Here is a 230,686-nt window from a genome sequence, read left to right on the forward strand (position 1 = left end):
GGTTGTAGCTCAGTTGGTTAGAGTACCGGCCTGTCACGCCGGGGGTCGCGGGTTCGAGCCCCGTCAACCGCGCCACTTTCCCTTTATCCGCTAAATGGTTCCCGTTGGAACGAGGGGCCAGCCCCTCGCGCTCCCCGCGGTTTATTCGGCGAAATGAAGTTGGATCAGTAGGTATAGCCAAGCTGGGCTTCGAGGTCGGTGTCGATGCTGGCGCGGAGGTGGTCTTTGTCTGCCCCGGTCCAATCGTCGGGCAAGGCAGGGCGGTCCGGCACAGATGGTTTGAATTTTGAGCCGAGGCGTTTGATCACCGGGCGGTAGTCGGAGCGCGGTGGCGCTGTTCCAAGCATGGTTGTGAGGGATGATAGCGTCGCCTCTGGCTCGGCTTGCGCGTTCTCCATTCGGACAAAGATACACGTGCAGTCCCGGTCAAGAAGCGACAGCATGGCCCGTAACTTGGCCGTTCTGAGCGCGAACAGGTTGGCGAAACGATGCCCTGTCACCGGATGGCGGTCCTGCTGCAGCGGCGCGCCAATGCTGCCCTCGGGCACAAGCCCGTCGAAATAGCGGGGGCGGTCGATGATCGTGTCCCACGGTGCCCGGATGAAGCCCGAAAACGGCAAGGCTTGCATGGCCGGCGTCGTATGCCACGGTTTTGCGTACATGGACCGTGCCCATGTGTCAGCGCGGCGGACGGCGACGATGACGGCCATGTCACCGGGCACCGCCATCATATGTGGAAATCCATGCTTCCACCCCAGGTCTTCTGTCGGTGTCAGATCAGTATTCCGACCCAAAAGCCGTTTGACGAAATTTGTGCCCGATGACCGTTCGCCCAGCACCTGATAGCGCGTGATCGGGGTGTCGCCGGTGCGGACCACATGCAGGCCGGTCTGTGCGAAATCGGAGGGCAGGGGCATGTCAGGCCTTTGCGGCAAATTAACGATTCTCTTGGCAGTGACCTTGCGATACTGTGCGCAAAAATAAACTTCCGAGCAGGACCCTACCAGATGCAGACAGTGGCCGCCGTTACCATGGTGCGTGATGACGCGTTTTTTCTGAAGGCGTGGCTGCGCCACTACGGTGAGATGTTCGGGCGCGAGAATTGCTATGTGGTGAACCACGGGCGCGGGGCGGAGGTGGCCGACTTGGCTGCCGGGTGCAACATCATCGGCATCCCCGGCGATCCGCACAAGAATTTCGACATCAAACGCTGGGGGTTGCTGAACAACCTCGTGGGTGGTTTGCGCCGGTATTATCGCCACGTGATTGTTGGCGATGTTGATGAGTTGGTGGTGCGCGACCCGGATGCGGGCGGATCATTGCTGGAGTTTCTGGAGGTCGCGCCCGAAGGCCGCGTTGTGACGCCGTTGGGGCTGGAAGTGATCCACCGCATCGATGTCGAGACCGACGAGATCACGGATCACATCATCGGCCCGCGCCGTCATGTGCGTCCGGCACCACATTATTCAAAACCCTGCATCATCTCCGCCCCGGTCAAGATCGCGCGGGGTGGGCATTTTACCCAGGCGGACAAGCTGTTCACGCCGGATGATCTGTACCTTTTGCACCTTAAGTTCTGCGATTTCGGCGCCTATGTCGGCGTGATGGATCACCGAAACGCCGTCACGGATCAAGTAAATGCGTCTGTCAAGGATGCCTCCATCGGACGCCACTGGTTTGCCGAAGCGCGCGGAGAGGATCGCGCGGTGTTCGACGCGTTCGCCCATTTGGACATGGTCGATGACTTCGATATGCGTCCCTTGCGCCGCAAGATGCAGCGGACATTCAAGCCGCGCGGTGACACGGGCTATTTCCATTTCGACCGGCCGGAGTATAGCACTCAATACGTTCTGCCCGAGCGATTTGTCGGTGTGATCTGACGGGCGGGGCGCACGGATACGTGCGCCTTACGATTGCGACTGCAGAAACCGTGTGAGGGCCGTCGCCGTCTGAGTTGGGTGGGTGTCTGGAAAGAAGTGCCCTCCGGGCAAGCCTCCGGACTGCATGTCTGACAGCCGATCAGACCACGTCGCCGCCACGTCGTAGGCTTTGCCCATGGCTCCGTCCGCGCCGAAAAGCACGAGCGAAGGGCAATCGACCGTCCGTCCCAAGTCAGCTGCATCCAGCGCAAAGTCGACATCGATGGCGGCACGGTAGTCGTTGCACATGGTACGGATACAGTCGGGCTCACGCCAGGATGCCCTGTAGGCATCAAGCGCGGCCGTATCGAAATTGTCCACGTCGCCGCCCCAACCTGCCAGACAGCTTTCAAAGAAGGCGTCCGCATCGTGGCCGATCATGGTCTCCGGGACCGGGTTGGGTTGGGCCAGGAAAAACCAATGGTAGTAGGCTCTTGCAACCTGTTGTGAAAGTTCGTTGAGCAGCAGGTGCGTCGGTACGATGTCCATGAGCGTGAGGGACAGGACCGCCTGCGGGTGGTCAAGCGTCAAACGGTGGGCCGTGCGTCCGCCGCGGTCGTGACCCACAAGGTGAAACTGATCAAACCCCAGATGCTGCATCAACGCGTATTGGTCGGAAGCCATCGGACGAAAGCTCATATCTTCCATCCTCTGCGGCTTGGTACTTGCGCCGTACCCGCGCAAATCAGCCGTCACCACAGTGAAGTGCTGCGCCAACGTGGGTGCAATTGCGTGCCACATCGCACGGGTTTGTGGAAAGCCATGCAGCAGCAGGACGGGTGGGCCGTCGCCCGCCAAATCATAAGCGATGGTGATGCCATCGGGTGTTACGAACGTGCTCATGTCAGCGCGTCGAGGATACGCGCCCAACTGCGGATGCCTTTGTGAAAGCTCTCCATGTCGTACTTCTCGTTGGGTGAATGGATCTGGTCGTCGTCCTTGCCAAAACCAACAAGCATCGGGGTCGTGCCTAGGATGTCTTGAAAATGACCCGCGATGGGGATCGACCCGCCGCAGCCCACATAGGCCGCCGGGATACCCCATTCGGCGCTGAGTGCAGCGCGCGCTGCTTCGAACGCAGGGTCCGAGGTTTCGGTGACTGACGCTTGGCCTGCGCCATGACCCGAAAATTCGACCTTGCAGTCGGCGGGCAGGGCGGCCTGCACCATCTGCCGAAAGCTGTCGCGGATCTTGTGTGGGTCCTGATCGCCGACAAGGCGGAAGCTGACCTTGGCGCTGGCCTTGGACGGCAGCACCGTCTTGAACCCGTCGCCCGTGTAGCCGCCCCAGATGCCGTTTACGTCGCAGGTGGGGCGGGACCAGATCATCTCGATCGGGGTGCGGTCCTGCTCGCCCGCAGGCTCGGACAGGCCGACATCGCCCAGGAATTTCGCATGATCAAAGGCGAGGCCCTGCCACTGGCTGCGGATGTCGTCGGGCAGTTCGGGCACGCCGTCGTAGAAGCCGGGCACAGTCACAGCGCCCTCCTCATCGTGCAGGGACGCAAGCACACGGGTGAGAACGCGGATCGGGTTCATGGCGACGCCGCCATACATGCCCGAATGCAGGTCTTTGTCGGGCGCGGTGATGGTGATCTCCTCGCCCAGAAGACCGCGCAGCATGGTGACAATGGCAGGCACGCGGGATTCAAACAGGCCGGTGTCGCAGATCAGGGCGAGGTCGGATTTCAGCTCTTCCCCGTTCTCTTGCATGAACGGCACCAGCGACGGCGAGCCGCTTTCCTCTTCGCCTTCGAAGAAGAATGTGATGCGGCAGGGCAGGCTGCCATGTTCGGCTTTCCAAGCGCGGCAGGCTTCGACAAAGGTCATCAACTGGCCCTTGTCATCAGACGACCCGCGCCCTCGAATAACTTTGCCCGCAGGCGTATCCTCGACCTGAGGATCGAACGGGTCGCGGTCCCAAAGCTCCAGCGGATCAACGGGTTGCACGTCATAGTGCCCATAGAACAGCAGATGCGGGCCGTCGCCCTCGACGTGACCCACCACCATCGGGTGGCCCGGTGTCTCGCGCTTTTCCGCAGTTACCCCAAGGCTTTGCAGGTCCGCGACCAACCAATCAGCTGCCGTCTGACAATGCGCTGCAAAAGCAGGGTCCGTCGAAATGGATGGGATGCGCAACAACTCCAGCAACCGGTCCGTGGCCTGGGGCAAATCGGCATCAATGCGGGACAAAACGGCGTCGAGGGTCATGTGCGTTCCTTCATGAGAATGTTGCCGCAACACTACGGCGCGCCTGCGCCGTGTCCAGTGGTTGATCTGGGTCAAGGCGGGTTGGCACTGGGTGGGGAATACCGGACCTGCGACATGACGCGCGTTTGATTAGGATTGAAGCGCAAACCCGCAATCTATATTCGTTCTAAATATAGCAGATGCCCGTGCATCTTCGCCAAGACCAAAATGGAGCCTCGCGTGGACTACACCGCCAAATTGGACGCCGCCCTGCAACGCCTGCATGATGAGGGTCGCTATCGGACCTTCATCGATATCGAGCGTCAGAAGGGCCAGTTTCCTCACGCGGAATGGACCCGGCCTGACGGCTCCAAGTCGCCCATCACCGTGTGGTGCGGCAATGACTATCTGGGCATGGGGCAAAACCCGCTGGTTTTGCAGGCGATGCACGAAGCCATTGATGCCACGGGTGCTGGATCGGGCGGCACGCGCAATATTTCGGGCACAACAGTTTACCACAAACGGCTTGAAGCGGAACTGTCCGACCTTCACGGCAAGGAAGCGGCGCTGCTGTTCACAAGCGCCTATATAGCCAACGATGCCACTTTAAGTACGCTGCCCAAGCTCTTCCCCGGACTAATTATTTACTCCGATGCGCTGAACCACGCCTCGATGATCGAAGGTGTGCGTCGCAACGGCGGGGCCAAGCGTATCTTCCGCCACAACGATGTTGAGCATCTGCGTGAATTGTTGGCAGCGGACGATCCGGATGCGCCCAAGCTGATTGCCTTCGAATCGATCTATTCCATGGACGGCGATTTCGGCCCCATTGAAGCGATTTGCGATCTGGCGGATGAGTTTGGCGCGTTGACCTATATCGACGAGGTGCATGCCGTGGGCATGTATGGCCCGCGCGGGGCAGGTGTGGCCGAACGGGACGGCCTGATGCACCGCATCGACATCATCAACGGCACATTGGCCAAGGCGTATGGTGTGATGGGCGGCTATATCGCGGCTTCGGCCAAAATGTGCGATGCAATCCGATCCTACGCGCCTGGGTTTATCTTCACTACATCGTTGCCTCCTGCGGTGGCTGCCGGGGCCGCGGCTTCGGTTGCGTTTTTAAAAACGGCCGAAAACTTGCGTGCAGATCATCAGGCGCAGGCCAAGACGCTTAAGCTGCGCCTCAAGGGCATGGGCCTGCCGATCATCGACCATGGCAGCCATATCGTGCCGGTGATGGTGGGCAATCCGGTGCATACAAAAATGCTCAGCGACATGCTGTTGGAAGACCACGGCATTTATGTCCAGCCGATCAATTTCCCGACGGTACCGCGTGGCACCGAACGGCTGCGGTTCACGCCATCGCCGGTGCACGGCCCGAAAGAGATCGATGCACTGGTTCAGGCAATGGACACATTATGGTCCCATTGTGCGCTAAATCGCGCCGAGAACACCGGATAAGTCACTATTGTTCGCAAATGACGTTGCCATGTGGTAGCGTCTGTTAAACAACAGCGGTGGGACGAATCGAGTGGGATCGGTTCGTTAACACTTGGGACAACGGGGCAGCGGTATGATCGGGCGTAAATCCGGTACAACCAAAATTCAAGAAGACGTCGAACCAAAAGGCTTTGACGACTTCGAGTTGCGTCTCGGCGATATCATGCGTGGCGAACGGGCCACGATGGGCAAGTCCCTGCTGGACGTGCAGCGCGAGTTGCGCATCAAAGCAAGCTACATCGCAGCCATCGAAGCCTGCAACCCGGACGCGTTCGACACGCCGGGTTTTATCGCGGGCTACGTGCGGTCCTATGCACGCTACCTGAACATGGATCCTGACCGGGCGTTCAACACGTTCTGTCTGGAAAGCGGGTTCGCGGTTGCCCACGGCATGTCTGCCGAGGCATCAGTGGTCAAGAAGGCTGCGCGCGAGGATCGTCTGCAAAAGGCCCATGGCGCCGATATCTTTGCCGCCCCTGCGACGCCGTTTGTGCCCGCAGGCGAGGCCGTCTGGTCGCGCATCGAACCGCGAGCGGTTGGGTCGTCGCTGGTGCTGCTGGCCTTGATCGGCGGTATCGGGTTCGGCGGCTACTCCGTTCTGCAGGAAGTGCAGCGCGTGCAGGTGGCCCCCGTCGACCAAACTCCGGTTGTCTTGTCTGATCTTGATCCCCTGAGCGGTGCAAGCGTCGTCGAAACAGAGCAGGGCCCGTCGATTGAGACACCGCGTGCTGATGCACTCGACCGTCTATACCGCCCACAAGCGCTTGACGTGCCCGTGTTGGTGGCCCGTGATGCGCCCATTGCGACCCTCGATCCACGCGATGTTGGAACCTTTGCAGCGCCCGAACCGTCGGAAACGCTGCCCTCGATCGCCGGCGTCGCAGGCGGCATTGATCGCGCCCTTGCCGAAGCGATCAACCCAACCGTTCCTCAGGTCGTGGAAGAGGCGGCACCAGCCCTGACCATGGTCGCCGTACGCCCGTCGTGGGTACGTGTCCGCGCAGCAGACGGCACCGTCATCTATGAGGCCACAATGCAGGCCGGTGACACGTGGGAAGCGCCCCTGACAGAAGAGCCGCCAACCCTGCGTACGGGCGAAAGCGGTGCGATCTACTTCGCAATGAACGAAAAGTTCTATGGCCCCGTGGGCGACACAGGCGCCATCACCTCGAACCTGCCGCTGGAAATTGCCGGTTTGAAAGAGACATATCTGCCCGTCGATATCGCGACCGACGAAGGTCTGGTTCGCTATGCAGAGGCGCAGGCGACCCCATTGACGCAAGACACCGAATAGTCACCCGCGCCCCATTGCCGGGATCACCGCGACTGTCTATCTTTCCTGACAACTTCATATGCTGAACAGGGCTGCCCATGTCGCTGAACCATATCCGTCCGTGGCGTAACATCTATCGCCGGGAAAGCCGTCAGATCATGGTGGGCAACGTACCGGTTGGTGGGGACGCCCCGATCACTGTGCAGACCATGACGAACACTCTGACAACGGATGTGGCCGCGACCATTGCACAGGTCGAAGCCGCAACCGAGGCAGGCGCCGACATTGTCCGTATCTCCGTGCCGGACGAAGGATCATCCAAGGCGCTGAAAGAGATCGTCGCAGAAAGCCCCGTGCCAATCGTGGCGGACATCCACTTTCATTACAAACGCGGGATCGAAGCGGCAGAGGCGGGGGCCGCGTGCCTGCGCATCAATCCCGGCAATATCGGGTCGGAGGACCGGGTCAAGGAAGTCATCAAAGCCGCGCGTGACCACAATTGCTCGATCCGCATCGGTGTAAACGCGGGTTCGCTCGAAAAGCACCTGCTTGAGAAATATGGTGAGCCAACGCCGGATGCCATGGTGGAGTCCGGCCTCGACCACATCAAGATCCTGCAAGACAACGACTTTCACGAGTTCAAGATCAGCTGCAAAGCATCCGACGTGTTCATGGCCGCCGCCGCCTACCAAAAGCTGGCAGAAGCCACCGATGCTCCCATTCACCTCGGGATCACCGAAGCGGGCGGTCTGACGTCTGGCACTATCAAGTCGGCCATTGGTCTGGGAAATCTGCTGTGGATGGGCATTGGCGACACGATCCGCGTGTCCCTGTCTGCCGACCCGGTGGAAGAGGTGAAGGTCGGCTACGAAATCTTGAAATCACTGGGCCTGCGCCACCGGGGCGTCAACATTATCTCGTGCCCGTCATGCGCGCGTCAGGGCTTTGACGTGATCAAGACGGTCGAGGTGCTCGAAGACCGGCTCGCCCATATTAAGACCCCCATGAGCCTGTCGATTATCGGTTGCGTGGTGAATGGCCCGGGCGAGGCGCTGATGACCGATGTGGGCTTTACCGGCGGCGGGGCCGGGCACGGCATGGTGTATCTGGCAGGCAAGCAAAGCCACCGGATGGACAATGACCGCATGGTCGATCACATCGTCGAAGAGGTCGAAAAGAAGGCTGCGGAACTCGATGCCGCCAGCGCGGCCGAGGCGCAAGCAGCAGAGTAGGGCGCTCTATTTCAGCAGTGCCTCGATGTCAGCAAAGCTGGCCGTGTTGTCGGGGTAGGTGATCTGGCCCGTGGCCTGCACCCCGCGCATCATCGCCATCGCAGCACCATAGGCAGCGCGAGCCATGCCCGACCCCACGCTGACCCGCGCAACCCCCGCATTCGCAAGATTGGCAATGGTGAGGTCCGGGGACCTGGCCCCGATCAACACGCTGACAGGCGTATCGCCTGCGGCTTGCACCACGGCGGTCACATCCTCCAAACTGGTCAAGCCGGGGACAAAGACGACGTCGGCCCCGGCCTTGGCAAAAGCGCTTATACGCGCGCAGACCGCGTCGCGGGGCAGCGTTCCGGTCAACAACCCTTCGCTGCGGGCCGTCAGGACCAATCGACTGTCGCGTGTTGCGGCAACGGCGGCCTCGACCCGCTCTATCGCGAGGGCCGTGGGATAGGTAACGCCGTCTTTGCCCAGATCTTCCAAAGACGCCCCGGCCAGACCGGCCTCCGCCGCTCTGCACATCGCGGCTGCAGCCCCGTCGGGCGTATCCGCATCGCCATTTTCCAGATCGGCGCTGACGGGCACGCGGGTTGCGGCGTCAATTTCCGTGGCGGCCCCAAGCATTTCGTCGAGGGACAGCGCACCATCGGGCTTGCCACGGGCAAAAGCCGCCCCAGCACTGGTCGATGCCAACGCTTTGGCACCCATGTTCTGCAAAAGCACCGCGCTTCCCACATCCCACGGGTTCGGCATGATCAGAGGATCGCCGGGGACATGCAGGGCGCGGAATGGCATCAGCCCCGTTTTTCTTCGATCAACGCCTGCATCTCGTCATATGGCAGAAAGCCACGCAGCAACTCGTCCTGAAGCACGAAGGTCGGTGTTCCGGTGATCTGCAAGCGCTGCGCCAAGGCGCGGGTGCGGCGGATTTCGTCCGTCACTGACTCTGTGTCCATGTGCGCTTCGATCGCTTCGGCATCCAGACCAAAGGTCGTGGCCATGCGGCGCAGTGTCAGCATCGACACGTCGCCCGTCATCTCCATCAACGCATCATTTACGCCCTTGTAGGCATCGGGCCCGGCGATCTGCTTGGTGGCGACGGCAAAGCGCGAGGCCAGCACCGACTGTTCCCCGAGGATCGGGAATTCCTTGACGATCAGGCGGATATTTCCGTCCGATTCCAATAGTTTGGCCACTTCACCATGGGCGCGTTTGCAAAATCCGCAGCGATAATCGAGGAACTCGACCAACGTGATGTCGCCATCGGGATTGCCACCGACAAAGCTGAACCCGTCGTCAAAAATCTCGTCCGCGTTGTCGGACACCAGCGACAGGTCAGCTTGGGCTTGGGCCTGGGCCTGGCGCTGTTCCAGCACTTGCACGGCGTCCATGATGACCTGCGGGTTGTCCATCAGATACGACCGCACCTCCTCGCGGAAAATCTGGCGCTCTTCATCCGTCATCTGGCTTAGATCAAGGGCTTGTGCGGGCAGGGCGATGGTCAAGGCCAACGCGGCGGCTGTCAGGGGTCGGAAAAACATTCGCTATCTCCGTTTCTTGCGTTTTTCAGCGCGTTCAGAGGCAAGGAGCACATCCTGCGCGCGTTGCCAAGGGCCGGACCCTTGGGGCAACAGGCCGGTTGCACGTTTGGCATGAATACCTGCGTCTTCAAGACGGCCCCGCAGCGCATACCGCTCGGCGGTGATCAACGACGCCATGCCGCGCTGACCCGTTTTGGCATAGGCGACGCTCAGGTCGCGCAGCATGGAGCCGTCCCGGAAATCAATGCGCCGCGCGCGCTCAAGTGCGGGCAGGGCCGCATTCACATTGCCGCTGGCAAGCAGCGCGCGGCCATATCCGGACTGCAACAACCCGTCATTGGGGCGCAGTTGTACCGCACGGCCATGTGCATTGGCCGCCGCGCCGAATTGCCGGGTTTCCATCAGGATCTGCCCTTTGAGATCATACAGGAACGGGTCCTGCGGACGCAGCGCGATGGCTTGATCAATCGCCCGGATCGCGCGTTTGGTTTGCGAGTTTTTGTGGCGTGCCGCAGCTTCGCGCATGAATGCGATGTCCCTGTGCCCGCTTTCACCAAGCCTGTTCAGGGTCCAGCTGGGCTTGCGGGTAAACGCGGTCAGCTTGCCCTTGGCCCGGGCAAACCAATAATCCCATGCGGCTGCGTTAGCGGTATTGGTGGAACCATAAGCGGCGGCAAAGCCTTCGATGGAACGCAAGCGGTCACGGCTCAGCGGGTGGGACCGCACATAAGGGTCCTGACGGCTTTCGCTCAGCGCCTCCTGTCCGCGAAACAGTCGAAACACGTCCAGCATGCCTGTGATGTCGATACCTGAGCTGCGCAAGTAACGTGCCCCGGATTGGTCCGCGGCGCTTTCCTCGGCCCGTGTGTGTCGCAGGAACGCCCGTTCGGCGGCACTTTGTGATCCTACCCCGATGGCAAATGCACCTTCACCTCCGCCCGCGGCAGCCGCGATGATCGCAAGGGCCTGTCCCAGTGTTGCGGCGGTGCGGGCATTGCCTAGATTGGTGATCCGGCGCGTGATGTGGCCATTGGCGATATGTGCGGCTTCATGTGCGATGACGGCCTGCAGCATCGCGGCACGGTCCATGCGGCTGATCAGCCCCGAATGGATAAAGATGGCGTCATTCCCGATCACGAACGCATTCAAAGAGCTGTCGTTCACCACAAGAATCTTTGTGCGGGACGCACTCAACCCTGCCGCCTTGAGCACCGGGGCCGCCACCTGTGCCAGCGCATATTCCATGTCCGCATCGCGCAACAAGGACACCGCGCGGGCCGGCAGGGCAAGCGCAAGCGCTACGATCAGGATTGACGCCACCCGCGCCACGGTATGAAAGGTCATGGGCCGGATCATAGGAGACCCCATGCGAACCTCAAGACGCAGCGATGTCGATCCCTTCATTGTGATGGATGTGATGGAGGCCGCGCGCGCCGCCGAAGCCGCGGGGCGCCATATTATCCACATGGAGGTGGGCCAGCCCGGCACGGGCGCGCCACAGGCGGCGATCCGCGCATTGCGCGAGGCGATGGAGGAGGGACCGCTGGGATACACGGTCGCTCTGGGCCTGCCAGCCTTGCGGGCCCGCATCGCGCAGCTTTATGGCGCATGGTACGACATCGACCTGAACCCCGACCGTGTGATCGTCACCTCGGGCGCGTCGGGTGGATTCATCCTCGCCTTCAACGCGCTTTTTGACAGCGGCGACCGCGTGGGCATCGGCGCGCCGGGCTACCCCAGCTATCGCCAGATTCTGACCGGCCTGGGCCTCACGCCAGTGGATCTGCCCACGGCGGCGCGCCACCTCTACCAGCCCGTGCCCAGTGATGTCGCAAACATGGACCTGCAGGGCCTTTTGGTTGCCTCACCGGCCAACCCGACTGGCACTATGCTGGACCACGCTGCCATGTCCGAGCTGATCGGGGCCACTCACAGCACGGGTGCCAGTTTTATCAGTGACGAGATTTACCACGGGATCGAATACGAGGCCAAAGCCGTCAGCGCCCTGAATGTCAGCGACGACGTCTATGTGATCAACTCGTTCTCCAAGTACTTCTCGATGACCGGCTGGCGCATCGGCTGGATGGTCGTGCCCGAAGACCACGTGCGCGTCGTCGAACGGCTGGCCCAGAACATGTTCATCTGCCCGCCCCATGCCAGTCAGGTGGCGGCCCTGGCGGCCATGGATGCCACGGACGAGCTTGAGGCCAATCTCGATGTCTACCGCGCCAACCGCGCGCTGATGCTGGATGGGTTGCCCAAGGCCGGATTTGACAAGATCGCGCCGCCCGACGGTGCCTTCTACGTCTACGCTGATGTGTCCGAGATGACGGATGACAGCCGGGCGTTTGCGGCCGAGATTCTGGATAAGGCAGGCGTCGCGGTGACCCCGGGCCTCGATTTCGATCCGGTGCGGGGGCATCAGACCCTGCGCTTTTCCTATGCCCGCACGAGCCAAGACATCGCGGAAGGGCTGCGGAGGCTCAAGGATTTCATGGATCGGCGTTGAAGGGGATTCACGGCAGCGTTTGAACCCGGTATGCTGCGGGCAAAATACCAAAGGGCAGGTGATGATGCGGGCGGTTTTGGTCGCGATGATGATGTGGGCGTGCGCGGTGGCAACAGCCGCGCAGGACCTGTCGGGCCTGGCCCGCGTCGATGTCGCGCGCAGCGAAGTGACGGAAAGCTGGTTTGGGGGCACCACACTCACCCTTGCTCTCAGTCAGGGTGTCCCATACCGCGTATTCACGCTTGCCGATCCACCCCGCCTCGTCGTTGATTTCCGCGAGGTGGATTTCGCAGGCGTGTCACCCTCCGACTTGCTGCCTGAACTGGGCGGGATTGCGGCCCTGCGCTTCGGGGCGTTCAAACCGGGCTGGTCGCGCTTGGTGATGGACCTGTCGACGCCGATGCTGCCACAACAGATCGAGATGCCGGTCGACACCGCATCCGGTCAGGCGGTGCTGTCGATCACGCTGGACGCGGTAGAGGCTGACGCATTTGCTGCACAGGCGGGGCCTCCCGCTGATGCCGATTGGGGCGTGCAGGCGGCAGCCCCGCCCGCCGCGCCTCAGGACGATGGCTTTGTCGTGGTGATCGATCCGGGGCATGGCGGCATTGATCCCGGTGCCGTGCGCGACACCACGACCGAGAAAGAGCTGATGCTGGGCATCGGCCTTGCCCTGCGCGACGCGCTGCGACGTGCAGGCGGGGTCGAGGTTGTGCTGACGCGCGACACGGACAGCTTCGTGTCGCTGACGGGTCGGGTGGCACTGGCGCATCAGGTTGGGGCCGACGCGTTTGTGTCCCTGCATGCGGACGCGCTCAGCCAAGGGCAGGCGCGGGGTGCAACCGTCTACACGTTGTCGGAAGAGGCCAGCGATGCGGCGTCTGCGCAATTGGCGGCGCAGCACGACCGGGCCGACATTCTTGCAGGCGTGGACCTCAGCGGCACGGATGATCAGGTCGCATCGGTCCTGATGGACCTTGCCCGCACCGAAACCATGCCACGCACGGACACGTTGGCAACGGCGCTGATCGACAACATGGCGGTCGCTGGCGGCCCGATGAACAAACGACCCCGACGCGAAGCTGCGTTTTCCGTTCTCAAAAGCGCCGATATCCCGTCGGTTCTGGTCGAAGTGGGCTTTTTGTCGGACAAACGGGACCTTGCGAACCTGCGCGATCCGATCTGGCGCGCCGTCATGGTCGAGGCGCTGGCCGCAGGTATCCTGCAATGGCGCGATGATGATCTGGCGATGCGTCCGCTCATCCGGCAATAGGCTGTTCACATCGGCGGGATCGTGCTGTCGTTGCATTTTGACCCTGCCTGCGCGCTCGCGTATACCCGGACAAAAGCTACCGTTGATAACAGGTGCGAGCGGTCATGTTTCGGTTCATTCTTTCCTTCTTTGGCGGGATCTTCACCACTGTCACAATGGGTGCGGCCATGGTCGCGCTGTCCATCGGGGCGGTTTTCTGGATGTACGGGCGCGACTTGCCCAGCCACGAATCCCTCGCGCAGTATCAGCCCGCAACGATCAGCCGCATCTATTCCGGCGAAGGGCAGATCATTGACGAATTCGCACAGGAACGGCGTCTCTTTGCCCCTGCGGACACCATCCCCGACCTCGTGAAACAGGCTTTCATTTCTGCCGAGGACAAGAATTTCTACACCCACGAAGGCTATGACCTGCGCGGGATCGGGGCTGCGGCCTACGACGCTGTGCGCACCCGTGGCCGTGACGTGCGCGGGGCCTCGACCATCACGCAGCAGGTTATGAAGAACTTCCTTCTGTCCGGTGACCGCCAGGCTGAACGCAAGATCAAGGAAATCATCCTCGCCGCGCGGGTCGAAGAAGCACTGAGCAAGGAAAAAATCCTTGAACTGTACCTGAACGAGATTTTCCTCGGGCAAAACTCCTATGGCGTGGCGGCGGCAAGTCAGACCTATTTCAACAAGACGCTGAGCGATCTTGATCCGCACGAGGCGGCGTTTCTCGCCTCCTTGCCCAAGGCCCCGTCAGATTACCATCCGGTGCGCCGTGCGGATCGTTTGATGGCGCGCCGCAACTTCGTTCTTAAGGAGATGATGGAGAACGGGTATATTGACGACGCCACCTACGAGACGGAAGTGGCCATGCCGCTGCGGTCGGTCCAGAACGGCGACTTCGAAAGCTTCAAGGCCGAATTGCCGCCACGCGATTACTTCACCGACGAAATTCGCCGCCAGCTCAGCGAGGATTTCGGTGAGGGCGAATTCTTTACCGGCGGCTACACCGTCCGCGCCACGATCGACGCCGAAATGCAGCCCATCGCGGCCTACGCCATGCGCCGCCAGCTGGAAAGTTACGACCGGGGACAGGGTGTGTGGCGCGGCAGCGGCAAAAGCATCGAGGCTGAACAGCTGGAGACGTGGGAACAGGCGCTGAAAGGCGTGAAAGTCGCCCGCGATATCGATCTGAACGGCGTCTGGCGACCAGCCGTCGTTCTTGACGTCGAAGACCAGCAACTGCGCCTTGGCATCGAAGGGTGGACGGACGCAGAGCCTGCCGCCGTTGTGCCGCGTGACGACATCAAATGGATTCAGGGCAACTTCTTCGACAATTTCGAAGTTGGCGACGTGGTGCATGTCCGTGAAATGACCTCCGATGAGGACGGGTCGTTCATCCGCTGGACCCTGCGACAGGTGCCGCGCGTGCAGGGCGGCTTTGTCGCGATGGACGTCAACACAGGCCGCGTGATCGCCATGCAGGGCGGATTCAGCTACCAGCATTCGGTTTTCAACCGCGCCACGCAGGCCAAGCGCCAGCCCGGCTCGTCCTTCAAACCGTTTGTATATGCCGCAGCGCTCGACAGTGGGTACTCCCCCGCAACCATCGTTGTGGACGCCCCGATCGAGATCAACACACCGCAGGGTCTCTGGCGGCCCCGCAACTCGTCCAACAAGTTCTACGGGCCCACGCCTTTGCGGACAGGTATCGAACGGTCGCGGAACCTGATGACCATTCGTCTCGCCGAAGAGATCGGGATGAATGTCGTTGCCGACTATGCCGAACGGTTCGGTGTCTACGAAAGCATGGGGCCGTTTCTGGCCAACTCGCTCGGCTCCGAAGAGACGACGCTCTACCAGATGGTGTCGGCCTATGCGATGTTCGCCAATGGCGGTGAGCGCGTGCGACCGACGCTGATTGACCGTGTGCAGGACCGCTTTGGCCGCACGGTCTACAAGCATGACGAACGCAACTGCCGCGATTGCACGCAACTGGCAAGTCTCGATCCCGGCTTTGCACCGCGCGTGGTGTCCAACCGTGAACGGGTGATGGACCCGGTGACGGCGTACCAACTGACGTCGATGATGAAAGGCGTCGTGGATCGCGGCACCGCATCGCGCACCGTGAACCTGCCCGTGCCAATCGCGGGCAAGACCGGCACCACCAACGACGCCAAGGACGTGTGGTTCGTGGGTTTCTCCAGCGACATCGTGGCGGGCTGCTACATCGGCTATGACCAACCCCGCAGCCTGGGCAAAGGCGCATCGGGCGGCGGCATGTGTGGCCCCGTCTTCACCGAGTTCATGCGCGAAGCCATCGAGAAGTTCGGCGGCGGTGCCTTCAAGGTTCCCGAAGAGTGCATGTTCATCAAGATCGACCGTTTCTCCGGCGCACGGCTGAGCGACTCCGCCGCTGGCGACAACGTGGTCAGCGAATGCTTCCGCGACGGGTTCGAGCCCACATTCGGCATCACCTTCGACGGTGGTTTTGCCATGGGCGCTGACCTGCCTCTCTTCGAAGAAGTGGGCGGCGGGGGCCGTGAAGTGACCACCTCCACAGGTAAGAAAGCCGTGGTTGGTCCCAAGGCAAACTTCGGCACACTCAGCTCGGGCGGTCTGTACTGAGCGCAGCGCCTGAACTGATCTTGTCGCGCCGCAGCGCATGAGCTATCCCAAGGCTCTGCCAGGAGAGGTTGGACATGCGCGCCGAAATTCAGAACGTCGTCGAAGAGATTGAAAAGTCGGTGGCTTTGCTGGCCCAGCGGCTGGATGTCGACACGGCCCAGCACCGGCTGGAAGAGTTTAACGCGCGCGTCGAAGACCCCAACCTGTGGGACGATCCTGAGGCCGCACAAAAGCTGATGCGCGAGCGGCAGATGCTGGTTGACGCCATGGAAACCCATGACCGGATCAAGCAGGACCTCGCCGACAATATCGAGCTGATCGAACTGGGCGAGATGGAAGAGGACGCAGAGGTTGTCGCGGACGCCGAAGGGGCCATCAAGTCGCTCGCCGAAATGGCCGCCCAGAAAGAGCTGGAAGCGCTGCTCGACGGCGAAGCGGACGGCAACGACACGTTTCTTGAGATCAACTCAGGCGCAGGCGGAACGGAATCCTGCGACTGGGCCGCGATGCTTGCCCGCATGTATGTCCGCTGGGCGGAAAAGAAGGGCTACAAGGTCGAGTTACAATCCGAAAGCGCGGGCGAAGAGGCGGGGATCAAATCGGCCACCTACAAGATCAGCGGCCCCAATGCTTATGGCTGGCTCAAATCCGAAAGCGGCGTGCACCGGCTCGTGCGCATCAGCCCCTTCGACAGCGCCGCCAAGCGCCACACCAGCTTCACCTCCGTGGGCGTCTACCCGGTTGTGGACGACAATATCGAAATCGAAGTGAACCCTGCCGATATCCGCATCGACACCTACCGGTCCTCGGGTGCAGGCGGTCAGCACGTGAACACGACCGATTCCGCTGTGCGGATCACGCACGCGCCCACGGGCATCGTCGTGACAAGCTCGGAAAAGTCGCAACACCAGAACCGCGACATCGCGATGAAGGCCCTGAAAAGCCGTCTCTATCAGATGGAACTGGACCGCCGGAACGCAGCCGTGAACGAGATGCACGAGAACAAGGGCGACGCGGGCTGGGGCAACCAGATCCGGTCCTACGTCCTGCAACCCTACCAGATGGTCAAAGACCTGCGTACCAATTTCGAGACGTCCGATACCAAGGGCGTTTTGGACGGGGACCTTGATGGCCTCATGGCCGCTACGCTAGCCTTGGACGTGTCGGGCAAAAGCCGGGCAGAGGCGCAGGGCGACTAACCACGTCCCCGCAGGCCATCAATCGGGGGGAACACGTGGTATGATCGAACAAGGCGCACTCGCGCTGCGCGGCCAGATGGACGCAGGCGAGATATCGGCCCAAGCCCTGATGACCGAAACGCTCGCGCGGATCGCGGCGCACAATCCCGCCGTGAACGCCATCGTCTCCCTGCGCGACGCCGACGCCCTGATGGCCGACGCCAAGGCCGCCGACACCGGGCCAAAGGCGGGCTGGCTGCACGGTATCCCCATCGCCATCAAGGACCTCGCCAATGCCAAGGGGCTGCCCACATCCATGGGCTCCCCGATCTTTGCGGGGCAGGTGGCACCGTCTGACGACATCATGGTGGCACGGTTGCGCGCCGCCGGGGCCATCATCATCGGCAAGACGAACACGCCGGAATTCGGGCTCGGCTCGCACAGCATCAACCCGGTCTTCGGGGCCACGCGAAACCCCTATGACACGGGCCGCAGTGCGGGCGGGTCCTCTGGTGGGGCCGGTGTGGCGCTTGCGACGGGTATGCTCAGCATCGCGGATGGGTCCGACATGATGGGGTCGCTGCGCAATCCAGCGGGCTGGAACAATGTCTACGGCATGCGGCCAAGCTGGGGGTTGGTACCGTCCGAACCGCTTGGCGACAACTTTCTGCATCAGCTGGCCACCAACGGCCCCATGGCCCGCACGCCGTCTGATCTGGCGGCACTTCTGGACACGATGGCCGGGCCCGATCCACGCCAGCCACATGGGTACGAGGCCCCGCCGACCTTGCCGCAAATCAGTGGCGGCGCGGACGGCCTGCGTCTGGGCTGGCTGGGCGATTGGGGCGGCGCATACAAGATGGAGCAGGGGGTGCTGACGCTTTGCCAAGAGGCGTTGACGCAAATGGAAACGATGGGCGTGAAGATCGACGCCTTGGGCGCACCGTTCAGCCGCGACGCTATCTGGGACGCGTGGATCACCTTGCGCAGTTGGGCGGTCGCCGGGGGCCTCGGCGCGCTTCATGCTGATCCGGCCACGCGCGACCAGCTCAAGTACACCGCCATCTGGGAAATTGAACGGGGCCTTGGCCTGTCCGCGATGCACGTGCACCGCGCCAGCGTGATCCGATCGGACTGGTTCAAGGCCGCCGCGACGCTCTTTGAACGTTACGACGTGCTGGCGCTGCCCTCGGCGCAAATGTGGCCGTTTGATGTGACTATCGACTGGCCGCGCGATCTGGCAGGCACGGCCATGGACACCTATCACCGCTGGATGGAAGTGGTTGTCCCGGCAAGCCTGCTGGGGCTGCCCGCTGTCTGCGTGCCCGCAGGGTTCGGCGGCCCGCACGACATGCCCATGGGGGTTCAGCTGATCGGACGGCGCGGCAGTGATGCGTTGTTGCTGCGCATGGCCCAAGCGTGGCACAGTATGACCGACTGGCCAACGCGCCGCCCACCGGAGCCCGTGTCGTGACCAACACCGATCCGTATCCCGGCCTGCCTGCAGGCGTGCCACCGTTTCACGCGCCGCCCGACGGTTTCATCCGCCGCGCGCTTGGCGCAGGGTGGGCTGATTTTCGGGCCGCGCCCGGGTTTGGTATCCTGACGGGGCTGGCCGCAATCATCGCCGGGTGGGGGCTGCTGGGCCTCACGCTTTGGGCCGGGCACACGTTCTGGCTGATCCTTGCGGTCTTCGGCTTTCCCCTTGTGGCCCCGCTTTGTGCGCTTGGCACCTACGAAGTGTCGCGGCGACTTGGCATGGGGCAAAGTGCGGGCGTGGGGGATGTGATGACCCGATTGCGGGAAGAGCGTGGCCGACAACTGCCATGGCTGTCGATGCTGATGGTTGTGGCGCTGCTGTTCTGGTTCTTTCTGGGCCACATGATCTTTGCCCTGTTTCTGGGCCTCAAACCGATGGTCAACGTGACCACGTCACTGGACGTGTTTCTCAGCTCGGACGGTATGATGATGATGGCGCTTGGCACCGTGGTTGGCGGCATCTTTGCGTTCATCTTCTTTGCGATGTGCGTGCTGGGGCTGCCGTTGCTGCTCGCGCGCGAGGTCGACTATATGACGGCCATTCTGACCAGCTTTGGTCACGTGCAGGCGCATATCGTCCCGATGCTGACATGGGCTGCGGTCATCGTTGTGCTGATGTTTCTGGCGATGCTGCCGGGGCTTCTGGGGCTGTTGATCGTGCTGCCGTGGCTCGGGCATGCATCATGGCATATCTACGCTCAAATGGCGGCGGGCGCGCGTTAAAGCGGTGTTTCCCGCCCCATCCTGACCAACGCATCGCGCAAGGCCTGGGCCTCCGGGTGCGCGGTCTCCATGGCGAACACATGTGCCTGGGTCAAGTAGAACGCGCGCTCATCTTCGGTTGCGACACCATCCGCAGCCTCACGGTAAAGGGCGACCAAAGCGGCCCGGTCGCCGTGGGCATAGGCATCCCGCACACGCCGCTCCAGATCGTTCACTCGGCAGCCTCTGCCTGCGCGCGGTGGGTCGTCATCCGCTCGGCCACCCAATCGTGGAACAGGTGCGTCGGCCCATCCATGGCCGGCGAGAAGCGGCCCCCATCGAACATCGGTGTCTGCCGCCCGCGCTGCATGCCTTCCACCACAAAGATATCCTCGCTGAACACCTGCTTCCACTGCTCGGTGTTGCGCGCGCGCAGGGCAGGGTCCGTGTCGGGCTGCGCATAAAAGAGGTGGATCTTCTCAACGGTCTGACCGGGGGCTTGCGGCACCAGAATGATGGCAAAGGCATGGTCGCGGTGCACACCCAGCAGAACGTTGGGATAGGCGGTGATATACTCCGCCGCCGTGTCCCACATATCGCTCAACCCGTCGAAATCCGGAAACGTATGGCCGTCCTCGCCTTTCAACTGGCGATAGACCAGCGTGCCTTGGCCTGAATAACTGCCGGGCGCTTCGATGTGATAGTGATCCTCCAGCCGCGAATAGGTGTTCAGGTCCGGATGCACCCACGGCAGGTGATAGCTCTCGCAGTAATTCTCAACCGCCAGCTTCCAGTTGCAGTTCACGGTCAGCTCGAACTGACTGTCAGCACCGCCGTGATACAGCGGCGTGTCAAACTCCGCCCAACGGGCCAGCAAATCGGCATTGGCATCTTCAAATGCGGGGGCGTTCCCCGACAGGTTGACCCAGACCACACCCATCCAGATGTGACTGCGCACCTCGATCAGGCCAAGCAGGTCCTTGTCGATGCCATCCACCGTGTTCTTGCCGGGGCCACCCACATGCGGCGTGGACACCAACCGCCCCTCGGTGGAATAGCACCAGCTGTGATAGGGACAGCGAATGGCCCCTTCGATCTTGCGCGGCGCATCGACGAGGATCATGCCGCGATGGCGACAGATGTTGTGAAAGACGCGGACCGCGCCCGCCTTGTCGCGGATCAGAAGCAGCGGCATGCCAAGAAACGTCAGCGGAACGGCATCACCAGGCGCGGGCACATCGGCAGCTGCGGCAAGCCCGGACCACCCGGACATGAGCAACGCGGCACGCTCCTCTTCGAACACAGATGGATCGACATAATGCGCGTTTGGCAGACCATGGGCCGAGGCCACAGGCCGACGGACCGCGTCCAGGTTGGTGTCATGCATGTCTGTCCCCTCACCGGCAGTTTCAGACCAAGATTAGCCTGCGCACCGGTGCGGGGGGCGTGGATTTTCGACAGGTTTTTGCCGTCTCCGACACGAAGGAGGGTAGTGTCAGCCGCGACGCCGCTGATCTGCCACGGGCACCGGAATGGGGCGGGCGCTGGGGTTCAGACGGAAGGGAATGATCTCGGCTGAGTCGCTGACATCGACACGGGCACGCTGCGGCTTGCGCGTCTGCTCCAGATGACCGGTCAGGGACCGGCCAAAGCTTTGCGCCAAGCGCGACACACGATTGACCTTGCGCACGTTGCGTTCGGCAAAGACGTCGAATTCGACCATATCGCCGACGTCAAAAAACGCGTCGGGTAAAACCTTGCACTCGGCACGTGACAAAAACGCAAGATCTCCGTGATCTTCGCACCAGATCACCGCTTTTTCAGCGGCTGGATCGCTCCAAAGGATGACACCAATCATTTCTCTACCCAGAGTTGGACGCCCTTTATCAAACTCAATTCTGGACATTTGTGACATGGTTAAGTCGGCAACGTGCGCTTGCAATTTGTGTCCGTAACAGTATCGTGAGGTTGCAATTCTGCGTCAGTCCTGATGCGGAATGGCGTCAAATTCGCCCGCTTGTGTTGTTGAGTGGCGTCGCATTAACGATTTGCCTCAAAGCCCAAGCACGAACAAAGAGACGAGAATGCCCGAAATGCGCAGATCACCCGCGGAATTGCGCAGCATGTTTGGTGCCAACTTGCGCATACTCGCCCAAGCGTATCCGTCGATCTCGGAACTCTCGCGTCAACTTGGCATCAACCGAACGCAATTCAACCGATACCTGTCCGGGGAAAGCTTCCCGCGGCCTGACGTTCTGTCGCGTATCTGCGACTTCTTTGACGTGGATGCGCGGGTGCTTCTTGAACCGGTGCAGAACATAACGGCAGGCTCCGACCCGCTGACCAGCCCGTTCCTCAAGGATTTTCTTGGCGCCGGCGTCAGAACGGTCGATGAACGCATGTTCCCCACCGGGTTTTACAAGTTCGCGCGGCGTAGCTTTCTGGATACGGATCGGTTCGTGACCGGCCTCGTGCGCGTCTTCCGCCTTGATGGATCAACCGTTGTGCGCGGGTACGAGACCCGAGAGGCACTGAGCGTTCAGGGCATGTCCGTCACACGCAAAGCCCGCGAATTCCGTGGGCTTATTCTGCGGCAGGAGGATGGGGTCAGCGCGCTGATCTCACGGCAAGGTTCGCACACCGCGTCCTTCAACTATCTCAGCCGCGTGACATCCTTCGAAAACAACATCTGGGTCGGCTACGTCGCCCGAACCATTCAGGAATCCATCGGAAACGACCGCGTCGTGCGGATGATCTATGAACATCTGGGCACGGGGTTCGGCCCTGCAAAGGCGGCGGCCAAAGCGGCCGGGTATTGCTCCGCCGACGAATTGACGCCGTTTCACCGCCGTTTGTTGAAGGTTGACGAACCCTTCGCCTAGTCGCCGCGGGGCAGGGCGGCCACGCCCGTGCGCGCCACCTCCGCCAATCCCAAAGGGCGCATGAGGTCCGCAAAAGCGTCGATCTTGTCCGGCGCGCCGGTGATCTCGAACACAAAGCTCTCCAATGTGCTGTCGACCACGTTGGCACGGAAGATATCGGCCAGACGCAGCGCCTCGACCCGCTTGTCGCCTTGGCCCGTCACCTTGAACATCGCCAACTCGCGCTCGACCGACGGCCCTTCAACCGTCAGGTCATGCACTTCATGCACGGACACGATCCGACCCAGTTGGGCCTTGATCTGTTCAATGACCTGCGGTGTGCCAAGCGTCACGATCGTGATGCGGGACAGGTGGCCGGTATGATCCACTTCGGCCACAGTCAGGCTTTCGATGTTATAACCGCGACCCGAAAACAGGCCGATGACGCGGGCCAGCACGCCGGGTTCGTTTTCGACCAGAACGGCCAGCGTATGGCGCTCTTCCACATCCGAGAAGGTGGGGCGCAAGTTATAAGCGGAATGGCTGGTGGCGCCTTTTTTGATTTTGAGTGCTGACATGTTCCATTTCTCCTCAGACGATCCCTATTTGACTGCCACTGCACGACAGTCAAAAATCCCAGCTTCCAAGCTTCTTTCGAAGAGTTCAGGGTTAAGTTGCCTCCTAAATCGCTTGATCGCACGTCCACACAGGTCCAATGCGTCAGTCGTGGCATCCGCTTTGGTCTCTTGTGGTCTTGATATCGCAAAAACGGACCAAGCATTTATAGCCAGTGCTACATGGCTTTCGTCTGTTACATTTTCCTGTGCTCGCTGCCAGTCACGCCAGTTGCGCTCGGGCAGCCCAACTGACCGAACTGCATTCTTGGGCAACCAGCGTGCGTAAAGTACACAATTCGACCCACTCTTCGCTTCGCAAAGCACGCGACCTAAGGTATCGGCGTCACTTTTAGTGAAGGATCTTGCGGACCAGGCTGTATATTTGCCATCGGTAGAAACGAAAAACGATCCAAAACCGCCTTCAAATTCTTTGAAGCGATTGAAATCGTTTTTTGATCTGCCTTTGAGAGCAACATCTACGTATTGCTCGACTCTACCACCAACCGCCGCCTCCACTGCACGCGTCTCTTCGCCAGCAAAGCTCATGCTAGACACCAAAAGAACCAGAGTCACAAACTGCCTCACACCAACACACTCCCCTTGGCATCAATCACGCCTTGCGTATCGGCCTCGCCCAACAGCATCTCGTTATGTGCCTTGCCCGACGGGATCATGGGGAAGCAGTTTTCGTGCTTTTCCACAAGACAATCGAACAACACCGGACCATCATGATTGATCATCTCCATGATCGCGTCGTCCAGATCATCCGGGTCAGAGCAGATGATACCCTTGGCCCCAAATGCTTCGGCCAGCTTCACAAAATCGGGCAGGCTTTCGGACCACGAATGCGAATACCGCTCGCCGTGCAACAATTCCTGCCACTGGCGCACCATACCCAACCGTTCGTTGTTCAGGATAAACTGTTTGACCGGCAGGTTGAACTGCATCGCCGTGCCCAGCTCCTGCATGTTCATCAGCCACGAGGCTTCACCAGCCACGTTGATCACCAACGCTTCCGGGTGGCCCATCTGCACGCCGATGGACGCAGGAAAACCGTAACCCATCGTGCCCAGCCCCCCGGACGTCATCCAGCGGTTCGGGTCTTCGAAGTTCAGATATTGCGCGGCCCACATCTGGTGCTGGCCCACTTCGGTACAAATGTAGCGGTCGTGATCCTTGGTCAGCGCCTCAAGCCGGGCGAGGGCGTGTTGCGGTTTGATCGTCTTGCCGGTCTGGGTGAACTTCAGGCAATCGACCGACTTCCACTCTTCGATCTTGGACCACCACTGCGCCAGCGCGGATTGGTTGGTCTTCCGTCCGCGTGACTTCCACACTTTCAGGATGTCTTCCAGCACATGGCCCACGTCGCCCACAATCGGGATATCCGCCTTGATCACCTTGTTGATCGAGGACGGGTCGATGTCGATATGCGCTTTCTTGGACTTGGGGCTGAATGCATCAATACGGCCAGTGATCCGGTCGTCAAAACGCGCGCCGATATTGATCATCAGATCGCAGTCATGCATCGCCATGTTGGCTTCATAAAGCCCATGCATGCCCAGCATGCCCATCCAATGCTTGCCGCTGGCCGGATAACTGCCCAGACCCATCAGCGTCGAGGTGATGGGAAAGCCGGTCGCATCCACCAATTCGCGCAGCAACTGGCTGGCCCCGGGGCCCGAGTTGATCACACCGCCGCCGGTATAGAAGATCGGGCGCTTGGCGGTCTCAATGGCTGCCACCAGCTCCGTAATCGCCTCCATGTCGCCCTTGACCTGCGGCTGGTAGTGCGAGGTCGAGGGTTTGAGCGTCTCATACGTGCCCGTCGCGAATTGCACATCCTTTGGGATGTCGATCAACACCGGGCCGGGACGCCCCGCGGTTGCCACATGGAATGCCTCGTGAATGACACCGGACAGCTTGTCCGTCTCCTTCACCAGCCAGTTGTGCTTGGTGCAGGGGCGGGTGATGCCAACGGTGTCGGCCTCCTGAAACGCGTCCGAGCCGATCATGAACGTGGGCACCTGGCCTGTCAGCACAACGATCGGAATGCTGTCCATCAGCGCATCCGTCAGGCCAGTCACGGCGTTCGTGGCCCCGGGGCCCGAGGTCACAAGGCACACACCCGGCTTGCCGGTGGCGCGCGCATAGCCTTCGGCGGCATGCACCGCACCCTGTTCGTGACGCACCAGAATGTGCTTGATCGAGTTCTGCTGAAAGATCTCGTCATAAATCGGTAGTACGGCGCCGCCGGGATATCCGAATACCGTGTCCACACCCTGATCGATCAGGGCTTGGACGACCATTTTCGCTCCGGTCATTTGACGTGACATGTCCGCGTTCTCCGATTTGCGGTTGCTGTTGCGCATAAAAAAACCCCCGGGTTTCGGGGGCGCATGGGTCTCGTTCTGGAGTTCCGTTACCGGCCCATGCGCGTGTCCACTCCAATGACGACTAGTTCAGTCATAAACCCTGCGGTCCTTTTTGCGTGAGCGGACCCTATGCGTCGCCCCAACAGGCGTCAACAGCAGATTTTCAGAAAAATCTGTCTCTGAGCAAGAAAAATTCGAAATTATGTTGCGTCAACGCGCGGTCAACGGAAACTTACCGCAATTTTGGGTCCGATTTTGCCAATTTCCCGGGCTCAGCGGTGCCGGTCATGGCGGCAATGTCCGTACGCGCCGTGGTGGCCAGCATCTGAATCTCTTCCGCCAGCGTTTTGAATTCCACCGCAATCACACCCAAACCACGCCCCGCATCGCCGACCCGAGCGGCTTCGACAGAGGCGTTGAGCGACACAAGGCGCACATGTTTGCCGATCTGCTCCAGACGCGTCAGGGTTTTGGCGATGGCCTTTCCCGCGGCACCGGCCTGTTCGATTTCGGCATGGCGCGTGGTGTCCAGACCGGCCCACAAGCCATCACAAAACTCGGTGACGCTCTCGAAAAAACCGCTGCGCCCGACGCGCAGGTGTTCATCCAGCGCATCTTTCAGGCGTGTGACATCTTCGGCTTCGGCGGCCAGAAGAACGGCATGGGTCAGGTCCCGCATATGAACGAAAGCCTTCACGGATTTCGGGTGTTCGGCCCCGTGCTGCCCGATCCACGAACACACCCAGTCCGGCACGATCCGTATAGGGTCGGTACCTTGCACCAAGGCGGCGGCCCGGGCGATGGCTTCATACTGTTCGCGCAAGACCTCAAGCCAGTGGGCGCGCGTGTCGGCCGGTTCAGGGCCCATCGGATTGACGCGAAACAGGTAGCTTCCGAACAGGGCAGATCGGATGGCCCGCGCACGCGTCGTCGCAATCAGATCAATCGCGGACCTGCGTTGGGCAAAGCGTTCGGCATCCGTTTCGGCGCACTTGGTCATCTGAGGCACTGTCTGCAACATGCCGCAGCTTTGTCAGGCAGGAATTGAGAAATCGTTAGTGCTGTCGCTCAAAGCGCATTTCCGGTGCCCTGCAACACGCCATGTTCCAGCGCATAGCGTGTCAGGCCCGCCGTCGACGATATGCCCAGCTTGCGCTTGATGTTCTTGCGGTGTGTCTCGACCGTGCGGACAGAGATATCAAGCGCAATGGCGACCTCCTTGTTGGACAGACCCTGCGCCAATTGCAGCAGAATGGTCTGTTCACGCCCGGTCAGCGCACCGGCGGCATCTCCGCGCTTTGGCGCAATGGCCCCTTCGGCACCCGTGCACAGATACCGCTCACCCTTCATCACGGTGTAGATAGCTGCGGCAATCTCATCGGTGGGCACGTCCTTCAACACATATCCCATGGCACCATGGCTCAGCGCGGAGGAGATATATTCAGGACTGTCATGCATCGACAGGATCAGCACACGGGTGCCGGGGCGCTTTTCCAGCACAAGCTCCGTGGCTGTCAGCCCACCCATCTCGGGCATGTTCAGATCCATCAGGATCACATCGGGATCAAGGGTGCCCAGCTGGTCGATCACCTCGCGCCCGTTGGTCAGCGTGCCGACAACGGAAATGCCGTCATGGTCCTCCAGCACCGATTGAATGCCCTGGGCAACCATGGGGTGATCATCAACGATAAGAACGCGGATCGTGTCGGTCATGCGCGCGCGCGCTCCTTGTTGGTCCTGGTCGTCTCGGGAGGCAGCAGATGTGTCAGCGGAACGGTGGCCTCGATCACGGTGCCGCCCTGATGGCCCGCGCCGGACAGAATGCGCAAGGTGCCGTCAAGCTGTTCGACCCGCTCCTGCATGTTGCGCAACCCAATGCCCGCCGACCGTCGGCTCTGCGTTTGGTCCAGCCCCACACCATCATCCGAGATGCGCAATGTGGCACCCCGCTTGTGGCCGCGCAGATCGACAGTCACGCGACCTGCAGCTGCATGGCGCTCAATATTGGTCAATGCCTCTTGGGCGATCCGGTACAGCGCGATCTTGGCGTCCTGATCCAGCCGGTTGCGGAACACCACCGTCTGGAAATCCGTCGCCACACCGGTGCGGTCGGCGAAATCCTCGACCAGCGCCTTGAGGGCAGGGCCCAGCCCCAGATCGTCCAGCGCGCCGGGGCGCAGATCGCGGCTGATGCGGCGCACCTCTGATATGGCGGTGCCCAGATGTTCGATGCCTTGGGTCAGCGGCGCCTTGGGATCGCCGTTGCCCTTGTCCAGACGCCGCCGCGCACTGTCGAGCGCATAGCGGACCCCCACTAGGATCTGGCTGATCCCGTCATGCAATTCCCGCGCCACGCGCCCGCGTTCTTCTTCTTGGGCGTCGAACACGCGTTGCGTCAGCTTTTTCAGCTTGGCATCGGCCAACCTGCGCTCGCGGATGTTCAGGGCCATGCCCGACCCAAAGACCAAAAGCAGAGCCGTCAGCGTGATGGCAGAGATATAATAGAAGGTGCGTTGCACCCGTGTTTCGACATCGGCGCGGGCGGCGGCCACGGATGTCAGAACGTCATCGATGAACACACCCGTGCCCACCGCCCAGCGCCATGACGGGAATGACGTGACATAGGTGATCATCTCCGCTTCCTGTCCACTTGATGGCTTGGGCCACAGATGGGTCAGATAGCCGTCGCCCTGCCGCGCAATCTCGATCAGGTCGGCCACAACGGGGGTGCCACGGCTGTCGGTCAGGTCCAGATGGTTGCGATTGATCATGCCGGTCTGACGTGGGCTGACCAGATTGGTGCCGTCGTAATCATAGACAAAGAAGAACCCTTCATCGCCGTAGATCATGGCGGACAGAATCTGTGCCACCTGATCCTTGGCCACCTGATCATCGGGCGCGGCAGAGCCGTATATAAAGTAGAATCCGTTGCGCGCTTGGGTGACATAGTTGCGAAGCTCGCGCTTCTTGGCCTCGATCAGCTGGGTCTCAAGCGCCTGTATCTCGCGTTCGGCCAGTGCACGGGACTGTACGGCGACAAGCACGGCAATCGCAGCCACCGCAAGGATCAGCGGGACAGCCGCAACCAGCGACAGCTTTTGCGCATAGGACAGGCGCGGGAATGGGAAACGTGTACGCACGGGCCGATTCGATACGCTGAAAGTGTTGCGAATCAAAGGGGCAGCGCCGTCTTGATCGCGCTAACAGGCTGACCAAGCCATGACAGCGTCGCGAAATTGGTGAAAATACCTGACCAAAATGCGGCAATTGCCAGCTTTCTACGCAGTACTAGGTATTTTAATCGTGGCCTTCATCGCTAGTGTGGCCGCACTCGAAACGATCCGCCTGCCCTGGGAGGGGACGGGCATCTATAATTGGGAGGAGTATCTCTATGGATCGTCGTTCTTTTCTGAAGACATCTGCACTGGGCGGTTCCGCGGTTGCGGCAACCACATTGGCCGTACCGGCCTACGCACAGGGCAAGCGCACCCTGACAATGGTCACCTCGTGGCCCCGCGGCTTCGCCGTTCTGGATGATGCGGCCAGCTATCTTGAGCAATTCGTGGGTGAAATGTCGGACGGTCAGCTGACCATCGACAAGAAAGCCCCCGGTGAGCTTGTGGGCGCGTTCGAAGTGTTTGACGCCGTGTCGTCGGGCCAGGCGGACATGTATCACTCGGCTGACTACTACTTCATCGGTCAGCACCCGGCCTATGCCTACTACACAGCCGTGCCCTTCGGCGGCACAGCGCAGGAAGTCACCAACTGGTACGAGCACGGCGGCGGCCAGGAGCTGCACGACGAGCTGGGCGAAATCTTCAACCTCAAAGGTCTGCTGGCGGGTAACTCCGGTTCGCAGTCTGGTGGTTGGTTCCGCAACGAGATTAACTCGGCCGCTGACTTCAACGGCCTGAAGTTCCGTATGCCCGGTCTGGGCGGCAAGGTGCTGGGCAAACTGGGCGCTTCCGTTCAGAACATCCCCGGTGGTGAACTCTATCAGGCGCTTTCCTCCGGTGCCCTCGACGGTCTGGAGTGGGTTGGCCCGATGGCTGACGAACGCGCGGGCTTCCAGGAAGTGGCGAAAGTCTACTACACCGCCGGTTTCCACGAGCCGGGCTCGGCTCTGGCCGCCAACGTCAACCTCGACGTATGGAACGACCTGACACCGCAGCACCAGTCGATCCTGCAAAACGCGAGCCGTGCCGTGACGCACTACCAGCTGGCCGAAACACTGGCCAACAACGGTGCCGCACTGGCCCGCCTGCAACAGCAGGGCGTCAAGACACTGCAATTCTCGGACGACGTCTGGGATGCCTTCGGTGCCGCCTCTGCCGAGGTCATGGACGAAAACATGGGCGACGAGCTGTTTGCAAAAACACGCGCCTCGTTCGAAGAAAGCCTCGCCACATCGGCCAGCTGGATCAACAAATCCGACGGCTACTACGTGCAACAGCGCGTGCGCGTGCTGGGCGGCTAAGCCGACACCTGAAACGACACCCAAGGGCCCCGATCACCGGGGCCCTTGGACCACGTGAGGAACTGAGGCGATCACGGACCAGCAAACGGTCAGGTCGCAGGGGGCACATCCATGGAAAACGAAAACGGCGTCGAAGCCGGTGGCACCTTTGCAGCGCTGATAGATGGCGTTCTGTGGTTCTTTCAGAGCCTTGCGCTGGCCTTTTACAACATCGCCTACGCGATCACGCACCCCGCGTCCTGGCTGGACTGGGTGACATGGGCCGGAACGCCCGAGGACAAACTGTCGCTCATGAAATTTGTATATTACGGCGGGTCGACGCAGTTTTTCTTTGCTGTCCTCGCCGTGATCCTTGTCGTCACCGCCGTGGGCTTGTGGAAACGCGAGTTCATGTGGGGCTGCGTGCGGGTGATGGAAGGCATCGCCAACACGGTTGGCCGCTTCGCAGCATGGGCAGGTCTCCTGATGGTGCTGCAACAGATTGTCATCGTGTTCATGCAACGGATCTTTACCCGGCCCGACATCTCCATCGGCTTCGGCATCCCGCTGCAATTCGACATCTCGTGGTTCGCGGAAGAGCTCAAGCTCTACAACGCCCTCGTGGTCTGCCTGTGCGTGACCTACACGTTTGTGCAGGGCGGGCATGTGCGGGTCGACCTGATCTATTCGGCGGTCAAATTCCGCACCAAGCGGGTGATCGACATGTTCGGCTCGCTTCTGTTCATGGTGCCCTCGGCCACGCTGATCTGGATGTACGGCTGGTACTTCCTGTGGCGGCACCTCGTGACACCAAAACCGGCAGCCAGCTGGGACATCGAGCGGGCCGAACGGTCGGCGCGCGCGGTGCGCTGGAATGTCGAAACCATCGGGTTCAGCCCCAATGGCTTCAACGGCTACTTCCTGTTCAAAATCCTGCTGGTGGCCTTTGCCGGGCTCGTGTTCCTGCACGCCATCGCGTTCTTCTACCGCTCGTATCTCGAATGGAAAGAGGGCGAGGAAAGCGAAGGCAAATACCTTGACCGCGACACGCTGGGCGAGGGCGAAGAAGCCTACGAGGGGACGCACTGATGACCACGCGCACCCACACCATGAATACGCGTGCCCGCCACGCAGCAGAACTGAAGTAAGGGCAGAACAATGTTGTTTGGACTTGATGGCGTCGAAGTTGGCCTGATCATCGTCTTTGTCTGCCTCTTCGGCGGCATCCTCTCCGGCTTTCCGGTGGCGTTCGCCATCGCGGGGGCAGGGGTCATCTCCTTCGGGATCATCGCGTCGCTCGACAGTGCGGGGCTGCTGATCCACCAGGCCATCGACGAAAGCGCGCAGGCGTATCGCGATCTGGTCAATTCGGGGGTCAAACCCGACACGATCAGCGTCTTCCGGTACCCCGACTTGCCGCGCATTGGCGAGCCGGTCTTCCCACAGGGGTGGGAAGTGGCGCTGGACAGGAACGTGTCCTTTGTCGTGAACCGCATGAACGAACGGGTTCTGGCCGGTCAATCGATTGAGACACTGCTGGCGGTTCTGATGTTCGTCCTGATGGGCATCACGCTGGAACGGTCCAAGATCGCCAACGACCTTCTGACCACCATGGCGCGCGTTTTTGGCCCGCTGCCCGGCGGTCTGGCGGTGTCGATTGTGGTTGTGGGCGCGTTCCTCGCGGCCTCCACGGGCATCGTGGGCGCAACAGTCGTGACAATGGGCCTGCTGGCCCTACCCACCATGCTGCGCAACAATTACTCGCCCGAGATCGCCACAGGCGTGATTGCGGCCTCCGGCACGCTGGGGCAGATCATTCCGCCCTCCATCGTGATCGTTCTGCTGGGCACGCTCGCGGGCGACCTCTATTCCGCCGCACAGGAAGCGCGGGCGCAGACCGCCGGTTGCACAGACGCGCTGACATATCTGGGCGAGCCTGCGGTTCTGTCCGTGGGCACGCTCTTTCAGGCCGCCTTGCTGCCGGGGATCATGCTGGCGCTGCTCTATGCGCTCTACGCCTTCGGCTACGCGCTCCTGAACCCGGAAAAAGCGCCTGCCGTGGAAATGGGGGCAACCAATGCCGAACCCATTACGCGCGGCGAAGCGTTCACATGGTTCCTCGGCGCGCCCGTCCTGATCGTTGTGGGGACCATCCTTCTGGGCAACCTCAATATCGTGGGCAGCCAATCGACGACCGTATCGTCCTTCTCGGATGTCGGTGCATCGGCCAGCCTGCGCACGAATGTGGGCCCCGATTGTCAGGCCTCCATGATCGAACTGCACGGGCAAGAGGCATGGGATACCGCCGTTGCCCAACAGGTCGAGATCGAAGCCGCCGGTGTGTCCACACAAAGCGAAGCGCTGAGCGAAGAACAGATCGCCACCAATATCCAGGCCAAGGTGGATGGTGCAGCACCGATCGGGACTGGCACAGCCATCCTGCTGATCCTGCTGGGGCTGATCCTGACAACAGCAAGGGGCATCGCGCCCAGCCGCGAAAGCCAGCCGCTCATCATTGGGGGCATCGGTGTCGTGCTGGCGCTCTTGGCCGACATCGTGCTGATCGGGCCGCTCAACAGCGCAGGCTACTACGTGTTCGTGATGCTCATCCCCTTCGCGCTGATCCTCTACGGCGTGATCGAGGGCGTGAAGCGCTGTGCGAAGAACGAACTGGTTCGGGTGGTGTTCCCGCCGCTGATTCTGATCGTGGCGGTGCTTGGATCGATCCTTGGCGGCATCACCAACCCCACACCCGCCGCAGCACTCGGGGCAGGGGGCGCGATCATGCTGGCCGCCTACCGCAAGCTGACGGACCTTGACCGCAGCCCAAAGGTGATCATCTGGTCCACGCTGGCGATCATCGTCTGCATCCTTGTGGGTGTGAACTTTGATCTGCGCATCAACCAAAGCGGCGTGTCCGCGCAAAGCTGGTTTGCTTTCTTCGTGGCCTACGGCGCCTACCTCTACGCCCTGTTCGGTCTGCTGTTCTCGTGCTGGATCCTCTACACCTCCGGCGTACTCAGCCCCGTTGTGCGGGAAACGGCCAAGGTCACATCGATGGTCTTCACCATCCTGATCGGCTCGCAGCTTTTGAACCTCGTGGTCATCTCCTTCGGGGGCGAGCACTATATCCAGCAGTTCCTCAAGTCCTTCGACAACGAATTCACGGTCTTCCTGATCGTGATGCTAGTGCTGTTCGTGCTAGGCTTCGTGCTCGATTTCCTCGAAATTATCTACATCGTGATCCCGATCGTGGGGCCCGTGATCTACGGCGGCACGTTCGATCCCAAATGGGTGACGATCATGATCGCGGTGAACCTGCAGACCTCGTTCCTGACACCGCCCTTTGGCTTCGCGCTCTTCTATTTACGGGGGGTCGCACCGAAGGAGGTCACAACCGGGCACATCTATCGCGGCATCATCCCGTTTGTGCTGATCCAGGTGGCGGGGCTCGCACTCTTGTGGACCTTCCCGGGCATCGTGACGATCATCCCGGATCTGATCCCGAACTGATCCGGTCCGGGTGCAAAGACAAAGGCGGCACTCCGGTGCCGCCTTTTTGGGTTCTGGGTCCCGCTGACGGCTCCTTTGGCCAAGAGCGCTGTGATTGGTCGGAGTTCCAAAGTGAAGGATGCTGCGCGCCTTGCAAATGTCTGTTCGGCGGCAATCGTGTAGTTGAGCTGACCTATGCACGAGGCAGGAAAGTTCGCGAATGTCGGTTTTGCGTACGACCTAAGTTACGATGACTTGGATTGGGTCCAATGGTATCATTCGGCTGAGGAGACACTCGATATGCGACGACTGACACGAATACTTGCTGCGGTATTTCTGGCAGGTGCAGCCCACGCGGAACCGCCTGCCACTGTCGAAGACGAGCTTGGTATTCTCAACCCCCAAGACACTGGCCGCGAAATGTTGGCACGCAAGATTGAGATGGGAGTCATAGATTCCGTTACCTGCTCTTTGGGGATTAACGCCACTAAGTATGACGATCCCGAACTTTCGAAAAAGCTGGCCAGACGATGTGCTGATGCCGGTTATACCAAGGCAATGACTTGGATGAGCCAGCTCGAAAACAATGGCTTGGGCGGTGAGTACAACCCCGACGCGTCTGCCGAATGGGACCGGCGCGCTGCCGAAGCGGGCGACCCGGCGGGGCGTTTCAACCACGGCATGAACTTGATGCGCGGCCATGGTATCGCCAAGAATGAAGCCCTGGGACGCCGTTTTGTCGATCAGGCAGCAGAAGAAGGTCTGGAAATTGCAAAACGCCTTCAAGGGGCTGATTACGATCTGGAAGAAGTTACGCCTGACGCCGACAACTGGAAGTACGCACCGCTCTTTTAGATCGTCAGAGATGCGCGTGAACCGCCAACGGCAATGCGCGGTCGGCTGGCCCCGTGCGTCCAAGATGGCGATGCTGGCAGGTACACTTCCAAGGGGGCGATCTCGGCCCAATACTTGGCAACAGTGCACATTCCTGCGTCTCAATCTCTGAAGCGGCCCTTGGCGCGGCTCATGCGATGGCGGCTTTTTCCCACAGAGCAGCCGATGGTTGATGGTGCAGCTAAGGTCCAGAGAGCCCTTACGTACCGAATAGCCACTACTCGATTTGGTCAGCGCACGCTTCCGCCAACCATACGTTGGTCGAAACTCCAACTTCGCCGTCAATACTGCTGAGCTGAACTAATATCTCGGTCCCATCATCCACTTCAAAACGCGCATCGACATTCGAAATGCGCCTGACACCAGACCGAAAAGTTATGACGTTTGTATCAGGGAGGCCTTTATCGCGTTGGACTTGCTGAACCAGTTTCGTAAATTCATCTATGCCGCCATCAAATTGCCGCCTGACCGCTAAGACCCGATTTTTACAAATGTAAAGATCGGCATCGACCCCGTCGATCACCCAAATCCTTTGCAATTCTTCCGGCAGTGGGCGAAGAGTCCACCCGTTCGAATACGCATGGATGCGCGCCTGTTCCAGAGTACCACCAATTTCAAAGCCCAAATGCAAATCTTCTGCGCTCAACATCGCGGGGGACACGAACGATAAACTGAGTGCCGAGAGAGCTGCTGGTCCAATCCGCATGGAGTGAATTTCTTCTGAAGCCGAAAGTCAGCAACTTCTTAAGCCGAGAACCAAACGGCGGCAATGTCCGCAAAGCGGGGGAGTGCCTGCGGCCATCAGGCCTATCCGCCTGACAACGGGGCACGCGCATCTCACCCATGCTCAACCGCCCTGACGCCGCGCCAAGCGTTGACCGCATCTCCCCTGTCTGTCATGCAAAGAGGCTGAATGCGCCGCCCTTTGGCGCGTCATCACGGGGACATGGATGAAGGTCATCATCTGCGGGGCAGGCCAGGTGGGGTGGCAAATTGCGCGCCATCTTTCGGGCGAGCGCAACGATGTCACGGTGGTCGACAGTGACCCCGATCTGGTGCGCCGCGCCACCGATACGCTGGATGTGCAGGGGGTTGCGGGCTTTGCCAGCTATCCGGATGTGCTGGACCGTGCGGGTGCGCGCGATGCCGATATGGTCATTGCTGCGACCCATTCGGACGAGGTGAACATGGTCACTTGTCAGGTTGCGCATTCGGTCTTTGGCATCAACCGCAAGATCGCGCGGTTGCGCAGCCAGTCCTATCTGACGGCCATCTATTCGGATTTGTACCGCCGGGATCACATGCCCATCGATGTTGTAATTTCGCCGGAGCGGGAGGTGGCGGCGGCGGCGTTGCAACGCCTCAGCGCGCCTGCGGCCTTTGACACCGAGCTATTCATTGACGGGCAGGCGCAGCTTTTGGGCATTGCGTTGGATGCCGATTGTCCGGTGTTGAATACGCCTTTGCGCCAGTTGACCGATCTCTTTTCGACCTTGCGTGTGGTGGTTGTGGGGGTGCGGCGTGAGGGGACGCTCTTTGCGCCTGAGGCGTCGGATCAGCTGTTCGAGGGGGACGAGGCCTATGTCTTTTCCCATGTCGATGATGTGCCGCGCACCATGGAGGTGTTTGGCAAGACCATGCGCAAGCAGGAGCGTGTGGTCCTGGTGGGGGGCGGCAATGTCGGTCTGACAGTGGCCCGCGCGTTGGAGAAACGGGCGAGCCGTGTGCGCGCCAAGGTGATCGAGCGCAACCGTCGCTGTGCTGAACTGGCGGCCGAGACGCTGGAGCGGACTATCGTGCTGAACGGGGACGGGCTGGATGTGAACCTGCTGGCCGAGGCGGGGGTGAGCCGGGCCGATGCCATGCTGGCCGTCACTGACGACGACAAGACCAATATGCTGGCCGCTGTGCGCGCCAAGGCCGAGGGCTGTCCCTATGCCATTGCTTTGATCAACGACCCCACGCTGGTGCCGATGATGGGACCTTTGGGCATTGACGCCTATATCAATCCGCGGGCGACCACGGTGTCGTCCATTCTGCGCCATATCCGGCATGGCCGTGTGCGTGCGGTTTACTCCATCGGGGATGCGGATGCGGAGGTGATCGAGGCAGAGGTTCTGTCCACCTCGCCCATGGCGGGCAAGCGCATCAACGAGATTGATTTTCCCGAAGGGGTGCTGATTGGTGCCATCCGCAAGGGCGACAAGGTCAGCCGCCCCGTGGGCAAGACCCGCATCGACGAGGGCGACGTGATTGCCATCTTTGCCCTGGCCACCGACGTGCCGGAAGTGGAGCGCCTGATGCAGGTGTCCATCGACTTTTTCTGATGCAGGGGCGTGCCCAAAAGCGGCAACCGTTCTGGGCGTCTGTTCTGCGTCTGCCGCTGTTTTTGCTGCTGATCGGTGTGTTTTCGGCGGCCATGCTGGTGCCTGCCATCTATGGCGGTGTGGTCCGTGATCTGGTCGCTGCGCGGGCGTTTCTTTATTCGGGCGTGCTGGGGCTGGTGGTCTTTGCCCTTGTAGGGCTGGCCCATGCCGGGCGTGATCCGCGCCATGGCACGTTGGGCCCGCTTTTGTCGCTGTTGAGCGCGTTCATGCTGCTGCCGGTGATCCTGGCCGTGCCGTTTTACGAGGGGCTGCGGACCACCACGTTCCTCAACGCCTATGTCGAGATGGTGAGTGCGATCACCACAACAGGGGCCACGATGTTTGACGATCCCGGGCGTTTGAACGGGACGCTGCATCTGTGGCGGTCCATTGTGGGCTGGTTGGGAGGGCTGCTGATGTGGGTGGCCGCGTCGGCCATTCTGGCGCCCTTGAACCTTGGCGGGTTCGAGGTCACGGCGCGGGCCGAGCCGGGGCGCAGTTCCAGCCGCGATATCGGGATGTCGGGTGCCGAGGTGCGTGTACGCCTTGCCAAGATGTCATCGGTTCTAATCCCGATCTATGCCGGGCTGACCCTTCTGTTGTGGGTATTGCTTGCCGTGGGCGGGGACGAGGGGCTGGTGGCGATCTGTCATGCGATGGCGATCATGGCCACCTCTGGCATCTCGCCCGTGGGCGGTATGACGGGGGGCGGGTCCGGTATGGCGGGCGAGGTTGTCATGCTGCTGTTCATGCTGTTTGCCCTGTCGCGCCTGACCTTTTCGACCGACACCACAACCGCTGATGCGGGCGGGCTGAGCCAGGACCCCGAGTTCCGCATCGGCGTTGCAGTTGTCGTCGCGGTGCCCGTCTTTCTGTTCCTGCGCCACTTTCTGGGGGCCTTCGATGTCTCGGCCGAAAGCGATCTGGTGGATGCGGGCCGGGCGATGTGGGGCAGTGTGTTCACGGTCCTGTCGTTCCTGACGACCACCGGGTTTGCATCGGCCCATTGGGTGGATGCGCAAGCGTGGTCCGGGCTTGAGACGCCGGGGCTGTTGCTGATGGGCCTTGCGCTGATCGGCGGCGGGGTGGCGACGACCGCCGGAGGGGTCAAGCTGCTGCGGGTTTTTGCACTTTATCGCAACGGTGTGCGCGAGATGGAGCGGCTGGTGCATCCGTCATCCGTCAGCAGTGCCGGGCACCGGGCGCGGCGGCTGCAAAAGGACGGGGCATTCATCGCGTGGATCTTCTTTATGCTGTTCGCGCTGACGCTGGCGCTGATCACCATTTTGCTGACCCTGACGGGTGAGCCGTTCGATACGGCATTGGTGCTTGCGGTTTCGGGGCTGTCGACCACTGGGCCGCTTGTGAACGTGGCAACCGATGCGCCGATCGAGCTGATTGAACTGAACCATAGCGCGAAGGCAATCTTTACCGCGGCGATGGTGCTGGGCCGCCTGGAAACGCTGGCCATCATCGCGCTTTTCACCCCCGATTTGTGGCGCGGGTAGGCGGGGCTTCGCGGTAGGTCCGTAACGGACTGTTTTTTGGGCTGGAATCTTCGCACACCCCACGACATACTCCCGCCGGAGGGACGGTCTGATCCGCAGGCCAAAGCAAGAAAAAAAGGGCTTACCGACATGGCTTCGGACCGACAGAACTTGCAGGATGCATTCCTGAATCACGTGCGCAAGACAAAGGTGCCCGTGACAATTTTCCTGATCAATGGTGTGAAATTGCAGGGCGTTATCACGTGGTTCGACAATTTCTGCGTGTTGCTGCGCCGGGATGGTCAAAGCCAGCTTGTGTACAAGCACGCCATCTCGACCATCATGCCAAGCCAGCCGATCAGCCTGTATGAGGGCGAAGACGCTTCTTGATGGGTGAGTTGCCGGAGTTCACCCGTGCGTGGGTGCTCCACCCCGATATCAAATCAGATCCGAACCGGCGCGGGGCCAAATTCGCGCTGGCCGAAGCCGTGTCACTTGCCCATGCGCTGCCCGAGCTTGAAGTTGTGGGCAGTGAGATTGTGCCGTTGCCGCGCGTGCGCGCAGGCCTGTTGTTCGGGTCGGGCAAGATCGAGGAATTGGCGCAGCGGTTGCACGACGCAGAAGTTGAGCTTGTTCTGATCGACGGGCCCGTCACGCCCGTGCAGCAGCGCAATCTAGAGAAGGCGTGGAAGGTCAAATTGCTCGACCGGACCGGTCTGATCCTTGAGATTTTCAGCGACCGTGCCGCCACCCGCGAAGGTGTGTTGCAGGTCGAGATGGCGGCCCTGAGTTATCAGCGCACGCGGCTGGTCCGCGCCTGGACCCACCTTGAGCGTCAGCGCGGTGGATTGGGGTTTGTCGGTGGTCCCGGTGAGACGCAGATCGAGGCCGACCGCCGTGCCATCGACACGCAACTGGTGCGCCTGAAGCGGCAGCTTGAGAAGGTGGTCAAGACGCGCACGCTGCACCGTGCAGCACGCGCCAAGGTGCCGTATCCGATTGTCGCGTTGGTGGGCTATACCAATGCCGGGAAATCCACACTCTTCAACCGGTTGACGGGGGCGGATGTGATGGCGAAGGACATGCTGTTTGCCACGCTGGACCCGACCATGCGCCGGGTCGAGCTGGAAGATGGGCCTGAGGTGATCCTGTCGGACACGGTTGGCTTTATCTCTGACCTGCCAACCGAATTGGTGGCGTCGTTCCGGGCCACTTTGGAAGAGGTATTGGCGGCCGATATCATCCTGCATGTGCGCGATATCTCGCATCCCGAGACGGAGGCGCAGGCCGCCGATGTGCGCACGATCCTGACCGATCTGGGTGTTGGCGAGGGCCGTGAGATGTTCGAGGTCTGGAACAAGATTGATCTGTTGCCTGACGAGGAGGCCGACGCCGCCCGTGCGCGCGCTGAGCGCGACGAGGGTGTCTTTGCCATGTCCGCGATTACGGGCGAGGGGATCGACACGCTTTTGACCCAGGTGGCGGAGACGTTGCAGGGCGCTGTGGTCGAGGAGACGCTTGTGTTGCCTTACGCCGAGGGCCGCAAGCGCGCGTGGCTGTTCGAGCAGGATGTTGTTCTGGAAGAGCGGCAGGGCGAGGACGGGTTCGAGCTTGATCTGCGCTGGACGGCAATCCAGAAGGCGCGGTTCGACGGGCTTTGACGGGCGGGGCGCAGGACACCTGCGCCTAACTGGGTTATACGCTGCGCCATTGACCGGGGCTTAGGCCGTCCAGTCGCCAATCGCCGATTTGCACGCGGATGAGTCTAAGTGTCGGGAAGCCCACATGGGCTGTCATCCGCCTGACCTGTCGGTTGCGTCCTTCGGTGAGCGTGAGTTCGAGCCAGCTGTCGGGGATGGATTTGCGCACCCGGATGGGTGGGTCGCGGTCCCAGATGTCGGGCGCGGAGATGGCGCGGGCCTTGGCGGGTTTGGTTGGGCCGTCTTTGAGCGTGACGCCTGTGCGCAGTTGGGTGAGGGCTGCGTCGGTGATCGTGCCTTCGACCTGTGCGAGGTACGTTTTGGGCGCTTTGTATTTGGGGTGTGCGATCTTGGCCTGCAATTTGCCATCGCTGGTCAGCACCATGAGCCCTTCGCTGTCACGGTCGAGCCTGCCCGCCGGGTAGACGCCGGGCATGTCGATGTAGTTGGAGAGTGTGGGGCGCGGTGACCCTTCGGTGCCCTTGTCGGTGAATTGCGACAGCACGCCGAAGGGTTTGTTGAAGAGGATTGTCGTCACTGGAGCGGTTCGAGCCGTGTGATGCCAACGGCTGCAGCCCGTGCGAGCCCTTCGTCGAGCGACATGGGGATGTATTCGCCGCGCCGCCACAGTTGCGCCAGATCGTCGTAGTGGCGCGACAGGAAGTGGCCCGACTGGCCGGTGGAGATCACGAAGACGGAACTGTTGGGATCCGCGAAGTCGTAGACGCCCCGGTAGCCTGCACCGTGCACGTTGCGGAACGGGTCGGGGCCGGTGCCTTTTGTCAGCCCGCGCAGCAGGGTGTTGTCACCCCCGGACGTACTCTGGCGGATGTTGACGAAGAAGCGCAGGATCGGGACCTCACCCAGCACTTGGTGGTCGTGCGTGGCTTGGTGCGCATCCCCCCAGCGCAAGGATTCCAGTTGGCTGCCATAGGTTTCGTTGATGTCGAGCAGGGCGTCGTCGAGGGCGAGGCGGGCCATGTCGGGGCAGGTTTCCACGGGCGCGGACCTTTGGACGTCGCACCAGACGCCCGCACCATCCACGTTGCGGAAGGCGCGTTCGATGAAGAGCGGCTCCACATGGCTGAACGTGTCGGCCATGGGGCCAAGTTCGTCGCGGATCAGCCGGTCCTGCAGCTTGCGCAGCCATGCGGCGTAGATCAACGGTTCGGGCCAGTGTTCGTTCATCTCGCCATTCCATTCGGCGAGCAGGGACAGGGCGCGTTGGCGCTGGCGTTCGGGGGTGCCTGCGGGGGCGGCTTCGCCGGTGAACCACAGCTCTGCCCCGATGAGCGGCAGGAGCGAGCGGGCGGTGAAGCTGACTGTATCAAGCTGCGCTTCGATGAAACTGTCGCGGGTGTGGACCTCGCGGGCCTGCATCAGCCTGCGCCAGCGTTGCACCCGTTGCGTGTCCCCCCAGACAAAGCTGATGTGGTTGGGGAAGGGGCGGTCGACCGTCTTGTTGTTGGTGTTGCCGAGAATGCCGCCCACGGGAGAGACGAAACCGGGGTTGGAGGTGTAGGCCATGCGGCCCTGCCAGCGGTTCTCGGTCCGCCAGCCAAGGGACGGCAGACGGCCCTGGCTTTGGTGCGCCTCATTCCGGTTGGGCACCGCGCCGATGGTCTTCATGGCGATGGAGCCGCGATCCACAAGCGTGATGTTCTGGGCGGGGGCGATGTAAGCCTCGCCCGCGGTGATGGCTTCGGCCACCGTTTGCGCCTTCATGATGCCGAGGGCCGCGGTGAGCGATGTGTCATTGGGACTGAGGACGGTCCAGCTGAGGGCGGCAACGTGGCCGGGCGGTGTGACGGTGCGGAGGTTGCGGACGCTGCCGGGCAGGACGGGGCCGTTTTCGGTCCAGCGCAGGGTAAGCGTGACCGGGTCTGCATCTGCGATTTGCAGGATGGAGTCGCGGCTTTCGAATGCCTTCCAGCCGGTCGGGGTGCGATACTCTTGCGGGTTTTCGGGATTCAACTCTTCGATGAACACGTCCTGATCATCGACATAGGCCGTCGTGAGGCCCCAGCCGAGGCGGTCCGAGCGGCCTGTGAGCACGGTGGGCATGCCGGGAATGGTGCCGCCAATCACACCACCGGTCTGCAATTCCAAGCGTGCAAGATACCAGATCGCCGGGGCGGAAAAGCCCAGATGCGGGTCGTTGGCGAGCAATGTGCCCCCGGAGGCGGAGCGCGCGGCGGCAGCGGCCCATGCGTTGGAGGCCCCTGCAAAGCCGCGCGGTTTGAAGGGGGAGAGCGGGTGCGCATTTTCGTCTGCGGCGGCGTATGTGGGCGTGGCTCCGGGCACGAGGGCTGCGTATTCGGGCAGGCTGGCGATCCCTTCGCCGGGCACATCGGGCAGGATGTCGGCCAGCCTTGCGGGGTCGTCGAGGGCGAGGGACATGCGGGCGCGCAGGACCTCTTCGCTCAGGTGGCCGGACAGTTGCAGGCCCATCAGTTTGGCGATGGCGATGCTGTCGGCGGGCCGCCATGGGGCCAGCGGCGTGTTGAAGAGGAACATCTCCGGCGCGCCACGCCCCAGAGCTTCGGCGTTGATCTGGTCGAGCCTTGCATTCACGCCGGAGGCATAGGCCTCAAGGGCGGCGCGGGTGGCCTGATCCTGGGCATCGACCGACTGGACCGAGAGGCGGTAGATGTCGAGGCGGCGGATGAAGCTGTCGATGTCGACGGTGGCGGTGCCGAACAGCTCGCTCAGCCGTCCTTGAGCCGTGCGCCGCAGCATCATCATTTGCCACAGCCGGTCCTGGGCATGGGCAAAGCCGAGGCCGTGGAATACGTCTGTGTCCGTCTCACCGAAAACATGGGGGACATTGGCGTTGTCGCGCACAATCTCGACCGGGGCGGAGATGGCGGGCACCCGCACGCGGGCGTCGTAATTGGGCAGCGACCGGGCGGCGAGGTAATAGACCATGCCCACCCCCAGAACGGCCAGTACGATCACCCCTGCGGTCAGGCGGACCAGCCATTGAAACACCACTGCCATGCTGTCTGCCCCTGTCCTGACGCGTTGACCCTTGGGCCATGACTGTTAGGTAGGCAGAGACAGAAGCGCAAGCCAAGGGCGGCGCAAAAAGACGAGGGATCATCATGGCGAAAATGGCATTTTTGGGGATGGGCGTGATGGGTGCGCCGATGGCGGGGCATTTGTTGAAAGCGGGTCATGATGTGACGGTGTACAACCGCACCGCTGCGAAGGCGCAGGACTGGGTCGATGATCATGGCGGGGCCATGGCGACGACACCGCGTGCGGCAGCAGCGGGGGCGGATTTCGTGATGGCCTGTGTGGGCAACGATGATGATCTGCGCTCGGTCTGTCTGGGCGACGATGGGGCCTTTGCCGGGATGGGGTCGGGGGCGGTGTTCGTCGATCACACCACGGTGTCGGCCAAGGTCACGGCCGAGATGTATGCCGCTGCCGACGACAAGCAGATCAGCTTTGTCGATGCGCCCATTTCAGGCGGACAGGCGGGGGCCGAAAACGGGCAGTTGTCGATCATGTGCGGTGGTGATCAGGGGGCGTATGCACGGGCCGAGCCGATCATGGCCGCCTATGCCAAGCTGTGCCGTCGCATCGGGGACAGCGGTGCGGGCCAGATGACCAAGATGTGCAATCAGATTGCCATTGCGGGGCTGGTGCAGGGCCTGTCCGAGGCGCTGCATTTTGCCGAGAAGGCCGGTCTGGACGGGCGTGCCGTGGTTGAGGTGATTTCACAAGGTGCGGCTGGGTCCTGGCAGATGTCGAACCGGTACGAGACCATGCTGGACGATCATTTCGAGCATGGCTTTGCCACGGACTGGATGCGCAAGGATCTGGGCATTTGTCTGGATACAGCAGATGAGAACGGGGCCAGCCTGCCGGTGACGGCGCTGGTGGACCAGTTCTACAAGGATGTGCAGAAGATGGGCGGCGGGCGTTGGGATACGTCAAGCCTGTTCAAGCGGCTGCGCAATATCGGATGATGCTTTGGGTTGGCGGGTGCACTCTTGGCTGCGCCAATTCGCCCACCCACCAGCCCAATAAAAAAAGTGCCCGGATGATCGGGGGTGTGGCTGGCGGTTTTTCCTTGAAAAGCTACCCTTGCCACTGGTCGTGTCTGCCTGCGCAGCCACGACCGGCTATGGAATGATCCGCGTGTATTTGGTGCCTTCGAGTGTCGCGCCGATGCGCAGGCCTGCGCGGGCGAACACGGCGGCCAGCACCGGCGACAGGGCTGTTGTCGTGTCTGCCGCGACGCTGTCGCCCTGGTCGGAAATCACGTATTCGAGGTCAGCTCCTGCCGCCCAACCTGGCCCACGCCGAAACTCTGTCAGCGCCTCTTGGGTCATGAAGAACAGCACATGCGCAAATTGCTGCGCGCCGATTTGCAGGCCGCCTGAACCCTTGACCACCGAGTAGTAGTCGACCGTCGCATTGTCCACGCGCAGTGCGCCGCGACCGTAGGCCCCGCCAAAGCCAAGCCCGGCCTCGGTCACCAGCGGCATGACAAGCATGCCGTTTGCCTTTTGCGACAGTTGCACCGTGTTGGGGTAGGTGCGGTACATTTCTTCCAGCGTGACATCGACGCGGCTGTCGATCAGTGACCCGCCCCGGCTGCCAATGCCATTCCCACATGCTGCCAGCACGCCTGTGCCCGCCAACGCCCCTGCGGCGAATGCCCGCCGCGAGATCCCGTTCGTTTTCATCTTGAACCGCCTGTATAGCTCTTGGTTTTGCGCGGTTTGCCCGCGCTTATGTGCAGATATACGCCGATTGGGTGGGTCTGTCACTATGCGGTGGTGTTTTGGCGGGATTTTGCCGGGGAAAAAAGGGGCTTTGACGCGCGGCTTTGCCTCACTCCCGCTATTTTCGTGAACGGTACATGAGGACCGTTCTGCAATCGTTGTCTGTCCGGTGCCCGCTACGCGCCGTTCAGCAGCCGTGCCGCTGCAGGCGCGAAGTAGGTCAGGATGCCGTCGCAGCCTGCGCGTTTGAACGCCATGAGGCTTTCCATCATCACCCGGTCGTGGTCCACCCAGCCGTTTTGTGCAGCGGCCTTGATCATCGCGTATTCACCGGACACCTGGTAGGCGAAGGTGGGTGCGCCGAAGGTGTCGCGGGCGCGGCGGCAGATGTCGAGATAGGGCAGGCCGGGTTTGACCATGACCATGTCCGCGCCCTCGGCCAGATCGCGTTCGATCAGCCGCATCGCTTCGTCCGAATTGGCGGGGTCCATCTGGTAGGTTTTCTTGTCCCCTGTCAGTGCGCCCGATGCGCCGACCGCGTCGCGGAAGGGGCCATAGAAGGCTGACGCGTATTTGGCGGCATAGCTGAGGATCATCACGTTCTGGTGGCTCGCCCCTTCGAGAGCCGCGCGGATGGCACCGATGCGTCCGTCCATCATGTCCGAAGGGCCGATGATATCGGCACCGGCCTCGGCCTGGGACAGGGCCATTTTCACTAGTGCGTCGACTGTGCGGTCGTTCACGATCTCGCCGTCTTCGACAAAGCCGTCATGGCCGTTGATGTTGTATGTGTCGAGCGCCACGTCCGTCATGATTGCGATCTCGGGCACAGCCTGTTTGATCGCGCGGATGGCGCGGTTGGCGTGGTTGTCGGGGTCCCAGGCGCCCGCGCAATCCTCGGTCCGTTCCTCAAGCCCGGTGTAGGGGAAGATGCAGATCGCCGGGATGCCCAGATCTGCGGCCTCGCGCGCGGCGAGGGCGACCTTGTCGACGGAGCGGCGGACGACGCCGGGCATGGACGGGATCGGCTCCTCGATCCCTTCACCGGAGCGCACGAAGACGGGCCAGATGAAGTCATCGACCGTGAGCGTGTTCTGCCGAACCATACCGCGGATTGCGGGGCTTTGGCGGGTGCGGCGCAGGCGTGTGATGGGATAAGGGGCTTGGGTGGGGCGCATGGAAGGTGTCCAGTTTGAGTGACAGTGCATGGGTGCCATGGTTTTTTGCGCTTGCCAAGTCTAGGCACCGACGTTCGCCCGCGCTAAGAGGGACCCCAGAGAAGCAAGAAGACCCCGGCGCGGGGCAACAGGACGACGCGTGGACTGGTACGACACTGTCTTTGAATTGATCGATATGCGCTCGTTCTCGAACCTGTGGTTCTGGATCGCGCTGGCGGTTGTGTGGTCGACGGCCAGCCACTGGGTGCTGGGTGTGCCTTACGACATGGTATCTCGCGCGCGCAAGCATGGCGGGCAGACGGCGGAGGACCTTGAGGACCTCGTACGTATCAACACCAATCGGTTGCTGTTCATCGGGTCTGTCTCAGGACTTTGGCTGTTGGGCATTGCCTGTTTCGTGCTGACGGGGTTGGCGCTGATGGGGTTCCTCTATGACGTTGAGTTTGCGCAAGCCCTGTTCCTGTTGGGCTTTCCCATGAGCCTTGTGGGCGCATTGAACCTGTCCACCGCCCGCCTGATCCAGGATGAGCAGGCCACGGGCGAGGTGCTTTGGCGGCGGCTGACGCGGCATCGGACCATTGTGCAGGCCATCGGCATGGTGTCCATCTTTGTCACCGCGCTGTGGGGGATGTACCAAAACATGGCTGTCGGGCCGTTGGGCGGTTGACAGCGCGGGCGAAAGCCCCAATTGAAACCCTCTTGATCCCACCCGCTGCCTGACGAGTTTCATGTCCGAACAGTCCCATATCACCGTGTCCGGCGCGCCCGAGGGGTTTGACGCCAAGCTGATCCTTGATGAGGTCGCGAAGGGTGGACCTGTCTGCCACGTGGCACGCGATGACAAGCGGTTGGCGGCGATGCAGGCGGCGTTGCGCTTTTTTGCGCCTGACATGCCGGTGCTGGTGTTTCCGGGCTGGGATTGCCTGCCCTATGACCGGGTGTCGCCCAATGCCGATATCTCCGCCCAGCGGATGGCAACCTTGGCCGCGCTTGTGCACGGGATGCCGGAGCGGTTTGTTCTATTGACGACCCTCAATGCGGCGACGCAGCGGGTGCCTGCGCGGGACCTGCTGCGGGAGGCTGCGTTTTCCGCCAGCGTGGGCAACCGGGTGGATGAAGCGGCACTGCGTAACTTCCTGGTGCGTATGGGATTTGTGCAAAGCCCCACGGTGATGGAGCCGGGCGATTATGCCATTCGCGGCGGCATCATTGATATCTATCCGCCGGGGGATCTGGGCCCTGTGCGGCTTGATCTGTTTGGCGATGTGCTGGATGGCGCGCGCCGCTTTGATCCGGCAACGCAGCGCACAACTGAAAAGCTGGATGTGATCGAGTTGGCGCCCGTGTCCGAGGTCATTCTGGACGACGCCGCAATCACGCGGTTTCGGCAGAACTACCGGTTGGAATTTGGCGCGGCTGGCACGGACGATCCGCTGTACGAGGCGGTCAGTGCCGGGCGCAAGCATCAGGGGGCGGAGCATTGGTTGCCGCTGTTCCATGATGGGTTGGATACGCTCTTTGATTATCTGCCGGGGGCCACGATCACGCTGGATGATCAGGTGACGCCCAGCCGTTTGGCGCGGTGGGAGAGCATCGAGGACCAGTACGAGACGCGGCGGCTCGCGATGCAGAACCGGTCGAAGATGGATTCGGTCTACAAGCCTGCGTCACCGGGTGGTCTGTATCTGGACGATGCGGCGTGGGAGGCGGCGGTCGCGGGCTTTCGTGTGTTGTCCTTTGCGCAGCTGCCACAGGCGACGGGCCCCGGCGTGACGGATGCGGGTGGGCGGATCGGGCGGAATTTCTCGCCGGAGCGCCAACAGGAATCGGTAAGCCTTTTCGGGGCTTTGGCGTCCCATGTTAAAGCGAAGATGGCGGATGGGCCTGTTGTCATCGCGAGCTACTCCGAAGGTGCGCGCGAACGTCTGACCGGGCTGATCGAGGACGAGGGGTTGGCAGAAGTTGTGCCGATCCCGAATGCCACCCGTGTGGGAAAGCGTGGCCTGCATCTGACCGTTTGGGCGTTGGAGCATGGGTTTGAGGCCCCCGGCCTGACCGTGATTTCCGAGCAGGACGTGCTGGGGGATCGCCTGATCCGCCAGCCGAAGAAAAAGCGCAGGGCCGAGAATTTCCTGACCGAGACGCAATCGCTGTCTCCTGGCGATCTGGTGGTCCATGTGGATCACGGGATTGGCCGCTATCAGGGGATGGAGGTGGTGACCGCCGCCGGGGCCGCGCATGAATGCCTGCTGCTTGAATATGCGGAGCGGTCGAAGCTGTACTTGCCCGTCGAGAATATCGAGCTTTTGTCCCGGTACGGGCATGAAGAGGGCTTGCTGGACCGTTTGGGCGGTGGTGCGTGGCAGGCCAAGAAGGCCAAGCTGAAAGAGCGTATCCGCGAGATGGCGGATCGGCTTATTCGGATTGCGGCCGAACGTGCGCTGCGCAAGGCGCCGATCCTTGAGCCGCCGCCGGGTATGTGGGACGCGTTTGCGGCGCGCTTCCCCTATCAGGAGACGGATGATCAGTTGAATGCCATTGCCGCCGTGATGGACGATCTGACGGCGGGCCAGCCGATGGACCGATTGATTTGCGGCGACGTGGGCTTTGGCAAGACCGAAGTGGCGATGCGCGCGGCCTTTGTGGCGGCCATGTCGGGCGTGCAGGTGGCGATTATTGCGCCCACGACGCTGTTGGCGCGGCAGCATTACAAGAGCTTTGCGGAACGCTTCCGGGGTTTTCCCATCGAAGTGCGGCAGCTCAGCCGCTTTGTCAGTGCCAAGGATGCCGCGATGACCCGTGAGGGCATGTCGAAGGGCACGGCGGATATTGTTGTGGGCACCCATGCGCTGCTGGCGAAGGGCGTGCGGTTCCGCAATCTTGGCTTGCTTGTCATTGATGAGGAACAGAAATTTGGGGTGGGCCACAAGGAGCGGCTGAAGCAGATGCGGTCGGACGTGCATGTGCTGACCCTGACGGCGACGCCCATTCCGCGGACCTTGCAACTGTCGCTGACGGGCGTACGCGATCTGTCGATCATCGGGACGCCACCGGTCGACCGTTTGGCGATCCGCACCTATGTGTCCGAGTTTGATGCTGTGACCATTCGCGAGGCGTTGCTGCGGGAGCATTATCGGGGCGGGCAGTCTTTTTATGTTGTGCCGCGCATCAGCGATCTGCCGGAGATCGAGGAGTTCCTGAAGGAGCAACTGCCGGAACTGACCTACGTCGTGGCCCACGGGCAGATGGCTGCGGGCGAGTTGGATGACCGCATGAACGCGTTTTACGACGGCAAGTTCGATGTGCTGTTGGCGACGACGATTGTGGAATCGGGTCTGGATATTCCGACGGCCAATACGATGGTGATCCACCGGGCGGATATGTTTGGTCTGGCGCAGCTTTACCAGATCCGCGGCCGGGTGGGGCGGTCGAAGACGCGGGCCTATGCGTACCTCACGACCAAGCCGCGGGCGAAGCTGACCACCACGGCGGAGAAGCGGCTGCGGGTGTTGGGCTCGCTTGATACGTTGGGGGCCGGGTTTACGCTGGCCTCCCAGGACCTCGATATTCGCGGGGCGGGCAACCTGCTGGGTGAGGAACAGTCGGGCCAGATGCGCGATGTGGGTTTTGAGCTGTACCAATCGATGCTGGAAGAGGCGATTGGCAAGATCAAGGCGGGCGAGATGGAGGGCCTGCTGGAAGAGGACGGGCAATGGGCGCCGCAGATCAATCTGGGTGTGCCTGTGCTGATCCCCGAAGCCTATGTGCCCGATCTGGACGTGCGTTTGGGTCTGTACCGTCGTCTGTCCGACCTGACCACGAAGGTGGAGTTGGAGGGCTTTGCGGCTGAGCTGATCGATCGCTTTGGCAAGCTGCCGAAGGAAGTGAATACGCTGATGCTGGTCGTGCGCATCAAGGCGATGTGCAAGCGGGCAGGGATTGCGAAGCTGGATGGCGGGCCGAAAGGGGCAACGATCCAGTTCCACAATGACAAGTTCGCCTCGCCCGAGGGGCTGGTGGAATTCATTCAGGACCAGCGCGGCATGGCCAAGGTGCGCGACAACAAGATCGTTGTACGGCGGGACTGGAAGAACGACGCGGACAAGATCAAGGGTGCGTTCGCGATTGCCCGCGATCTGGCCGAGAAGGTCGTGGCGCAAAAGAAGAAGGCGAAGGCCTAGACCAGCGCCTCTTCCGCGCGGCGCATCTGTTGCATGAACACCGAGGCGCAGATGCAGGCCACCAGAACGGTGGCGACAAGCGGCATGGGGGTGCCGTCGAACATCAGGCCAACGGGCGATGCAAGCGCTGCGCCCAACACGGTGGAAACGGCACCGATGACGGATGCGGCGGTGCCAGCGATATGGCCCATCGGCTCCATCGCGATGGCGTTCAGATTGGCGACGGTCAGACCACCCTGAAACATGACACCCCATTGCCAGAAGATGTAGAAGGCAAAGAGTCCGGGCATGTCGGCGATCATCCAGAACACGAACACGGTTGATATCACGACTTGGGCGGCCAGCGCCCACGTCACCAGTTTGCGCATGCCAAACCGGCCCACGATGGCGGCATTGAGCAGGCTTGAGACACCGGAGGCGAGTGCAATGCCGCCGAACCACAGCGGAAAACTGTCGGCGCGGTCAAAGGAAACCTCGAAGATGGGTTGCACCATGGTCAGGATCGAAAAGAGGATCATGAGCATCAATGTCTGGACGAGAATGGACAGCCGCACCGTGCGGTGGGCAAACATCTGGCGCACCGAATCCTTCATCAGCGGCCAGCGCAGCGGGCGGCGATCCTGCGGAGGAAGGGTTTCCGACATGCGGTTGCCGAACCAGAACAGCAGCAGGACCGCAAAGATCAGGAAGGCCGGGAAGATGGCCCGCCACCCGGCGGCATCGGTGATGATCTGGCCCAGCAGCGGCGCGATGGCCGGGACAAGCAGGAACACCATCATCGTCAGCGAAAGGATGCTTGCCATGGCCCGCCCGCTGTAGAGATCGCGGATGATGGCCGTGGACACCACGCGCGGGCCTGCCGCGCCAAGGCCCTGAAGGATCCGGGCGGCCAACATCAACTCAAGGGTCGGGGCAATCCAGCTCAGCACCGCGCCAAGCGCGTAGATGGCGAGGCCCACATAGACCACGGGCTTGCGCCCGATGGCGTCGGACAGGGGACCGGTAAAGAAGGTGCCCGCACCCATGCCGATGACAAAAAAGGTCATCACCAGAGCCGCCTGTGCCACGCCGCCGGGCGCGATCTCTTCTGCGATGGCGGGCAGCGCGGGCAGCATCGCGTCGATGGAAAAGGCAATCGTCGCAAACATCATCGCCATCAGGGCGATGAATTCCAGTTTGCCAAGTCGTTGTCCCTCGGGGTCGGTCAAAGTGTGTCTTGCTCTGTTCGGCGCATGGTGACGCTATTGCGCGGCACCTTGGCGGCGCCGGCAGGGAATGGCAACGACTTAAGGTTGAAAATCGACCAAATGGTTAAATTGTGAACGATCAGGCGTCGCTGCCTGCTGTCTGACTTAATTCGGTGATGACCTTTGCCCAAAGTTCGGGCGGTTGTGCGCCCGGGACCGCGTGTTTGTTGGCCACGATGAAGGTTGGAACGGATCCGATGCCCATTTGGCGGCTGTGAGCATCGCGTGCGGAGATGTCGTCGCGGTCCGCATCTGACGACAGCAGGCGCAGCACGACGCTGGCATCCATGCCGATCCCGTCCGCGATGTCGGCCAGCACTTCGTGGTCCCCGATGTCGCGGGTTTCGACGAAATAGGCTTTGAACAGGGCCGACACGGCAGCCGTCTGTTTGCCTTCGATCCCGGCCCAATGGATCAGGCGGTGTGCGTCCAGGGTGTTGGGGGTGCGTTTCATCCCTTCAAAGTCGATCTTGAGCCCGGCCTTTTCGGCATTCTCCACCACAGGCGCATATGCGCGCACGGCTCCGTCCTTGCCGCCGAATTTCGTCTCAAGGTATTCGCGCCGGTCCATGCCGTCTTCGGGCATGTCGGGGTTCAGTTGGAACGGGTGCCATTCGATTACGAAGGGGTGGTCCGGGTTGGCCTGCAATGCGCGGTCCAGATGGGCCTTGCCGATATAGCACCAGGGGCAGATCGGGTCGGACATGATGTCGAGTTTGATGGGCTCAGGCATTGGGTGCTTTCATATCTTTGGGCCAGAACAGCGGCAGGCGCCGCCGGACCAACTTGCCATTGGCACCCGTGGGCAGCATCGGCACGTGAACATATGCGCGGGGGTGTTTGTACCGCGCCAGCTTCTGTCCGACATAGGCACGCAAGCTGTCCTCGTCCAGAGGGGTGGGGCTTGTGTAAAAGGCCGCGATGATGAAGACGCCGGGTTTGACCTCGATCTGGGTCGCTCCGACCCCCGTCAGTCCGGGCGCGTCGGCAAGCGCCGCCTCGACCTCGATGGGGGAAACGCGGTAGCCGCCTGCGTTCATCATGTCGTCGTTGCGGCCCAGATAGGTGATGTGTCCGTCTGCGTCCATGGACCCGACATCGCCGGTCAGGAACCAGTCGTCCTGAAAGCGCGCGGCAGTGTCTTCGGGCGCGTGCAGATATTCCAGCATCAGGCCGGGATCCGACCGGTGCACGGCGATGGTGCCGGGTGTTCCGCGTAGTGTCGGGCCGTCATCGCCAAGGATCGCGACATGGCGCCCCGGTTGCGGCTGCCCCAGTGCGCCCGGTGCGGCGGGGCTGTCGGGACAGGACGAGATGAAGGTGGAGCATTCTGACATGCCGTAGGCTTCGAAGATGTCGGTGCCTGTCGCCTTGTGCCATGCGTCGCGTATGCTTTGGGGCAATTTCTCTCCGGCGCTGAGGCCGTGACGCAAGGCGGGCAGCGGGGGGAGGCTCGACCGCTCCAGCATCTGGCGGAAGACGCCGGGAGCTGCGGCAAAGATCGTGGCCCCGTGCCGTGCCATCAACCCACCGAGATTTGCGGGATCGGTGTCCGCCATCGGGATCATCGCGGTTGCGCCCACCGTCCACGGGTCCATCAGCCCGGTTCCAAGCGTGTAGGTCCAGTTGAACGCGCCTGCGTGCATCAGCACATCTTCGCTTGTCAGCCCGTACCAGCCGTCGTGCATCATCTGTCTGGCCCAGATGGCGCGATGTGCGTGGGCGACGGCGCGCGGTTGGCCGGATGTGCCCGACGTGTACACGACATAGCCAAGCCGCTCGGGATCATCCATGTGCCAGTCGGCGGGCGGGTGATCGCGCAGGGCTTGCAGGGTGGCCAGCCCGATCTCGGGCGCACCGGGGGCCGAGGCCACGTCGGGATCACGCAGGATCAGGCGCGGCGACAGCTCGCGCAGGATCTGCGCCACTTCGGTTTCCGTCAGTGCCGCCGATGTGGGTATGGGCACCAGACCCACGGCCAAGGCGCCTAGATAGGCAATGGGGAAGTCGATCGTATTGCCGAGGCGCAGCAGGACCGTGTCGCCCGGAGTGCATCCCGCCGCCAGAAAGCCGCCGCCTGTGCCCAGAACCGCCTGTTGCAGCGCGCCGTAGGTCATGGTTATCGCGCGGCCGTCATCGACGACGGTCACAGCGATTTTTCCCGGCTGTGTGTCGGCATGTTGCAGCACATGTGTGGCCATGTTGAACGGGCTCGGGCAGGGCGGCATGTGGCCGCTGTTCACAACGCTCAACATGGGTGCCGTTGCATGGTGAGGTGCGGCGTCCTATAGAGATCGCCATGCAAGGAAAAGACCCCAAATCCCTGATCCAGATCGCCCGTGCCACGGGGCTGGATGAAACCGCCGAGCCGTTGGACCTTGGCGCGCGCGTGCGCGAGTTGCGCAAGGCGCGTGATTGGACGCTGGAGCAGGCGGCGAACCAGGCGGGGTTGGCCCGCTCGACCCTGTCGAAGATTGAAAACGGTCAGATGTCGCCCACCTATGAGGCGCTGAAAAAGCTTGCCGTGGGCCTTGAGATTTCCGTGCCGCAACTGTTCACGCCGCCCGAAAAGGGCCAGATCAACGGGCGTATGGTGGTGACGCAGTCGGGGCAGGGGAATGCGCAGGCCACTGTCACCTATGAGCATGAGCTGCTGGCCGAGGCGCTGACCAAGAAGCAGATGCTGCCCTACCGTGCCCGCGTTCGTGCGCGGTCCATGGACGAATTTGACGGCTGGGTGCGGCACGATGGCGAAGAGTTCCTGTATGTGCTGACCGGTGTTGCCCGTTTGTATACCGAGTTTTACGAGCCGGTCGACATGCGACGCGGTGACAGTGCCTATTATGATGCCACCATGGGCCACAATGTCGTCTCCGTCAGTGACGAGGACGCGCTGATCCTGTGGGTGACGTCGCTGGCCTGAGATCAGGCCGTTTGAGCCACCGTCGCGTGCCGCAGCAGGAAGGCGTCAAAGGCGTCCTGCGCCTCTTTCAGTGACATATCATGCGTTGCGGCAAGATAGCTTTCAAAGCGGTCTTGGTCAGCTTTGAGAAACGGCATCGCGCTGGGTTCGAGTTTTGGAAACTCTTGGCAAAGCGCGCGATAGCTGTCCGCCCAATTGCGGGTCAGGTCATTCCAGTTCATGCGTACCCCCGAAGCTATGGGTTGTCCCATGTGCTGAACACATGTCCTCTACCGCCTCCCACAGCGGGCCAGACATCCACCACGCGGCAAATAGTATTCCAATTCCGGGCCAGTTCAACCTTTGTCGGCAAACAACCTGCGCAAGATCGCATGGGCGAGCACAACGGTCAGAAGTTGTGCACCGATAAAGGCGGGCACGTGGCCGGGGTAAATGCCTGCAAACGTGTCGGAAAACCCGCGAGCGATGGTGACGGCAGGATTTGCGAAGCTGGTGGACGAGGTAAACCAATAGGCGCCCGTAATATAAAGCGCTACGAGGGTCGGCACTGCGTCGGGTCGCGACCGCAGCCCGCCGAAGATGACAAAGAGCAGACCAAAGGTGGCAACCCCTTCTGACCACCATTGCGCGGGGCCGGTGCGGTGCAGCGTCTCGGAGGTTTGCAGGATCGGCAGGTCGAACATGGCGTGGGTGGCCCAGACGCCAAGGATGCCGCCTGCGATCTGCACCGCCACGTAGGCCAATGCCGGCTTTGTGGTGATCTCGCCCCGAAACCAGAAGGCCAGCGTGACGGCGGGGTTGAAATGCGCCCCCGAGATCGGACCCAGTACCGTGATGATCACGTAGAGCATGCAGCCCGTGGCAATCGCGTTGGCCAGAAGGGCGATGGCGATATTACCACCTGCCAGTGTCTGCCCCATGATGCCGGAGCCGACCACACCGATGAGGAGCAGGGCAGTGCCCAGCCCCTCGGCCCAGAGTTTGTGCGTCATGTGCGTGGCTCTTTAATTCGCGTCCCACCACCAGAACTGGGGCATCCAGTCCGGGCCGTCGCCGTATAACGGGATGGTGTCGGGGTGTTTCATCTCGGACACGTGCGCGATGCGCCCGGTGGTGAATTGCCAGAACGGCACCACGTATCGGCCCGCAATCAGCAACCGGTCCAGTGCGCGGGTGGCGGCGATGCTTTCCTCGCGCGTGGTGGCCGTCAGCATCGACGTGATCATGGCGTCGATGGCTGGGTCTTGCGCGCCCATGAGGTTGGCCGATCCTTCCTCGTCCGCGGCATCAGACCCCCAATAGAACCACTGTTCGTTGCCGGGGCTGAGCGACAGGGCGCGGCGGTGATAGGTTATGTCGAAGTCGAACGCATCCTCGCGTGCGGTGAATTGCGCGCCGTCGACAAGGTCGATGTCCACGTCGATGCCCAACTGTTCCAGCGCTTGCGTATAGAGGTCGGCAATGGCCCGATCTTCGGTGCGTTGCTGGTCCAGCAGGATGGTGAACGCCATGGCCTGACCGTCCGCATTGCGCAGCTTGCCGTTCTGAGTTGTCCACCCGGCCTCTTCCAGCAGGCCAAGCGCGCGGCGCAGTCCTTTGCGGTTGCGCAGGGTGCCGTCGCTTTCGGGCAGGGCATACCCCTCCATCACGCCGGGCAACAGTTGGCCGTTGAACGGCGCCAGAAGGGAGGCGACACGCCCCTTGGCAGCACCAGGTTCCAGCGCCAGCGGCGAGTTGGAGAAGTAGGACGTGATACGCGGCTGTGCGCCGCCCGTCAGGGTGTCGTTGATATATTCAAAGTTGAAGGCAGTGATCAGCGCTTCGCGCACGCGCCAGTCGTCAAAGGGCGCGCGGCGGGTGTTCATAACAAAGCCGGTGACGCCGGAGGGTTTCTGGTGCGCGATCTCGGTCTTGACCACATCGCCTGACTGCGCGCGCGGGAAGTCGTACCCGCTGGTCCAGTTTTCGGCGTTGAATTCGCGCACGGCGGACACGTCGCCCGCTTTGAAAGCCTCGTTCACCACATCGCCGTCGCCGTAGAAGTCGATGGTGATTTCGTCGAAATTGAATGTGCCACGTCGGAAATTGAGGTCTTTGCCCCAATAATCCGGGTTGCGGGTGAGGGTGACGGAACGTGCCGCTTCAAAATCGCTGATCACGTAGGGCCCTGATCCGATGGGCACGTCGTTGATGGAAGCGGCGGCGAAATCCTTCCCTTCCCACTGCGCCTTTTGCAGGATGGGCCGCATGCCCGCCAGCAGGGCCAGTTCGCGGTTCTCGGTATTGAAGGTGAATTTGATGCTGCGCGGACCGGTCTGTTCCAGCGTTTCGACCTGGGTCCAGAGACTGCGGTAACGTCCGTGGCCTTCCGTCCCGAGGGTCTCGTAGGACCACAGCACGTCCTCGACCGTGACGGGGCTGCCGTCCGAGAATGTGGCGCCCTCGCGCAGGGTAAATTCGACCCAAGTGCGGTCTTCATCGGTTTCAATCGATTCGGCCAGAAGGCCGTACAGCGCGAAGGGTTCGTTCCGGCTGCGGCCCATCAGGCTTTCATGGGTGAGGAAGCGCAACTGCCAGGGCACGTTGCCTTTCTGAATGTAGGGATTGAGCGAATCAAAACTGCCGGTGTTCGCCAGAGTGATTGTTCCACCACTGGGTGCATCGGGATTCGCATGCGGAAGGGACACAAAATCCGGTGGCAGTTGGGGGTCTCCATACATAGCTATGCCATGCCGTGGCTCTGCTTGTGCTGCACCCGCAGCCACCACAAGGCCCGTCAGAATCGCGGTGACCCCCCTTTTTCCGAGGGGTCCAAATTGGAAAAAATGCCTGCTCATTTGGTAAACAATCCCTGATCGCCCTTGTTTTGTTAACAATAGCTGCCCCGGGACATTTACGCATTATCAAACTTTTAGCTTGGACTCTTCGGGCGGGTTTGCGTATAACAAGGGCACTGCTCGATAGGTTTCTTGCCTGTATGAAACCTGCCTCAATAACTTAACGCCAGCTTCGTGCTGGCGTTTTTTTTTGGCCGTTGTGGATCAAAGCGACCCACGGGACCATTCCTTTCGCAGGTGCAGCATGACAAAGTGCGTGCAACTTATACGAAAGGACTTGGCCCATGGCATTCGAGATTTCACTGGCAGGAAAAACGGCCATCATCACCGGCTCGAACTCGGGCATCGGGTTGGGCATGGCGTGGGAATTGGCGCGGGCCGGGGCCGATGTCGTCCTGAATTCGTTCACCGACCGCGATGAAGATCATGCGCTGGCCAAAGAGATCGCAGACGGGACCGGGACCAAGGCACGCTACATCAAGGCGGACATGTCCAAGGGCGATGAATGCCGGTCCCTGATCGAACAGGCGGGGGCCTGTGACATCCTGATCAACAATGCGGGCATCCAGCATGTCGCCGCCATCCCCGACTTTCCCGTGGACAAATGGGACGCGATCATCGCGATCAACCTCAGCTCCGCCTTTCACACGACAGCGGCGGCTTTGCCCCTGATGCGTTCTGCCGGGTGGGGACGGGTGATCAACGTCTCGTCCGCCCACGGGCTGACCGCGTCACCCTACAAGTCGGCCTATATCGCGGCCAAACACGGCATTGTTGGCCTGACCAAGACAACGGCGCTGGAAACCGCCGAGGAACCTATCACCGCCAACGCCATTTGCCCCGGCTACGTGCTGACCCCGCTGGTTGAAAGCCAGATCCCCGACACGATGAAGGAATACGACATGGGTCGCGACGAGGTGATCAAGAATGTCATGCTCAAGCGCCAGCCCTCCAAGGAATTCGCCACGACCGAGCAGATGGGCGGCACGGCCGTTTTCCTTTGCTCATCGGCCGCAGATCAGATCACCGGCACAACCATCAGCGTGGACGGCGGATGGACGGCGCTGTGATCCAGCTTCGTTTCGCACGATAAACCGCCGCCGCTCGCCTGACAGGTGGCTTTGCCGCCGCAACATGAGGCTCCCTCAGTCACCACCAACCCAAAGGGTCGATCCATGACACGCAAGAAGATCAATGTGGCACTTCAGGGCGGCGGCGCGCATGGCGCGTTCACATGGGGGGCGTTGGACGTGTTGCTGGCCGATGACCGGGTCGAGATCGCCGGTGTGTCGGGTACCTCCGCAGGGGCGTTGAATGGCGCAGCCCTCAAGGCGGGGCTGGCGATGTCGGGTGAAGATGCCGCGCGCGAGAACCTCGACTGGTTGTGGGCGCAGGTGGCGGGCGTGCAGGACATGCGGATATCAACTTGGCTGGCGCCGTTTGGTCCGGCGCAGATCAGTCAGGCACTTGAATACTCACTGCCATATGCCGTGGGCGACGCGGTGGGCCGTATGACATCGCCCTATGCCTTTGGGCCGTTCTATCGCAATCCGCTCACCGATATCGTGTCCAAGTTCAACATGGAGAAGGTGTGCTGTGATGACGGTCCGCAGCTGTTCATCAACGCGACCCGGGTGCGCAATGGCAAGCTGCGCGTGTTCCAGCAGGCCGAAGTAACGCCGGAGGCCATCATGGCGTCGGCCTGCCTGCCGACGCTGTTTCAGGCGGTCATGGTCTACGACAGCGAGACGGGGCAGAACGAGGAGTTCTGGGATGGCGGATACACTGGCAATCCGGCCTTGTTTCCGCTGTTCGATGCGTCGTTGCCCGACGACATTGTGGTGATCAACATCAACCCTCTGGAGCGCGTGGACCTGCCGCGCACACCGCAGCAAATTCAGAACCGGATCAACGAGATCAGTTTCAATTCGTCCCTGTTGCGCGAGATGCGTGCGATTTCCTTTGTGAAGCGGTTGATCGACCAAGGCACGATGGAACGTGGGCAAATGCGACGCATCAACATGCACATGATCGCGGATGATGCCCTGATGAATGATCTGAGCGTGGCCACGAAGGTGGTCCCCAATGGCTTTGTCATGGGAAAGCTGCGCGACGCGGGTGCGCGCGCAGCAGAGCAGTTCCTGGACGCGCATTTCGATCAGATCGGGCAGGGTGACAGCGTCAACATGCAGGAACTGTTTTCCTGACCCTTCAAGCCAAGGACAGCGCGACCAACCTGCCGCGTTATTTCGGCGGCGTGGTTGGGTCCTTGCCGTTGGGATAGACAAGACCAGCCGAGATCACCAGCTTGGCTGCATCCTCCACCGACATGTCCAGTTCAATCACGTCTTCGGCCGGAAAGAACAGCAGGAAGCCGGATGTCGGGTTTGGCGTTGTCGGTACAAAGATGCTGAACAAGGCGCCGGTATTGCCCGCCCGTTCGGTGACTTCGCCCTTGGCCGTGGTCGAGATGAAGCCAATGGCCCAGATGCCCTTGCGCGGGTATTCGATCAGGCAGGCCTTTTCGAATGACCGCTCCGACTGGGCAAAGATCGTCTCAGAGATCTGTTTGATTCCGGAATAGATCGACCGCACCACCGGGGTCCGCTCCACCAGGCTTTCGGCGTAGCGGATCAGCGACCGCCCGATATAGCCCTTCGCGATCCAGCCCGTGAAAATGGTGAACAGCAGGAAGACGATGACCCCGACGCCGCGCACGTTCACGGTGATCCAGTCAGGGTTTGCGATCAGCGTTTCATTTTGCTCGATGAAGCGCGGATTGTTCAGCCAGTAATTGACGATGGAATCCGGTTGCCATGCGGAGGGGACAAGCGGCCAGACAAAACCGTCGATCCAGCCGATCACCGTCCAGATCAGCCAAATTGTCAGGCCAACGGGCGCGATCACCACCAGACCGGTCAGGAATGATGCGCGTAATCTTGAGAACAGGCCGGGTTTCCGGGGCGTTTCTGGATCAAAAGGGGTGTTCATCAGGGTCCCGGCACAAGTTCACAGACTAGGTAAGTCAACGCTTCCGGCACTACAATGGTTTCCGCCCCTTATTCAGGCATCCTTGCCAATTGCGCCCAATTCCGTGGCGATTTCCGCGGCAAGCAGGGCATTGTTGCGCACAAGGGCGATGTTGGCGGTCAGTGACCGGCCCTCGGTCAGCTCAAAAATACGTTGCAGCAGGTAGGGTGTGACACCCTTGCCGGTGATCCCGTGCGTCTGCGCATCCTGTGTGGCCTGCGCGATGATGGGGGCGAGGGTGTCGCGGTCTATCTCGTCCGTCTCGGGGATCGGGTTGGCGACCAGTTGCCCGCCCGGTATGCCCAAGGTGGCGCGTTGCGCATGTGCGGCGGCAATGGCGCGGCCAGTGTCCATGCGCAGGGGCGCTTTCAGGCCCGCGCTGCGCGACCAGAAGGCGGGCATGTCGTCTTGACCATATGCGATCACCGGCACGCCTTGGGTTTCCAGCACTTCGAGCGTCTTGGGGATGTCGAGGATTGCCTTGGCCCCGGCCGCGACCACCGTCACGGGCGTTTGGGCGAGTTCCATCAGATCGGCAGAGATATCAAAGCTGCCTTCTGCCCCTTTGTGCACGCCGCCAATGCCGCCTGTCGCAAAGACCGCAATCCCGGCGATGCGTGCGGCGATCATGGTGGCCGCAACCGTTGTGGCCCCGGTGCCGCCCGAGGCGACGCAGGCCGCCATATCCGCGCGGCTCAGCTTTGCCACCTCGCGGGCTTGCGCCAGTCCTTCAAGCTGCACGTCCGTCAGGCCCACATGCAGGGTGCCGTCGATCACGGCCATGGTGGCAGGCACGGCCCCAGCTGCGCGCACATCCGCTTCGACCTGCCGCGCGACCTCAAGGTTCTGGGGATAGGGCATCCCGTGCGTGATGATCGTGCTTTCAAGCGCCACGATGGGCGACCCCGCAGCCAAGGCATCCGCGACTTCGGGCGAGGGGGTGTAAAGGCTCATATCGGTGTCTTTCCTGAAACGTAGATGGCTGCGGCCTCAAGGGCGGCGTGCAACGCGTCGGTGCGGTTGGCCTTGCGGGTCTCTGCCGCGATGTGTGCGGCCATGAACGTGTCGCCCGCTCCGGTGATGCGTGTGACCAGCACTTGCGGAGGTGTTTCGCTGACCAGGCCATCCGCCGACCCTTCGGTGGCCGTGTTGCCGCCGTCGGTGACAAGCACGCGCGCCGCCCCGCGTTCCAGCAAGCCATCGGCGGCCTCGACCGAATTGTCAAAGCCCCGTTGGCAGAGCAGCCCGGCCTCTTCGAGATTAACATAGAGCGTGCCGCGGCTGTGGGTCAAAAACGGACCCAGCCGTTCTGCTTTGCCCGGGGAGGCAGGGGCCACGCGCAGGTCGGCATGTGCCAGAACCGGGCTGGTGGCGATTTCGTTCAGCAGGTCGAGGGTCAGATTGCCATCCAGCGCCGCAAGGCCAGTATAGGGTGCGGTGTCCGTCGCAAGAGTGCCGTCTGTCAGGGGGCGCAGGATCTTGGCACCAGCGCTTTCGAGCGAGTGGGCGTCCGCGATGGCGGCGATCAGGCCGTTTGCGCCCTCGACTGCCATGTACTGGTCCGTGGGCAGGTCTTCGGAGCGGTAGACGGTGTCGGTGATCATGCCGCGCGCGGTGCAAGCGGCGATCAACTCATCCCCTTCGATGTCGCGGCCAATGGCCGTCAGCAAGGCAGGTGTCAGACCAAAGCGCGCCAGCGTCATGGCGATATTCATGGCAACGCCGCCGGGCAGGCGGGTGATCCGGCCCGGAACGTCCGATCCCTGTCGCATGGCCAGAGGCGCACGCCCAATCACGTCCCACAGGACTGATCCGATGCAAAGAATGTCAGCAGTGCGCGTCATGCCCGTCTTGTGCCGCCCGCGCAGGCAAGAGGCAAGGGGGGCGGCTTACTCAGGTACGGCAAATGTGAGTGCGGCCCAATAGGTATCCCAAACGGCATCATCGCTGTCGGTGATGGGCGCGATGGAGACCGCATCGAACAGGTAGTCATGGCCCGGTTTCACCGGAATGGTGGCGATCCCGATCTCATCCGTGCGGTGCAGCGTGATGGTGACGTTATCGTCGGGCGCGCGTTCGAACACCTCGACTTGCGCGTTTGCCCGTATGTCGCCGTCAAGCGTCACCTGCACTTGCATCATACCGTCAAAGTCAGGGGCATAGGGATTGGTCAAAGCGATGAATTCGGTCTTCAGACCCAGCGCCCGATCCATGCCGATGCCTTCGCCCACGGCGATCAGGGCCTTGGCGTGGCGACTGTAGCGTTCCTTGAACGGTGGCTCTGGAAATCCATTGGCTGCGTGACGCGCCTCGATATCCTCAAAATCCTTGTGATCGGCGAATTTCTGAAACTTTTGCCATTCCTTGTACGTCAACAAGGACGATGTCGTTTCATGCACAACCACAACAAGCCCCCCCACCGGTGCGGGCACATCGAGGGCCGGATTATCACCCATGCGCGCTTCGACCGGGCGGATCGTGTCGCCAACCACCACGTCGAACCGTTCGATCCGACGTTCGAAATAGGCGAGGTTCACGCCTTCGAAATCCTCACCGTTTTTCAGCCGTGCCACAATTTTCCCCGACGCGGGCACTTGATAGGCTTCCGGTTCGATCCAGAACTCATGGGCGGTTGCGCTTGTCGCTAAGATGACGCACCAAAGCACTGTTAAATAACGGATGAGATACATGAACGTTGCCTTTGTTCGGATGCCTCTGAAGCTGCGCTTTTGGGCCGTGTTGTCAACTCTTTGCTGGGCTGCATGGGCCAGCGTGGCGTCCGCGCATGAAGTTGTGCCGACGATTGCCGATCTGACAGTGGCAGACGGTGCGGTAGAATTTGCGGTTCGCGTGAATGTCGAAGCGCAACTGTCGGGCATTGATCTCGACGAGATTGCGGATACGGACAACGCGGATAACGCAGCCGATTATGACGTGCTGCGTGCACTGTCCGGCGCAGAGGTTGCGGACCGTGTTCCGACATTAACCGCCAATTGGAACGCCTTGCCGCTTGTGCTTGCGGATGGTGTTCCGGTGGTTGTGACTCTGGACGATGTGAACGTGCCGGATGTTCCGAATGACGAATTGGCCCGGATCTCGGACCTGGTTCTAAGCGGATCTGTCCCCGCAGGCACACGTGCGGTTCAGGTCGCCTGGCCGGACGGAGCGGGCGATCTGGTCCTACGGCAGCAGGGGGTCGAGGAGCCCTTTACCGGTTTGATCAGCGGTGGCAGCAACAGCGGCCCCATTGCAGTGTCGGGCGGGGATGAGGCGTCTGGGTGGCAGACCTTTGGCGCGTATGTGCCCGTGGGCTTTGATCATATCCTGCCCAAGGGTCTGGATCACATCCTGTTTGTGCTGGGGCTGTTTTTTCTGTCGACAAAGATCGGCCCGCTTTTGTGGCAGGTCACAGCCTTTACGCTGGCCCATACCGTGACCTTGGCGGTTGGCGCGTTGGGGCTGGTTGTCATCCCGGGCAGCATTGTAGAGCCGTTGATTGCGGCGTCCATCGTCTATGTCGCGGTCGAGAATATCTTTGCCCGTGGGTTGAACCGTTGGCGGCCTGCCATCGTGTTTGGGTTCGGATTGCTGCACGGGCTTGGCTTTGCGTCTGTGCTGGGTGATTTTGGTCTGCCCGAGGGGCAGTTCATTCCTGCGCTCATCGGCTTTAATGTCGGCGTGGAGCTGGGTCAGCTGACGGTTATTGCGCTTGCTGCGATTGCCCTGTGGCTGGGCGTGCGTGCGGCCCGTATGGCGGACCTTGAGGGGCAGGAGGAAACGATCACCGATTACAACGTGATGTTCCGCGCCTGGTCGATGACCGGGTCGCTTATCATTGCGGTGATCGCGATCTATTGGGTGATTGAGCGGACGTTGCTTTAGTCCAGCGGTATCATGAGGCGGGCAAGGGCGGCGGCAGGGTCTTCGTCGCCCCAGATTTCTTCGCCGATCCCGAAGAAATCGGTGATGGGGGCGAGGCGTTTGACTGCGTCCTGGGTCAGCCCGCCTTCGGCCACCACGGGCACTTCGATCATCTCGGACCACCATGCAAAGAGGTCGTCTTCGGCTGTGGTTTCGTCGCCCAGCCCGGTGATTGGACCGAAGGCCACGTAGTCCGCGCCCGCTTCGCCCGCGCTCATGCCGTCATGGCGCGAGATGCCGCAGAAGCTGCCCACGATGGCGTCCGGCCCCAGTGCCTTGCGCGCGTCGCGTACGGATTTCGCTGCATCAGACAGGTGTACGCCGTCCAGACCCAACCGCTCGGCCAACCCGGCATGATCGTTCACTACGATGGCAACGTCCCGCGCGTGCGCCACTTCGCGGCAAGCATCGGCGGCGCGTGAAATGCGGTCTTCGTCCCGTGTCGCGAGTGCCAGTCGGATGCACGCCACATCATGGGCGTCGAGCACGGAGGCCAGCTGATCGGGGAACACCGACAGCTCGAACACGGGCGGGGTCAGAAGGTAAAGCTGCGGCTGCTCGGGGGCACTCATTGGCGTCGTCCTTTTGGTCTTGGGGACGCTCTAGCCGGAAAAGGCTGTGCTTGGAAAGATTTATGCCTCCGGCGGAAGTTTATTTTGCAAAGTGAAGGGGATTGTCGGGCGGGACGCGGCGGGGTAGACGGCCCGCCATGACACCGACATTTGTGCTGACGCGCCCACAGATGGGCGAGAATATCGGGGCGGCGGCCCGGGCGATGCTGAACTTTGGCGTGGACCGGATGCGCATTGTGGACCCGCGCGATGGATGGCCGAATCCGGCGGCTGTGGCCATGGCCAGCGGGGCGGGTCGTGTGCTGGATGCTGCCACCGTGCACGGCGATGTGGCAGGGGCCGTTGCAGATTGCACCTTTGTCTATGCCACCACGGCGCGGATGCGGGACATGACCAAGGAGGTGTTAAGCCCTGAGGCGGCCATGCGGGACGCGGCCGCGCGTATTGCCGAGGGGCAGCATGTGGCCGTGATGTTTGGACCCGAGCGGGCCGGGCTTGAGAATGAGGATCTGGCGCAGGCCAATGCGTTGATCACCGTGCCGGTGAACCCGGAATTTCCATCGTTGAACCTTGCACAATGTGTGCTGCTCGTCGGCTATGAGTGGGTCCGAGCCAGTGCCGAGATTGAGCACCGGGTTGTTGAGATGGCCGGTACCGACTGGGCCGATGTGAATGAGATTGATCATCTGGCGCGGCATTTCGAGGAGCGGCTGGACGACGCCGGGTTCTTTTTCCCCGAGCACAAGGGCCCCAGCATGAAGATGAACCTGCGCAATCTGTGGAGCCGGATGCCTCTGACCCGCGCGGATGTGCAGACCTTGCACGGCATGCTGCGTCAGATGGTCCGTTGGGCGAACCGTGGCTGACGCTGGACCTTCGCAGGGGCCGGGCCTAGGTTGCGCGGTGACGCAAGAACGGAGCCGAAATGGCCAAGAACCGTAGTATTTTCGAAGAGGTCGGCACCACCGAAAAACAGGTGGTGGAAACCGGTGTGATCGACAAGGGCCGGGGTGGCGCGCGCGGTGCAATCCGCGTGTGGCTTATGATGCTGTTTGCTCTTGTCGTCGTGATGATTGCCGTGGGCGGGTTGACCCGGTTGACAGATAGCGGCTTGTCCATCACCGAGTGGCGCCCCTTTACCGGAGCGATCCCGCCGTTGACCCAAGCCGATTGGGAGGCGGAGTTTGCCCTCTACCAACAGATTGACGAGTTCCGCATTCAGAACCAGTGGATGACCCTGGCCGACTTCAAGGTGATTTATTGGTGGGAATGGGGGCACCGGCAGTTGGGCCGGGTGATTGGCCTCATCTGGGTCATCGGGTTCTTCTGGTTCCTGTTGCGTCGGCAAATCCCGACGGGGTGGACGCCACGCCTGTTGGGTCTTGGAGCGCTGGGTGGCCTGCAAGGTGCCATCGGCTGGTGGATGGTGTCGAGCGGTGTGACGCAGGGCCAAGGGGTGCTGGATGTGGCCAGCTACCGGCTTGCCACGCATCTGGGGCTGGCCTTTGTCATTCTGGGCTTTATCGCGTGGTATATGTACTTGCTCGGGCGGTCTGAGCGGGACTTGATGCAGGCGCGGCGCGGCAAGGAAGCGAAGCTGTTTTCCATGTCCACGGGGCTGATGCATTTTGCATTTCTCCAAATCCTGATTGGTGCGTTGGTGGCTGGGATTGATGCTGGGCGCAGCTACACCGATTGGCCCTTGATGGGCGGGCAAGTGTTTCCTGCGTCCGCTTTCACATTCGAGCCGTGGTGGCGGAACTTTTTTGAAAGCCCCGGACTGGTGCAGTTCATCCACCGCGTGTCTGGGTATCTGCTGTTTGCCTTTGCCGTTGTGGTCTGGCTGCGGGGGCGCAAGTCGGCGCATGACAAGACGCGCTTTGCCTTCAGTGCGATGTTTGCGGCCATGAGCCTGCAAATCGTGCTGGGCATTGTTACGGTGCTGTATGGCGCGCCATGGCAGGTCGCCATTCTGCACCAATTCCTGGCCGTGGTGCTGTGGGCGCTGATCCTGCGCGCGCGTTTCCTTGCTGCTTATCCCATTGCCACATCCATCCGAGGGACTTCTTGATGACTGCATTCGACGACCTGTTAGCCTATGATCACACCACGCAGGCCCTGGGCCAGGTGGCGGGGCGTTTGGGATGGGATCAGGAAACCATGATGCCACGCGGCGCTGCGGCCCAGCGGGGCGAAGAGATGGCGGCCATGGAAAGCGTGCTGCATGCGCGGCGGACCGCACCTCAGGTGGGCGAGTGGTTGGCCTCCATTGACGCTGATGCGTTGGATGCGGTGGGCGCGGCCAAGCTGCGTGAGATCAGGCGCAGCTATGAGCGGGCGTCCAAGGTGCCTGCCGATCTGGCGGCGACCATTGCACGTGTCACATCAACGGCGCAGGGCAAATGGGCGGAGGCGCGGCAAGCCGATGATTATGCCGCCTTTGCCCCGGTTCTGGCTGAGGTCATCGGGTTGAAACGTGAAGAGGGTGCGGCGCTTGCGAGTGGCGGCGATATCTATGATGCCATGTTGGAGGATTACGAACCGGGCACAACCGGCGCGGACCTAGAGGCGATGTTTGGCGCGTTGCGGCCCGGACTGACAGAGTTGCGGGCGGCCATCCTTGAGAAACCCGCACCCAAGGGCGTAACGGGGCAGTTTGACGAAGCGGCGCAGTTGGAGCTGAGCACGGTGTTGGCGAAAGCCTTTGGCTATGATCTGGGCCATGGTCGGATCGACAAGGCGGTGCATCCGTTTTCCTCCGGTTCAGGCAATGATGTGCGGATCACGACCCGAACCAATCCGGACGATCCGTTCAACTGCTTCTACTCGACCATCCACGAGGTCGGGCACGCCTGCTATGAGCAGAACATCGACGATGCCTTTCTGCTCAGCCCGCTGGGCCGTGGAGTGTCGATGGGTGTGCACGAAAGCCAGAGCCGGATCTATGAGAACCAGTTGGGGCGCAGCCGTGCCTTTACCGGCTGGCTCTATGGGCAGATGCGCGATGCGTTTGGGGACTTTGGAATTGGGGATGAGGACGCGTTCTATGCCGCCGTCAACCGCGTCTCGAACGGGTATATCCGGACGGAGGCGGACGAAGTCCAGTACAACCTGCATGTCCTTCTGCGCTTTGATCTGGAGCGTGCGTTGATGGCAGGTGACCTGCATGTAAGCGATCTGGAAGCGGCGTGGAATGATCGGTTCGAAGTTGATTTCGGATACGCGGTCGACAAGCCGTCCAATGGCGTTCTGCAAGATGTGCATTGGTCCGTGGGCCTGTTTGGCTATTTCCCGACCTATTCGCTGGGCAACGTCTATGCCGGGTGCCTGAATGAGGCGCTGCGGGCGGCGGTGCCTGATCTGGATGCGCAATTGGCGCAGGGCGAGACCGGCCAAGCCACAGGCTGGTTGCGGGACAATTTGCAGCAACACGGCAGCCTCTATGCCCCGCGCGAGGTGATCGAGCTGGCGAGTGGCCAAACGCCCGGACCGTCACCCTTGCTGGCCTATCTTCAGGACAAGTTTACCCACATCTACGATCTGTAGAACAACGCGGCGCCACAAGATCGCCCAAGTGAGGACCAAGCGCAGGCGCAATCCATAACGAAACTACCTTCGATAGTATTGAAAGGTGGGTGCGATGCGCGCAATTCTGGTATTGGTTTTGATGGTCTTCGGCTCCGTAGCATATGCAGAGCCAAATCTGGACCGGCAGCTTTTCAACAAGGTTCAGGACGGTGATTTCATCGCCGTTCAAGCATTTGTCGAAGATGCACAACAGCGCTTTGAAGCAGGTGAACTAAGCGCGGATGACATGCGCGACTTGTTTATCGTGCTGTCGGGCAGCCATCCAAAGACCACCGCGTTCGTCAAGGCTTGGTTGAACCAGGACACGGGCAATCATTACGCCCGGATCGCCCGGGCCTGGAGCCTTTGGAATAGCGCGATCGCCATGTCGTCAAGCCGGAACGGATGGGCCTATGAGGCTGCACACGCGATGCGGGGCGAAGCAACACGACATGCCCGTTTTGCTTATGCCGCCGCGCCGGACCTGATCCCGGCCTCTGATGCCGCGACTATCATGTATTACTTCAACAAGGATGTCGGTGATCCGGTTTCTGCGTTGAACTATGTCATGGACAGCCATCCGAACTGGGGCACTCTCCAGCGGGCATTCGATTTCGTCGGGCGTTACGGGATGGAGGCGATTGAAGCCTTTTGCCACGAATACGCAGCCCGCATCTCTGATGAAGGGGAGACGGTGTGTCTGATGTATGGGCAGGCAATCCATGGCGAGGTCCGGAACATCGATCTTGGTGATTGGGAGGGTTACAACCCGGACAATCCGGAGATGGTGACTTACCGGTTGCTGAACCTGATCAACAACTTCGGATACGACACTGTCACCGAACCCCAGCTTACCTGGATGGAAAATGCATTCCTGACAACGGACCCGGATTTGCATGACTTGGCAAATCTGGACCAATGGGCAGGCACGTTCGAGAACCGCTTTGGCATGTTCCTCAAGCGGAGAAACACGGTGAACAAGCTGCGGCATGCCCATCTTGACCGTGCGCTGACGTTCCTTGAAATGGATCCGCTGAACCTGCGCCTTATGGATATGGTCGAAGCTGTGCAGTTCGAACTGCCGTGGATCACAGTTTTCAATGATGATGGCAGCGCGATCACGCGGCGTGTGGCGACCGGTGAGACACCGGCGGAAGAGGCCGCGCGGCTTGAAGCTCAAGCCGAGCAGGCCCGCGCGTTCTCCATCCGCAGGCTTTATGCTGCACCGTTTTCCGACAGCTTTTGGCACAAATATGCCAATGTGCATATTGGCGCGGATGTCCCGCGGTATTTCGAGTTCGAAGACGCCCAGATCAATTCAATTGTCTTTGCGGACGATCCGGTTCTGAGGCTTGATCTGTACCTGCTGTTCAAGACACGCCAATTGCAGGTTTATCACGACGCGCAAAAGGAAGGCGCGCGGCCAGAGGTGATCCGGGCAGCGGCAAGCGTCGATCCGGCTATGGATATTCTTTGCCCGTTTGTCCGAGCCGAAAGATTACGCACGCACATCTGCACGCAGGAGGCCGAGCGCTTTCCGCGTTGTGCCGAATACGTGCCCTTGATGGAGGAGAGCTATGCCATCGTCGTCGACATGGCGAAGGCGGCACCGCAGTGCGATGCTGTGCGTGATGTCGAGATCGACGCGCTTTGGTATACGCCGATCCCGCTGGAGGAGGTGTTGCCGCCGCTGGACTGAGCGTCAGCCCTCGGTGTCGCCGTCGTCCTCGTCACCCTGATCTGCGATCCATGCGACGCTGACAACTTCTTCGTTCTTGCCGGTGTTGAAGACTTTGACGCCCCCCGCACTGCGCGAGCGGAAGCTGATCCCGTCCACAGGCACACGGATCGACTGGCCCTTGGATGTTGCGAGCATGATCTGATCGTCCAGTTCGACCGGGAAGGAAGCGACGATCTGGCCGCCGCGCATGGCCTTGTCCATTGCCGTGACACCAAGCCCGCCACGTCCACGGATTGGGTAGTCGTGGCTGCTGCTGAGCTTGCCCGCACCCTGCGCTGTGATGGTCAGGATCAGGTTCTCGGCGGCTGACATTTCTACGTAACGGTCGTTGGAGAAGTTGGGATCGGCGGGCGCTTCATCCTCGTCCGTTTCTGCATCATCGGCGATACCGGCCATGGCGCGGCGCATTTTAAGGTATGCGGTGCGCTCTTCACTGGTCGCATCGAAGTGGCGGATTATGGACATGGACACAACCCTGTCCGAACCGCTGAGCTTGATGCCACGGACACCGACAGATGCGCGGCTGTTGAACACGCGCACATCCGTGGCCGGGAAGCGGATCGCGCGGCCCGAATTGGTGACCAGCATCACGTCGTCATCGTTGGACGCGATACGGGCATTGATCATGGTTGTGTTGGCGTGCTCATCCTCGAACTTCATCGCGATCTTGCCGTTGCGCATGACGTTGGTGAAGTCCGACAGCTTGTTGCGGCGCACAGTGCCAGCAGAAGTGGCGAAGACCACTTGGAGGTCGTCCCATTCCTTTTCATCCCGATCCACAGGCATGATGGCAGCGATGCTTACCCCTTGTGGGATCGGCAGGATATTAATGATGGCCTTGCCCTTGGACGTACGGCCACCCTGCGGCAAACGCCATGTCTTGAGCTTGTAGACCATGCCGTCCGTGGTGAAGAACAGCAGTTGCGTGTGCGTGTTGGCGACGAAGAGTGTGGTGATCACGTCCTCTTCTTTCGTCTGCATGCCCGACACACCTTTGCCGCCACGTTTCTGGCTGCGGAAGTCGGCGAGCGGGGTGCGCTTGATGTAGCCGCCCGAAGTGACGGTCACGACCATGTCCTCGCGCTCGATCAGGTCTTCGTCTTCCATATCGCCGGACCAGTCGACGATCTCGGTGCGGCGCGGCACGGCAAAGAGGTCTTTGACCTCGGTCAATTCGTCCGAGATGATGCCCATGATCCGTTCGCGGGAACCGAGGATTTCCAAGTATTCCTTGATCCTTGCGGCAAGTTCTTCAAGTTCGTCCGTGACTTCCTTGACCCCGATCTGGGTGAGGCGTTGCAAGCGTAGATCAAGGATCGCGCGGGCCTGTATCTCGGTCAGGTTGTAGGTGCCGTCGTCGTGCATTTTCGACAGCGGATCGTCGATCAGACGCAGGTAGCTTTCGATCGAGGCAGCGGGCCAGCGCCTTTCCATCAGCTTCTGGCGTGCTTCTGCACCGTCGGCGGAGGAGCGGATGGTCGCGACGACTTCGTCCACATTTGAAACAGCGACGGCAAGGCCACACAAGATGTGTGATCGATCGCGGGCTTTGCGCAGATCGAAGGCAGTGCGGCGGATGACCACTTCTTCGCGGAAATCGAGGAAGGAGGTGAGGAATCGGCGCAGGGTAAGCTGTTCGGGGCGACCACCGTTCAGGGCCAACATGTTGCAGCCAAAGGAGGTCTGCATCGGCGTGAATCTAAACAACTGATTCAAAACGACTTCTGCCGTTGCGTCCCGTTTCAGTTCGACCACGACACGCACACCGTTGCGATCAGATTCGTCTTGGACGTGGCTGATCCCTTCGATCCGTTTTTCACGCGCCGCCTCGGCGATGCGTTCGATCATGGTGGCCTTGTTCACCTGATAGGGAATCTCATCAATAACAATGGCGTAGCGATCTTTCCTGATTTCCTCGACGCGGGTTTTCGATCGCACGATGACGCTGCCGCGCCCTTCAAGATAGGCTTTGCGCGCACCGGAGCGACCAAGCATGATACCGCCCGTGGGGAAATCGGGGCCGGGCACATATTCGATCAGCGCTTCGGACGACAGGTCTGGGTCTTCGATCAACGCGAGGCAAGCGTCGACTACCTCGCCCAGGTTGTGGGGCGGGATGTTGGTGGCCATGCCGACGGCGATGCCGCCTGCGCCGTTGACCAGCATATTGGGGAAACGCGCTGGCAGGACGGTCGGTTCGCGGTCTTTGCCGTCGTAATTGTCTTGAAAATCAACGGTATCCTTGTCGATATCGGCAAGGATATAGGCCGCTGGTTTGTCCATCCGCACTTCGGTGTACCGCATGGCGGCGGGGTTGTCGCCGTCCATGGAGCCGAAGTTCCCTTGGCCGTCCAGCAGCGGCAAGGACATGGAAAAATCCTGTGCCATACGCACGAGGGCGTCGTAGATCGCGCTGTCGCCGTGGGGATGGTATTTACCCATCACATCGCCTACGGGACGGGCAGATTTGCGGTAGGATTTGTCGTGTGTGTTGTTGGTTTCGTGCATCGCGTAAAGGATGCGGCGGTGCACCGGTTTCAGGCCGTCACGCAGATCGGGGATGGCGCGGGAGACGATGACCGACATGGCGTAGTCCAGATAGGACGTGCGCATCTCTTGTTCGATGGATACCGACGGGCCGTCATAAGCGGGCCGTTCCGGTGTCATTTCATCATCATTTTCAGGGGGTTGTGGCGTGTCGTTCACGTGGGTCTGCCCGTTCTGTCGCGTGCTCTATATGTTGGGGATCACTCTATCAGAAAGCGCAGATAAGGTGCAATGCCCGCGACCTGTCCGTTGTTAGCAGTCGTAGGCGCAGGCTGCTAGAACACTGTTTTCATTGATTATTAATTCATGTCGGTCTTGAATAGAGTGCAGAGCAGAGAAAAGAGGTCAAAATGGCGGAGACTGAGACCGAATTGATGTTGAAGGGATATGGGCTGACAACGGCGGAGATGTACTACCGCATGCCCGACTACACACATGTGCTGAACACCTTCGTCTGGCAGGACTACGATATCGCGCCGGGCCACCCGCGGCTGTTCAAATTCATCGACTTCTGGAAGGCCGAGATCGAAGGGATGCTACACTCGGTTCAGTTCACCCATCGCAAGATGATTGCGCCCGGCGAATGGCGGAATGTGACCGGGGAATTCACGCTGCACTGACCCTTAGGCCGAGCAGGACGCCCCCCCCAGCACACAGAACTTTGCGCAGTGGGGATGGTTCAGCGACACGTCGGCCTCTGCCTGTTCGAGTGTCGTGCCCATCTCGAATTGCGGGTCATAGGGCAGGAGGGTGCAGGCAAGCACCGCAGGTGTCTGGGCACCTTTTCGTTTGACCACCATCCGAGAAGAGGAACACATCACCGCCTCAGGATGCTTGTTCAGGATGCCCCAACAGGATGTGGTGATCTCGGGCACTTCGACATTCTCGTCCATCTCGGGGAACAGGACCGTCATGCCCGGGTTGGCGGCGTCAATGTCCCATCCGTGTTTTGCATAAAGTGCAGCGTAGCCATCACGCGCCTCGGCCTCGCTTTCAGCCATTTCGATCCGGCCCGCGACAGCAAGTCGGGCGCCAATGGAGGACAGCCAGTCAATACCGCGCAAGGTCTTGGCGAAGGTGCCCACACCGCGTTCAGTGTCGTGCACAGCTGCCGCGTGGTGATCCAGCGAGATGCGGAAGGTGAGCTTGTCGCCATAGGTTTTGACCAGCAGGATGATCGCCGCCTTGATCTGGGGGCGTATCATGGGGGCCATGGCGTTCGTCAGAATCAACACGTCATAGCCGCGCACAAGTGACCGTTCGACCATGTCGAGGAAGGCGGGGTTCATGAACGGCTCCCCCCCTGTGAACGCAATTTCACGCACGTTCCATTCGCGTGTTTCGAGCTGGTCGAGATAGTCGGACACTTCGTCCGCGCTCATATATTCCAGCGCGTCGTTGGTGGGCGAGCTTTCGATATAGCAGTTGGCGCAGGCAATATTGCAGAGCGTGCCGGTGTTGAACCACAGGGTTTCGGGGTTGCTCAGCGACACTTTTGCGCGCGCCTCGCCCGTGGCGGTGACATCGGGGTCCTGAAACTTGCCCAGATTTGCCAGGTCTTTCATTGCGTGTGGTCCGTTCTGCTCTTGATGTCCGACCGTAGAGGTAAGCTGCGACGCCGCCAGGGAAAAGCAGACTGTGCCCCTTTGACAGCTTTGTGATAGAAATATGCGTGCGTGTGATGCAGGTGCAGCATCGGGCGTTGAGTATCGGTTTGAATCTGCTAGTGGTAGCGCAAACATTTCTATCTGCATGCAAGAGGGAGCCCTTGCCATGGTTTCGCGCGTTATCCCGGTCGACCCGTTTGATCTGGTTATCTTTGGAGGCACAGGTGATCTGGCCCGTCGCAAGATCTTGCCGGGGCTGTTCCGTCGCTTTTGTGCCGGGCAGATGCCAAAGGACGCGCGTGTCATTGGGGCCGCACGTGGTGACATGGACAGTGCCGCGTATCGTGAGTTCGTCGCAGAGGCCGTAGCCGAGTTTGGCGGTGGCCGCGCCTGCGAAGACGGCACACTGGCCGGTTTTCTGGAACGGATGGAATTTGTCACCATTGACGCGCGTGGCGAGAAGGGCTGGCGGGAGCTGGCGGAGCTGATGCGTCCTGATGTGGTGCGTGCGTATTACTTCTCGGTGGCGCCGGGCCTTTTTGGCGATCTGGCGGAGCGGTTGAACCAGCATGGGCTGACGGACGAACAGAGCCGGATTGTCGTTGAGAAACCGTTTGGCCGCGATCTGGCTTCGGCCAAGGAGCTGAACCGGGATCTGGCGGCCTTCTTTGATGAGGGTCAGATTTACCGGATCGATCATTATCTGGGCAAGGAAACGGTGCAGAACCTGATGGCCGTCCGTTTTGGCAACATGCTGTTCGAGCCGCTTTGGAATTCGCAATATGTCGACCACATCCAGATCACGGTGGCCGAGACCGTGGGCGTCGGAGGTCGGGGCGAGTATTACGACAAGTCCGGGGCCATGCGTGACATGGTGCAGAACCACTTGATGCAGTTGCTGTGTCTGATTGCGATGGAGCCGCCGTCGAAATTCGACCCCGATGCGGTCCGCGACGAAAAGCTGAAAGTGATCCGGGCACTGGATGAGGTGGAGCCGCATCACATTGTGCGTGGTCAGTATGATGCGGATGATGATGATCCAAGCTACCGCGATGCGGTCGGGGATTCCCGGTCGCGCACCGAAAGCTACATCGCCATGAAGGTTGGTATTTCCAATTGGCGATGGGCGGGCACGCCGTTTTATCTGCGCACCGGCAAGAAGCTGAAAGCGCGGTCGAGCGAGATCACCGTCGTGTTCAAGGAACTCAACCACTCGATCTTTGGCGAGACGAGCGATCATCGCAATGAGCTGTCGATCCGTCTGCAACCCAACGAGGGCATCACCTTGGGCGTGACCATCAAGGAGCCCGGGCCCGGCGGTATGCGGCTGATGAATGTACCGTTGGATATGTCCTTTGCCGATGCGTTGGGAGAGGACGGATCGGACCAGACGGATGCGTATGAGCGTCTGATCATGGACGTCATTCGCGGCAACCAGACCTTGTTCATGCGCGGTGATGAGGTCGAGGCCGCATGGGCCTGGACCGATCCGATCATCCATGGCTGGGATGCGCGCGGTGACGTGCCCAAGGTTTACGATGCGGGCAGCGAGGGGCCGGTGGATGCCGTGCAGCTTTTGGCCCGTGACACCCGTGTGTGGAGGAAGGTGGCGCCATGAATATCGTCGAATATCCTGACCGCGATCTGCTGGCGATGGGGCTGGCCGATGCGTTGGCGAGCGAGTTGAAGAACTGCTTGTTGGTCCATCCTTTTGCATCCTTTGTGGTGCCGGGCGGGACAACGCCGGGGCCGATTTTTGACAGTTTGTGTGCGGCTGATCTGGAGTGGGACCGGGTCAACGTGATGCTCAGTGATGAGCGCTGGGTGCCGGAAGATCACGAACGGTCCAATGCAAAGTTGCTGAAGGAGCGTTTGTTTCAGAGCCGGGCGGCGGCGGCGAAGTTCGTGCCGTTCTATGTTGAAGGGCAGACACCTGCCGAAGCGGCGCCGGGGTTGTCCGAGCGGTTGGCGGATCAGATGCCGATATCGTTGCTTTTGCTGGGGATGGGGGCGGATATGCACACGGCGTCGCTGTTTCCGGGTGCAGTTGGATTGGCGGATATGCTGGCCGATGATGCGCCTTTGGTTGTGCCGGTTTCGGTTGAGGGGCAGGAGCCGCGGATTTCGTTTTCTGGTCCAGCGTTGGCTGGGGCGATGGCGAAGCATCTTGTGATTTATGGGGCTGAGAAGCGCGCCGCTTTGGAGCGGGCCGATCGGCTTGATCCGGTGCAGGCACCGATCAGGGCAGTTATGGGCGGTTTGACCGTGCATTGGGCGGAGTGAAAGACATGTGGGATGCGTTGAAGGCCAAGGCGGGCGAAGTATCGGACCGCTCCATTCTGGATTTGTTTGAGGACCCACGTGCGGATGCGTTTGCGGTGCAGACGCAGTACATGCGGTTTGATTATTCGAAGACCAATATTGACGCCGCCACCCGCGATCTGTTGCTGGCGCTGGCCGATGACGCCGGTGTTGCGGCGCGGCGGGATGCGATGTTTTCCGGTGAGAAGATCAATGAGACCGAGGGGCGGGCCGTGCTGCACACCGCCTTGCGCAATCTGGATGGTGGGCCGGTTGAGGTCGATGGCGAAGACGTCATGCCCGGTGTGCTGGACACGCTGGACCGGATGTCTGCCTATGCCGAAGAGGTGCGCGGCAGTGCCATCACCGATGTTGTGAATATCGGGATCGGAGGGTCGGACCTGGGGCCTGCGATGGCGGTGCAGGCGTTGTCGCCCTATCATGACGGGCCGCGGTGCCACTTTGTGTCCAATGTCGATGGGGCGCATATTGCGGATACGTTGCGGGGGCTGGATGCCAAGACGACGCTGGTCATTGTCGCCTCAAAGACCTTTACCACCATTGAAACCATGACCAACGCGCGCACGGCGCGGGCATGGATGGTGGACCATGGCGGTGATCCGACCGCCCAGTTCGCAGCCCTGTCCACGAGCCTTGAAAAGACGTCTGACTTTGGCATTCCGGCCGAGCGCGTGTTTGGGTTCGAGGATTGGGTTGGCGGGCGCTATTCCATGTGGGGGCCGATCGGGCTGTCGTTGATGATGGCCGTTGGTCCCGACGGCTTCCGCGCGTTTTTGCGCGGTGGGCAGGATATGGATACGCATTTCCGGGTCGCTGAGGGTGTGGAGAACATGCCGCTGATGCTTGCGTTGGTGGGCATCTGGCACCGGCAGGTGTTGGGCCATGCAACGCGCGCCGTGCTGCCTTATGATCAGCGCTTGGGGCAGTTGCCCGCCTATTTCCAGCAGTTGGAGATGGAATCGAACGGGAAGTCCGTGACGATGGATGGCGGTGCGGTGCCTGTGGAAAGTGGGCCCATTGTGTGGGGCGCGCCGGGCACCAACGGGCAGCATGCGTTTTACCAATTGATCCATCAGGGCACGTCTGTGATCCCGTGTGAGTTCATGGTGGCCTGCGAAGGGCATGAGCCGGAGTTGCGACATCACCATGATTTGCTTGTCGCCAATTGCTTGGCGCAATCGGAGGCATTGATGCGGGGCCGGTCGCTGGAAGAGGCGCGCGGCAAGATTGCCGACAAGTTTGAGGGCGACGAGTTGGAACGTCAGGCGGCGCATCGTGTCTTTGCCGGGAACCGTCCGTCGACGACCTTGATCTATCCAAAGCTCGATCCATTCACGCTGGGCCAGATCGTAGCGCTCTATGAGCATCGGGTGTTTGTGGAAGGTGTGATCCTGGGCATCAATTCCTATGACCAGTGGGGTGTGGAATTGGGCAAGGAACTGGCCACAGCGCTGCAGCCGATTGTCGAGGGCACGGCACCCAGCGATGGCAAGGATGGATCGACACAGGCGTTGGTGTCGTATTTGCACGCGCACCGCTAGGGCTGCTGCCAATCGGAGCGCCTGACGGCGCATTTGATACATTTTGTGATGAGGGGCTGTCTGCCCCTCAAGCTCCCCGATGGTATTTCCGGTCAGAAGAAACCGGTGAGCGTTCTGCTGTTTTCCAACGTGGGGCAACCTGTACGTGAGCGGTTGTTCGCCTATTCGATGTCCTTGGGTCAGGAATGCCTGACCTGATAATTTTCCCGTTGCGCAATAAAGTTACCGGGAGCGCGTCGTATTCTTGCGCTCTGTTTTATTAGAACAGCATTGGAGGCCAGATTATGGCTGGAACACAACACGGGCTGACGCGGCTCGATCAACTTTTCAAGACATGTATCCAAGGCAACGGCCCGGCGCGGCCCTTTGCACAGACCCTTGGGCGATTTCTGCCTGCCAACCCCGTTCACATCAAGAACATCACCCATGCGGATGTGATTGACGCGCTGGATGAGCTGTCGCAATCAATGGGCGCGACCGAAAACGAGGATGGGCATGCCGATGCCGGGATGACCTTTCTGGGGCAATTCGTCGATCACGATATCACGCTCGATGCGACCTCGGCTCTGGGGACCCGGATTGATCCGTCGACCATCCCAAACGTGCGCACGCCCAGCCTTGATCTGGATTGTGTGTATGGCGCGGGACCCGAAGCCACGCCGCACCTTTATGGCGAGGGAGACGCGGAGCAGTTTCTGGTCTTTGGTCGCAAGGACAATCCGCGCGATCTGGCCCGAACCTGCGCTGGCAAGGCCCTGATCGGTGATCCGCGCAATGACGAGAACATCATTGTGGCGCAGGTGCAGGCGATTTTCATCCAGTTGCACAACATTCTGATGAGCAAGCGTGTCGCCGACGGTGACGAAGCCAAGGACATCCAGTCCTGTGCGCATGAGGGACTGCCCAAACATGTGTGGCACGATCATGTCAGCCCCAAGCTGACCAATTTCGAGGAAGTGCGCCGCTTTATCCGGCTGCACTATCAATGGATTGTCTGGTGCGAATTGCTGCCCGCCTTTGTGCAGCAGGAATGTCTGGACTGGGCGCTGGAAAACCATGCCTTTGGCTGGGACGCACCGGTTATGCCGGTCGAATTCACCGGGGCCGGGTACCGCTTTGGTCACGCCACGACGCAGTTCGAATATGCGCTGACCGAAGGCGCAGATCCCAAGGGTCTGTTTGCCACGCTGGGCTTTGGCCGTCGTCCGGTCGAGGGGAACCTCGATTATGCAATGTTCTTTGGCATGAACGGCGATGTGTCGTCACAAAAAGCGCGTCCCGTTGGGCCGAAAATGGGCATGCCGCTATTGAACCTGCCCTTTGTGCATGCGCCAATCGCGTTGGGTGATATCGAGGAAACGCTGACGCTGGATCAGTCGCGCAACCTTGCCCTGCGCAACATGGTGCGTGATCGCTATACCTATCAACTGGCAAGTGGACAGCAGCTGGCGGCGCATCTGGGCACGCATCCCATTGACCCGCCTGCCATCCTAAAGGCCAAAGGGTTCGCCAAGACACCGCTGTGGTTTTACTGCCTGCAAGAGGCTGAAGAGAAGGGCGACGGCAAGCTGACCGGGGCCGGGGGCCGTCTGGTGGCCACCGTCTTCGCCAACCTGCTCAAGCGTGATCCGACGACCTTCCTGCACATTCCGCACTTCAAGCCGTGGCATGGGTTCAAAGGCCAGCCCAGCGTTCTGGCCGGTCTGATTGCATATGTGGAAGCGAACCGTGACCACATCGAACATGCAGAGGCGCTTCAGTGCGGCTAAGCTATACTGCATGATCGGGGAGGGGGCTGACCGCAGGGTCGGCCCCTTTTCTTTGCGTCATGTGTGTGACGCCGTGCTTGCAAGGGCGCGCGCTGCTTGGCAGGGTTGGCATCAAGGGAGGAACGCGCGCTGGCTGGCACAGGCGGCGCGGGCAAGGCGTTGCTCTGAAAGTGAAATACGGGAGGCGCCGATGCTTGGCCAAATGATGAACTACCCCCTGACCATTTCGTCACTGGTCGATCACGCAGCACGCTATCATGGCGAGACCGTGATTACCTCTGTCAACACTGGCGACGGGGTTGAAGAGACAAGCTGGGGGCAGGTGGGGGCGAATGCCCACCGTCTGGGGGAAGCACTGTTGAAGCTGAGGCTGGAGCCACAGGCGCGCTGTGCCACCATCGCGTGGAACAACCGGCGGCATCTGGAGATTTACTTTGGTGTGTCGGGGGCTGGCCTGGTCTGCCACACCATCAATCCGCGCCTGTTTCCCGAACAACTTGTCTACATCATCAACCATGCCGACGATCGGGTCCTGTTCATTGACCGCACATTTGTGCCGTTGGTGAAGGCGATCCGCGACAAGATCCCCGGGGTGGAACATATCGTGCTGATGGAGGGCCGGGATGAGGACGCCGCTGCCGAGATTGAAGGGCTGCAATTCTTCGACGAATTGATCGCAACCGGGTCGCCGGAATTTGAGTGGCCCGAGTTCGACGAGAATACGGCGTCGTCGTTATGCTATACCTCCGGCACGACCGGCAACCCCAAAGGGGTACTGTATTCGCACCGCACGACCGTGCTGCATGCACTGGCATCGAACACGCCTGATTGCATCGGCTTTTCGGCGCGGGATGTCGTTTTGCCTGTGGTGCCTATGTTCCATGTCAACGCATGGGGAACGCCCTATGCCTGTGCGCAGGTCGGCGCACGGATGGTGTTGCCGGGTCCGGGGCTGGACGGCCCGTCGCTGGTCAAGCTGATCGACGATTGCAAGGTGTCCATCGCACTCGGGGTGCCCACAATCTGGCTGGGTCTGCTGGGCGAGGCCGAGAAATCCGGAACGCAACTCGCATCGCTCAAGCGGACGGTTGTGGGTGGGTCGGCCTGCCCGCCGTCGATGATTGCCGCCTTCCGCGAGAAATACGGCGTCGAATTTATCCATGCGTGGGGCATGACCGAGATGTCGCCGTTGGGCTCCACCAACCAGCCGCTGGCGAAACATGCGGATCTGCCAACGGACGCCCAACACAAGCTGCGGGAAAACCAGGGGCGGCCGCCCTGGGGTGTGGAATTGGAGATCATGGATGAGGACGGCACCCCGCTGCCCCATGATGGAGTGGCGCAGGGGGCGTTGATGGTGCGGGGGCACTGGATACTGGACAGCTATTTCCAGAAGTCCGTGGACGAAACGCTGACCAATGGCTGGTTTGACACGGGCGATGTGGCGACCATGGACCCCGATGGGTACCTGTCGATCAAGGATCGGTCCAAGGACATCATCAAGTCCGGCGGTGAGTGGATTTCGTCCGTCGATCTGGAAAACATTGCGATTGCCCATCCGATGCTGGCGGATGCCGCTGTGATCGGCGCCCGGCACGAGAAATGGGACGAGCGGCCGGTTCTGGTGGCGGTTGCCGCTGAAGGGCATGACCCAAGCGAGGAAGAAGTGCTTTCGGTGTTCGAGGGCAAGATCGCCAAGTGGCAGGTGCCGGACAAGGTGGTGTTCACGGATGTGTTGCCGCGCAACGCAACGGGCAAAGTGCTCAAACGCAACCTGCGGGATCAGTTCGGAGACGTGCTAACCGGCTGAGGCCGCGCTTGCGTCACGGGGACATCTGCGTTTTTCTCGGACAAGGGAAGGTACATCCGGATGGTTGTACCTTTCCCAATCCGGCTGTTGATGTCGATCTCTCCGCCTGACTGAACCGCAAATCCGCACACCATCGGCAAGCCCAGCCCGCTGCCTTGACCCACGGGCTTGGTCGTGAAAAACGGGTCGCGGATGTTGGGCATGATATCTTCGGGGATGCCTTCGCCCGTGTCAGCGACTTCGAACGCAATATAATTGGCGGCTTCTGTCAGTTTCAGCCCTTCAGGCGCGCGGACCGGGTCCATAACCCTCACCGTGAGTTTGCCACCTTTGGGCATCGCGTCGCGGGCGTTGATCACCAGATTGAGCAGGGCAGATTGCAGAAGCGACTCGTCGGTGAAAATGCGGCTTTGGCTGTCTTTGATTTGGATGTTCAGCAGGATATTGGCCGGCAACACCCGGCGCGCCATGTCGTTCAGTGACCGTAAGACATCGGCAGGGCTGACATGGCGTGGCCAAAGCTCGGCCTTGCGCCCGTATGAGGTCAACTGACGGGTCAATTGCGCGCCACGATGCGATGCAGTCAGGGCGGCGCTGAGAAAGTCCTTGCGATCCGGCGCGTCTGGATAGGCTTCAAGAAGTTCAAGATTGCCCTGTATCACGCTGAGAATATTGTTAAAATCATGCGCCACGCCACTAGTCAACGTGCCAAGCGCCTCGACCTTTTGGGATTGCAGGAACTGCTCTCGGGTTTCTTTCAGTTCACGGTTGGACCGGTGGGCTTCGAACAGGCAAACGCCGAAATAAATGGTCAGGCACAGGCTGAGGATCGAGGCCGCCCAGAACGCTGCCCCACCGTAAGGTGCGGTGAAGAAGTCGAACGCGATCCATTGAATGGCAGCTGTGACCGGGATTAAATAGGCGGCGCCCAGAACCCAATTGCGTGCCCTCAGCAGGAAGATGTTCAGAACTGCGCCGGTAAACAGGATGATGGTCCCGAACTTCCAAACCGGATCGCCCATCGACCAGATGTAAGCGGGCAGGACGGCGTAGACGGTTGCCTGCGCAAAACTGACAAGCCAAAGCAACACAAAGGCCTGAACCTCGCGCCCTTCAATGGGCATGTGCAACACGGATTTTTCTGACAGAACAACGACGTAGTAACCAACGAACCAGTATGGCAAGACATCGAGGCCGAGGTACCACCAGCCACAAAAGCATGCAACCATAACGAGAATCAGGCGGATCAGGAATTCGTTGCTCAGGACACGTTCTGTGCGCTTCACCTCTTCAAAGATGGTCTTGATCCGTGCGGCGTGATCCAAGTTCGATCTATTCAATAGTGATTGGAGAAAACCGGGACGACTCACACATCAACTGCGAAACGCGTTTCGCACAGGTCATGGTAGAGTGAACTTGGGTATCTGTCACGGATTCGTGTCAGCAAAATGCGGACGGCCGGATTGGCCATCCGCATTCTCGTGCTTTGTCAGTGGTTTACTTATTCAGAACAGCGAAAATCTCGTCTTTGAGCTGCATCCGCCGGCGTCGCATGGACGTCATGTGTTCGTCCGACACCGGTTCAACATCCGTTTCGGCACGGTGCACATCCCGGTTGATGTCGTGATAGGCGGTGACCATCCGGTCGAAATGGGCATCCTTCTGTTTGAGTTCTGCAATTCTGGCTGCGTGTTCTGGAAAATCATCAGCCAGTTCGTGCGGGGTATTCGACATATGGTTCGTCCTTAGCTTTTGCGGGTTTTGGGATGCAGTGACCGGGCAAGGATATGCTCGGACTGGTGCAGGACCGTATCTGCGTGAAACACAAGATTGGGGTCTGGCTCACCAACGACGCTCATGTTCTTGTCCGGGTAATCGAGCGATGCAAGATAGTGGCGCATGCAATTCAGGCGTGCGCGCTTCTTGTCATTGGAGCGTACCACCGTCCACGGGGCGTCTGCCGTGTTCGTGTAGAAAAACATGGCTTCCTTGGCTTCGGTGTACTCGTCCCACTTGTTCAGACTGGCGCGGTCGATAGGCGAAAGCTTCCATTGCTTGAGCGGATCGGTCTTGCGTGCCTCAAAGCGGGCTTTCTGTTCTTCGCGCGTAACGGAGAACCAGTATTTGAACAGTCGGATGCCAGATCGGGTGAGCATCCGTTCGAATTCGGGCGTTTGCCGCATGAATTCGAGGTATTCGCCCGGGGCACAGAAATCCATGACCCGTTCGACGCCCGCGCGGTTGTACCATGATCGGTCATAGAGCACGATTTCGCCTGCAGTGGGCAGGTGCTTGATATAACGCTGAAAAAACCACTGTCCGCGTTCTTCCTCGTTCGGTTTGTTGAGCGCCACGACGCGAGCTGCGCGTGGGTTGAGGTGTTCGGTAAACCGCTTGATCGTCCCGCCCTTGCCTGCGGCATCGCGCCCTTCGAACAACAGCACGTGCTTCTGGCCGGTGTCCTGCACCCAATGCTGGACTTTCAGCAATTCCACCTGGAGTGCGGCCTTCTGCTCTTCGTATTCTTTGCGGTGCAGCTTGTCGGCATAAGGGAAGCTGATCGTCTCGAACTCTGTGACATTGGACGCGGCGGCAGGTTTGGGTTCAGGCGCGCTGGCGGGTTTGGCGTCAGGTTTGAGTGTTGGCTGCTTATTCATCTGCGGTCTCCTGTTGCTTGGCGTGGAGTCTTGCAGATGTAGTCTGAGCCTGCCTTGACTTGGGTCAAAACAGGTGGGGGCAGGCACGGGTGAGCCGCGCCTGCCACGGTTGTTTGGCTTAGCCGACCAGCGCGCCGTCGGAGCGTTTGACCGTCACGATGGACGACCGTGGCAGCGAGCCATCGCCATCGGGGAACGGTGCGCCGGGGTGCTGGATACCTACGAACATCGTGCGCCGGTCTGATGACCAGGTCAGCCCCGTCACCTCGCACCCGTTGGGGCCTGTCAGGAAGCGGCGAATTTCGCCTGTCACCGGATCGCCCGCAAGCATCTGGTTGTTGCCCATGCCTGCAAACTCGCCTTCGTTGTCGTCATCTCCGTCCGTTTGGATCCAGAGGATGCCCGTGCTGTCGAACATCATGCCGTCGGGCGCGTTGAACATGTTGCCCTCGTTGACGTTGGCCGACCCGCCATAGGGCGTGTCGCCGTGCACAACCGGGTTGCCCGCCATGACGTACAGATCCCAGTCAAATGTGTTGGACGCGTGATTGTCCCCGTGGGGACGCCAGCGCACGATCTGACCAAAGTTGTTTTCGTCGCGTGGGTTTGGTCCGTTGGCCGACGTGTCATCACCCCCGGCATTGGGTTTCACGCCCCGGTTCTTGTTGTTGGTCAGGCAGCAATAGCCTTCGACCGCGCGCGGGTTCACGGCGACCCATTCGGGCCTGTCCATGGTGGTCGCCCCGACCTTGGATGCGGCCATGCGGCTGAACATGGCGATCTCGGCTTCGGTCATATCCGTCGCAGCGGGTGTCAGGGCCACCCATTCGCCAGACATGTCGATGTTGAACTTCGCCACATAAAGCTGACCCACGCTGAGCAAGGTCGAGGTGTCACCGCCGGGCACGTATTTGTCGCGGCTGAGCCATTTGTACATGAACTCGCCCCGTTCATCGTCGCCCATGTAGATGGCGACGCGGCCATCGGGGGCCAGCGCATAGGCGGCGTTTTCGTGCTTGAACCGACCCAGTGCGGTGTGCTTGACCGGAGTGCTGTCGGGGTCCGCCGGGTCGATTTCCACGATGTAGCCGACGCGGTGTGGCTCGTTCGGGTTTTGGCTCACGTCAAACCGGGCGTCCCACTTGTGATAGTCGTAACCCCAGCCGTCTTCGCCGATGCCATAGCGGGTGTAGCCCGCGGCCAGCACCTCGTCGTCAGGCAGCCCATTGGTGGCGCCGAAGTAGCCGTTGAAGTTCTCCTCGCACGTCAGGTAAGTGCCCCACGGCGTGCGGCCCGCGCCGCAGTTGTTCATGGTGCCCAGCGACGCCGTGCCCGTCGGGTCCGCGTCCGTCTTCATCAAGTCATGCCCGGCGGCGGGGCCGTCGATGGCCATGGCCGTGTTGTGGTGGATGCGGCGGTTGTAGGGGCTGTCGACGACGACCTCCCAGCCGTCCGCGCCTTCGGTCACTTCCATCACCGTGACGCCCTGCAATTGCTGCAGCAGCACCACGTCCTCGGCAGAGGCTGGCGTGCCTTCCTCGTTGTTGGGCAGGTTGACCTTGCGGTTGGCGTATTCGCTGTTCACCGCGATCAGCTCAGTCCCGCCGCCGATATTGAACAGCTCCATCCCGTCGGTGTTTTCGCCAAACACGCGGTCAGAGCCGGCGGAGGGAACGCCGTTGGCTGGATCAAAGGCGGGTGCATCGGAAAAGAGCGGATCGCCCCAGCGCACCATGACTTTCCATTCGTAGCCGTCGGGCACATGCACGGTGCCGTCTGTCTGGATCGGGAGTTGTTCAAAGGCGAAGCGGTCGGATTGCCCGGCCATTGCCGTGGTGCCTTTGAGCATCGAAGTGCCCATGACAGCAGCGCCGGATCCGAAGGCCACAACGCCCCCCATGAATCCGCGGCGTGAAATGGCGGCTTCGACTACGCGGTCAAAGTCGTGTTCCTCGGGACGTGGAAAATTCAATTCGTCCCAATCGTCCGGGGACATGTCGGCTCGGTCAATATCTTTCATTCCTGGCTCCCTGATGTTTGTTGTGTACGCAAGGATTTGCGTCGAGGATGAGGTAATCTCTCATCGCAAAACATTTGTGACACGCCGCACCTGTATCGGCGATTTTATTCTCGCATGGCGGGAGGTTTCGGCGGCGTTTTGCCGTCGCTAGGGGTGTTGGGACGCGGTCAGTCGGGCAGATAGTTCTGTCGCGCGGGGCCGCGGTATTTGACCGTTAGGCGCGCGTCGACCTCCGTTCCGTCCTTGAGATGGATCAGAATGCCCTTGCCATTTGATGCGCCGCGCATGGCCTTGATCTGATCCTCTGACCTTGTGGTGCGTTGCGACATGCGCAGGCCCCAGGCGTGCAGATGCTCCAGCAGGCGGTCTTCGATGTCGCGATGCGCGTCCGTCTTGGCCAGATCGTCGAGTTCGTCCGGATCCGTGTGGAGATCGAACAGCATGTTGCGCATGTTCGAGGCGGCGCAATGCATCAGTTTGTAGCGCCCGTCAAAGACCATGAAGAGGCGGCAGTCGCGCGGTTCAAGCCCCAGCTTCACCGCGACGGGCTGGGCCGAGAAATCGTATTCGGAGATCACATAGTCCCGCCATTCAGGTGTCTCGCCCCGCAGCCACGGCAGCAGGCTGCGCCCCTCGACAATATGGTCTGGGATCGTGCCACCTGCCGCTTCGATGAAAGTGGCGGCAAGGTCGATGGATTCCACCAGTGCGTCACAGGTGATGCCACGCGTGTTGTTTGCGGGTTCGCGCGGGTCATAGACAATCATCGGGACTTTGACAGACGGGTCGTGAAACAGGTTCTTTTCGCCCAGCCAGTGGTCGCCCAGATAGTCGCCATGGTCTGAGGTCAGCACGATCATGGTACTGTCCATCTGACCGGCAGCTTCAAGATGATCCAGCAAGCGCCCCAACTGGTCGTCGCACTGTTTGATCAGGCCCATATAGGCGGGGATGACCTTGGCACGCACCTCTTCGTCTTGGAATGCTTTGCCCACGGGGCCGTTCATGAAAGTGGCGAAGACGGGGTGCGCGTCTTGTTGTTCTTCGTCGGCGCGGGTGGCCGTTGGGACGTGTTCCGGACCATACATCGACGCGTATGGGGCGGGCACGATGTAGGGCCAGTGCGGTTTGATATAGCTCAGATGCGCGCACCAAGGCGCTGTCGCCTGGTCGATGAAGCGGATCGCCTCGGACGTGAGCCATGGCGTTTCGCTGTCTTCCTCGCGGATGTTGGCGGGCAGGTTGGTGTTGTCAAAGAACCAGCCTGAGGCCATCTGGCCGTCCTTGATCCCTGCATTGGCGTAGTCCGCCCACGGGTTCGTGCCATCGTAGCCTTGAGACTTGAGGTATTCATTGTAAGGGCTTCGTCTTTCGTCATAAAACCCGTCCGGACCTTCGGCCCAAAGGCCGTCATCGCGCACCCACGGGTCGAACCCGCATTCCGAGGTGCGCACGCCGATCACGCTGTCGGCTTCAAGGCCCAGCCGTTCCATCCCCTCGGCATCGACCGTCATATGCGTCTTGCCGATCAGGTGACAGGACATGCCGATCTTGCGCAGGTGATCGCCCAGTGTCTGTTCGCCCACCTTCAATGGAAAGCCGTTCCAATGCGCCCCGTGCGAGGACGCGTACCGCCCGGTGTAATAGCACATGCGCGACCCGCCGCAGATCGGCGATTGCACGTAAGCGTTGGTGAAACGCACACCCATGGCCGCGACCCGGTCGAAATTGGGCGTGTGCAGATGCGGGTGTCCGGCACAGCTGAGGTAGTCGAACCGCAGCTGGTCATACATCACAAACAGAATGTTCAAAGTTGGTCAGTCCCCGAGGCTTTGCAGCCGTTCGCGCACGGCCATGACCGAAGAGTAGGTGGAGACGGAGTAGGGCACAAGGAAGGTGAGCGCGCATTTGGCCCAGGCCACGGCGTCCATCTGTCCGCTTGTGATCCGGTCACCGTGGTTGATCATGGCGATGATGATCCCGACGATGAATGCGATTTTCGCCGCCCGTTTGACTACGGTGCGGTCTGTCGCGATCTGCCAGCTGGTTTGATAGGCCATGGCGGCTCCTCCTGCGCACAGAATTGGACCATTCAGTACCAAATGCAATGGGCGGGCGCATTAACCACGAAACTGTGATTGGTGGAAGTTGGAGCGGGTAACGAGAATCGAACTCGTAACTAAAGCTTGGGAAGCTGCCGTGATACCTTTTCACCATACCCGCGCTCAAGGTTTGAGATAGGCAAGCGGGGCGGCGGGGTCAAGCGGGTTTGCGGGCGGAATAGATGTGGATGCAGGCCGGGATGCGCAGGCCTGCGCCTGTGTCGAACGGAGCGATGGCGTCTGCAACGGCAGTTTGAACTTGAGATGCGGCTTGCGCGTCCGCCTCGTGGTGTTTGACGGCGGCTTCGGCGGGTCCAATCTCCATCATCAGCGCTGCAGTGTGAGCGATGTCGCCCGGCGGAGTGAGGTCAATCTGGACCGTTTCGACCTGTGCCGTGTCGATGCCAGCGTCTGCCATCATAGACAGAGTGCGCGCGTCATCTTCGAAGGCAAAGGGGCCGGGCAGGGTGCGGTCCGTTTTGGGCATCGGACCAAGTACGCTCGCAGCCGCCTTGGCCGGTGCCATGAAATAGGGGTTCTGCGGCGCAGGCCCCCATGCGGCGAAGGTCATCGTGCCGCCCGATTTGAGGGCCGCGTTCAGGTTTGCCATCGCACCCACGGTGTCTTCGAAGAACATGACCCCGAAGCGCGAAATCATGGCGTCGAATGGCGCATCGAAACTGTGCGTTTGTGCGTCCGCGGTCAGCAGCGACACGTTCGCAGCCCCCGCCACCCGTTCAGCGGCAAGGTCGAGCATGGTATGCGAGATGTCGAGGCCGGTCACATGGCCTGTGTCCCCAACCATATTGAGTGCGGCCCCCACGCTGACGCCTGTACCACAGCCAATGTCCAGCACGCGGTCGCCGGTTTTGAGCGGGGCATGGTCCATGACCAAATCCAGCACGGGACCAAGCAGCGCGTCCATTGCCTCTTGCTGCCGCACCCATTTGGGACCCGCGGCGTCGGTCCAGAACTGTTCCTGATCTGTGTTGGTCATGCGCGCCTCCGGCGTCTGCGGCCGCCTTCGCTGTCGCCGCCTGTGTTGAAACTGACGTCTGGCAGGGTCACCAGATCGTTCAGAATAGGGAACGGATCAACCGAGTTGGGGATGGCCGAAGCGTTTACGAAATGCTCCTGAAATCGCGGCTCGATGGCGGTTTCGACCTTGTGGATGCGGCGCACGGTCTCTTCGATCTCGCCCCGCGCATCGCGGTTCAGCAGGGCGATGCGCGCGCCGGTGCCCGCGGCATTGCCTGCCGAGGTCACCTTGTCCAGCGGCGCGTCGGGGATCATGCCCAGCACCATGGCGTGTTTGGAGGAGATGTGCGCGCCGAACGCGCCTGCCAGCACCACGCGGTCCACGGTATCGACGCCAAACTTGTCCATCAGCAGGCGCGCGCCGGAATAAAGGGCCGCCTTGGCCATCTGGATCGCCCGGATGTCCGGGTTGGTGATGGTGATGCGCGGCCCGCCCGTGGCGCTGCCATCGTGCAGAAGGTAGGCTTGGGTGCGCCCGTCGGGCACGCATCGGTCGGTGCCTGTCTGTGCCGCACTGCCAATAAGGCCAGAGGCGTCCAGCACGCCCGCAAGGCGCATCTCGGCAATCGCCTCGATGATGCCAGACCCGCAAATGCCCGTGATCCCGGTGCCTGCGGCAGCCTCGGCAAACCCATCCTCGTCGGACCACATGTCTACGCCGATGATGCGGAAGCGGGGTTCCTTGGTTGTCGGGTCAATCTCGATCCGTTCGATGGCGCCGGGGGCGGCGCGTTGACCCGCCGTGATCTGTGCGCCTTCAAAGGCGGGTCCGGTGGGCGAGGAACAGGCCAATACCTTGTCCTTGTTGCCCAGCAGGATTTCAGCGTTGGTGCCCACATCGACCACCAGAACAAGGTCTTCGGACTTGTCGGGCGCTTCGGACAACGCCACAGCGGCCGCGTCCGCGCCCACATGGCCGGCGATGCAGGGCAACAGGTAGATGCGGGCGGAGGGGTGAATGTTCAGGTCAAGATCATCGGCGCGCATCCGCAGCGCGTTTGAAGTGGCCAGCGCAAAGGGTGCCTGGCCCAATTCGAACGGGTCGATGCCCAGCAGGAGGTGGTGCATGACCGGGTTGCAGACAAACACCGCATCCACGATCAGCCCCTTGTCGATGGCCGCCTCGGTTGCGATCTGGGTGAACAGGGCGTTCATCCCCTCGCGCACGGCTTGCGTCATCTCGCCCGCGCCGCCCGCGTTCATCATGCCGTAGCTGACGCGGCTCATCAGATCTTCGCCAAAGCGGATCTGGGGGTTCATGATGCCGGACGAGGCGACGACCTCTCCGCTGGTCAAATCGCACAGATGCGCGGCAATGGTGGTCGAGCCCAGATCAACGGCAAGGCCGTAGACCGCGCCTTCGTAATAGCCGGGCCAGATATGCATGATGCGCGGCGCGTTTTCATCGTCGCCAAGATGGATGGCCACAGTCACCTTCCACGCGCCCTTGCGCAGAACGGGTTGCAGGGCTTGCAGGATGTGCAGGTCGGCGTGGATGTTGGTGATGCCCCAATCGGTCTCGATCGCGGCAACAAGCCGCTCCAGATCACCTGAGGGGTCGTGCATGTCCGGCTCTTCCACTTCAACATAATAGAGCTTGGTCGAGGGGTTCATGACGATGTCGCGCGCCTCGGCCCGCTTGCGCACAACCTGCTTGTGAACCTGGCTTTCGGGCGGCACGTCGATGACCACATCGCCCTGCACGGTGGCCTGACAACCAAGACGGCGGCCGGGGGTCAGACCACGCTTGGATTTGTAGCGCTCTTCGACCTTGTTCCAGTCCGACAAGGCGTCATCCTCGACCGTGACACCATGCTTGGGAAACTCGCCATAGCTGGGCGTGATCTGGCATTTCGAACAAATGCCGCGCCCCCCACAAACGCTGTCCAGATCCACGCCCAACTGGCGCGCCGCCGTCAGAATGGGCGTGCCAACGGCGAAATGGCCGCGCTTGCCGGAGGGAGTGAAAACGACGAGTGGATCGGTGCTCATGTACGCCTCGAAAGTCATGGTTGCCCACACAATAGTCAGCACGGGGACGGGGGAAAGGTGTCAAACGACATGGGGTGTCACACACACGTCAGTTTTGCCCTCTTCATCTTGCCAGATAAACTTCGGGGGGCCCGCAGGGCGGGGGCTGGCCCCCTCTGACTTATCCGCTGGCGCGGGCGTGAAAGATAAAACCCAACAGGTTCATCAAAACTTGCGCGGCCAGAATGGCGGTCGATCCGGTGGGGTCATAATCCGGGGCCACCTCGACCAGATCAATGCCTACGATCTCGTGGCGCTGTGCGGCGGCCTGCAACATCTCAAGCACGTCATAATACAGAAATCCGCCATGGCTGGGCGTGCCTGTGCCGGGCGCGATGGAGGGGCAAAACGCATCAATGTCGATGGTGATATAGAGCCGCGCGCCTGCCGGAATGCGGTCAATTACGCCACGTGGTCCCAGATCGCGCGCCTGCCGGACAGACAGGATATCGGACCCCATGGCCCGGGCGTCTTCATAGCCTTCCTTGGCGGTGGAACTGACATTGCGAATGCCCACCTGGGTGAGGCCCGTGACATAGTCGCATTCCGCCGCGCGCCGCATCGGATTGCCATGCCCGTGCCGCACGCCATGCCGTTCGTCGACAAAATCAAGATGCGCGTCGATTTGCAGGATGTGGATGTCGCCCTGACCGTTAAAGGCCCGGATGCAGGGAATGTTGACCGAATGATCGCCGCCGATGGTGACGGGCAGGGCGCCTGCGTCCAAGGCTGCCCGCACGCCGGTCTCGATGTTGGCGTGTGACCTTTCTGTGTCGGTATGAATGATGTCTGCGTCGCCCATGTCCACGATCCGCACGGTTTCGGGCAGGTAAGTGGCGTCGTCTTCGTGATCGTAGGCCCCGGCATGGCCGAAGCTGAACAGGGTCGACGCCTCACGAACGGCCCGTGGCCCAAACCGCGCGCCTGATCGCCACTGCGTGCCTGCATCAAAGGGTGCACCAAGGATGGCGACATCGGCGTCCAGAGCCGCCCAATCCTCGATATATGGCCGTTTGCCGAACGTCGAAATGCCGACAAACGGCAGGTTCAGGCGACCTGTGTCGTAGCTGTTGGTCATCGATGCTCTCCTCTGCACGGCAACCCGTCGTTTCTGGCCGACACGAGAACGGAAGAAAAGCATTTACATACGCCTCAGTCAGCGTAACCTGTAGTTGTATTTTGTATTGATCCTTGTTTTACCACCACTCACTTTGAACGGAGACTTCGATGAAAAAATCACTTTTCACCGCGTTGTTGCCCTTGGCCGCCGCATTTTCCCAGCCCACGATGGCACAGGAATTTGGCGTTGAGATGCCAGTCAATCCAACGCCCGACACAGTTTTTCCCACGTCCGAGACCGAGATCAACAGCTGGATTTTTGGCACTTATGACAATGCCAAGATTTACGAACATGGCTGGTCCGTCTGGGCGGGATTGACGACCCCCACTGACGTCACGGCGCTGGGGATCGAAAACGCGTTGATTTACCAGACATGGCTTGCACCATTGGCAATTTACGACCTGACCATCGGCAATGAGGCGGCTCCGATCCTGGGTCTGCGCCAGCCTTTGCAGCATGCCAAAGGCGGCAAGGGCGCTGATCTGAGCAGTGACGCCACTGCCAATGATGCAGGTATCAAGGTGGATTACAGCGTGGCCGAAGTGGTCGCCTATTCCCCGACCTCCGCCCAGCACGCGCTCAGCAACAAGCTGTTGCTGACGCAGACATTGCAAACCTATTTGGAGCAAGGGTACAGCGATATCCCGGCTTTCCCGCCCAGCACCGTTAACATCAAGCCCGTTTACAAGTTGATCTCGGCAAGCGATCTGACGGAAGTGGGCGGGCGCAACCTGTATGCTATGCCTGCATGGCCGGGCACGCCCGACACGTCCAACTGGACGTCGGACCAATTGGCCAAGGGGTATCCCAATACGCTTTGGGGCCAGTGTACCTATATCGATATGGCCCTCGATGCTTCGACGACCGCAACGGGTGTCGATCCCGGGTGTGACAGCCCGGATGATAGCAATATCTTCAGCGTCTCGGATTTCATCAGCATTCCGGTGACCGACGCAGACATCGCCTATTTCAAGGCTGATTTTGAACAGGCCGGAGACACGGCGGCGGTCGACAAGATTGCCGTCGGCGACACGCTGATCCTTGTGGGCATGCATGTCGGAACCCGCGAAACACAGCGGTGGACGTGGCAGACATTCTGGTGGGCGGCAGACCCTGATGCGCCCAACAGCCCCTCAAGTGTAGATCACGCCGCCGCGCGCCCGGACAGCCTGACCGCACAGGCCGCGCACTACGCCATGGCCACGGCCTATTCCATGCTGATCCCGGCCCAACCTATCGACAACGGCAACAATGTGGGTCAGCTCTTGCCTGCCTATAATCCGCATCTCGAAGCGACCTTTGGCACTGGCACCTTTACAGGCGGCACGGGCCCGGTGGTCACCCCGGACGGGACCGTGACCACGAACTTGGGCGTGCAAAGCAATTGCATGACATGCCACGGTCTGGCGGGCGTCGGGAACCCGAATTCGGCCTATGCCTCGAACATGTATGTGGCCCGCAACGCGCCCGGATTTGATGGTGGTCTCAAGGTTGATTTCAGCTGGTCCATCGCAGATGAAGCAAAGCCTGCACCTGTTGCTTTTGCGGACTGAATTGACCCCTTTCACAAAACCTGTCGCGCCCCTTTTCATTTCCCAAGGGGCGTGACATACGAAATCGTCAAACGAACCCTCCCAAGGAGACCCCCATGGAGATTCGCGAGGCGCTCACCTTCGATGATGTTCTGCTGGTTCCGGCCGCGTCCAACGTGTTGCCTGCAACGGCTGATACCCGCACCCGTGTGACAAAAAGCATTGCCCTGAACATACCGCTGCTCAGCTCGGCGATGGACACTGTGACCGAAGGGCGGATGGCGATTGCGATGGCACAAGCCGGGGGCATGGGGGTCGTGCACCGCAATCTCGACATCGAGGCGCAATCGCGCGAGGTGCGCCGGGTCAAACGGTTCGAAAGCGGCATCGTTTACAACCCGATCACGCTGAACGCGAACCAGACACTGGCGGATGCCCGTGCGCTGACTGAACGGTATGGGTTCTCCGGCTTCCCGGTCATCGATGAGAACCGCCGTGTGCTGGGCATCGTGACCAACCGCGACATGCGATTTGCGCAGAACGACGCAACGCCTGTGTCCGTGATGATGACAACCGATGACCTGGCCATTTTGCACGAACCTGCGGACCGCGACGAAGCGATAAGCCTGATGAAGGCGCGCCGCATTGAAAAGCTCCTTGTGACGGATGCCGAGGGCGCGTTGACGGGTCTGCTGACCCTCAAGGACACCGAACAGGCCGTGCTGAACCCTACTGCCTGCAAGGATGATCTGGGTAGGTTGAGGGTGGCCGCAGCCTCCACCGTTGGGGATGCGGGTTTTGAACGATCCGAGGCGCTTGTGGATGCGGGTGTGGACATGATCGTGATCGACACCGCCCATGGCCATTCCGAAGGTGTGGCCGAGGCCGTGCGCAGGGCCAAGAACCTGTCCAATGAGGTCCAGATCGTGGCGGGCAACGTCGCCACGGGCGAGGCGACGCGTGCGTTGATTGATGCGGGTGCTGATGCGATCAAGGTGGGTATTGGCCCAGGCTCCATTTGCACAACGCGCATGGTCGCGGGGGTGGGTGTGCCGCAGCTGACCGCCATTATGGATTGCGCGGCGGCTGCCGGTGATATTCCGGTCATTGCAGATGGTGGCATCAAGTTCTCTGGTGATTTCGCCAAGGCCATCGCGGCTGGCGCATCCTGCGCCATGGTCGGCTCCATGATTGCGGGCACGGATGAAAGCCCGGGCGAAGTGATCCTGTACCAAGGTCGCAGCTTCAAATCCTACCGCGGCATGGGCTCGCTTGGTGCCATGGCCCGTGGATCGGCAGACCGCTATTTCCAGAAAGACGCGGCCAGCGACAAACTGGTCCCCGAAGGCATCGAAGGTCAGGTGCCCTATAAGGGATCCGCCGGGGCGGTTATTCACCAGCTTGTGGGCGGACTGCGTGCAGCTATGGGATACACAGGCTGCGCAACGGTCGAAGAGATGCGCAAGAATTGCAACTTTGTGAAGATCACCGGGGCGGGTCTCAAGGAAAGCCATGTGCATGATGTGCAGATCACACGCGAGTCGCCCAATTACCGGATCATGTGAGACATCAATGCGTTACACGGTTAAGGTGATGTTGTGACGCCCGGTGCACGTGTCGCGGCAGCCATAGACGTTCTGGACGCGATCGTAGCCGGACAGCCTGCCGCACAGGCGCTGACGAGATGGGCGCGCAACAGCCGTTTTGCCGGGTCCAAGGACAGGGCCGCGGTCCGTGATCATGTATATGATGTTTTGCGCCATTGGCGCAGCGATGCGGCGCGTGGAGGTGGTTTCTCTGGACGGGCGCGCATGATCGGCCGGATGCGCGGGCTCGGCGTTGATCCGGCGGGTCTTTTTCACGGGGAAGGGCATGCGCCTGCGCCGTTGTCCAAGGACGAACAACAGGCCGGCGAAGCGCCCATTGAAAGGGGCGTTGCGTGGGACTTGCCCGACTGGTTGCTGCCTCTTTTCGAAGAAAGCCTTGGCACCGAAGCAGAAAGCACCGCGCAGGCGTTGACAGAACGCGCCCCTGTCACCCTGCGCGTGAACCTTGCGAAGACGAACGTTGCGGACGCGCAAGCCCGATTGGTTGAGGATGGCATCATGACCGTCGCAAACCCGCGCGCGTCTACGGCTTTGACCCTGACGGAAGGGGCGCGGCGTCTTCGGAATTCTGCATCCTATACGGAAGGCTTTGTTGAAATTCAGGATGCGTCTAGTCAGAGCGCGGTCTTGAAGTTCGGGTCCTCGGGACGTGCATTGGATCTATGCGCTGGCGGGGGCGGCAAGGCGTTGGCAATGGCCGCATTGGGGTGGTCTGTCACGGCAAGCGACATTGATGCCGCGCGTATGAAAGACCTGCCACACCGTGCCGCGCGAGGAGGCCATGACATCTCCATCCACGCGCAGGAAGATTTGGCGAACTTGCCGAAGTTTGACCTCGTGTTTGTCGATGCGCCGTGTTCGGGTGCTGGAACGTGGCGCCGAACGCCGGATGCAAAATGGGCGCTGACACCTGATCGTCTGGACGCTCTTGTCGCAACACAGCGAGAGGTTTTGACCAACGCGGCCACGCTCGTGGCGCCGGGGGGCACGCTGGTTTACGCGACCTGTTCCGTTTTGAAACTGGAAAATGATGCACAGACGCAATGGCTTATCAGTCAAACTTCATCTTTTGTACTTCAGGAGCAGAGGCACTGGTCGGTCAACGCATGGGGCGATGGTTTCTACGCAGCACACTTGACGCGGGAAGTTTGATCCGGCTTTACTCAACCAGAGGTTTATTTTGCTGCGATGCTTTGCCCACACGGGCCGCATCTGAACTGCGCACAAACGGGCACTGATTAAGGTGCAATTAACCGTTTTGCTCGCAGAAAAGGCACAACGAATCGACATGGATGAGGTGCCTGGTGTCCGAAAGCGCGCGATCGCTGCTCAGTTTGACCCGCCCCGAAAGGGATGGATCGCATCGTGCGGTCAGCCTGTTGGGGGCAGCGGTGCTGCTTGGTGTGATGGGCGCATTGGCGCCAGAACGGTTGATCCAGCTTGGTTTGCTGGCTGCGGCACTCGCCTTGACAGGGCTTGGGTTCGCGGTGGCGTTTTTCGCGCGCAAGTCGCGGTCGCAGCGCGACAGCACCATGTCGACGATCTCGGCCTTTATTGAAAAAGATGCTTCTCCCAGTTTCGTCTGCACGGCGGACGGTGAAGTGCTGCGAGCCAACGCCGCAGCGCGCCAAGCCTACGCCACACGGCGCGGCGAGACATTGGCTGGCACATTGCGCAATACATTCGCGAACCCGGGCGGCATCCTGTTTCGCTTGAAGAACCAGGCCGAAATTGATGGCGCAGCACGCGAAGACATCGTCACGCGCAAAGGGCATATGCGTTTGGCCGTTCACGAAATGGAAGACGACACGCTGCTTTGGCGGCTTGAATCTGCGCCGGACACGGGGCAGGGGCGCGGTGCGGATGGCCCGGGCCTGCCCATGCTGATGGTCGGCCGGACCGGCGCGATCCTCTATATGAATGAAAGCGCGCGCAAACTTGTGGGTTCGCGTGCCAAAACGCTTGAATCGGTCTTTGATCAAGTTCCGTTGAAAATTGGAGCTGTCACTCCGTTGACCACCAGTCAGGGGCCGGTTGAAGTGCTTGTGACCAAGGTCGATGCGGGCGCGGGGCGCCGCGCGTTCTATCTGCTGCCTCCTCCTGAGGAGATGGAAAAAGGTGGTGCGTGGGCCTCTTTGGAAGATTTGCCTGTGCCCCTCGTGCGCTTTTCGCCCGATGGCGAAGTGCGCAGCTTTAATCGCAGTGCATCTGATCTGATCGGCGCAGCACTGAAAAAAGGCGAAAACATCTCGGATCTGATGGCGGGTTTGGGCCGTCCCATTGCCGACTGGTTGGAAGAAACCGTGTCGGGGCGGGCCGTGCAGCAATCGGAATTCCTCAGGCTGTCACGCTCTGACAAGGAGATGTTCGTACAGGTTGTCTTGAACCGTATGCATGACGACGGCGAAGTGTCCATCGTTGGGGTTTTGGCCGACGCAACCGAATTGAAAACGCTGGAGGCGCAGTTTGTTCAAAGCCAGAAAATGCAGGCTATCGGGCAATTGGCGGGTGGCGTTGCGCATGACTTCAACAACCTTCTGACGGCCATTTCCGGACACTGCGATCTTCTGTTGCTGCGTCATGACCAGGGCGATCCAGACTATAGCGACTTGGTACAGATCAATCAGAATGCCAACCGTGCTGCGGCGCTTGTCGGCCAATTGCTGGCGTTCTCCCGGAAACAGACATTGCGCCCGGAAGAGTTGGATCTCCGGGACACGATGTCGGATCTGACCCATCTGCTGAATCGCCTCGTCGGCGAAAAAGTCACGCTGACATTGTCTCATGACCCGGTGCTGAAGCCTATTCGCGCAGACAAACGGCAGCTCGAACAAGTGTTGATGAACCTTGTGGTGAATGCCCGTGATGCAATGCCCGACGGCGGAGAGATCCAAATCGAAACGGAGTGCATGACCCTCGCCGAACCGCTGGAGCGCGACCGGGTCAGTGTGCCTGCCGGAGATTACGTGTGTTTGCGGGTTGTGGACCGCGGTGTCGGCATTTCCCCGGACAAGCTGCAAAAGGTGTTTGAGCCGTTCTATACGACAAAGAAAACCGGCGAAGGCACAGGCTTGGGGCTCTCTACCGCCTACGGCATTGTGAAACAGACGGGCGGGTTCATTTTTGTCGACAGTACTCTCGGGCAGGGTACATGCTTTTCAATAATGTTCCCGGTACTTGAGGTAACAACACCCAAAGCGGTCGCACCAAAGGTCGCCAAGCCGATGGCGGAGCCAAAACATGGTGATGGCGTCATCCTGCTGGTCGAAGATGAAGCGCCGGTGCGTGCCTTTGCAAGCCGGGCATTGCGCCTGCGCGGCTACACTGTGTTGGAGGCCGATTCCGCCGAAGCCGCGCTGAAGACACTGGAAGATGCGACCTTGAACGTTGATCTGTTTGTGACGGACGTCGTGATGCCAGGGAAAGACGGACCGTCATGGGTGCGCGAAGCGCTGCAAGAGCGTCCCGATGTGCGCGTCGTCTTCGTGTCGGGCTATGCCGAGGATCGCCTGAGCGATCAGCAACGGGAAATTCCCAACTCGGTGTTTCTGCCGAAACCGTTTTCACTCAACGATCTTGCCGAAACGGTACATCAGCAACTGCATTGATCAAGCAGTTGGAATGCTGTCATAGAGCGCGAATTCTTCGGCACATTTTCGACGAAAGCGCATTTCGGTGTCGTCCGACAATTCAAGCTTGCGCGCGGGTGACACATTCTCGCGGCCAAGCTCAAACGTCACTTCAAGCCGGTTTGTCAGAAACTGTTGTAGCCTAGGCTGGTCTTCATAACGAAAAAGATGTGTGACACCTGTCCCGTTTTGCTGCCGCTCCAGAAATTTGTACTGACTGCCGACATCTGCGTAGGAGGGTTTTTTTCCTTTCATGTACGCAAGGACAAATTCATCGAAGCTGATGTCGTGGGTCGCGTTCGGACGGCCTTTCATGAAGGGACGCTGGCGATACCGCCACCAACTGCCCAGCCAGCTTATTGGCTCACGCATGACGGCCATCACGTCCAGTTCGACGTCGCAAACATTGAAGTACATCGGGCGGATGAAGCGATTGTAGCGATAGACCGGCGCATGCTTCAGAGCAGGGGGTTCTGACAAAACCAGATCAGCATGCGGTGCCAATGCAGTCTCATATGCAGACGTCCCCGTTTTAGGCACCGACAAGAATGCCAGTTTCGCCCTGTAAAACACCAACATGAGCTGCCCCGATCTACTTTTCTGCGCCTGTGCCCTGATGCGTAAACTACTCCTTAACCCCTCGCGACAAAAGGTGGGTGTGTAGAAATTTATTGAAATGTTCCCGATTTGATCTCATAAGGAACGCAAGGGGAACATCGACGCAGTGGCGGCAGCGATTGCCGCCCCCCGGCGGGTATGACACAAAGGACCAAACCAATGGCAACGGCAGACCTTTTGACCATGACAGACAAGAAATCGGCAGACAAACAAAAGGCGCTGGACAGCGCCCTGGCTCAGATCGAACGGCAGTTCGGCAAAGGGTCCATCATGAAGCTTGGCGACGAGGGCGCCATCCAGGATATCAAGGCCAGCTCTACGGGCAGCCTTGGTCTGGACATTGCTTTGGGCATAGGCGGCTTGCCCATGGGGCGGATCGTGGAAATCTATGGCCCTGAATCGTCAGGCAAAACAACGCTGACCCTGCATTGCGTGGCTGAACAGCAAAAGGCGGGCGGCGTCTGTGCGTTTGTGGATGCAGAGCATGCGCTTGACCCACAATACGCCAAGAAGCTGGGCGTGAACCTTGACGAGCTGCTGATTTCGCAGCCCGATACGGGTGAACAAGCGCTGGAAATCACCGATACGCTGGTTCGCTCCGGTGCGGTAAACATGGTCATTGTCGATTCGGTTGCGGCCCTGACGCCCAAGTCCGAACTTGAAGGCGACATGGGCGATTCAAGCGTCGGCGTTCAGGCCCGGCTGATGAGCCAGGCTATGCGCAAACTGACCGGGTCCATCAGTCGTTCGAACTGCATGGTGATCTTCATCAACCAGATCAGGATGAAAATCGGCGTCATGTTCGGTTCGCCCGAGACAACAACAGGCGGCAATGCGTTGAAGTTTTACTCCTCCGTTCGTCTGGATATCCGCCGCATCGGCGCATTGAAGGACCGCGACGAAGTGGTTGGCAACGCAACCCGCGTCAAGGTCGTGAAAAACAAGGTGGCGCCGCCCTTCAAGCAGGTGGAATTCGACATCATGTACGGCGAAGGCATCTCGAAAATGGGTGAACTTCTGGACCTTGGGGTCAAGGCGGGTGTGGTCGAAAAGTCCGGTTCTTGGTTCAGCTACGGCGACGAACGGATCGGGCAGGGGCGTGAAAATGCCAAGACCTTCCTGAAGGAAAACAACCGCATCGCTTACGATATCGAGGATAAGATCCGTGCCGCGCACGGGTTGGACTTCGACATGCCCGAAGGCGAAAAGGTCGAGGACGACGATATCCTCGAGGCGTGAACCGTCGGGCACCGGGGATTGGGCCCAAAACATCCCTGACGGACCAGACATGGTGCGGACATATCCGGGACAGGGTGTCACGAGGGTGGCGCCCTGTTTCGTTTGTGGACACCGCCGCGGTGCAGCGCTATGTCAGTGCGACCAATCAGACGCCCGGAAAACGCACATGCCCTCGCTCAATGATATCCGCTCGACCTTCTTGAATTACTTTGAAAAACAAGGGCATGCGGTGGTGCCATCCAGCCCGCTTGTGCCGCGCAACGACCCCACGCTGATGTTCGTGAACTCCGGCATGGTGCAGTTCAAGAACCTGTTCACCGGTTTGGAAAAACGCGATTACACCCGCGCGACCTCGTCTCAGAAATGCGTCCGGGCGGGCGGCAAGCATAATGACCTAGATAACGTGGGATATACGGCGCGCCACCATACGTTTTTCGAGATGTTGGGCAACTTCAGCTTTGGCGATTACTTCAAGCACGAAGCGATCCCTTTCGCTTGGAACCTGATCACGGGCGAGTTCGGCATTCCGAAGGACCGGCTTTACGTTACCGTGTACCACACCGACGACGAGGCGTTTGAGATCTGGAAAAAGGTCGGCGTGCCCGAAGACCGGATTATTCGCATCGCGACCTCTGACAATTTCTGGCAGATGGGCCCAACGGGTCCCTGTGGTCCGTGCACCGAGATTTTCTATGATCACGGCGATCACATCTGGGGTGGACCTCCCGGATCGCCTGAGGAAGATGGTGACCGCTTTATCGAAATCTGGAACATCGTTTTCATGCAGAACGAGCAGTTCGAAGACGGCTCGATGGTCGATCTGGACATGCAGTCCATCGACACCGGCATGGGTCTTGAACGCATCGGCGCGCTCTTGCAAGGCAGCCACGACAACTACGACACCGACCTGTTCAAATCGCTGATCGAAGCGTCAGCGGATACGACAGGCGTTGACCCCTATGGCGATCAAAACGTCCATCACCGGGTGATCGCGGATCACCTGCGCTCGACCTCATTCATGATCGCCGACGGTGTGATGCCATCGAATGACGGGCGCGGTTACGTGCTGCGCCGCATCATGCGGCGTGCAATGCGCCATGCACACCTTCTTGGTGCAAAGGATCCGGTGATGTACCGCCTCGTACCGTCGCTGGTACAGCAGATGGGCGCCGCTTATCCTGAGTTGGGGCAAGCGCAAGCGCTGATCACTGAGACGCTAGAGGCCGAGGAAACGCGATTCAAACAGACGCTCGATCGTGGTTTGAAACTGCTGGATGAAGAAGTGTCCGGGCTGGCTGATGGTGCCGATCTACCGGGCGATGCAGCCTTCAAACTCTACGATACCTACGGCTTTCCACTGGACCTGACGCAGGACGCCTTGCGTGAACAAGGCCACGGTGTGGACACCGATGGGTTCGACGCAGCCATGGCCGAACAAAAGGCCAAGGCACGGGCCGCATGGTCCGGGTCGGGCGAGGCGGCGGACGAGACCGTTTGGTTCGACTTGGCAGACCGTCATCCGGCCACTGACTTCCTTGGCTACGACACCGAAAAAGCCGAAGGCGTTGTGCTGGCCATCGTCGGCGAAGGTGCCGAAACTCAATCTTTGGAAGTCGAAGGAGCCGGAGCTTGGGTCGTCTTTAACCAAACCCCGTTTTATGCAGAGGCAGGCGGGCAGATCGCAGACCATGGATATGTGCGTATCGTTGAAGGCAGTGGCGAAGATCACGAGACACGTTTTTCAGGCTTTGTGAGCGACGTGCAAAAGCGCGCTGGCGGCCTGTATGCGCATTATCTCAGGGTTGATACGGGTAAGCTGTCCGTAGGAGATCCCGTTCGGATGGAAGTGGATCATACCCGTCGGAGCGAGATCCGCGCCAACCATTCGGCCACGCACCTGCTGCACGAAGCACTTCGCAATGCGCTCGGGGACCATGTGTCTCAGCGCGGGTCCGTCAACGACAACAAACGGCTGCGGTTCGACTTCAGCCATGGCAAGGCTATGAGTCCAGAGCAGTTGCGCGCGGTCGAGGCAGAAGTAAACGCCTATGTCCGCCAGAATTCTCCCGTCGAGACACGGATCATGACGCCGGACGATGCCCGCGCCTTGGGCGCGCAAGCGCTGTTCGGTGAAAAATACGGTGACGAGGTGCGTGTTGTCTCCATGGGCCGTCAGTATGGCTCCGGCAAGGGCACAAGCGGAGACACCTATTCGTTGGAACTGTGCGGCGGAACACATGTGCGCCAGACCGGTGACATCGGGGCGTTTGTAACGCTGGGCGACAGCGCCTCAAGCGCTGGTGTGCGCCGGATCGAAGCGCTGACCGGGCAGGCGGCGATGGAGTACTTGCGCGGTCAGGACCACCTGTTGGCCGAGACCGCGACCGAGTTGAAAGCGCAGGCGCAGGACGTACCCACACGCGTCAAGGCGCTGATGGAAGAACGCAAGGCACTGGCGGCTGAAGTGGCCCAGCTGCGCCGCGATCTGGCCATGGCGGGCGGCGGTCAGGCCGCGCCTGAAGCGGAAGACGTAAATGGAACGCCCTTCCTCGCGCAAGTGCTCAGCGGTGTACCGGGCAAGGATCTGCCCGCCCTTATCGACGAGCACAAATCCCGCATGGAAACCGGTGCAATTCTTCTGATTGCCGATTCCGACGGTAAAGTCGCCGTGGCAGCGGGCGTCACGCAAGACAGGACTAATAGCGTCAGCGCTGTCGACTTGGTCAAAGCGGCCGTGGTCCAATTGGGCGGCAAGGGCGGCGGCGGTCGCCCGGATATGGCCCAAGGCGGGGCCAAGGATGCAAGCAACGCGGATGCTGCCATCGCGGCGGCCAAAGCGGTCATGGGAGGATAAGATGCCAGCACTCTGGATTGCGCACGTCACAGTCACGGACGAAGAAGCGTACAAGAAATATGCAGCGGGCGCTACGGTCGCCATTGCAGATCACGGCGGCGAATTCATCGCGCGCGGCGGCCGCTATGTACAGCTTGAAGGCAAGGACCGCCCCCGGAATGTCGTTGCAAAGTTCCCCGACGTGGAAACAGCCGAACGTTGCTATCATTCAGACGCATATCAGGCCGCACTCGAACACGCCCGTGGCGCGTCAGAGCGTGAACTCCTGATCGTCGAAACCACCGAATAAGCCTTCTTTCGGCCAAAAATATCCCGGGGGTCTGGGGGCTGGCCCCCAGTCCAACCCTTTAAGACGCGCGCGCCATCCGCTTGCGTTCATGCGGGTCCAAATACCGCTTGCGCAAACGCACGGCGTTTGGCGTCACCTCAACCAATTCATCGTCGTCGATATAGGCAATGGCCTCTTCCAGCGACATGGTGATGGGCGTGGTCAACCGCACCGCCTCGTCCGTGCCAGAGGCCCGTACGTTGGTCAGTTTCTTGCCCTTCAGGGGGTTCACTTCCAGATCATTCTCACGGCTGTGCTCGCCAATGATCATGCCAGTATAAACATCAGCTTGCGCGCCAATGAACATGCGGCCCCGCTCTTCGAGATTCCACAGGGCAAAGGCCACGGATTGTCCGTTCTCCATCGAAATCAGAACACCCGCGCGACGGCCCGGGATTGAACCCTTATGCGGCGCCCATTCATGAAACACGCGGTTCAGCACGCCTGTGCCACGCGTGTCGGTCAGAAACTCACCGTGATAACCGATCAATCCGCGCGACGGCACATGGGCCACGATGCGTGTCTTGCCCGCACCGGCGGGTTTCATTTCCACCAGGTTGCCTTTGCGCACGCCGGTCAGCTTTTCGATGACCGCGCCCGAGTATTCGTCATCCACGTCGATGGTGGCTTCCTCGATAGGCTCGTGCCGGACGCCGTCAATTTCCTGGAACAGCACCTGCGGACGCGAAATGCTCAACTCGAACCCCTCGCGGCGCATGTTCTCGATCAGAACGCCCATCTGCAATTCACCACGGCCCGCCACTTCGAACGCGTCACCGCCGGGGGTGTCTGTGATCTTGATGGCGACGTTGGATTCGGCTTCTTTCATCAGCCGGTCACGGATCACGCGGCTCTGCACTTTCTTGCCGTCACGTCCGGCAAGCGGCGAGTCGTTGATGCCGAACGTCACTGTGATGGTGGGCGGGTCGATGGGTTGGGCGGGCAGCGCCTCGGTGACCGATGGGGCCACGATGCTGTCGGCCACGGTGGCCTTGGACATGCCCGCAAGGGTCACGATGTCACCCGCTTCGGCCAGGTCGATGGGCTGTTGGCCCAGACCGCGGAAGGCGAGGATCTTGGTGCAGCGGAAGTTTTCGATCAAAGACCCGTCGCGGCTGAGCGCCTTGACGGTTTCACCTGCTTTGAGGGTGCCTGATTCAACACGGCCCGTCAGGATACGCCCGATGAACGGGTCTGACCCCAGCGTGGTCGCCAACATGCGGAACGGTTCGTCCCGGGCCGCCACCTGCGCAGGGGCAGGCACATGCTCCACGATCAGATCAAACAGTGCCGACAGATCCTTGCGCGGGCCATCAAGCTCCATGTCCGCCCAGCCGGAGCGACCGGAGGCATACATCGCAGGGAAATCAAGCTGATCATCATCCGCGCCCAAGTTGGCAAATAGATCAAAGCACTCGTCCAGTGCCCGATCCGGCTCTGCATCGGGCTTGTCGACCTTGTTCAGCACAACGATAGGACGCAGTCCCAGCGCCAACGCCTTCGAGGTCACGAATTTCGTCTGCGGCATCGGCCCTTCGGCGGCATCGACCAGCAGCACAACACCGTCGACCATGGACAGGATGCGCTCCACCTCACCACCGAAATCGGCGTGGCCGGGTGTGTCCACGATGTTCACGCGCACGCCGTTCCATTCAACGCTTGTCGCCTTGGCAAGAATGGTGATCCCGCGCTCGCGCTCCAGATCGTTGCTGTCCATGGCGCGCTCAGTCGTCGCCTGATTTTCGCGGTAGGTGCCCGATTGCTTCAGCAATTCATCCACCAGCGTGGTTTTGCCGTGGTCGACGTGGGCGATAATGGCGATGTTGCGCAGATCCATGAAACGGGCCTCAATGATTGTTGCCCGGCCCATATAGCGCCGCAGTGCAGAAAGGAACCCCTAGTGTGTGGCCGTCTTCGAGAAGAGCTGGATCACCAAAATACCCGCAATGATCATGCCCAGCCCCAAAACCGCAGGCAGGTCCAGCCGCTGGCCAAAGACGGCAAAGCCAATCAGGGCAATCAATATGATCCCAAGCCCCGACCACATGGCATAAGCGATGCCAACGGGGATGTATTTCAGCGCAATGCCCAGAAAGAAGAACGCAAACCCATAGGCGATCACGACAACCACAGTGGGCCAGAACCGTGAAAACTGATCACTGGCCTGCAGGGCCGTCGTGCCAACGGTTTCCGCCGCGACCGCGACGATCAGATAGATATAGTGCAAAGGCATGAGCGCTCACTTTCAAAGGGGCAGGGCGGTACTGTCCTTGATCTCTTCCATGACAAAACTGGCAGATACATCGGCAATCGGCACCTGCGCAATCAACTGCTGATATAGCGCGTCATAGCCTGCCATATCAGCCACGCGCGCGCGGATAAGGTAATCCAGATCGCCGGTCATACGGTAGACACTCAGAATGCCGGGGATCGTGCGCGTCGCACGGCTGAACTTGGCCTGCCAATCCGGATCATGGCTGTGCGTGCGGATTTGCATGAACACCATCAGGCCCAGCCCGACCGCGCCCGGATCAATCAACGCCACGCGCCCTTTAATGACGCCCGCCTCTTCCAGCGCCCGCACCCGCCGCCAACAGGCATTGCGCGACAGCGCTACACGCTCTCCCAACTGATCCAGAGAGATGGACGCATCCTGTTGCAGTTCGCGCAGTATCTTGGCGTCGAGGGTGTCAATTGTCTCCATATCGCTCGGATACGTGGGATTTCATCTTCTCACAAGCCGGTTGGCGGGCTGAAACAAAGATATGTTCCCACGCCGCACCTCCTACATTCCTTTCAACTCAAACGGAGGATAACCCATGTTGACCCGGCTTTTCCTGACCCATCCCCGCAGCGTGGATGAAAGCTATGGCGAACACGCTCTGTTCGCTGGCCGCTTTGCCTTTCGCCTCTTCGCCGCCGCAGGCGCTGCCTCTGTCCACGCCATCATCCCGGCCCTGTTTGAAAAGACAGCCGGCAACATGATCACCGCGATGCATGACGACATGCGCAACCGGGGGCGCTGAGCCATGTGTCGTTGGAGCGCATATCTCGGTGATCCCATATTCATGGCAGATGTCATCACCAGCCCGTGCCACTCACTGATCGAACAAGCCAGTGCCGCATCGCAAAGCATCACGTCGATCAATGCCGACGGGTTTGGTGTCGCGTGGTATGATCAACGCCCCGAACCGGGCCTTTTCCGCGACGTGTTCCCGGCGTGGTCTGACGCGAACCTTGCGTCCCTCACCGATCAGGTGCGCGCGCCCTTGTTCATGGCCCATGTCCGCGCTTCGACTGAAACTGCGACCAGCCGCAACAACTGCCACCCGTTCGCCAGCGGCAATTGGAGCTTTATGCACAACGGTCAGATCGGTGATTTCGGTCAGTTCCGCAAATCCGCCGACATGTGTATTGCCGACGCACTTTACCCCGAACGCAAAGGGGCCACAGACAGCGAAGCGCTTTTCCTTGTCGCCCTCAGCATGGGCCTTGCCGACAACCCGCGGCGCGGTCTTGAACGGGCAACCGCCATGATTGTCGAAGCAGGCGAGGCACAGGGCTTTGACCCGCTTGTGCGCATGACCGTCGCCATGACCGACGGCAAGCGCCTAATCGCGGTGCGTTATGCCTCGGACAATCAGGCCCCATCGCTCTATTACCGCTGGGATGACAGGACAAACGGCTGGTCCGTGGTCAGCGAACCCTACGATCAGGACGCCGAATGGCACGAGGTGCCCCAAGGCAGCTTTGTCACCTTCGAGGGGCGCAATCGAACCATTCTGCCGTTCGCGCCGCGCGTGGCCGTGCTGGCCGCTTAACCGGCGAGGGCCTTGTTCAGGTTCTCGTCGATCTTCTCAAGGAAGCCCATGGTGGTCAGCCACCCTTGATCGGGGCCAACCAGTAGGGCCAAATCCTTGGTCATGTGGCCCGACTCCACGGTGTCCACGATCACTTTCTCCAGCGTCTCTGCAAAGCGCATCAGGGCCGCATTGTCGTCCAGCTTGGCCCGGTGCTTCAGACCGCCAGTCCACGCATAGATCGACGCGATGGAGTTGGTCGAGGTCTGTTCCCCCGCCTGATGCTGCCGGTAGTGGCGCGTGACAGTGCCGTGCGCCGCTTCGGCCTCAACGATCTTGCCATCGGGCGTCATCAACTGCGACGTCATCATACCCAGTGACCCGAAGCCTTGCGCCACCACGTCCGACTGCACATCGCCATCGTAGTTCTTGCAAGCCCAGACAAAGCCGCCGTTCCACTTGATGGCACAGGCGACCATGTCGTCGATCAGGCGATGCTCATACCAGATGCCCGCCGCCTCGAACTGCTCCTTGAACTCGGCGTCATAGACCTCCTGAAAGACCTCCAGAAAACGTCCGTCATATTGCTTTAGGATCGTGTTCTTGGTGGATAGATAGACCGGCCAGCCAAGGCTCAGGCCATAGTTGAAAGACGCCCGCGCGAAGTCATAGATCGACGGATCAATATTATACATCGACATGAAGACACCGGCGCTATCGGCCTTGTAGACCTCGTGCTCAATCTCGGTCCCGTCCTCACCAACGAATTTCATGGTCAGCGTGCCAGCGCCGGGAAACTTCATATCCGTGGCCTTGTACTGATCGCCAAAGGCATGGCGGCCCACCACGATGGGCTTGGTCCAACCGGGCACAAGGCGCGGCACGTTGCGGCAGATGATCGGCTGGCGGAAGATCACCCCGCCCAGGATATTTCGGATGGTGCCATTGGGGCTGCGCCACATCTTCTTCAGGCCGAACTCCTCCACCCGCGCCTCATCCGGCGTGATGGTCGCGCATTTGACAGCCACGCCGACCTCTTTGGTCTTTTCGGCAGCGTCGATGGTGATCTGGTCTTCGGTCCGGTCGCGTTCCTCGATCCCCAGATCGTAGTAGAGCAGATCGATGTCGAGATAAGGTTCGATCAGCTTCTTCTTGATGAAGTCCCACATGATGCGGGTCATCTCATCCCCGTCCATTTCGACGATGGGGTTGTCTACCTTGATCTTGGTCATGGGGAGGGTCCTTTGCACGCGCGAAAACTCTGCCCGTCGCTTAGCGTGTCACGCCGCGCTTGGGAAGTGTGTATGCAATTGTATACCGAGAAATCGCCGTCAGGAGATGGAAGCGAAGAACGCGCTAATGCGTTTGCTGGCATACGTCCATAATCCGGGCGCTCCGCGTTCGATTTTCGTGCCAACACGGGCGGCGACCATATCTTCGGTCACATTGTAATCAGTCCAACTGCCCCCGCCGGAGGCGAGGTTCAGCATGGGCGGCTGAAACCGATCAAGCGCTTTGGCGAACTGAGCTGTGGGCGTCTCTGCCGCTTCGAACTCTTCCCAGATCGGGCGCAGGGACGCGGCGATATCATCAGGCAAAAGACCGAAAATACGGTCCGCCGCCGCCTTTTCTTGCGCTGCCACGGAGGCTGCATCCACATCTTCAAAGATCGGATTGTCGCCGGCGTCAATCTCAACCAGATCGTGCAGGATCAGCATCTTGATGACGCGATTGATGTCTACGTCCGGACCCGCCTGATCCGCCAAAACCAGCGCATAAAGTGTCAGGTGCCACGAATGCTCTGCGCTGTTTTCGGCCCGCGATCCATCCGCCAGCGTGGTCGCGCGGATGATGGATTTCAGCTTGTCCGCCTCGTTCAGAAAGGCGATCTGCTGATCCAGTCGCGTCACTCAGACGCCTGCTCTGCGCGATGCGACTTGATCTTTTGCGCCAAGAACCGGCGGCCCGCATCATTCGCCATCCGTGTGCGGATCGCCGTCAAAAATGCCTCTTCCAGCGTTTGCGACGACGCGCCCAGCACGTCACCCACTTCCATGAACAACCGGTCGTTGCCGACCTCGTTCTGCACGGCAAGGCATTCTTCGGCCAGCTTGTTGGCCATTTCAATGACGACGGGATCGGCCATCAGCGCGACGTCTCGGTCAGGCGACGCTTCACATAGTCGGTTGTGTGACCAATCAGCGTGTCCAGATGCGGCTCTTCAAAGAAATGGCCCGCACCTTCGACCTGCGTATGGGTGATGGTGATGCCCTTCTGGTCATGCAGCTTCGACACCAGCGATTCCGTATCCGCGGGCGGGGCCACGCGATCAGCGGTGCCGTTGATGATCAGACCCGATGACGGGCAGGGCGCCAGGAACGAAAAATCGTACATGTTGGCGGGCGGCGAGACGGAAATAAACCCGGTGATCTCGGGCCGCCGCATCAGCAATTGCATTCCGATCCACGCGCCAAAGCTGAAACCCGCGACCCAGCAATGCTTGGAATTGTTGTTCATCGACTGCAGGTAATCGAGGGCGGAGGCCGCATCGGACAGCTCGCCAATCCCCTGATCGTATTCACCCTGACTGCGCCCAACCCCACGAAAGTTGAACCGCAACACGGTGAAACCCATGTTGAAGAACGCATAGTGCAGCGCATGCACCACCTTGTGGTTCATGGTGCCGCCAAACTGCGGATGCGGATGCAGCACGATCGCAATCGGCGCGTCACGTTCTTTCTGGGGGTGGTAGCGGCCCTCAAGGCGGCCTTCGGGTCCGGGAAAAATGACCTCGGGCATATGCGTGTCTGTCCTCGCGCGTCTTTTTGCGGTTCCGATTTCTTGACGAAATTGATCGGATACCTTAGAACGGTTCTAACTTTTCCGACAGGTCATACATCCTGCAGTGGCACCGGATGTATGACCTTGTGTCGGTGACGTCAATTGGGGGCTTTGACATGAAACTGTCCACGAAGGGACGCTATGCGATGGTGGCGCTGGCTGACATCGCGATGCAGCCCGGCGAACAGCTGGTCAGTCTTGGCGATATCGCGGGTCGCCAGGACATATCCTTGCCATATCTGGAGCAGTTGTTTGTCAAGCTGCGGCGGGCCGATCTGGTGACATCTGTGCGCGGTCCGGGGGGCGGGTACCGGCTGGCACGGTCGGCGTCGGATATCCGCGTCTCGGACATTCTTGCGGCGGTCGATGAAACCGTGGATGCGATGCACAAGGGGGCAGGGGCCTCCGGTGCGGCCTCGGGGTCCAAAGCGCAATCGCTGACAAACCGGCTATGGGAGGGACTGAGCGCCCATGTCTATGTGTTCCTGCACCAGACCCGCCTGTCGGATGTGATCGGGAATGAACTGGCACCCTGTCCGGCGGTGCCCAACCTTTTTGCGGTTGTCGATGATGGCTGATGTCGGATGGGGGGCCAGCCCCCCAAGCCCCCCGTGGTATTTCTGGTCAGAAGAAACATGAGCCGCGTCTATCTGGATCACAACGCCACGACACCTTTGCGACCGGAAGCACGCGAGGCGATGCTGCGTGCCATGGATGTGGTCGGCAACCCGTCATCCGTGCATGCCGAAGGGCGGGCGGCCAAGGCAATTGTCGAGAAGGCGCGCGCGCAGGTGGCGGCGCTTGTGGGAATCGACCGGAACGAAGTTGTGTTCACATCCGGCGCAACCGAAGCGGCGGAGTTGGCCGTGGCCGGGCACAATCTGACATGTGCGCATGTCGAACATGATGCGGTTCGTGTTCATCAGAAATATGCGTTGCCCGTGGACCGCGACGGGGAGTTGCTGCCTTTCGATACGGTTGAGGGCAGCATGTTGGCGGTACAGGCTGCGAATTCGGAAACCGGCGTGTTGCAGAACAACTTCCGTTGGGCGCAGGTTGCGTGGGCCAATGGCGCGCACGTGTTGGTGGATGCTGTTCAATTGGTTGGCAAATTCCGAACGTCCGTGGGCGATTTGGGGGCCGACTACCTGATGATCTCGGGACACAAGTTTGGCGGGCCAAAAGGGGTTGGCGCACTCTGCCTTAAACTTGGCGTGGATGTGCCGGCACAAATTCGGGGCGGCGGCCAGGAAATGGGTCGCCGATCCGGTACGGAAAATGTCATTGGCATCGCCGGATTTGGCGCTGCAGCTGAGGCTGCACAACGCGATGTCGAGGCCGGAAAATGGGACCGGATCGAGAAACTTAGAAATATTCTAGAAAACGCCCTTGCTGCCGCCAGCAAGACGACTATTTTTGTCGGGAAAGGGTCGTCAAGGCTCCCGAACACCTCCTGTTTCATCACGCCCGGCTGGAAGGGCGAGACGCAGGTGATGCAGATGGACCTGTCCGGTTTTGCCATTTCGGCGGGCTCTGCCTGCTCAAGTGGCAAGGTCAAGACCAGCCGGGTGCTGATGGCGATGGGGTATTCAGAGGCCGACGCGGCAAGTGCGGTGCGCGTGTCGCTGGGCCTCGACACAACAGAAGACGACGTTTTGCGCTTTGCCGAGGTTTGGGCGCAGAAGTTGAAGAAACACGAGGCGCGGGCGGCGTAATCCGTTCAGTTGCGAGAGGGATGTCAGACATGGAAGACGTGATCGTCAAGGAAGGCGTGGATCAGGAAACGGTGGATGCCGTTGCCGAGGTCGGGGGTGCCTACAAATACGGTTGGTCAACCGACATCGAGATGGAATACGCCCCCAAGGGCCTGACCCCCGACATCGTCAAGCTGATCTCGGAAAAGAACGAAGAACCCGAATGGATGACCGAATGGCGTCTGCAAGCCTATGAGCGTTGGCTGCAGATGAAAGAGCCCGATTGGGCGATGGTCGATTACCCCGAGATCGACTTTCAGGACCAGTACTATTACGCCCGCCCGAAAAGCATGGAAGTGAAGCCCAAGTCGCTGGACGAGGTCGACCCGAAGCTGCTCGCCACATACGAAAAGCTGGGCATTCCTCTGAAGGAACAGATGATCCTCGCCGGTGTCGAAGGGGCCGAAGATATGCCCGCCGAAGGCCGCAAGGTCGCTGTGGACGCGGTGTTCGATTCCGTGTCCGTCGGCACCACATTCCAGGCCGAGCTGAAGAAGGCGGGCGTGATCTTCTGCTCAATCTCCGAGGCGATCAAGGAACATCCCGAGCTGGTCAAAAAGTACCTCGGATCGGTCGTACCGGTGCAGGACAATTTCTATGCCACGCTGAACTCTGCCGTCTTCTCGGATGGGTCGTTCGTCTATGTCCCGCCGGGCGTCCGCTGCCCGATGGAACTGTCCACGTATTTCCGTATCAACGCCGAAAACACCGGCCAGTTCGAACGCACGCTGATCATTGCGGACAAAGGCAGCTATGTGTCCTATCTCGAAGGGTGCACCGCCCCCCAGCGCGACATCAGCCAACTGCACGCGGCGGTCGTAGAAATCGTCATCATGGAAGATGCTGAGGTGAAGTATTCCACCGTTCAGAACTGGTATCCCGGTGACGAGAACGGCAAGGGCGGTATCTACAACTTCGTCACCAAGCGCGCCGATTGCCGGGGCGACCGGGCCAAAGTGATGTGGACGCAGGTCGAAACCGGCTCAGCCGTCACATGGAAATACCCATCCTGCATCCTGCGCGGCGATGACAGCCAGGGCGAGTTCTATTCCATCGCCATCGCCAACAACATGCAGCAGGCGGATACGGGCACCAAAATGGTGCACCTGGGCAAGAACACCAAGTCGCGCATCGTCTCCAAAGGGATCAGCGCTGGCAAGGCCCAGAACACCTATCGCGGTCTGGTGTCCATGCATCCAAAGGCCAAGGATTCACGCAATTACACGCAATGCGACTCGCTCTTGATCGGTGACAAATGCGGTGCACACACGGTCCCGTATATCGAGGTCAAAAACAACTCCTCCCGCGTGGAACACGAGGCGACAACGTCCAAGGTGGACGACGACCAACTGTTCTACTGCCGCAGCCGTGGCATGGACGAGGAAGAGGCGGTCGCCCTCGTGGTCAACGGCTTCTGCAAGGACGTGCTGCAAGCGCTGCCCATGGAGTTCGCCATGGAAGCGCAGCAGCTTGTGGCCATTTCGCTCGAAGGATCGGTGGGCTAAGCGATGTCCTCGGAAGGCAAACAGAAGTCGGCATTTGCCACGATGGCGCTGTCCGTTCTGGGTGGTGCTGCACTTGGCAGTGTGATCGGTGCGTTTGTGCTGCCGGGTTTCGCGGCGGCCTTGGCCATCGGCGGCGCAATGACAGGCGGAGCCATCGGTGCGGCCTTCTTCCTCTTTGCCGGAGCGGATGAATGACGGACACCGATCGCAAACCGATCAAGCGCCACTCGGTGTCCGACCTCGACGGCACCCAACAGGGCGGGCTGGCCTGCATCATCGCCGTCTTTGCGGGCATGATCGCAGCCGCCACACTGGCCCCCGGCGCGCTGACATCCTTCTGGGTTTGGTGCATCCTTTTGGCACTCTCCATATCCATCGGGCTGGGCGTCCAACGCCTCTTTGCCCGCGAAGAACAGGAGGGCACCGAATGATTATGACAACCACCTCCACCGTCGAAGGCTACAAAGTCACCGACTACCGCGGCATCGTCGTGGGCGAGGCGATCATGGGGGCCAACGTCGTACGCGACTTCTTTGCGGGCATCACGGACATCATCGGGGGCCGCTCGGGCGCGTACGAATCCAAACTGCAAGACGCCCGCGACACGGCCATGGCGGAACTGGAACAACGGGCGGCAGCACAGGGCGCAAATGCTGTCATCGGGATCGACCTCGATTACGAAGTGGTCGGCGATTCAATGTTGATGGTCAGTGTCTCGGGCACGGCTGTCATTTTGCAATAACGCGCGGCGCGCGACATCAAGGACAAGAAAAAATGCTGAACATCAAAGACTTGCACGTCCAACTTGAAGAAGAAGACAAGCAGATCCTGAAAGGCGTCGACCTCACGGTCGAGGCGGGCAAGGTGCACGCGATCATGGGGCCAAACGGATCGGGCAAGTCCACACTCAGCTATGTCCTGTCGGGCCGCGACGGCTACGAAGTGACCAGCGGCGAAGCCACCCTTGATGGCGAGGATCTGCTGGACATGGAACCCGAAGAGCGCGCTGCAGCGGGCCTTTTCCTGGCCTTCCAATACCCTGTCGAAATCCCTGGCGTCGGCAACATGACCTTCCTGCGCACCGCCGTGAACGCCCAACGCAAGGCGCGTGGCCAAGACGAGATGAGCGCTGCGGACTTCCTGAAAGTGATCCGGGCCAAGGCCAAGGATCTGAAAATCGACGCCGACATGCTCAAGCGTCCGGTCAATGTTGGCTTCTCCGGTGGTGAGAAAAAGCGCAATGAAATCCTGCAGATGGCGATGCTGGAACCAAAAATGTGCATTCTGGACGAGACCGACTCAGGCCTCGACGTGGATGCCATGAAACTGGTCGCGGACGGTGTGAACGCGCTGCGCGACGCAGGGCGCGGCTTCCTTGTGATCACGCACTACCAACGCCTGCTGGACCACATCAAACCCGATGTCGTGCACATCATGGCAGACGGCAAGATCGTCAAAACCGGTGGCCCCGAGCTGGCGCTCGAAGTTGAAAACAACGGCTATGCCGACATTCTGGCAGAGGTGGCGTAATGGCCGAGCCTGCAACGCAATCCAACCCGACCGAAGACCGGCTCGCGACCCTGACCATGCCGCAAAATGGCTGGGCTGACGCCGCGCGCAAGGCGGCCTTGGCCCGCGTCCGCGAAATGGGCCTGCCCGGTCGGCGCGATGAATATTGGAAGTTCACGCGCCCCGACAGCCTCACTCAGCCCGATGCACCTAAGGCCTCACTGTTCCACAATGACGAAGGGCCGCTGTTCGACGATATGGACCGGCTCAAGATCGTCTTTGTCGATGGTATTTTTGACGCCGAAAAATCCGATGACCTGACGATGTCCGGTGTGCGCATCGACCGTCTGGCGACAAGCGCAGACATTCATTGGGCCGCCGATCTTTATGGTTCGCTCGAAGCCGATGGGCACTATGTGCAACGCCCTTTGGCCGCGCTTAACACGGCCTTTGCCACCGATGGCGTGCTGATCCATGTCACGGACAAGGCCGAAAAGCCGATCAATTTCATCTACTTGCACGAAAACGAAACCTCGGACGCAATTCTGCACCACGTGGTCAAAGTCGATGCAGGCGCAGAGCTGACCCTGCTCGAAACCGGCCCTGCTGCGGCGCGGTTCAACAAGTCCATGGAAGTGGACGTGGCCGATGGGGCCACCTTCCACCATGTGCGTGCGCAGGGCCGCGATCACGAACGCCGCGCCATCACGCATATCTTCACGCGCCTCGGCACGGAATCGACGTTCAAATCCTTCACCCTCACCGTAAATGGCCGTCTGACGCGCAATGAATGCGTGATCGACATCCAGGGCGACGATGCGGTGGCGCATGTTGCGGGGGCCTGTGTGGGCGACGGTGATTTCCACCACGATGACACCGTGTTTGTGACCCATGATGCGCTGCGCTGCGAAAGCCGTCAGGTTTTCAAGAAGGTGCTGCGCAATGGCGCTGTCGGCGTGTTCCAGGGCAAGATTCTGGTCAAGCAGGGTGCCCAGAAAACAGACGGTTACCAGATCAGCCAATCGCTGCTGCTGGACGATGACAGCCAGTTCCTCGCCAAGCCCGAGCTTGAAATCTACGCCGACGATGTTGCCTGTTCCCACGGCTCGACCTCTGGCGCCATCGACGAAGAGGCGTTGTTCTATCTGCGCTCGCGCGGTGTCCCTGCGGGGATTGCAACGGACCTTCTGACACTCGCCTTCCTTGCCGAAGCGGTGGAAGAGATCGAGGACGAAGCCCTGCGCGACGCGCTGGTCGAGCGGCTCGAAGGCTGGTTGGAGCGTCACCGGGGCTGACATGGCCATCACACGGAACATTTCGGCCACCTACCGGGGTCCGGGGCGCGTCATTCGGCGGTTGCTTGAGCTTGGGCAGCGCGAAGACCGTGCGCTGGCCTACCTTATGGCGTCCTGTGCGTTGATCTTCATCGCGCAATTGCCGCGCTTGGCACGCGAGGCGCATCTGACGGGGCAGGATTTGAACATGCTCATGGGGGCCACGCTCATGGCGTGGATCTTCATTGCGCCTTTATTGCTCTATGTCATCGCTTTCGTGGTTCGCGGCATTGGCCGGGTGTTGGGCGGCAAAGGCACCGCCTACGGCGCCCGATTGGCCCTGTTCTGGGCGCTTTTGGCGTCGTCGCCGCTGATCCTGCTGCATGGTCTTGTCGCAGGTTTTGTGGGGCCGGGGATCGAGTTGCAAATCGTGGGAATGATCTGGTTTCTGGCGTTCATGTGGTTCTGGATCGGCGGGTCCATCGCACAGGAGAGGGCGGCGTGAGCGCGGCCATGGATCTCGCGATTGAGACGCTGCGTGACCCGCGCACCGCCGCCCAGCGGATTATGGCGTGGAACCTCGACCGGCAGACGCTTTATTCTGCATTGTTTGCCATCGCGGCCATCAACGCCTTGCTGGCCTCGGGGCCGATCGTTCTTTTTGACGGGACAGTCGATCCGGCCGCGCAAGCTGCCGTGCCCATGCTGGCCTTGTTGGAACGGCCCTTTGCCCTTTTCGCGATCATCGCCGGCGGTTTGCTGGTGACGGTGCACGGTCTGGTCTGGGCCGGGCGCGCGATTGGGGGGCAGGGGGAATTCACTGACATGTTGGCGCTGCTGACGTGGCTGCAGGCCTTGCGTGCCGCGGCACAGGCGCTGGTCCTGGTGCTGAGCCTGATCGCCCCTTCGGTGGCCGGGCTGGTTGCGTTGGTGGTGGCCGTGGTTGCGTTTTGGCTGCTCTTGCATTTCGTCAGTGCCGCATTGCGGTTTGACTCGCTCTTTCGGGCCTTTGGCCTGCTGATCGCCGTGCTGGCGGGACTGTTTATTGGAATGATGCTGATCGTGACGCTGACCGGCGTGACGGCAGGAGGACTTGGAAATGTATGACGTCAACGCCATCCGCGGGGATTTCCCGATCTTGAGCCGCGAAGTGAACGGCAAGCCGCTTGTCTACCTCGACAGTGGCGCGTCGGCGCAAAAGCCGCAGGTCGTGATCGATGCGATCTCCAAGGCTTATGCCGAGGAATACGCGAACGTGCACCGGGGGCTACACTTCCTCTCCAATCTCGCGACGGACAATTACGAAAGCGTCCGTGGCAAGCTGGCACGGTTCCTCAATGCCGCGTCGGAAGACGAGATCGTGATGAACTCGGGCACGACCGAAGGCATCAACATGGTGGCCTATGGTTGGGCGATGCCCCGCATGGAGGCTGGCGACGAGATTGTCCTGTCCGTCATGGAACACCACGCAAACATCGTGCCCTGGCATTTCTTGCGCGAGCGGCAGGGCGTGGTTCTGAAGTGGGTCGATGTGGATGCGACCGGCGCGCTTGATCCGCAGAAGGTCATTGACGCGATCGGACCCAAGACCAAGCTTGTGGCTGTCACTCACATGTCCAACGTTCTGGGTACCAAGGTGGATGTGAAATCCATCTGCGACGGTGCGCATGCCAAAGGTGTTCCGGTGCTGGTGGATGGGAGCCAAGCGGCGGTGCACATGCCGGTGGATGTGCAGGACTTGGGTGCTGATTTCTACGCGATCACCGGCCACAAACTCTACGGCCCGTCGGGCTCGGGCGCGATCTATTGCAAAACCGAACGGATGGCAGAGATGCGTCCCTTCATCGGTGGCGGCGACATGATCAAGGAAGTTTCGAAAGACGGGGTGATCTACAATGATCCTCCGCACAAGTTCGAAGCCGGCACACCCGGCATCGTTCAGATGATCGGGCTGGGCGTGGCGCTGGACTATATGATGGGTCACGGGATGGATGCCATCGCCGCGCACGAGGACTCTTTGCGCGACTATACCGTGGAAAAACTGGGCGGGCTGAACTGGCTGCAGGTCCAGGGCACGACACCGGACAAGGGCGCGATATTCTCGTTCACTTTGGACGGGGCAGGGCATGCCCACGACATTTCGACCATCCTCGACAAGAAGGGGGTCGCGGTGCGGGCAGGGCAACATTGCGTGGGGCCGTTGATGGAACACATGGGGCTGAACGCCACGTGCCGCGCGTCCTTCGGAATGTACAACACCAAGGACGAAGTGGACGTCTTGGTTGAGGCGCTAGAACTGGCGCACGACCTGTTTGCCTGACCTGTCCCCGCGGAGACAGGTGATTTGTCCCCGCGGGGACAAGGTGTTCTTTGGGGTATCGGGATTTTAACAGATCTCTGAAACCACTCCGATTTCAATGGATTACGCAACGCACGGTCGGTTTTGCCGAAATTAACCAGCCGCGCGCGATGCTGCTGCCCGAGAGCGGGCGGCGCTGGTTTTTCCTTTGCGACGGATAATTTGGGGGGCGGTTCCATGCCTCGTGTCTGCGTTGTCACACGGCCAGAGCGTCTGCGACCCCTTGCTTGGAAACCAAATGGCACGTGTCGTACCGGTGCTCGCTTGCCAAGCAAAAACCCAAGCACCATAGTCGTCGAGAGATGTGCATGTTTTTTCAACGACATGGCCCATGGGCCATCGGTTTGTCTCTGATCTTGACCCTGTTTCTGGCCGCCAAGGCCTGGGCTGACGCGGACCGGCGGGCTATGCTGGAAATGCCGGATGGCGTGCGACTGGAGACGTTCATCTATTTGCCGGATCAACAGCCATCACCGGTTGTCTTGATGCGCACGCCGTACCGGTTTCCCGCGCAAAGCGAAGCCTATTACGATGCTTTTGCGGATGAATTGACCCGCCGTGGATACACATTCGTGATGCAGAACCTGCGAGGCCGATTTGGATCGGAGGGTGTTTTTGATCCGTTCGAAAATGCAGTCGAGGACGGGGCCGCGACCGTGCGGTGGATCATGGCTCAGCCATGGTCAAATGGACGGATCGGGACCATTGGCGGGTCGTATAACGGATACACCGCGCTGGCCGCTGCCGCTGGTGCGCCGGAGGTGCAAGCCGTCATTGCGGACGATCCGGCGCTTGATCTGTGGGCAGGGCGCCGTGGCGACGCGGTGGGGTTGTTGCCCGTCCTGTGGCTGTACTTGCTGGATCATGGGCGGTGGCCGGATGAGGCCGAAAAGGAGCGGGCGAACAATGTCCGGGACCCAAGCCAGATCGACAACAGCCTTTTGGGTCGTGATGATCCATATTGGGACACCTACATCGCGGGCCGCACAGGCACCTCAGACAAGAGCCTGCGCGCTGATATTGACCGGATTTGCGCACCCGTTCTGGTGATCAAATCCAAGAGCGAGGGGTGGGAGGATCCTGTTGATCTGTGGAAAGCATTGCGCCAGTCCGGGTGTCCGGAGCATCGCGCAGATCACCAACTGATCGTCAGCGCCGAAGATCATACCTTTCACCTCAATCAGTTTGGCAAGGTCGAAACGGATGTGACCGCGCGGATCATTGCGTGGCTGGATCATTGGTTGCGGGACGGGGACCTGACCGACACTGCGCCGGTTCTGTACCGCCCTGACGACGCCGAGCCGTTTCGAACAGCGGATGATTGGCCGATCAGGGGTGCTGAGACATCGTTCTACCTTGGGCGTCGTTTCAGCCTGACGGGCAATGCACCTTTGTTGGCGGCACCCGATGCCGGCATGAAGGTCCACGCCTTGCAGATCGATCCGGCAAAGATGTCGCCCTGCGGCGATTACCCAAGCCAGACCTATCTGACAGCGCCGTTGGAGCGGGACATCCTTGTCGCAGGACCCATGCGCCTCGATCTGTTTGCGCGGGCGACAACGCCCATAGCCGGGTTCAGCGCGCAGGTGTACGATTATGATCCAGACCGCGCGGAACCACTGGAATTTGTTACGTTCGGCGTGACCCACGCCGAGGGGTTGGATGCCAGTCTGCCGGCGCGCCTGACCCTCGATATGCACTCTGTCAGTCATCGGTTCAAAGCAGGCACACGCATCGCCTTGTCGATTGGCGGCACGGCCTGTGGCTATGCTGAGGTGGACCATCCGGACGCCACGTACGAGATTTTGCACGGCACAAATGCGCCGTCCCGGCTGATTATGGAGGCGGTGGCGGAATGACCGGGGTGGGGGCTTACAACACGATGCCGCTGGCGTCGGTCACGTCTCCCCAATCGGGAGAGGTGCATGTCTGGCAGGTGTCCCTGTCCACGTTGCGCGCCTCGGGCGATGGGTGGACCGGACTGAGCCCGGAGGAACAGGCGCGGTATCGCCGGTTTCGCCGTGATGAAGATGCGCATCGATTTGCGGCCCGGCGCACGGCATTGCGGCATATTCTGTCGGCCTATCTGCAGTGTGACCTGGCAGAGGTTGCATATGAGACCATGGATGCTGCGGGCAAGCCGGTTTTGGCGCAGCCCCATCAGGGAGAGGTTGTGTTCAATGCCTCATCCTCTGCCGACATCGCCTTGATTGCGGTGGCGCAAGAGGGAACGATAGGTGTGGACGTTGAATATGCGCGGCCCTTTGAGGATATGGGCCAGATCGCGCGGCAGTACTTCACGGTGGATGAGGTCGCCCGGTTGGAGGCGCGACCGCCATCGCAGCGCTGTGATGCGTTTTATCGTCTCTGGACCTCGAAGGAGGCGCTCTTGAAGGCTGAGGGCGCGGGTCTGCCCGGTGGGTTGGACCGGTTCGAGGTGTCGTCCGATCCATCGCGTCCGCCTGAGCTGCTGGACGACGCTGCAGGTCCCGCACGGTTTCATCTGTATGCGGCTGATCCGGGCAACGGGTATTTTGGCGCCGTTGCAACGGATAGGCCGGACCTTAGCGTCTTGCACTTTGCCTTTGATCCCGGCGATCTGCGGTGAGCATCTGAACGTCGCGGTGCACTTGATCCAGTAGGGCGCTCGCATGATCCCGCAGATAAAAATGCCCGCCATCGAACATGGTGCGGGATGTGGGAGCGCTGGTGCAGGTGGCCCATGCCTCCAACGCGTCTGGCGGGGTGTCGCGGTCATCTTCTCCGGCGTAAACACAAATGGGTATGTCCAGCGGCGGCTCGGCCCGACATGTGTAGGTTTCGACCAGTTTAAAATCGGCGCGCAGCAGCGGCAGTAGCAGGTCCATTAGCTCAGCATTGGCAAACACGTCTTTGGGCGTGCCGTCCAATGCGCCGACGGCCTGTTTGAAGTCGGCGTCTTGCAGGCCGTGGATCGGCGGGCGTGTGTCGGGCAGATGCGGGCCGCCATAGCCTGACACCAGCAGGGCCTCTGGCTGGCGCAATCCGAGACGGCGCAGGGCGCGCGCAAGCTCGAAGCTGATGAGCGCGCCCATGGAATGGCCGAACAGCACAAATGGCCGGTCCAGATACCCTGCGATGCCCTTGGCGGTTTGTGTTGCCAGCTCTTGAACGGTGTCGATGGGCCGCTCCGACAGGCGCCGCTCGCGACCGGGCAGATGCACCGGCCAAACCTCCGCGGTTGTTCTGAGCGCTGATGGCCAACCCCGGTAGATCGATGCCCCGGCGCCAGCGTAAGGCAGGCAGAACATCCGGCAGCCGGCGCTTGGGTCTGGCATCGGGCAGCTTGCCCAGGCGGGTTTTGCCGATGCGCGCATGGGCGTCAGGTGGTCCCTTGCTGTTCCGCCTCTTCCATCGCGTTGCGCAAGGACAGCGGGCGCATATCAGTCCAGACTTCCTCTATGTAGTCCAGTGCGTCCTCCTTGGATTTGCCTTCGGTGACGGCTTTCCAACCAATTGGCAGCTCCCGGTCCACGGGCCAGATTGAATACTGCTCTTCGTGGTTGACCACGACGCTGTAGAGTGTGTCATCTTCGGCCATTACGCGCGTTCTCCTTTATGCATCGTCTACCCAATCCTCATCTTGCAACCTGCGGCGGCAGCGTAGGCACGCGCCGTCTGCCCTGTCCTCAAAGACCTCGATTTCAGCGTCCTTGGCGTTTTCACCCGCGTTCAGGTTGAACCGAAGCCCGTCGTCGTCTTCGATCCACCCCGCCTTGGTGAAGATGCGCAACATGCCATCGTCGCTGTCGGCCTCATCGGTGGTGGATGCGGCTCTGGTCTGGGCGGCACCGTCACCATTCATGCCTTCGATGGCGAACTGAGCGGTGATGGTCGGCTCTTCTTCGGGTTTTGCGGCCATGCGTGCCGCGATGGTAGGTCGCTCAGAAACCTTCTTGACCTTGAATAGCGCCGGTTCCGGGTGCGCCCCATCCGGTTTGTCCGTCAGCTTTGCGTCCACCGAGGCTGCCATCTCGTGCAGATCCTGCGTCGGGTTTTCTTGCGAAATGCGGTGCAGGCTGTTGCCGCGCAGAAATGCGACCGTCCGGTCATCGGGTGTAACAAAGCCCACGTCGCCCACGCCTTCGGTTGTCGTTTGCAGATCAACGGGCACGTGGAATTCACCCAGAAAACTCCACAGCGCCTGTTCTGCTTCAGCAAAGCTGCCATATTCGAAACTGTCGACCAGCACCGGGTTTTCTTCGGGCGCCTTGCGCGGCGCGCGGTCTTCGGTCAGCCATGTTGTCTTGCGCATCCGACCACCGCTTGGCAGGTTGAGCGTCAGCGCGCGTTTGATATGGGCGCGGACAATTTCCTGACCCAGCATCCGATACCGCCGCACAAAGAAACCGCTTTGATGTCGGGCCTGAAACAGTCGTTCATCGATGCCGTATTTGCTGCGAAGTGCGTTGATCTGGGTTGGCAACAGCATGAGATCACCTTTTGGCGGGTTTAATAGACGAGGCGGCGGCGTCTTGTGGTTGGCTGCGCCTGACAAATGTACCTGGATTCGGGACTGACCAGGAAATCACGGTAACTGCTGGCGTAGGACCAGCCGAAATTGATGTCCGATGGCATGAAGGCCGAAAGGCCCACGGATGGCGGAGCCGGGAAAAACACCGCCACACACGCGTCATACACCTCGTCCAGATCGGAACAGGCACCTTCCCATGCGACCTCGTGATAGTTGAAGAACCCGGTGCCGCAGACCGGGCCAAAGAAGGGCGCGCCGATCGGGCGCATCAGGTTGCAGCGGAAGGGCACGATCTGATTGAACATCCGGGACTGCCAGAGATCCGCGCCGAGGACATTGGCAAAGGTCGACACGATCGTAGCACAGTCGGTGCAATTGACCCGGGGACCACGACCATATTCCCCTGCAAGCCGTTCAAGAAACGCCGAGCAATCGAATTCGGGAAAGGAATAGTTCGTCGGATTTCCCCCTCGGCAATCGTAAGCAACCCGGCGTGGTCCGAGGTTGTAGACGGCTGCGGTAATTGCGGTAGCCGCCGCGTCCGGTGTGTGCGTGAAGGCGGCCCATCGGCAGGCCCATTCCAGCACTTCGGCCCAAGGCAACTGCGTGTTGGCCGCGGTGAACGGCGTCTGCACCCACGGCCGTGTTGGTTGGCGCAAGATCACGTAAATGCGGTGCCGCGTCGTTTCAAAATCGTTCCATGGTCCGGCAAAGCTTTCCTTGTATTGCCAGGTCCAGTTCACGTCGAATGCGCCCACGCCGGTTTGCACCAATGCCGGGGCTTGCAGCGTCAGTCGCAGGCCATTGCGTTTGCCGTTTGCGGCAAAGTTGACCGTCGCGGTTTCGGTCGGACCCAGAATGTTGAACTCCAACGGGTTGGTCGGAACCGCCCGTACAAAAACGCGCGTGTTGGAGGGGCCAAGCAGATCGATTGCAACGTCGATCCGGGCGCTTAGTGCGTCCGAGATGGCGTAGGCGGCAGGGAACACCTCCGGGTCGCCCTTTATCCATTCGGGGACACGGCCCGGGTCGCTGCCGTTCCGGCGAATGTTCAGTGCGCCCCGGCGGGAGGATGCAGGATCGTGGTTGAAGGTGATGCTTGCCAGTGTGACGGTCATGCGCCTGTTGTCCGTTTGCGTTGGCGCGCAGTGCGCGAGATTGGTTTGATGCCGCCTTGTCGGGACGGTGTGGATGGAGCTTCGGTGGGATCTGGTGATTGAGCCTGCGCGTCTGTGGTGTCATCCGCGTCAATGATGCGGGCAAGGCCCTCCACTGTGGGGTTCTCGAAAACGGTGCGCAGGGCAAGGTCGACGCCAAGGTCGCGTTTGATCCGCGAGGCAAGCTGCGTCACCCGCAGTGAATGGCCACCGATGTCGAAGAAATTGTCCGTCCGTTCAAAGTCATCCCGTTCAAGAACGGCGGCCCAAATTTGCGCCAGTTTCTCCTCGGTAGAGCCTTTGGGTGTGTCCTGCGCTGCGGTTCTTGATGTGGGTTTGGCGGGTTTTGTGCGCGGCTCGGGAAGGGCTGCGCGGTCAATCTTGCCGTTTCGGTTGAGCGGCAGGGTGTCCAGGTGCACGATGGTCTCTGGCAGCGCGTAGGATGGCATGGTCTTGGCCAAGGCCGATGTGAGTTTGTTGCTCAGGTCGTCCGGGGCATCGCTGGCAGGCACGACATAGGCGAGGATGCGTCGCGCTTCTCCCTCTCCCTTGCAGACGACCACGGCCTGAGCCACGGAAGGCTCCGCCAGCAGCAATGCCTCGATCTCGCTCAGCTCGATCCGGTAGCCGCGCAGTTTGATTTGCGTGTCGATCCGTTCAAGGAATACGATGCGCCCCTCGGCGTCCTGAAGTACCCGGTCGCCAGTGCGGTAGAGCCGCGCGCCGGGTGTGTCGGAGTAGGGATCAGGCAGAAACGACTGTGCTGTCAGTGCAGCCCGGCCCGCATAGCCGTGCGCCAGGCCGTCGCCACCAAGGTAGAGCTCTCCCGGTGCCCCCTGCGGGACCGGGCGCAGTTGCCTGTCCAACACATATGCTGATGTGTGGCCGATGGCATGTCCGATGGGCGGTGCAATCTGGTCGGGTTCGATCGTGGTCAGGTGCTGCCACGTGGCAAAGGTCGTGCTTTCGGTCGGGCCGTAGACATGCAGCAACCGCTTTGGTCCGCGCCCATTCAGCACGGCACGGACGGCTTGCAGATCAGCGGCCTCACCGCCGAACATCAGCGTGTCGAGGCTTTGGAATGCGTCGGTACGTTCTGCCGCGATGCGATTGAACAAGGCCGTGGTCAGGAACATCGTGGTGATACGCTTGGCGTCCAATGCGAGGGCCAGTGCATCGGGTGACAGCACCGTGTCCCTGTCCAGCGCGACCGTCGTGCCGCCATTCAGTAAAGCGCCCCAGATTTCGAACGTGGCGGCGTCGAAGGCGATGTTGGAATGGCGCGCGATGCGGTCCTGTGCGGTCAGGTCCACGTAATCGGTATTGCGCACCAGACGCGCGATGGCCCGGTGCGGAATTTCGATGCCCTTGGGGGTGCCGGTCGAGCCGGAGGTGAACATCACATAGGCCACGTCATCCGGTGTCGGATGGCTCTCAATGCCGCTGACCTGAGGGCTGGCATCCGCTTCTGCGACATCCAGAACGTTGGTGCCGTGTGCGCGTGCGTCCTTCAAATGGTCCGCGTCCGTCAGGATCAAAGGCGCATTCGTTTCCCCAAGAATGCTTGCGATGCGATCTGGCGGATAGGCCAGATCAAGCGGGATATAGGCCGCCCCACATTTCAGTACGGCAAGCATGGCGGTGACAAGATCATCTGTGGATCGCAAAAGCAGCGCGACCCGGTGACCCCGCTGGATGCCTGTCGCTTTGAGACGGGCCACCAGTTCGTTTGCGCGCGTGCTGAGCGCGCCATAGGTCAGGTGGCCGTTTTCGCTTTCGACCGCAATGGCATCCGGCGTGGCTATGGCGATCTGCTCGAACAGGTCCGGCAGTGATGCTTCGGGGTAGGGTGTGACCTCGGTGGCTGTCTGATGGGCGGGGCAGGCATCCAGAACCACCTGTTCCAGCGTGGCCCGGGGGTCGGTCGCGAGTGTCCGTGTCATGCGGCGTAAAACGCTGAGCAAGGTCGCGCCGATGGCCCGCACCTTGGCAGGTTCAATCGCCTGTCCGTCATAGAGAAGGCGCACCTGTAGCCCATCGCCGGGGATGACCGCCACGGACAGCGGGTAGTTCGTGCGTTCGATAAACGTGGTGTCGGCGCTGGCATCGCCGTCCTTGCGCTGGGTCGGATAGTTCTCGAACGCGAAGATCGTGTCGAACAGCAATTCGTCACCGGGCAGTCCCGCCCATTCGCGGATCTGGACCAGACCGCAATGGTCAAAGTTGCGGGCGCGCAGCTGGTCTGATTGCAGCTGTGCCAACCAGTCCGACAACGTGGTGCCATAGGACAGGCGCGTGCGCAGCGGTACGGTGTTGATGAAAAGGCCGATCATCTCCTCGACGCCGCCGATCTCCGCCGGGCGGCCCGACACGGTGACGCCAAAGACCAGATCATCCTGATCGGTGAACCGGCCAAGGGTGATGGCCCAGGCCCCTTGCAGCAGCGTGTTGAGCGTCAACTGGTGCGCGACGCTTGCGGCTCTCGCCGCGTCGGCCTCTTCTGCCGAAAGGTGTAATTCAACCTCGCCAAAGTCGTCGGGTCGGTTCGACTGCGCCCCGACGGTTGCCCGTCCGATCCCGGTCGGTCCGGGCGCATCGGCCATGACCTTGGCCCAATACCCCTCTGCCGATTTCGGGTCTTGTGCCTGCAGCCACTCGATGAAAGCGCGGTAGGGTCGTGTCTGTTGCAGGTTCGGACGTCCGCCGCTGGCCAGTCGGGCATAGGCGTCGGTGAACTGCGCGAACACCGCCTGAAGGCTCCAGCCGTCCAGAATGATGTGATGAAAGCTGATCACCATGCGGTAGGCGCTTGGTCCCATCCGCGCGAGGGTGACACGCATCAGAGGGGCCTGGTCCAGCTTGAAGCCGCGATCGCGGTCTTCCGCCAGCTTCAATTGCAACGTCACCTCACGCCGTCCGGGCGGTTCCCGGCGCAGGTCCCACGTCTCGACGGCCATGCGGGCGTTGCGGTGCACCACCTGAACCGGCTTGTCGAGGTCCTCCCAATGAATGGAGGTGCGCAGAGCGGGATTGGCGGCTGTTACCGCAGCCCAAGCCCCGGCGAAATGATCGGGGTCAACGGTAGCATCGAACGGGATCACCACCTGCTCGAAATACATCCTTGGTCCGGCTTCATAAACCGAATGGAACAGCATGCCCGATTGCATCGGCGAGAGTTCATAGATGTCTTCGATTCCGTGCATGGTCAGGACCGCTCCTCTGCATCCGTATCGTCACCAAACGTCGCCATCAGTCGGGCGAAATCATCCTCGTGCATGCGTGCCGCGGGGAAGCTGTCGACCGAGAAGGTGGCGTGCTGATGGGCGCGGGTGGCCTCGACCAGCGCTTCGAGTTCTTCCAGCATCATGTCTGCGAAATCCTGGATCGAAGCTGCATCGTATTGCTTGTCGCTGTAGACCCAGGTGAACCCCAGCCGTCCAAAAGACACCGCCCCGTCGACTTCGATCAGGTGGCGCCGTTCGGCCTGTGGTGCACGCATCGCGCCCATGTCTTCGGGCGCTGCCCGAATGGTGCCGTCTTCCTGACCGCCAAACTGACCAAGGTAGTTGAAGCTGATGTCGCGCATCGGCAGATCGTCAAGTTTGCCCCGAATGTCGGCATTGTCAGACAGGTAACGCAGCACGCCAAAGCCCGCGCCGCGATCCGGGATGGCATCCAACTGATCTTGGACCCGGATCAGGGTGTCCGCGACGGGTTCATCTGCATCCACATCCAGCGCCACGGGGAAGATCGAGGTGAACCACCCGACGGTGCGCGACAGGTCCATGCCCGGATCGACCAACTCGCGGCCATGACCTTCGAGGTCGAAATACGCGACAGGCACTTCGCCCCAACGCACCATCGCGCGCGAGAACGCGGTCAGAAGCGCGTCGTTGATCCGGGTCTGGAACACTTGCGGCACTTCGGTCAGCACGGCACGTGAGAGGTCGTCGGAAAGCTCGACCCGTATTTCGGACGCGTCACCTTCGGTGTTGGACCCTTCGCGGTCGATGGGCAGGAACGCGTCGTCGTTCGGCGGCACCGACGCCCAATACGCGGCTTGCGCCGTCATGTCAGCCGCTTGCGCACGCTTGTGCATGGCGCTGGTAAATGCTGCAAGGGACGTCGTCTTGGCGGGCAGGGTGATCGCTGCCCCCTCGACCACCTGTTGGTAGCCCTGCCACAATTGTTCGAACAGGATGCGCCATGACACGCCATCGACCACGAGGTGATGTGCGCAGATCAGCAAACGGGCCGGGCGTCCCGGACCCATGTCGAACAGAACGACGCGCAAAAGTGGACCATCGGCCAGATCAAGCGACGCCTGCATCTCGGCACAGGCGCTTTCCAGTTCGCGCGTCTGTGCGGCCCCCCAATACATGCTCAGGTCGATCCATTCGATCCCGTCCTCGTCGCTCAGATCAGCGTGGTGTGCGGTCCAGCCCGTGTCGCCGTTTTTGAAACGGAGCCGCAGCGCGTCATGGTGCAACAGGAGCGCACGCACCGAAGCATCCAGCGCCTCGGCATCAAGCTCTGGCGGGACTTGCAGCAGGAAGGATTGGTTGAAGTGGTGTGGGGCAGGAGACGCGTTGTCGAACATCCACGCTTGCGCCGGCGTCAATAGACAGGGGCCTGTGACAACGCTTTGGTCGATGCGGTCCAGCGGCGTCTCTTGCGCAATCGCGGCCAGTTCCGCGATGGTCTGGTTTTCGAACAGCTGCTGGGCCGTGAACAGGATGCCTTCGGTCTTGGCGCGCGAAACGATCTGGATGCTGAGGATGGAATCCCCGCCCAGTTCAAAGAAATTATCCAGCACACCGACCTGATCCAGTCCGAGAACATCGCCCCAGACCCATGCCAGGGTTTTTTCGATATCCGATGTGGCCAAGGCCAGTTCTGCGGTGGTCGCAAGTGCCCGTTCACGCACCGGTGCGGGCAGTGCCTTGCGATCCAGCTTACCATTCCGGGTGAGCGGCAACGCTTCCATCACGACGTAGTGCGAAGGTTGCATATAGGTGGGCAGGTGTTCGGTGGCGGCCAAGCGCAGTGCTGGAACCAACGCCTCGGCCACCAGTGCGTGAACCGGATTGTTGGCGTATGCCGTCCAGTCCGGTTCGGTGGACGGCGCTGGCGCCAATGGTGGAATTACAGAGGTGCCGGCGGCGAAGTGCAACGTACAGCAGGCCGGATTTTCATCCGACGGAACAATGGCCAATGACAGCCCGAGCCTCTCTGCCATGTCGTGCAGTTCGTCGGGCATCGGCGCGTCTGCGGCGAGCAAAGCCTGCACGTTATCGGCTGAGATCGTGTCATCCCCGTCGCGCACGGCAGCCCAGACCGCAGCAATGCCCGAGACCCTGCCGTTGGGTACGTTCGTGACCGTGACCGGGGCGCTGTCCGACGTCAGGTGCGCCTCCAATGTACCGAGGGTCAGACCGTCCTGTTCCCAATCCATGCGCGGCTGATTGTCGTTGATAAGCTCGCATTCCCCGATGTGCAGAACAACATCATAGCGGAATTGCGACAGCTCGTTTTCCGCATCGCCGCGTTTCCATTGAATATCCGCCGCCGCGATACGGGGGTGGTGACTTGCCAGCAATCGGAAGAACGCAGGATCGACAAGCAGCTCCCGTTCGATCTGGACGCCGTCCAAAACCCGACGGGAAATGTCGGCGCAGTCGATGTCACCTTCATGGCGGGCCAGTTGGATGGCAGTGTGAAAATCTTCGACCAAAGGCAGGCTGCGCAGATCACCCAAAAAGACCTGCCCTTGGGTCGGGATCGCCGCGATGGCTTGATCCAGCACGTCCTTGAGATAGGCAATGCTCGGGAAATACTGGACAACGGAATTCAGCAGCACGGTGTCGAATTCATCGCTCCGCTGATCCCCCAATGCGTCAGCGGGTGCCGCGTGCAGATCGCATTTGTCCGCCAGACCTGCCTTGGTCATTCCGCTTTGAAGAGTGTCGATCACGGGGGCCGACACGTCGGTGCCGCGGTAGTATTCGGCGCGTTCTGCCAGCGGATAGGCCATCATCCCGGTGCCACAGCCAATTTCGAGCACACGTTTGGGATCGCACGCGCCGATCCGCGCCAGCGTTGCATCCAGCCAGACACGCATCTCGTCCGCCGGGATCGGCTGGCCGGTGTAACTTGATTGCCAGCCGGTGATATCAAACCCACGTTCGACATCATCGGGATTGGCATAAAGGTCATCGTAGAGCGCGCGCCAATGCGCGACCGCGTCTGACTGCCCGGTTTCAAGGGCGGTGTTGCCGGTGTCTTTTTGCGGCGTAACGTAAGCCACAAGTTGAGCGCTTGGCCCCATATCCTTGCGCGCGAGCACTGCCACGTCAGCCACATCCGAGTGTGCGGCCAGCACAGCCTCAATCTCCTGCGGCTCAATGCGGAACCCGCGTACCTTGACCTGCCGGTCCTTGCGTCCGAGCAGTTCGATCGTTCCGGTGTCGTCATAGCGTGCCAGATCGCCGGTCCGGTACATCCGCGCGCCGCTGCCCTTGAAGGGATTGGGCACGAAGGCGTCGGCGGTCCGGCTGGGGTCGCCAAGATAGCCCCGCGCCAGGCCGTCACCGGCCACGCACAACTCTCCGGCAACGCCAATCGGTGCGAGATGGCCAAAGTCGTCCACGATATAGGCACTGGTGCCATGGATCGGACGCCCAATGGGGATTGTGGCGCAACCGCCCGGCATATCGTTGATCGCATAGCAGCAGCTGAAGGTCGTGTTTTCGGTGGGCCCGTAGCCATTGATTAACCGGCAGTCCGGGAAACGGTCCAAAAACGCTTCGGTATGGCGCGTCGACAGCACGTCACCCCCGGCCAACACTTGCCGCACGCCGGACAGGGCGTCGAGGTTGTTGTCGACGATCTGATGAAACAGCCCCGCGGTGAGCCACAGCATTGAGACATCGTGCGTGCGGATGCTGTCGGCCAGTGCGTCGAGATCGATCTTTCCGGGGGGATGAATGGCCAGCCGTCCACCGTTGAGCAAGGGCGCCCAGACTTCGAGGGTGGAGGCGTCAAACGTCATGGGCGCGAGCAGCAGCGTCGTCTCATCAGGGCCCATCCGGCAATAGTCTGGGTCGCAGGCAAGCCGCAGAACGGCCTTTTGCGGGACGGCCACGCCTTTGGGAACCCCGGTCGAGCCGGAGGTATACATGATGTAGGCAAGGCGGTCGCCAGCATCCGCGGGAACAACGGGTGGAATGTCCGCAGCCTTTGGTTTCTTGCGCAGATCGCAGGGGATGCGTTTCAGTCCAAGGGCCTTGAACCGCTGCGCCACATCCGTCCCGCCCACCGCATGCACGGCCTTTGCGGTGCCGATCATATGCTGCAACCGTGCGTCCGGTTCTTCCATGTCGAGGGGCAGATAGGCACCTCCCGCCAGAAGAATGCCGAGTTGCGCCACGATTGTCTGTCGCGTCCGCACTGCTGGGACAACCACCACGGTTTCCGTCCCTATTCCGGCCTTTCGCAGGCGATGCGCGAGGGCAATGGCGTGGTCCCGCAAACCGGCATAGGTCAGTTCCCCATCGTCGTCAGCCACGGCCACCGCGTCCGGGGTCGCATCGGCCTGAGACAGGAACCGGTCGGCGATGGAGCCTTGAGGGCTGACCGTTTCGTCTTCACGGCCCCACTCGGCGATCTTCAGGCGTTCGGGACCACGGACCAGGGGCATTGCGTCGACCGGCATGTCCGGCGCGCGGGTCATCTCCTCGAAAACCGCCAGCAAGTAGCTGGAGAGCCGTGCGATCCGGTCGGGTTTGAACAGGTCTGTGCTGTACTCAAACGCCCCCGTTAGCCCATCCGGCGTCTCTCGAAATTCGACACGCAGATCGAATTTCACCGTGGATCGTTCAACCTCGACCAATCCCAGGTCGCTATGCTTCTGTGGGTTGGAGGCCCCCTGGTCGGCATGCAATTGAAAGATCACCTGAAACAGAGGGTTTGAGGCGAGATCGCGGTCGGGTTGCAGGTCTTCGACCAATTTTTCGAACGGCAGGTCCTGATGGTCATATGCTTCAAGCGCGCGGGTGCGGACGCGTTTTAGAACATCGCGGAAACTTGGCGAACCGGACAGATCGTTGCGCATGACAAGCGTGTTCACAAAGAACCCGATCAACGGCTCCAATTCTTTGCGGGTGCGGTTGGCGATCGGCGTGCCAATGGATATGTCCTCTTGCCCGGTGATCCGGTGCAGCAGGCATTTGAACCCTGCCAGCAATGTCATGAACAGGGTGGCGCCTTCGCGTTTGCCCAGAATTTCCAACCTATTGGTGAGGTCGGCGGGCACCTTGAACGCGTGCCGCGCGCCGCGGTAGCTGAACACGGGCGGGCGCGGGAAATCGGCTGGCAGGTCCAACGGTGTGAGGTCATCCAGTCGGGTGCGCCAGTAGTCCAGTTGTTTCTCGATCAATCCGCCGCTCAACCAGTCCCGTTGCCAGGCGGCGTAGTCGGAATATTGAATTGGCAGCTCTGGCAAGTTGATCGGTTGGCCCATCGCCAGATTGGCGTAGATCGTCGACAATTCGTGCGAGAATACCGACGACGACCAGCCATCGCATACGATGTGATGCATCGAGATGAGGAAGACCCATTCGCTTGGCTGCAGCTTCAGCAACGTTGTGCGCAGCAGCGGTCCCGTCGCCAGATCGAATGCGGTGTGTGCATCTTCGGTGGCACGTCGCAGGATTTCGGACTGTTGTGCGTCGCTGTCCAGATGCGTCAGATCGTGAACGGGCAGGGGGATCAGAACCTCGTCTGCGACATGGGCCACGGGTTGCCCGTTCCGCTCGTGCAAGGTGGTGCGCAACACCGCGTGGCGGGCGACAATGGTGTTGATCGCCTGTTGCAGCACCTCTGGCTGAACAATGGCTTGAAATCTGAGCGCTGAGCTTTCGGTGTACGACGCATTGCCCGGTGCAAGCTGGTCCAGTACCCACAGGCGCTGCTGGGCAAAGGACAGGGTGATTGGCGCATCGGCGGGCTGTTTTGCAATCGCCGTCTCAGCCTGCTTTTTTACCTTGCCCAGTTTCTTTCCTGCAAGCCTTGCACGCAGGAGCGCTTGGGTATCGGGAGCGGCGTTGCCTTTGGTGCAGGAGGAGGCTGGCGCGGTCTCTGTATCGGCGTCCACTGCTTCATAGTCACTCAGAAAGGCGGCTTCGGATTTGTTTTCGGAATTTGTCATGATCCAAGTCCCCCCTACGATTTCTCATCCAGCAGCGTCTGCGCCTCTGCACCGCTCAGCGCCTCGATCTCGGCCAGAAGGATGCGCTCGACCTCTGCCGCCATGGTGCGAAGTGTGGGGAAGAGGAAGACGGCCGTGAGGGGCAGTTCGATGTCGAATTGCTCGCGCATCGCGGTCACAAGGCGGGTGGCCAGAAGTGAATGACCACCAACGTCAAAGAAGTTGTCCTGCGCATCGATGTTCGCCCGGTTGAGCAGGTCGGACCAAAGCGCTGCCAGCGCGATTTCGGTGTCCGTCTCAGGTGGCGATGCAATGGCGGCACGTCGGTCGGACGGCGCGTGTTCTGCAAGTGCTTTTCGGTCCAATTTGCCGTTGGGTAGATGCGGCAAGGCATCAAGTACTGTGACATTTGCGGGGATCATCGGGGCTGGCAGACGCTCAGTCAGAAATTGCCGCACAACGTTCGGGTCCAAAGCGTCACTTCCGCCTTTTGCGGTGATCCAAGCATCGAGGCGACCGCCTGCATCGTCCAAGGTCATCGTGACAACGGCCTCATTTACCCCCGGGTGGTCCTGTAGGGTCGCCTCAACCTCACCGATCTCGACGCGGTGGCCACGGATTTTGACCTGATGATCCGCGCGTCCGACAAAGGCCAAGGCGCCATCGGGCAGCAGACGCACCAGATCGCCGGTTGCAAACAAGCGCGCGCCTGCGGTGTCGGAAAACGGATCGGGGACAAAACGGTCCGCCGTCATGCCCGGCTGATGCAGATACCCGCGTGCCAGATTTGCCCCGCCAGCATAAAGCTGCCCAATAGCGCCCGGCGGGACCGGTCGCATGTTCTTGTCCAGCACATAGGTCTGCGCGTTGTCGATTGGCTGGCCAATCGGGGCGTCATCGCCGTCTGTGAGGTAAAGCGGCTGCGTGGCGGTCACGTCACCAGCAACTTCGGAGGAGCCATAGAGATTGATCAGTTGCAGCCGCGATGCTGTGCGCGTCAGTCGATGGGACAAATCGGCGGGCAATCGTTCGCCGCTGGTGAAGAGCCGCGTGAGATCGGGCAGGGCACCGTCGAAATCAGTGTTCCAGTCAAGCATCTCGCGCAGGAGCGACGGAACCACCAGCAATCGGCTGACCTTGTGCTTTGCAAGCGCATCCTTGAGCGCGGCAGGATCGCGGGTTTGCGCGTCATCAAGGATCACCGACGGCACACCGGCCAGCAGCGGACCAAACGTCTCCCAAATGGAATCGACAAAGGCGATGGCCGTTTTCAGACAGCAGGTTTCGTCAGCCCCAAACGGGTATTCGCGCCACATCCAGTTGAACCGGTTCATGGCTGCGACATGTGTCCCCATAACGCCCTTGGGACGCCCCGTGGAACCTGACGTATAGATCACGTAAGCCAGCCCGAGTGGGAGCGCCCGCGATGGCATCAAGTCGCAGTTCGGCAAGGGGTCTTGATCCAACAAGAGCGCATCGTCCACGCCGGTTCGGGAAAGATGGTCCTGCGTTGTCACCACAAGCTTTGCGGCGCTGTCCTCAATGACATAGCGGATGCGCGCGCTGGGATAGCCCGGGTCGATGGGCACATATGCGGCGCCTATGTGCATCGTGGCCAGCATCGCGGCGACGCAGTCCGGCGAGCGGTCCAGACAGAGGACAACCCTATCGCCAGACGTGACCCCGCGCGCGGCCAATGCACCCGCGATTTGAGCCATGCGGGCGCGTAACTCTGAATAAGTGACACGCGTGCCGTCCACGATCAGCGCACACGCATCAGGCGCGGTTTCGCACCGCCCAATGAAGGCATCAGGCAAAGTGGTTGGGCCCGTGTGCGCAACGTCGCGACCCTTGGCCACGCTCAGAACCGCATTCAGTTCATCCGGGCGCATCATGTTGATGTCCGACAGCTTGCGGCCCGGTGCAGTGACCGCATTGCCCAGAAATTGCGTGAAATGGTCAAAGAGCCGGTTCACCGTTTTCTCTTGGAACAACTCGGTGCTGTACTCGATCCGACCTTTCAGACCCTTCTGTCCGCTCCACAGATGTACGGATAGATCAAGGATCGCGGCGCCTTTGTCGACGCCGATGGTCTCCACATCTGCCTGCGCTGCATCTGCAGTCTGGTCATGTGGTGTGAAAAGCTGGAACAGAACCTGAAACAGCGGATTGCGGCCCAGATCACGGTCTGGATCTAGCTTTTCAACGATGCGCTCAAATGGCGTATCTTGACGCTCAAATGCGGCTATGGCGGTCTTTCTGACGCGCGCAACCAGATCGCTGAATGTCGGATCGCCGGAGACATCGATGCGCAAAACGACGGTGTTAAGGAACAGCCCGATCAAGGGTTCGACTTCGGATCGTGACCGCCCTGCGACAGGCGTGCCAATCACAACTTCGTCTTGCCCACTGTGCCGCGCAAGAACCGCTGCAAAGGCCGCCAGTGTGACCATGAATTGCGTCGCGGCCTCGCGTTTGGCAAGCATTTGCGACCCAGCGGACGCGTTTGCTGGTATTTCCCGGTCGATATGCGCGCCCTCAAAACCCAAGACCCGGGGCCGGGGGTGATCCAGCGGCAAGGCGAGGTTGGGCAGGTCAGAAAGGTGTTTCAGCCAGTAGGACAGCGCAGGATCATCATCGCTGGCCAGCATGTTCTGCTGCCACGTGGCATAATCTGCGTATTGGATCGGCAGGGGGTGCGGATCGAAGGGTTGGCCGGTCATCAAAGACCGAACAGCGTCGCTGGTTTCCCGGCTCAGAACACGCATCGACCACCCGTCCGAGATGATGTGGTGCACCGCCATTGCGAGGATGTCACCCTGATCCGTGCCCCGGATAAAGTGAAAGCGCAGCAAGGGAGGTTGGCTCAGATCGAAGGGGCGCGACGCTATGCTATGCAACAGTTGCGCCGTCTGAACGGGGCGTTCCTCTGCCGTCAGGTGGCCAAGATCGGTGATCTCAACAGGTATGGTCATGTCCGGCATGACGACCTGAACCGCTCCTTCCCCTTTTTCGACGAACCGCGTGCGCAACAGGTCATGGCGCGCAACCACCATGTTGATCGCCTGTTCTAGAATGGCCGGATCAATAGTTCCGGCCGGAAGAGGCAAGGCGAGGCTTTCGATGTAGAATGGATTTCCGGGTGCCAACCGGTCGAGAAACCAGAAACGTTGCTGCGAAAAGGACAAAGGTGCCGGTCCGTCATCGATGCGCCTTGGGATCGTGCTTGGCTTGACGGGTTGCCGCGCTGCGGTGTCCGCCTCAAGCAGTTTGCGCATCAAGGCCTTGCGGCGGTCGATTCCGCCCACAACATTCATGCGACGGTCCCCGCGTCGACGCCCAGTGCCGCGTCGATTTCAGCTTCGGACATTTGCGATATGCGGACGAACAATTCGGCTGTGGCTTCCAGATCGTCATCGGCAGCCTCGGCAAGCCCTTCGGCAAAGCTGCGCACGGTGGGCCTTTCAAACAGGGTGCGCAATGCCACATCCGTTTCGAGGGTTTCGCGCAACTTGTTGATCAGCTGAACCGCAATCAGGGAGTGCCCGCCCAACTCGGTAAAGAAGTCATCGTCGATCCCGATGTGACCTGTGTCCAGCACTTCGGCCCACAGGATCGACAGTGCTTCCTCCAATGGATTGCGTGGCGCTACATAGCCCTGCTGGGACATGTTGCGGTCGTGTTCGGACAGTGCCAGAGCACGCCGGTCCAGCTTGCCATTTGCGGTCAGGGGTAACGCATCACGTTGGGAGAAAAACGCAGGCACCATATGGGCTGGCAGCACGTCGTTCAGATGGGCGGCAACACGTCCTGACAGATCGCGGAACCGGACAGTCGCCAGCGGGTCATTCGCATGGTTGCGATAGGCTGCATCGCCGGTTGCGAGGTTGGCCGGGGGCGGATCGTCTGGCGGCGTGACGCCCGCGCGCCAGAACAGCGCCTCGATCCGGTCAGGTTGATCAGGGGCGTAACGGACACGCGCCTCCAACCCCAGACGTTCGGCCATCTGACAGAAATCTTCTGGATCCATAGCCGCGTTTTTGGCTTCCATCGCGGTGGCGAGCGCCTCGTGCAGCGGTTTTTGTGCGGACCCGTTTCGGATCAGACCATTCAGGCGCACCTCGGCAGCGACCCGTGCGTTGGGAATATTGATGATCTCGATGCAATCGGCATCCGCCCCCTGCAAATGCGCCTCAAGCCGACCGGCATCCAACGCATCCGTCAGCCAATCCAAACGCGTCGGTTCAACATGCGTGTCAGCGGATCCTACCTGCAAGGTCACATCATAGCGGAACTTGCCCAGTTCATTGTCATATCCACCGCGTTTACATGCACTTTGTATCCCGCTGATCTCAGGCACCTCCTTGGCAAGAGCGTGGAAAAAGGCGCTGTCCAGAACCAGCTCTTTCTCAAGGGCGGCTTCGCGGTGGATCAGATGCAAAAGCTCTGCGCCGGTGGCACTGTCCGGCAGTGCGCTTTTGGCAATGGACAGGTGAAAGGCCCCCAATAGATCAAGGCTGCGGACATCGCCGACAAAGATTGCCCCGCCCGGTCGCAACAGTCGGGCGGCCTTGCGTATGACATCCGCCAAGTAGTCGGCGCTCGGGAAATACTGGACCACCGAATTGAGAACGACTGTATCGAAGGACTGGGGTTCAAACTCCTCCAGTTCATCCGCGCGGCGTTGTAGCACTTCGCCATTTCCTGCCAGCCCCAAAGCGTCCAGGTTCTGGCGCAATTCTTCGACCACGGGGGCCGAGAAATCGGTGGCGATATAGTGTTCGACCTCGGGTGCCAGTTGCGTCAGCAACAGACCCGTCCCGCACCCAATTTCGAGCAGCCGCTTAGGTTTCAGTGCGCGGATGCGGGCGACTGTGGTGTCGCGCCAGATGGCCATTTCCGCCTCGCTGATGTTCTGACCGGAATAGCTGCTGGTCCACCCCACTGTGTTGAAACTGAGGTCGGCGACCTCGTCGTCCTGCCCGTAGATGCCTTCGTAAATGCTTTCCCATTGATCGACATGCTGGGTTGTCAGCGGGTCCGTGTCGTCGCCTTGCGCACCGTCCGCGGGAACGATGGCTGCGATCAGGGATGAGGCATCGCTGCCAGCGGTGAAAACTGCGCAGTCGGATACGCCGGCTGTGTCACGAATGCGCGCCTCGATGTCCCCCAACTCCATCCTGAAGCCGCGCAACTTGATCTGGGTATCGTTCCTGCCTTGATAGATCAGCGCGCCGTCCGCACGGCGCAGTGCCAGATCGCGGGTTCTATACATCCGCGCACCCGAAATGTCGGAGAAAGGATCGGGTATGAAGGCCGCCGCCGTATCAACCGGGCGATCATGGTAGCCGCGGGCGAGGTTCGCGCCACTGACCCAAACCTCACCTACAACGCCGACAGGGACGGGGGCCAGGTCGTCATCAAGCACGTAGAGTGCCGTGTTTTCGATCGGATGTCCGATAGGCACGCCGAACGGTTCGGGCGTGCCGTCCGTCTGGGCGGTGGCGACCTGAATGGTTGTTTCTGTGGGGCCGTAGAGGTTGACGATATCCAGTTCGAGCGACGCGACAACCTGGGCACGCAAGTCTTCTGGCAAGGGCTCTCCACCGGAAAAGAATTGCTTGAGACATGTGCAGGCATAAAAGCCCGGCTCCTTGAGCATGAGCCGCAGCAGCGACGGTACGGTCTGAACGACCGTGACATTGTGATCGGAAATGCAACGTACGATCAATTCGGGATCGCGCTGTGCCTCGGGTGGCAAAAGGACCAGAGTGCCGCCGGACATGAGCGGGGCAAACACCTCCCAAATCGAGGCGTCAAAACACGCGGCCGTGCGCTGAAGCACACGGGTGTCGCGGTCAAAACCGAACTCAGCCACCATCCAGCGCATGTGGTTCGAAAGGGCCGAATGCGGGACCGTAACGCCCTTGGGCACCCCGGTCGAGCCGGAGGTGTAGATCACATACGCAGCGCATTCCGAATGCATCGGACCCGGCGGCGGTGGTCCGTCAAGAACCTCAAGCGGTTCATCCAGCACGACAATCTGCGTCCCGTCGCGCAAGACGGACTTGGCAAAATCGACATGCGCCCGTTGGGTGAGCATCACATCAAGCTGGCTGTCTTCAGCGATGCGTTTGAGGTGATCGGACGGATAGGAGGTGTCCAGCGATACGAAAGCAGCACCCGCCGCCATTGTCGCCAACTGGCCGATGACAAGCTCGGGCGAGCGGTCCAGCAGGAGGCCGACGCGCCCTTCGGGTCCGACACCTGCAGCCTGAAGATGGCGCGCCAGATTTTCCCAACGCGCGCGCATTTCGGCATAAGTGATGGTTGTGTCGCCCAACTCCAGCGCAACGGCCTCAGGGCTCTGCTGCACGTGCGCGGCAATCTCGTCCAGAACATGGGATGGGCTGTCGGGCATGTCGGTTTGAGGCCCCAACTCATGGACGTCGATGATGTCCCAATCCGCCTCCGCACACAGCGGCAACCAAGAGATCGGCGTGTCAGGGCTGTCTGCGGCCGCCTCAAGCAACACCATGAACTCGTCTGCGATCCGCGCGATGGTGTCTGCCTCGAAAAGATCCGTCGAATACTCGATCATCCCGCGATAGGTGTCCGCCGAGTCGAGCAGCGTGAACGCCATGTCAAAGATCGCGCTGCCGCGATGCACCTGAGGCCCCGCAGCGCCTTCGCCGGACTGCCCGAGGGTCGGGGCGTTGACCAATTGAAAGGTGATCTGGAACAAGGGGTTGCGGCTTGGATCGCGGCTTGGGTTGATCTCTTCCACCAGCCGTTCGAAGGGCAATTCCTGATGCTGGTAGGCGTCCAGACAGGTGTCGCGCACCCGTTCAAGCAGCGTAGCAAAGCTGGGGTCGCCGGTCGCGTCGATCCGGAAGACAAGCGAGTTCACGAAAAAGCCGATCAGCTCTTCTATCTCGGGCTGGGTCCGTCCTGCGATCGGGGCCCCGATGGCCAGATCGTCCTGCCCCGAACGGCGCGCCATCACGACGGCGAACGCGGCCAGCAGCACCATGAACGGCGTGGCACCCGAGGGGCGCCCGGCTGCGCGGACAGCTGCGCTGAGCTTTGGACCCAAATCAATCAGATGCGCCGCCCCCTTGAAGCTGGCGGTGTCTGGGCGCGGTTTGTCGGTTGGCAGATCCAGCTGCGGCAACCCGCTCAGTTTATCCCGCCAATAGTCCAACTCACCTTCGAGTTCAGTGCCCTGAAATGTCTCACGCTGCCACACCGAGTAATCGGCATATTGGACCTCAAGCTCTGGCAGAGGGTCAGCCTGCCCAAGTGAAAAGGCCTGATACAGCGCGGTCAATTCGCGTGCCAGAATGCCCATCGACCACCCGTCAGAGACGATATGGTGCATCGACAACAGCAAAACGCTGTCGGCTGGTCCGCGCGTTATGACTGAACAGCGGATCAACGGCCCGGTGCGCAGGTTGAAAACCTTGACGGCATCGGCACCCGCCAGCTCTGCGGTGCGCGTTTCCTGCTCCTGTGGGCTCAAGTGCGAAATATCGATCTCTTCAATGCCAAGCGGCATCGTCTCGCGCACGATCTGCGCAGGTTCACCGTCGATCTCGTCAAAAACCGTGCGCAGGGATTCCTGGCGCTGGATAATCGCGTTGAGCGCACGTTCCAGAACGGGAATGTTAAGCTGCGCCTGAATGGGGATGGCCAACGGGATGTTGTAAAACGGGTTGCCCGGAGCCATGCGATCCAGCAACCAGAGGCGTTGCTGCGCGAAGGACAGCGGAAAAACGTACTCGGTGCTCTCGCTCATTGGGCATTTCCCTTTGCGTCCCGCAAGAGATCACGCAAGGCACTCCCGATGGGCCGCCCAAGGCCCGATACCGGATCCCATCCATCGGAGGCCCAGTAACTGCCATTGGAACCGATTGTGACGTCTTCGAAGGCGGTCTGCCGATCCTTTGCTTGGTAGATAAGTGGATTGATGTATCCCGCCGCAGTGCCGAGGGATTCGTTGATGCGCGCCATCATCGCGGCGAACAGGGGGGCAACCGCACTGGTGCCGCCGATCACGGTGGTTTTGCCATGAACCTGCAGCAGGTATCCCGTGGACGGGTTTGCATTTCCGGCCATGTCGGGAACACCACGCCCGTCGCCGCCGCCTGCTCTTGCCGTGAAAGGCACTGTTTCTTCCGACTGCCAAGCGGGCCGTGGAAACAGCTTGCTGAAACCACCCCCCGTCGCCTGCCCAAAGGTTGCAAATGTGTTCCAAACCGTTTCGTCCAGCGTAGCATCCCCAAATGAGCTGAGCGTCGTCCCACCGCAACCAATGGCCAGCGGACTTGAGGCGGGATAGTCGACCCACAGCTGCCCATCGTGAAGCGTGGTTGCGGAGCCATAGTCGCCCGCCGAGCAGAGGATTGTCACACCAAGTGCGGCCGCCGTTTCAAAGAGGTCCTCGAGATGCCGAACGTGCATTGGGGAGCCCAGCCAGAAACCCTCGGATAAATCCCAACTGATGGACAGCACGCTGGGCCGCGCATCCTTGTCATAAAGGGCGGCCTGAACGGCCTCGACAAAGCCGCGGGCATGCAGGGGGGCGAAGTACACTACGAGCTTGGCACCGGGCGCGGCGCCCGCAATCACCTGAATGTCCAGCGCGACCTCTGCATCGTAGGGTTCGATGAGACCGGGCGCATTTGCGCCGCCCGCGACTTCGACATCGCGAATGTCAACGTCCGGCAATCCGAGAAACGCGAGGTAGGCATCAAGGTCCGACTTGAGGTATCCGCCGCCCAGTTCGACGATCCCTATGCATTGGCCTGAACCATCTGTGTCTTCGGGGAAATCATACAGTTCGGCAATTTGCGGTGCGGTCTTTATCCCGGTCCGTTCGATCGCAGCCAGCAAATGAGATTGCGCCGTTTGCTGGGCAGACTGGGCCAGCGTATCGCCGTGTTCGGCAATCACAGCGGTCGCGGCTTCGTTTGCACGCTTGAGGGGCTCGGCCATTTTGCGACCGTAAGCGTTCATCGCGGCAAGCGAGTTGGATGCTCCCATTTCCTGCATCAAGGCCTCATGGGTCTTTTGCAGGGTCTTTATGTCTTCGTGTGCTGCAAGATCGTCGTTGATGGACGTCAGGGCATTCGCCGTCTGCGTGTTGATATCGGACTGCATCCGCTGTGAGGCATCCGCGTTGGCTTGGTCGATCTGGTCAGAACCCGCACGGGCTGGCTGATGGCGCGTGATCGACACAGGGCGTTCATCCAGACCGGTGATTGCGATAATGCTGTCGGCCAGATCTTCGGGGACCTGCAAGCCGCCGACATAGCTGCGATGCAGTGACCCTGCTTGCGTGAAGATCAAAAGGGTGGTGCGGAACGCAGCAGCGAATTGAACGGCCAAACCTTCCACAATGATCGAGCGTTTGCCGAGGTCGGTGCTTTGTACCGTCAGCCCGAACGGCGCGAGATAGGCGATGATTGCTTCGGCGTCCGCCGGGTCCGCGCCATAGTCTTTCTCAATATCCTCGATGCTGAGGTACGTACGCTCACCCGGCGGGAGTGCGCCAAGCGCTTGTGGATCGGGAAACGGCTTTGCATTACCGCGACGGCGCAGCAAAATGCTGACCTCGTATTGCTGTGTCGCCGGCACCATACCGACAGGCTTGCACGACGGATGCGCAGCATGATGGCTGCCATCCAACATGACAAATTGTTGTTCAGACATGTGAAAACCCCCCGGCAATCGCAGAGTAAAATCGCAAAGCGATACTCATTACGAAATCGAAGAGGTTACTCCGACGGTGGGAACAACCCCTGGCTTAGCACCGCTGCAGAAGCCATGCCCTGAATGACCAAGGACAAGGTTGCCGGCGGCAAATCGTCCCCGGATGCTTTGTTCAGCACGTCCCGCAGCGTATCAATGTATTGAAAATATTGGTCCTGACCGTGGCTTTGCGCCTCTTCCATCAGGTCTTGGCAATCAGTCATGTAGTCTTGAGTCGCGGTATCTGAGTGTTCGGTCATGTGTGACGACATTTCACTCATCAACTCGACGTAGGATTTCTGTGCGTCGGCAATGCGGGTCGCGTCTTGCGACGCCACTGCATCCAGCACCTTCTGATAGGCGGCCGCGAGACCACCGTCTTCGTCCTGCGGCGCTGCCGTCATCAGAGCGGCGTAGTATTTTTGCGTGTGCTCCGATTGGCGTTCTTGCAGCGATGTCGCGATATTTGTCAGGCTTTGTGCCAGCGCTTGCACCGCTTCGTTCGACGCGCGAATGATCTCGTCGGCGGTCCCTTCCGGCTGTGCATTGGCTTGCGGTTTCTTTGCTTTTTCGCCGTTTTCCGACCTGGACGTTTTGCGAATACGACGTGATGTTGGCTTTTTATCTGCCATCTGAAAATTCCTTAAAAAGTGTTAACGACGTACCAGATCACGGGGATTCTCGCAATACGAGAGAGCGGTCAGCCTATGTCGTAGGCAAACTCTGGCTCAACAACCGGGAGGATTTCGGGAGTCTGAAATGCAGATGGCACGGTCAGCGTCAACGAGTTGCTCTTCGCGATCTCGCCAAGGAGATTTCGCGGCAACCGCTTCCTTTCGCACTGATTTTTTTGGGTGTTTTTCAGAGGAGGCGACCGCCATTGACGGTCGGCTTGGCACTTAAGTCACTCCAATGGTGGGCTAAGATAGCGGAGAGCTATTCATGTCCAAACACAGGCAAAAGTGCTGTCGAAAAATGCTCCAAAGTGACGCCTTGCGAGAGGCTTTCACCCTTCACAATCGACGTCAGACGGCTAGGGATCTTCCGGCGTGAAGATGATAGAAAGGTGGCGGACCATAGAGGATTCGAACCTCTGGCCTCTGCCTTCGGAGGGCAGCGCTCTATCCAGCTGAGCTAATGGTCCACTGGGGCGCGGTATAGCGGTGCCATCCGCGCCCTGCAATTGCAAATCGTAAGGCGCAGGTGCCCTGCGCCCCGCACGTCAAAGCGAGATACGGAATTGTGCAAATCCGTCGGGACCGTCGCCTGCCGGGGCGATGTCCACGCCTTTGACGTCGTCGATATAGTCCGCCGCTTTGGGGCCAGTTTCGAACAGCACCGTAGTGTCGTCGAGCGGGGCAAAGGACCAGTTGGCGTCGGCGCGCGGGCTGATCATACCTTGTTCAACGATGTAGCGCACGATCACGTCGCGGTTGGTGTCCGGCGCTTCGAATACGACCGTATCACCTTTGGCACCGGGGAAGTTGCCGCCGCCGCCTGCGCGGTAATTGTTGGTCGCGATGATAAACTGTGCTTTGGGATCAATGGGTTCTCCGTTGAACTTCAAGTCCACAATGCGGTTGGCATCTGCATTGATCAGCTCGCCCTTGGGGTCGAATTTCGAGGGCTGGCTGAGGTCGATCTGGTAGGTCACCCCGTCCATCACGTCGAAATTGTAGCTGGGGAAGTCGGGGTTCAGAAGCGGTGCGTCGGTGCTGCCCGGTTCCACTTGGTTGAACATGCCGGCCGAGCGTTCGAGCCAATCCTTGACCTCCGCCCCGGTGACCAGAACGGCGCGGGCCGTGTTGGGGTAGAGGTACAGGTCGGAGACATTCTTGATCGCCACGTCGCCCTTGGGCACGTCCGTGAAGTATTCCGGGCCGCCGCGGCCACCGGCTTTGAACGGGGCGGCGGCGGACAGGATTGGCAGCCCTTCGTATTCGGTGCCTTGCATCATCTGGGCGATGTACCAGCTTTGCGCGATCGACACGATCTGGACCGAGGGGTCGTCGGCCACGAGCGCGAAGTAGCTGTGCAGCGGCGCGTCGGTCTTGCCGACGGCGCGGCGGACGTAGGCCAGCGTGGCGTCATGTTCAGCTTGCACGCTGTCGAGTACGGCTTGCTGGTCTTCGACCAAAGCTGTGACGGAGCGGTCTTCATTGCGTTTGGAGATGGGGCGCGCTTCGGAGCCGTGGCCGGTAATGCGCCAACTTGACCCGTCGCGTTCGAGCATGAGGTCGATGACGCCGAGATGGGAGCCCCAGAAGCCGCCCATGGCCGCCGGTTTGCCGTGGATCGTGCCGTTTTCCACATCAACGGCGGGCATGTCGGCATAGGTGGGCGAGGGGAAGACCTGGTGGTGGTGGCCTGTCAGGATCGCGTCGATACCGTCAACAGCGGCGAGGGGGACAGAGGCGTTTTCCATGCCGTCGCTATGATCCGCCGCGCCGATGCCGGAGTGGCTGAGCGCGATGATGATGTCCGCGCCCTGTTCCTTCATCAGCGGCACGAGGGTCTTGGCGGTGTCCACGATGTCGCGGGCCTGCACGTTGCCTTCAAGGTGGCGGCGGTCCCAGTTCATGATCTGGGGCGGGACAAAGCCGATGAGGCCGACCTTGATTGGGTGGCTTTCACCCGCGCCGTCCGTAACCGTGTGGTCGAGGATCACGAAGGGGGGCACGAGGGTGGTGTCGGCGGCGGCGTCAGCGCCTTGTTCCTTGGACACGTTGGCGCAGACCACGGGGAAGTTGGCCCCCGCGAGCGACTTCATCAGGAAGTCGAGGCCGTAGTTAAACTCGTGATTGCCCAAGGTGGCTGCGTCAAATCCCACGGTGTTCATGGCGGTGATGATGGGGTGTTCGTCCCCTTCCTTCATGCCCCGTTCATAGGCGATGTAGTCGCCCATGGGGTTGCCCTGAAGGAAGTCGCCATTGTCGATGAGCATGGAATTCGTGGCTTCGGCCCGGATGCTTTCGATGATGGAGGCGGTGCGCGACAGGCCCACCGTGTCGCGGGGTTTGTCGGCGTAGTAGTCGTAGGGAAAGACGTGCACGTGCAGGTCGGTGGTTTCCATGATCCGCAGATGCGCTTGATTGGTGCTCGCACGCAGGCTGAACGGGTGCATTGCAGCAAATGTGGCGGTGGTCGCAAGAAAGGTGCGGCGTGAAATCAGATGTGTCATGAGGGTCCCCCGGGGTTGGTTCTGGCACTCACGTTAAGCGCGTATCGGCGGCGTGTCACAGTCTGATGTTGCTCCGGGCGAAAGATTGCGCACAATTTTTCTGTGTGGTTGGGAACCCGGCATGAGGTGTGGGGTTATCGAGGTGTTGTTTGTAGCAACAGTCCCAAACGGGTGGCGTGCTGTGTTCCCCCGGTGCACGCCACCCGACACAAAAAAGGGCGCCTCTGGCGCCCTAATCCTTTAGAGGTGTCGATAGGTTCAGCCGCCCCAGCTGCGCACGACGCCGCAGTCCATGTGGACGAAATTTGAGCCGGAATACTTCCCGACGCCGCCACCTCGGCATGCTTGTGCTGCACGTGCCATCTGGCTCACCGAACGTGTGGACAGACGCAAATCGGCGGCTTGACCCTTCATGTGCAAAGAATTCTTTGCAACGCCGCGGCTGCGAGACCGCAGCATCGCGTTTGTCTTGGGGCTGCGGTAGCCCGACAAAAGCATGTAGGGTTCGTCGACCTCAAGCAGATTGTGGGCTGCCGCCATAATGTCGACATTGCGCAGGTCCATCGATTTGACATCATCTGTGCGCCAGTCCCGCATGAAGTGGTTCACTTCCTTGACCGCGTCCTTGATGTAGTCGCCTTCGATCCAGTAGATCATGTCGATCCGCTCACCAGTTCGACCCGAGTACATGCGTAACCGGCGGATGTCGCCCGCGCCGCGCAAAAACCCTGCTGCGTTTGAGAAAGTTGGTGCCGCCGTCACTGCTGTTGCCGCGAATGCGCCAAGTACTGCCCGGCGGGTCATGCCCGTAGAGGTATTGTTCATTTCACTGCGCGTCCCGTACGCCTGCCTGACCGTGATGTTACACGGAGTTTGCTATCTCATCCCCAGATGCCACATTTCTATGCCATAGCTTGATTCGTTTACCAAGTGCTGAATCTGGTGAGCAGAACCTCGCAACCCATTTAGGCAAATTTTTGCGCAAAACCTGGCGCATGTGGCGCAAACGCCCTGAGGTGCTGCAAGGGCGCATCATGCGGGGCCTTCTTGATCCCCATATTGGAATGTGAATGGACAGTGTTTGCAGCCCTTTGGAATAAGGGGCGCCAACTGGCATACAAAAGTATAATAGGTGCGATATGACGGTAAAGATTACACGAGCTTGGATGGTTGCGTTGGCCATCGCGATGACTGCGTTTTTGGCAGGCCAGCCACAAACTGCTTCTGCGCAGGTCACAGCCTTCAAGCAGGCGGTGGCAGAAGCCGCGGCACGGGATGCAGATATCGCTGCGTTTTATAAGGCCAACAGCTATGACAGCTTGTGGACGGGTCGGTCGGGGCGCGAACGTCAGCGTCGTGTGGCCCTGTTCAAGGCGCTGTCCGACGCGGGCAATCACGGCTTGCCAGCAGCACGGTATGACGCGGCAGGATTGCAAGCCAAGATGAAGGCGGCCAAGACCCAGCGCGATCGCGGTCTGGTCGAGGTCGAGATGAGCCGCACCTTCCTGCAGTATTCCCGTGATTTGCAAACCGGCGTGCTGGTACCGTCCCGGATTGACCGCGCCATTGTGCGGCAGGTGCCTTACCGGGACCGCACATCCTATCTGGTGAATTTTTCGAAATCGTCGCCTTCCGGCTTCTTCAAAGCGCTCGCACCCAAGACCATGGAATACAACGCGCTCATGAAAGAAAAGCTGCGCATGGAGCGGCTGTTGGCCAAGGGCGGTTGGGGGCAGAAGGTGCCCGGCAACTCTCTGAAGCCCGGCCAGTCGGGTGACGCAGTTGCCATCATGCGCAATCGTTTGATCGCTATGGGGTTCCTCAAACGCACCAACACCCAGACCTATGACGCACAGGTTCAAGCCGCCGTTCAGCAGTTTCAACTGGCCCATGGCCTTGTCGCTGATGGTGTAGCCGGGCAGGGGACCATTGCGGAACTCAACAAGACCGTGCAGCAACGCCTGCAATCCATCATCGTCGCGATGGAACGTGAGCGGTGGGTCAATCAGGAACGTGGCAAGCGCCACATCCTTGTCAACATCCCGGACTTTACGGCCAAGGTAATCGACAACGGCAAACTGACGTTCCAGACCCGCTCTGTTGTGGGCGCCAACAAGGATGACCGCCCGACGCCCGAGTTTTCGGATGTGATGGAGTTCATGGTCGTCAATCCCAGCTGGTACGTGCCGCGGTCCATCGTGACCAAGGAATACCTGCCGGCGCTTAAGGCCAACCGCAACGCGGTGCGCCATATCGAGATCACGGACAGCCGGGGCCGCAAGGTGAACCGGGGTGCGGTGAATTTCAGCCAGTACACGGCCAAGACGTTCCCCTTTGCCATGCGTCAGCCGCCCAGCAAGGGCAACGCATTGGGGTTGGTGAAGTTCATGTTCCCGAACCCACACAACATCTATCTGCACGACACACCCGCCAAGAACCTGTTTGGCCGCGAAGTGCGCGCCTACAGCCATGGGTGCGTGCGTCTGGCTGATCCGTTCGACTTTGCCTACGCGCTGCTGGCCAAGCAGGAATCGAACCCGGAGCAGTATTTCCAATCAGTGCTGGCAACCGGCAAGGAAACCCGCGTTGATCTGAAATCGCCGGTGCCGGTGCATATCGTCTACCGCACAGCCTTCACAACGGCCAAAGGGCACACACAGTATCGCCGCGACATCTATGGACGTGACGCCAAGATTTGGGGCGCTCTGTCGAATGCAGGGGTGGCCCTGCGCGCCGTTCAGGGTTAATCCTGCGCCCCGAAGCAACAAGGGGCGCGGTACATGGGCTATTCACTGGCAGAGATTGCAGCATCGCTTGGGGCAGAGGTTCTGGGCGATGCATCTCTTGTGATTGAGGGTTTGGCCGAACCTGCGATGGCGGGGCCAAAGGATCTGGCGCTGGCCTCGAACGAGAAATACGCTGAGGCGTTGAAGGATGGGTCGGCGCAAGCAGCGCTCTTGTGGCCCGGTGCGGACTTCGCAGCCTTGGGTCTGAAAGGGGCCATCGTGCCCAATCGCCCGCGCTATGCCATGGCCGGTCTGACCAAGGCGATGGATCCCGGCCAGCACTGGCCCACGGGCATTCATGCCAGCGCTGTTGTGGATCCGAGTGCTGTGCTGGGAACGAACGTGTCTGTGGGGGCCTTCACCATCGTTGGGCCCGGGGCGCAGATTGGCGACAATTGCGTGATCGGCCCGCAATCCTATATCGGCGCACATGTGCAACTCGGGCCGGATGCGATGATCCGCGAGCAGGTGAGTATCGGAGCCTATGCCAAGATCGGCGCACGGTTCCGCGCACAGCCTGGTGCCCGGCTGGCCGGCGACGGCTTTTCCTACGTCACACCGCAGAAATCCGGGGTCGAAACGGCCCGAGAAAGTCTGGGCCATGCAAGTGCGCAAGACGACCAGTCTTGGGTGCGCATCCATTCATTGGGCTCCGTCCTGATCGGGGACGATGTTGAAGTGGGACCCAATTCCTGTGTCGACAGTGGCACCATTCGACCAACCCAAGTGGGGGACGGGACGAAGATCGACGATCTGGTGCAAGTCGCGCACAACGTGGTGGTGGGCAAGAACTGCCTGCTGTGCGGCCTTGTGGGCATCGCGGGCTCGACCGTGATTGGCAACAATGTGGTTTTGGGCGGTCAGGTCGGTGTGTCCGACAACATCAGCATTGGAGACAACGTGGTGGCAGGTGGTGCGTCGGTCATCCTGTCGAACGTGCCTGCGGGTCGGACGATCCTCGGATATCCGGCCACAAAGATGGATGCGCAGATCGACAGTTATAAGGCTCTGCGCCGCCTGCCGCGCGCCCTCAGGGACATTGCTGACCTTAAGAAAGCGGTTTCCAAGCCCGATGGCAGTGACTAAATCAGGCCCAAGTCAGGCAAGGGGGCGGACCGGATGAGCATCAAAGACAAGGTCATCGAGATCGTCGCAGAGCAAGCGGTGCTTGAGCCAGGTGACGTCGCGCTGGACAACACGCTGGAAGATCTGGGGATCGATAGCCTCGGGTTGGTCGAGAGCATTTTCGCCATCGAAGAAGAATTCGACATTCAGGTGCCCTTCAACGCCAACGAGCCCAAGGCGAGCGACTTTGACATCACAAGCGTGCAGTCGATCATTGCGGGCATCGAAAAGCTGATTTCAGAACAGAAAAACTGATGTACCGCGTCGTCATTACAGGTGCGGGCACAGTGAACGCCTTGGGCCATAATGTGCCCGAGACACTTGAGGCCATGCGTGAGGGGCGCTGTGGCATCGGAGATCTGGATTTTCAGGATGTAGACCGCCTGTCGATCCAGATCGGAGGGCAGGTGCGTGGGTTTGAGGCCGAAGGCCGGTACAACCGCCAGCAAATGAGCCTGTATGACCGCTTCACCCAGTTCACCCTTGCCGCAGCCAAGGAAGCGATTGAACAGTCCGGTTTGACCTTCTCTGGCGATCAGGCCGCCAAGTCCGGTGTGATCCTGGGCACTGCCGCGGGGGGCGTCAGCACGTGGGACCAGAATTACCGCCTTGTGTACGAAGAAGGAAAGAACCGCGTTCATCCCTTTGTCGTACCGAAGTTGATGAACAACGCCGCTGCAAGCCATGTGTCGATGGAGTTCAACCTTAAGGGCCCGTCCTTTACCGTGGCGACGGCCTGTGCATCCTCAAACCACGCCATGGCGCAGGCGTTCCAAATGGTGCGGTCAGGCATGGCGCCCGTCATGATCACGGGTGGGTCCGAAAGCATGTTGTGCTTTGGCGGGGTCAAGGCGTGGGAAGGGCTGCGTGTGATGTCGAAGGACGCGTGCCGCCCATTCTCGGCCAACCGCAATGGAATGGTTCAGGGCGAGGGGGCGGGTGTTTTTGTGTTCGAAGAATATGAACACGCACGCGCGCGCGGGGCCGAAATTCTGTGCGAGGTGGCGGGCTTTGCCATGTCGTCCGATGCAGGCGACATCGTGATGCCTTCCAAGAACGGGGCAGCACGGGCTATGGCCGGAGCATTGGCTGATGCAGGCGTGAATGCGGATCAGGTTGGTTACATCAATGCCCATGGCACGGGCACGGCGGCCAATGACAAGACGGAATGTGCAGCCGTAGCGGATGTGTTCGGACCGCATGCGGACAAGCTGATGATCTCGTCCACCAAGTCCATGCACGGGCATCTGATCGGGGGCACAGGTGCGGTCGAACTGTTGGCGTGCATCATGGCGTTGCGGGACGGGGTGATCGCACCCACGATTGGCTATGAAGAACCCGACCCCGAATGCGCGCTGGACGTGGTGCCCAATGAGGCGCGGGACGCCGATGTGGATGTGGTCCTGTCCAATGCCTTTGCGTTCGGCGGCATGAACGCGGTTCTGGCCTTGCGGAAGGTCTGACGAAAAAGCCGCCCCGATGTGTCGGAGCGGCTCTTTCCTACTTTAGAAGTTCTATCAGAATTGAGCGATGGACGTCTTGTCGAAAGAGGCGGTGAAACCGCTGAGCGACATGGTCAACTCGACTTTCTGATCCGGCGCCAAGGCCGGGACAATTGTCAGTTTCGCACTTGCACCGCGACGGAACTGCGCCACTTCCTCAGCGACCAGACCAACACGAGAATAACATCCGATCGAGTTGCAGAATGCGTAAGGGTAGCGACGGGCCTGTCCGCCATCCACTTCCATTGTCAACTGCTGTGGCAGGGATGTTTCCAAGGGCACGATGATGGTAGCCCCGGCGACAGCGCGCCCACCTTCCGGCAGGCGAAAGATCGAGATTTCCGCGATCGGTGTGCCTTCGCTGTCGGACATCAACTGGTACATCTGACAGGGATCTTCGCCATCCTCGGTCTTGATGCACCGCAGATCCCAAGCACCGTTGGTTTCTGCGGTATAAGTCTCTCCGACCTGCGGCAAGGACGCGTCTTCGCCAAGGCTCAACTGGTCTTCGATGGCGGTTCCCACATCGGGCGTTTCGGGGGTGTCTTCGGTTGTCGTATCCGTGGATTGGGCCATGACGCCAATTGGCATCAGCAGGGCCACGGAGAGGGCAATCAGGGACGTACGCATATCAATTCCGCTCTTGTTTCATTTGAAGGTTTGCTAGCACGGACGGCGGGCAGTGTCAGGGCCAAAGCGCAAAGTTTTCACAACAAGCGTGACACAGCAAAAAAGGGGACCCCAAAGCCCCCTTTTCCACGTGTCTTTTTTCTCTCCCCGTCGGACTGGCCGACTTATTGCGCGAAGGTTACGAGAGCAGGTGGCGGGGGTCAACCGCCAATATGGTAAAAAGATTCTGCTGCAAAATCAGTATCTAAACCACTTGGTCTATTTTGGACAAAAAAAGGCCGCGCACAAGGCGCGGCCAGTCTGACAGGGAGGAAGTGTTCCGCGCCAGGAGGACTCTCAGCGGGAACAAAAACACTATGGCACCCAATGGTTAACTTTGTATGGTCGCGCCGAAGGCCCTTATGGACAAAAGGTTAACGGCATGAGCGACAGCATTTTTATCGGTGGAGGCGGTGTTGATTATGCCGAAAAACAGGGCCTGACGCTGAAGTACGCCAACCGACACGGATTGGTGGCAGGGGCGACCGGGACGGGCAAAACGGTGACGCTGCAAATTTTAGCGGAAGGGTTCTCGAATGCGGGCGTGCCGGTGTTTCTATCGGACGTCAAAGGCGATCTGTCTGGGCTGGCGAAATCGGGCACCGAGACGCACAAGCTGCATGGGCCTTTCACTGAACGTGCTGAGAAGATTGGGTTTTCCGACTACACCTATCATGCCTGTCCGGTGACGTTTTGGGACATGTTCGGTCAGCAGGGCCACCCGGTCCGCACCACGGTGTCCGAAATGGGGCCGCTCTTGCTGGCGCAGTTGCTGGAGTTGACCGAGGCGCAGGAAGGTATTTTGAACATCGCCTTCCGGCTGGCTGATGAGGAGGGTATGCCGCTTCTTGATCTCAAGGATCTGCAGGCGCTGCTGGTGTGGGTCGGCGAGAATGCCAAGGACCTGTCACTGCGCTATGGCAACGTATCCACGCAGTCCATTGGTGCCATTCAGCGGCGATTGCTTGTCTTGGAAAATCAAGGCGCGAGCCAGCTTTTTGGAGAGCCCGCGCTGGAGTTGTCCGATTTGATGCGCACGGATGCAGACGGAAAGGGTGTCGTCAATATCCTTGCGGCGGACAAGTTGATGGCGTCGCCGAAGCTCTATGCCACGTTCCTGTTGTGGCTATTGTCCGAGTTGTTTGAGGAACTGCCCGAGGTGGGCGACCCCGACAAGCCGAAGTTGGTGTTCTTTTTCGACGAGGCGCATTTGCTGTTCGAGGACGCACCCAAAGCACTGGTCGACAAGGTGGAACAGGTGGCGCGTCTGATCCGATCAAAGGGTGTGGGCGTCTATTTCATCACGCAAAATCCGGCTGACGTGCCCGAGGATATTTTGGGGCAGTTGGGCAATCGGTTCCAGCATGCGTTGCGGGCGTTTACGGCCAAAGACCGCAAGGAGCTCCGCATGGCTGCAGAGACCTATCGTGAGAACCCGCGGTTCGAAACAGAACAAGCCATTCGCGAGGTGGGTGTGGGCGAAGCGGTGACATCTATGCTGCAGAAAAAAGGGGTGCCGGGGATTGTGGAGCGGACATTGATCCGGCCGCCATCGTCTCAGCTTGGTCCGATGACAGATGCCGAGCGTCAGGCCTACCTGCAAGCTTCGGACATGTCCGGGAAGTACGATGAAACGCTGGATCGAAAGTCGGCCTTTGAAATGCTGAAAGAGCGGGCGGACAAGGCCGCGAAAGAGGCGGCGGATGCAGAGGAGAAGGCGGAGGAGTTGGAACCGGTACTGCGCGACTTCAATGCCGGTCGCAGATACACTGGCACGCGCGTCGCCCGGTCAACATCCAAGCCTGCGCGGCGCGGCGCAAGCTTTGGCGAGGCGATGACCAAAATGGTGGTCAAGGAACTGACCGGGACCACCGGGCGCCGGATGGTCCGGGGGATTCTGGGCGGCCTCTTCAAAGGACGTTGATCACATACCATATCGGGGGACCAGGATCAGTGATCTGTCACGATACAAGGTTTGTCTGCGATGTCCGATGCCCACCGTCTGAGACATGTTGTATTTTTCCGCGCAAAGAAGCGCGCGGATGTCGATCGCGTGTTTGACGGCCTCTCTATTCTGGAGGGCAATCCCCACGCCGATGTGATTTCAGTGCGTAGAAACACGCATAACGACGCGCTATCGGATGAGGTGGACGTGGTGGTCTACGCTGAATTTCGGAACACGCAGGCGCTGGCCGAATACAAGGCGCATCCGCTCTATCAGCGGTCCATCGACATTGTGCGCCCCTTGCGCGATTTGCGCGTGGCTGCGGATGTTACGTTTTGATGGGCTGTGGCTTGCGCCGCATCCACCACTCCAAAATCAGCAGATAAGGCAGGAAAAACGCGAACACCTGTATCTGGTCAAAAACGCCAGAGAAGTCAGGCTCGGCAGCAAGTCCGCAGAGTGCCTCGCTCAGCGTACAGGTGGTCCCATACCAAAGCCCATAATGCAGCCGGTAGAGCCATGATCCCAGCCCCAGAACGATCAGGCGCAGACCCCAGCGGCGGTGGCGGTCATAGTCACCTTGCATCGCGAGGCGAGGCGTCTGGATCGCGGCGATGATCATCAGCGCGCCGTAAAGGCCGAAACCGGCCGACATGAGCGTGCCGCCGACCGTGCCGCTGAGCACGATGTAGATGAGCCCGCCGATGCCGGTCAGCAGCGCTGTCACGGCCAGCACACGGCCCGAGATGCGGTGGATAAGCGGCCAGCGGCGGCGGATGGGACCGGCGAGTTGGATGACCGACAGGGTTGTGACCAGCGCGCCGGTGATCATGTGGGCGAACAGCGCCATGAGGCTGGGCATTGGGCCAGTAAGGCGTTCAATAGCCGATGTGTCGCCGGTGAGGCCGAGGGTGCCGCGTGAAGCGGAGTGCCAGACAAAGCCTTGGATCAGGACAAACAGCAGTACCAGCCCGACGATGGTCCATCCGGCGCGGGTGGCGCTGCGCTGCATGTTACCTCTCTGGAATCAGCCCTCTGGGGGAGAAGCGTAGCACCAGCAGCAGCACGACCCCCATGGTCAAAAGTCGCATGTGGGCGGCACTGTCCAGCAGGTGTTCGCGCAGCCAGAACCCTTCGGCCATGCCGGAAGTCGCCGTTTGCATGACCCAGAGCCCGATGGGTTCGACCATGACCCAGAGCCACCAGATCAGGAAGCCGCCCAGCACCGCGCCCAGATTGCTGCCCGATCCGCCCACGATCACCATGACCCAGACGAGGAAGGTGAAGCGCAGGGGCTGGTAGGTGCCGGGTGTCAGTTGCCCGTCGAGGGTGGTCATCATGGCGCCCGCAATGCCGCAGATGGCGGAGCCGAGCACGAAGATTTGCAGGTGGCGGGCGGTCACGTCCTTGCCCATGGCTTCGGCGGCGACCTCGTTGTCGCGGATGGCGCGCATCATGCGACCCCAAGGCGAGTGCAGCGCACGCTGAGCAAGCAGGAACAGGATCAGCAGCACAACGGTAAAAAGGCCCGCGTAGATGGTTTTCACCCAGAGGGTCGAGGCGGTGACCGGGTCGAGGCCCAGACCAGAGGCGCGTTCCACAAAGGTGGCGCTGTTTTGCAGGTCGATCTCGTAAGGGGCGGGGCGGGGCAGGCCGACCACGTTTTTCACGCCGCGGGCGAGCCAGTCTTCGTTTTTTAGGATGGCAATGATGATTTCCGCGATGCCCAGCGTGGCGATGGCAAGGTAGTCGGAGCGCAAGCCGAGCGCCGTCTTGCCGATGATCCACGCGGCCCCTGCGGCCAGTACGCCGCCCACGGGCCAGGCCAGCAGCACAGGCAGGCCAAGCCCGCCAAGGTAGCCCGCATTGGCGGGGTTCACCGCCTCGACCGCTTGGACACCGCCGTCAAAGACGGCGCGGTAGATGAAGAAACCTGCGATCAAGATGACCAGCATGCCTATGGTCCGGATGCGCCCTTTGGGCAGTGCCCCATAGGCAAGGATCGCGCCCACGATGGTGGCCGCCCCGAGGATCAGCGATAGGATCACGCGCAGCCCGCCTGCGGCCCACGCCTCGCCCACGGGGGGCATGGAGATGAGGACAGTTGCCAGACCTCCCAATGCGACGAAGCCCATGATGCCCACGTTGAAGAGGCCCGCAAAGCCCCATTGCAGGTTCACCCCCAGTGCCATGATGGCCGAGATCAGGCCGAAATTCATTATGGTGATGGCGAGGTTCCACGACGTCATCATGCCTGTGCCGATGATCAGGACGGCGATAAAAGCGAAGTAGAGCGTGTTGCGTGTCGTGTCGGTCATACGGATTTCCCCGCGAAAAGCCCCGTGGGCCTGAACAGAAGCACGATCAGCAGGATCACGAAGCTGACGGCGAATTTGTAGTCGGTGGAGAGAAGCTGGGCCAGGCCGTCCGGGGCCAGCGCTTCGGGCAGGGCGTAGCCTGCGACCTTCTTCCAGGCATAGGTGATCATCACTTCGGAAAACGCGATGGTGAAGCCGCCCGCGATGGCCCCGATGGGAGAGCCAAGCCCACCGACAATGGCAGACGCGAAGATCGGCAACAGAAGCTGGAAATAGACAAACGGCTTGAACGATTTGTCGAGGCCGTAGAGCACGCCCGCAACTGTGGCGAGGGCCGCCACGATCAGCCATGTGACCATGACCACCCGTTCAGGGTTGATACCGGACAGGAGGGCGAGGTCTTCGTTATCGGAATAGGCCCGCATGGACTTGCCGGTGCGCGTCCGGTTCAGGAAATAGAACAGAAGGGCGACGACGATGATGGCGGTGACGACCGTGATCCCTTGGGTCGTGCGGATCGCCAGCCCTTCGTCCAGCCCTGTCATCGCCTTGAATGTGCGCACCGAGATGATGAAGCGTTCGCCATCGGCAAAGCGCTGGTCATTGGGTCCAATGATGAAGCGGACTAGGCCGTTCATGATGAACATGACGCCAAGCGACACCATGACGAAGATGATCGGTTTGGCTTTTTGCGTGCGATAGAAACGATAGACGCCGCGGTCGGTTGCAAGGATGAGGGCCGCGCAGACGGCGATGCCGAAGGGCAGGGCGAGGAGGGCGGTGGGCAGCGGGCCTGCGGAGATGCCGACGCTTTGGAAGCCCCATGTGATGAGGATGGTCGCCATGGTGCCAAAGGCCATCGTGTCGCCATGAGCGAAGTTGGAGAACCTGAGGATGCCGTAGATCAGGGTGACACCCAGAGCGCCGAGGGCCAGTTGGGAGCCATAGGCGATGGCGGGGATCAGGACGAAGTTCGAGAGTGTGATGAAGGCGTTGAGGAGGTCCATTTGTCGACTACCTTTCAGGGCCGCAGGTACCAAAGTACCCACGGACGCCACCGTCGTTGAAATCTATCTGCCATGCAGTTTCACCGCCTGGCCCCACTGCGATGACTTCGCGCGAGACCGCGGTGCGAAAACTGTATTCCGCGCCGTTGGAATTGGTTCGACGAAGTGTTCCGTCGTAAGTTCCGCTGCCGCCGACGGCAATCTTGGCCCGTGTACCATTGCTCGCGATGTTGACGGGCAGGCGTACTTGGTACTGGCCGTCGGGAAGTACCTGTGTTTCGAACATACATGACCTCTGAACGGTGCCAGCCGACAGTGCGATCGGGAGCAAAGTGAAAAAGAGTATCAAAAACCACCGCATCACAATCACCCCCCCAAAAAGCTCTTGCGCACTTCGGGGTCAGCCAGCAGTTCCTTACCCGTCCCCGTATACGCATTCCGGCCCTGCACCAGCACATAGCCTTTGTCTGCAATCTCAAGCGCTTGGCGGGCGTTCTGTTCGACCATCAGGATCGGGATTCCGGTGCGCGCCACCTCGATGATCCGGTCAAAGAGCTCGTCCATGACGATGGGGCTGACCCCGGCTGTGGGCTCGTCCAGCATCAGCACCTTGGGCTGAGTCATCAGCGCGCGGCCCACGGCGACCTGTTGGCGCTGGCCGCCCGACAACTCGCCCGCAGCCTGATGGCGCTTTTCCTTGAGGATTGGGAACAGGTCATAGACCTGCGCCATAGTGTCCGAGAAATCGTCCAAACGGATGAAGGCACCCATCTCAAGGTTCTCCTCGACGGTCATGGAGGTGAAGATGTTGGAGGTCTGGGGCACAAAGCCCATGCCGCGGCCCACGCGGTCTTGAGGCGACAGATCGGTGATGTCTTCGCCATCCAACCGGACCGAGCCTTGCCGCACGTCCAGCATGCCAAACACAGCCTTCATCGCGGTGGACTTGCCCGCACCGTTGGGGCCGACAATCACGGCAATCTCGCCGGGGTTCACGGCCACGGTGCAGTCATGCAGGATGTCCGGGCCAGCCCCGTAGCCGCCTGTCATGGTGTCGCCGATCAAAAAGGCTTCTGCCGTGTTCATGGCGGCCTTGGTGCCGGGTGACGCGGTCAATGTTCCGCCCCCTTTGGGATTGGTGATCGACGCGTCGCGGTTGCCGCGGTTGTCTTGATAAGAGCTGTCCGAGGGCATGTTTACGGCCTGCTTTTGAACTGGGTGAGGGCGGCGGTGTGCAGGTCGCGCAGGGGTTGTTCGACCGCGTCGACCCGTTCGAATTTGCTGCGTTTTTCCTGAAGGGTGTAGACGAGAAGCACGTGGTCGTTGAGCGGTAGCGCCTCGACCACAAGGGCTGCCATGACACCGTCGTCCTTGTGGCGGCCCAGCATTTCTGTCCGCATGGTGTCGGCGTCCCCTATCTTGCCCGGCCCGCGCACGATGTCCGACAGCGCGTAAAAGCGCGGCGTGCCCTTGCCCATGATCTGGAAGGTCATCATGTCAAAGACATCGTCCCATGATGCCAATTGCCGGTCGATGGGCATGAGGGCAATATGGGATGAGACGAGCGGTTCGTCTTGCAGCACGTAAGTGGTGACCAGATCAGGCATGGCTGCGCGTGTGACAAATGCGTTGCGTTCGCGCAGGTCGGAGCAATAGGCGATATCGACGACAATCGGCTTGCACTCTGCCCATGCGGTAACGGGCAACAGGAGCGCAAGTGCTACTGCGATCAGCCTCATGCGCCCACCTTGTCCTTGTTTTTGAGACCAGTACCCAAATACGCCTCGATCACGTGCTCGTTGGCCTTGATCTCGGCCAATGTGCCCTCGGCCAGCACCTTGCCCTCGGCCATGCAGATGACCGGGTCGCAGATCTTGCCGATGAAATCCATGTCGTGCTCGATCACCACAAATGTGTAGTTGCGCTCCTTGTTCAGCCGCAGGATCGCGTCGCCTATGGTGTTGAGCAGGGTGCGATTCACGCCTGCGCCGACCTCGTCCAGAAACACGATCTTGGCGTCGACCATCATGGTGCGGCCTAGTTCCAGCAGCTTTTTCTGTCCGCCCGAGACCTGACCCGCCTTGTGGTCTGCCAGATGTTCGACCGTGAGGAATTCGAGAACCTCGTCGGCCTTGGCCGCGAGCGCGCGTTCCTCATCCGCGATGCGTTTGCGCCCGAACCACGTGTTCCAGAGCGTTTCGCCCGATTGCGCGCCCGGCACCATCATCAGGTTCTCGCGGCAGGTCATGGAGGAAAACTCGTGCGCGATCTGGAATGTGCGCAAGAGTCCCTTGTGAAAGAGCGTGTGCGGCGGCAGGCCGGTGATGTCCTCGCCATCCATGGTCACGCGCCCGGATGTCGGTGGAAGAACGCCCGCGATTACATTGAAAAGAGTGGTTTTTCCGGCGCCGTTAGGTCCGATCAACCCGGTGATGGACCCCTGTTCAATCGACAGAGATGCGCCGTCGACCGCGTGGAAACCGCCGAAATGCTTGTGAATGTCGTCAACGACGATCATGTGCTTCCCCGTGTCACCTTGTGCTGCTTTAAGAACAGTCTTCAAGATATTGAAACAGCCCGAGGAAACCCCGGGCTGTCCATATTTCTGTCGTCGCCTTTAACGGAAGCGGGCTGTGTTGTCCTTGCCGCCGTCGAAGTTGATCTCGCGGTAGTTGCCTGCCGCTTCGCCGGGGCCGATCAGTTCCACGCCCGTGGCACCGACATAGTCGATCTCGCCGCCGTCTTTCAGGATCTGCAAACCTTTGGCCAGCTCACCCACGCCGATCTGTTCGCCGGGTGCGTTGGCGACGTCCATCACCTTGCCCTTGTAGTCGGCACTGTCCTTGGACCCTGCCGCTTGCATGGCGAGCATGATCAGGGCTGCGGCGTCGTATGATTCAGGCGTGAAGGGCGAGGTGTGGTCGAACGCGCCGCCCACCAGCTCGCCAAAGGCGGCTGTCAGTTCTTCGGACGGGCTGGGGTGTGCACCCGAGGAGCCGTCGATTTCCGAGCCGAAGTTTTCCAGCAGCTTGGCCGAGATCATGCCATCGGGGAAGTGGAACGTGTCGAAGGCACCGGAGTCGAGTGCTGCGCGCACAACGCCCGAGCCGCCCTGATCGACGTAGCCCGCCACAACCAGACGCTCACCACCGGCAGCTGCCAGCGCGCCAACTTCGGCCGAGTAATCGGCTTTGCCGTCTTCGTGCGCGGCGTTGATGGTGACGGAGCCACCTGCAGCTTCAAACGCGGCCTGGAAGCTGTCTGCCAGACCTTTGCCGTAGTCGTTGTTGGTGTAGGTGACGGCGACTTCCTTGATGCCCTGATCAATCAGGATATCGGTGATGACCACACCCTGGCGTGCGTCAGAAGGCGCTGTGCGAAAGAACAGGCCGTTGTCTTCATTGTCGGCGTGGCTGAGGCCCGGCGACGTGGCCGAGGGCGAAATCATCACGACACCGTTGGCGACCGCCACGTTGTTCAGGATAGCCCCTGTCACGCCTGAGCAGTCCGCGCCCATGATGGCGTCCACGCCGTCGGAGGTGATCAGACGTTCAGCAGCAGCGCTGGCGGCGCCTGCATCAATGCAAGTGCTGTCCGCGCGAACCGACGCTACGGTGGCGCCATCAAGCAGCAGACCCGAATCCGTGACTTCCTTCATCGCCAGTTCGGCGCCGTCCGCCATCGAGGGCGTAAGCGATTCAATCGGGCCGGTGAAGCCCAGAATGACACCGATCTTGACGTCCTCGGCGGAGACGGATCCGGCCATAAGTGCCGTTGCGGCCGAAGCCATAAGCAGTTTTTTCATGTGTATTCTCCCTGTGGAACGTTGTCCTGGCGCGGAGCCTAAGCGGGGCTTTCAGAAAAGAAAAGTCGAATAGTCCAGCCTTCCCCACGGGAAAGTGGTTGGACCGGGCCACCCCAATCCCTAGCTATTATGCAAAGCCATGGATGAAGGATGTCTCGATGCGCCTGTTTGCAGTTCTCGCCCTTGCTGTATTGCCGATGTCGGCGATTGCCCTCGAAACGCAACGCGGGAACGTGACGGTGACACCGGTTGCGACCGGTCTGGATGCGCCTTGGGGCGTCGCCGAGTTGCCCGATGGCAGCCTGTTGGTGACCCAGCGCGAGGGACAATTGGTGCGCGTTGTAGATGGTCAGGCACGGGTTGTGCGCGGAACCCCTCGCGTGGCCGCACGCGGGCAGGGCGGATTGCTGGATGTGACGCTGGCGCGCGATTTTGCGACCACGCGGACCCTGTTCCTCACCTATTCCAAGCCTCAGGGCGGCGGATCGGGAACAGCGCTGGCTGCGGCCGAGTTGAGTTCGGATGGCCGTCGTCTTGAGAACCTTCGTGATCTGTTTGAAAGCGCGCGCGGGGGCAGCGGGGGCCGCCACTTTGGCAGTCGCGTGGTCGAGGCACCCGATGGCACGCTCTATGTCACCATTGGGGACCGGGGGGACCGTCCGTCTGCGCAGAACCCGGCAAATCATAACGGCGCGATTGTTCGCGTAAACCGAGATGGGACCGTACCTGCGGACAATCCCTTTGTCGGTCAGAACGGCGTTCAGCCGCATATCTGGTCCTATGGCCACCGCAATCCGCAGGGGGCCGGTCTTGACGGGCGCGGCACGCTGTGGACGGCCGAGCATGGCGCGCAGGGCGGGGATGAAGTGAACCGGGTGAAGAAAGGCGCAAACTTTGGCTGGCCCATCATTTCATACGGCGTGCACTATTCCGGGGCCAAAATTGGCGAAGGCAAATCCAAGAGAGGCATGGAGCAGCCCTCGTTCTACTGGGACCCGTCAATCGCGCCCTCCGGTCTCATGGTCTATCAGGGCAACATGTTTCCGGAATGGCGGGGCGATATGTTCGTAGGGTCGCTCAAATTTCATTACATCTCGCGGCTCAATGTCCGGGGCGGCAATGCGCGTGAAGTCGAGCAGATCAAAGGGAATGAAACCTTGCGCGTGCGCGATATCGTCGAAGCGCCCGATGGCAGCATACTTTTCATTTCGGTCGGCAATGGCACAGTCTACAGGATGACGCGCTGATCCGGGCACGTTAGGGTGCGCCCGAAGACAGGAGTGCCAAATGCCGATTGAACGCCTTGATCACGTGAACCTGCGCACAACACGCCTTGCCGAGATGATACAGTGGTATGAAGAGATATTGGGTCTGTCCTCCGGAACGCGGCCTGATTTCGGCTTTGACGGCGCGTGGCTTTACGCTGGCGATGTCGCGGTTGTTCATCTGATTGCAATCGAGGATGACCATGCTGCGGGGTCCGAAACTGCTCTCAAGCTGGAGCATTTTGCGTTCCGCGCATCTGGCGATCCGGAGGCCTTTCAGGATCGGTTGCAGCAAAAAGGTGTTGCCTACCGCAGATCGGGTATTGAGGCGCTGCATCTGGCGGCGTTCAACGTTTGGGACCCCGACGGCAACCACATTCACGTGGATTACGTGACTGAGTGATCGAACACCGGGCAAGGAAATGACTTGGTATGCGCTCAGACCTGTTTGCGCAATTTGCCCCGCCAAGCCAGAGATTGCCGGTTCATGTCATGGAGGTTTGCGCGCCCCGTGATGATATCGTCGCAGAGAGAGACCGCCTGCAGGGCTTGCTCGTACGTCAGGTGTTTATAGGCGGGCCGGGCAAGGTGGTCGTACCATACACCACCGCACAGGGTATCCAGCACGATCCGTTGAAAGCAATGGTCGTTACGCACAGGCCAGTTGCGCCCAGGCTCTGACGCGAGACGCGGCATGACCTGTTGGGTGAGGGTCAGGTAGCGACCGACTGGATCGATCATTGTAATTGCGAAGGGACCGTCGCGATCCCCATGTAAATGATTGCCTTGCTGGGCAGGGGGCCGAAGGTGAAATCGAAACGCCTGTTCATGCCACGCGGACCGAGCCCGGTTTGAGGACCTATGTCAAATCCGGCATGGGACAGGGCTGCTGTCAGCTCTGCCGGGGTGATGAACATGTCGGGATCATGTGTACCTTTGGGCAAAAGTCCCACGATATCTTCGGCAATGGTGATCGCGGCGAACCGGGCGACGGGATTGCGGTTGATCGTGTCGAACAGAAATGTGCCACCAGGCCGCAGAACGCGCGCAACCTCGGCCAGTACCTGATCAAGGTCCGTCACGTGTTCCAGCACATCGACGCAAACCACAGCGTCAAAGCTGTCACTGGGATAGGTCAAGTCCTCGCCCACACCAACGTCATAGCGGATGTCCTTGCCCGCCTTTGCTGCATGACTTCTGGCCGCCTCGATCGCCTGCGCGGCGGGATCAATGCCAATGACCTTCGCGCCTCGGTCCGCCAGCGCTTCGGCCATGAAGCCGCCCGCACATCCCAGATCAAGCACCAACGTGCCGGACCAATCGATGTGCCTATCGAACCACTTGAGCCGCCCCGGCACCATGTTCTTGAGTGTCCGCACCCACCTGATGTCGTCAGACCACCAATTGGTGGCGACATCATCGTAAATGTCCAGGTTGTTGCGGCGGGTCTTAGTCATGTTTCGGCTTTCGCAAATTGGGTAGGGCGTAGGGCACGGTGGCCTTGTAGGCCGCGAACCTGTCACCATAGCGCTGTGTAAACCGCCGTTCCTTGAGCATGGGTGCAAGCAGGCAATAGGCGGTGAGGGTGGTCGCAAGCGCCAGTTGATCCGGCGTCCAGACCGGTACGGTCCAAGTGGTCAGCGCGAAAGCCACGTAGATCGGTTGCCGGATGAAACGAAACGTGCCTTGGGTGGGCATGTCGGGAAAGGTGGGGCGCTTGTTCTGCGCCAGAGACATCCAGCCCAATGCGCCGGACTGCACCTCGGCCCCGGCATCATAGCTGGCCTTGATCAAAAGCGCCCAGCTTGCGGCATAGGCGAAGCATATCCCGGCAAATGCGATCCCCTCGGCTTGCCACCAGATCACGCCGCTTGGTGTCCAAAGCGCAAACAGCAAGAGCAATTGGACGGACGCGACGATGGCATAGGTCGTTGTGGCCAGCGTGCTTCCATGTGGCGCAGGGGCAAGACGCAGCAGGCTGCGGCCACCGCGTTTGGTCAGCAGGATCGAATGAACCAAGGGAAATTGCAGGATCAGCAGCGCATTGGCGACATAGGCCCACGGCGCAGGCAGCCGCCCCAGGCTCTCACTCATCCCAAAAAACATGGCCGCAATCATGGCGAGCACTGCCGCTACAAAGATCACATGGCAGACGACCCCGTAGGCAAATGCCAAAAGCAATCTGCTGCGACCGGGAGGGGGACGCAAAGTGCCCAGCGCGAGGGACAACAGGCGCCGGAACGGGGATGGCTCGGTGTGATGCATGACAGGGCAACTAGCCACAGTCCAAATCGTGTCCAGCGTCCCCGTCAAAAGGTCGCATTGGGTTGTGTTTCCCTGACTTCGGGTCCTCACAAAGGGTGGGTTGCCTGCGCGTGGCCAGGCAACCCGGTCGTTCAGTCGCGGATTGCTTGCTGTCGGCGCGCGCTCGCACGCGTCACCTCACCTACCTGAACTTGATCCGGCTCACATCCACCGCGTAGCGGTATTTTCCAGATCCCGACTGGGTTGGATCAGGTGCCGTGTCGGGGGCGAGCTTCTTCATGCCGGGCACATACGACACCGGGTCCGCGGCCCAATCGCGGCCACTGCCCGAGAAGGCGTGGATCGCCACACCCGCCGCTCTGGCCATGCGTGGGGCAGCACTGCTGGTTCCGCTCCGTCGCACAAGGGTCCCACTGCGCGATCCGGCGCTCAGGACCCCGCCAAGAAAGACGCTTTCGTCGCCCTCTGCCGTCAGGTCCGGTCCGTCCCGATCTGATCCGAATGTGGAAGATGGGCGGTTGCAGGGGCCAGACGCGGAATAGGCGGACAACTCTGACGTGCGGGCCGTGTATGCGGCCACCACCACCGGCGAGTCGCCACAGGCAAACCCGCTGAGTGTTCCGGCCCGTGTCACCGGGCAATCCGAGTTCGGCGGGTCGGTGCGCAGCGGCTCACCGTACTTTCCGAACCGTTCGTAGCAGGGATTGTCAAAAAAGGCCTGTTTGCCGCCCGGCCTGAGACCCGGCAGTGTTTCGTCCCTGCGTACCCATAGCTCGATCTGGTTTTCAGCATCCGCTTCGCGCAGAATCCTGATCGTCCAGATGCCCGACGGTGCCACCGGTTCTGACTGGTCAATGCTGGCTGTCGGGCTGATGGAGAGCTGCGCAAGGCCGCGCTGTATCCGCCCGGACGAAAACGCGTAGGACAGACGTGCAATCTCCTTGCCGTCGGGATCGTTGAACCGTGCGCTGGGGGTGCCGGTGGTGAAAACCTGATGCGTTTCGCGAGTTGGAGACGTAACCTCGATGACCGCTTCGGAGGGGTGTGTGCCCGCGTAAGGCATCCAAATCTGTACCAAACCGCTGGTGCGATCATCCGGCAGCACGGACAGGTTGAACGTGGTTTCCGTATCACCAGCCCGTGCGACGCCATGCAGACGCGACAGGTTCGCATTGCCGGCTGGCAGCGTCAGCCATGTTTTCTGCTGTTCGGACGTGGTGACAGCGCCGGGGCCAAAATAATGCTCGAACAGGCGTGCAAACAGTCCGGTGCCGTCATGCGGCCCACCTGAGTTTCCGTACGAGAGGTTGAACACCACCTTCGCGAGGTCCCCGTTAGCGGTTCGGAAGCGACGCGCCTCGTTCACCAGCATCTGGAAGCTGAGGTAGAAGCTGGGCAACAGTTCCACGCCAGACGTGTCCTCGACCAGCCGGGAGGGCAGCGCGGCGCAGATGATGGGCCTGTCCGGCCCGCTTGCATCCATCAATTGACCAGCGGCGAGCCCCATCACGTGGCTGCCATGGGATGAGCGCAGCGCCACTGTCGAAAACACCTGATGAAAGAAGTCGACCTGCCCGGTGCGCGCGTAGAACATGTCTTCGTCAAGCAGGCCGTCAAAGGTGCAATCGCTCAAGAGCGCATCAATCGCGGGTTTGTGCAGCACCCGTCCAGCCGTGCTGTCTGGATCCTGAGGCAAGGGCCGTGCACCCAGTATTGCGGCATAGGCCACGCGGCTGGACACGGCACCGTCGCGAAAGAGGTTATGCGCAATGGCAATCCCGTCATCGACAACAGCCATCACCGTGGCTGTGTCATCGACAGGCGGATGTGGCTCCGTGTTCGGCCATTGGGCATCGAAATCCAACATCTCCTGATCGATGATGCCGCCCAGTACCAACGACTGCACGCGCCATCTGTTGGCTGTCTCGCCCCGTTCGGGGCGAACGTTCAGGCGATCCAGTGTGGATTTGCGCGCAAAGATTGATACCGGTTGATCATCGCGGGTGATTGCCCGTTCCTTGGCGCCATAGGCAACCGGGACCAGAAACTGCACCTCGTCATCCGGGATGGGCGGGAGGTTCGGAGCGCGCGTGCCAAGACCGCGTTCCATCGCGTTTGCGATGAAGGCGTCAATGGAGCCTTCGATCTCGATTAGGGCAGACCACCATTCATCCCGTTTGAAGACGTGTTGGAGCCGGGTAAGACGGAAATCCGCCTCCTGGCTCAGCGGGACGGGTGCGTCGCCGGGGACGTCGTCTGGATAATCCTGCATACCAACCCCCGATCAGTCTTGTGACGCGGGGAGGTCGCGCCATTCGGCCACGGCCTGTTTCCACAGCCAGTTCAGCATTGCAGCGGACGTGCCGTCGTGGTCATGTTTCTTGGAACTGCCCCAATGCGTGCCGCCGCTTTCGATTTTCTTGCGGATGCGGTCGCCGTCCGGGCGGTAGAGCGCGTGCCATTCGAAATCCGATTCCGAATTGAAACTGGTGCCGTCAAATACGCTGGAGGTCCAGCCACAGCCGTCGGCAACGTCGTGGATGTGTTCGGCCAGTGTCAGGCCAAGCAGCGCGCCCGCGGCACTGTCGACCGGGAAATGCACACCCGCAACCGTCCGGTTGATGGCCACGCGTGAAGCTTGCCGCATCAGCATCTCACCCCAATAGGCGTCATCGGTGTATTGCGGCGCCTGGCTTTCACGCAGCAGTTTCCAAAGGATGCGCGCGATCAGGAAGGCTTCGGTCGCGTGACCGCTGGGCAGGGACGCATGGGTTGGCGTGGGGATCATCGGTTGCACCTGGGGCGAAAACTCGATGGGGCGCTTGACCGCAAGTGCGAACTTGGTGCGCTGAATGACCGTGAACGAGAACATCGTCGCCGCATTCAACAGCTCAAGCGTGCGCGGTGTGCGCGACGGATCCATGTAGCCGATGGTGGCGAAAAACGGGATGGGCAGACTGATCTGGCCAAGGATTTCCGCGGCCCGGTCGCCCCGGATTTGAGAGTAACCTTCAAGGTAGTTCATCTGATCGGCCAGTTGGTCGATGGTCGGGGCCGTCATTTCCATCATCTCGGAGAATTTGGGCGCTTTGCCCCCGGCGCTGATCCCATCGCGCCGCCAGACGGTGACGCCGGGCGTGCCGCCCTCACACTGTGCCGTTACATCGACGGTCGGTGCCAGTTCGGACATGTAGAGAGCGGTTTGCACATCTGTTGACAGACGCTTTAGCGCGTTTGGATCGTTTGGTGGGGCGGGGTTGGGATGGGTTATCTTGTCGATGGTCGCCCCGACAATCCCGTCGCGGTTCGTCATCAGGGCAAGCGCATCTACCGGCGCCTCCCGTCCATATGCACTATAGGCGCTGTAGGCACTGTATGCGCTATAAGCACTGTAGGCACTATACGCGCTGTATGCGCTATACGCACTCTCTGGATTTGCCATCGGTTTTCTTCCTTGCTTGGTTGCGTATCAGTTGGGAACGCCGAGCGATCTGAGGACCTCGGCAAAGCGTTGCCCGTTCTGGAATTCGGCGCTGGGTGAGCTTCTTTGCCATTCGCTCACGCGGAAATCGGGCTGCAGCGTCAGCAACTCGTCTGCGGCCTTTTGTGCAGCGTCGTGATCACCCGAACCGAAATAGGCAACGGGAAGCATCCGCCTGGCCGACATATGTGCCCGGTTCAGCCGCAACGACTGCTTGGTCAAGGCCAATGCCCGGTCGTAGTCCTCTGCGGCCAGACTGGCTCCTGCAGCGAGGGTCAGATACATGAACCGATGCGGATCAAGCGGCGTGAGATGCAGCGCTCGTTCGGTATCGCGTTTGGCGTTTTGCCCGCGATCCGTGAAGCCACGCAACATGCCGCGCAGACTGCGTCCGTTTGCATCGTTCGGGTTGTTTGCCAACGCCTGATTGTAGCGTTCTTCGGCCGTATCCAGATCATGGGAAAGGTGCACAAGAACCTGACCTTCACAGACCAGTGCAAGCGTGTGGTTCGGGTCCAGATCCAGCGCGCGGGAGGTGTGTTCAAGCGCGCTTTCGGACTCGCGACGCGGATCGTCGGCCCAGCCCTGGATCGCTTTCAGGGCGTGCCAGCGTGCCATCCAAGCAAGCGGGGCAGGGTGGTTCGGAACCTTCTCGTGCAGCAGATCCAAATAGCCTTTGGCCTTTTTGAAATCATCAGGCGACAGCCGGTGCATCAGGCCCACGGCGCCGCTCAGAACGCTGAACAGTTTCAGATCGCCAATCGGGCGGGAATGCACGCGCCTGACCTCATTGGCCATAATCGCGCGGCGGATGTTTGCGACCACAAGGTCCAGCCCTTCGGTCGACGGCATCGCCGGGTCATAGGGCACCTGCATCCGCTCCGCCCACAGAACGTAGCCTGTTTCTGTTTCAGCAAACTCCAACGACACCCAAACCTGGTTTCCATGGTGCGCCAGAACGCCGGACAGGATGAAATCCGCATTCAGCCGGGTGTGCACATCAGCAATACCCAGTGGCTCGCCGCCAAGTGTGCCGGTGGACATGCGTGAGATGACATTGACGTCTTGTCCCATGCCGAGCAGGCGCGCGACTTCGTCTGCCAGAAAGAACCCGAACACATCCATTGCATCCGACGCGATGCTTTTGAAAGGCAGAACGGCAAGCGTCGGCATGACGTCGCGCGGATCGAGTTGTGGGGCAACTGTTTCGATGTCGGGATTCAAGTGCGCGTTCGGAGCAATGACATGGCCTTGTGTCATCGCAGCGGGCAGGCCGGTCCGGTGCCCTTGCACATCAATTGCCGAAACCTGCGCCCCAAACAGGCGAAACCCTTGTTTCGGCACTGTCATCAGGATCTGACGATCCCCGTCCATCAACGCCAGCCTGATGTCCCTGATGCATTGTGTCAGGCTGGCATCCGTGACGATGGTATTCGGCCACACTTGTTGAACAAGGTCATCTTTTGAAACCAGCTGTCCGAGGTGTCCGGCGAGAATATCAAGCACCAGCGCGGATTGCGCGCGCAGATATGTGGCCTCTCCGTTTGGTCCGGTCAGTTGCCCGGACCCGACCTCGTACACATAGCCCCCCAGCTGCACGATTGACTGCACCCGGTCATTGCCATCACGACGGATTGCACTTGTATCGACGCTTCCATCGCCCTGCATTGTGATCAACCCCAGTTTCAGGGGGAGTGTCATGTGTCCCGGCTGACAGCCCCCCACCCCGACACGCGCATTTGTAGATGCTGTAGGTGCGAGGTGAGGTTCACGCAAAACGGGTTCAGTGTCCACCAGATTGTCAGATGCACAAGTCACGATACGCTGGATTGCAAAAATAGTGCGGCATCGCCAACACGGGCACAGTAAAGACCAACCAGCCCCACCGACTGGAGCGTGCGCGCCGACGTGGCCGAGATGGAAATGTCCTTGGTTCCAATGGCATATGTCAGCGGCAGTGTTGGGTTTTCGATCAAAACGCCCAGAAAGCCTGGTGCCGTGGTCGTGGTCATCACCAGCCAGCCTTTCTTGCCAAGCCGCGCCTGGGACTCTCCATAAGCGAGGTTTTGGGCAGGCAAAACTGCACTGAAATCGGACAACTCCTCCAGATAAATAAGCTCGCTGTCTATTTCAGTCAGCAAGGGGAACACCGCGCCGTTGCGCGACCAGTCACAGATGGCACCAAATGTCGGTTTCGGGGACAGCGATGTGCAGTAGAGCCAATGGGATGTCGTGTGTGTGCCGTCGTGATCGCGCCCCATCCAGCTGTAGGTGGCACCGACCTGAATAGTGCCGGACATCTCACCATCAGAGATGGCCAGCTGATGCACCTCCTGTCCCATGATCTGGCCGGTCGATAGTGTGCCAATGCCGTTGTAGACAACTGGGGCGACTTCGGTGGCGATACCCGGATAGTGAGGATAGACGTGAATGTCCGATATGTTCCTGCTTTGCATCTCGATGGGTCTTTCTATTTCGTCGCTCGGACGGTTTTGACGGATGTTGAGACAGCAATAGCGGCAGAGACCGCGCTTGACCTGAAATCCATCTGAAATCTGTCTGAAATTAACCATTTGGCAGAAGCGTCGCGGGACCAAAGCGAGCATGGAACACGTGATCCTTTCGGCGCGTGTTGCCGCTGGGGCGATGTCAGCGATGGCGGGGCGGGATTGTCTGCTCCTTATGTTGGGATGTGCGCGGCGCAGACATTTGGTTCCGCGACAAGATGCGGTGCCATTTCATAGGGTTGGTCAGTGACGGGCAGTCATGGCGAGCTCGCACCCGCTGTCTGAATTCACTGATCGAAAATGATCACGCGGTCACCTCAAGCAACTCGGCCAAAGTGGCTTCCACATCGTCTCACCAGACGTTCAACGCGGTCTGAAATCCGTTGATTTGCGTTCGATTTCACGCGGTCTTCAGGACGCCAAATGACGTGCCGCATACCCTGATTTCACCGGCCACGATCAACCAAACAGGTCGGACACTCAACTTTGTTAGGGAGACTCTCATGTCTGCAAATCTGCCAAGTGCAACCGACGGAATGTACAATACTCTTTGTGACGCGCTGAAGCTCAGCGACAAGCAATTCCAGATGATCCAGGGTGTTTTGCCCGTTCAGTCCGACGCGTCGGGCCTCTACAACTTCGTCGATGGCATTCCGCCTCAATCCGTTGCGGTCCTGTATACCAGCAACCCGCTCAACAGCCTGAACGGCAACGTTCAAATCATGCTTAACGATGCAAACCCCAGTTTCCTGACAACCCTCGCGACCACCAATTACATGAACCCGAAGTACTGGGTTGATGGGAACGTGGCCGTGGACCCGCTGTATGTGCCGACATTCGCAGACCTGCAAAAACAGGTCGATGCGGGATCAAGCGCCAGCTTCTCGTTTGATTCCGAGACATCGGACTCCAACATCTCCAACTCCTGGGCAAACAGCAGCAGCTCTGCCGGTGTGGGGTTCTGGGGCACGTCTTCGAGCAGCGTCTCGACCGATCTGAATTCGATGGCCTCGTCTTCGCGGATCACGGTGGAGGGCACGTTTGACAAATTCGCCTATCTGAACACCCGTGCGGGCGGCTGGTTCACGCAGGGCTTCTTTACCAACCAGTATCAGAATCCCGCCGACTGGAAGAATGGTCAAACCGCTTGGGACACTGTTTTTGGCTCCAGTGGTTCGGCGCAACGCGTGGCCAACCAGATCCTGATTGTGAACGGCTACAAAATCACCGTGCGGTCCTATGCCAGCTATTCCGAGGCGCAGTTCTCGGAAATACAGAAAAGCAAGGACACGAATGTGTGGCCGTTCTACACGTCTTCGTCACACTCGACGGCGGTGCAGTCACACCACCACAACGATGACCAGTCGATCTCGACCACGATCACACAAGAACCGGGAAGCCTGCAGATCTTTGGCGTCGGTGTCATTCCGACCGATCAGGCGATCCAGGGCAATACTGTCAGCAGGATGATCTAGCGCGTCGTCGCAAATCCAAGCCGTCATGCAGAGTGTGTTCTGCGTGGCGGCACCTTTGCGTAGAGCAGAGCGGTCACGGCCATTCTGTCCCGACACCGCCACAGGAGGTTTCCATGACGATCCGTTACGAAGACGTGCTCATCGCTGCAATTGCATCGGCAATACAGGCGGACACCGCGTCCCTGCGCCCGGTGTTTTCCGAGTTGCCACACAATGACGCCCTTTTGTTTTCCCTTTTTGATACTGTTTCTCCCGATGCGGACGCATTGGAATTCAGCACGGTTTTCGGGCAGATTTTGACGGCGCAGCCACCCAGCCCGTTGCTGTCCGTTGCAAAGCAGAACTTCGCCCAACCAAGCAACTGGCTGTCGGCAGGCACACGTCAGATTGCGAAATACACACCAACCCGCAGCGACATCGTACAGTCAATCGATACCGGTCCGTCCATCGAACACCGGTTTGACGGGCATGGTCCGGAAGACGCGCGCGGGCTTTCCGGTCTGACGGCCTCTGACGCCGGGTTCAGGCTTTTGCCGCGGGGCGTGGATTGGACAAACGCCCGAATCCAATCGCTCAAACTGGATATTCGGCATGCGGCATTGATGCCCATCCGGCAGGGCGCGTGGTTCAATCAGGGTGTTTTCGCAATGGCCCACAGCAACCAACAGTGGCTTCCCAATCCGACGCACACGACATGGAACAGTGTATTTGGACCGGCAGGCGCGCTTCAACGCGTTCCGACGGGCGTTCTGGTGGGCTCAGGCTTGGACTTGCAAATCACGATCACGTCTGAAGATGAGTGGGACGTTGTAATACCCCCTGAATGGCCCTTGGCCAAAGCCGTGACCACAACGGCGGACATGACCGTCACCTTAACCGTGACTACACCACCTTCCGAGCCGCTATTACTTGGCTTGCAGGATCAAGCCGTCGCTGATTTGCTGGGGTAATCATACCGGTGCCAGTCGCATGTACTGAGGGAGTGATTGTGGCGGAGAGACAGGGATTCGAACCCTGGGTGGGCTTGCACCCACAACGGTTTTCGAGACCGCCCCGTTCGACCACTCCGGCACCTCTCCGCGGGGGTCTGGTGCGCCCAATTAGAAGGAACGCGCCCGACGCGCAAGGCAGTTTTTGCGCAATCTGGCGCACACGGGAAATTTGATGGACGCGCCCGCAAAAACCCGTAGCCTTGCGCGCAACGAAATCGAGATTGAGCAGATCTGAGAAAGGATACCGATGCGCGCGTTACGTATCAGCCTTGCCACCCTTGTTCTGACCTTGGCCGCGCCTGTCATGGTGTGGGCCGCTGACAGGGCCAAATTACAGGATTTTCTGGAAGTCACCGGCTTTGATGTTGCCTTGGAAAGCATTCGCTTGTCGGCCGAGTCTGCGCCGCAAATGTTAGGCATGCAGGCGGAGGATTTCGGCACGGAATGGTCGCGTCTGACGACCGATGTGTTCGAGACCGAGGTGATGCACGACCTTGCACTCGATATTCTGGAACGGACGTTGGAAGAGGACATGCTGACCCATGCAGCTGACTTCTATGCCACGGATCTGGGCCAGCGTCTGGTCGAAGCTGAAAACGCCAGCCATATGAAGGAAGACGATGATCTGAAGCACGAAAGCGGTGAAGCAATCGTTGCGGGACTTGAGGCGCTCGAAAGCCCGCGGCTTACATATCTCAAGCGCATGAACGAGGCGTCAGACAGTGCTGGTGTCAGCGTGCGTGCCATTCAGGAGATTCAGGTGCGCTTTCTCATGGCCGCTGCCGGGGCAGGGGTGATCGAATTGCAATTGGAAGAGCCGGACCTGCGTGAGCTTTTGTCCAGCGACGAGGATGTCCTGAAAGAAGAGATCGCAGCCAGCGCGCTGACGGGGGCCGCCTATACTTACCAGTCGTTTTCGGACGAAGAGGTATTGGACTATGCCAAGGCGCTGGAGCATCCGAAGATGCGCCACGTCTATGACCTGATGAACGCGGTGCAGTACGAGATCATGGCCAACCGCTTCGAAGCCCTTGCCCGCGCAATGCAGGCTCTTCAACCCAGTCAGGAGCTTTAGATGCGCCTGTCCGCGCTGGTCTTGGTTCTTGGAGTGGCGGCGCAGGGCGCTTGGGCGGATGTGAACCGCCTTATCGATGCGATGGGCGTACCCGAGATCATTGCGGCCTTTGCCACCGAAGGGATCAAGGCCGGTCAATCCATCGACGAGAGCTTTTTGAACGGGCAGGGCGGCGATGTTTGGGCCGATACGGTGCTGCGTCTTTACGACGTTGCGCGTATGGAAAACGAGCTGCGGACCGCCATGGCGGAGGAGTTGGACGCGGAAGTGGCGGAACAGGCGCTTTTGTTTTTGGAAAGCGACCTCGGCGTTCGGATCATTGATCTTGAGGTGCAGGCCCGGCAGGCTTTCATCGACGAAAGCGTAGAGGCGGCGGCCAAGGCGTCCCCGTCTGCGCAGGGCGATCCGGTGACGGACTATATCGTCAGCCGAGATCTCATTGAACGGAACGTGGACGTTGCTGTCGCGGCACAGGCCGCATTCCTCGAAGGGTTTTCCGAAGCATCGGGTCGTCTTGATGATTTGCCTGACATGGATCAGCTGCGTGCGCGCATTCTGGTCGACACGGAAAGCTGGCTGCGCGGCTATAACGCGCTGGTCCAGTCCGCAATGACCGAGGACGAGATCGACATCTACACAGCCTTTTGGGACACCGAAGTGGGCGAGGCCGTGGATGATGCGTTGTTTGTTGCCTTTGGTCAAAGCTACACCACGCTGTCCTATGCTTTGGGGCAGGCCGCAGGGCGTTTGGCCCCACAGAACGAGCTTTGAATATGCACGACGCGCGGCTTTAGGGCTGCAGCAGACGCTAAGCGTTGTGCGCATACTGAATGCGTGCATTCCCCCGATCCTGAAACGCTGCAATAAATTGAAGGACGTAGTGCAGAAATTCGCATATTGTGCGTTCCAGTCCGTGGCGCGGGACGTCGCCGGGGAGGACGAATGAACGAAAACACGCGCCAATCTGCTTTTGACGGCGACCTTCTTGATGTGACCGGTAGCCTCGACAGCTTGTTGATTGATGGTCGCATCAATGTCGAGACCGGGTCCATCTTTGCAGATGACTTCATGCAGTATGCGCAGTTTCGGGCGGGCACTCACGCAAGCCGCGGGCGTATGCACAACAAGATCACGCTGGTGTACAGCAATGATGTCGATGGCAACCTGGATGCGCGCCTGGATGGTGGACGCGTCGATTTTGCGCCCAAGCCCGGCATGTTGTATTTTGTCCCCGAAAAAGTCGTTCAGGAATATGAGTTCTCCGGCGAGGCCCGCAACACTGCCGTCACGCTCGACGCGGACTTTTTGCGCTCGGTCGCCGATGCCAACCCCGAGTTTCGCAACAGTCGCATTGATGAACCGCGCTTTCCGTTTCGCAATCCGAACATCGTCCGCAAGATGAGCGCCCTTGTTTCACTGGCCGGGCGGCAGGACATGGGATGGAGAACCCTGTCCGAAGCCTGCCGTCTTGAGATCGCGGTGGAGTTATTGAAATCGCTCAACACAGATGTCGATGCCGCGGTCAGCACACTCAGCCAATATGAGCTGAATGTGATCAAGGATTATGTCCGCGCCAATCTGGAAAACAACATCGGATTGGAGAGCGCCTCTGCCCTCATTGGACGGGACATCTACGGGTTCGGTCGCGCCTTCAAGGCGGCAACAGGCCGTACCTTTCATCAATACGTGACGTTCCAACGTATTGATGAGGCGCGTCGCTTGCTGACCCAAACCAGCATGCCGATCATCGAAGTGGCCTATGCCTCGGGTTTCAGTTCGCAGGCGCACCTGACCACAGTAATGGGGCGTCATTTAGGCCTGACCCCGGCTGTCATCCGGAAGAGCGCCAACGCGTAAGTCTGGGTTGGAAACCCTTTGGACGCGTTGTGGTGCAGCGTGCTTTTCCCAACTTACGTATGTCGTTTCTCCGAACGCCGCAGGCTCCACCCATAAAAAGCTGAATGTTTTCGGGCTTTGATGCCGGGAACGTAAAATTGTGCAATTCAATGAAAAACTGATGTGTGGCGCTTAGCATATAAGGGCGTGGCGCACGGCGATGTGCGTCACAACGCGAAGGTACGCACATGCACAGGACCCAGGATCAGGGTGTCAAATCAGAGCAGTTTCTGGAAATGTTGGACTCGCTCGACAATCTGATCGTCGATGGTCGCATTGATGTGGAAGCGAACACCATTCACAACGCTCCCAACATGCAGGCTGGCCGTTTCACTGCGCGCCCGCATGCAAGCCGGATCAAACTGTCAAAGCATGTCACTTTAATCCATGCGACGGACTGCGAAGGGCATTTGAAGGCGCGGTTGGATGGAAAGCCGCTTGAGCATGATGTGGCCTCGGGCCTTTTGTACTTTATCCCTCCCAAAGTGATGCAGGAGTACGAGTTCGACGGTCTTACCCGGAATACGCTGATCACACTGGACGCAGATATCATTCAACGGGTCATCGACGAAAATCCCGAGTTCCGGAATGCGTCGGTTGAGGAGCCACGATTCCCGTTTCGCAATCCCAGAATGGCCCGGAAGATGGACATCTTGATGACGTTGGTGTCCCGTCAGGATATGGGATGGCGATCCTTGAGTGATGCCTGCAACGTCCAGATTGCCGTCGAACTTCTGAAAACGCTCAGCAATGGCAGCTCCAAGACGGTCAAGCCGTTGGCGCGGGTCGAACTTGGAGCGGTGCGGGACTATGTGCAGGCGCATCTTGAGGGCAATGTCGGGCTCGAAGATGCCTCTGCCTTGTTGCAACGCGACATTTACGGGTTTGGGCGGGCCTTCAAGGCCGCAACCGGTCAGACTTTTCACCAATACCTGACCCGGATGCGTGTGGATAAGGCGCGCCACTTGCTGACCGAAACTACGATGCCGCTGATCGAGATTGCATATGCCTGCGGCTTTAGCTCCCAAGCGCATCTGACCACGGTAATGGGGCGCCATCTGGGGCTGACACCCGGCGTCATTCGGCAACAGGCGCGCAGCTGATAGATAGCCGTTGACAACAAGCATGGGTTCCCCCAAAAGGCCGTTATGCGCCGCTGGGGTCTTCCCGGCGGTGCTTTATTTCGTAATGACGCCCCATGCAGGGCGCGCTGTTCGAGGCGGCACATGCCGAAAACGCCGGACAACCGGGGCCACAGAACGCGGCTGACAAAGGAAGAACGCAATGTTCGCGGTTATGAAAACCGGCGGCAAACAGTACAAAGTTCAATCGGGCGACACGCTCCGCGTTGAAAAACTGGCCGCAAATGCAGGTGACAAAGTCCAATTCAACGAAGTTCTGATGGTCGGTGGCGACAAGCCCCAGGTCGGATCGCCCGTTGTTGACGGCGCAGGCGTTCAAGCCGAAGTCATCGAACAGATCAAAGGCCCCAAGACGATTAACTTCGTCAAGCGTCGCCGGAAGCACAGCTCCAAGCGGACCAAGGGTCACCGTCAGCAACTGACGTTGGTGAAGATCACCGACATTCTGGCATCCGGCGCAGACAAGTCCGGAGTGATGGCTGCTGAAAACGGTGCAGGCTTTGGCGCTGTGATCAGCGATGGCCAGTACGCCAAGAACAAGACACAGCAGAACGAGATGGCGCGCCGCGTCGTCGAGGGTGAAGCCAACGAGAAGGTTGCAGAGACCAAGCCGAAGAAAGAAGCCAAGAAAGCAGCGCCTAAAAAGGCCGCAGCCGGTGGTGACGATCTGAAAGAACTGTCGGGTGTTGGCCCCGCACTTGAGAAGAAACTGCACGAAGCGGGTGTGACCACCTTCGCGCAGGTCGCAGCATGGACCCCCGAGGACGTTGCTGATATGGACGAGAAACTGTCTTTCAAAGGCCGGATCGAGCGTGAAGGCTGGATCGAACAGGCCAAAGAAAAGACTAAAGGCTAAGGAGAGAGACGCATGGCACATAAAAAAGCAGGCGGTTCATCCCGCAACGGTCGCGACTCTGCCGGCCGCCGTCTTGGCGTGAAACTCTATGGTGGCCAGTCCGCCATCCCCGGTAACATCATCGTGCGTCAGCGCGGCACCAAGTTTTGGCCAGGTGAAGGCGTGGGCATGGGCAAGGATCACACGATCTTTGCAACCGTCGATGGCGCCGTGACCTTCCATAAGGGTCTTAAAAACCGCACGTTTATTTCCGTGCTCCCGGCGGCGGAGGCTGCTGAATAAGCCGTACCCAGAGGGTTTTGACAAAATCAGGGATCGGCGGAAACGCCGGTCCCTTTTTCGTTTCCGCCCCCGCCACAAGCGAGGATGGTCTGATGACTGACCACATGACAACAGAACGCCTGACCTTACGCGCGCCTCGGACTGAGGACGCGGCAGCCATCGCGTCGATGGTTGGCGATCTGGAGGTATCGCGTTGGCTGACGCGCGTACCCCACCCATACGCATTACAAGATGCGCAGGAGTTCATTAGTCGTGTCGCAGTCGGCGGCGGCAACACTTTTGCAATCTGTGTGGGCACGCAAGTGGTGGGCTGTATTGGAACCGAAGTTCAGCTTGGCTATTGGCTGGGCAAGAACCATTGGGGCCGCGGCTATGCCTCAGAGGCGGCGCACGCGATGGTGCAACGCCACTTCGCACAAGGTCATGCTGAGTTGCAAAGTGGATATTTTGTGGAAAACGCGGCCTCGCGTCACGTGTTAGAAAAACTGGGATTCGTGCGTACGTCGCAAGAGCAATCGCGAAGCCCTGCGACCGGTGACTGCCACGTGCTGCAACGTATGGTTTTGACTCAGGATATGTGGAAGGCGCAGGCATGAACACGTCCTCCAAACCCGAGCTGCGCGGCCCTCGCGTCTTGTTGCGGGACGTGGTCCCCGGTGATGTCGACGCGCGGTTCGCGTTGGGCAACACCCCCGACATCATCAAGATGTTTGGGGGCGACCCGACGCAAGTGCGCGACATCACCCGGGATGCGGCCGAGGCTTGGGTGACCGCCCAGAAGACGGAACCGTATGCGTGGGTAATCGAAGTGGCGGATCGGCTTCTCGGTGCCGTCCGTCTGCACACGCTCAATCCGGCGGACAAACGGGCGCAGATTGCCATAGGCATCCTTGACCCAAGCGCCTTGGGCAAGGGCTTTGGCACGGAAGCGATGCAGGTCTTGGCCCGGCACGCCTTTGAGACGATGGGGATGCACCGGCTAGGTTGCCGCGTACTGGCCTTCAATGATCGTGCGATTGCCTCTTACGAGAAGGTGGGCTTTGTCGTGGAAGGGCGCGAGCGCGAAGCGGCCTTGATCGGTCAGGAGTGGCATGATGATTTGATCATGGGCCTTTTGGACCGCGATCTTGTCCGGCTGACATGACGGTTGCGGCCATGTCCTTTGCTGTGTTTGCCGCCAGTCAGGTCGGCACGCCGGGACCGGCCAACATGGCGCTGCTGGCCACAGGTGCGCGCTACGGATTTCGTGCAGCACTGCCTTTTGTGGCAGGCGTTGCCTTGGGCAAGCAATTTGTAATCTGGCCTGTCGGTTTTGGCCTTATGCAGTTGGCAGAGCAGGGCCCGTGGATCTTCGAGACACTCAAGTGGGTGTCGGCCGCGTACATTATCTGGTTGGCCTGGAAGGTGTCGCAACTGCGATTGGGTCCATCCGATCATGCGCCAAGGGCCCCCGGCTTCATGGCTGGATTGATCGTTCATCCGCTCAACCCCAAGGCCTGGGCAATGATCGTGGCGGGATTTACCAGCTTCGTGACGCCCGGCACGGACCCCGTTATCGCAACGGCAACCATTGGCGGGATACTGCTGGCCACGCAGGTGGTTTTGCACCCGTTGTGGACACTTGCCGGTGATCGCATCGCGCGCACCCTCGTAGGAACGCGCGCGGAACCCTATCTGATGTATACCCTTGCGGCCCTGACGGTCGCATCGGTTCTATTTGTTCTGTTCGGAGGAGGGACATGACGATGGAGATGGAAAAGATTGTGACCCAGAATGTGATCGAGACCGACCGCTTTGTGCTGCGCCCGTTGCGGCGGTCCGACCTAGGCCTGATCGAGATGTATGCCGGTGACAAGCGTGTCGCTTGCAACACACAAACCATCCCGCATCCGCTTCCGCCCGGAACAATCGAAGCTTTTGTCGCCCGTGCCATGGCGGACGAACGGGACGAGGATGTGTGGGCCATGGACGGCCACAAAGCCGGCGGGTCCGAAGTGATGGGACTTATTTCCCTGACCCGGATGGACCGGAACCAGTCAGAGGTCGGGTATTGGGTCGCGCCGCATTTCTGGAATACGGGCCTTGCATCCGACGCGGTGCAGGCGCTGGTCGAAGCAAACCCGATGGGCAACGCCACCATGTTCGCGAGCGTGTTTCAGGACAATCCGGCTTCGGCCCGTGTGCTGACCCATTGCGGGTTCGAGTACCTGGGCGATGCCGAGGGGTTCTCGGTTGCACGTGATGCTGCGGTACCCACGTGGACTTATAGCCGCAAACTCTGATTGCGGGGGGCGTGCCCCCGCGCTAGGACGACCCCATGAAATTTCTTGATCTGACCAAGGTCTACATCCGCTCGGGTGCAGGCGGGAACGGGTGCATCTCGTTCCGGCGCGAAAAATACATTGAATATGGTGGCCCGGACGGGGGCGACGGGGGCGGCGGTGGGTCGGTCATCGCCGAAGCCGTGGATGGTCTGAACACCCTGATCGACTTCCGGTACCAGCAGCATTTCTTTGCCAAGAACGGCCAGCCCGGCATGGGACGGCAACGCACCGGCAAGGATGGCGACGACATTGTGCTGCGTGTCCCCGCGGGGACAGAGATATTGGACGAGGATCAGGAGACGGTGATTGCCGACCTCGTGAATGTCGGCGATACGGTCGAATTGGCCCGTGGCGGCAATGGAGGTTGGGGCAACCTGCACTTCAAGTCCGCTACAAACCAAGCGCCACGCCGGGCCAATCCGGGGCAAGAAGGCGTGGAACGCACGCTGTGGCTGCGTCTGAAGCTGATTGCGGATGTGGGCCTGCTGGGCCTTCCGAACGCGGGCAAGTCGACGTTCTTGGCGACCACGTCAAATGCGCGTCCCAAGATCGCCGATTACCCGTTCACAACGCTGCACCCGAACCTTGGCGTCGTGGGTGTCGACAACACCGAATTTGTCGTGGCTGACATTCCGGGCCTGATCGAAGGGGCCTCCGAAGGACGGGGCTTGGGTGATCTGTTCCTGGGGCACGTGGAACGCTGTGCGGTCCTGTTGCATCTGGTCGATGGCACGTCCGAGACGGTGGCGGAGGACTATGCCACCATCATCAGCGAGCTTGAAGCTTACGGCGGCGATTTGGCCGACAAGCCGCGCGTCACGGTGCTGAACAAAATCGACGCGCTGGACGAGGACGAACGGGCGGAGGCGTGTAAGGCGCTCGAAGAGGCATCGGGCGGCCCCGTCATGCTTATGTCGAGCGTCGCGCGAGAAGGTGTGACCGAGGTTCTGCGCACCCTGCGCGGCCAGATCGACGACGACCGCCTGCGCCACCGCCCCGCGGAAGAGGCCGAGCCATGGCGTCCCTGACCACGGCCAAACGGCTTGTGGTCAAGATCGGGTCGGCGCTGTTGGTCGACCGGACCACGGGGGCATTGCGCGGTGACTGGCTGACAGCATTGGCGGAAGATGTGGCGTGGTTGAAAGAGCACGGTGTTCAGGTGGTATTGGTGTCCTCGGGCTCCATCGCCTTGGGGCGAGGCGTGCTGGACCTGCCCGCGACTGATTTGGCATTGGAGCAGTCGCAAGCGGCTGCAGCCGTTGGGCAAATCAGGCTTGCGCGCGCCTATGAAGAAGCGCTGGCGCCGCACGGTTTGACCACCGCGCAGGTCCTGATGACGCTGGAGGACAGCCGGGATCGGCGTCGCTATCTGAACTCGCGTGCGACGCTTGAGCACCTGATCGGTTTGGGGGTTGTGCCCATCGTCAACGAGAATGACACCATCGCCACGGATGAAATCCGCTTTGGCGACAACGACCGTCTCGGCGCACAAATCGCCGCGACGATCGGGGCGGACATGTTGGTGCTTTTGTCGGATGTGGATGGATTCTATTCCGCCAACCCTGCCGAAGATGCGAGCGCGAGACGCTACGACGTCATCGACCTAATCACGCCCGAGATCGAGGCAATGGCGGGTGATGCGGGATCCGGTCTGTCCAAGGGCGGGATGAAGACCAAGCTGATGGCGGCCAAGACGGCCACGTCGGCAGGATGCGCCATGGTCATCTGTCATGGGGCCGCATTGCGGCCATTGAGCAACCTGGAGAACGGCGCAAACGCCACGTGGTTCACAGCAACCCTTGATCCACAGGTCGCCCGCAAGCGGTGGATCGCGGCAATGAAACCGCTGGGCACGTTAACTCTGGATGAAGGCGCTGCACGCGCATTGTCCAAAGGGAACAGCCTGTTGCCCGCCGGAGTTCATGCCGTTTCAGGCGCGTTTGGTCGCGGTGATCCTGTTGCGATCGCAGGGCCGGATGGGCATCAACTGGGTGTTGGTCTTAGTCGCTACACCGCCAACGAGGCACACAAGATCAAAGGTCACCACAGCGCAGAGATTGAGGAGTTGCTGGGGTATCCGGGCCGGGCTGCCTTGATCCATCGCGATGATATGGCGTTGTGATCTTCTTCTGACTATAAATACCACCGCCGGAGGCACCAAAGTCATTTGATGCACCGCCTGCAAAGGACGCGACATATGAAAGACTTCGCTGACATCCCCGCCCTCATGGCTGACATCGGGTCCCGCGCCAAGGCGGCCTCCGCCAAGCTGGCATTTGCCAGTGCCGAGCGCAAGCATGCGGCCTTGATCAGCGCTGCCGAACATGTCTGGAAAAACCGTGAGGCGATCATTGTTGCCAACGGGAAAGATATGGAGTTCGGGCGGAACAAGGGTTTGTCGGATGCGATGATGGACCGCCTGCGCCTTGATGAGGATCGCATTCAGGGCATCGTCGATGGCCTGCGTGCGGTGGCGGAACAGGCTGATCCAGTGGGCGAAGTGCTGGCTGAGTGGACGCAGCCCACGGGTCTGAACATCCAACGCGTGCGCACACCTTTGGGCGTCATCGGTGTGATCTATGAAAGCCGTCCGAACGTGACCGCAGACGCAGGTGCGCTGTGTCTGAAGGCTGGAAACGCAGTGATCCTGCGCGGGGGATCAGAAAGTTTCCATTCCTCCGGAGCGATCCATGCCGCGCTGCAAGCAGGATTGCGTGACGCGGACCTGCCCGAGGATGCGATCCAGTTGGTGCCGACGCGCGACCGAGCGGCGGTCAGTGAGATGCTGACTATGACCGACACAATCGATGTGATCGTGCCCCGAGGCGGCAAAGGGCTCGTGGGGCTGGTCCAACGCGAGGCGCGTGTGCCTGTTTTCGCCCATCTCGAAGGCATCGTGCACATTTACATCGACAAGGATGCAGATCCGGAAAAGGTGCTCCAAGTAGTACTGAACGCCAAGACGCGACGGACAGGGATCTGTGGCGCAGCGGAGTGCTTGTTGATCCATCAGAACGTGGCCACAACCATCGGTCGGGGCGTCGTCAAGGCGCTGATGGATGCCGGTGTTCGGGTGCATGCTGACATAGCGCTGCAAAACATCGATGGTGTATTGGCCGCTACGGACGGTGACTGGGGCAAGGAATACCTCGACATGGACATCGCCGCAAAAGTGGTGCCCGACATCGACGGCGCCATCGCGCATATTCGCACGCACGGCTCAAATCATACCGATTGCATCCTGACCGAAGACGCTGATGCGGCGACACAATTCTTCAACCAACTGGACAGCGCGATCCTGATGCACAACGCCTCCACCCAGTTTGCAGATGGTGGCGAGTTTGGCATGGGGGCCGAGATTGGCATTGCCACGGGAAAAATGCACGCGCGCGGACCGGTAGGTGCTGCTCAGCTCACGAGTTTCAAGTATCTGGTGCGTGGCGACGGGACCGTGCGCGCCTAAAAGCGGATGGAAAGACGCTCTGGCGCAATGTCGGTCTGCAATTTGCGTTGAGCATCCGGTGCCACCGAGGCCAACAGCGCAAATTGCACATGCGCCGGCGCCAGTTCGTCCACCTCTTTGCCAGCCAGCAATCCCCACAGGCCCTGATCGACGCTTTGCTTGGCCGAGTGACCGCTGATGTCCCAGCGGCCGTCCACACAGGTCACTTCTATCCGGCCACCATAGGGCAAGCTGGTTTCCAGACATTGTACTGCCAGAAACGCCATGCGCACCGCCCAGCGGGGCTGTGGGTCAAGCGGGCCATACGCGACTTGCAGGCGACCCCCATGCATGCTGTCGGACAGGATTGAGACAACCTCCGCCCGGCCAAGTGACTGGTCGCTTGCAGCGCCATAGGCGATGCGAAAGAACCGGATACGCGCGCTTGCATTTCCAACGCTTTCCGAGATCAGCTCAAGCTCAGGCCCTTCGCGCGCATCAGACATCCCCAGCAGTTCGAGCCCGTTGTTGATCGCCCCGATAGGCGATATGAGGTCGTGACAGATGCGACTGCCGATGAGCGCGGCAAGATTGATATTACTTTGGCCCATGAGTGGCCCCCCAATTGAGAGATGGAAATGGCCCTGTCATGGAAGATCTGAACGCCATTCTGGCCCCCGGGATGTTAGTGCGTCATCCCCAGTACGCGGACTGGGGCATCGGACAGGTCCAGAGCAACATTGCAGCCAAGATCACCGTGAATTTTCCCAATGAGGGCAAGGTGGTGATTGATGGGACGCGTATTGCGCTGGTTCCGGTCTTTGATGCCTGAACATCCTTTCCGAATTCTTAACGTGATGCAACCACAGGTCGCATTCATGATCGCCTCTCTACCCAATTGATTGCAATGCCGCTACACGACCTGCGATGAGCCTGACCCAAGACCCGAAATTCCGCGTGGCACTTGCACGGACCGCCGAAGACCTGCGGGCTGCACAGGCATTGCGCTACGATGTGTTTGTCCGAGAACTGGGTGGATCGGGCGGTATGGTAGATCACGAAGTGGGTCTGGAGCAGGACCGTTTTGATCCTTTTTTTGATCATCTGCTGTTGCATGACGATGCAGCCGGGCAGGTTGTCGGGGTCTACCGCATGCTGCGAGAGGCGCAGGCCGAGGCCGCGGGGCAATTCTATTCCGAAGACGAATATGATGTATCACCCTTGCGGGCGACCGGACGGCGTTTGCTGGAGCTTGGTCGCAGCTGCGTACATCATGAATATCGTGGTGGCCCGGCGATGTATCACTTGTGGAATGGTCTGGCAGGTTATGTCGCCGCACATCAGATCGACATCATGTTTGGCGTGGCCTCGTTCCATGGCACGGACGTTCAGGCACTGGCGCAACCTCTGTCATTGCTCCACCACCGCCATCTGGCGCCCGAAGCTCTGCGCGTGCGTGCGCGACCGCCGCACGGGGTCGCTATGGACATCCTGACCGAAGACCGGATTGACCGTCGGGCCGCAATGGTGGATGTGCCCGCGCTTATTAAGGCGTATTTGCGGTTGGGCGGCGTCGTGGGCGAGGGTGCCTATATCGACCAAGCGTTCAATACTGTCGATGTCTGCCTGATCATGGACACTGCCGCCATGTCTGACCGTCAAAAGCGCATTTACGGAGCAAAGCCATGAACATGACATGGGACGGCGCGCCACCGCCCGAACATGTCGCGTGGGGACCAACGGCCTTTTTACGCATTGTGTGGCGCGGACTCGGGATTGGCTTGATTGTAGTCGTTGGGTTGGCGCTTTTGTTTGCATTGCGTGTGATCGAACGCCCGCTTTTCGGGTTGGCACGGCCGTGGACGCCGTGGATCACGCAAGTTGTGTGTCGCCTGTCCCTATTCTGGTTGGGTCTGTCTTACGTCCGGACCGGGACGCCGATGAAGGGTCAGGGCGCAATTGTCGCCAACCATTCCAGCTGGCTGGACATCTTCGTTCTGAACGCGGCCGACCGTGTTTATTTCGTCTCCAAGTCCGAGGTGGCCGGGTGGCCGGGCATTGGCACCCTCGCCAAGGCCACCGGCACTTTGTTCATTGCCCGCGATCCACGGGCCGCCAAAGTTCAGACGGAGCTGTTTCAGGACCGTCTTCTGGCAGGGCAACGGTTGCTGTTTTTTCCCGAAGGCACCAGCACCGATGGGCAACGTGTTCTGCCCTTCAAGACCACGCTTTTCGCTTCGTTCTTTGCGGAAGATTTGCGACCGCATCTGTCGATCCAGCCGGTGACCGTCGTCTACCACGCACCTGCGGGGTGGGATGCGCGGACCTATGGATGGTGGGGGGACATGGAGTTTGGCACGCATTTGCTGGCAACCCTCGCCTTGCCGAAACAAGGGAGTGTCGAAGTAATCTATCACAGCCCTTTGCCGGTCATAGATTTTGCCAACCGCAAGTCCCTCGCGGCTGGTGCGGAAGATCGGGTGCGGTCGAGCCATACGCCGTCAGCAAGTGCGACAACCTCGAAAGGCAATTCGTCGAATTGACGTTTTCCCGCGCGGTGCATCGTTATTTGGGGCACAGCCCCGTTTCGCGAACGCCCGGAGACATCTTAGGCCCGAAAAGAGGGGCGCTGTCCGGCATAGGTGAGGACTTGGCTTTGGGGGCTTGTCATTCAGCGAACACTGCCGTAAAGCCCGCGCATTAATCCGCAGTTCGGGGCGGGCAGATGGGGGAGACATCCCCAGATGTCCACCGGTTGGTGGGTCCTTTGATCGGGCGCACTGATACCCCGGACGAGGCGAAAACCGGAAAAGGATAAAGCACATGGCTCTTCCCGAGTTCTCCATGCGCCAGCTGCTGGAAGCAGGCGTACACTTTGGTCACCAGACACAGCGCTGGAACCCGCGCATGTCGCCCTTCATCTATGGCGCACGCAACGGCATCCACATCATGGACCTGACGCAGACCGTTCCCATGCTGGATCAGGCCCTGCAAGCTGTCCGCGACACCGTCGCCAAGGGCGGCCGCGTTCTGTTCGTTGGCACCAAGCGTCAGGCCGCACAGCCCGTTGCTGACGCTGCCGAGAAATGCGCGCAGTACTACATGAACCACCGCTGGCTGGGTGGCACGCTGACCAACTGGCAGACCGTGTCGCAGTCCATCAACCGTCTGAAGTCGATTGATGAGCAAGCCGAAAATGGTTTCGACGGCCTGACGAAAAAAGAACGTCTGGGCATGGAACGTGATCAGGGTAAACTGCAAGCCTCGCTTGGCGGTATTCGTGAAATGGGCGGTCGTCCCGACCTGCTCTTCGTCATCGACGTCAAGAAAGAAGCGCTGGCCGTGGCCGAAGCCAACAAGCTGGGCATCCCGGTTGTGGCGGTGGTGGACACCAACTGCTCGCCCGATGGTGTGGATTACATCATCCCCGGCAACGACGACGCGGCCCGTGCCATTGCGCTCTATTGCGATCTGGCATCACGCGCAGCACTTGACGGAATGAGCGCCCAACTGGGTGCCGCTGGCGTTGACCTTGGTGCGATGGAAGAAGCGCCTGTCGAAGAGGCCGTGGCCGAAGAAAGCACTGGCGTCGAAGTGGGTGCCGCATCCGAAGAGACCGTGTCGAACGACGCGATGTCCAAGGACGCACCGCTGGATATCGAATCCACGCAAGAGACTGTGGCCAAGGCCGACAGCTGAGCCACGTCACCTATCTGACATATGCGGCGGGCAAGGGCCTGCCGCACCCCACACCTATTTGAGGAGAGCCAAGAGATGGCAATCACAGCAGCATTGGTGAAAGAACTGCGCGACAGCACGGGCGCAGGCATGATGGACGCGAAAAAAGCGCTGACCGAGACCGATGGCGACATGGACGCCGCCGTTGATTGGCTGCGCACCAAGGGTCTGGCGAAAGCGGCCAAGAAATCAGGCCGCACAGCTGCCGAAGGTCTGGTGGCCGTTGTTGTAGACGGTGGCACGGGCGTGGCCGTTGAAGTGAACTCGGAAACCGATTTCGTGGGCAAGAACGCTGAGTTCCAGGAAATGGTGTCCGGCATCGCCAAGACCGCGTTGTCCGTGGATGACGTCGACGCGCTGGTTGCAGCCGACATGGGCGGAAAGTCCGTGGCTGACGTTGTCACCGACAAGATCGCCACCATTGGTGAGAACATGTCGGTCCGCCGCATGGCGAAGCTGTCGGGCGGCACTGTTGTATCCTACGTCCACAACGCAGCGGCACCCGGCATGGGCAAGATCGGTGTTTTGGTGGCCATGGACGGCGGCGACGAGGCGTTTGGCAAACAGGTGGCGATGCACATCGCGGCTGTGAACCCTGCCGCCCTGGGCGAAGCTGATCTGGACCCCGCCGTGGTCGAGAAGGAAAAGCAGGTTCAGATGGACATTGCCCGCGAAAGCGGCAAGCCCGAGCAGGTCATCGAGAAGATGATCATTGGCCGGATGAAGAAATTCATGTCCGAGATCACCTTGCTGAACCAGCAATTTGTTGTGAACCCTGACCTGACCGTCGAAGCGGCGGCCAAGGAAGCGGGCGCCACCATCACCGGCTTTGCCCGCCTGGAAGTGGGCGAAGGCATCGAAGTCGAGAAGGAAGACTTCGCAGCAGAAGTCGCGAAGGCTGCTCAGGGCTAAGCCCGACCTTGCATTTGATTTGAAACGGCGCGTCCATGGGGCGCGCCGTTTTGCTTTAGAGGGTCGATATGCTGGATGTGGGTGACGGACATCGTGTTTGGTTCGAACAGGCAGGGCAGGGCGTCGATGCGCTTGTTCTGCATGGAGGACCGGGGTCCGGTTGCCGTCCCGGGCATTACGACCTGTTCGATCTGTCTCGCTACCGCGTGACTTTACTGGATCAGCGTGGGTGCGGGCGGTCCGAGCCTTTGGCGTCAGACACGCTCGACGCGTTGGATGCGAATACGACGACACATTTGATTTCTGACATCGAGGCATTGCGACTGCATTTGGGTGTCGAAGCCTGGGTTCTGTTCGGTGGATCATGGGGCTCGACCCTTGCGATGGCATATGCGCAAGCGCATCCCACCCGTGTCCGCGCCATGGTGATGGCTGGTGTGGCAACGACGGCAGAGCGAGACTTGCGATGGCTGTACGGCGACATCGGAAACATATTCCCCGAGGCATATGCTGAATTCTGCGCGCATGTGCCTGATGTGAGCGATGATCCGGCGCATACGGGGGCACGCGTTGCGGCCTATGCGTCTCGGTTGCGCGACCCCGCGCTTGCCCAAGCTGCCGCTGATGCGTGGTGCCAGTGGGAAACTGCGATTTTCGACGGCGACATTCACGCCCCCGGGTCGCGCTATGCCGGTCCGGCGTTTCGGCTCGGGTTTGCCCGCATCGTGATGCACTACTTTACACATGCCGCCTGGATGGACGACCACCAACTGCTGCGGAACGTGGGCGACATTGCACACATTCCTTGCACCATGATTCACAGCCGGTTTGATCCGTCATGCCCGCTGCGCGGTCCGTGGGAGCTGGAGCGGGCGTGGCCCGCAGCAAGCTTGCAGGTCTTGGGTGGAACATCACATTCGGCGCTGGATACAGAAATGGTTTCCGCGATCCGGGCGGCGACAGACGTTCTCAAGTTTTGAAAACAAACTGGGCGAGACCACGATTGGGGTCGCAATCCCGCCCTTTTGTCGGCGTCCTTGGCCACGGGGATGAGACACGGGGACGCTGCAAATCCGACCCACCTGCTGATCAATACACAGGTGAGCCGGGTCCGGAAGAACCGGTCGAAACGGAGAGCCTCCGAAATCGCGGAAGGTCCACCTCGTTGTTCCCTGGCTAAAGCCACCACTCACGGAACATGTGTACAATGCCAAATTTCCCTTGCGTTAGCAAAGTGGGGGATTCCTTACCTGACGGTCAAAAATTGCAAATGACGTAGTGTCAGTTGAACGTTTGTGTCGCTTTACACGTCATTGGAGAAGGAAAAACACTCGAAATTAGCCCGACAAACCTCAAGAAATATGCGGCGCTAACACCCATCATTTCAGTGCGTTGTCAGTCGGTTAAGTGGCGACAGTTTGGAAAATGAGCGCATGATCTTGAGAGAAATCGATATGCGCTGTGGTGTCTAATTCACGCGATGCAAAAAAAATATGCGGCGATCGTCAAACCTTCCCGCAAAGGTGGAAAAACTGGTTCCAGAGCCGCGACTCACCCTCGAAAACGGACCATATATCCGGTCGGAAACAGTGACCAAATTGATCAGATTTAGGCTTTATCGGCAAAAATGGGCCAGTTTGGCGCGTTTAGGCTTCCAGAATGAACATCTGGTTGGCAAATGCCGCTTTCAGGACCGCCTGCGCCGTCGTTTCAACGGCCAGAGCTTCGCGCGCAAGGCGAAGGTGTTTTTCAACCGTTGCCGAAGTCAGCCCCATCAAAACTGCGATATCTTGCATGGTCTTGCCGTCACCAACCCACTCAAGCGCTTCACGTTGACGCTTTGTCAGGGACCTGTTGGGCGCGGTGTAGGGCAGCGTCAAAATCTTCAGATGCGCCACGTTGTTCATCAGATGGATGTCTCGGCCATGTTCCGCCCAGACCGCATCAATGCTTTCTTGGGTCATCCCCTTGCGCGCGGTCAGTGCAATGGCACCCTTTGATCGCGCTGATACCGATTTGAAACTGATTGTGTAACCGGCAGTGACGCCCATGGAATAATTGAACTCGAGAACACGTTGTTCCGATGGCGTCAGGGTCTTTGTGGACTGCATCTGACCCAGAATGCCCCAGCTGCACGCGCCCTCGTTGTTGAGCGCCCAATTCACCATCGGCGCGTGGACATAGTGCTGTTCGCCCATGAACACGTCCGTGTATGCGCGATCATGGTTCGTGAGAATGATGAAGTCTTCGGGATCGCCCAGCGAATTGCCGGACCGGTAGCGCGTGAAGCCATAGATCAGCCGATCAAAGCCGTATTCTTCCATCTTCTTGGTGTGGGCCTCCCACAACTCTTCGATGGTTTGGCAGTTTGACAGCCTGTGCAAATAGCTTTTCACGTGCGCCCCCCAAGATGCCCGATCAACGCGTCCAGAGCCAGAGTATATCCTGCAACGCCCAAGCCGCAAATCATGCCGACCGCCACCGGCGCAATATAGCTGTGATGGCGAAATTCCTCGCGAGCGTGAATGTTGCTCAGATGCAGTTCGATCACCGGCAGTTCAATGCCCAGAATGGCATCATGCAACGCGATAGAGGTGTGGGTGTAGGCGCCTGCGTTCAGCACAATCCCGTCATGGGTACCTTTGGCGCCATGGATGGCATCCACGAGTGCGCCCTCATGATTGGATTGCTGGCATGTCACGTCAAAGCCGTTGGCTGCCCCGTGGTCGCGGCAAAGCTGTTCGACATCGCTCAGTGTTGTAGAGCCATAGATTTCAGGCTGGCGTGTGCCCAGCAGGTTCAGGTTGGGTCCGTTGAGAACCAGAACAGAAGTCATTGGAAATACCTTAGAGTTATTCTGGTGTTAGCGAGTTTAACCGGTCTCTGTCTAGTATCCCGTTAGTCCTTTGACACAAACACGGCCAACCCAAGCCATTCTGCAACAAGAGCGGGTGTTGATGCGCCGTCAATTTCGATTGTCAGCGCCATCGTGCGCAACAGTTCCATATCGTTGCGCTTGCTGACATCGGTGAGTGTGAAGCGCCCGCGCAACTGGTTGCCGGATTTCACGGGGTTCAGAAAGCGCAGCCGGTTGAAGCCGTAGTTGATGCCCATGGTCTGGCCGGGCAACAGGGGAAAGCAGTCATAGGCAAAACGTGACGCAAGGCTTAGCGTCAAAAAACCATGCGCGATGGTGCCACCGAAGGGCGTGTCGGCTGCGCGCACCGGATCAACATGTATCCATTGATCATCATGGGTCGTTTCGGCGAACTGGTCGATCATAGGCTGATCAACCAGTATCCAGTTTGACACGCCCACTTCGGCACCGATTTGTGCGCTGAGCGTTGCGAGCGCTGCATCGATGCTCATGGGTCTGCGCCCACGCGCACCATGCGCTTGCCGGTATTTTCACCCTTCAGCAATCCGATCAGGGCGTGAGGCGCATTTTCCAGGCCCTCCACAATGTCTTCGGTCACCTTGATCTTGCCCTGAGCCACCCATGCTTGCAGCGCACGCGTCGCCTTGGCGTCGTCGCGCGCAAAATCCATGACGATGAAGCCCTCCATACGCAGGCGCTTTACCACGACGATACCCGGCAGGTTGCGCGGCCCCGTGGGCGACGTGGTGTCGTACTGGCTGATTGCCCCGCAACACACGACGCGACCGCGTTCGTTCATCAGCGCAAGGGCCGTTTCCAGGATCTCTCCACCCACATTGTCGAAATAGACGTCGACGGCGTCCGGGCATGCGGCGCGCAACGCTTTGAAGACGCCGCCCGCGCGGTAGTCGACGCAGGCGTCAAAGCCGAGCTCCCCTGTTACGAATGCGCATTTTTCGGGCCCACCCGCGATGCCAACGACGCGGCACCCGAGTGCCTTGCCGATTTGGCCGACATAACCGCCCACTGAACCTGCAGCGGCGCTGACAACGATGGTTTCACCAGCAAGGGGTTGGCCGATCTGCATCAAACCATGAAACGCAGTCTTGCCAGCGATACCGTACACGCTCAGCAAGTGGCTGAGTGGTTTGACCTTGGGAAGCTTCTGTAGCTTGTGCGCCGGGCGCGTGACGTGATCGGCCCACACGCTTTCAGCCGCGACAATGTCGCCTGCGGCGAGGCGGGACGACTTGCTCTCCATCACTTCGCAAATGGCATAGGTTGGCATGGGGTCGCCCGCATTGACAGCGTCGCGATAGGTGGCGCCCTGCATCCACGACCGATTGGCGGCATCGATGCTCATCAGTATTGTACGCAACAGAACCTCGCCGTCTTGCGGTTCGGGCATGGGCGTATCCTGCAAATCAAAGTGTTCTGGGCCAAGCGCGCCTTGTGGCAGGCTCGCAACGACGATCTGGTGGTTGGTCATGGGATGGCTCCTGTGTATGAGGGGGCATGACAAAAGAGTATCGCCAGCCTGTGTACGTGCCGCCCAAGGGAGCAGCGGATTTGTTTTTGATCCGGCATGGCGAAAGCGCGCCCGCACGACCGGGAGAAAGCTTTCCTCTGAAGGACGGAAGCGGAGACCCCCCGTTGCATCCGCACGGCCAGCGGCAGGCCGCCGCCGTGGGTGATCGGCTGAAAGGTGAAGCGTTCACAGCGCTTTATGTGACGAAATTGATTCGAACGCATCAAACCGCAGCACCGTTGGCGTCGCATTTGGGTCTGACGCCAGTCTTGAATCCTGACCTGCACGAAGTGCATTTGGGGGAGTGGGATGGCGGCCTGTACCGCATCAAGGCAGCGGAAGGTGACCCGATCTACAGGCGTGTGACGGAAACGCAGGATTGGGCCGCGATCCCCGGCGCCGAAACGCGGGACGTTTTTTTTAGTCGCGTGCACAAGGGGCTGCTGGACATCGCGCAGGCGCATGCTGACGAGCGTATCGCAGTGTTCGTGCATGGGGGTGTGATCGGTGCCGCGCTTGCCATGGCGACGCGGTCCGAACCATTTGCCTTTCTGGGCGCGGCAAACGGTTCGATCAGTCGCCTGGTTATTCATGGCGACCGCATGATCGTGCGCGGGTTCAATGAGACGCAACACCTTGACCACCTCTAGGGGTTCGTGAGGACCACTTTGCCGCGCACTTTTCGATCCGCGATCAGGGCCAACGCCTGTGCCGCGTCCTGCATGGAAAAGCTGGCAGAGATGCGTGGCTTGACCAAACCTTTGCCGTACATGTCAAAGAGGTCTTTGATGTTCTGTGCGTGGCCCGCCGGATCCTTGTAGATGGATGCCCCCCAGAACACACCGACAATCTGGCAGGACTTCAACAGGGTCAGATTCAGCGGAATCGCGGGGATACCGGCAGGGAAGCCCACAACGAGAAATCGACCGCCCCATGCCATCGAGCGGATCACCGGTTCCGCATAGTCTCCGCCAACAGCGTCGTAGGCGACGTGCACGCCGTCCGGTCCTGCGGCCTTCTTGATTTCACCCGACAGCGCCTTTTGAGCGTCGCGATCCATGTCGCGGGGATAGATGATTGTCTCATCTGCACCCAAATCCCGGCAGAAATCAGCCTTGTCCTGCGAGCTGACAGCCGCGATGACCTTGGCCCCGGTCGCCTTGCCCAGTTCGATGGCGGCCGCGCCGACGCCGCCCGCAGCCCCTAGGATCAACAGCGTCTCACCTGATTTCAGTTCACCACGATCCTTCAGCGCGTAATGGGACGTACCGTAGGTGAAGATAAAGCACGCCGCTTCGTCGAAGGGCATGCCATCCGGGATTTTCACGCACGCTGTTGCCGCCGTGCAGAGATGAGTGGTGAAACCGCCAAAGCCCGTCATTGCAAGCACGCGGTCCCCTTCGATCAAGGTTGTGACGCCCTCGCCGACAGCCTCCACAATGCCCGATACCTCGCCGCCCGGCGCAAAGGGACGGGGTGGCTTCATCTGATACAGGTCGCGGATGATCAGTGTGTCGGGGAAGTTTACGCCCGCCGCCTTGACCGCAATCCTGACCTCGCCTTTCTTCGGCTCAGGCGTTGGCCCTTCCGTCCATTCCAGCGTTTCCGGTCCACCGGGGGCGGTGCTGAGCATTGCGTGCATATCGGGTCCTCCCACCCATGACGTTACGGCAGGGGTGCAATGCACGTGCCTTTGTCTCATCCTGCAGTTGAGGATACGGTGCTGTAAAGCGGCGCAGCGCGCGACGTTACGGTAGCGGGCATGCGGGAGGAGAACGCCATGGACCCCAAGACACTGTTTTCATTGGATGGAAAGGTGGCTCTGGTCACCGGGGGCGCCACAGGCATCGGGCGGATGGCCGCCACTGGGCTGATGATGGCGGGTGCGCGTGTGCTGATCGCCAGCCGCAAGGGGGACGCTTGCGAGGCTGTCGCGGCAGAACTGAACGCCATGGACGGGCCAGGGTCCGTCGAAGGCTTCGCCGGAGATGTTGGCAGCGAAGAGGGCATCGCCGCTTTGGTCAAGGATGTGTCCGAACGCACGGACAAGCTGCACATCGTGATGAACAATTCGGGTGTCACATGGGGCGCGCCCATGGGGCAATTTCCCCATGCCGCATGGGAAAAGGTCATGAATGTGAATGTGGCCGGGTTGTTTCATCTGACGCAATCATTGCTTCCCATCCTGATGAAAAGCGCGACGCCGGATGATCCCGCCCGGGTTGTGAATGTCGGGTCGGTCATGGGTGATGCGCCTTTGGGCGACGGCGCCTATTCCTACGCTGCATCCAAGGCCGCAGTGCTGCACATGACCAAGATCATGGCCAAGGAACTGGCACCGTACCACATCACCGTCAATGCGCTGGCGCCGGGGCCTTTCGTGTCCAAGATGACGGCCTTTGCCACCGCGGACGAGGATATGCGCGACAAGGTTGGCGCGGACGTGCCTCTGGGGCGTGTCGGGCGGGATGAAGATATTGCGGGCTGCATGCAGTTTTTGTGCGGGCAGGGCGGCGCGTATCTGACGGGCGCAATTCTGCCGGTGTCAGGGGGCATTCAGGTGATGTCCGGCCCGAACCTGTTCCGCGCGGCCTTGGAGGGATGATCCGATTTGACGATCAGGTCGCTTTGGTCACGGGCGCGGGGGCAGGATTGGGTCGGAGCCACGCGCTGGGGCTGGCCGACCGGGGTGCCCGCGTGGTCATCAACGATATGGGCGACCCAACTGATGTCGCGGCAGAGATCGAAGCCGCAGGTGGTCAGGCCATGGCAGTGTCGGCCAATGTTTCCGATGCGAACGCCGTCGCGTCGATGGTTGCGCAGATCATGGACCGCTGGGGTCGCATCGATGTTCTGATCAACAATGCCGGCATTTTGCGCGACAAGACGTTCGCCAAAATGGATATGGACGACTTTGCCAAGGTCATCGATGTGCACCTTTTGGGCACTGCGCTGTGCTGTCATGCCGTGTGGCCGATCATGAAAACGCAAGGCTATGGGCGCATTGTCCTGACTGCATCAGGATCGGGGCTATACGGTAATTTCGGCCAGGCCAATTACGGGGCCGCCAAGGCCGGTATGGTTGGGCTGATGAATGTCCTGCATCTTGAGGGCGCGCGGGACGACATACGCGTGAACACCCTTGCGCCCACCGCTGCAACCGCGATGACAGAAGGATTGTTGCCACAGGCCGCGTTGGCGCTTTTGCAGCCGGAAACCATCACGCCGGGTGTACTTTATCTGGTCAGCAAGGACGGACCCAGCCGCACCATCCTGTCGGCGGGCGGCGGTACCTTTGCCGTGACACGCATTACCGAAACCCAAGGTGCCTTGATCGAGGACGACATAACACCCGAGGCCGTGGCAGATCGTTGGGCCGACGTCATCGACCCATCCGGTGCTGAGCCGTTGGAAAACGCCTTTGCCCAGACCCGTAAATACGCCCTACGCGCCGCCAAGGCCAAAGGCATCACGCTTGACTGGTAGGTGTCTATGCTCCTTTCCTTCATCTTGCCAGATAAACTTCGGGGTCTGGGGCAGCGCCCCGGTTCCGCATTCTCCAACTGAAAAGGACGCCTGAACATGCGCGACGCCGTCATCGTATCCACCGCCCGCACCCCTATTGGCAAAGCGTATCGCGGAGCCTTCAACGCAACGACGCCGCAGGCCTTGGCCGCACACGCCATCGAAAACGCCGTTGGCCGGGCTGGCGTCGAGGGCGCCGAAGTGCAGGACGTCGTCCTTGGTGCGGCACTGCAACAGGGACATTCTGCCAGCAACATCGCGCGCCAGGCCGCAATACGCGCAGGCCTACCGGTAACGGTGGCGGGCATGAGCCTTGATCGCCAATGTGCGTCCGGCATGATGGCGATCGCAGCAGCGTCAAAGCAAGTTGTGCTGGATGGCATGGATGTTGTTGTAGGGGGTGGGGTTGAAAGCGTGTCCATGGTCCAGACACCCGAGATGCGTGCGCATGCTGATCCGAGGCTCAAATCCGAAAAGCCCGAGATCTACATGACAATGCTGGAAACCGCGGAGACTGTTGCTGCCCGGTACGGTGTAAGCCGCGAGGCACAGGATCGATATGCCGTGCAATCGCAGGAACGGACCGCCGCCGCCCAAGACGCCGGAAAGTTCGACGACGAGATCGTGCCGCTGACCACCGTGATGAAGTTTCAGGACAAGGAAACCAAGGCGATCTCAGAACACGAGGTGACGCTTGAAAAAGACGAGGGCAACCGACCGGGTACGACCTATGAGAATGTCGCAGGGCTGAAGCCCGTTTTCGCGAATGGTATTCATGTGGAGCAAGGCGAATACATCACTGCGGGCAACGCGTCTCAATTGTCAGACGGTGCGTCAGCCGCGGTCGTGATGGAGGCATCGCTGGCTGAGAAGAAGGGCCTTGACCCATTGGGGCGCTGCGTCGGTGTCATGGCGGCGGGATGTGAGCCCGACGAAATGGGCATTGGGCCTGTTTTCGCGGTGCCAAAGTTGCTGGAAGCACATGATTTGAAAATGCACGATATCGGACTGTGGGAGCTGAACGAGGCGTTCGCCGTCCAAGTCCTGTATTGTCGTGACACGCTGGGCATTCCGGATGAGCTGCTGAACGTAAATGGCGGCGCTATTTCCATTGGTCACCCTTACGGTATGTCCGGCGCGCGCATGGTCGGGCACGCCTTGATCGAAGGCAAGCGGCGCGGTGCCAAACATGTCGTCTGCACGATGTGCGTGGGCGGTGGTATGGGCGCTGCTGGTCTGTTCGAGGTGCTTTGACCGTGATGTGCATCGGCGTTTTCGAAGAAACGAACGGTAGAAAAAATGGTCAGAAGGCGCGTGGATCATGGATATGAGCGTTGACGCACGTTTGCCTGCCGCGTTGAGAGGGCTGCGCATCCCTATGATTGCGGCACCCTTGTTCATCATCTCCGTGCCGGAACTGGTGATTGCGCAGTGCAAGGCCGGGATTGTTGGCTCTTTTCCCGCATTGAACGCGCGCGAGAGTGATGGCGAGCCGCCTTTGCTCGACACATGGCTGACGCAGATATCCGAAGAATTGGACCGGCATAACCAGGCCAATCCCGACAAACCTGCCGCACCCTTTGCCGTCAACCAGATCGTGCACAGGTCAAACGCAAGGTTGGACCGTGATCTGGAAATCTGCGCGCGCCACAAGGTGCCAATCTGGATCACATCGTTGGGCGCGCGGGTTGAGGTCAACGAGGCCGCGCATTCCTGTGGCGGTGTCGTATTGCACGATATCATCAACAACACCTTTGCCCGCAAGGCCATTCAGAAGGGCGCTGATGGATTGGTCGCCGTGGCCGCTGGCGCTGGTGGGCATGCTGGCCAGCAATCGCCCTTTGCCCTGATCCGCGAAATCCGCGAGTGGTTTGACGGACCGCTTGCCTTGTCCGGTGCAATTGCCACCGGGGAAGCCTTGCTTGCTGCGCGTGCCCTGGGGGCGGATTTTGGCTATGTTGGCTCGCCCTTTATCGCGACCACAGAAGCGAACGCAGTGCAGGGCTACAAGGATATGATCGTGGACAGCGGAGCGGAGGATATCGTTTACTCGTCGCTGTTCACCGGCGTATCGGGCAACTACCTGCGCGGCTCGGTGGAGGCGGCGGGTATGGATCCAGACGACTTGCCAGAGGCCGACGCGTCATCCATGAACTTCTCCTCCGGATCGTCAAAGCCGAAGGCCTGGAAGACAATCTGGGGATCGGGGCAGGGGATCGGGGCGGTGCGCTCCGTTGGTCTCGCCGCTGAAGTCGTCGACCGTATCGCACGCGAGTATAGGGCCGCAGGTGCGCGTTTGGCGCAAGATTTTGAGGTTTAACATGGATACGCAGACGTTGGACACGGACGCTGTCGCCGCGTTTCTCAAGGACAAGTTGCCGGGGTTCGACGGCGCAGTCGTCGCCACGAAGTTCGCAGGTGGTCAGTCCAACCCGACATTTCTTCTGGAGACAGGGGCCGGGAACTACGTTCTTCGACGCAAACCACCCGGGCAGTTGCTAAAATCTGCCCATGCCGTGGATCGTGAATTCCGTGTTCAAAAGGCGCTTTATGGCTCTGATGTGCCCGTCGCCAAGGTGCATGTCTTGTGCGAGGATGCGGCGATCATCGGGTCGGACTTTTACGTCATGGATCATGTGCCAGGGCGCAACTTCAATGAACCGACGATGGAAGGACTTGAGACCGCCGACCGCACTGCGGTGATCAATGACATGAACCGCGTTTTGGCCGCCTTGCACGAGGTCGATGTCGAAAAGGTCGGTCTTGCAGACTACGGACCGCCCGGTCACTACCTTGAGCGGCAGGTCGGACGCTGGTCCAAGCAATACCGGGCATCCGAAACGCAAGACATACCGGCAATGAACGCGCTTATCGAACGTCTGCAAGCCGATATGCCCGACGACGATGGACAGCGAACTTTGGTCCATGGCGATTACCGTATCGACAACATGATTTTCGAGGTGGACGGCACACGATGTCTGGCCGTTCTGGATTGGGAGCTGAGTACGATTGGCCACCCCTATGCCGATCTCGCCTCGGTGATCATGCAGTGGCAATTGCCTGCCGGGCCTGAGGGCCGCGGTTTGATGGGCGTGGACCGTGCGGCATTGGGCTTGCCATCTGACGAGGCGTTTGTCGCCGCGTATTGCGAACGCCGCGGCTTAGAGCGCGTGGACCGGTTTGGTTTCTACGTGGCTTTTTGCTTTTTCCGGATGGGCGCGATCATCCAAGGCGTCCTAAAACGTGCCTTGGACGGAAATGCATCAAATCCGAAACGTGCCATGCAGCTTGGTGCCTTTGTTCCAGTGTTTGCGGACAATGGGCTGAAGGCGCTGAAAACGGATAAATAACAAAGATATAAATGTTGTGGTAGATGTATCACATTAAGCCCAACCGGCGCTCGGCGCCGCGTCGCCCGGATTCAACCTAGACGCTTGACTTATCCTGTGCCTGTGCAACGCTGGACTTATCCCGCCTCCTGATCTGGTCCGAAAGAGGCCACGTGGGCGGACAGCGTTCTAGGGAGGAACATCATGCGCACCACAACCATGCTGGGGCTGACCACGGCCCTTACCCTTGCAGCCAGCGCATTTGCCGCTGGTGCCGACACCATCAAAATTGCCTTTATCGACCCGCTGAGCGGCCCTTTTGCGGGGACCGGCACAAACGGTTTGCATCAGTATGAATTTGCCGCCGAAGAGCTTGTGAACAAACAAGGCGGCGTGCTGGACGGCGACATGTTCGAAATTGTCGCGTTCGACAACAAGATCAGCCCGAAAGAGTCGTTGATCCAACTGCAGGTCGCCATCGATCAAGGCATACGCTATATCGCCCAAGGCAACAGCTCGGGTGTCGCAAACGCGCTGACCGAAGCCATCTCGAAGCACAATCGGCGCAACCCGGATGATCGGGTGCTGTTCCTGAACTATTCTGCGGTTGATCCCGCTCTGACAAACGACAAGTGCAACTTCTGGCATTTCCGCTTCGACGCGAATGCGGACATCAAGATGGATGCGCTGACGGATGTGATTGCGGCCGATGACAACATCGAAAAGGTGTATGTCATTGGTCAGGACTACTCATTCGGCAAGGCTGTCGCCGCGGCAGCGGTTCGGTTCCTTGGTGAAAAACGTCCTGACATCGAAATTGTCGGCAACGAGCTTCATCCAATCGGGAAAGTGAAGGATTTCACACCCTACGCGCGCAAGATCATGGCGTCTGATGCCGATGCGATCATCACAGGCAATTGGGGGGCCGACATGGTTGGCCTTGGCCGGTCAGTGTTGGAAAATGGGTATACCGGCCCGTTGTATACCTACTACGCCGCCGCCGATGGCATCACAGCCGCTTTTGGTGACGCTGGTGTGGGGTCGCTAAAGCTGGTGGCCGAAGGGCAAATCAACCCGCCGGTCAATGACCGCGCAGCTGCGTATTATGAAGCCTTCAAGGCAAAATACCCGGATGGCAATATCAGTCAGGCCCGCATCACCAATGTGATCGAAATGCTGGCCAAAGCCATCAACGAGGCGGGGACAGCAGACGACGTTGTTCCAGTCGCCTACGCCCTTGCGGGAATGGAGCATGAAAGCCTCTGGGGGACGCAGCTAAAGATGCGGGAAAGTGATCACCAGATCATTCAAGACGTGCATATTCATGCGCACACAAATGACGGTGTGACCTTCGACTACGACAATTCCGGATTCGGCCTCAAAGTCGACAGCACAGTGACCATGGCTGCAGCGGACAGTCCGACGACCTGCAAGATGCGTCGCCCCTGAAGCAAAATGGGCAGGGTCGCCATGATCCTGCCCCTTCTTCTGGCTGAAAATATCCCGGGGGTTTGGGGGCAGAGCCCCCATTCCAGAACACTCACAGTGTCGCGTAAGCGTCCATTGGATCACACCTGATATGGATCTCATCCTCGTCAACCTGATCGACGGCCTAGTGACAGGCCTTTTGCTCTTCATGCTGTCGGCAGGTCTGACGCTCATCTTTTCAATGATGGGCGTGCTGAACTTCGCGCATGCGAGCTTTTACATGTTGGGGGCGTATTTCGCCTTTCAGATCAGCCTGTATCTTGGGTTCTGGATGGGACTGCTGATTGCGCCGCTGGCAGTGGGCGTCATGGGGGCAGGGGTCGAACGCTACGGGCTCAGGCGCGTTCACCAATATGGGCATGTCCCCGAACTGATCTTTACCTTCGGTCTTGCCTTGTTGATCGAGGAACTGGTCCAGTTCATCTGGGGCAAGAACCAGATGCCGTATTCCACGCCCGAAATCCTGCAATTCACCGCATTCTCCATCGCGGGCAATTCCATCCCCGCCTACAAGATATTCATGATCTTCATCTCGATCGCGATCTTCATCGGGCTGCTCTACGTGCTGACCCGCACCCGCGTTGGGATGATTATTCAAGCGGCCCTGACCTACCCAAAGACGGTTGAAGCGTTGGGACACAACGTACCATTGATATTCATGGGTGTGTTCGGCGTCGGTACAGCGCTTGCTGGCGTGGCGGGGGTTATCGCCGGTCCGGTTCTGGGCACCTTTCCGGGCATGGCCTTTGTCCTTGGGTCCATTGTGTTTGTCACGATCGTCATCGGCGGGCTTGGCAGTCTCTGGGGCGCGCTGGTGGCGTCGTTGCTGATCGGATGGATCACCACCTTTTCCAAGGCCTACAATTTGCGGATGGAGGACGTGTTGACAGGGCTGGGCTTCACGAAACCTGAACCGATCTGGGACAGCGCGTGGCGTGATTTATGGTCGATCACAAGTCCGCAGATCGCTGACATTCTCCCGTATATCCTGATGGTGCTGATCCTGATTTTCCGCCCCTACGGTCTGTTTGGAAAGCGTGACGCATGAGCGATCAGTTGAGCACGGATCCTACCAAACCAGCGCAGCGCATGCGCGCCGGGTCGATGACAATTCCGCTTATGCCGTGGGTGTTGGGCGCCGCCTTGCTGGCGGTTTTGCCATTCATCTTCACGGCCAATTCCGCCATCACGATCATGAACCAGATGGCCATTACGATCATCTTCGCGCTCGCTTACAACATGCTGCTGGGGCAGGGCGGGATGCTGTCCTTCGGCCATGCCGTCTATGCAGGCGTTGGCGGGTTTGCCTGTGTCCACATCATGAATATGGACGATTTCTTTGCCGCGATCCCACTGCCGGTCCTACCGATTTTTGGCGGATTGATGGGGATGGGACTGGCAACAATCGTGGGAAGCTTCTCCACCCGAAAGGCAGGTACCGTTTTTGCCATGATATCGCTCGGCGTAGGTGAATTGATCGCCGCCTGTTCGGTGATCATCGTTGCCTTTTTCGGAGGCGAAGAGGGTGTTTCAGGCGACCGCACCTACGGCCTTCCCTTTTTTGGCGTCGAGTTTCTGCAGCAAATCGATGTCTACTACCTTATCGCGGTCTGGCTGATGATCTCGGCCGCGCTCATGTACCTTTACTCACGCACTCCTCTGGGTCGCATGGCCAATGCCGTGCGTGACAATCCGGAACGTGCGGAGTTCCTTGGATACTCGGCGCGATGGGTCCGCTTTTACTCCTTTGTCGCATCTGGCTTTTTTGCGGGCATTGCCGGCGCTCTCTTTGCAATCAACTACGAAATTCTGACCGAGGAAAACCTGAACACCACACAGTCCGGCATCATCCTTCTGGTGACATTCCTTGGCGGTGTGGGTTTCTTCTTTGGACCCATTCTGGGGGCCATCGTTTTCACCCTCGTGCAGACTGTATTAAGCCTGCAAACAGAACTGTGGGGCTTTTACCTCGGCATCATCTTCGTCCTTACAGTCATGTTCTTTCCGGGTGGTTTGGCGGGTTTGATCATGATGCACGTGCCTGCCATGCGATTGGGCAAACTGGGCCGGTTGGGTGTGCCGTACGTCAAAACACTCGGGGCCGGGCTGATTGGCTGCCTTGGGGCTGCGGCGCTGATCGAGATGACGTTTCATGTCCGTCACGCCAGTACGGGTGATCACGAAATGACAGTTTACTGGACGACGTTCGACAGCCACACCGTGCTGCCCTGGGTCCTCGCTATAGGGGCGACGCTGGTCGGGTTCGGAATTGCACGCAAGACGGCCCCTGCATTGGCCGAAGCCTGGAATGACGCCAATACTCCCGACGGAACGGCCCAATGAACCCCGCGCTGGAACTCGACAATCTCACAAAGTCCTTTGGCAAGACCGAGATCATTCGGGGTGTCGATTTGAGCATTGGCAAGGGAGAGCGGCACGCCATCATCGGCCCGAACGGGGCTGGCAAATCCACGCTCTTCAACCTGATCACAGGCCGGTTCCCGCAGACCGGTGGCTCTATCCGGCTGCACGGGGCCGACCTCGCCGGGAAAGCCCCGTTCGAAATCAACCGCATGGGGCTGAGCCGGTCATTTCAGATCACAAACATCTTTCCCAAGATGACCGTTTTCGAAAATGTACGCTGTTCGCTTTTGTGGTCGATGGGCTACCGCTACAACTTCTGGTCCATGGTCGGTCGGTCGCGTGCACTGACGGACAGCGCCGACGAAATCCTTGATCAGATCAATCTGACGGCACGACGGGATCTGCCAGCTGGCGTTCTCAGCTACGCTGAACAGCGCGCGTTGGAGATCGGGATCACCATCGCAGGCGGTGCCGACGTGATCATGCTGGATGAACCGACAGCGGGGATGAGCCATTCCGAAACGGACTATATCGTGGACCTGATCCGCGTTGTGACGGAAGGCAAGACATTGGTCATGGTCGAACATGATATGGGCGTTGTGTTTGGTCTGGCCGATCAGATTTCCGTTCTGGTGTATGGCGAGATCATTGCAACCGGCACGCCAGAGGCCGTGCGCGCCAACCCCAAGGTTCAGGAAGCGTATCTTGGCGAAGCGCTGGAGGCGCATTGATGCTCGATGTCACCGACCTGCACGCCTATTACGGCAAATCTCACATCCTTCAGGGAGTGAATATCAAGATTGCGGAAGGGGAGATCGTCGCACTTCTCGGCCGCAACGGCGTCGGGCGGTCCACCACGTGCAAGGCCGTCATGGGCGAGGTCGAACCGCATGGGTCGGTCAAGTTCCGCGATCAGGAAATCGCAGGCAAGAAGGCCTATGAAGTTGCCAATCTGGGCATTGGATACGTGCCGGAGAACCGCGATATCTTTCCTGGTCTGACCACCCGCCAAAATTTGATCCTGGGGCTGAAGCCCGGTCAGAAAGACGGGCAGGGGCGGTGGTCGATGCAGGACATGTTCGACATGTTCGAGAACCTCGAACGGCGCGCAGATGTCGAGGCATCGGTTCTGTCTGGTGGGGAACAGCAAATGCTGACCATGTGTCGGACCCTTATGGGGGATCCGGACCTTGTCATGATTGACGAACCGACGGAGGGTCTTTCTCCGCAAATGGTGCAACGCGTCGCCCAGTTGCTGCAAGAGATTGCCAAGCGGGGGATATCGACCTTGCTTGTGGAACAGAAGCTGTCCATCGCTCTGGACATTGCGCACCGCGTTTACGTGATGGGGCACGGACAGGTGGTTTTTGAGGGCACGCCAGCAGAGTTGAAGGCGCGAGACGATGTGCGCAAAGAATGGCTTGAGGTCTGAAGAGGCACAGCGCGGCTAGGCTTGTGGTTGCCGAAAACAGGTTATGTCAGAGGCTCGCCGCAGTCTGATAGGCGGGCCGCGCTTCCAGCCTTTCGATATATGCAGACAAGTTCGGCATGTCAGCCAGATCAACGCCGATCCCCTTTGCCGATATGGCCGCAGATCCGGTCATGATATCGGCGGCAGAGAAGTCACCGGCAAGGTAATCACGTCCCTCAAGTGCTGTGTCCACGGCAACCAACATCTGTCCCAAAAGCTTCTTTGCGCGCTTGGCGTGCACCTCTGACTGACGTTCAGGCGGCAGAAAGAACGTTTCGACCATGTAGCTGTTGATTGGCGGCATCAGCATGCCTTCGGCGTAGTGCAGCCACTGGAGATATGCAGGAGAGTCGACGCTGTTCGGGGCAGGGCGGAACCGCCCATCCCCGTGGCGCATCAGCAGGTATTCAAGGATTGCCCCGCTCTCCATGATCTGCACATCCCCATCGACCAGCACCGGCACGCGACCCATCGGATGGACGTGCGCCCGGAAATCAGCGCTGCGCATCGCCGGGTCGCCAAGAGTGTATGACACCAGTTCATACTCCAGCCCCATCTCTTCCAGAAGCCACGCCGCACGCACGGCACGGCTCTTGGGGGCAAAATAAAGTTTGAGCATTGCAGTCCTCCGTCAAGACACGCTAGCGCTCGCGCTTTTGTCTTGGCAAGCCTGCGCGGCACCGTATCGTGGGCGCATGTCATTGACCTTGGATCCCGCTCGCCTTGTCCGCATTCAAAGCTGGGCAGACCGATACACCGACGACCAAAAATTCCCGGGCATGTCAGTGTTGATCCGGCAGCATGGGCAAGAGGTGTTCTTTGCCAATTCCGGGACGCGCGATCTGTCGACCGGTGCCAAGTTTGATCGAGATACCGTTGCGCGTATCTACTCAATGACGAAGCCGATCACGTCGCTGATCCTGATGATGCTGATTGAAGAAGGGGCGATCCACCTTGACGCGCCACTTTCACGGTTTCTACCTGCCTTCAGTGACATGCAGGCCTTGCGCCCCGGCGCCACGGATATAGCAGACACCGAAGCCTGCGCCACACCAACCCTACACCAACTGCTGACCCACCAATCAGGTCTCAGCTATCCGTTTAACCCGGGCGTTTTGCCTGAGGCGATGGCGGACCTCGATCTGTTGTTCAAACCGACATCGGGCACGCTTGCCGAACAGTGTTCTGCGTTGGCCAATCTGCCCTTGGCATTCGCCCCTGGTCACCGTTGGGAATATTCAGTCGGGATAGATGTCATCGGGCGCGTGATCGAGGTGATTACCGGGCAGTCTCTGGATAACGTGTTTCAAACCCGGGTGTTGGACCCGCTTGGCATGGCGCACACCGGTTTTGCAGTGCCCGCCAAAGCCGTGGGCAGGTTCGCATCGCTGTATACGCCGTTGGCAGGGGACGCGATGGACCTGACCGCAAGTGCGGATGAAAGCACTTCGTTGCGACTGTTCGACGATGCGCAGAATTCGCCTTTTCGTGAAACCACATGCTTTAGTGGTGGGGGCGGGCTGATCGGCACGATCGACGATTACATGGCCCTTGCGGAATGCTTGCGGTTGCGCGGGCAGGGGCTGATCTCACCCTCCACTGCGGATTTCATGATGGCCAACCACCTGCCCGGCGATATCGCCAGCCTTGGACCAGCCAGCTTTGCAGAACAGCCCATGGACGGGATGGGATTTGGCATCGGTGGGGCCGTGGTAATTGATCCGGCGCGCAGCCGTGTGCCGTCGTCGATCGGGGATTTCAGTTGGGGCGGTATGGCCTCCACCTTCTTCTGGATTGACCTGGTGCATGATGTGAGCGTCGTGTTGTTCACCCAACTCAGCCCGTCGTCCAGCTATCCCGCGCGTGCCGAGCTTAAGGCGCTGGTGCATGGCGCATTGATGTGACAGGACCATTTTCATGACAGACGCACACCAGACCCTGCTCGACCTGCTGGCGGTTGAACGCCTTGAAGTAGATATGTTTCGCGGCACCGGGCAGGGGGGTGAGACACCGACACGCATTTTTGGCGGGCAGGTCATCGGACAGGCGCTGGCGTCTGCCTATCGGACCGTTGAGGACAGGTTGTGCCACTCGCTGCACGCATACTTCATCCGGCCGGGCGATCCGGCGATACCAGTTGTGTATCAAGTTGACCGCGCACGCGATGGCGGTAGCTTTACCACCCGCCGTGTTGTCGCGATCCAGCATGGGCGGCAAATTCTGAACATGTCGGCCTCTTTCCATGCAGACGAAGATGGCTGGTCTCATCAGCACCCAATGCCAGAGGTTGAGGGGCCGGAAACCCTGTCGGACCGCACGGAATTGCGCGAAGCGGTGCTGGACCGCATTCCCGAGAAGTTTCACGAAGAATTCCTGCGCCCACGGCCTATCGATATCCGCGAAGTGGCGCCGCGCGATTTCTTCACGCCGGAGCCAATGGATGACCATAGTCACCTTTGGTTTCGCATGGCCGCCGCCAAAGGCATCAGCCCGCAACTGCAGCATTGTTTGCTGGCCTATGCCTCTGATTTGAACCTGTTGGGCACAGCGCTGCGCCCGCATGGACAGACATGGTTCACAGGCCGTGTTATGGCCGCAAGCCTTGATCACGCGATGTGGTTCCACGCACCTGCGCAGTTCTGCGACTGGCATCTTTATACGATGGACAGTCCGTGGTCCGGCAAGGGCAGGGGCTTTAACCGCGGTATGATCTACGACAAGAACGGCACTCTCGTGGCGTCCGTCGCGCAGGAAGGGCTGATCCGTCCGATCACACCCAAAGCTCAGCCGGAATAAGCCCGGCTCAGTTTCTGCATGCCTGCAATCCAACGATCGTAATCGCCTGTCTTGAGTTGCATGTACTTCCGGACATTCTCGTGCGGTAGAACCAGAAAGGTTTCGTCGCGGATTGCGTCCATGCACGCTTGCGCTGCATCTTCGGGTTCCAGCATGCCGTCGATGGCTGCGACATGATCTTCATGGCCCTCGGTCATCGCGGTGCGCACTGCCTGCGGGCACAGGACGGATACTTTGATACCTGCATCGCCATGCGTGATCGCCAACCATTCGGCAAGGCCGACGGCTGCGTGCTTAGTCACTCCGTAGGGCGCAGAGCCGATCTGATTGAGAAGTCCGGCAGCGGATGCCGTATTCAAAAGATATCCGCCACCCCGAGCGATCATGCGCGGCACCACATGACGTGCGGCCCAGACATGTGCCATTACATTTATGTCCCACAGACGCTGCCAGTCTTCATTGGGTGCTTCTGCACCGCCTTCCACCAGCACACCTGCATTTGAACAGAAGATATCGATAGGACCAGAGTCGTCTTCAACCGTCTCGATCAGATCCCGAATTTGCGCTTCGTCTGAGACATCAACTTCGAATGCTTGTCCATTGATTTGACGAGATGTTTCTTCAGCACCAGCCATATCCCGATCCGCGCAGACTACGTGGCGTGCACCGTTGTGCGCAAAGGCATAACACAGCGAGCGCCCGATACCTCCGGCGGCTCCTGTGACAACCACGGTCTTGTTTTTGATATCCATTCTTGGCTCCACATAGTTGCGCCTTTGCAGCGTCGTGTCATCGTAGGGTGGTCCAAATGGTAAGCCAAGTTGGGGTCCTTACGTGATGGCTCAAGGGTCGTTGAGACGGTTTCCGCTATCTCAATTTCATCATCTCTTCTCTGAAGGCTTCCTTTGGGGTTCTCCATCTGAGGCACTTTCTGGGCGTCCCGTTCAGGCGGTCGCAAATCGCCTTCATATAGCGATTTGAGAGCGCCGCGAGCTGGGTGTCACGCGGCAGATATCGCCGGGCACGCTTGTTCAGATTCTCGACCGACCCTTTCTGCCAGGGCGCCTGCGGGTCACAGAACCAGCTTTCGGTTCCGATTCCGGATTTCAGCTTCCTCCATGCCCGGAACTCGAAGCCCCAGTCAAAGGTGATCGAGCGCCGAGCTGGTTGGGGCAGGGGTTCCATCACATCCATCAGCTTGTTCATCAGATGCGTCGAGCTGCGGTCGTTGTTACGGAACAGCACGGCGTAACGCGTTTTGCGCTCGACCAACGAGGCCACGTTCATATTGCCCTGAGAACGCTCAAAAATCATCAGGTCACCTTCCCATTCACCGAAGGTCTCACGGGTCTTCACGTGCTCCGGGCGCTGATGGATAGACCGATCCGGCGGGAAAACCTGGCCTCTGGGCCGTCTGGAGTAGCAGGGTTGCCGCTTTTTGCGACGGCTGGGGAGGTGGCGCGCCAGTTGCTCGGATTGGCCTTCGCGGCTGTAGACATAGGCATAGATCGTTTCGTGGCTGACGCGAATTGGCTGGCCATCATATCCAAGGCGGCCTGCGATCTGTTCCGGTGTCCATCCTGTCTTCAGGCGGTCGATCACATGGGCGCGCAAGTCTTCCAGGCGGATCAGCTTGCGCCGCCGCGCGCGTCTGGCATCTGCTGTTCTCTGTGCACTCACGCCGTAGTATCCGCTCAGATACGGCAGTTCGCTGTCTTCAAAATGATTGCGCTTGATCTCGCGATAGACGGTGGAGCGATGCCTGCCGATCTCGGCTGCGATCTTGCTCACCGGCACTTTTGCGTTCAGCATGTCCTCGATTGCGCGTCTCTCACGCAAATCCAGCTCTGCGTGCGCCATATTCGTTCTCCTTGCTTTTCGGCAAGATAGGGGATTTGTCGCAACCCGGTTTAGAATGTGCCAGTGATGGATTCTCAAGGTTCGTTGCGACAGTTTCCGCTATCTCAGTTTCATGAGTTCTTCCCTGAATGCTTCTGTCGGGGTGCGCCATCCCAGACACTTTCTAGGCGTTCCATTTAAGCGCTCGCAAATCGACTTCATATCTCGATTTGAGAGCGCGGCCACGGGCGCATCCCGTGGCAGATAGCGGCGTGCCCGTTTGTTCAGGTTCTCGACCGATCCCTTTTGCCATGGTGCCTGTGGGTCGCAAAACCAAGCCTCGGTTCCGATCCCCGGTTTGAGTTTGCGCCAGTTCCTAAACTCAATGCCTCGGTCAAACGTGATAGATTTGCGGGCTGGTTGGGGTAGGGGTTCCATCACGTCCATCAGCCGGTTCATCAGATGTGTTGTGCTGCGGTCGTTGTTGCGAAACAGAACGGCGAAACGGGTCTTACGTTCGACCAGGGAAGCGACGTTTGCCTTGCCCTGTGCCCGCTCAAAGATCATCAGATCGCCTTCCCATTCGCCGAATGTCTCACGGGTTTTGACATAGTCGGGGCGTTCATGGATTGACCGATCAGCCGGAAAAACAAGGCCACGCGGAGTGCGTCTGCGTCGTGGTAGGCGCTTCTTGCGCCGATGCGGCAGATAGCGCGCCAATTCTTCAGTCTGACCATCTGGGCCGTAAACAAAAGCATAGATCGTCTCGTGGCTCACGCGCAAAGGCTGACCGTCGTATTGCATGCGGCCTGCGATCTGTTCGGGTGACCATCCGATCTCCAGCTGCTTAACCACGTGCTGCCTCAGACCCTCGAACCGCACCAGTTTGCGGCGGCGCGCACGGCGTTGCGCCGCTGATCTCTGTGCATTCATGCCATAATAGCCGTTCAGGTTTGGCAGCTCGTCATCGTAATACCGATTCCGTTTGATCTCGCGATGCACTGTCGAGCGGTGCCTTCCGATCTCAGCGGCAATCTTGCTCACGGGCACTTTCGCATGCAACATGTCTTCAATTGCGCGTCGTTCACGCAAACCTAGCTCTGTGTGGGCCAACTTCATTCTCCTTGCTTTCCAGCAAGATAGGGGATTTGTCGCAACCCAGTTTAGAATGTGCCGCGCCGGGAGAACCAAAGGCCGATAATCGTGCTTATGCAAAATTTCATGGCCAGTCCGATATAGCGAGCCAGAGTTCAATTTCGTTCGGTCGATCCGCGTATTTGATGTTCCGTATGCCCGCTAGCATGAATCCGGCCGCGACGGTGACAGCAATCGTTCGGCGACTATCTGTCTAGGAACGTACGGAACACAGGGCGTTTTTTCCTGGGCGCGATCATCATCAAAGACACTTCCAAAAGCCCATGTCGGCTTACATCATTTGGGATAAGACTGCCCAAGCATCAATCATCGTTCCGTCTTCGTCGAGTGGAGCGACCAAGGCGGACGCTACGGGTTCGAACAGGTAAACTACTGAAGACGTTGCAGATCTATTGGCAAATGTGATCGTTGCGATGCTTGGCTTAGGAAATGCGTTGCAGACCTGCAGGAAATGGCCGTTCCACCAGCTCTGCAATCTCGGTTTCGGTAGCGCCTTGTTCCAGCGCGTCTGCCAAATCTTTGATACTCACAGTTCGAAGTTCATTCTCAAGGGCGGCAACTGCTGAGTCGGTTGCGGCTTTGAGGTGCTTTTGAATATTACGGCCAACAAAACAGCTTTTGTCCGGAACAGACCTATGCATTGGGAAAAAGTCGCCACCGTCCACCGCTCGATAAACATCGTTGAGAGAGATCTCGGCGGCGTCCTTCTGTAAGAGCGCGCCACCTGCGGGCCCCTGAGTAGATCGGATGAACCCTGCTTCCGAAAGAGTTTGATACAATTTTCGGATGATTGCCGGGTTTGTTGCCGCACTTTTTGCGATACGTTCCGACGGCACCGCTCTGCCATGATGGACTGCTATCGAGCACAAGGTATGCACCGACAACGCAAATCGGGTATTTGACGCCATGTTTAGCTTCCCCTCTTTCATCAATGCCTGCGTTTTCACTCCCACTAAAGGGGACGCACTGCTCTGAGCCAACGGCGTGAGATCGCGGCTATGTTGCCGGAGAGACCGTCTGGAAACACTATTATGATTAAGATTGCAACAATGCCAGTTACAATAATGTATACCGAACCAAATGGGGCAAGTAACTCCCGCAAAGCGAAGTAGAACATCGCTCCCACCAGAGGCCCCTCAAAACGGCCAATTCCACCAATCACTACAATAAGGATGATCGTCGCGGTCCATTCCTGCATGCTAAACGCCGCAGACGGCGAAACTCGCAGATTTTGGACGAAAATGATTGAGCCGACGAGGCCAGTTAGCACTGCAACAGATGTGAATAAGATGAATTTGATGCGGTCGCTGTTGATGCCTACGCTGTGCGCAGCGGCGACATCGTCGCGGATGGCGGTCAAGGCTAGGCCAAAGCGGCTCCGAAGAAAAAGGAAATTGCCTGATAACACTCCAAAACACATGATCCCTGCCGTTGCGTAGATGACATATTCCCGCGTGGTCGCCGCAGCACCGAATTCACGAATGCTTGAGAGTGGCAGGCTGAAACCCGAGGCACCTCCGACGTAATTGGTCTGTAGAACGGCCAAGAACACTATTTCCGCTACAACCCAAGTGCCGATGGAAAAGTATGGTCCAACAAGGCGGGAGACCAAGGCATAGATCCCAATGGCAAGACACCCGGAGACGAAACCAGCAAACAGCAAGGCAGGAGCAACGTGCACGCCGAACTGGGCGCAAAGCACAAAGAAGGCATACGCGCCTGCGCCAACAAATGCGTGCTGCCCGACGGAAACCAATCCACCATAGCCAGCCAACAGGTTCCACAATTGAGCCAAGGTAAGTACCAAGAATATCTCTGTGAGCAGGCGTACATCACCTCTCCCCAGGAACATCGGGGCGAAAATCGCGATGGTGACTGAAACGATGATGATGGCGAAGAATGACTTGTGATGCATCGCTAGTTCCTTTTTGCGCCGAAGAAACCAGTGGGCCGGAATATCAATACTGCCACAAATACCATGTGCCCCATGACAATCTGAAGGGAAGGATGGAAATATGCACCAAGACCTTGGGCAACCCCAAGGATGAGGCCCCCCAGGAACACTCCACGCAGACTGCCGAGCCCTCCCAACACGACCACTTGAAACGCGTAAATCAGGCGATCGTTTCCTGAGAACGGATTGAATTGGGTTTTAACGGCCAGGAAAGCCCCGGCAATAGCGGTCAACACACCCACGACGGCAAAGGCTTTGGAAAAAACGTCACGTTCATTGATGCCAAATGCGCGTGCAATGTCTGGATCGTCCGATGCCGCGCGAAAAAAGATGCCAAGCTCCGTCCGATGAATGAGATGGGATGTGGCCCAAATAAGCAGGGATGCCGCAATGGCGGTTGCAAGCGGAAAGAGGCCGATCGTCAAGCCATTAACAATTTCGAGGCCCATGGTTTCGAAGCCACCGATGGACACCTTACGAGAATCGCCACTGGCGACAATCAAGAGGCTGTTTTGCAGAATTGATGACAGGGCCAAGGTTACTAGGAGCGGGCGCATCATGTCAGGATCAAGCGTATAGTTGAGTATACCCCGCTGAAGAAGGTAGCCAAGGGCGGCCATCAAAACCACAACGCCCACAAGGGCCAGTGTTGGATGGATATTCGCCGTGGACGACAGGAACAACACTGAAAAAGCGGCCAGAACCAGCATATCGCCAGTGGCGATGTTAACGATGCGCATAATCCCAAACGCGATTGCCAAAGGAGCCGCACATAAGGCGTAAAAACAGCCAAGCAGCGCGCCCTGAACGACTGCGTTTGTCAATGAAATGATCATGCTTATTCCACTGCTCCAAAGTAAATGCGCTGCACCTCAGGGTCGATCATCACCGCCTCCGGCGCACCGTCGGCAATCCAGGTTCCCCCATGCAAAACAAGCACCCGATCAGCCACCTTTGTTAGTGCACGCAGCACATGTTCGACCCAAAGTATAGTCACGCCCTGGCTGGCTATGGCGCGGATGATCGATACGAGATCATCGACTTCTGCGTCCGTGAGGCCACCGGCGATTTCATCCAGAAGCAAGATCGCCGGCTTGGTTGCGACCGCCCTTGCCAGTTCCAGTCGTTTCCGCACGAGCAAAGGAAGACTTCCAGCCAGCAAATCACGCTGCGCCTGCAAACCTGACAGAGACAAGACCTCATCGACCCAACTCCTGGCGTCTGAACGTCGCAATCCGGCACCAAAAATCGCGGATACTTCCAGGTTTTCAGCGACGCTCATGCGGCCAAAAGGTTTGGGCACCTGATAGGAACGTGCGACGCCCAACCGATTGCGTTCAAAAGGTTTGAGTGCCGTGACAATTTGGCCGTTGGCCTCAATTTCCCCCGAATCGACAGCGATATCTCCCGATATCAAATTGAATAGCGTGCTTTTCCCAGCACCATTGGGACCGATGACGCCCACAAGCTCGCCATGAGCGCAATCCATCGATAAATCGTTTGCGATGATGGTTTTTCCAAACCGTTTGCAAACATTCCTGAGAGACAATGCGGTACCAGCTACTTGAGTATCACGCATCGGTTGTGCTTCCGAAATAGGCCTGCTTAACTTGATCCAGTTGCGCTTCTGCTGAACGTCCGGTCAGTTTCACACGTCCCTCCATCAGGCAATAGAAGCGATCAGAGTGCGATAGCGCCATTTCGAGCGACTGTTCGACAACGATCATTGCCATCTTTCCCTTGAGCGTTTCGAGCGCCGCATAGATGTCCTTGATCACCGACGGGGCCAGGCCGAGCGAGATTTCGTCGCATATCAGCACTTCCGGATTGGACAAAAGCGCCCGGCCGATTGCGACCATCTGTTGCTGACCGCCCGATAAATCGGAGGGGTAGAGCGTGCGCCTTTCCCTCAGGGCGGGGAAAAGTGCGTAGACCCGTTCTAGATCCCAATTCCCAGTTCGGCCCGAACCGATCTGCCCAAGGCGCAGATTTTCCTCGATTGTCAGAGAGGAAAAAAGCCGGCGGCCTTCGGGGACCAGCGCGATACCCTTGCGAAAGATGCGCCGAGGATGCAATGCCTCTATTGGTGCGCCATCGTATAGTACAGTTCCGCTTCTTGATGATTGCAACCCTGTCACTGCCTTGAGAAAGGTGGACTTGCCGGCACCATTGGCACCGATAATCGCCAGCGCTTCGCCGTGGCGAAGCACCAGGTCAATACCGTGCACGGCAACCATATCACCATAGGCGACGTACAGCTTTTGAGATTCCAGCAGCGGCGTCATTGGGATGATCAGGTGCGGTTGAACACGTTAATCAGGTTACCATCAAAATCCCGGAACAGGGTCGACTTCAGGCCTTCGTCGTTCAAGGCCTGCTCGGCCCACAGGATGGTTACCTCGTGGCTACGCAGATGCTGTGTAAAGCCCGCGAGATCATCAACGTCAAATACGATGGCCTTGTAGCCCGCGAAACCGACATGCGCAGGTGGGTCGACCAACAACTCCGGCACTGTTTCCACAGATTTCGGGTTGACCAGTTCGAGCGACAGGCCGGGTCGACTGATAAAGGCTATGTTGGCTTCGATCGGTTCGAAATAGGTTTCCGAAACCAGCTCAAATCCCAGCACATCTCCATACCATTTTACGGCTGTCTTAATGTCTTTGACAGCAATGGCGATATTGTTGAAAGCGAGGTCGAAATCGGTAATTGAAGACTGTCCCATCACACAAACCACGCATTCGAGACGCCGCCATCCACAACAATGGACGCACCGTTAACCATTCTTGACGCATCGCTGCACAGCCAGAGACAAGCCTCGGCAATATCGACTGGATCGGCCAGTTGGCGCATGGGGTTTTGTTCGACCAACACAGCTTCAAAGTCGGTCGGAACGACTTGCCGCATCATATCGGTTTTGACGTTGCCCGGCAGAACGGAATTAACCCGCACACCCTGGGGCCCAAGTTCGAGTGCTGCATTATAGGACAGGCTGACCACGGATGCCTTGGACGTGCCATAGGCCGTCATGCCGGGTTGGCCAATGATGCCCATGATGCTGGCGATGTTGACGATACTGCCCGGGCGTTTCGCGTTTGTCAGGTGCCTTGCCTGAGCGCGCATGGCCAGCCACATGCCCTTGGCATTCACATTAGTGACTGTGTCGTATTCGGCTTCCTCCATGTCCAACATGGCCGGGACCGAGCCGATGATGCCAGCAGTGTTGACGAAAATACTGAGGTCACTCAGTATCTTGCCCGCTTCGGCAAGCGCATTGGTTACGCTTTCCGAATTGCTGACGTCGATCTGAACCGCATCGGACTTTCGCCCAAGCGCCTTGATTCTATCTGATACGGCTTGAGCGCCGTCCAATTTCAAATCGGCAACGACGACGTCTGCCCCTTCGGCTGCGAACAGTTCTGCTGTTGCAGCGCCAATGCCTTGTGCCCCACCGATGATCAGGGCCTGTTTTCCTTGCAAACGAGCCATTGCGCGTTCCTTTCCTGTGAACTTGCGGTCTGAAATGATTTCTGTTTGGGAACGTGCGGCGGACATTCGTTCGCGCCGCCGCATGACTGTGATTAGATCGGCAGAGCCTCTCCAGTCACCGGGATTTCCGGATTGACGATATTGCTGACAATTACCGGCTCATAGGGGTGTGGTCCGTCCACCTGGCGCCATTGCCCGCCCGTCAATGGTGTCAGAGCAACGTTCTTGACCGGGCCTGCTGGAGTATCGATGCGACCGGCGATGGTTTCCATTTGCAATGTGGCTAACACATCGCGTGTGCCACTGCGCGTTCCGTCGCTGTCCCGCAAGCACCGTACCGCCGCTTCGAGCACCGCATGTATGGAACCCATTGTCTGGATCCACTGACGTTCCGTCGACTGCATATAGTCATCGGCGAATTCTCGGGCAGTTTGGCCCGTGATTGTCGAAGTAAACGGGAAATCTGGATGCCAGAACAAGTCGAATGAGTGATTGTTGCCCAAATCACCAAGGGCTTCGACACTGGCAGGAAAGACCAAGGCTTGACCCGTCGAGGCGACTTTTGCTTCAAAGCCCTGCTGCGCGGCCTGTGTCCAGAACGTGGTCCAATCCGGCGGCAGCGCCACACCTGTTACGATCTCGACCTCATTGGCTTTGAAATCTGAAATAATCTGACTGAAATCATCGGTCAGCGGCCGATAACGCCCTGGATCCGTCAGATTGAAGTTGCGGGCGGCAAGCGCGGGTGGAAACCCTGTTTCCGAATTTGCCCAGGCCAGCCCGTCGCCAGTGCTGGGCCACAGCGCGCCGACGTTGCCATTGGTGTCCACCTGCGACCATAGATCAGTAAACACATCGATGACCTGATCGATGCCCCAGAAGTGGTGGTAGGTCCAGTCGAACCCTTTCTCATCCGTCGCACCGCGGTCGTAATAGAAAGTCTGCCATGGCATTAATGTCGAAATACAAGGCACCTCATTCAATTCGCACTGATCAGCTACGGGATTGACCGTGTCCGGCGCCATGAATGTGACGATGATATCCACTTCTTCGTTCAGAATCAGGTCGCTGGTGACTTCGGATGCCCGGTTCGGGCTCGACTGGCTGTCTTTCACGACCAGTGAAATGGTGCGGATGCCGGACGCCGTCTCGATACCGGCAGAAAGGGTTTCCTGTACCCGGCCAAAAACATGGTCAATGCCGGTAATTGTTGGCGATAGGACGCCGGTCAACGGGGCGACGACTCCTATTTTGAGATCAGCACTTTGCGCCCTCAAATAAGTCGGCAAAGCAAAAGTTAACGGCGTGGCACCTATGGCGGTGACAAAAGCTCTTCGGCTCGGCCGAAGCAGAGTTCTGGACATTTTTTTCTCCTCCCAATGCTCATTTTGTAGTGAGCGCAACACAACTCTGTTCGAACAGAGGGGCAGCTGTCAATGTAAAAAAGTAATTTACTTTATTACAATATTGATCTCATTAAAATATTGATATATAATAGAAAAATTCTCCCACTAGAAATGAGATCGACCTTCGCACAGCTATTACTTGTTCGCATTCCGAACAAATGTCAGCTTTGGTCTCACCCCTCGCATGCGTGCGCAACGGGTCCGCGTTGGCATTCTGGTACAGTTCTCAAGATGCCTGTGTGGTCTGTGATACAAATTTTGAGTCAGACGCGGCATTTGCTCCGCGCCTGAGATGTGAATAGAGATACTGATTTGGAAACGACCCGCCTGAAGCTGGCAGTCATACTTGGCAAAGCACCCGCATCATAACGTCCCGTAAGGTCATTTCTGAGTTCTGCACCATGGTTCTTGCGCGGAAACAAACATGATGATCCGGACGTACAATCAAACAGCCATCGTCCTCGATTTCACAAAGTCGCGCCCAATCGCCTGTATGATCCTGAAAGTTGCGTTTCGGACCAATCATGAAACTCCGCAAATCGACTTTGGACTGTTGCGAGAAATCTTCTGCCGCATCGATCCAGGCGCCTCCCCCATTGCCGGTCAATAGGGTGAACCCACCTTTTCCACAGAGATCGAGAATGGAAACTTTTTGACCGGAGGCATCGAAAACCCAAGCGTGAGGGACTCGTGCGCCGGGAAAGGTCGTTTGCTGGTGATGAAGTTCAGGATCGGAACCAAGGGCAGGGCCTGCAGAGCCATCATGCAATATTGCAGAGGACGAGTACCGCTGGTTCATCTCAACACCGTGGGCGTCATACTCGTATCGCTTGTTCGCGATAGCTATCCTGAGGTCTGACCGCTGTTTGGCAGCTTCAACAGTATCCGCCGCTCGCTTGTCCATGTTTGCCTGCATTTCTGCGGGATCATTTGTCTCGGTCAGGCCAAGTGCAGCAAAGATCGGCCCATAGTCGCCGATCGATTTATTGGCGCGTGCCACAATCTGTTTTGCGACAGGTGCGCGTTCGTCTGTGTAGGTGTCGAGCAACCCTGAGCCAGCCGCTCCCTTCAAGACGGCGGCCAGTTTCCACGCAAGATTAAAGGAATCCTGAATAGAGGTGTTTGATCCAAGACCGTTTGTCGGAGGATGACGGTGAATGGCATCACCGACGCAGAACACACGTCCTTCTTGAAGGCGTGTTGCATGGACATCGTTGACGGTCCAATAGCTGACCTCTCTCAAATCGACGTCGAGATCGGGATCGCCGACAAGATCCCGAATGATTTTCTTGGCCTGGTCATCGGACAGGTCTGGTGGACCTTCGGCGATATCATAACCCCAGATCGCCAGCCATTCATTCCAAGGGCGCACCATTCGCACCACGCCTGCCCCAATACCACCAACATCAGAACCAGGCTGAATGACCCAATAAAGGACGGAAGGCCTGTGCGCGACAAACCGGGTTAGATCGGCCTTGAACAAGAAATTGATCGATCCCGATACCCCCATTTTGCCTTCCAAAGGAAGGTTCAAGTCTTCTGCGACCTTACTATTCGCCCCGTCAGCACCGACAAGATACTTGGACCGGACAGTAAATGTTTTGCCTGAAAGGCGATCTTCGATTGTTGTTGTGACGCCGTCTTCATCCTGAACATGCGACAGGTAGTTGCAGGACATGCGCGCCTGCGCACCACGCGCGCACGCGGTCTTGAACAACAGCGGCTCCATCAGGGTTTGCGGTAGATCGTTCATGAGCGACGGGCTGGACAACTGGTGTTCTGCCTTCGAAAGAGGATGTGTCCCCCATGCGGGCAGACGTCCTAGTTCTTCTCCTGCAAGCGACGAGCAAAACACGTTTTGGCCCATTAACTCTTGCTCAGTTGCGTGAATGTAGGCCTCCTCCTCAACATCATGGCCAAGGTCGCGAAGAACCTCCATTGTCCGTTGATTGGTGATGTGGGCCCGCGGGGAATTCGCAAGCCAGCGGTAACGGTTGATGACAAGCGTTTCGACGCCTTGCGTGGCCAGCAGCGCAGCCAAGGAAGAACCCGCAGGTCCGGTCCCGATGATAAGAACTTCTGTTTGGATATCTGCCATGATTACTCCTCCGATGTCTCAAGGCCGAGCCCGTGCAAACGACGTTGAACGGGAAAGATGTGGAGTCCTGTACGCTCTGACAGCAGCCCCCAAAGGCCGCGCGGCGCAACGAGCATGATGACAATCGCAAGCAGCCCAAGGCTGAGGAGATACCAACTGCCGAAATCTGCCAAAAGCGATTGCAGGACAACGAAAATCAGGACGCCAAGGATTGGGCCTTCGATAGTACCAATGCCCCCGATGACCACGATAAAGATCACGTAGGCCGTCCAGTCGGTGACGCTGAAGGCTGCATCGGGGCTGATGCGGGCCTTTTGCATATAGATAAGCCCACCTGCGAGACCCGTGCCAAAAGCAGAGGTCAGGAACACGACCCATTTCATGCGCGCGGCATCCACACCCACCGATTTGGCGGCCTCGATGTTGTCGCGTACAGCGGCAAGTGCTAGGCCTCGGCGGGTCCGTAACAGCCAGTATATCCCCGCGATCGTAGCGACCGCGAGGGCAAGTGCCAGCCAATAGGCCAATACATCCCGCGCGGCCGAGGTTTTGATATTCAGCAGCGCCTTGATGCCGTCGACAAACCACATGTTACCGGTCGCATCGCGCGGCAATGACGTGCCTGTCCCGCCGCCAAGGACCTTCCATTGCGCCACCAGCAGACGAACAACCTCAGCGATGACCCAGGTGCCGATGGCGAAATATGCGCCGTTCAAACGGAAGGCGAAGAAGGCCGTGGGCACCGCAATGACAAGCGCTCCGAGACCGGAACAGAGGGTTGCCGCCACCGGATCCACACCTCCAAGGATCACCACACCAAACAGCGTATAGGCACCCATGCCAACAAAGGCTTGCTGGCCGATGCTGACTAGGCCGCCGTAGCCGGCCAACAGGTTCCACAACTGCGCCAGAACCAGCATCGTAAGGATCGTGAACATGTCCTGGATCAGACCGCGACCTGCAAAAAAGGGCAGCAAGATCAAGCAAAACAGGATGGCAGCCCCTAGCGCCGTCGAGACACCAGAGATAGTAGTGCGGGTTTGCACGAAATAGGTCATCAGTCATTTGCCCTTGGAAAGAGTCCACGCGGGCGGATCAAGAGAACCACGAGGAACGCGATATGCCCTGCCAGGATCTGCCATTCGGGGTTGATTGCGGCACCGACTGTTTGGGCGACACCAATGATGATCCCTCCGATCAGCGTCCCCCAAAGTGATCCAAGCCCGCCGATGATCACAGCCTCGAAGGCATAGATCAGGCGCGCGGGGCCGATGTTCGGATCAAAGTTGGACCGCAGGCCAAGATAGAGCGCCGCAATCGTGACGATGATCATCGCAATGCCGGTCGCAACGGCGAAAACCTGGTTTGGTTTGATGCCCATCAGGCTTGCCGTCACCGGATCATCGGAAGTGGCGCGGAAGGCGCGGCCGAGCGACGTACGGTAGAAGATCTGATTCAAACAGATAATCACCAATATCGCCGAGGCGAAGGTCAAGAGCGGCATAACACCAAGCGCGATTGACCCGATCTGAACGGATGCTGTGGTTAGCATATCGGTAGGAAGCCGCTGACTGTCGGCTGAGAAGCCCTCGAGCAGGGCGTTCTGCAAAACGACGGAAAGACCGAAGGTCACCAACAGAGGCGGTAGGATGTCATCGCCCAGCGTCCGGTTCAGCAGATGTTTTTGGAGCCCCCACCCAAGCGCAAACATCAAAGGCATTGCAACCAGCACAGCGATGAATGGGGAAAGGCCCAATAGCGTGACCAAGACAAGGATTAGATAGGCCCCCATCACGATCAGATCGCCATGCGCCAAGTTGACCAGCCGCATTATTCCAAAAACCAAGCTGAGCCCGGCCGCAAACAATGCATAGAGCCCGCCCAAAAGTATGCCTTGTGCGATTGTATCGACCCAAATCATGCTACTGCTCCAAAGTAGGCATCATGAATGGCGTCTCGGCTCAGACTGGCCGGCGTTCCCGACAGCGTGACCTGCCCTTCCATCATGCAATAGACCCGGTCAGCCACTGCCATGGCTTGCCCGATGTCCTGTTCAACTACGATCAGCGAGGCACCGGCAGCCTTGATCGCGGGCACTGCTTTGTAGATGTCCTTGATCACTACGGGGGCGAGGCCAAGACTGATTTCATCACACAAAAGAACACGAGGGTTGCTCATCAGCGCGCGTCCAATTGCCACCATTTGTTGCTGGCCGCCGGATAAGGCAGTGCCCGGATTTGTCCGCTTGGCGCGCAAGATTGGGAAAAGATTGTAAACCGTATCCAGGGTCCAATGCCCTTCGCCCTTGCGACCATAGGCACCGATCAGCAAGTTTTCTTCTACACTGAGTGAAGGGAATAGCCTGCGCCCTTCGGGCACCATGGCCAGGCCTTTAGCCATGATCTCATCGGCGGGTCGATCACCAATTGCCGCTCCGTCAAATTTTATGGCTTGCGCGGCATTCCTGAGCACACCGGAGATTGACCGCATAAGCGTCGTTTTACCCGCTCCGTTGGCACCGATGATCGCAACAACCTCGGCCTCGTTCAGCGTGATATCCACCCCGAAGAGCGCTTGAAAATCACCGTAGTGGGCAATCAGTTCATCCGTTTGCAACAGGGCCATCAGACTTCAATCCCCAGATAGATTTCCTGAACCTGCTTGCTGGCCATGATTTCGTCTGGATCGCCGATACCAATGACCCTGCCAAAGTCCAGAACCAGCAATCGTTCGACGACTGAAGTCAGTGCGTGCAGGACATGCTCTATCCAGATGATCGTCACGCCCTGGCCGTGGATGTCCTTGATGGTGGCAATCAGGGCCTGACATTCACCCTCGGTCAGGCCGCCTGCGATCTCGTCGAGCAACAACAACTTGGGTTGCGTGGCCATCGCGCGCGACAGCTCAAGGCGCTTGCGTTCCAACAGAGACAGGTGAGACGCGGGCGTATTGGCCCGTTCGATCAATTCGGTGCGTTTCAGAATGTCGACGCAGTCTTCAAGCACGGTGGTCTCAGAAAGGTTGCGGCCATGCGTGGCGGCGACGACAAGGTTTTCATAAACCGTGAGGGTCCCGAAAGGCTGTGGGATCTGGAAAGACCGGCCAATTCCCGTCAGACAACGTTCCATCGCGGAAACGTTTGTTACATCGCGGCCTTCGAAATGAACGCTGCCCGCGTTGGCGCGCAAATTGCCTGTGATCAAGTTAAACAACGTCGACTTGCCCGCGCCATTTGGCCCGATAATGCCCAAGGCCTGCCCGGCCGGCACATCAAAGCTGACATCATCCGAGACGGTCAGCGCACCAAAGGACTTGGACACGTTCTTAAGCGATAAAATCATGGCTGTTTCCCTCGAGGGGCGGGCCGAAACCCGCCCTGACCGTTGGTCAAACGATTGCTTCCATTGTTCCTGCGGTCGGGATGTCGGTATGGTCCGAGTTGTCCACGATCACCAACTCATAGGAGCCATCATTCTGGAGCCGCCACTGTCCACCCACGAGGGGTGTTTTGGCCACATTCTGTGCCGCAAAGGGCGGCAGGCCTGCACCATCGAATGCGATACGCCCGACGACCGATTTCAATTCGGTGGAGGCGATAGCGGAGGCCACTTTGTCGACATTACCGCTATCATCAACTCGAGCCATGACGTCTGAAGCCATCTCGAAGAGAGCATGGACAAATCCAATTGGCTGCGTCCACGGTCGCCCCGTCGCCGCCATGTAGTCCGCGGCAACACCTGCGGCAGTCTGCCCAGTAAGAGATGAATCGAACGGATGGAACGGTGACCACCAAACTTCGGAACTCAGATTGTGGCCTTGATCGCCTAGCGCCTCAACTGCTTGTGGAAACAAGATAGCTTTGCCAATGCTAGCCGCCTTTGGCGTGTAGCCTTGTTGCTTGGCTTGCGTCCAAAATGTGGTGAAGTCCGGTGGGATCGGTACGCCGGTAATGATTTCGCAGTTCGCGGCCTTGAATGCATTGATTTGCGCACTGAAGTCGTCGGTTAGGTTCTGATAGCGGCCGGTATCGGTCAGTTGGTAACCTTGTGCTTCAAGCACCGGCGGAAAGCCTAGATTAGGGTCGCCCCATGCATTGCCATCTCCGTCGTTTGGGAAAATCGCCCCGACGCTTTTGTTCGTCTCAAGTTGATTCCACATCGCGGTAAAGACGCTGATGACGTCCTCTAAACCCCAGAAAAAGTGAAAGCTGAAATCAAAGGGTCGCCATGATCCCGGATCGCCCGGGTTCCCCTGCTGCCCAATGAAATAGGGTTGCCAGGGTGCGAGGGTCGAGATGACGGGTATCTCCTCGGCTTCACAGGTTGTCGCGACGGGATTGGTAGTTTCTGGTGTCGAAGCAACAAGCATCATATCGATCCCGTCATCGATAATCAGCTCACGCGCCACCTCCGCAGCCCTGTTCGGATTGGACTGACTATCTTTGACGATCACTTCAAAATTTGCATCGGCGCCCGACGCCAAGAATGTGTCGATGACGAATTGGTCTGCCTCTGAAAACGCCGCGAGTGGTCCAGATTGAGGGCTGACATAGCCCAGCTTGATTTTCGCGCCCTGTGCCAGAGCCGGGGCTGCCAGTCCGCCAGCGGCCAAAGTTAGGCTTGAAGCCATACCGGACTTGATAATTTTGCGTCGTGTGAACATGATTTCCTCCCAGAATTCATTGTTGGTTGCTTTGGTTCGTTGTCAGACGCCCTCCAGCGCCATGGCGATCCCCTGCCCCACCCCGATGCACATCGTGGCAAGGCCAGTGCCGCCGCCGTTTGCCCTAAGTTCTAGTGCGAGTGTTCCCGCCAAGCGGGCGCCGGACATCCCCAACGGGTGTCCCAGTGCGATGGCACCTCCGTTTGGATTTACGTGACCCGCATCGTCGGAAAGGCCGAGGTTACGGAGCACCGCGAGCGCTTGGCTCGCGAATGCCTCGTTCAGTTCGACGAAGTCAAAGTCAGAAGGTTGCGTCCCAATTTGGTCGCACAGCTTCTTCGTCGCAGGTGCGGGACCAATACCCATCAGTCGCGGCTCCACACCGGCGGTAGCACCACCGACAATGCGGGCAATGGGTGCAAGACCATGAATACTCACGGCCTCTTGTGAGGCCAAAAGCAATGCCGCGGCACCATCGTTGACACCAGAAGCATTTCCAGCGGTTACCGACCCCCCAGTTCGGAACGGTGCCCGCAACCCTGAGAGCGTGTCGAGCGCGGTAGGCCTTGGATGCTCGTCGGTATCGACGATGCGCACATCACCTTTGCCACCTTTGACGCTGACCGGCACGATTTCCTTCGTCAGCCGACCGCTTTTTTGTGCGATTTCGACGCGCTGCTGCGACCTGAACGCAAACGCGTCTTGATCCTCGCGCGAAACGTTAAATGCCTCGGCTACATTCTCAGCTGTTTCCGGCATTGAATCCACGCCGTGCGCCGCCTGCATCTCAGGATTGACGAAACGCCATCCGATCGTCGTGTCGTATACTTCGGCATTGCGCGAAAACCCGGTCATTGCCTTCGGCATGACGAAGGGCGCGCGCGACATACTTTCGACCCCGCCAGCGATGGCTAAATCGTATGCACCCGTCTGTATCGACCGCGCCGCATACATGACGGCATCCAACCCGGACCCACACAGCCGATTGAGCGTGGTTCCTGGCACTGAAACCGGCAGGCCAGCCAGTAACAAAGACATGCGCGCGACGTTCCGGTTGTCGTCGCCAGCTTGATTTGCGCATCCCAGTACGACCTCGCCGATATGCGCAGATTCGATGTGCGGTGCCCGCTCCATCAGTGTTCTGATTGGAATGGCGGCCAAATCGTCGGCGCGGACCGCTGACAGCGCTCCGCCATAGCGACCAATAGGCGTCCGGATATAGTCGCAGATGAAGACGTCCTGCATCATCATCTCTCCGGACGATCGCCGTGCAGCGCGCGCGATAGAATGGATGTGATATCTTCTGCATCAAACGACCGCGGATTCCAGTAAGGGTTCTCCATGACTATGTCGGTTGCGCGGGGCACATCGGCGTCTGCAAATCCGAGCGCCGACAGGGCCAGAGGCGCATCAAGCTCCCTGGCTAGGTCATAAAGCGCCTGCCCCGGTTGTGTTCCACCCAACGCGCGGTTGACCGCAGCCAGCCGCCCATCGGATCCGTTAAAGGCTGCCGCGTGCGGGAGAATGACCGTGTGCGTGGCTGCGTGCGGTAAGTTGAAACTACCGCCAAGCACATGGCAAAGTTTGTGGTGAAGCGCCATGGAGACCTGTCCCAGGCAAGTCCCGCAGGCCCAGGCACCAAAGAATGCGTCACTGCGCGCGGCGAGATCATCTGGGGTCGTCTTCAGGGTTCTGAGGGCTTGACCAAAAGCGGCAATACCACGTTCCGCCAAGACTTCGACAACAGGATTGCGATCCTTTGCATAAAGCGCCTCGACCGCATGGGCCATTGCATTCATCGCTGACGTCACCGTCATCGGCCACGGCAAACTGAGTGTCAAATCCACGTCGTAAATGACCGAAGCGGGAAGAATGCGCGGATCGCGCCGCGTGACTTTCTTGCCATTGGCTGTTTCGCCTAGGATTGGGGTCATTTCCGACCCCGCATAACTTGTCGGGATTGCGATCTGATGCTTTCCAGTTCGCACTGAAAGGGCCTTTCCAAGACCGATTGTCGACCCGCCACCGATTGCCAAAATGCCATCCGCTTTCAGCGACTTCATCACCTCCATCGCGTTCTCGGTAACTTCTGTTGGCGTGTGCATCGCCGCTTTTGAGAATATGCCAGCGACCAATTGTCCTGCCGATTTGGCAACGGTCTCCGCCTGATCTGCCTGTTCGGGTGTCGAGAGAACCAAAAGGCGCTTTAACCCAAGGCGGCCGGCTTCCTCCGGTATTGCGGCGACAGTGCCTGAGCCGAAGATGACACGCGATTTTTGCGGCTCATATGTGAAAGCTTGCATTGGTCTGTCATTCCTTTTTTGCGCTGGCCGAGCGTGCGTGCAGGGCGCGCAGTGTCTCAATTTCGGTTTGTGAAGGTGTTGGCGTTGTCACGACTGTGGGCGCAAACTGCGGGGTCCAGCCGACGCTTGCCGCCACATCATCACGCGCGACGCCGGGATGCAGGGACATCACGGTGAACTCAGCGTGCGCAGCCTCAAACGCCGGATCGATGACATTTCGCCCCACAAGGTCGCGCATTTCCCAGATCGCAAGATCGGTGACCAACTTAGTCGGCCCCTGCGTGTGCACACCATAGGCGGCACGGCTTTCGCCCGGCTTGCCCTGTCCAAGGCTGGTCAGAAAGTCGATCTTGTCGACGAAGGTACGCTTGGATTGCTCCGCAATGATAAAGACCTGTTTGGCCTGCGTTGCGATTTCGGGGGCGCCACCGCCGCCGGGAAGGCGGACCTTGGGCGCGTCATAGCTCCCAATCACGGTTGTGTTCAGATTGCCCCGTCGGTCCAGTTGCGCTGCACCCAGAAACCCGATGGATATACGGCCACCCTGCAGCCAATAGTGAAACATTTCCGGGACAGAGACTGTTGTTAGCGCCGTATCGTGCAATTCACCATCGCCAATTGACAGCGGCAATCGGTCAGGTCGTGTAGCTATCGTTCCCGACTCGTAGATCAACGTGATGTCGGGCGCATGGGTCAGGCGCGCGAGATTACAGGCTGCGGAAGGCGCGCCTATGCCAACAAAACAAACATCGTTGTTAGTCAAAAGCCGTGCGGCGGCGATCGTCATGTATTCTTTTGGTGAGACGCCCGTCATGTCGTGGCCCCTGCGGTCAGGTGCGACGTGTTTTTCGCTACAGGCGTCTGCAGTACATTGGCGTCGATCCAAGCCGTGAAACGGTCACGGTCCGCCGAGATATTGCTCCATTCGAGGTAAAAATCATTGTCGCGGGGGTAGAACCCCGTGGCATAGCTAGGCGTGGCACCGCCGGGCACATGACAAACGGCGGCAATACTCCAGTTTGGAAGGACGCATGCGTTGCTGGAAAGCTCAGAATACTCCCGCAGATCGTCGACCACCTCTTCGACGGTGACGATTGCAGTCTTGGCCGCAAGGACCGCTTCTTTCTGAACACCGACGATACCGTCGATCATGACATTTCCTGCGCGGTCAGCGCGTTGGGCATGAATAATGGTGACGTCCGGTCGGAGTGACGGGACACAAGCCAAGCGTTCGTTTGTGAACGGACACATCACAAAGCAGATGTTGGAGTTGACGGTCACAAGATCAGTGCCACGATAACCGCGAAAGGTTGCACTCGGCATGTTTGACGCCCCCGCATGGTAGGCGTTTGCCATCGCGGCGTGGCTATGTTCCTCTAGCGCGAGCGTGTTTGGCCAGCCATTCTCGACAGCGTCGCGAACCCTGTGCAGAAGACCCGCACCAGGATTGCCCGCATATGAAAACACGAGCTTTTTGGCCGCGCCTACGCCGACGAGCTGGTCGTAAATAATGTCTGGCGTCATCCTGATCAGGGTCAGTTCACGAATGCCCTGACGAATGATCTCGTGCCCGGCCTCGAAGGGGATCAGATGTGTGAACCCTTCGAGCGCAACGGACATGCTATCCTTCACGTGCGTTTGGATGGCTTCGGCAAGTGGTACGAGCTTTGGCATGGGATTTTCAGATGATCTTGGCGACGTCGTCAAACGGCAAGCGGGGCAGCCGTCGGAACAGCTTTTCTTCGTCCCCGTAACCAAGATTGCACAAAAAATTGGTCTTCCAAGTCGTGCCCGACAAGAAAGCCTCGTCGACGGCGGCGGGGTTAAAGCCGGACATCGGCCCAGTATCCAGACCCAGTGCGCGGGCAGCGATCAGGAAATACGCCCCCTGCATGGACCCGTTGCGAAAGGCGTTTCCAGCCGCCATCTCCGGGTTCCCGGCGAACATGTCGCGCGCGTTGGGGTTGGGTGGAAACACTGCGGGAAGCTGTTCATAGAATTCGGTGTCGAAGGCAATGATCGCAGTGACCGGCGCGGACATCATCTTCGCTTGGTTAGGTTCCATCAGCGCAGGACGCAGTTTTTCTTTCGCGTCAGCACTTCGAACAAAGACGAAGCGCCCCGGCTGTTGGTTCATGCTCGTCGGACCCCATTTTGCGAGGTCGTAGAGCTCTTTTAGAGTGTCATCGCTCACATCGCGGTCTTGAAATCCATAATGCGTTCTACCGTCCCGTAACAGCAGGTCCAGCGTGGCCGGATCCGCCGTCAAAATGCGCTCTCTCAGGTCGCGTACATCGTTGCGCGCCTGCGCGTCCAGCTTATCGGTATCCATTTGTCTTTCCTCACTTTTGTTCGATAATCGAACATTTTAATCTGCCGAACTTTTGGGCAGGTTCAGCAGTTTTGCTATTTTTGTAGTAATCGTTCTTGACGGACGATTCTTTTTTTGTCAACATCATTACATAAACAAATAATCGTTCGTATATCGAACAAGGGAGGAAACAATGTTACTTAAAACCGCTTTGGCGGCGACCATCGCCGTGTCTGCTCAAACTGCGTTCGCAGAGACATTCAATCTGACAATGGGATCCAGCCATCCAACGGTCGTTCCTTGGGTCGGCGTGCTGTCTGAACACGTTGTCGGGCAGACGAACGCACGGCTCGAAGCAATGGGATCAGAAGATCGTGTCGAGTGGACCGAAAGCTACGGCGGCGC

Annotated in this window: 208 protein-coding genes and 3 tRNA genes (1 of these 211 cut by a window edge); 101 read left to right on the forward strand and 110 right to left on the reverse strand. The window is 59.7% G+C overall.

Features of this window, described 5'->3' with window-relative positions:
* Positions 1 to 164: 164 nt before the first annotated feature.
* A complete protein-coding gene (locus tag Q1A32_RS20935) occupies positions 165 to 917 on the reverse strand; it encodes a hypothetical protein (RefSeq protein WP_299657677.1) in 753 nt (250 codons plus the stop codon).
* A gap of 90 nt (positions 918 to 1,007) precedes the next feature.
* Here Q1A32_RS20935 and Q1A32_RS20940 point away from each other — a divergent pair, with 90 nt between their 5' ends.
* Complete coding sequence (locus Q1A32_RS20940; RefSeq protein WP_299657679.1) at positions 1,008 to 1,880, forward strand: glycosyltransferase family 2 protein; 873 nt, start codon at positions 1,008 to 1,010, stop codon at positions 1,878 to 1,880.
* A gap of 27 nt (positions 1,881 to 1,907) precedes the next feature.
* On the opposite strand, the gene Q1A32_RS20945 is transcribed toward Q1A32_RS20940, so the two are convergent.
* Both Q1A32_RS20945 and Q1A32_RS20950 read right to left on the reverse strand, forming a co-directional pair.
* Entirely contained in the window at positions 1,908 to 2,762 is an 855-nt protein-coding gene (locus tag Q1A32_RS20945; RefSeq protein ID WP_299657681.1) for an alpha/beta fold hydrolase, read from the reverse strand.
* On the reverse strand, positions 2,759 to 4,129 hold the full coding sequence (locus Q1A32_RS20950) for a M20/M25/M40 family metallo-hydrolase (RefSeq protein WP_299657683.1): 1,371 nt from the start codon (positions 4,127 to 4,129) through the stop codon (positions 2,759 to 2,761). Before Q1A32_RS20950 ends, Q1A32_RS20945 begins: the two co-directional genes overlap by 4 nt.
* 207 nt (positions 4,130 to 4,336) lie before the next feature.
* Here Q1A32_RS20950 and hemA point away from each other — a divergent pair, with 207 nt between their 5' ends.
* The 3 genes from hemA (at position 4,337) to ispG (ending at position 8,116) form a co-directional block, all read left to right on the forward strand.
* Positions 4,337 to 5,572 carry a 5-aminolevulinate synthase gene (gene hemA, locus Q1A32_RS20955; protein WP_299657685.1) on the forward strand — a complete coding sequence of 412 codons (1,236 nt, stop codon included), beginning with the start codon at positions 4,337 to 4,339 and terminating at the stop codon, positions 5,570 to 5,572.
* 112 nt (positions 5,573 to 5,684) lie between these two features.
* Positions 5,685 to 6,905, forward strand: coding sequence for a helix-turn-helix domain-containing protein (locus Q1A32_RS20960; protein ID WP_299657687.1), 1,221 nt, complete (start codon positions 5,685 to 5,687; stop codon positions 6,903 to 6,905).
* 77 nt (positions 6,906 to 6,982) lie between these two features.
* Positions 6,983 to 8,116: a flavodoxin-dependent (E)-4-hydroxy-3-methylbut-2-enyl-diphosphate synthase gene (ispG, locus tag Q1A32_RS20965; protein ID WP_299657688.1), complete on the forward strand. Its 1,134-nt coding sequence runs from the start codon at positions 6,983 to 6,985 to the stop codon at positions 8,114 to 8,116.
* Between the two features lie 6 nt (positions 8,117 to 8,122).
* Here ispG and Q1A32_RS20970 read toward each other — a convergent pair whose 3' ends face one another.
* From Q1A32_RS20970 to Q1A32_RS20980, 3 genes are read right to left on the reverse strand one after another with little or no spacing between them, the layout of a single operon-like run.
* Positions 8,123 to 8,908, reverse strand: coding sequence for an oxaloacetate decarboxylase (locus Q1A32_RS20970; protein WP_299657690.1), 786 nt, complete (start codon positions 8,906 to 8,908; stop codon positions 8,123 to 8,125).
* Positions 8,908 to 9,654, reverse strand: coding sequence for a DsbA family protein (locus Q1A32_RS20975; protein ID WP_299657692.1), 747 nt, complete (start codon positions 9,652 to 9,654; stop codon positions 8,908 to 8,910). Before Q1A32_RS20975 ends, Q1A32_RS20970 begins: the two co-directional genes overlap by 1 nt.
* 3 nt (positions 9,655 to 9,657) lie before the next feature.
* On the reverse strand, positions 9,658 to 10,998 hold the full coding sequence (locus tag Q1A32_RS20980; RefSeq protein WP_299657694.1) for a M48 family metalloprotease: 1,341 nt from the start codon (positions 10,996 to 10,998) through the stop codon (positions 9,658 to 9,660).
* Positions 10,999 to 11,020: 22 nt separating this feature from the next.
* Between Q1A32_RS20980 and Q1A32_RS20985 the strand changes: the two genes are divergently transcribed.
* The 6 genes from Q1A32_RS20985 (at position 11,021) to Q1A32_RS21010 (ending at position 19,491) form a co-directional block, all read left to right on the forward strand.
* Positions 11,021 to 12,163, forward strand: coding sequence for a pyridoxal phosphate-dependent aminotransferase (locus Q1A32_RS20985; protein WP_299657695.1), 1,143 nt, complete (start codon positions 11,021 to 11,023; stop codon positions 12,161 to 12,163).
* A gap of 61 nt (positions 12,164 to 12,224) precedes the next feature.
* Positions 12,225 to 13,436, forward strand: a complete 1,212-nt coding sequence (locus Q1A32_RS20990) for an N-acetylmuramoyl-L-alanine amidase (protein ID WP_366141253.1) — start codon at positions 12,225 to 12,227, stop codon at positions 13,434 to 13,436.
* A gap of 104 nt (positions 13,437 to 13,540) precedes the next feature.
* Positions 13,541 to 16,051, forward strand: a complete 2,511-nt coding sequence (locus Q1A32_RS20995) for a penicillin-binding protein 1A (RefSeq protein WP_299657697.1) — start codon at positions 13,541 to 13,543, stop codon at positions 16,049 to 16,051.
* A 74-nt stretch (positions 16,052 to 16,125) separates the two neighbouring features.
* Positions 16,126 to 17,250, forward strand: a complete 1,125-nt coding sequence (prfB, locus tag Q1A32_RS21000; protein WP_299657699.1) for a peptide chain release factor 2 — start codon at positions 16,126 to 16,128, stop codon at positions 17,248 to 17,250.
* 40 nt (positions 17,251 to 17,290) lie between these two features.
* Positions 17,291 to 18,703: an amidase gene (locus Q1A32_RS21005; RefSeq protein ID WP_299657701.1), complete on the forward strand. Its 1,413-nt coding sequence runs from the start codon at positions 17,291 to 17,293 to the stop codon at positions 18,701 to 18,703.
* On the forward strand, positions 18,700 to 19,491 hold the full coding sequence (locus Q1A32_RS21010; protein WP_299657703.1) for a DUF2189 domain-containing protein: 792 nt from the start codon (positions 18,700 to 18,702) through the stop codon (positions 19,489 to 19,491). The genes Q1A32_RS21005 and Q1A32_RS21010 overlap by 4 nt, the downstream gene beginning before the upstream one ends.
* On the opposite strand, the gene Q1A32_RS21015 is transcribed toward Q1A32_RS21010, so the two are convergent.
* The 3 genes from Q1A32_RS21015 to Q1A32_RS21025 form a co-directional block, all read right to left on the reverse strand.
* Complete coding sequence (locus Q1A32_RS21015) at positions 19,488 to 19,706, reverse strand: hypothetical protein (RefSeq protein ID WP_299657705.1); 219 nt, start codon at positions 19,704 to 19,706, stop codon at positions 19,488 to 19,490. The genes Q1A32_RS21010 and Q1A32_RS21015 overlap by 4 nt on opposite strands.
* Positions 19,703 to 20,857 (reverse strand): aromatic ring-hydroxylating dioxygenase subunit alpha, encoded by a 1,155-nt coding sequence (locus Q1A32_RS21020; RefSeq protein WP_299657707.1) that lies wholly within the window; start codon positions 20,855 to 20,857, stop codon positions 19,703 to 19,705. Before Q1A32_RS21020 ends, Q1A32_RS21015 begins: the two co-directional genes overlap by 4 nt.
* A 108-nt stretch (positions 20,858 to 20,965) precedes the next feature.
* Entirely contained in the window at positions 20,966 to 21,328 is a 363-nt protein-coding gene (locus Q1A32_RS21025; RefSeq protein WP_299657709.1) for a hypothetical protein, read from the reverse strand.
* 226 nt (positions 21,329 to 21,554) lie between these two features.
* Here Q1A32_RS21025 and Q1A32_RS21030 point away from each other — a divergent pair, with 226 nt between their 5' ends.
* Positions 21,555 to 22,352, forward strand: a complete 798-nt coding sequence (locus tag Q1A32_RS21030) for a helix-turn-helix domain-containing protein (protein WP_299614355.1) — start codon at positions 21,555 to 21,557, stop codon at positions 22,350 to 22,352.
* Here the strand turns inward: Q1A32_RS21030 and ilvN are convergent.
* The 6 genes from ilvN to Q1A32_RS21060 form a co-directional block, all read right to left on the reverse strand.
* On the reverse strand, positions 22,349 to 22,909 hold the full coding sequence (gene ilvN / locus Q1A32_RS21035) for an acetolactate synthase small subunit (RefSeq protein WP_299614356.1): 561 nt from the start codon (positions 22,907 to 22,909) through the stop codon (positions 22,349 to 22,351). The genes Q1A32_RS21030 and ilvN overlap by 4 nt on opposite strands.
* 24 nt (positions 22,910 to 22,933) lie before the next feature.
* Positions 22,934 to 23,494, reverse strand: a complete 561-nt coding sequence (locus Q1A32_RS21040; RefSeq protein WP_299657711.1) for a hypothetical protein — start codon at positions 23,492 to 23,494, stop codon at positions 22,934 to 22,936.
* 35 nt (positions 23,495 to 23,529) lie between these two features.
* A complete protein-coding gene (locus tag Q1A32_RS21045; protein ID WP_299657713.1) occupies positions 23,530 to 25,281 on the reverse strand; it encodes an acetolactate synthase 3 large subunit in 1,752 nt (583 codons plus the stop codon).
* A gap of 271 nt (positions 25,282 to 25,552) precedes the next feature.
* Positions 25,553 to 26,320 carry a methyl-accepting chemotaxis protein gene (locus Q1A32_RS21050; RefSeq protein WP_299657715.1) on the reverse strand — a complete coding sequence of 256 codons (768 nt, stop codon included), beginning with the start codon at positions 26,318 to 26,320 and terminating at the stop codon, positions 25,553 to 25,555.
* Between the two features lie 68 nt (positions 26,321 to 26,388).
* The gene (locus Q1A32_RS21055; protein WP_299657717.1) at positions 26,389 to 27,033 is read right to left on the reverse strand and encodes a response regulator transcription factor; all 645 of its coding nucleotides are present in this window, start codon (positions 27,031 to 27,033) and stop codon (positions 26,389 to 26,391) included.
* Positions 27,030 to 28,460: a cache domain-containing protein gene (locus Q1A32_RS21060; RefSeq protein ID WP_299657719.1), complete on the reverse strand. Its 1,431-nt coding sequence runs from the start codon at positions 28,458 to 28,460 to the stop codon at positions 27,030 to 27,032. Before Q1A32_RS21060 ends, Q1A32_RS21055 begins: the two co-directional genes overlap by 4 nt.
* A gap of 251 nt (positions 28,461 to 28,711) precedes the next feature.
* Here Q1A32_RS21060 and Q1A32_RS21065 point away from each other — a divergent pair, with 251 nt between their 5' ends.
* The 4 genes from Q1A32_RS21065 (at position 28,712) to Q1A32_RS21080 (ending at position 34,123) form a co-directional block, all read left to right on the forward strand.
* Complete coding sequence (locus tag Q1A32_RS21065; RefSeq protein ID WP_299657721.1) at positions 28,712 to 29,797, forward strand: TRAP transporter substrate-binding protein; 1,086 nt, start codon at positions 28,712 to 28,714, stop codon at positions 29,795 to 29,797.
* Between the two features lie 111 nt (positions 29,798 to 29,908).
* Positions 29,909 to 30,865, forward strand: a complete 957-nt coding sequence (locus tag Q1A32_RS21070; RefSeq protein ID WP_299614363.1) for a TRAP transporter small permease subunit — start codon at positions 29,909 to 29,911, stop codon at positions 30,863 to 30,865.
* Between the two features lie 69 nt (positions 30,866 to 30,934).
* Positions 30,935 to 33,289, forward strand: a complete 2,355-nt coding sequence (locus tag Q1A32_RS21075; RefSeq protein ID WP_299657723.1) for a TRAP transporter large permease subunit — start codon at positions 30,935 to 30,937, stop codon at positions 33,287 to 33,289.
* Between the two features lie 279 nt (positions 33,290 to 33,568).
* The gene (locus Q1A32_RS21080; RefSeq protein WP_299657725.1) at positions 33,569 to 34,123 is read left to right on the forward strand and encodes a tetratricopeptide repeat protein; all 555 of its coding nucleotides are present in this window, start codon (positions 33,569 to 33,571) and stop codon (positions 34,121 to 34,123) included.
* A 256-nt stretch (positions 34,124 to 34,379) separates the two neighbouring features.
* Here the strand turns inward: Q1A32_RS21080 and Q1A32_RS21085 are convergent, their stop codons facing one another.
* Positions 34,380 to 34,868 carry a hypothetical protein gene (locus Q1A32_RS21085; protein ID WP_299657727.1) on the reverse strand — a complete coding sequence of 163 codons (489 nt, stop codon included), beginning with the start codon at positions 34,866 to 34,868 and terminating at the stop codon, positions 34,380 to 34,382.
* Positions 34,869 to 35,112: 244 nt separating this feature from the next.
* Between Q1A32_RS21085 and trkA the strand changes: the two genes are divergently transcribed.
* From trkA to hflX, 4 genes are all read left to right on the forward strand, one after another.
* Positions 35,113 to 36,489, forward strand: a complete 1,377-nt coding sequence (gene trkA, locus Q1A32_RS21090) for a Trk system potassium transporter TrkA (RefSeq protein WP_299612448.1) — start codon at positions 35,113 to 35,115, stop codon at positions 36,487 to 36,489.
* Complete coding sequence (locus Q1A32_RS21095; protein ID WP_299657729.1) at positions 36,489 to 38,036, forward strand: TrkH family potassium uptake protein; 1,548 nt, start codon at positions 36,489 to 36,491, stop codon at positions 38,034 to 38,036. Before trkA ends, Q1A32_RS21095 begins: the two co-directional genes overlap by 1 nt.
* A 129-nt stretch (positions 38,037 to 38,165) precedes the next feature.
* A complete protein-coding gene (gene hfq, locus Q1A32_RS21100) occupies positions 38,166 to 38,405 on the forward strand; it encodes an RNA chaperone Hfq (protein ID WP_007119530.1) in 240 nt (79 codons plus the stop codon).
* A complete protein-coding gene (hflX, locus tag Q1A32_RS21105) occupies positions 38,405 to 39,676 on the forward strand; it encodes a GTPase HflX (RefSeq protein ID WP_299657731.1) in 1,272 nt (423 codons plus the stop codon). Before hfq ends, hflX begins: the two co-directional genes overlap by 1 nt.
* A gap of 34 nt (positions 39,677 to 39,710) precedes the next feature.
* Here hflX and Q1A32_RS21110 read toward each other — a convergent pair whose 3' ends face one another.
* The gene (locus Q1A32_RS21110) at positions 39,711 to 40,253 is read right to left on the reverse strand and encodes a pseudouridine synthase (protein WP_299657733.1); all 543 of its coding nucleotides are present in this window, start codon (positions 40,251 to 40,253) and stop codon (positions 39,711 to 39,713) included.
* Positions 40,250 to 42,715 carry a penicillin acylase family protein gene (locus tag Q1A32_RS21115; protein ID WP_299657735.1) on the reverse strand — a complete coding sequence of 822 codons (2,466 nt, stop codon included), beginning with the start codon at positions 42,713 to 42,715 and terminating at the stop codon, positions 40,250 to 40,252. The genes Q1A32_RS21110 and Q1A32_RS21115 overlap by 4 nt, the downstream gene beginning before the upstream one ends.
* Before the next feature lie 104 nt (positions 42,716 to 42,819).
* Between Q1A32_RS21115 and Q1A32_RS21120 the strand changes: the two genes are divergently transcribed.
* Complete coding sequence (locus Q1A32_RS21120) at positions 42,820 to 43,692, forward strand: NAD(P)-dependent oxidoreductase (protein WP_299657737.1); 873 nt, start codon at positions 42,820 to 42,822, stop codon at positions 43,690 to 43,692.
* 156 nt (positions 43,693 to 43,848) lie between these two features.
* Here the strand turns inward: Q1A32_RS21120 and Q1A32_RS21125 are convergent, their stop codons facing one another.
* A complete protein-coding gene (locus Q1A32_RS21125) occupies positions 43,849 to 44,415 on the reverse strand; it encodes a YSC84-related protein (protein WP_299612464.1) in 567 nt (188 codons plus the stop codon).
* A gap of 215 nt (positions 44,416 to 44,630) precedes the next feature.
* Complete coding sequence (hemB, locus tag Q1A32_RS21130) at positions 44,631 to 45,632, reverse strand: porphobilinogen synthase (protein WP_299657739.1); 1,002 nt, start codon at positions 45,630 to 45,632, stop codon at positions 44,631 to 44,633.
* A gap of 139 nt (positions 45,633 to 45,771) precedes the next feature.
* On the opposite strand from hemB, the gene Q1A32_RS21135 reads away from it, so the two are divergent.
* On the forward strand, positions 45,772 to 46,299 hold the full coding sequence (locus Q1A32_RS21135; protein ID WP_299657741.1) for a component of SufBCD complex: 528 nt from the start codon (positions 45,772 to 45,774) through the stop codon (positions 46,297 to 46,299).
* Between the two features lie 61 nt (positions 46,300 to 46,360).
* The gene (gene mfd, locus Q1A32_RS21140; protein WP_299657743.1) at positions 46,361 to 49,813 is read left to right on the forward strand and encodes a transcription-repair coupling factor; all 3,453 of its coding nucleotides are present in this window, start codon (positions 46,361 to 46,363) and stop codon (positions 49,811 to 49,813) included.
* Here mfd and Q1A32_RS21145 read toward each other — a convergent pair.
* From Q1A32_RS21145 to Q1A32_RS21155, 3 genes are all read right to left on the reverse strand, one after another.
* Positions 49,810 to 51,021: a multidrug effflux MFS transporter gene (locus tag Q1A32_RS21145; RefSeq protein ID WP_299612473.1), complete on the reverse strand. Its 1,212-nt coding sequence runs from the start codon at positions 51,019 to 51,021 to the stop codon at positions 49,810 to 49,812. The genes mfd and Q1A32_RS21145 overlap by 4 nt on opposite strands.
* Before the next feature lie 118 nt (positions 51,022 to 51,139).
* Positions 51,140 to 51,793, reverse strand: a complete 654-nt coding sequence (locus tag Q1A32_RS21150) for a DsbA family oxidoreductase (RefSeq protein ID WP_299612476.1) — start codon at positions 51,791 to 51,793, stop codon at positions 51,140 to 51,142.
* The gene (locus Q1A32_RS21155) at positions 51,786 to 53,315 is read right to left on the reverse strand and encodes a class I adenylate-forming enzyme family protein (RefSeq protein ID WP_299657745.1); all 1,530 of its coding nucleotides are present in this window, start codon (positions 53,313 to 53,315) and stop codon (positions 51,786 to 51,788) included. The genes Q1A32_RS21150 and Q1A32_RS21155 overlap by 8 nt, the downstream gene beginning before the upstream one ends.
* A 44-nt stretch (positions 53,316 to 53,359) precedes the next feature.
* On the opposite strand from Q1A32_RS21155, the gene Q1A32_RS21160 reads away from it, so the two are divergent.
* Positions 53,360 to 53,983: a helix-turn-helix domain-containing protein gene (locus Q1A32_RS21160; protein WP_299657747.1), complete on the forward strand. Its 624-nt coding sequence runs from the start codon at positions 53,360 to 53,362 to the stop codon at positions 53,981 to 53,983.
* Positions 53,984 to 53,985: 2 nt separating this feature from the next.
* Here the strand turns inward: Q1A32_RS21160 and Q1A32_RS21165 are convergent, their stop codons facing one another.
* The 3 genes from Q1A32_RS21165 to Q1A32_RS21175 form a co-directional block, all read right to left on the reverse strand.
* Positions 53,986 to 54,204 (reverse strand): hypothetical protein, encoded by a 219-nt coding sequence (locus Q1A32_RS21165; RefSeq protein ID WP_299612483.1) that lies wholly within the window; start codon positions 54,202 to 54,204, stop codon positions 53,986 to 53,988.
* 114 nt (positions 54,205 to 54,318) lie between these two features.
* Complete coding sequence (locus Q1A32_RS21170; RefSeq protein ID WP_299657749.1) at positions 54,319 to 54,975, reverse strand: MIP/aquaporin family protein; 657 nt, start codon at positions 54,973 to 54,975, stop codon at positions 54,319 to 54,321.
* Positions 54,976 to 54,987: 12 nt separating this feature from the next.
* Entirely contained in the window at positions 54,988 to 56,703 is a 1,716-nt protein-coding gene (locus Q1A32_RS21175) for an extracellular solute-binding protein (RefSeq protein ID WP_299657751.1), read from the reverse strand.
* Positions 56,704 to 57,104: 401 nt separating this feature from the next.
* Here Q1A32_RS21175 and Q1A32_RS21180 point away from each other — a divergent pair, with 401 nt between their 5' ends.
* Both Q1A32_RS21180 and Q1A32_RS21185 read left to right on the forward strand, forming a co-directional pair.
* Entirely contained in the window at positions 57,105 to 57,890 is a 786-nt protein-coding gene (locus Q1A32_RS21180) for a 3-hydroxybutyrate dehydrogenase (protein WP_299657753.1), read from the forward strand.
* Between the two features lie 105 nt (positions 57,891 to 57,995).
* Complete coding sequence (locus tag Q1A32_RS21185) at positions 57,996 to 59,027, forward strand: patatin-like phospholipase family protein (RefSeq protein ID WP_299612491.1); 1,032 nt, start codon at positions 57,996 to 57,998, stop codon at positions 59,025 to 59,027.
* A gap of 37 nt (positions 59,028 to 59,064) precedes the next feature.
* On the opposite strand, the gene Q1A32_RS21190 is transcribed toward Q1A32_RS21185, so the two are convergent.
* The 4 genes from Q1A32_RS21190 to Q1A32_RS21205 form a co-directional block, all read right to left on the reverse strand.
* Positions 59,065 to 59,811, reverse strand: a complete 747-nt coding sequence (locus Q1A32_RS21190; protein WP_299612493.1) for a DUF502 domain-containing protein — start codon at positions 59,809 to 59,811, stop codon at positions 59,065 to 59,067.
* A 72-nt stretch (positions 59,812 to 59,883) separates the two neighbouring features.
* Positions 59,884 to 60,804 carry a pseudouridine-5'-phosphate glycosidase gene (locus tag Q1A32_RS21195; RefSeq protein WP_299657755.1) on the reverse strand — a complete coding sequence of 307 codons (921 nt, stop codon included), beginning with the start codon at positions 60,802 to 60,804 and terminating at the stop codon, positions 59,884 to 59,886.
* Positions 60,801 to 61,694, reverse strand: a complete 894-nt coding sequence (locus Q1A32_RS21200) for a PfkB family carbohydrate kinase (RefSeq protein ID WP_299612497.1) — start codon at positions 61,692 to 61,694, stop codon at positions 60,801 to 60,803. The genes Q1A32_RS21195 and Q1A32_RS21200 overlap by 4 nt, the downstream gene beginning before the upstream one ends.
* Before the next feature lie 45 nt (positions 61,695 to 61,739).
* Positions 61,740 to 62,540 (reverse strand): DUF4198 domain-containing protein, encoded by an 801-nt coding sequence (locus tag Q1A32_RS21205; protein ID WP_299657757.1) that lies wholly within the window; start codon positions 62,538 to 62,540, stop codon positions 61,740 to 61,742.
* On the opposite strand from Q1A32_RS21205, the gene Q1A32_RS21210 reads away from it, so the two are divergent.
* On the forward strand, positions 62,539 to 63,732 hold the full coding sequence (locus Q1A32_RS21210) for a HupE/UreJ family protein (RefSeq protein WP_299657759.1): 1,194 nt from the start codon (positions 62,539 to 62,541) through the stop codon (positions 63,730 to 63,732). The two genes, Q1A32_RS21205 and Q1A32_RS21210, sit on opposite strands and share 2 nt — an antisense overlap.
* On the opposite strand, the gene Q1A32_RS21215 is transcribed toward Q1A32_RS21210, so the two are convergent.
* Positions 63,729 to 64,343 carry a thiamine phosphate synthase gene (locus Q1A32_RS21215; RefSeq protein WP_299657761.1) on the reverse strand — a complete coding sequence of 205 codons (615 nt, stop codon included), beginning with the start codon at positions 64,341 to 64,343 and terminating at the stop codon, positions 63,729 to 63,731. The two genes, Q1A32_RS21210 and Q1A32_RS21215, sit on opposite strands and share 4 nt — an antisense overlap.
* Positions 64,344 to 64,480: 137 nt before the next feature.
* On the opposite strand from Q1A32_RS21215, the gene Q1A32_RS21220 reads away from it, so the two are divergent.
* The 4 genes from Q1A32_RS21220 (at position 64,481) to Q1A32_RS21235 (ending at position 69,609) form a co-directional block, all read left to right on the forward strand.
* A complete protein-coding gene (locus tag Q1A32_RS21220; RefSeq protein WP_299657763.1) occupies positions 64,481 to 65,209 on the forward strand; it encodes an RNA methyltransferase in 729 nt (242 codons plus the stop codon).
* A 59-nt stretch (positions 65,210 to 65,268) separates the two neighbouring features.
* Entirely contained in the window at positions 65,269 to 66,414 is a 1,146-nt protein-coding gene (gene ctaA / locus Q1A32_RS21225; RefSeq protein ID WP_299657765.1) for a heme A synthase, read from the forward strand.
* Positions 66,414 to 67,889 carry a carboxypeptidase M32 gene (locus tag Q1A32_RS21230; protein ID WP_299657766.1) on the forward strand — a complete coding sequence of 492 codons (1,476 nt, stop codon included), beginning with the start codon at positions 66,414 to 66,416 and terminating at the stop codon, positions 67,887 to 67,889. The genes ctaA and Q1A32_RS21230 overlap by 1 nt, the downstream gene beginning before the upstream one ends.
* A 94-nt stretch (positions 67,890 to 67,983) precedes the next feature.
* Positions 67,984 to 69,609: a hypothetical protein gene (locus tag Q1A32_RS21235; RefSeq protein ID WP_299657768.1), complete on the forward strand. Its 1,626-nt coding sequence runs from the start codon at positions 67,984 to 67,986 to the stop codon at positions 69,607 to 69,609.
* A 3-nt stretch (positions 69,610 to 69,612) separates the two neighbouring features.
* Here Q1A32_RS21235 and gyrA read toward each other — a convergent pair whose 3' ends face one another.
* Positions 69,613 to 72,357: a DNA gyrase subunit A gene (gene gyrA / locus Q1A32_RS21240; protein ID WP_299657770.1), complete on the reverse strand. Its 2,745-nt coding sequence runs from the start codon at positions 72,355 to 72,357 to the stop codon at positions 69,613 to 69,615.
* Between the two features lie 191 nt (positions 72,358 to 72,548).
* On the opposite strand from gyrA, the gene Q1A32_RS21245 reads away from it, so the two are divergent.
* Entirely contained in the window at positions 72,549 to 72,818 is a 270-nt protein-coding gene (locus Q1A32_RS21245) for an usg protein (RefSeq protein WP_299657772.1), read from the forward strand.
* Positions 72,819 to 72,821: 3 nt separating this feature from the next.
* Here the strand turns inward: Q1A32_RS21245 and Q1A32_RS21250 are convergent, their stop codons facing one another.
* Positions 72,822 to 73,763, reverse strand: a complete 942-nt coding sequence (locus Q1A32_RS21250; RefSeq protein WP_299657774.1) for a radical SAM protein — start codon at positions 73,761 to 73,763, stop codon at positions 72,822 to 72,824.
* A 208-nt stretch (positions 73,764 to 73,971) separates the two neighbouring features.
* Between Q1A32_RS21250 and zwf the strand changes: the two genes are divergently transcribed.
* The 5 genes from zwf to Q1A32_RS21275 all read left to right on the forward strand — a co-directional run bounded on the left by zwf (position 73,972) and on the right by Q1A32_RS21275 (position 81,247).
* On the forward strand, positions 73,972 to 75,423 hold the full coding sequence (gene zwf / locus Q1A32_RS21255; protein WP_299657776.1) for a glucose-6-phosphate dehydrogenase: 1,452 nt from the start codon (positions 73,972 to 73,974) through the stop codon (positions 75,421 to 75,423).
* Complete coding sequence (gene pgl / locus Q1A32_RS21260) at positions 75,420 to 76,088, forward strand: 6-phosphogluconolactonase (RefSeq protein WP_299657778.1); 669 nt, start codon at positions 75,420 to 75,422, stop codon at positions 76,086 to 76,088. Before zwf ends, pgl begins: the two co-directional genes overlap by 4 nt.
* Before the next feature lie 5 nt (positions 76,089 to 76,093).
* Complete coding sequence (gene pgi, locus Q1A32_RS21265) at positions 76,094 to 77,668, forward strand: glucose-6-phosphate isomerase (protein WP_299657780.1); 1,575 nt, start codon at positions 76,094 to 76,096, stop codon at positions 77,666 to 77,668.
* Between the two features lie 284 nt (positions 77,669 to 77,952).
* Entirely contained in the window at positions 77,953 to 79,437 is a 1,485-nt protein-coding gene (locus tag Q1A32_RS21270) for a peroxidase family protein (protein WP_299657782.1), read from the forward strand.
* Positions 79,438 to 79,627: 190 nt separating this feature from the next.
* Positions 79,628 to 81,247 carry a long-chain-fatty-acid--CoA ligase gene (locus tag Q1A32_RS21275; RefSeq protein ID WP_299657784.1) on the forward strand — a complete coding sequence of 540 codons (1,620 nt, stop codon included), beginning with the start codon at positions 79,628 to 79,630 and terminating at the stop codon, positions 81,245 to 81,247.
* Here the strand turns inward: Q1A32_RS21275 and Q1A32_RS21280 are convergent.
* The 10 genes from Q1A32_RS21280 to speB all read right to left on the reverse strand — a co-directional run bounded on the left by Q1A32_RS21280 (position 81,220) and on the right by speB (position 92,173).
* Entirely contained in the window at positions 81,220 to 82,572 is a 1,353-nt protein-coding gene (locus tag Q1A32_RS21280) for a sensor histidine kinase (RefSeq protein ID WP_299657786.1), read from the reverse strand. The genes Q1A32_RS21275 and Q1A32_RS21280 overlap by 28 nt on opposite strands.
* Positions 82,573 to 82,744: 172 nt before the next feature.
* Positions 82,745 to 82,981 carry a YdcH family protein gene (locus tag Q1A32_RS21285; protein WP_299612536.1) on the reverse strand — a complete coding sequence of 79 codons (237 nt, stop codon included), beginning with the start codon at positions 82,979 to 82,981 and terminating at the stop codon, positions 82,745 to 82,747.
* Positions 82,982 to 82,992: 11 nt separating this feature from the next.
* Positions 82,993 to 83,904 carry a polyphosphate kinase 2 gene (gene ppk2, locus Q1A32_RS21290; protein WP_299657788.1) on the reverse strand — a complete coding sequence of 304 codons (912 nt, stop codon included), beginning with the start codon at positions 83,902 to 83,904 and terminating at the stop codon, positions 82,993 to 82,995.
* 118 nt (positions 83,905 to 84,022) lie between these two features.
* Positions 84,023 to 85,924 carry a PhoX family phosphatase gene (locus Q1A32_RS21295; RefSeq protein ID WP_299657790.1) on the reverse strand — a complete coding sequence of 634 codons (1,902 nt, stop codon included), beginning with the start codon at positions 85,922 to 85,924 and terminating at the stop codon, positions 84,023 to 84,025.
* A 167-nt stretch (positions 85,925 to 86,091) separates the two neighbouring features.
* Positions 86,092 to 87,735: a sulfatase-like hydrolase/transferase gene (locus Q1A32_RS21300; RefSeq protein ID WP_299657792.1), complete on the reverse strand. Its 1,644-nt coding sequence runs from the start codon at positions 87,733 to 87,735 to the stop codon at positions 86,092 to 86,094.
* 6 nt (positions 87,736 to 87,741) lie between these two features.
* Positions 87,742 to 87,984 carry a nitrate/nitrite transporter NrtS gene (nrtS, locus tag Q1A32_RS21305; protein ID WP_299657794.1) on the reverse strand — a complete coding sequence of 81 codons (243 nt, stop codon included), beginning with the start codon at positions 87,982 to 87,984 and terminating at the stop codon, positions 87,742 to 87,744.
* 89 nt (positions 87,985 to 88,073) lie between these two features.
* Positions 88,074 to 88,147: transfer RNA gene (locus Q1A32_RS21310), tRNA-Gly, on the reverse strand.
* A 36-nt stretch (positions 88,148 to 88,183) separates the two neighbouring features.
* Positions 88,184 to 89,023, reverse strand: coding sequence for a class I SAM-dependent methyltransferase (locus tag Q1A32_RS21315; RefSeq protein WP_299657796.1), 840 nt, complete (start codon positions 89,021 to 89,023; stop codon positions 88,184 to 88,186).
* Complete coding sequence (locus tag Q1A32_RS21320) at positions 89,020 to 91,056, reverse strand: ASKHA domain-containing protein (RefSeq protein ID WP_299657798.1); 2,037 nt, start codon at positions 91,054 to 91,056, stop codon at positions 89,020 to 89,022. The genes Q1A32_RS21315 and Q1A32_RS21320 overlap by 4 nt, the downstream gene beginning before the upstream one ends.
* A 160-nt stretch (positions 91,057 to 91,216) precedes the next feature.
* The gene (speB, locus tag Q1A32_RS21325) at positions 91,217 to 92,173 is read right to left on the reverse strand and encodes an agmatinase (protein WP_299657800.1); all 957 of its coding nucleotides are present in this window, start codon (positions 92,171 to 92,173) and stop codon (positions 91,217 to 91,219) included.
* 149 nt (positions 92,174 to 92,322) lie between these two features.
* On the opposite strand from speB, the gene Q1A32_RS21330 reads away from it, so the two are divergent.
* The 4 genes from Q1A32_RS21330 (at position 92,323) to Q1A32_RS21345 (ending at position 98,962) form a co-directional block, all read left to right on the forward strand.
* Complete coding sequence (locus tag Q1A32_RS21330; RefSeq protein ID WP_299657803.1) at positions 92,323 to 93,768, forward strand: hypothetical protein; 1,446 nt, start codon at positions 92,323 to 92,325, stop codon at positions 93,766 to 93,768.
* A gap of 95 nt (positions 93,769 to 93,863) precedes the next feature.
* Positions 93,864 to 95,312 carry an IMP dehydrogenase gene (gene guaB, locus Q1A32_RS21335; RefSeq protein WP_299612560.1) on the forward strand — a complete coding sequence of 483 codons (1,449 nt, stop codon included), beginning with the start codon at positions 93,864 to 93,866 and terminating at the stop codon, positions 95,310 to 95,312.
* A gap of 33 nt (positions 95,313 to 95,345) precedes the next feature.
* Entirely contained in the window at positions 95,346 to 96,506 is a 1,161-nt protein-coding gene (locus tag Q1A32_RS21340) for an RsmB/NOP family class I SAM-dependent RNA methyltransferase (protein ID WP_299657805.1), read from the forward strand.
* A gap of 254 nt (positions 96,507 to 96,760) precedes the next feature.
* Entirely contained in the window at positions 96,761 to 98,962 is a 2,202-nt protein-coding gene (locus Q1A32_RS21345) for an ATP-binding protein (protein WP_299657989.1), read from the forward strand.
* On the opposite strand, the gene Q1A32_RS21350 is transcribed toward Q1A32_RS21345, so the two are convergent.
* On the reverse strand, positions 98,963 to 99,562 hold the full coding sequence (locus Q1A32_RS21350) for a gamma-glutamyl kinase (RefSeq protein WP_299657807.1): 600 nt from the start codon (positions 99,560 to 99,562) through the stop codon (positions 98,963 to 98,965).
* Positions 99,563 to 99,760: 198 nt separating this feature from the next.
* On the opposite strand from Q1A32_RS21350, the gene recA reads away from it, so the two are divergent.
* From recA to Q1A32_RS21365, 3 genes are all read left to right on the forward strand, one after another.
* Positions 99,761 to 100,840 (forward strand): recombinase RecA, encoded by a 1,080-nt coding sequence (gene recA, locus Q1A32_RS21355; protein WP_299657809.1) that lies wholly within the window; start codon positions 99,761 to 99,763, stop codon positions 100,838 to 100,840.
* Between the two features lie 166 nt (positions 100,841 to 101,006).
* Positions 101,007 to 103,694, forward strand: coding sequence for an alanine--tRNA ligase (gene alaS, locus Q1A32_RS21360; protein WP_299657810.1), 2,688 nt, complete (start codon positions 101,007 to 101,009; stop codon positions 103,692 to 103,694).
* Between the two features lies 1 nt (position 103,695).
* The gene (locus Q1A32_RS21365) at positions 103,696 to 103,983 is read left to right on the forward strand and encodes a DUF1330 domain-containing protein (protein WP_299612573.1); all 288 of its coding nucleotides are present in this window, start codon (positions 103,696 to 103,698) and stop codon (positions 103,981 to 103,983) included.
* Positions 103,984 to 104,041: 58 nt separating this feature from the next.
* Here the strand turns inward: Q1A32_RS21365 and typA are convergent, their stop codons facing one another.
* Genes typA through Q1A32_RS21380 form a run of 3 tightly spaced genes read right to left on the reverse strand, consistent with a single transcriptional unit; the run spans position 104,042 to position 106,726 of the window.
* Positions 104,042 to 105,859 (reverse strand): translational GTPase TypA, encoded by a 1,818-nt coding sequence (typA, locus tag Q1A32_RS21370; protein ID WP_299657811.1) that lies wholly within the window; start codon positions 105,857 to 105,859, stop codon positions 104,042 to 104,044.
* 60 nt (positions 105,860 to 105,919) lie between these two features.
* On the reverse strand, positions 105,920 to 106,255 hold the full coding sequence (locus tag Q1A32_RS21375; RefSeq protein WP_299657812.1) for an SMR family transporter: 336 nt from the start codon (positions 106,253 to 106,255) through the stop codon (positions 105,920 to 105,922).
* A 12-nt stretch (positions 106,256 to 106,267) separates the two neighbouring features.
* Positions 106,268 to 106,726, reverse strand: a complete 459-nt coding sequence (locus Q1A32_RS21380) for an Lrp/AsnC family transcriptional regulator (protein ID WP_299657813.1) — start codon at positions 106,724 to 106,726, stop codon at positions 106,268 to 106,270.
* A gap of 115 nt (positions 106,727 to 106,841) precedes the next feature.
* On the opposite strand from Q1A32_RS21380, the gene Q1A32_RS21385 reads away from it, so the two are divergent.
* Both Q1A32_RS21385 and Q1A32_RS21390 read left to right on the forward strand, forming a co-directional pair.
* A complete protein-coding gene (locus tag Q1A32_RS21385) occupies positions 106,842 to 107,048 on the forward strand; it encodes a DUF6356 family protein (protein WP_299657814.1) in 207 nt (68 codons plus the stop codon).
* A gap of 3 nt (positions 107,049 to 107,051) precedes the next feature.
* On the forward strand, positions 107,052 to 107,843 hold the full coding sequence (locus Q1A32_RS21390) for a class II glutamine amidotransferase (protein WP_299657815.1): 792 nt from the start codon (positions 107,052 to 107,054) through the stop codon (positions 107,841 to 107,843).
* Here the strand turns inward: Q1A32_RS21390 and Q1A32_RS21395 are convergent.
* The 4 genes from Q1A32_RS21395 to Q1A32_RS21410 all read right to left on the reverse strand — a co-directional run bounded on the left by Q1A32_RS21395 (position 107,840) and on the right by Q1A32_RS21410 (position 110,621).
* Positions 107,840 to 109,054 (reverse strand): NADP-dependent isocitrate dehydrogenase, encoded by a 1,215-nt coding sequence (locus Q1A32_RS21395; protein WP_299657816.1) that lies wholly within the window; start codon positions 109,052 to 109,054, stop codon positions 107,840 to 107,842. The two genes, Q1A32_RS21390 and Q1A32_RS21395, sit on opposite strands and share 4 nt — an antisense overlap.
* Before the next feature lie 99 nt (positions 109,055 to 109,153).
* On the reverse strand, positions 109,154 to 109,732 hold the full coding sequence (locus Q1A32_RS21400; RefSeq protein WP_299657817.1) for an HD family hydrolase: 579 nt from the start codon (positions 109,730 to 109,732) through the stop codon (positions 109,154 to 109,156).
* Positions 109,729 to 109,968, reverse strand: coding sequence for a hypothetical protein (locus Q1A32_RS21405; protein ID WP_299657819.1), 240 nt, complete (start codon positions 109,966 to 109,968; stop codon positions 109,729 to 109,731). Before Q1A32_RS21405 ends, Q1A32_RS21400 begins: the two co-directional genes overlap by 4 nt.
* Positions 109,968 to 110,621, reverse strand: coding sequence for an alpha/beta hydrolase (locus tag Q1A32_RS21410; RefSeq protein ID WP_299612601.1), 654 nt, complete (start codon positions 110,619 to 110,621; stop codon positions 109,968 to 109,970). Before Q1A32_RS21410 ends, Q1A32_RS21405 begins: the two co-directional genes overlap by 1 nt.
* 158 nt (positions 110,622 to 110,779) lie before the next feature.
* Here Q1A32_RS21410 and Q1A32_RS21415 point away from each other — a divergent pair, with 158 nt between their 5' ends.
* The 13 genes from Q1A32_RS21415 (at position 110,780) to Q1A32_RS21475 (ending at position 121,672) form a co-directional block, all read left to right on the forward strand.
* The gene (locus Q1A32_RS21415; protein WP_299612603.1) at positions 110,780 to 111,241 is read left to right on the forward strand and encodes an Rrf2 family transcriptional regulator; all 462 of its coding nucleotides are present in this window, start codon (positions 110,780 to 110,782) and stop codon (positions 111,239 to 111,241) included.
* 57 nt (positions 111,242 to 111,298) lie between these two features.
* Entirely contained in the window at positions 111,299 to 112,378 is a 1,080-nt protein-coding gene (locus tag Q1A32_RS21420) for a cysteine desulfurase family protein (RefSeq protein ID WP_299657821.1), read from the forward strand.
* Between the two features lie 20 nt (positions 112,379 to 112,398).
* The gene (sufB, locus tag Q1A32_RS21425) at positions 112,399 to 113,922 is read left to right on the forward strand and encodes a Fe-S cluster assembly protein SufB (protein ID WP_299612607.1); all 1,524 of its coding nucleotides are present in this window, start codon (positions 112,399 to 112,401) and stop codon (positions 113,920 to 113,922) included.
* A gap of 3 nt (positions 113,923 to 113,925) precedes the next feature.
* Positions 113,926 to 114,117: a hypothetical protein gene (locus Q1A32_RS21430; RefSeq protein ID WP_299657823.1), complete on the forward strand. Its 192-nt coding sequence runs from the start codon at positions 113,926 to 113,928 to the stop codon at positions 114,115 to 114,117.
* The gene (locus Q1A32_RS21435) at positions 114,114 to 114,353 is read left to right on the forward strand and encodes a hypothetical protein (RefSeq protein WP_299657825.1); all 240 of its coding nucleotides are present in this window, start codon (positions 114,114 to 114,116) and stop codon (positions 114,351 to 114,353) included. Before Q1A32_RS21430 ends, Q1A32_RS21435 begins: the two co-directional genes overlap by 4 nt.
* Positions 114,350 to 114,664: a heavy metal-binding domain-containing protein gene (locus Q1A32_RS21440; protein ID WP_299612613.1), complete on the forward strand. Its 315-nt coding sequence runs from the start codon at positions 114,350 to 114,352 to the stop codon at positions 114,662 to 114,664. Before Q1A32_RS21435 ends, Q1A32_RS21440 begins: the two co-directional genes overlap by 4 nt.
* 32 nt (positions 114,665 to 114,696) lie before the next feature.
* A complete protein-coding gene (gene sufC, locus Q1A32_RS21445; protein ID WP_299612615.1) occupies positions 114,697 to 115,452 on the forward strand; it encodes a Fe-S cluster assembly ATPase SufC in 756 nt (251 codons plus the stop codon).
* Complete coding sequence (gene sufD, locus Q1A32_RS21450) at positions 115,452 to 116,726, forward strand: Fe-S cluster assembly protein SufD (RefSeq protein ID WP_299657827.1); 1,275 nt, start codon at positions 115,452 to 115,454, stop codon at positions 116,724 to 116,726. Before sufC ends, sufD begins: the two co-directional genes overlap by 1 nt.
* A gap of 1 nt (position 116,727) precedes the next feature.
* Complete coding sequence (locus tag Q1A32_RS21455) at positions 116,728 to 117,210, forward strand: YIP1 family protein (RefSeq protein WP_299612620.1); 483 nt, start codon at positions 116,728 to 116,730, stop codon at positions 117,208 to 117,210.
* Between the two features lie 8 nt (positions 117,211 to 117,218).
* Positions 117,219 to 117,812 carry a YIP1 family protein gene (locus Q1A32_RS21460; protein WP_299657830.1) on the forward strand — a complete coding sequence of 198 codons (594 nt, stop codon included), beginning with the start codon at positions 117,219 to 117,221 and terminating at the stop codon, positions 117,810 to 117,812.
* Entirely contained in the window at positions 117,805 to 119,025 is a 1,221-nt protein-coding gene (locus tag Q1A32_RS21465; RefSeq protein WP_299657832.1) for a cysteine desulfurase, read from the forward strand. The genes Q1A32_RS21460 and Q1A32_RS21465 overlap by 8 nt, the downstream gene beginning before the upstream one ends.
* Before the next feature lie 347 nt (positions 119,026 to 119,372).
* A complete protein-coding gene (locus Q1A32_RS21470; protein ID WP_299657834.1) occupies positions 119,373 to 120,923 on the forward strand; it encodes a CocE/NonD family hydrolase in 1,551 nt (516 codons plus the stop codon).
* Positions 120,920 to 121,672 carry a 4'-phosphopantetheinyl transferase superfamily protein gene (locus Q1A32_RS21475; RefSeq protein WP_299657836.1) on the forward strand — a complete coding sequence of 251 codons (753 nt, stop codon included), beginning with the start codon at positions 120,920 to 120,922 and terminating at the stop codon, positions 121,670 to 121,672. Before Q1A32_RS21470 ends, Q1A32_RS21475 begins: the two co-directional genes overlap by 4 nt.
* Here Q1A32_RS21475 and Q1A32_RS21480 read toward each other — a convergent pair.
* The 13 genes from Q1A32_RS21480 to Q1A32_RS21540 form a co-directional block, all read right to left on the reverse strand.
* Positions 121,629 to 122,381 carry a thioesterase II family protein gene (locus Q1A32_RS21480; RefSeq protein WP_299657838.1) on the reverse strand — a complete coding sequence of 251 codons (753 nt, stop codon included), beginning with the start codon at positions 122,379 to 122,381 and terminating at the stop codon, positions 121,629 to 121,631. The genes Q1A32_RS21475 and Q1A32_RS21480 overlap by 44 nt on opposite strands.
* A gap of 44 nt (positions 122,382 to 122,425) precedes the next feature.
* Complete coding sequence (locus Q1A32_RS21485) at positions 122,426 to 122,644, reverse strand: MbtH family NRPS accessory protein (RefSeq protein WP_299657840.1); 219 nt, start codon at positions 122,642 to 122,644, stop codon at positions 122,426 to 122,428.
* 15 nt (positions 122,645 to 122,659) lie between these two features.
* Positions 122,660 to 123,535 carry a hypothetical protein gene (locus tag Q1A32_RS21490; RefSeq protein ID WP_299657842.1) on the reverse strand — a complete coding sequence of 292 codons (876 nt, stop codon included), beginning with the start codon at positions 123,533 to 123,535 and terminating at the stop codon, positions 122,660 to 122,662.
* Between the two features lie 20 nt (positions 123,536 to 123,555).
* Positions 123,556 to 124,695: a hypothetical protein gene (locus Q1A32_RS21495; RefSeq protein ID WP_299657844.1), complete on the reverse strand. Its 1,140-nt coding sequence runs from the start codon at positions 124,693 to 124,695 to the stop codon at positions 123,556 to 123,558.
* On the reverse strand, positions 124,692 to 127,937 hold the full coding sequence (locus Q1A32_RS21500; protein WP_299657846.1) for an amino acid adenylation domain-containing protein: 3,246 nt from the start codon (positions 127,935 to 127,937) through the stop codon (positions 124,692 to 124,694). Before Q1A32_RS21500 ends, Q1A32_RS21495 begins: the two co-directional genes overlap by 4 nt.
* 2 nt (positions 127,938 to 127,939) lie before the next feature.
* On the reverse strand, positions 127,940 to 133,942 hold the full coding sequence (locus Q1A32_RS21505; RefSeq protein ID WP_299657848.1) for a non-ribosomal peptide synthetase: 6,003 nt from the start codon (positions 133,940 to 133,942) through the stop codon (positions 127,940 to 127,942).
* A gap of 14 nt (positions 133,943 to 133,956) precedes the next feature.
* Positions 133,957 to 137,259 (reverse strand): amino acid adenylation domain-containing protein, encoded by a 3,303-nt coding sequence (locus Q1A32_RS21510; protein ID WP_299657850.1) that lies wholly within the window; start codon positions 137,257 to 137,259, stop codon positions 133,957 to 133,959.
* Positions 137,256 to 141,740: an amino acid adenylation domain-containing protein gene (locus tag Q1A32_RS21515; RefSeq protein ID WP_299657853.1), complete on the reverse strand. Its 4,485-nt coding sequence runs from the start codon at positions 141,738 to 141,740 to the stop codon at positions 137,256 to 137,258. The genes Q1A32_RS21510 and Q1A32_RS21515 overlap by 4 nt, the downstream gene beginning before the upstream one ends.
* Positions 141,737 to 143,656 (reverse strand): protease pro-enzyme activation domain-containing protein, encoded by a 1,920-nt coding sequence (locus Q1A32_RS21520; RefSeq protein ID WP_299657855.1) that lies wholly within the window; start codon positions 143,654 to 143,656, stop codon positions 141,737 to 141,739. The genes Q1A32_RS21515 and Q1A32_RS21520 overlap by 4 nt, the downstream gene beginning before the upstream one ends.
* Before the next feature lie 65 nt (positions 143,657 to 143,721).
* Positions 143,722 to 144,327 (reverse strand): hypothetical protein, encoded by a 606-nt coding sequence (locus tag Q1A32_RS21525; protein ID WP_299657857.1) that lies wholly within the window; start codon positions 144,325 to 144,327, stop codon positions 143,722 to 143,724.
* 435 nt (positions 144,328 to 144,762) lie between these two features.
* Positions 144,763 to 144,839 (reverse strand) — tRNA-Arg (locus tag Q1A32_RS21530).
* A 78-nt stretch (positions 144,840 to 144,917) separates the two neighbouring features.
* On the reverse strand, positions 144,918 to 146,876 hold the full coding sequence (locus tag Q1A32_RS21535; protein ID WP_299657859.1) for a bifunctional 2',3'-cyclic-nucleotide 2'-phosphodiesterase/3'-nucleotidase: 1,959 nt from the start codon (positions 146,874 to 146,876) through the stop codon (positions 144,918 to 144,920).
* Positions 146,877 to 147,134: 258 nt separating this feature from the next.
* A complete protein-coding gene (locus tag Q1A32_RS21540) occupies positions 147,135 to 147,680 on the reverse strand; it encodes a DUF882 domain-containing protein (protein WP_299612661.1) in 546 nt (181 codons plus the stop codon).
* A 362-nt stretch (positions 147,681 to 148,042) separates the two neighbouring features.
* On the opposite strand from Q1A32_RS21540, the gene Q1A32_RS21545 reads away from it, so the two are divergent.
* From Q1A32_RS21545 to Q1A32_RS21560, 4 genes are read left to right on the forward strand one after another with little or no spacing between them, the layout of a single operon-like run.
* A complete protein-coding gene (locus Q1A32_RS21545) occupies positions 148,043 to 149,623 on the forward strand; it encodes a murein L,D-transpeptidase (protein ID WP_299657861.1) in 1,581 nt (526 codons plus the stop codon).
* Positions 149,624 to 149,656: 33 nt separating this feature from the next.
* Positions 149,657 to 150,748 carry a UDP-3-O-(3-hydroxymyristoyl)glucosamine N-acyltransferase gene (lpxD, locus tag Q1A32_RS21550; RefSeq protein ID WP_299657863.1) on the forward strand — a complete coding sequence of 364 codons (1,092 nt, stop codon included), beginning with the start codon at positions 149,657 to 149,659 and terminating at the stop codon, positions 150,746 to 150,748.
* 33 nt (positions 150,749 to 150,781) lie between these two features.
* Positions 150,782 to 151,042: an acyl carrier protein gene (locus Q1A32_RS21555; RefSeq protein WP_299657865.1), complete on the forward strand. Its 261-nt coding sequence runs from the start codon at positions 150,782 to 150,784 to the stop codon at positions 151,040 to 151,042.
* Positions 151,042 to 152,250: a beta-ketoacyl synthase gene (locus tag Q1A32_RS21560; RefSeq protein ID WP_299612667.1), complete on the forward strand. Its 1,209-nt coding sequence runs from the start codon at positions 151,042 to 151,044 to the stop codon at positions 152,248 to 152,250. Before Q1A32_RS21555 ends, Q1A32_RS21560 begins: the two co-directional genes overlap by 1 nt.
* Before the next feature lie 54 nt (positions 152,251 to 152,304).
* Here Q1A32_RS21560 and Q1A32_RS21565 read toward each other — a convergent pair whose 3' ends face one another.
* Positions 152,305 to 152,919: an invasion associated locus B family protein gene (locus tag Q1A32_RS21565; RefSeq protein ID WP_299612670.1), complete on the reverse strand. Its 615-nt coding sequence runs from the start codon at positions 152,917 to 152,919 to the stop codon at positions 152,305 to 152,307.
* A 421-nt stretch (positions 152,920 to 153,340) separates the two neighbouring features.
* Between Q1A32_RS21565 and Q1A32_RS21570 the strand changes: the two genes are divergently transcribed.
* On the forward strand, positions 153,341 to 154,882 hold the full coding sequence (locus Q1A32_RS21570) for a helicase HerA-like domain-containing protein (protein ID WP_299657867.1): 1,542 nt from the start codon (positions 153,341 to 153,343) through the stop codon (positions 154,880 to 154,882).
* Between the two features lie 60 nt (positions 154,883 to 154,942).
* Complete coding sequence (locus Q1A32_RS21575) at positions 154,943 to 155,242, forward strand: Dabb family protein (protein WP_299657869.1); 300 nt, start codon at positions 154,943 to 154,945, stop codon at positions 155,240 to 155,242.
* Here the strand turns inward: Q1A32_RS21575 and Q1A32_RS21580 are convergent.
* The 8 genes from Q1A32_RS21580 to Q1A32_RS21615 form a co-directional block, all read right to left on the reverse strand.
* Complete coding sequence (locus tag Q1A32_RS21580) at positions 155,232 to 155,915, reverse strand: DUF2306 domain-containing protein (RefSeq protein WP_299657871.1); 684 nt, start codon at positions 155,913 to 155,915, stop codon at positions 155,232 to 155,234. The two genes, Q1A32_RS21575 and Q1A32_RS21580, sit on opposite strands and share 11 nt — an antisense overlap.
* A gap of 1 nt (position 155,916) precedes the next feature.
* Complete coding sequence (locus Q1A32_RS21585) at positions 155,917 to 157,221, reverse strand: branched-chain amino acid ABC transporter permease (RefSeq protein WP_299657874.1); 1,305 nt, start codon at positions 157,219 to 157,221, stop codon at positions 155,917 to 155,919.
* Positions 157,218 to 158,228 (reverse strand): branched-chain amino acid ABC transporter permease, encoded by a 1,011-nt coding sequence (locus Q1A32_RS21590; protein ID WP_299657876.1) that lies wholly within the window; start codon positions 158,226 to 158,228, stop codon positions 157,218 to 157,220. The genes Q1A32_RS21585 and Q1A32_RS21590 overlap by 4 nt, the downstream gene beginning before the upstream one ends.
* Before the next feature lie 7 nt (positions 158,229 to 158,235).
* Entirely contained in the window at positions 158,236 to 158,514 is a 279-nt protein-coding gene (locus Q1A32_RS21595; protein ID WP_299657878.1) for a hypothetical protein, read from the reverse strand.
* Between the two features lie 80 nt (positions 158,515 to 158,594).
* Entirely contained in the window at positions 158,595 to 159,422 is an 828-nt protein-coding gene (locus Q1A32_RS21600) for an ABC transporter ATP-binding protein (RefSeq protein WP_299657880.1), read from the reverse strand.
* A gap of 2 nt (positions 159,423 to 159,424) precedes the next feature.
* On the reverse strand, positions 159,425 to 159,967 hold the full coding sequence (locus tag Q1A32_RS21605) for a hypothetical protein (protein WP_299657882.1): 543 nt from the start codon (positions 159,965 to 159,967) through the stop codon (positions 159,425 to 159,427).
* A complete protein-coding gene (locus tag Q1A32_RS21610; RefSeq protein WP_299657884.1) occupies positions 159,964 to 160,746 on the reverse strand; it encodes an ABC transporter ATP-binding protein in 783 nt (260 codons plus the stop codon). Before Q1A32_RS21610 ends, Q1A32_RS21605 begins: the two co-directional genes overlap by 4 nt.
* A gap of 99 nt (positions 160,747 to 160,845) precedes the next feature.
* Positions 160,846 to 162,033, reverse strand: a complete 1,188-nt coding sequence (locus tag Q1A32_RS21615) for an ABC transporter substrate-binding protein (protein WP_299657886.1) — start codon at positions 162,031 to 162,033, stop codon at positions 160,846 to 160,848.
* A 158-nt stretch (positions 162,034 to 162,191) separates the two neighbouring features.
* On the opposite strand from Q1A32_RS21615, the gene Q1A32_RS21620 reads away from it, so the two are divergent.
* Positions 162,192 to 163,280: a PQQ-dependent sugar dehydrogenase gene (locus tag Q1A32_RS21620; protein WP_299657888.1), complete on the forward strand. Its 1,089-nt coding sequence runs from the start codon at positions 162,192 to 162,194 to the stop codon at positions 163,278 to 163,280.
* Between the two features lie 40 nt (positions 163,281 to 163,320).
* The gene (locus Q1A32_RS21625) at positions 163,321 to 163,701 is read left to right on the forward strand and encodes a VOC family protein (protein WP_299657890.1); all 381 of its coding nucleotides are present in this window, start codon (positions 163,321 to 163,323) and stop codon (positions 163,699 to 163,701) included.
* 35 nt (positions 163,702 to 163,736) lie between these two features.
* Here the strand turns inward: Q1A32_RS21625 and Q1A32_RS21630 are convergent, their stop codons facing one another.
* The 7 genes from Q1A32_RS21630 to Q1A32_RS21660 all read right to left on the reverse strand — a co-directional run bounded on the left by Q1A32_RS21630 (position 163,737) and on the right by Q1A32_RS21660 (position 171,500).
* Positions 163,737 to 164,039, reverse strand: coding sequence for a hypothetical protein (locus Q1A32_RS21630; protein WP_299657892.1), 303 nt, complete (start codon positions 164,037 to 164,039; stop codon positions 163,737 to 163,739).
* On the reverse strand, positions 164,036 to 164,755 hold the full coding sequence (ubiG, locus tag Q1A32_RS21635) for a bifunctional 2-polyprenyl-6-hydroxyphenol methylase/3-demethylubiquinol 3-O-methyltransferase UbiG (RefSeq protein WP_299657894.1): 720 nt from the start codon (positions 164,753 to 164,755) through the stop codon (positions 164,036 to 164,038). Before ubiG ends, Q1A32_RS21630 begins: the two co-directional genes overlap by 4 nt.
* Positions 164,748 to 165,563 (reverse strand): isoprenylcysteine carboxylmethyltransferase family protein, encoded by an 816-nt coding sequence (locus Q1A32_RS21640; RefSeq protein ID WP_299657896.1) that lies wholly within the window; start codon positions 165,561 to 165,563, stop codon positions 164,748 to 164,750. Before Q1A32_RS21640 ends, ubiG begins: the two co-directional genes overlap by 8 nt.
* A gap of 181 nt (positions 165,564 to 165,744) precedes the next feature.
* Positions 165,745 to 167,835, reverse strand: a complete 2,091-nt coding sequence (locus tag Q1A32_RS21645; protein ID WP_299657898.1) for a S8 family serine peptidase — start codon at positions 167,833 to 167,835, stop codon at positions 165,745 to 165,747.
* A gap of 12 nt (positions 167,836 to 167,847) precedes the next feature.
* Positions 167,848 to 168,876 carry a phosphatase PAP2 family protein gene (locus tag Q1A32_RS21650; protein ID WP_299657900.1) on the reverse strand — a complete coding sequence of 343 codons (1,029 nt, stop codon included), beginning with the start codon at positions 168,874 to 168,876 and terminating at the stop codon, positions 167,848 to 167,850.
* 156 nt (positions 168,877 to 169,032) lie between these two features.
* A complete protein-coding gene (locus Q1A32_RS21655; protein ID WP_299657902.1) occupies positions 169,033 to 170,745 on the reverse strand; it encodes a winged helix-turn-helix domain-containing protein in 1,713 nt (570 codons plus the stop codon).
* Between the two features lie 113 nt (positions 170,746 to 170,858).
* Positions 170,859 to 171,500, reverse strand: a complete 642-nt coding sequence (locus Q1A32_RS21660; RefSeq protein ID WP_299657904.1) for a hypothetical protein — start codon at positions 171,498 to 171,500, stop codon at positions 170,859 to 170,861.
* Between the two features lie 554 nt (positions 171,501 to 172,054).
* On the opposite strand from Q1A32_RS21660, the gene Q1A32_RS21665 reads away from it, so the two are divergent.
* Together Q1A32_RS21665 and Q1A32_RS21670 are read left to right on the forward strand one after the other, a co-directional pair.
* Positions 172,055 to 173,026, forward strand: a complete 972-nt coding sequence (locus Q1A32_RS21665; protein WP_299657906.1) for a hypothetical protein — start codon at positions 172,055 to 172,057, stop codon at positions 173,024 to 173,026.
* Between the two features lie 113 nt (positions 173,027 to 173,139).
* Positions 173,140 to 173,976, forward strand: a complete 837-nt coding sequence (locus tag Q1A32_RS21670) for a hypothetical protein (protein ID WP_299657908.1) — start codon at positions 173,140 to 173,142, stop codon at positions 173,974 to 173,976.
* A gap of 39 nt (positions 173,977 to 174,015) precedes the next feature.
* On the opposite strand, the gene Q1A32_RS21675 is transcribed toward Q1A32_RS21670, so the two are convergent.
* Positions 174,016 to 174,105, reverse strand: a tRNA-Ser gene (locus tag Q1A32_RS21675).
* 160 nt (positions 174,106 to 174,265) lie between these two features.
* On the opposite strand from Q1A32_RS21675, the gene Q1A32_RS21680 reads away from it, so the two are divergent.
* The 13 genes from Q1A32_RS21680 to Q1A32_RS21740 all read left to right on the forward strand — a co-directional run bounded on the left by Q1A32_RS21680 (position 174,266) and on the right by Q1A32_RS21740 (position 185,056).
* Positions 174,266 to 175,093 (forward strand): DUF2059 domain-containing protein, encoded by an 828-nt coding sequence (locus tag Q1A32_RS21680; protein WP_299657910.1) that lies wholly within the window; start codon positions 174,266 to 174,268, stop codon positions 175,091 to 175,093.
* Positions 175,094 to 175,864 carry a DUF2059 domain-containing protein gene (locus Q1A32_RS21685; protein WP_299657912.1) on the forward strand — a complete coding sequence of 257 codons (771 nt, stop codon included), beginning with the start codon at positions 175,094 to 175,096 and terminating at the stop codon, positions 175,862 to 175,864. It begins immediately after the preceding gene.
* A gap of 171 nt (positions 175,865 to 176,035) precedes the next feature.
* Positions 176,036 to 176,950: a helix-turn-helix domain-containing protein gene (locus Q1A32_RS21690; protein WP_299657914.1), complete on the forward strand. Its 915-nt coding sequence runs from the start codon at positions 176,036 to 176,038 to the stop codon at positions 176,948 to 176,950.
* A 227-nt stretch (positions 176,951 to 177,177) separates the two neighbouring features.
* Complete coding sequence (locus tag Q1A32_RS21695) at positions 177,178 to 178,092, forward strand: helix-turn-helix domain-containing protein (protein ID WP_299657916.1); 915 nt, start codon at positions 177,178 to 177,180, stop codon at positions 178,090 to 178,092.
* Between the two features lie 181 nt (positions 178,093 to 178,273).
* Positions 178,274 to 178,987, forward strand: a complete 714-nt coding sequence (locus Q1A32_RS21700) for a 50S ribosomal protein L21 (RefSeq protein WP_299657918.1) — start codon at positions 178,274 to 178,276, stop codon at positions 178,985 to 178,987.
* 12 nt (positions 178,988 to 178,999) lie between these two features.
* Positions 179,000 to 179,269, forward strand: a complete 270-nt coding sequence (gene rpmA, locus Q1A32_RS21705) for a 50S ribosomal protein L27 (RefSeq protein WP_299612753.1) — start codon at positions 179,000 to 179,002, stop codon at positions 179,267 to 179,269.
* A gap of 92 nt (positions 179,270 to 179,361) precedes the next feature.
* A complete protein-coding gene (locus tag Q1A32_RS21710; RefSeq protein ID WP_299657920.1) occupies positions 179,362 to 179,865 on the forward strand; it encodes a GNAT family N-acetyltransferase in 504 nt (167 codons plus the stop codon).
* A complete protein-coding gene (locus tag Q1A32_RS21715) occupies positions 179,862 to 180,413 on the forward strand; it encodes a GNAT family N-acetyltransferase (RefSeq protein ID WP_299657922.1) in 552 nt (183 codons plus the stop codon). Before Q1A32_RS21710 ends, Q1A32_RS21715 begins: the two co-directional genes overlap by 4 nt.
* On the forward strand, positions 180,410 to 181,012 hold the full coding sequence (locus Q1A32_RS21720; protein ID WP_299657925.1) for a LysE family translocator: 603 nt from the start codon (positions 180,410 to 180,412) through the stop codon (positions 181,010 to 181,012). The genes Q1A32_RS21715 and Q1A32_RS21720 overlap by 4 nt, the downstream gene beginning before the upstream one ends.
* Positions 181,013 to 181,014: 2 nt before the next feature.
* Positions 181,015 to 181,551, forward strand: a complete 537-nt coding sequence (locus tag Q1A32_RS21725; protein ID WP_299657990.1) for a GNAT family N-acetyltransferase — start codon at positions 181,015 to 181,017, stop codon at positions 181,549 to 181,551.
* A 35-nt stretch (positions 181,552 to 181,586) separates the two neighbouring features.
* Positions 181,587 to 182,621, forward strand: coding sequence for a GTPase ObgE (gene obgE, locus Q1A32_RS21730; RefSeq protein WP_299657926.1), 1,035 nt, complete (start codon positions 181,587 to 181,589; stop codon positions 182,619 to 182,621).
* Positions 182,609 to 183,715, forward strand: coding sequence for a glutamate 5-kinase (gene proB / locus Q1A32_RS21735; protein WP_299657927.1), 1,107 nt, complete (start codon positions 182,609 to 182,611; stop codon positions 183,713 to 183,715). Before obgE ends, proB begins: the two co-directional genes overlap by 13 nt.
* A gap of 75 nt (positions 183,716 to 183,790) precedes the next feature.
* On the forward strand, positions 183,791 to 185,056 hold the full coding sequence (locus tag Q1A32_RS21740) for a glutamate-5-semialdehyde dehydrogenase (protein WP_299657928.1): 1,266 nt from the start codon (positions 183,791 to 183,793) through the stop codon (positions 185,054 to 185,056).
* On the opposite strand, the gene Q1A32_RS21745 is transcribed toward Q1A32_RS21740, so the two are convergent.
* Positions 185,053 to 185,646, reverse strand: coding sequence for a histidine phosphotransferase family protein (locus Q1A32_RS21745; RefSeq protein WP_299657929.1), 594 nt, complete (start codon positions 185,644 to 185,646; stop codon positions 185,053 to 185,055). The genes Q1A32_RS21740 and Q1A32_RS21745 overlap by 4 nt on opposite strands.
* A gap of 38 nt (positions 185,647 to 185,684) precedes the next feature.
* Here Q1A32_RS21745 and Q1A32_RS21750 point away from each other — a divergent pair, with 38 nt between their 5' ends.
* The 6 genes from Q1A32_RS21750 to pip all read left to right on the forward strand — a co-directional run bounded on the left by Q1A32_RS21750 (position 185,685) and on the right by pip (position 190,665).
* Complete coding sequence (locus Q1A32_RS21750; RefSeq protein WP_299612772.1) at positions 185,685 to 185,867, forward strand: DUF3553 domain-containing protein; 183 nt, start codon at positions 185,685 to 185,687, stop codon at positions 185,865 to 185,867.
* A gap of 95 nt (positions 185,868 to 185,962) precedes the next feature.
* On the forward strand, positions 185,963 to 186,724 hold the full coding sequence (locus Q1A32_RS21755) for a GNAT family N-acetyltransferase (protein ID WP_299657930.1): 762 nt from the start codon (positions 185,963 to 185,965) through the stop codon (positions 186,722 to 186,724).
* The gene (locus Q1A32_RS21760; protein WP_299657931.1) at positions 186,721 to 187,578 is read left to right on the forward strand and encodes a 1-acyl-sn-glycerol-3-phosphate acyltransferase; all 858 of its coding nucleotides are present in this window, start codon (positions 186,721 to 186,723) and stop codon (positions 187,576 to 187,578) included. Before Q1A32_RS21755 ends, Q1A32_RS21760 begins: the two co-directional genes overlap by 4 nt.
* Positions 187,579 to 187,858: 280 nt before the next feature.
* The gene (gene rpsB, locus Q1A32_RS21765; protein WP_299612779.1) at positions 187,859 to 188,734 is read left to right on the forward strand and encodes a 30S ribosomal protein S2; all 876 of its coding nucleotides are present in this window, start codon (positions 187,859 to 187,861) and stop codon (positions 188,732 to 188,734) included.
* A 75-nt stretch (positions 188,735 to 188,809) separates the two neighbouring features.
* On the forward strand, positions 188,810 to 189,685 hold the full coding sequence (gene tsf / locus Q1A32_RS21770; RefSeq protein WP_299657932.1) for a translation elongation factor Ts: 876 nt from the start codon (positions 188,810 to 188,812) through the stop codon (positions 189,683 to 189,685).
* A gap of 68 nt (positions 189,686 to 189,753) precedes the next feature.
* Entirely contained in the window at positions 189,754 to 190,665 is a 912-nt protein-coding gene (gene pip, locus Q1A32_RS21775) for a prolyl aminopeptidase (RefSeq protein WP_299657933.1), read from the forward strand.
* 666 nt (positions 190,666 to 191,331) lie between these two features.
* Here pip and Q1A32_RS21780 read toward each other — a convergent pair.
* From Q1A32_RS21780 to Q1A32_RS21795, 4 genes are all read right to left on the reverse strand, one after another.
* Entirely contained in the window at positions 191,332 to 192,081 is a 750-nt protein-coding gene (locus Q1A32_RS21780; RefSeq protein WP_299612787.1) for a LuxR family transcriptional regulator, read from the reverse strand.
* Entirely contained in the window at positions 192,078 to 192,521 is a 444-nt protein-coding gene (gene aroQ, locus Q1A32_RS21785; protein WP_299657934.1) for a type II 3-dehydroquinate dehydratase, read from the reverse strand. The genes Q1A32_RS21780 and aroQ overlap by 4 nt, the downstream gene beginning before the upstream one ends.
* Before the next feature lie 62 nt (positions 192,522 to 192,583).
* Positions 192,584 to 193,054, reverse strand: coding sequence for a MaoC family dehydratase (locus Q1A32_RS21790; protein ID WP_299657935.1), 471 nt, complete (start codon positions 193,052 to 193,054; stop codon positions 192,584 to 192,586).
* Entirely contained in the window at positions 193,051 to 194,052 is a 1,002-nt protein-coding gene (locus Q1A32_RS21795) for an NADP-dependent oxidoreductase (protein WP_299657936.1), read from the reverse strand. Before Q1A32_RS21795 ends, Q1A32_RS21790 begins: the two co-directional genes overlap by 4 nt.
* 26 nt (positions 194,053 to 194,078) lie before the next feature.
* On the opposite strand from Q1A32_RS21795, the gene Q1A32_RS21800 reads away from it, so the two are divergent.
* Entirely contained in the window at positions 194,079 to 194,741 is a 663-nt protein-coding gene (locus Q1A32_RS21800; protein WP_299657937.1) for a histidine phosphatase family protein, read from the forward strand.
* Here Q1A32_RS21800 and Q1A32_RS21805 read toward each other — a convergent pair.
* Entirely contained in the window at positions 194,738 to 195,733 is a 996-nt protein-coding gene (locus Q1A32_RS21805; RefSeq protein ID WP_299657938.1) for an NADPH:quinone oxidoreductase family protein, read from the reverse strand. The genes Q1A32_RS21800 and Q1A32_RS21805 overlap by 4 nt on opposite strands.
* A 138-nt stretch (positions 195,734 to 195,871) precedes the next feature.
* Between Q1A32_RS21805 and Q1A32_RS21810 the strand changes: the two genes are divergently transcribed.
* From Q1A32_RS21810 to Q1A32_RS21855, 10 genes are all read left to right on the forward strand, one after another.
* On the forward strand, positions 195,872 to 196,696 hold the full coding sequence (locus Q1A32_RS21810; RefSeq protein ID WP_299657939.1) for an SDR family NAD(P)-dependent oxidoreductase: 825 nt from the start codon (positions 195,872 to 195,874) through the stop codon (positions 196,694 to 196,696).
* Positions 196,693 to 197,577: an SDR family NAD(P)-dependent oxidoreductase gene (locus Q1A32_RS21815; RefSeq protein WP_299657940.1), complete on the forward strand. Its 885-nt coding sequence runs from the start codon at positions 196,693 to 196,695 to the stop codon at positions 197,575 to 197,577. The genes Q1A32_RS21810 and Q1A32_RS21815 overlap by 4 nt, the downstream gene beginning before the upstream one ends.
* A 96-nt stretch (positions 197,578 to 197,673) precedes the next feature.
* Positions 197,674 to 198,870 carry an acetyl-CoA C-acyltransferase gene (locus tag Q1A32_RS21820; protein ID WP_299657941.1) on the forward strand — a complete coding sequence of 399 codons (1,197 nt, stop codon included), beginning with the start codon at positions 197,674 to 197,676 and terminating at the stop codon, positions 198,868 to 198,870.
* 73 nt (positions 198,871 to 198,943) lie between these two features.
* Complete coding sequence (locus Q1A32_RS21825) at positions 198,944 to 199,936, forward strand: nitronate monooxygenase family protein (RefSeq protein WP_299657991.1); 993 nt, start codon at positions 198,944 to 198,946, stop codon at positions 199,934 to 199,936.
* A 1-nt stretch (position 199,937) separates the two neighbouring features.
* A complete protein-coding gene (locus Q1A32_RS21830) occupies positions 199,938 to 200,966 on the forward strand; it encodes a phosphotransferase family protein (protein WP_299657942.1) in 1,029 nt (342 codons plus the stop codon).
* Between the two features lie 183 nt (positions 200,967 to 201,149).
* A complete protein-coding gene (locus tag Q1A32_RS21835; RefSeq protein WP_299657943.1) occupies positions 201,150 to 202,394 on the forward strand; it encodes a branched-chain amino acid ABC transporter substrate-binding protein in 1,245 nt (414 codons plus the stop codon).
* Positions 202,395 to 202,524: 130 nt separating this feature from the next.
* On the forward strand, positions 202,525 to 203,481 hold the full coding sequence (locus Q1A32_RS21840; RefSeq protein ID WP_299657944.1) for a branched-chain amino acid ABC transporter permease: 957 nt from the start codon (positions 202,525 to 202,527) through the stop codon (positions 203,479 to 203,481).
* Entirely contained in the window at positions 203,478 to 204,776 is a 1,299-nt protein-coding gene (locus Q1A32_RS21845) for a branched-chain amino acid ABC transporter permease (RefSeq protein ID WP_299657945.1), read from the forward strand. The genes Q1A32_RS21840 and Q1A32_RS21845 overlap by 4 nt, the downstream gene beginning before the upstream one ends.
* Positions 204,773 to 205,528, forward strand: a complete 756-nt coding sequence (locus Q1A32_RS21850; RefSeq protein ID WP_299657946.1) for an ABC transporter ATP-binding protein — start codon at positions 204,773 to 204,775, stop codon at positions 205,526 to 205,528. The genes Q1A32_RS21845 and Q1A32_RS21850 overlap by 4 nt, the downstream gene beginning before the upstream one ends.
* Positions 205,525 to 206,229 (forward strand): ABC transporter ATP-binding protein, encoded by a 705-nt coding sequence (locus tag Q1A32_RS21855; protein ID WP_366141254.1) that lies wholly within the window; start codon positions 205,525 to 205,527, stop codon positions 206,227 to 206,229. Before Q1A32_RS21850 ends, Q1A32_RS21855 begins: the two co-directional genes overlap by 4 nt.
* 46 nt (positions 206,230 to 206,275) lie before the next feature.
* On the opposite strand, the gene Q1A32_RS21860 is transcribed toward Q1A32_RS21855, so the two are convergent.
* Positions 206,276 to 206,887 carry a glutathione S-transferase family protein gene (locus Q1A32_RS21860; RefSeq protein ID WP_299657948.1) on the reverse strand — a complete coding sequence of 204 codons (612 nt, stop codon included), beginning with the start codon at positions 206,885 to 206,887 and terminating at the stop codon, positions 206,276 to 206,278.
* Positions 206,888 to 206,963: 76 nt separating this feature from the next.
* Between Q1A32_RS21860 and Q1A32_RS21865 the strand changes: the two genes are divergently transcribed.
* A complete protein-coding gene (locus Q1A32_RS21865) occupies positions 206,964 to 208,172 on the forward strand; it encodes a serine hydrolase (protein ID WP_299657949.1) in 1,209 nt (402 codons plus the stop codon).
* A 13-nt stretch (positions 208,173 to 208,185) separates the two neighbouring features.
* Positions 208,186 to 209,064: an acyl-CoA thioesterase II gene (locus Q1A32_RS21870; RefSeq protein WP_299657950.1), complete on the forward strand. Its 879-nt coding sequence runs from the start codon at positions 208,186 to 208,188 to the stop codon at positions 209,062 to 209,064.
* Here the strand turns inward: Q1A32_RS21870 and Q1A32_RS21875 are convergent.
* From Q1A32_RS21875 to Q1A32_RS21980, 22 genes are all read right to left on the reverse strand, one after another.
* Positions 209,052 to 209,816, reverse strand: coding sequence for an SDR family oxidoreductase (locus tag Q1A32_RS21875; protein WP_299657951.1), 765 nt, complete (start codon positions 209,814 to 209,816; stop codon positions 209,052 to 209,054). The genes Q1A32_RS21870 and Q1A32_RS21875 overlap by 13 nt on opposite strands.
* 115 nt (positions 209,817 to 209,931) lie before the next feature.
* On the reverse strand, positions 209,932 to 210,924 hold the full coding sequence (locus Q1A32_RS21880; protein WP_299657952.1) for an IS30 family transposase: 993 nt from the start codon (positions 210,922 to 210,924) through the stop codon (positions 209,932 to 209,934).
* A 99-nt stretch (positions 210,925 to 211,023) separates the two neighbouring features.
* A complete protein-coding gene (locus Q1A32_RS21885) occupies positions 211,024 to 212,022 on the reverse strand; it encodes an IS30 family transposase (protein WP_299048820.1) in 999 nt (332 codons plus the stop codon).
* Between the two features lie 458 nt (positions 212,023 to 212,480).
* The gene (locus Q1A32_RS21890; protein ID WP_299657953.1) at positions 212,481 to 212,987 is read right to left on the reverse strand and encodes an Rrf2 family transcriptional regulator; all 507 of its coding nucleotides are present in this window, start codon (positions 212,985 to 212,987) and stop codon (positions 212,481 to 212,483) included.
* Positions 212,988 to 213,010: 23 nt separating this feature from the next.
* A complete protein-coding gene (locus Q1A32_RS21895; RefSeq protein ID WP_299048814.1) occupies positions 213,011 to 213,973 on the reverse strand; it encodes a branched-chain amino acid ABC transporter permease in 963 nt (320 codons plus the stop codon).
* 2 nt (positions 213,974 to 213,975) lie between these two features.
* A complete protein-coding gene (locus Q1A32_RS21900) occupies positions 213,976 to 214,848 on the reverse strand; it encodes a branched-chain amino acid ABC transporter permease (RefSeq protein WP_299048812.1) in 873 nt (290 codons plus the stop codon).
* A gap of 2 nt (positions 214,849 to 214,850) precedes the next feature.
* Positions 214,851 to 215,591 (reverse strand): ABC transporter ATP-binding protein, encoded by a 741-nt coding sequence (locus Q1A32_RS21905; RefSeq protein WP_299048809.1) that lies wholly within the window; start codon positions 215,589 to 215,591, stop codon positions 214,851 to 214,853.
* Positions 215,584 to 216,297 (reverse strand): ABC transporter ATP-binding protein, encoded by a 714-nt coding sequence (locus Q1A32_RS21910; RefSeq protein WP_299048806.1) that lies wholly within the window; start codon positions 216,295 to 216,297, stop codon positions 215,584 to 215,586. Before Q1A32_RS21910 ends, Q1A32_RS21905 begins: the two co-directional genes overlap by 8 nt.
* An 8-nt stretch (positions 216,298 to 216,305) precedes the next feature.
* Positions 216,306 to 216,737 carry a VOC family protein gene (locus Q1A32_RS21915; RefSeq protein ID WP_299048803.1) on the reverse strand — a complete coding sequence of 144 codons (432 nt, stop codon included), beginning with the start codon at positions 216,735 to 216,737 and terminating at the stop codon, positions 216,306 to 216,308.
* Entirely contained in the window at positions 216,737 to 217,501 is a 765-nt protein-coding gene (locus Q1A32_RS21920) for an SDR family NAD(P)-dependent oxidoreductase (protein WP_299657954.1), read from the reverse strand. Before Q1A32_RS21920 ends, Q1A32_RS21915 begins: the two co-directional genes overlap by 1 nt.
* A 92-nt stretch (positions 217,502 to 217,593) precedes the next feature.
* Positions 217,594 to 218,865, reverse strand: coding sequence for an ABC transporter substrate-binding protein (locus Q1A32_RS21925; RefSeq protein ID WP_299048799.1), 1,272 nt, complete (start codon positions 218,863 to 218,865; stop codon positions 217,594 to 217,596).
* 382 nt (positions 218,866 to 219,247) lie between these two features.
* Positions 219,248 to 221,005, reverse strand: coding sequence for an FAD-dependent monooxygenase (locus tag Q1A32_RS21930; protein WP_299048796.1), 1,758 nt, complete (start codon positions 221,003 to 221,005; stop codon positions 219,248 to 219,250).
* 2 nt (positions 221,006 to 221,007) lie between these two features.
* Positions 221,008 to 222,063: a branched-chain amino acid ABC transporter permease gene (locus Q1A32_RS21935; RefSeq protein ID WP_299048793.1), complete on the reverse strand. Its 1,056-nt coding sequence runs from the start codon at positions 222,061 to 222,063 to the stop codon at positions 221,008 to 221,010.
* The gene (locus tag Q1A32_RS21940; protein ID WP_299048790.1) at positions 222,063 to 222,926 is read right to left on the reverse strand and encodes a branched-chain amino acid ABC transporter permease; all 864 of its coding nucleotides are present in this window, start codon (positions 222,924 to 222,926) and stop codon (positions 222,063 to 222,065) included. Before Q1A32_RS21940 ends, Q1A32_RS21935 begins: the two co-directional genes overlap by 1 nt.
* Positions 222,923 to 223,630: an ABC transporter ATP-binding protein gene (locus Q1A32_RS21945; RefSeq protein ID WP_299048788.1), complete on the reverse strand. Its 708-nt coding sequence runs from the start codon at positions 223,628 to 223,630 to the stop codon at positions 222,923 to 222,925. The genes Q1A32_RS21940 and Q1A32_RS21945 overlap by 4 nt, the downstream gene beginning before the upstream one ends.
* Entirely contained in the window at positions 223,630 to 224,346 is a 717-nt protein-coding gene (locus Q1A32_RS21950) for an ABC transporter ATP-binding protein (protein ID WP_299048786.1), read from the reverse strand. The genes Q1A32_RS21945 and Q1A32_RS21950 overlap by 1 nt, the downstream gene beginning before the upstream one ends.
* A 46-nt stretch (positions 224,347 to 224,392) precedes the next feature.
* A complete protein-coding gene (locus Q1A32_RS21955) occupies positions 224,393 to 225,667 on the reverse strand; it encodes an ABC transporter substrate-binding protein (RefSeq protein WP_299048784.1) in 1,275 nt (424 codons plus the stop codon).
* 42 nt (positions 225,668 to 225,709) lie between these two features.
* A complete protein-coding gene (gene pcaF, locus Q1A32_RS21960; RefSeq protein WP_299048876.1) occupies positions 225,710 to 226,912 on the reverse strand; it encodes a 3-oxoadipyl-CoA thiolase in 1,203 nt (400 codons plus the stop codon).
* A gap of 2 nt (positions 226,913 to 226,914) precedes the next feature.
* Positions 226,915 to 227,970, reverse strand: a complete 1,056-nt coding sequence (locus Q1A32_RS21965; RefSeq protein WP_299048781.1) for a maleylacetate reductase — start codon at positions 227,968 to 227,970, stop codon at positions 226,915 to 226,917.
* A gap of 7 nt (positions 227,971 to 227,977) precedes the next feature.
* Positions 227,978 to 228,784, reverse strand: a complete 807-nt coding sequence (locus Q1A32_RS21970; protein ID WP_299657957.1) for a CoA-transferase subunit beta — start codon at positions 228,782 to 228,784, stop codon at positions 227,978 to 227,980.
* Positions 228,781 to 229,644 carry a CoA transferase subunit A gene (locus Q1A32_RS21975; RefSeq protein WP_299048775.1) on the reverse strand — a complete coding sequence of 288 codons (864 nt, stop codon included), beginning with the start codon at positions 229,642 to 229,644 and terminating at the stop codon, positions 228,781 to 228,783. The genes Q1A32_RS21970 and Q1A32_RS21975 overlap by 4 nt, the downstream gene beginning before the upstream one ends.
* Before the next feature lie 7 nt (positions 229,645 to 229,651).
* A complete protein-coding gene (locus Q1A32_RS21980; protein WP_299048772.1) occupies positions 229,652 to 230,302 on the reverse strand; it encodes a malonic semialdehyde reductase in 651 nt (216 codons plus the stop codon).
* Between the two features lie 172 nt (positions 230,303 to 230,474).
* Between Q1A32_RS21980 and Q1A32_RS21985 the strand changes: the two genes are divergently transcribed.
* Positions 230,475 to 230,686, forward strand: the start of a protein-coding gene (locus tag Q1A32_RS21985; protein ID WP_299657958.1) for a C4-dicarboxylate TRAP transporter substrate-binding protein. 835 nt of this gene lie beyond the right edge of the window; the window shows 212 of its 1,047 coding nt (coding positions 1–212); it begins with the start codon at positions 230,475 to 230,477; its stop codon lies beyond the right edge, outside the window.

The organism is uncultured Tateyamaria sp. (assembly GCF_947503415.1).
Classification (GTDB): Bacteria; Pseudomonadota; Alphaproteobacteria; order Rhodobacterales; family Rhodobacteraceae; genus Tateyamaria.

Coding starts and splice junctions, on each gene's coding strand:
- Q1A32_RS20935 (WP_299657677.1), bottom strand. CDS start 917: ATGCCCCTGCCCTCCGATTTCGCACAGACCGGCCTGCATGTGGTCCGC.
- Q1A32_RS20940 (WP_299657679.1), top strand. CDS start 1,008: ATGCAGACAGTGGCCGCCGTTACCATGGTGCGTGATGACGCGTTTTTT.
- Q1A32_RS20945 (WP_299657681.1), bottom strand. CDS start 2,762: ATGAGCACGTTCGTAACACCCGATGGCATCACCATCGCTTATGATTTG.
- Q1A32_RS20950 (WP_299657683.1), bottom strand. CDS start 4,129: ATGACCCTCGACGCCGTTTTGTCCCGCATTGATGCCGATTTGCCCCAG.
- hemA (WP_299657685.1), top strand. CDS start 4,337: ATGGAGCCTCGCGTGGACTACACCGCCAAATTGGACGCCGCCCTGCAA.
- Q1A32_RS20960 (WP_299657687.1), top strand. CDS start 5,685: ATGATCGGGCGTAAATCCGGTACAACCAAAATTCAAGAAGACGTCGAA.
- ispG (WP_299657688.1), top strand. CDS start 6,983: ATGTCGCTGAACCATATCCGTCCGTGGCGTAACATCTATCGCCGGGAA.
- Q1A32_RS20970 (WP_299657690.1), bottom strand. CDS start 8,908: ATGCCATTCCGCGCCCTGCATGTCCCCGGCGATCCTCTGATCATGCCG.
- Q1A32_RS20975 (WP_299657692.1), bottom strand. CDS start 9,654: ATGTTTTTCCGACCCCTGACAGCCGCCGCGTTGGCCTTGACCATCGCC.
- Q1A32_RS20980 (WP_299657694.1), bottom strand. CDS start 10,998: ATGACCTTTCATACCGTGGCGCGGGTGGCGTCAATCCTGATCGTAGCG.
- Q1A32_RS20985 (WP_299657695.1), top strand. CDS start 11,021: ATGCGAACCTCAAGACGCAGCGATGTCGATCCCTTCATTGTGATGGAT.
- Q1A32_RS20990 (WP_366141253.1), top strand. CDS start 12,225: ATGATGCGGGCGGTTTTGGTCGCGATGATGATGTGGGCGTGCGCGGTG.
- Q1A32_RS20995 (WP_299657697.1), top strand. CDS start 13,541: ATGTTTCGGTTCATTCTTTCCTTCTTTGGCGGGATCTTCACCACTGTC.
- prfB (WP_299657699.1), top strand. CDS start 16,126: ATGCGCGCCGAAATTCAGAACGTCGTCGAAGAGATTGAAAAGTCGGTG.
- Q1A32_RS21005 (WP_299657701.1), top strand. CDS start 17,291: ATGATCGAACAAGGCGCACTCGCGCTGCGCGGCCAGATGGACGCAGGC.
- Q1A32_RS21020 (WP_299657707.1), bottom strand. CDS start 20,857: ATGCATGACACCAACCTGGACGCGGTCCGTCGGCCTGTGGCCTCGGCC.
- Q1A32_RS21025 (WP_299657709.1), bottom strand. CDS start 21,328: ATGATTGGTGTCATCCTTTGGAGCGATCCAGCCGCTGAAAAAGCGGTG.
- Q1A32_RS21030 (WP_299614355.1), top strand. CDS start 21,555: ATGCCCGAAATGCGCAGATCACCCGCGGAATTGCGCAGCATGTTTGGT.
- ilvN (WP_299614356.1), bottom strand. CDS start 22,909: ATGTCAGCACTCAAAATCAAAAAAGGCGCCACCAGCCATTCCGCTTAT.
- Q1A32_RS21040 (WP_299657711.1), bottom strand. CDS start 23,494: ATGAGCTTTGCTGGCGAAGAGACGCGTGCAGTGGAGGCGGCGGTTGGT.
- Q1A32_RS21045 (WP_299657713.1), bottom strand. CDS start 25,281: ATGTCACGTCAAATGACCGGAGCGAAAATGGTCGTCCAAGCCCTGATC.
- Q1A32_RS21050 (WP_299657715.1), bottom strand. CDS start 26,320: ATGACCAAGTGCGCCGAAACGGATGCCGAACGCTTTGCCCAACGCAGG.
- Q1A32_RS21055 (WP_299657717.1), bottom strand. CDS start 27,033: ATGACCGACACGATCCGCGTTCTTATCGTTGATGATCACCCCATGGTT.
- Q1A32_RS21065 (WP_299657721.1), top strand. CDS start 28,712: ATGGATCGTCGTTCTTTTCTGAAGACATCTGCACTGGGCGGTTCCGCG.
- Q1A32_RS21070 (WP_299614363.1), top strand. CDS start 29,909: ATGGAAAACGAAAACGGCGTCGAAGCCGGTGGCACCTTTGCAGCGCTG.
- Q1A32_RS21075 (WP_299657723.1), top strand. CDS start 30,935: ATGTTGTTTGGACTTGATGGCGTCGAAGTTGGCCTGATCATCGTCTTT.
- Q1A32_RS21080 (WP_299657725.1), top strand. CDS start 33,569: ATGCGACGACTGACACGAATACTTGCTGCGGTATTTCTGGCAGGTGCA.
- Q1A32_RS21085 (WP_299657727.1), bottom strand. CDS start 34,868: ATGCGGATTGGACCAGCAGCTCTCTCGGCACTCAGTTTATCGTTCGTG.
- trkA (WP_299612448.1), top strand. CDS start 35,113: ATGAAGGTCATCATCTGCGGGGCAGGCCAGGTGGGGTGGCAAATTGCG.
- Q1A32_RS21095 (WP_299657729.1), top strand. CDS start 36,489: ATGCAGGGGCGTGCCCAAAAGCGGCAACCGTTCTGGGCGTCTGTTCTG.
- hfq (WP_007119530.1), top strand. CDS start 38,166: ATGGCTTCGGACCGACAGAACTTGCAGGATGCATTCCTGAATCACGTG.
- hflX (WP_299657731.1), top strand. CDS start 38,405: ATGGGTGAGTTGCCGGAGTTCACCCGTGCGTGGGTGCTCCACCCCGAT.
- Q1A32_RS21115 (WP_299657735.1), bottom strand. CDS start 42,715: ATGGCAGTGGTGTTTCAATGGCTGGTCCGCCTGACCGCAGGGGTGATC.
- Q1A32_RS21120 (WP_299657737.1), top strand. CDS start 42,820: ATGGCGAAAATGGCATTTTTGGGGATGGGCGTGATGGGTGCGCCGATG.
- Q1A32_RS21125 (WP_299612464.1), bottom strand. CDS start 44,415: ATGAAAACGAACGGGATCTCGCGGCGGGCATTCGCCGCAGGGGCGTTG.
- hemB (WP_299657739.1), bottom strand. CDS start 45,632: ATGCGCCCCACCCAAGCCCCTTATCCCATCACACGCCTGCGCCGCACC.
- mfd (WP_299657743.1), top strand. CDS start 46,361: ATGTCCGAACAGTCCCATATCACCGTGTCCGGCGCGCCCGAGGGGTTT.
- Q1A32_RS21150 (WP_299612476.1), bottom strand. CDS start 51,793: ATGCCTGAGCCCATCAAACTCGACATCATGTCCGACCCGATCTGCCCC.
- Q1A32_RS21155 (WP_299657745.1), bottom strand. CDS start 53,315: ATGTTGAGCGTTGTGAACAGCGGCCACATGCCGCCCTGCCCGAGCCCG.
- Q1A32_RS21160 (WP_299657747.1), top strand. CDS start 53,360: ATGCAAGGAAAAGACCCCAAATCCCTGATCCAGATCGCCCGTGCCACG.
- Q1A32_RS21165 (WP_299612483.1), bottom strand. CDS start 54,204: ATGAACTGGAATGACCTGACCCGCAATTGGGCGGACAGCTATCGCGCG.
- Q1A32_RS21170 (WP_299657749.1), bottom strand. CDS start 54,975: ATGACGCACAAACTCTGGGCCGAGGGGCTGGGCACTGCCCTGCTCCTC.
- Q1A32_RS21175 (WP_299657751.1), bottom strand. CDS start 56,703: ATGTATGGAGACCCCCAACTGCCACCGGATTTTGTGTCCCTTCCGCAT.
- Q1A32_RS21180 (WP_299657753.1), top strand. CDS start 57,105: ATGGCATTCGAGATTTCACTGGCAGGAAAAACGGCCATCATCACCGGC.
- Q1A32_RS21185 (WP_299612491.1), top strand. CDS start 57,996: ATGACACGCAAGAAGATCAATGTGGCACTTCAGGGCGGCGGCGCGCAT.
- Q1A32_RS21190 (WP_299612493.1), bottom strand. CDS start 59,811: ATGAACACCCCTTTTGATCCAGAAACGCCCCGGAAACCCGGCCTGTTC.
- Q1A32_RS21195 (WP_299657755.1), bottom strand. CDS start 60,804: ATGAGCCTTTACACCCCCTCGCCCGAAGTCGCGGATGCCTTGGCTGCG.
- Q1A32_RS21200 (WP_299612497.1), bottom strand. CDS start 61,694: ATGACGCGCACTGCTGACATTCTTTGCATCGGATCAGTCCTGTGGGAC.
- Q1A32_RS21210 (WP_299657759.1), top strand. CDS start 62,539: ATGAACGTTGCCTTTGTTCGGATGCCTCTGAAGCTGCGCTTTTGGGCC.
- Q1A32_RS21205 (WP_299657757.1), bottom strand. CDS start 62,540: ATGTATCTCATCCGTTATTTAACAGTGCTTTGGTGCGTCATCTTAGCG.
- Q1A32_RS21215 (WP_299657761.1), bottom strand. CDS start 64,343: ATGAGTGCCCCCGAGCAGCCGCAGCTTTACCTTCTGACCCCGCCCGTG.
- Q1A32_RS21220 (WP_299657763.1), top strand. CDS start 64,481: ATGACACCGACATTTGTGCTGACGCGCCCACAGATGGGCGAGAATATC.
- ctaA (WP_299657765.1), top strand. CDS start 65,269: ATGGCCAAGAACCGTAGTATTTTCGAAGAGGTCGGCACCACCGAAAAA.
- Q1A32_RS21230 (WP_299657766.1), top strand. CDS start 66,414: ATGACTGCATTCGACGACCTGTTAGCCTATGATCACACCACGCAGGCC.
- Q1A32_RS21235 (WP_299657768.1), top strand. CDS start 67,984: ATGCGCGCAATTCTGGTATTGGTTTTGATGGTCTTCGGCTCCGTAGCA.
- Q1A32_RS21245 (WP_299657772.1), top strand. CDS start 72,549: ATGGCGGAGACTGAGACCGAATTGATGTTGAAGGGATATGGGCTGACA.
- Q1A32_RS21250 (WP_299657774.1), bottom strand. CDS start 73,763: ATGAAAGACCTGGCAAATCTGGGCAAGTTTCAGGACCCCGATGTCACC.
- zwf (WP_299657776.1), top strand. CDS start 73,972: ATGGTTTCGCGCGTTATCCCGGTCGACCCGTTTGATCTGGTTATCTTT.
- pgl (WP_299657778.1), top strand. CDS start 75,420: ATGAATATCGTCGAATATCCTGACCGCGATCTGCTGGCGATGGGGCTG.
- pgi (WP_299657780.1), top strand. CDS start 76,094: ATGTGGGATGCGTTGAAGGCCAAGGCGGGCGAAGTATCGGACCGCTCC.
- Q1A32_RS21270 (WP_299657782.1), top strand. CDS start 77,953: ATGGCTGGAACACAACACGGGCTGACGCGGCTCGATCAACTTTTCAAG.
- Q1A32_RS21275 (WP_299657784.1), top strand. CDS start 79,628: ATGCTTGGCCAAATGATGAACTACCCCCTGACCATTTCGTCACTGGTC.
- Q1A32_RS21285 (WP_299612536.1), bottom strand. CDS start 82,981: ATGTCGAATACCCCGCACGAACTGGCTGATGATTTTCCAGAACACGCA.
- ppk2 (WP_299657788.1), bottom strand. CDS start 83,904: ATGAATAAGCAGCCAACACTCAAACCTGACGCCAAACCCGCCAGCGCG.
- Q1A32_RS21295 (WP_299657790.1), bottom strand. CDS start 85,924: ATGAAAGATATTGACCGAGCCGACATGTCCCCGGACGATTGGGACGAA.
- nrtS (WP_299657794.1), bottom strand. CDS start 87,984: ATGGCCTATCAAACCAGCTGGCAGATCGCGACAGACCGCACCGTAGTC.
- Q1A32_RS21315 (WP_299657796.1), bottom strand. CDS start 89,023: ATGACCAACACAGATCAGGAACAGTTCTGGACCGACGCCGCGGGTCCC.
- Q1A32_RS21320 (WP_299657798.1), bottom strand. CDS start 91,056: ATGAGCACCGATCCACTCGTCGTTTTCACTCCCTCCGGCAAGCGCGGC.
- speB (WP_299657800.1), bottom strand. CDS start 92,173: ATGACCAACAGCTACGACACAGGTCGCCTGAACCTGCCGTTTGTCGGC.
- Q1A32_RS21330 (WP_299657803.1), top strand. CDS start 92,323: ATGAAAAAATCACTTTTCACCGCGTTGTTGCCCTTGGCCGCCGCATTT.
- guaB (WP_299612560.1), top strand. CDS start 93,864: ATGGAGATTCGCGAGGCGCTCACCTTCGATGATGTTCTGCTGGTTCCG.
- Q1A32_RS21345 (WP_299657989.1), top strand. CDS start 96,761: ATGGGCGCATTGGCGCCAGAACGGTTGATCCAGCTTGGTTTGCTGGCT.
- Q1A32_RS21350 (WP_299657807.1), bottom strand. CDS start 99,562: ATGTTGGTGTTTTACAGGGCGAAACTGGCATTCTTGTCGGTGCCTAAA.
- recA (WP_299657809.1), top strand. CDS start 99,761: ATGGCAACGGCAGACCTTTTGACCATGACAGACAAGAAATCGGCAGAC.
- alaS (WP_299657810.1), top strand. CDS start 101,007: ATGCCCTCGCTCAATGATATCCGCTCGACCTTCTTGAATTACTTTGAA.
- Q1A32_RS21365 (WP_299612573.1), top strand. CDS start 103,696: ATGCCAGCACTCTGGATTGCGCACGTCACAGTCACGGACGAAGAAGCG.
- typA (WP_299657811.1), bottom strand. CDS start 105,859: ATGGATCTGCGCAACATCGCCATTATCGCCCACGTCGACCACGGCAAA.
- Q1A32_RS21375 (WP_299657812.1), bottom strand. CDS start 106,255: ATGCCTTTGCACTATATCTATCTGATCGTCGCGGTCGCGGCGGAAACC.
- Q1A32_RS21380 (WP_299657813.1), bottom strand. CDS start 106,726: ATGGAGACAATTGACACCCTCGACGCCAAGATACTGCGCGAACTGCAA.
- Q1A32_RS21385 (WP_299657814.1), top strand. CDS start 106,842: ATGTTGACCCGGCTTTTCCTGACCCATCCCCGCAGCGTGGATGAAAGC.
- Q1A32_RS21390 (WP_299657815.1), top strand. CDS start 107,052: ATGTGTCGTTGGAGCGCATATCTCGGTGATCCCATATTCATGGCAGAT.
- Q1A32_RS21395 (WP_299657816.1), bottom strand. CDS start 109,054: ATGACCAAGATCAAGGTAGACAACCCCATCGTCGAAATGGACGGGGAT.
- Q1A32_RS21405 (WP_299657819.1), bottom strand. CDS start 109,968: ATGGCCGATCCCGTCGTCATTGAAATGGCCAACAAGCTGGCCGAAGAA.
- Q1A32_RS21410 (WP_299612601.1), bottom strand. CDS start 110,621: ATGCCCGAGGTCATTTTTCCCGGACCCGAAGGCCGCCTTGAGGGCCGC.
- Q1A32_RS21415 (WP_299612603.1), top strand. CDS start 110,780: ATGAAACTGTCCACGAAGGGACGCTATGCGATGGTGGCGCTGGCTGAC.
- Q1A32_RS21420 (WP_299657821.1), top strand. CDS start 111,299: ATGAGCCGCGTCTATCTGGATCACAACGCCACGACACCTTTGCGACCG.
- sufB (WP_299612607.1), top strand. CDS start 112,399: ATGTCAGACATGGAAGACGTGATCGTCAAGGAAGGCGTGGATCAGGAA.
- Q1A32_RS21430 (WP_299657823.1), top strand. CDS start 113,926: ATGTCCTCGGAAGGCAAACAGAAGTCGGCATTTGCCACGATGGCGCTG.
- Q1A32_RS21435 (WP_299657825.1), top strand. CDS start 114,114: ATGACGGACACCGATCGCAAACCGATCAAGCGCCACTCGGTGTCCGAC.
- Q1A32_RS21440 (WP_299612613.1), top strand. CDS start 114,350: ATGATTATGACAACCACCTCCACCGTCGAAGGCTACAAAGTCACCGAC.
- sufC (WP_299612615.1), top strand. CDS start 114,697: ATGCTGAACATCAAAGACTTGCACGTCCAACTTGAAGAAGAAGACAAG.
- sufD (WP_299657827.1), top strand. CDS start 115,452: ATGGCCGAGCCTGCAACGCAATCCAACCCGACCGAAGACCGGCTCGCG.
- Q1A32_RS21455 (WP_299612620.1), top strand. CDS start 116,728: ATGGCCATCACACGGAACATTTCGGCCACCTACCGGGGTCCGGGGCGC.
- Q1A32_RS21460 (WP_299657830.1), top strand. CDS start 117,219: ATGGATCTCGCGATTGAGACGCTGCGTGACCCGCGCACCGCCGCCCAG.
- Q1A32_RS21465 (WP_299657832.1), top strand. CDS start 117,805: ATGTATGACGTCAACGCCATCCGCGGGGATTTCCCGATCTTGAGCCGC.
- Q1A32_RS21470 (WP_299657834.1), top strand. CDS start 119,373: ATGTTTTTTCAACGACATGGCCCATGGGCCATCGGTTTGTCTCTGATC.
- Q1A32_RS21475 (WP_299657836.1), top strand. CDS start 120,920: ATGACCGGGGTGGGGGCTTACAACACGATGCCGCTGGCGTCGGTCACG.
- Q1A32_RS21480 (WP_299657838.1), bottom strand. CDS start 122,381: ATGCCAGACCCAAGCGCCGGCTGCCGGATGTTCTGCCTGCCTTACGCT.
- Q1A32_RS21485 (WP_299657840.1), bottom strand. CDS start 122,644: ATGGCCGAAGATGACACACTCTACAGCGTCGTGGTCAACCACGAAGAG.
- Q1A32_RS21490 (WP_299657842.1), bottom strand. CDS start 123,535: ATGCTGTTGCCAACCCAGATCAACGCACTTCGCAGCAAATACGGCATC.
- Q1A32_RS21495 (WP_299657844.1), bottom strand. CDS start 124,695: ATGACCGTCACACTGGCAAGCATCACCTTCAACCACGATCCTGCATCC.
- Q1A32_RS21500 (WP_299657846.1), bottom strand. CDS start 127,937: ATGCACGGAATCGAAGACATCTATGAACTCTCGCCGATGCAATCGGGC.
- Q1A32_RS21505 (WP_299657848.1), bottom strand. CDS start 133,942: ATGACAAATTCCGAAAACAAATCCGAAGCCGCCTTTCTGAGTGACTAT.
- Q1A32_RS21510 (WP_299657850.1), bottom strand. CDS start 137,259: ATGAATGTTGTGGGCGGAATCGACCGCCGCAAGGCCTTGATGCGCAAA.
- Q1A32_RS21515 (WP_299657853.1), bottom strand. CDS start 141,740: ATGAGCGAGAGCACCGAGTACGTTTTTCCGCTGTCCTTCGCGCAGCAA.
- Q1A32_RS21520 (WP_299657855.1), bottom strand. CDS start 143,656: ATGTCTGAACAACAATTTGTCATGTTGGATGGCAGCCATCATGCTGCG.
- Q1A32_RS21525 (WP_299657857.1), bottom strand. CDS start 144,327: ATGGCAGATAAAAAGCCAACATCACGTCGTATTCGCAAAACGTCCAGG.
- Q1A32_RS21535 (WP_299657859.1), bottom strand. CDS start 146,876: ATGACACATCTGATTTCACGCCGCACCTTTCTTGCGACCACCGCCACA.
- Q1A32_RS21540 (WP_299612661.1), bottom strand. CDS start 147,680: ATGACCCGCCGGGCAGTACTTGGCGCATTCGCGGCAACAGCAGTGACG.
- Q1A32_RS21545 (WP_299657861.1), top strand. CDS start 148,043: ATGGTTGCGTTGGCCATCGCGATGACTGCGTTTTTGGCAGGCCAGCCA.
- lpxD (WP_299657863.1), top strand. CDS start 149,657: ATGGGCTATTCACTGGCAGAGATTGCAGCATCGCTTGGGGCAGAGGTT.
- Q1A32_RS21555 (WP_299657865.1), top strand. CDS start 150,782: ATGAGCATCAAAGACAAGGTCATCGAGATCGTCGCAGAGCAAGCGGTG.
- Q1A32_RS21560 (WP_299612667.1), top strand. CDS start 151,042: ATGTACCGCGTCGTCATTACAGGTGCGGGCACAGTGAACGCCTTGGGC.
- Q1A32_RS21565 (WP_299612670.1), bottom strand. CDS start 152,919: ATGCGTACGTCCCTGATTGCCCTCTCCGTGGCCCTGCTGATGCCAATT.
- Q1A32_RS21570 (WP_299657867.1), top strand. CDS start 153,341: ATGAGCGACAGCATTTTTATCGGTGGAGGCGGTGTTGATTATGCCGAA.
- Q1A32_RS21575 (WP_299657869.1), top strand. CDS start 154,943: ATGTCCGATGCCCACCGTCTGAGACATGTTGTATTTTTCCGCGCAAAG.
- Q1A32_RS21580 (WP_299657871.1), bottom strand. CDS start 155,915: ATGCAGCGCAGCGCCACCCGCGCCGGATGGACCATCGTCGGGCTGGTA.
- Q1A32_RS21585 (WP_299657874.1), bottom strand. CDS start 157,221: ATGACCGACACGACACGCAACACGCTCTACTTCGCTTTTATCGCCGTC.
- Q1A32_RS21590 (WP_299657876.1), bottom strand. CDS start 158,228: ATGGACCTCCTCAACGCCTTCATCACACTCTCGAACTTCGTCCTGATC.
- Q1A32_RS21595 (WP_299657878.1), bottom strand. CDS start 158,514: ATGTTCGAAACACAGGTACTTCCCGACGGCCAGTACCAAGTACGCCTG.
- Q1A32_RS21600 (WP_299657880.1), bottom strand. CDS start 159,422: ATGCCCTCGGACAGCTCTTATCAAGACAACCGCGGCAACCGCGACGCG.
- Q1A32_RS21605 (WP_299657882.1), bottom strand. CDS start 159,967: ATGAGGCTGATCGCAGTAGCACTTGCGCTCCTGTTGCCCGTTACCGCA.
- Q1A32_RS21610 (WP_299657884.1), bottom strand. CDS start 160,746: ATGATCGTCGTTGACGACATTCACAAGCATTTCGGCGGTTTCCACGCG.
- Q1A32_RS21615 (WP_299657886.1), bottom strand. CDS start 162,033: ATGAAAAAACTGCTTATGGCTTCGGCCGCAACGGCACTTATGGCCGGA.
- Q1A32_RS21620 (WP_299657888.1), top strand. CDS start 162,192: ATGCGCCTGTTTGCAGTTCTCGCCCTTGCTGTATTGCCGATGTCGGCG.
- Q1A32_RS21625 (WP_299657890.1), top strand. CDS start 163,321: ATGCCGATTGAACGCCTTGATCACGTGAACCTGCGCACAACACGCCTT.
- Q1A32_RS21630 (WP_299657892.1), bottom strand. CDS start 164,039: ATGATCGATCCAGTCGGTCGCTACCTGACCCTCACCCAACAGGTCATG.
- ubiG (WP_299657894.1), bottom strand. CDS start 164,755: ATGACTAAGACCCGCCGCAACAACCTGGACATTTACGATGATGTCGCC.
- Q1A32_RS21640 (WP_299657896.1), bottom strand. CDS start 165,563: ATGCATCACACCGAGCCATCCCCGTTCCGGCGCCTGTTGTCCCTCGCG.
- Q1A32_RS21645 (WP_299657898.1), bottom strand. CDS start 167,835: ATGCAGGATTATCCAGACGACGTCCCCGGCGACGCACCCGTCCCGCTG.
- Q1A32_RS21650 (WP_299657900.1), bottom strand. CDS start 168,876: ATGACGAACCGCGACGGGATTGTCGGGGCGACCATCGACAAGATAACC.
- Q1A32_RS21655 (WP_299657902.1), bottom strand. CDS start 170,745: ATGACACTCCCCCTGAAACTGGGGTTGATCACAATGCAGGGCGATGGA.
- Q1A32_RS21660 (WP_299657904.1), bottom strand. CDS start 171,500: ATGCAAAGCAGGAACATATCGGACATTCACGTCTATCCTCACTATCCG.
- Q1A32_RS21665 (WP_299657906.1), top strand. CDS start 172,055: ATGTCTGCAAATCTGCCAAGTGCAACCGACGGAATGTACAATACTCTT.
- Q1A32_RS21670 (WP_299657908.1), top strand. CDS start 173,140: ATGACGATCCGTTACGAAGACGTGCTCATCGCTGCAATTGCATCGGCA.
- Q1A32_RS21680 (WP_299657910.1), top strand. CDS start 174,266: ATGCGCGCGTTACGTATCAGCCTTGCCACCCTTGTTCTGACCTTGGCC.
- Q1A32_RS21685 (WP_299657912.1), top strand. CDS start 175,094: ATGCGCCTGTCCGCGCTGGTCTTGGTTCTTGGAGTGGCGGCGCAGGGC.
- Q1A32_RS21690 (WP_299657914.1), top strand. CDS start 176,036: ATGAACGAAAACACGCGCCAATCTGCTTTTGACGGCGACCTTCTTGAT.
- Q1A32_RS21695 (WP_299657916.1), top strand. CDS start 177,178: ATGCACAGGACCCAGGATCAGGGTGTCAAATCAGAGCAGTTTCTGGAA.
- Q1A32_RS21700 (WP_299657918.1), top strand. CDS start 178,274: ATGTTCGCGGTTATGAAAACCGGCGGCAAACAGTACAAAGTTCAATCG.
- rpmA (WP_299612753.1), top strand. CDS start 179,000: ATGGCACATAAAAAAGCAGGCGGTTCATCCCGCAACGGTCGCGACTCT.
- Q1A32_RS21710 (WP_299657920.1), top strand. CDS start 179,362: ATGACTGACCACATGACAACAGAACGCCTGACCTTACGCGCGCCTCGG.
- Q1A32_RS21715 (WP_299657922.1), top strand. CDS start 179,862: ATGAACACGTCCTCCAAACCCGAGCTGCGCGGCCCTCGCGTCTTGTTG.
- Q1A32_RS21720 (WP_299657925.1), top strand. CDS start 180,410: ATGACGGTTGCGGCCATGTCCTTTGCTGTGTTTGCCGCCAGTCAGGTC.
- Q1A32_RS21725 (WP_299657990.1), top strand. CDS start 181,015: ATGGAGATGGAAAAGATTGTGACCCAGAATGTGATCGAGACCGACCGC.
- obgE (WP_299657926.1), top strand. CDS start 181,587: ATGAAATTTCTTGATCTGACCAAGGTCTACATCCGCTCGGGTGCAGGC.
- proB (WP_299657927.1), top strand. CDS start 182,609: ATGGCGTCCCTGACCACGGCCAAACGGCTTGTGGTCAAGATCGGGTCG.
- Q1A32_RS21740 (WP_299657928.1), top strand. CDS start 183,791: ATGAAAGACTTCGCTGACATCCCCGCCCTCATGGCTGACATCGGGTCC.
- Q1A32_RS21745 (WP_299657929.1), bottom strand. CDS start 185,646: ATGGGCCAAAGTAATATCAATCTTGCCGCGCTCATCGGCAGTCGCATC.
- Q1A32_RS21750 (WP_299612772.1), top strand. CDS start 185,685: ATGGAAGATCTGAACGCCATTCTGGCCCCCGGGATGTTAGTGCGTCAT.
- Q1A32_RS21755 (WP_299657930.1), top strand. CDS start 185,963: ATGAGCCTGACCCAAGACCCGAAATTCCGCGTGGCACTTGCACGGACC.
- Q1A32_RS21760 (WP_299657931.1), top strand. CDS start 186,721: ATGAACATGACATGGGACGGCGCGCCACCGCCCGAACATGTCGCGTGG.
- rpsB (WP_299612779.1), top strand. CDS start 187,859: ATGGCTCTTCCCGAGTTCTCCATGCGCCAGCTGCTGGAAGCAGGCGTA.
- tsf (WP_299657932.1), top strand. CDS start 188,810: ATGGCAATCACAGCAGCATTGGTGAAAGAACTGCGCGACAGCACGGGC.
- pip (WP_299657933.1), top strand. CDS start 189,754: ATGCTGGATGTGGGTGACGGACATCGTGTTTGGTTCGAACAGGCAGGG.
- aroQ (WP_299657934.1), bottom strand. CDS start 192,521: ATGACTTCTGTTCTGGTTCTCAACGGACCCAACCTGAACCTGCTGGGC.
- Q1A32_RS21790 (WP_299657935.1), bottom strand. CDS start 193,054: ATGAGCATCGATGCAGCGCTCGCAACGCTCAGCGCACAAATCGGTGCC.
- Q1A32_RS21795 (WP_299657936.1), bottom strand. CDS start 194,052: ATGACCAACCACCAGATCGTCGTTGCGAGCCTGCCACAAGGCGCGCTT.
- Q1A32_RS21800 (WP_299657937.1), top strand. CDS start 194,079: ATGACAAAAGAGTATCGCCAGCCTGTGTACGTGCCGCCCAAGGGAGCA.
- Q1A32_RS21805 (WP_299657938.1), bottom strand. CDS start 195,733: ATGCACGCAATGCTCAGCACCGCCCCCGGTGGACCGGAAACGCTGGAA.
- Q1A32_RS21810 (WP_299657939.1), top strand. CDS start 195,872: ATGGACCCCAAGACACTGTTTTCATTGGATGGAAAGGTGGCTCTGGTC.
- Q1A32_RS21815 (WP_299657940.1), top strand. CDS start 196,693: ATGATCCGATTTGACGATCAGGTCGCTTTGGTCACGGGCGCGGGGGCA.
- Q1A32_RS21820 (WP_299657941.1), top strand. CDS start 197,674: ATGCGCGACGCCGTCATCGTATCCACCGCCCGCACCCCTATTGGCAAA.
- Q1A32_RS21825 (WP_299657991.1), top strand. CDS start 198,944: ATGAGCGTTGACGCACGTTTGCCTGCCGCGTTGAGAGGGCTGCGCATC.
- Q1A32_RS21830 (WP_299657942.1), top strand. CDS start 199,938: ATGGATACGCAGACGTTGGACACGGACGCTGTCGCCGCGTTTCTCAAG.
- Q1A32_RS21835 (WP_299657943.1), top strand. CDS start 201,150: ATGCGCACCACAACCATGCTGGGGCTGACCACGGCCCTTACCCTTGCA.
- Q1A32_RS21840 (WP_299657944.1), top strand. CDS start 202,525: ATGGATCTCATCCTCGTCAACCTGATCGACGGCCTAGTGACAGGCCTT.
- Q1A32_RS21845 (WP_299657945.1), top strand. CDS start 203,478: ATGAGCGATCAGTTGAGCACGGATCCTACCAAACCAGCGCAGCGCATG.
- Q1A32_RS21850 (WP_299657946.1), top strand. CDS start 204,773: ATGAACCCCGCGCTGGAACTCGACAATCTCACAAAGTCCTTTGGCAAG.
- Q1A32_RS21860 (WP_299657948.1), bottom strand. CDS start 206,887: ATGCTCAAACTTTATTTTGCCCCCAAGAGCCGTGCCGTGCGTGCGGCG.
- Q1A32_RS21865 (WP_299657949.1), top strand. CDS start 206,964: ATGTCATTGACCTTGGATCCCGCTCGCCTTGTCCGCATTCAAAGCTGG.
- Q1A32_RS21870 (WP_299657950.1), top strand. CDS start 208,186: ATGACAGACGCACACCAGACCCTGCTCGACCTGCTGGCGGTTGAACGC.
- Q1A32_RS21875 (WP_299657951.1), bottom strand. CDS start 209,816: ATGGATATCAAAAACAAGACCGTGGTTGTCACAGGAGCCGCCGGAGGT.
- Q1A32_RS21880 (WP_299657952.1), bottom strand. CDS start 210,924: ATGGCGCACGCAGAGCTGGATTTGCGTGAGAGACGCGCAATCGAGGAC.
- Q1A32_RS21885 (WP_299048820.1), bottom strand. CDS start 212,022: ATGAAGTTGGCCCACACAGAGCTAGGTTTGCGTGAACGACGCGCAATT.
- Q1A32_RS21890 (WP_299657953.1), bottom strand. CDS start 212,987: ATGAAAGAGGGGAAGCTAAACATGGCGTCAAATACCCGATTTGCGTTG.
- Q1A32_RS21895 (WP_299048814.1), bottom strand. CDS start 213,973: ATGCATCACAAGTCATTCTTCGCCATCATCATCGTTTCAGTCACCATC.
- Q1A32_RS21900 (WP_299048812.1), bottom strand. CDS start 214,848: ATGATCATTTCATTGACAAACGCAGTCGTTCAGGGCGCGCTGCTTGGC.
- Q1A32_RS21905 (WP_299048809.1), bottom strand. CDS start 215,591: ATGCGTGATACTCAAGTAGCTGGTACCGCATTGTCTCTCAGGAATGTT.
- Q1A32_RS21910 (WP_299048806.1), bottom strand. CDS start 216,297: ATGACGCCGCTGCTGGAATCTCAAAAGCTGTACGTCGCCTATGGTGAT.
- Q1A32_RS21915 (WP_299048803.1), bottom strand. CDS start 216,737: ATGGGACAGTCTTCAATTACCGATTTCGACCTCGCTTTCAACAATATC.
- Q1A32_RS21920 (WP_299657954.1), bottom strand. CDS start 217,501: ATGGCTCGTTTGCAAGGAAAACAGGCCCTGATCATCGGTGGGGCACAA.
- Q1A32_RS21925 (WP_299048799.1), bottom strand. CDS start 218,865: ATGTCCAGAACTCTGCTTCGGCCGAGCCGAAGAGCTTTTGTCACCGCC.
- Q1A32_RS21930 (WP_299048796.1), bottom strand. CDS start 221,005: ATGGCAGATATCCAAACAGAAGTTCTTATCATCGGGACCGGACCTGCG.
- Q1A32_RS21935 (WP_299048793.1), bottom strand. CDS start 222,063: ATGACCTATTTCGTGCAAACCCGCACTACTATCTCTGGTGTCTCGACG.
- Q1A32_RS21940 (WP_299048790.1), bottom strand. CDS start 222,926: ATGATTTGGGTCGATACAATCGCACAAGGCATACTTTTGGGCGGGCTC.
- Q1A32_RS21945 (WP_299048788.1), bottom strand. CDS start 223,630: ATGGCCCTGTTGCAAACGGATGAACTGATTGCCCACTACGGTGATTTT.
- Q1A32_RS21950 (WP_299048786.1), bottom strand. CDS start 224,346: ATGATTTTATCGCTTAAGAACGTGTCCAAGTCCTTTGGTGCGCTGACC.
- Q1A32_RS21955 (WP_299048784.1), bottom strand. CDS start 225,667: ATGTTCACACGACGCAAAATTATCAAGTCCGGTATGGCTTCAAGCCTA.
- pcaF (WP_299048876.1), bottom strand. CDS start 226,912: ATGCAGGACGTCTTCATCTGCGACTATATCCGGACGCCTATTGGTCGC.
- Q1A32_RS21965 (WP_299048781.1), bottom strand. CDS start 227,970: ATGCAAGCTTTCACATATGAGCCGCAAAAATCGCGTGTCATCTTCGGC.
- Q1A32_RS21970 (WP_299657957.1), bottom strand. CDS start 228,784: ATGACGGGCGTCTCACCAAAAGAATACATGACGATCGCCGCCGCACGG.
- Q1A32_RS21975 (WP_299048775.1), bottom strand. CDS start 229,644: ATGCCAAAGCTCGTACCACTTGCCGAAGCCATCCAAACGCACGTGAAG.
- Q1A32_RS21980 (WP_299048772.1), bottom strand. CDS start 230,302: ATGGATACCGATAAGCTGGACGCGCAGGCGCGCAACGATGTACGCGAC.